The organism is Polaromonas sp. A23 (assembly GCF_002001015.1).
In the GTDB taxonomy this organism is placed as follows: Bacteria; Pseudomonadota; Gammaproteobacteria; order Burkholderiales; family Burkholderiaceae_C; genus Polaromonas.
The window spans coordinates 57,523-251,585 of sequence record NZ_MUNO01000012.1 but is presented as its reverse complement, the minus strand read 5'-3'; the positions used below and the strand labels follow the sequence as shown (position 1 = coordinate 251,585).

General features: G+C 59.3%; 183 protein-coding genes and 1 other RNA gene. 44 read left to right on the top strand and 140 right to left on the bottom strand.

Annotated features, from left to right (window positions below; all coding sequences use genetic code 11):
- Positions 1 to 611: 611 nt before the first annotated feature.
- The 8 genes from B0B52_RS06670 to ruvC all read left to right on the top strand — a co-directional run bounded on the left by B0B52_RS06670 (position 612) and on the right by ruvC (position 8,160).
- Positions 612 to 1,196, top strand: coding sequence for a YqiA/YcfP family alpha/beta fold hydrolase (locus tag B0B52_RS06670; protein WP_077592829.1), 585 nt, complete (start codon positions 612 to 614; stop codon positions 1,194 to 1,196).
- Positions 1,197 to 1,252: 56 nt separating this feature from the next.
- Complete coding sequence (locus tag B0B52_RS06665; protein ID WP_077592828.1) at positions 1,253 to 3,313, top strand: ribonuclease catalytic domain-containing protein; 2,061 nt, start codon at positions 1,253 to 1,255, stop codon at positions 3,311 to 3,313.
- Positions 3,314 to 3,331: 18 nt separating this feature from the next.
- Positions 3,332 to 4,180 (top strand): energy transducer TonB, encoded by an 849-nt coding sequence (locus tag B0B52_RS06660; RefSeq protein WP_077592827.1) that lies wholly within the window; start codon positions 3,332 to 3,334, stop codon positions 4,178 to 4,180.
- A gap of 6 nt (positions 4,181 to 4,186) precedes the next feature.
- Positions 4,187 to 5,035, top strand: a complete 849-nt coding sequence (gene aroE / locus B0B52_RS06655) for a shikimate dehydrogenase (RefSeq protein WP_077592826.1) — start codon at positions 4,187 to 4,189, stop codon at positions 5,033 to 5,035.
- Positions 5,032 to 5,781, top strand: coding sequence for a transglycosylase domain-containing protein (locus B0B52_RS06650; protein WP_077592825.1), 750 nt, complete (start codon positions 5,032 to 5,034; stop codon positions 5,779 to 5,781). The genes aroE and B0B52_RS06650 overlap by 4 nt, the downstream gene beginning before the upstream one ends.
- A 217-nt stretch (positions 5,782 to 5,998) precedes the next feature.
- On the top strand, positions 5,999 to 6,610 hold the full coding sequence (locus B0B52_RS06640) for a 1-acyl-sn-glycerol-3-phosphate acyltransferase (protein WP_077592823.1): 612 nt from the start codon (positions 5,999 to 6,001) through the stop codon (positions 6,608 to 6,610).
- The gene (locus B0B52_RS06635) at positions 6,610 to 7,590 is read left to right on the top strand and encodes a phosphatidate cytidylyltransferase (RefSeq protein ID WP_077592822.1); all 981 of its coding nucleotides are present in this window, start codon (positions 6,610 to 6,612) and stop codon (positions 7,588 to 7,590) included. The genes B0B52_RS06640 and B0B52_RS06635 overlap by 1 nt, the downstream gene beginning before the upstream one ends.
- A gap of 42 nt (positions 7,591 to 7,632) precedes the next feature.
- Positions 7,633 to 8,160 carry a crossover junction endodeoxyribonuclease RuvC gene (ruvC, locus tag B0B52_RS06630; protein WP_077592821.1) on the top strand — a complete coding sequence of 176 codons (528 nt, stop codon included), beginning with the start codon at positions 7,633 to 7,635 and terminating at the stop codon, positions 8,158 to 8,160.
- Between the two features lie 10 nt (positions 8,161 to 8,170).
- Here ruvC and B0B52_RS22435 read toward each other — a convergent pair whose 3' ends face one another.
- The 20 genes from B0B52_RS22435 to dksA form a co-directional block, all read right to left on the bottom strand.
- The gene (locus B0B52_RS22435; RefSeq protein ID WP_168173483.1) at positions 8,171 to 8,347 is read right to left on the bottom strand and encodes a hypothetical protein; all 177 of its coding nucleotides are present in this window, start codon (positions 8,345 to 8,347) and stop codon (positions 8,171 to 8,173) included.
- Between the two features lie 17 nt (positions 8,348 to 8,364).
- Positions 8,365 to 9,288, bottom strand: a complete 924-nt coding sequence (gene lpxC / locus B0B52_RS06625; protein ID WP_077592820.1) for a UDP-3-O-acyl-N-acetylglucosamine deacetylase — start codon at positions 9,286 to 9,288, stop codon at positions 8,365 to 8,367.
- Between the two features lie 69 nt (positions 9,289 to 9,357).
- Positions 9,358 to 10,338, bottom strand: a complete 981-nt coding sequence (locus B0B52_RS06620; protein ID WP_139351837.1) for a dienelactone hydrolase family protein — start codon at positions 10,336 to 10,338, stop codon at positions 9,358 to 9,360.
- A gap of 100 nt (positions 10,339 to 10,438) precedes the next feature.
- Positions 10,439 to 11,671 (bottom strand): cell division protein FtsZ, encoded by a 1,233-nt coding sequence (gene ftsZ / locus B0B52_RS06615; protein ID WP_077592818.1) that lies wholly within the window; start codon positions 11,669 to 11,671, stop codon positions 10,439 to 10,441.
- Between the two features lie 142 nt (positions 11,672 to 11,813).
- The gene (gene ftsA / locus B0B52_RS06610) at positions 11,814 to 13,043 is read right to left on the bottom strand and encodes a cell division protein FtsA (protein WP_077592817.1); all 1,230 of its coding nucleotides are present in this window, start codon (positions 13,041 to 13,043) and stop codon (positions 11,814 to 11,816) included.
- 4 nt (positions 13,044 to 13,047) lie between these two features.
- Entirely contained in the window at positions 13,048 to 13,839 is a 792-nt protein-coding gene (locus tag B0B52_RS06605) for a cell division protein FtsQ/DivIB (protein WP_139351836.1), read from the bottom strand.
- The gene (locus tag B0B52_RS06600; RefSeq protein ID WP_077592816.1) at positions 13,836 to 14,813 is read right to left on the bottom strand and encodes a D-alanine--D-alanine ligase; all 978 of its coding nucleotides are present in this window, start codon (positions 14,811 to 14,813) and stop codon (positions 13,836 to 13,838) included. Before B0B52_RS06600 ends, B0B52_RS06605 begins: the two co-directional genes overlap by 4 nt.
- Positions 14,810 to 16,243, bottom strand: a complete 1,434-nt coding sequence (gene murC / locus B0B52_RS06595; RefSeq protein WP_077592815.1) for a UDP-N-acetylmuramate--L-alanine ligase — start codon at positions 16,241 to 16,243, stop codon at positions 14,810 to 14,812. Before murC ends, B0B52_RS06600 begins: the two co-directional genes overlap by 4 nt.
- Complete coding sequence (gene murG, locus B0B52_RS06590) at positions 16,240 to 17,316, bottom strand: undecaprenyldiphospho-muramoylpentapeptide beta-N-acetylglucosaminyltransferase (protein ID WP_256387517.1); 1,077 nt, start codon at positions 17,314 to 17,316, stop codon at positions 16,240 to 16,242. Before murG ends, murC begins: the two co-directional genes overlap by 4 nt.
- Complete coding sequence (gene ftsW / locus B0B52_RS06585; RefSeq protein WP_077592814.1) at positions 17,313 to 18,566, bottom strand: putative lipid II flippase FtsW; 1,254 nt, start codon at positions 18,564 to 18,566, stop codon at positions 17,313 to 17,315. The genes murG and ftsW overlap by 4 nt, the downstream gene beginning before the upstream one ends.
- Positions 18,563 to 20,458, bottom strand: a complete 1,896-nt coding sequence (murD, locus tag B0B52_RS06580) for a UDP-N-acetylmuramoyl-L-alanine--D-glutamate ligase (RefSeq protein ID WP_077592813.1) — start codon at positions 20,456 to 20,458, stop codon at positions 18,563 to 18,565. The genes ftsW and murD overlap by 4 nt, the downstream gene beginning before the upstream one ends.
- Complete coding sequence (gene mraY, locus B0B52_RS06575; protein WP_077592812.1) at positions 20,455 to 21,633, bottom strand: phospho-N-acetylmuramoyl-pentapeptide-transferase; 1,179 nt, start codon at positions 21,631 to 21,633, stop codon at positions 20,455 to 20,457. The genes murD and mraY overlap by 4 nt, the downstream gene beginning before the upstream one ends.
- The gene (murF, locus tag B0B52_RS06570; protein WP_077592811.1) at positions 21,623 to 23,017 is read right to left on the bottom strand and encodes a UDP-N-acetylmuramoyl-tripeptide--D-alanyl-D-alanine ligase; all 1,395 of its coding nucleotides are present in this window, start codon (positions 23,015 to 23,017) and stop codon (positions 21,623 to 21,625) included. Before murF ends, mraY begins: the two co-directional genes overlap by 11 nt.
- On the bottom strand, positions 23,014 to 24,510 hold the full coding sequence (locus tag B0B52_RS06565) for a UDP-N-acetylmuramoyl-L-alanyl-D-glutamate--2,6-diaminopimelate ligase (protein ID WP_077592810.1): 1,497 nt from the start codon (positions 24,508 to 24,510) through the stop codon (positions 23,014 to 23,016). The genes murF and B0B52_RS06565 overlap by 4 nt, the downstream gene beginning before the upstream one ends.
- Positions 24,510 to 26,267 carry a penicillin-binding protein 2 gene (locus tag B0B52_RS06560; RefSeq protein WP_174575474.1) on the bottom strand — a complete coding sequence of 586 codons (1,758 nt, stop codon included), beginning with the start codon at positions 26,265 to 26,267 and terminating at the stop codon, positions 24,510 to 24,512. The genes B0B52_RS06565 and B0B52_RS06560 overlap by 1 nt, the downstream gene beginning before the upstream one ends.
- On the bottom strand, positions 26,236 to 26,529 hold the full coding sequence (ftsL, locus tag B0B52_RS06555) for a cell division protein FtsL (protein ID WP_077592809.1): 294 nt from the start codon (positions 26,527 to 26,529) through the stop codon (positions 26,236 to 26,238). Before ftsL ends, B0B52_RS06560 begins: the two co-directional genes overlap by 32 nt.
- Complete coding sequence (rsmH, locus tag B0B52_RS06550; protein ID WP_077592808.1) at positions 26,526 to 27,479, bottom strand: 16S rRNA (cytosine(1402)-N(4))-methyltransferase RsmH; 954 nt, start codon at positions 27,477 to 27,479, stop codon at positions 26,526 to 26,528. Before rsmH ends, ftsL begins: the two co-directional genes overlap by 4 nt.
- 9 nt (positions 27,480 to 27,488) lie before the next feature.
- Positions 27,489 to 27,917, bottom strand: coding sequence for a division/cell wall cluster transcriptional repressor MraZ (mraZ, locus tag B0B52_RS06545; RefSeq protein ID WP_077592807.1), 429 nt, complete (start codon positions 27,915 to 27,917; stop codon positions 27,489 to 27,491).
- Between the two features lie 377 nt (positions 27,918 to 28,294).
- A complete protein-coding gene (locus tag B0B52_RS06540) occupies positions 28,295 to 30,106 on the bottom strand; it encodes an STAS domain-containing protein (RefSeq protein WP_077592806.1) in 1,812 nt (603 codons plus the stop codon).
- Positions 30,107 to 30,139: 33 nt separating this feature from the next.
- The gene (gene dksA / locus B0B52_RS22040) at positions 30,140 to 30,685 is read right to left on the bottom strand and encodes an RNA polymerase-binding protein DksA (RefSeq protein WP_371327377.1); all 546 of its coding nucleotides are present in this window, start codon (positions 30,683 to 30,685) and stop codon (positions 30,140 to 30,142) included.
- Between dksA and B0B52_RS22825 the strand changes: the two genes are divergently transcribed.
- The gene (locus B0B52_RS22825) at positions 30,675 to 31,271 is read left to right on the top strand and encodes a hypothetical protein (protein WP_371327375.1); all 597 of its coding nucleotides are present in this window, start codon (positions 30,675 to 30,677) and stop codon (positions 31,269 to 31,271) included. The two genes, dksA and B0B52_RS22825, sit on opposite strands and share 11 nt — an antisense overlap.
- Positions 31,272 to 31,591: 320 nt before the next feature.
- On the opposite strand, the gene B0B52_RS06530 is transcribed toward B0B52_RS22825, so the two are convergent.
- On the bottom strand, positions 31,592 to 32,644 hold the full coding sequence (locus B0B52_RS06530) for a GTP-binding protein (RefSeq protein WP_077592804.1): 1,053 nt from the start codon (positions 32,642 to 32,644) through the stop codon (positions 31,592 to 31,594).
- A 231-nt stretch (positions 32,645 to 32,875) separates the two neighbouring features.
- Positions 32,876 to 34,057: a class I SAM-dependent rRNA methyltransferase gene (locus B0B52_RS06525; RefSeq protein ID WP_077592803.1), complete on the bottom strand. Its 1,182-nt coding sequence runs from the start codon at positions 34,055 to 34,057 to the stop codon at positions 32,876 to 32,878.
- Between the two features lie 75 nt (positions 34,058 to 34,132).
- Between B0B52_RS06525 and B0B52_RS06520 the strand changes: the two genes are divergently transcribed.
- Positions 34,133 to 35,896 carry a 7TM diverse intracellular signaling domain-containing protein gene (locus B0B52_RS06520; RefSeq protein ID WP_077592802.1) on the top strand — a complete coding sequence of 588 codons (1,764 nt, stop codon included), beginning with the start codon at positions 34,133 to 34,135 and terminating at the stop codon, positions 35,894 to 35,896.
- Between the two features lie 171 nt (positions 35,897 to 36,067).
- Here B0B52_RS06520 and B0B52_RS06515 read toward each other — a convergent pair whose 3' ends face one another.
- From B0B52_RS06515 to dapF, 3 genes are read right to left on the bottom strand one after another with little or no spacing between them, the layout of a single operon-like run.
- The gene (locus B0B52_RS06515) at positions 36,068 to 37,060 is read right to left on the bottom strand and encodes a tyrosine recombinase XerC (protein WP_077592801.1); all 993 of its coding nucleotides are present in this window, start codon (positions 37,058 to 37,060) and stop codon (positions 36,068 to 36,070) included.
- A gap of 19 nt (positions 37,061 to 37,079) precedes the next feature.
- Complete coding sequence (locus B0B52_RS06510) at positions 37,080 to 37,778, bottom strand: DUF484 family protein (protein ID WP_077592800.1); 699 nt, start codon at positions 37,776 to 37,778, stop codon at positions 37,080 to 37,082.
- 55 nt (positions 37,779 to 37,833) lie between these two features.
- A complete protein-coding gene (gene dapF, locus B0B52_RS06505; RefSeq protein WP_077592849.1) occupies positions 37,834 to 38,721 on the bottom strand; it encodes a diaminopimelate epimerase in 888 nt (295 codons plus the stop codon).
- Positions 38,722 to 38,918: 197 nt separating this feature from the next.
- On the opposite strand from dapF, the gene B0B52_RS06500 reads away from it, so the two are divergent.
- The gene (locus B0B52_RS06500; RefSeq protein WP_077592799.1) at positions 38,919 to 40,202 is read left to right on the top strand and encodes a lytic murein transglycosylase; all 1,284 of its coding nucleotides are present in this window, start codon (positions 38,919 to 38,921) and stop codon (positions 40,200 to 40,202) included.
- 118 nt (positions 40,203 to 40,320) lie between these two features.
- Here the strand turns inward: B0B52_RS06500 and B0B52_RS06495 are convergent, their stop codons facing one another.
- The 7 genes from B0B52_RS06495 to B0B52_RS06460 all read right to left on the bottom strand — a co-directional run bounded on the left by B0B52_RS06495 (position 40,321) and on the right by B0B52_RS06460 (position 45,005).
- Complete coding sequence (locus B0B52_RS06495; RefSeq protein WP_168173482.1) at positions 40,321 to 41,022, bottom strand: HNH endonuclease; 702 nt, start codon at positions 41,020 to 41,022, stop codon at positions 40,321 to 40,323.
- 120 nt (positions 41,023 to 41,142) lie between these two features.
- Positions 41,143 to 41,523, bottom strand: a complete 381-nt coding sequence (locus tag B0B52_RS06490; protein ID WP_077592797.1) for a hypothetical protein — start codon at positions 41,521 to 41,523, stop codon at positions 41,143 to 41,145.
- A gap of 98 nt (positions 41,524 to 41,621) precedes the next feature.
- Complete coding sequence (locus B0B52_RS06485) at positions 41,622 to 42,098, bottom strand: hypothetical protein (protein ID WP_077592796.1); 477 nt, start codon at positions 42,096 to 42,098, stop codon at positions 41,622 to 41,624.
- 887 nt (positions 42,099 to 42,985) lie between these two features.
- Positions 42,986 to 43,285 carry a hypothetical protein gene (locus B0B52_RS06475; RefSeq protein WP_077592794.1) on the bottom strand — a complete coding sequence of 100 codons (300 nt, stop codon included), beginning with the start codon at positions 43,283 to 43,285 and terminating at the stop codon, positions 42,986 to 42,988.
- Positions 43,286 to 43,392: 107 nt separating this feature from the next.
- Positions 43,393 to 43,965: a hypothetical protein gene (locus tag B0B52_RS06470; RefSeq protein ID WP_077592793.1), complete on the bottom strand. Its 573-nt coding sequence runs from the start codon at positions 43,963 to 43,965 to the stop codon at positions 43,393 to 43,395.
- 117 nt (positions 43,966 to 44,082) lie between these two features.
- A complete protein-coding gene (locus B0B52_RS22820; RefSeq protein WP_371327380.1) occupies positions 44,083 to 44,436 on the bottom strand; it encodes a lysozyme inhibitor LprI family protein in 354 nt (117 codons plus the stop codon).
- Between the two features lie 215 nt (positions 44,437 to 44,651).
- Positions 44,652 to 45,005: a hypothetical protein gene (locus B0B52_RS06460; RefSeq protein WP_077592791.1), complete on the bottom strand. Its 354-nt coding sequence runs from the start codon at positions 45,003 to 45,005 to the stop codon at positions 44,652 to 44,654.
- 397 nt (positions 45,006 to 45,402) lie between these two features.
- Between B0B52_RS06460 and B0B52_RS06450 the strand changes: the two genes are divergently transcribed.
- From B0B52_RS06450 to B0B52_RS06435, 4 genes are all read left to right on the top strand, one after another.
- On the top strand, positions 45,403 to 47,058 hold the full coding sequence (locus B0B52_RS06450) for an MBL fold metallo-hydrolase (protein WP_077592848.1): 1,656 nt from the start codon (positions 45,403 to 45,405) through the stop codon (positions 47,056 to 47,058).
- A 105-nt stretch (positions 47,059 to 47,163) separates the two neighbouring features.
- A complete protein-coding gene (locus B0B52_RS06445; RefSeq protein WP_077592789.1) occupies positions 47,164 to 47,745 on the top strand; it encodes a chalcone isomerase family protein in 582 nt (193 codons plus the stop codon).
- Between the two features lie 15 nt (positions 47,746 to 47,760).
- A complete protein-coding gene (locus tag B0B52_RS06440) occupies positions 47,761 to 48,123 on the top strand; it encodes a DOPA 4,5-dioxygenase family protein (RefSeq protein ID WP_077592788.1) in 363 nt (120 codons plus the stop codon).
- 7 nt (positions 48,124 to 48,130) lie between these two features.
- A complete protein-coding gene (locus tag B0B52_RS06435) occupies positions 48,131 to 48,577 on the top strand; it encodes a hypothetical protein (protein ID WP_077592787.1) in 447 nt (148 codons plus the stop codon).
- Between the two features lie 562 nt (positions 48,578 to 49,139).
- Here B0B52_RS06435 and rnpB read toward each other — a convergent pair.
- Positions 49,140 to 49,467, bottom strand: an RNA gene (rnpB, locus tag B0B52_RS06430) — RNase P RNA component class A.
- Between the two features lie 125 nt (positions 49,468 to 49,592).
- Here rnpB and B0B52_RS06425 point away from each other — a divergent pair.
- Positions 49,593 to 51,224, top strand: coding sequence for an NAD(P)/FAD-dependent oxidoreductase (locus tag B0B52_RS06425; RefSeq protein WP_077592786.1), 1,632 nt, complete (start codon positions 49,593 to 49,595; stop codon positions 51,222 to 51,224).
- A 98-nt stretch (positions 51,225 to 51,322) separates the two neighbouring features.
- On the opposite strand, the gene htpX is transcribed toward B0B52_RS06425, so the two are convergent.
- The 10 genes from htpX to B0B52_RS06375 all read right to left on the bottom strand — a co-directional run bounded on the left by htpX (position 51,323) and on the right by B0B52_RS06375 (position 61,729).
- Positions 51,323 to 52,207: a protease HtpX gene (htpX, locus tag B0B52_RS06420; protein WP_077592785.1), complete on the bottom strand. Its 885-nt coding sequence runs from the start codon at positions 52,205 to 52,207 to the stop codon at positions 51,323 to 51,325.
- Positions 52,208 to 52,499: 292 nt separating this feature from the next.
- A complete protein-coding gene (locus tag B0B52_RS06415; protein ID WP_077592784.1) occupies positions 52,500 to 53,249 on the bottom strand; it encodes a DUF3025 domain-containing protein in 750 nt (249 codons plus the stop codon).
- Positions 53,246 to 54,019 (bottom strand): NYN domain-containing protein, encoded by a 774-nt coding sequence (locus B0B52_RS06410; RefSeq protein ID WP_077592783.1) that lies wholly within the window; start codon positions 54,017 to 54,019, stop codon positions 53,246 to 53,248. The genes B0B52_RS06415 and B0B52_RS06410 overlap by 4 nt, the downstream gene beginning before the upstream one ends.
- Positions 54,019 to 55,062 (bottom strand): dihydroorotase, encoded by a 1,044-nt coding sequence (gene pyrC / locus B0B52_RS06405; RefSeq protein WP_077592782.1) that lies wholly within the window; start codon positions 55,060 to 55,062, stop codon positions 54,019 to 54,021. The genes B0B52_RS06410 and pyrC overlap by 1 nt, the downstream gene beginning before the upstream one ends.
- A 64-nt stretch (positions 55,063 to 55,126) precedes the next feature.
- On the bottom strand, positions 55,127 to 55,864 hold the full coding sequence (locus B0B52_RS06400; RefSeq protein ID WP_077592781.1) for an amino acid ABC transporter ATP-binding protein: 738 nt from the start codon (positions 55,862 to 55,864) through the stop codon (positions 55,127 to 55,129).
- 62 nt (positions 55,865 to 55,926) lie between these two features.
- The gene (locus tag B0B52_RS06395) at positions 55,927 to 56,616 is read right to left on the bottom strand and encodes an amino acid ABC transporter permease (RefSeq protein ID WP_077592780.1); all 690 of its coding nucleotides are present in this window, start codon (positions 56,614 to 56,616) and stop codon (positions 55,927 to 55,929) included.
- 1 nt (position 56,617) lies between these two features.
- Positions 56,618 to 57,340, bottom strand: a complete 723-nt coding sequence (locus tag B0B52_RS06390; RefSeq protein ID WP_077592779.1) for an amino acid ABC transporter permease — start codon at positions 57,338 to 57,340, stop codon at positions 56,618 to 56,620.
- A gap of 115 nt (positions 57,341 to 57,455) precedes the next feature.
- Complete coding sequence (locus B0B52_RS06385) at positions 57,456 to 58,355, bottom strand: transporter substrate-binding domain-containing protein (RefSeq protein WP_077592778.1); 900 nt, start codon at positions 58,353 to 58,355, stop codon at positions 57,456 to 57,458.
- Between the two features lie 404 nt (positions 58,356 to 58,759).
- Complete coding sequence (locus B0B52_RS06380; RefSeq protein WP_077592777.1) at positions 58,760 to 59,713, bottom strand: LysR substrate-binding domain-containing protein; 954 nt, start codon at positions 59,711 to 59,713, stop codon at positions 58,760 to 58,762.
- A gap of 192 nt (positions 59,714 to 59,905) precedes the next feature.
- Entirely contained in the window at positions 59,906 to 61,729 is a 1,824-nt protein-coding gene (locus tag B0B52_RS06375) for an ABC transporter ATP-binding protein/permease (protein WP_077592776.1), read from the bottom strand.
- A gap of 47 nt (positions 61,730 to 61,776) precedes the next feature.
- Here B0B52_RS06375 and B0B52_RS06370 point away from each other — a divergent pair, with 47 nt between their 5' ends.
- Positions 61,777 to 62,217 (top strand): acyl-CoA thioesterase, encoded by a 441-nt coding sequence (locus B0B52_RS06370; protein WP_077592775.1) that lies wholly within the window; start codon positions 61,777 to 61,779, stop codon positions 62,215 to 62,217.
- A gap of 52 nt (positions 62,218 to 62,269) precedes the next feature.
- Here the strand turns inward: B0B52_RS06370 and B0B52_RS06365 are convergent, their stop codons facing one another.
- From B0B52_RS06365 to B0B52_RS06355, 3 genes are read right to left on the bottom strand one after another with little or no spacing between them, the layout of a single operon-like run.
- Positions 62,270 to 63,070 (bottom strand): crotonase/enoyl-CoA hydratase family protein, encoded by an 801-nt coding sequence (locus B0B52_RS06365; RefSeq protein WP_077592774.1) that lies wholly within the window; start codon positions 63,068 to 63,070, stop codon positions 62,270 to 62,272.
- The gene (locus B0B52_RS06360) at positions 63,067 to 63,456 is read right to left on the bottom strand and encodes a hypothetical protein (RefSeq protein ID WP_077592773.1); all 390 of its coding nucleotides are present in this window, start codon (positions 63,454 to 63,456) and stop codon (positions 63,067 to 63,069) included. Before B0B52_RS06360 ends, B0B52_RS06365 begins: the two co-directional genes overlap by 4 nt.
- The gene (locus tag B0B52_RS06355; protein ID WP_077592772.1) at positions 63,453 to 64,847 is read right to left on the bottom strand and encodes an acyclic terpene utilization AtuA family protein; all 1,395 of its coding nucleotides are present in this window, start codon (positions 64,845 to 64,847) and stop codon (positions 63,453 to 63,455) included. Before B0B52_RS06355 ends, B0B52_RS06360 begins: the two co-directional genes overlap by 4 nt.
- Positions 64,848 to 64,970: 123 nt before the next feature.
- On the opposite strand from B0B52_RS06355, the gene B0B52_RS06350 reads away from it, so the two are divergent.
- The 7 genes from B0B52_RS06350 (at position 64,971) to B0B52_RS06320 (ending at position 73,766) form a co-directional block, all read left to right on the top strand.
- Positions 64,971 to 65,867 carry a branched-chain amino acid ABC transporter permease gene (locus B0B52_RS06350; RefSeq protein WP_077592771.1) on the top strand — a complete coding sequence of 299 codons (897 nt, stop codon included), beginning with the start codon at positions 64,971 to 64,973 and terminating at the stop codon, positions 65,865 to 65,867.
- Positions 65,868 to 65,985: 118 nt separating this feature from the next.
- Positions 65,986 to 67,062 (top strand): branched-chain amino acid ABC transporter permease, encoded by a 1,077-nt coding sequence (locus tag B0B52_RS06345; protein WP_077592770.1) that lies wholly within the window; start codon positions 65,986 to 65,988, stop codon positions 67,060 to 67,062.
- A gap of 196 nt (positions 67,063 to 67,258) precedes the next feature.
- Complete coding sequence (locus B0B52_RS06340) at positions 67,259 to 68,092, top strand: ABC transporter ATP-binding protein (RefSeq protein ID WP_077592769.1); 834 nt, start codon at positions 67,259 to 67,261, stop codon at positions 68,090 to 68,092.
- Positions 68,089 to 68,886, top strand: a complete 798-nt coding sequence (locus B0B52_RS06335; protein WP_077592768.1) for an ABC transporter ATP-binding protein — start codon at positions 68,089 to 68,091, stop codon at positions 68,884 to 68,886. Before B0B52_RS06340 ends, B0B52_RS06335 begins: the two co-directional genes overlap by 4 nt.
- Before the next feature lie 130 nt (positions 68,887 to 69,016).
- Positions 69,017 to 70,873, top strand: a complete 1,857-nt coding sequence (locus tag B0B52_RS06330; protein WP_077592767.1) for a long-chain fatty acid--CoA ligase — start codon at positions 69,017 to 69,019, stop codon at positions 70,871 to 70,873.
- A 142-nt stretch (positions 70,874 to 71,015) separates the two neighbouring features.
- Entirely contained in the window at positions 71,016 to 72,242 is a 1,227-nt protein-coding gene (locus B0B52_RS06325; RefSeq protein WP_077592766.1) for an ABC transporter substrate-binding protein, read from the top strand.
- 366 nt (positions 72,243 to 72,608) lie between these two features.
- Complete coding sequence (locus B0B52_RS06320; protein WP_077592765.1) at positions 72,609 to 73,766, top strand: ABC transporter substrate-binding protein; 1,158 nt, start codon at positions 72,609 to 72,611, stop codon at positions 73,764 to 73,766.
- Between the two features lie 55 nt (positions 73,767 to 73,821).
- Here B0B52_RS06320 and B0B52_RS06315 read toward each other — a convergent pair whose 3' ends face one another.
- The 9 genes from B0B52_RS06315 to B0B52_RS06275 form a co-directional block, all read right to left on the bottom strand.
- Positions 73,822 to 74,328, bottom strand: coding sequence for a thioesterase family protein (locus B0B52_RS06315; protein WP_077592764.1), 507 nt, complete (start codon positions 74,326 to 74,328; stop codon positions 73,822 to 73,824).
- Positions 74,325 to 75,485 (bottom strand): acyl-CoA dehydrogenase family protein, encoded by a 1,161-nt coding sequence (locus tag B0B52_RS06310; RefSeq protein WP_077592763.1) that lies wholly within the window; start codon positions 75,483 to 75,485, stop codon positions 74,325 to 74,327. Before B0B52_RS06310 ends, B0B52_RS06315 begins: the two co-directional genes overlap by 4 nt.
- On the bottom strand, positions 75,482 to 77,503 hold the full coding sequence (locus B0B52_RS06305) for a biotin carboxylase N-terminal domain-containing protein (protein ID WP_168173484.1): 2,022 nt from the start codon (positions 77,501 to 77,503) through the stop codon (positions 75,482 to 75,484). Before B0B52_RS06305 ends, B0B52_RS06310 begins: the two co-directional genes overlap by 4 nt.
- A gap of 11 nt (positions 77,504 to 77,514) precedes the next feature.
- Complete coding sequence (locus B0B52_RS06300; protein ID WP_077592846.1) at positions 77,515 to 78,303, bottom strand: enoyl-CoA hydratase/isomerase family protein; 789 nt, start codon at positions 78,301 to 78,303, stop codon at positions 77,515 to 77,517.
- A gap of 11 nt (positions 78,304 to 78,314) precedes the next feature.
- Positions 78,315 to 79,496, bottom strand: a complete 1,182-nt coding sequence (locus B0B52_RS06295) for an acyl-CoA dehydrogenase family protein (protein ID WP_077592762.1) — start codon at positions 79,494 to 79,496, stop codon at positions 78,315 to 78,317.
- Positions 79,497 to 79,520: 24 nt separating this feature from the next.
- Complete coding sequence (locus B0B52_RS06290) at positions 79,521 to 81,164, bottom strand: acyl-CoA carboxylase subunit beta (protein WP_077592761.1); 1,644 nt, start codon at positions 81,162 to 81,164, stop codon at positions 79,521 to 79,523.
- On the bottom strand, positions 81,161 to 82,045 hold the full coding sequence (locus B0B52_RS06285) for an SDR family oxidoreductase (protein WP_077592760.1): 885 nt from the start codon (positions 82,043 to 82,045) through the stop codon (positions 81,161 to 81,163). Before B0B52_RS06285 ends, B0B52_RS06290 begins: the two co-directional genes overlap by 4 nt.
- Positions 82,042 to 82,746, bottom strand: coding sequence for a TetR/AcrR family transcriptional regulator (locus B0B52_RS06280; protein WP_077592759.1), 705 nt, complete (start codon positions 82,744 to 82,746; stop codon positions 82,042 to 82,044). The genes B0B52_RS06285 and B0B52_RS06280 overlap by 4 nt, the downstream gene beginning before the upstream one ends.
- A 279-nt stretch (positions 82,747 to 83,025) precedes the next feature.
- Positions 83,026 to 83,544 (bottom strand): helix-turn-helix domain-containing protein, encoded by a 519-nt coding sequence (locus B0B52_RS06275; RefSeq protein WP_139351833.1) that lies wholly within the window; start codon positions 83,542 to 83,544, stop codon positions 83,026 to 83,028.
- Between the two features lie 140 nt (positions 83,545 to 83,684).
- On the opposite strand from B0B52_RS06275, the gene B0B52_RS06270 reads away from it, so the two are divergent.
- Positions 83,685 to 84,083 (top strand): nuclear transport factor 2 family protein, encoded by a 399-nt coding sequence (locus B0B52_RS06270; protein ID WP_077592757.1) that lies wholly within the window; start codon positions 83,685 to 83,687, stop codon positions 84,081 to 84,083.
- Positions 84,084 to 84,093: 10 nt separating this feature from the next.
- Positions 84,094 to 84,609: a DUF3237 domain-containing protein gene (locus tag B0B52_RS06265; protein ID WP_077592756.1), complete on the top strand. Its 516-nt coding sequence runs from the start codon at positions 84,094 to 84,096 to the stop codon at positions 84,607 to 84,609.
- Positions 84,610 to 84,825: 216 nt separating this feature from the next.
- Here B0B52_RS06265 and B0B52_RS06260 read toward each other — a convergent pair whose 3' ends face one another.
- From B0B52_RS06260 to B0B52_RS06165, 20 genes are all read right to left on the bottom strand, one after another.
- Positions 84,826 to 85,569 carry a flavin reductase family protein gene (locus B0B52_RS06260; RefSeq protein WP_077592755.1) on the bottom strand — a complete coding sequence of 248 codons (744 nt, stop codon included), beginning with the start codon at positions 85,567 to 85,569 and terminating at the stop codon, positions 84,826 to 84,828.
- Positions 85,570 to 85,660: 91 nt separating this feature from the next.
- Positions 85,661 to 86,941 carry an RNA polymerase sigma factor gene (locus tag B0B52_RS06255; RefSeq protein WP_077592754.1) on the bottom strand — a complete coding sequence of 427 codons (1,281 nt, stop codon included), beginning with the start codon at positions 86,939 to 86,941 and terminating at the stop codon, positions 85,661 to 85,663.
- Positions 86,942 to 86,991: 50 nt separating this feature from the next.
- Positions 86,992 to 87,402, bottom strand: a complete 411-nt coding sequence (locus B0B52_RS06250; RefSeq protein WP_077592753.1) for a VOC family protein — start codon at positions 87,400 to 87,402, stop codon at positions 86,992 to 86,994.
- A gap of 40 nt (positions 87,403 to 87,442) precedes the next feature.
- The gene (locus B0B52_RS06245) at positions 87,443 to 87,982 is read right to left on the bottom strand and encodes an SRPBCC family protein (protein WP_174575473.1); all 540 of its coding nucleotides are present in this window, start codon (positions 87,980 to 87,982) and stop codon (positions 87,443 to 87,445) included.
- Between the two features lie 10 nt (positions 87,983 to 87,992).
- Positions 87,993 to 88,418, bottom strand: coding sequence for a YciI family protein (locus tag B0B52_RS06240; RefSeq protein ID WP_077592752.1), 426 nt, complete (start codon positions 88,416 to 88,418; stop codon positions 87,993 to 87,995).
- Positions 88,419 to 88,538: 120 nt separating this feature from the next.
- Positions 88,539 to 88,892: a YciI family protein gene (locus tag B0B52_RS06235; RefSeq protein WP_077592751.1), complete on the bottom strand. Its 354-nt coding sequence runs from the start codon at positions 88,890 to 88,892 to the stop codon at positions 88,539 to 88,541.
- Between the two features lie 25 nt (positions 88,893 to 88,917).
- Positions 88,918 to 89,757, bottom strand: a complete 840-nt coding sequence (locus tag B0B52_RS06230; RefSeq protein ID WP_077592750.1) for an NAD(P)-dependent oxidoreductase — start codon at positions 89,755 to 89,757, stop codon at positions 88,918 to 88,920.
- A 178-nt stretch (positions 89,758 to 89,935) separates the two neighbouring features.
- Complete coding sequence (locus B0B52_RS06225; protein WP_077592749.1) at positions 89,936 to 90,712, bottom strand: enoyl-CoA hydratase; 777 nt, start codon at positions 90,710 to 90,712, stop codon at positions 89,936 to 89,938.
- 55 nt (positions 90,713 to 90,767) lie between these two features.
- On the bottom strand, positions 90,768 to 91,580 hold the full coding sequence (locus B0B52_RS06220; protein ID WP_077592748.1) for an acyl-CoA thioesterase II: 813 nt from the start codon (positions 91,578 to 91,580) through the stop codon (positions 90,768 to 90,770).
- A 27-nt stretch (positions 91,581 to 91,607) separates the two neighbouring features.
- Positions 91,608 to 92,504, bottom strand: coding sequence for an alpha/beta fold hydrolase (locus tag B0B52_RS06215; protein ID WP_077592747.1), 897 nt, complete (start codon positions 92,502 to 92,504; stop codon positions 91,608 to 91,610).
- 156 nt (positions 92,505 to 92,660) lie between these two features.
- Positions 92,661 to 93,860 carry an acetyl-CoA C-acyltransferase gene (locus B0B52_RS06210; protein ID WP_077592746.1) on the bottom strand — a complete coding sequence of 400 codons (1,200 nt, stop codon included), beginning with the start codon at positions 93,858 to 93,860 and terminating at the stop codon, positions 92,661 to 92,663.
- A gap of 25 nt (positions 93,861 to 93,885) precedes the next feature.
- Positions 93,886 to 94,392, bottom strand: coding sequence for a DUF4442 domain-containing protein (locus B0B52_RS06205; RefSeq protein ID WP_077592745.1), 507 nt, complete (start codon positions 94,390 to 94,392; stop codon positions 93,886 to 93,888).
- Positions 94,393 to 94,554: 162 nt separating this feature from the next.
- Positions 94,555 to 96,969: a 3-hydroxyacyl-CoA dehydrogenase/enoyl-CoA hydratase family protein gene (locus B0B52_RS06200; protein ID WP_077592744.1), complete on the bottom strand. Its 2,415-nt coding sequence runs from the start codon at positions 96,967 to 96,969 to the stop codon at positions 94,555 to 94,557.
- 2 nt (positions 96,970 to 96,971) lie between these two features.
- Complete coding sequence (locus B0B52_RS06195) at positions 96,972 to 97,844, bottom strand: alpha/beta hydrolase (RefSeq protein WP_077592743.1); 873 nt, start codon at positions 97,842 to 97,844, stop codon at positions 96,972 to 96,974.
- A gap of 24 nt (positions 97,845 to 97,868) precedes the next feature.
- Complete coding sequence (locus B0B52_RS06190; protein ID WP_077592742.1) at positions 97,869 to 98,303, bottom strand: DUF2147 domain-containing protein; 435 nt, start codon at positions 98,301 to 98,303, stop codon at positions 97,869 to 97,871.
- Between the two features lie 44 nt (positions 98,304 to 98,347).
- Complete coding sequence (locus B0B52_RS06185) at positions 98,348 to 100,144, bottom strand: acyl-CoA dehydrogenase C-terminal domain-containing protein (RefSeq protein ID WP_077592741.1); 1,797 nt, start codon at positions 100,142 to 100,144, stop codon at positions 98,348 to 98,350.
- 23 nt (positions 100,145 to 100,167) lie between these two features.
- Complete coding sequence (locus tag B0B52_RS06180) at positions 100,168 to 100,923, bottom strand: TetR/AcrR family transcriptional regulator (protein ID WP_077592740.1); 756 nt, start codon at positions 100,921 to 100,923, stop codon at positions 100,168 to 100,170.
- A gap of 153 nt (positions 100,924 to 101,076) precedes the next feature.
- Positions 101,077 to 101,925, bottom strand: coding sequence for a fumarylacetoacetate hydrolase family protein (locus B0B52_RS06175; protein WP_077592739.1), 849 nt, complete (start codon positions 101,923 to 101,925; stop codon positions 101,077 to 101,079).
- 185 nt (positions 101,926 to 102,110) lie between these two features.
- Entirely contained in the window at positions 102,111 to 102,857 is a 747-nt protein-coding gene (locus tag B0B52_RS06170) for an SDR family NAD(P)-dependent oxidoreductase (protein ID WP_077592738.1), read from the bottom strand.
- Positions 102,854 to 103,597 (bottom strand): SDR family oxidoreductase, encoded by a 744-nt coding sequence (locus tag B0B52_RS06165; protein WP_077592737.1) that lies wholly within the window; start codon positions 103,595 to 103,597, stop codon positions 102,854 to 102,856. Before B0B52_RS06165 ends, B0B52_RS06170 begins: the two co-directional genes overlap by 4 nt.
- Positions 103,598 to 103,755: 158 nt before the next feature.
- Here B0B52_RS06165 and B0B52_RS06160 point away from each other — a divergent pair, with 158 nt between their 5' ends.
- From B0B52_RS06160 to B0B52_RS06135, 6 genes are all read left to right on the top strand, one after another.
- A complete protein-coding gene (locus tag B0B52_RS06160) occupies positions 103,756 to 104,478 on the top strand; it encodes a FadR/GntR family transcriptional regulator (RefSeq protein ID WP_077592736.1) in 723 nt (240 codons plus the stop codon).
- Between the two features lie 56 nt (positions 104,479 to 104,534).
- Entirely contained in the window at positions 104,535 to 105,521 is a 987-nt protein-coding gene (locus B0B52_RS06155; protein ID WP_077592735.1) for a sialic acid TRAP transporter substrate-binding protein SiaP, read from the top strand.
- A gap of 111 nt (positions 105,522 to 105,632) precedes the next feature.
- The gene (locus tag B0B52_RS06150; RefSeq protein ID WP_077592734.1) at positions 105,633 to 106,205 is read left to right on the top strand and encodes a TRAP transporter small permease; all 573 of its coding nucleotides are present in this window, start codon (positions 105,633 to 105,635) and stop codon (positions 106,203 to 106,205) included.
- Positions 106,206 to 106,213: 8 nt separating this feature from the next.
- Complete coding sequence (locus B0B52_RS06145; RefSeq protein ID WP_077592733.1) at positions 106,214 to 107,608, top strand: TRAP transporter large permease; 1,395 nt, start codon at positions 106,214 to 106,216, stop codon at positions 107,606 to 107,608.
- Between the two features lie 277 nt (positions 107,609 to 107,885).
- Positions 107,886 to 109,412, top strand: a complete 1,527-nt coding sequence (locus tag B0B52_RS06140) for a UxaA family hydrolase (RefSeq protein ID WP_077592732.1) — start codon at positions 107,886 to 107,888, stop codon at positions 109,410 to 109,412.
- 75 nt (positions 109,413 to 109,487) lie between these two features.
- Entirely contained in the window at positions 109,488 to 110,549 is a 1,062-nt protein-coding gene (locus B0B52_RS06135; protein WP_077592731.1) for a malate/lactate/ureidoglycolate dehydrogenase, read from the top strand.
- Between the two features lie 60 nt (positions 110,550 to 110,609).
- On the opposite strand, the gene slmA is transcribed toward B0B52_RS06135, so the two are convergent.
- The 53 genes from slmA to B0B52_RS05865 form a co-directional block, all read right to left on the bottom strand.
- On the bottom strand, positions 110,610 to 111,245 hold the full coding sequence (gene slmA / locus B0B52_RS06130) for a nucleoid occlusion factor SlmA (protein WP_077592730.1): 636 nt from the start codon (positions 111,243 to 111,245) through the stop codon (positions 110,610 to 110,612).
- A 138-nt stretch (positions 111,246 to 111,383) separates the two neighbouring features.
- Positions 111,384 to 112,802 carry a sensor histidine kinase gene (locus B0B52_RS06125; protein WP_077592844.1) on the bottom strand — a complete coding sequence of 473 codons (1,419 nt, stop codon included), beginning with the start codon at positions 112,800 to 112,802 and terminating at the stop codon, positions 111,384 to 111,386.
- A gap of 83 nt (positions 112,803 to 112,885) precedes the next feature.
- Entirely contained in the window at positions 112,886 to 113,581 is a 696-nt protein-coding gene (locus B0B52_RS06120) for a response regulator transcription factor (protein ID WP_077592729.1), read from the bottom strand.
- A 105-nt stretch (positions 113,582 to 113,686) separates the two neighbouring features.
- Entirely contained in the window at positions 113,687 to 114,598 is a 912-nt protein-coding gene (argB, locus tag B0B52_RS06115; protein WP_077592728.1) for an acetylglutamate kinase, read from the bottom strand.
- A gap of 57 nt (positions 114,599 to 114,655) precedes the next feature.
- Entirely contained in the window at positions 114,656 to 116,536 is a 1,881-nt protein-coding gene (locus tag B0B52_RS06110) for a nucleoside-diphosphate sugar epimerase/dehydratase (RefSeq protein ID WP_077592727.1), read from the bottom strand.
- Positions 116,537 to 116,604: 68 nt separating this feature from the next.
- Entirely contained in the window at positions 116,605 to 117,165 is a 561-nt protein-coding gene (locus B0B52_RS06105; RefSeq protein ID WP_077592843.1) for a sugar transferase, read from the bottom strand.
- An 85-nt stretch (positions 117,166 to 117,250) separates the two neighbouring features.
- A complete protein-coding gene (locus tag B0B52_RS06100) occupies positions 117,251 to 118,126 on the bottom strand; it encodes an NAD(P)-dependent oxidoreductase (RefSeq protein WP_077592726.1) in 876 nt (291 codons plus the stop codon).
- Between the two features lies 1 nt (position 118,127).
- Complete coding sequence (locus B0B52_RS22815) at positions 118,128 to 119,990, bottom strand: NAD-dependent epimerase/dehydratase family protein (protein WP_077592725.1); 1,863 nt, start codon at positions 119,988 to 119,990, stop codon at positions 118,128 to 118,130.
- Positions 119,987 to 120,547, bottom strand: coding sequence for a serine O-acetyltransferase EpsC (gene epsC / locus B0B52_RS22795; RefSeq protein ID WP_305790735.1), 561 nt, complete (start codon positions 120,545 to 120,547; stop codon positions 119,987 to 119,989). The genes B0B52_RS22815 and epsC overlap by 4 nt, the downstream gene beginning before the upstream one ends.
- On the bottom strand, positions 120,544 to 122,202 hold the full coding sequence (locus tag B0B52_RS06085) for a hypothetical protein (protein WP_217349783.1): 1,659 nt from the start codon (positions 122,200 to 122,202) through the stop codon (positions 120,544 to 120,546). Before B0B52_RS06085 ends, epsC begins: the two co-directional genes overlap by 4 nt.
- A 1,095-nt stretch (positions 122,203 to 123,297) precedes the next feature.
- Entirely contained in the window at positions 123,298 to 124,503 is a 1,206-nt protein-coding gene (locus B0B52_RS06075; RefSeq protein ID WP_077592722.1) for a glycosyltransferase family 4 protein, read from the bottom strand.
- Positions 124,504 to 124,588: 85 nt separating this feature from the next.
- Positions 124,589 to 125,809: a UDP-N-acetyl-D-mannosamine dehydrogenase gene (gene wecC, locus B0B52_RS06070; protein WP_077592721.1), complete on the bottom strand. Its 1,221-nt coding sequence runs from the start codon at positions 125,807 to 125,809 to the stop codon at positions 124,589 to 124,591.
- The gene (gene wecB, locus B0B52_RS06065) at positions 125,809 to 126,960 is read right to left on the bottom strand and encodes a non-hydrolyzing UDP-N-acetylglucosamine 2-epimerase (RefSeq protein ID WP_077592720.1); all 1,152 of its coding nucleotides are present in this window, start codon (positions 126,958 to 126,960) and stop codon (positions 125,809 to 125,811) included. The genes wecC and wecB overlap by 1 nt, the downstream gene beginning before the upstream one ends.
- Before the next feature lie 92 nt (positions 126,961 to 127,052).
- On the bottom strand, positions 127,053 to 128,546 hold the full coding sequence (locus B0B52_RS06060) for a heparinase II/III family protein (protein ID WP_217349782.1): 1,494 nt from the start codon (positions 128,544 to 128,546) through the stop codon (positions 127,053 to 127,055).
- 167 nt (positions 128,547 to 128,713) lie between these two features.
- Positions 128,714 to 130,840 carry a bi-domain-containing oxidoreductase gene (locus B0B52_RS06055; protein ID WP_077592718.1) on the bottom strand — a complete coding sequence of 709 codons (2,127 nt, stop codon included), beginning with the start codon at positions 130,838 to 130,840 and terminating at the stop codon, positions 128,714 to 128,716.
- 60 nt (positions 130,841 to 130,900) lie between these two features.
- Positions 130,901 to 131,689 (bottom strand): AglZ/HisF2 family acetamidino modification protein, encoded by a 789-nt coding sequence (locus B0B52_RS06050; protein WP_077592717.1) that lies wholly within the window; start codon positions 131,687 to 131,689, stop codon positions 130,901 to 130,903.
- Between the two features lie 3 nt (positions 131,690 to 131,692).
- The gene (hisH, locus tag B0B52_RS06045; protein WP_077592716.1) at positions 131,693 to 132,307 is read right to left on the bottom strand and encodes an imidazole glycerol phosphate synthase subunit HisH; all 615 of its coding nucleotides are present in this window, start codon (positions 132,305 to 132,307) and stop codon (positions 131,693 to 131,695) included.
- On the bottom strand, positions 132,304 to 133,431 hold the full coding sequence (locus B0B52_RS06040) for an N-acetyl sugar amidotransferase (protein WP_077592715.1): 1,128 nt from the start codon (positions 133,429 to 133,431) through the stop codon (positions 132,304 to 132,306). The genes hisH (B0B52_RS06045) and B0B52_RS06040 overlap by 4 nt, the downstream gene beginning before the upstream one ends.
- A gap of 21 nt (positions 133,432 to 133,452) precedes the next feature.
- On the bottom strand, positions 133,453 to 135,279 hold the full coding sequence (gene asnB, locus B0B52_RS06035; protein WP_256387518.1) for an asparagine synthase (glutamine-hydrolyzing): 1,827 nt from the start codon (positions 135,277 to 135,279) through the stop codon (positions 133,453 to 133,455).
- A gap of 122 nt (positions 135,280 to 135,401) precedes the next feature.
- Positions 135,402 to 136,496, bottom strand: a complete 1,095-nt coding sequence (locus B0B52_RS06030) for a glycosyltransferase family 4 protein (RefSeq protein ID WP_077592713.1) — start codon at positions 136,494 to 136,496, stop codon at positions 135,402 to 135,404.
- A gap of 132 nt (positions 136,497 to 136,628) precedes the next feature.
- Positions 136,629 to 137,639, bottom strand: a complete 1,011-nt coding sequence (locus tag B0B52_RS06025; protein ID WP_139351831.1) for an NAD-dependent epimerase/dehydratase family protein — start codon at positions 137,637 to 137,639, stop codon at positions 136,629 to 136,631.
- Positions 137,640 to 137,648: 9 nt separating this feature from the next.
- Positions 137,649 to 138,830, bottom strand: a complete 1,182-nt coding sequence (locus B0B52_RS06020) for a hypothetical protein (protein ID WP_077592711.1) — start codon at positions 138,828 to 138,830, stop codon at positions 137,649 to 137,651.
- Positions 138,827 to 139,720 carry a glycosyltransferase family 2 protein gene (locus B0B52_RS06015; RefSeq protein WP_077592710.1) on the bottom strand — a complete coding sequence of 298 codons (894 nt, stop codon included), beginning with the start codon at positions 139,718 to 139,720 and terminating at the stop codon, positions 138,827 to 138,829. The genes B0B52_RS06020 and B0B52_RS06015 overlap by 4 nt, the downstream gene beginning before the upstream one ends.
- 15 nt (positions 139,721 to 139,735) lie before the next feature.
- A complete protein-coding gene (locus B0B52_RS06010; RefSeq protein ID WP_077592841.1) occupies positions 139,736 to 140,671 on the bottom strand; it encodes an NAD(P)-dependent oxidoreductase in 936 nt (311 codons plus the stop codon).
- Between the two features lie 10 nt (positions 140,672 to 140,681).
- Positions 140,682 to 141,443 carry a glucose-1-phosphate cytidylyltransferase gene (gene rfbF / locus B0B52_RS06005; RefSeq protein WP_077592709.1) on the bottom strand — a complete coding sequence of 254 codons (762 nt, stop codon included), beginning with the start codon at positions 141,441 to 141,443 and terminating at the stop codon, positions 140,682 to 140,684.
- A gap of 42 nt (positions 141,444 to 141,485) precedes the next feature.
- Positions 141,486 to 141,935: a dTDP-4-dehydrorhamnose 3,5-epimerase family protein gene (locus B0B52_RS06000; protein WP_077592708.1), complete on the bottom strand. Its 450-nt coding sequence runs from the start codon at positions 141,933 to 141,935 to the stop codon at positions 141,486 to 141,488.
- The gene (gene rfbG / locus B0B52_RS05995; RefSeq protein WP_077592840.1) at positions 141,932 to 143,005 is read right to left on the bottom strand and encodes a CDP-glucose 4,6-dehydratase; all 1,074 of its coding nucleotides are present in this window, start codon (positions 143,003 to 143,005) and stop codon (positions 141,932 to 141,934) included. Before rfbG ends, B0B52_RS06000 begins: the two co-directional genes overlap by 4 nt.
- Before the next feature lie 14 nt (positions 143,006 to 143,019).
- A complete protein-coding gene (locus tag B0B52_RS05990) occupies positions 143,020 to 144,231 on the bottom strand; it encodes a Gfo/Idh/MocA family oxidoreductase (RefSeq protein ID WP_139351830.1) in 1,212 nt (403 codons plus the stop codon).
- A 36-nt stretch (positions 144,232 to 144,267) separates the two neighbouring features.
- Positions 144,268 to 145,518 (bottom strand): class I SAM-dependent methyltransferase, encoded by a 1,251-nt coding sequence (locus B0B52_RS05985; protein WP_077592706.1) that lies wholly within the window; start codon positions 145,516 to 145,518, stop codon positions 144,268 to 144,270.
- Positions 145,519 to 145,539: 21 nt separating this feature from the next.
- Positions 145,540 to 146,553 carry a glycosyltransferase family 2 protein gene (locus B0B52_RS05980; protein WP_077592705.1) on the bottom strand — a complete coding sequence of 338 codons (1,014 nt, stop codon included), beginning with the start codon at positions 146,551 to 146,553 and terminating at the stop codon, positions 145,540 to 145,542.
- Complete coding sequence (locus B0B52_RS05975; RefSeq protein ID WP_077592704.1) at positions 146,550 to 147,278, bottom strand: class I SAM-dependent methyltransferase; 729 nt, start codon at positions 147,276 to 147,278, stop codon at positions 146,550 to 146,552. Before B0B52_RS05975 ends, B0B52_RS05980 begins: the two co-directional genes overlap by 4 nt.
- 90 nt (positions 147,279 to 147,368) lie before the next feature.
- A complete protein-coding gene (locus B0B52_RS05970; RefSeq protein WP_077592703.1) occupies positions 147,369 to 149,264 on the bottom strand; it encodes an acyltransferase family protein in 1,896 nt (631 codons plus the stop codon).
- Positions 149,265 to 149,303: 39 nt separating this feature from the next.
- Positions 149,304 to 151,085, bottom strand: coding sequence for an LIC12162 family protein (locus B0B52_RS05965; RefSeq protein WP_077592702.1), 1,782 nt, complete (start codon positions 151,083 to 151,085; stop codon positions 149,304 to 149,306).
- Entirely contained in the window at positions 151,082 to 152,068 is a 987-nt protein-coding gene (pseI, locus tag B0B52_RS05960; RefSeq protein WP_371327379.1) for a pseudaminic acid synthase, read from the bottom strand. Before pseI ends, B0B52_RS05965 begins: the two co-directional genes overlap by 4 nt.
- Positions 152,069 to 152,129: 61 nt before the next feature.
- On the bottom strand, positions 152,130 to 152,783 hold the full coding sequence (locus B0B52_RS05955) for a UDP-glucuronic acid dehydrogenase (protein ID WP_077592700.1): 654 nt from the start codon (positions 152,781 to 152,783) through the stop codon (positions 152,130 to 152,132).
- A complete protein-coding gene (pseG, locus tag B0B52_RS05950) occupies positions 152,780 to 153,871 on the bottom strand; it encodes a UDP-2,4-diacetamido-2,4,6-trideoxy-beta-L-altropyranose hydrolase (RefSeq protein WP_139351829.1) in 1,092 nt (363 codons plus the stop codon). Before pseG ends, B0B52_RS05955 begins: the two co-directional genes overlap by 4 nt.
- Positions 153,872 to 153,888: 17 nt before the next feature.
- Positions 153,889 to 154,560 (bottom strand): cytidylyltransferase domain-containing protein, encoded by a 672-nt coding sequence (locus tag B0B52_RS05945; protein ID WP_077592698.1) that lies wholly within the window; start codon positions 154,558 to 154,560, stop codon positions 153,889 to 153,891.
- A 5-nt stretch (positions 154,561 to 154,565) separates the two neighbouring features.
- Entirely contained in the window at positions 154,566 to 155,861 is a 1,296-nt protein-coding gene (locus tag B0B52_RS05940) for an N-acetyl sugar amidotransferase (RefSeq protein ID WP_077592697.1), read from the bottom strand.
- Positions 155,862 to 155,896: 35 nt separating this feature from the next.
- The gene (hisF, locus tag B0B52_RS05935) at positions 155,897 to 156,697 is read right to left on the bottom strand and encodes an imidazole glycerol phosphate synthase subunit HisF (protein ID WP_077592696.1); all 801 of its coding nucleotides are present in this window, start codon (positions 156,695 to 156,697) and stop codon (positions 155,897 to 155,899) included.
- Positions 156,691 to 157,314, bottom strand: a complete 624-nt coding sequence (gene hisH, locus B0B52_RS05930; RefSeq protein ID WP_077592695.1) for an imidazole glycerol phosphate synthase subunit HisH — start codon at positions 157,312 to 157,314, stop codon at positions 156,691 to 156,693. Before hisH (B0B52_RS05930) ends, hisF begins: the two co-directional genes overlap by 7 nt.
- Entirely contained in the window at positions 157,311 to 158,393 is a 1,083-nt protein-coding gene (locus tag B0B52_RS05925) for an N-acetylneuraminate synthase family protein (protein ID WP_077592694.1), read from the bottom strand. The genes hisH (B0B52_RS05930) and B0B52_RS05925 overlap by 4 nt, the downstream gene beginning before the upstream one ends.
- Positions 158,390 to 159,577, bottom strand: a complete 1,188-nt coding sequence (gene pseC / locus B0B52_RS05920; protein ID WP_217349780.1) for a UDP-4-amino-4,6-dideoxy-N-acetyl-beta-L-altrosamine transaminase — start codon at positions 159,575 to 159,577, stop codon at positions 158,390 to 158,392. The genes B0B52_RS05925 and pseC overlap by 4 nt, the downstream gene beginning before the upstream one ends.
- Positions 159,577 to 160,575, bottom strand: coding sequence for a UDP-N-acetylglucosamine 4,6-dehydratase (inverting) (gene pseB / locus B0B52_RS05915; RefSeq protein ID WP_077592693.1), 999 nt, complete (start codon positions 160,573 to 160,575; stop codon positions 159,577 to 159,579). Before pseB ends, pseC begins: the two co-directional genes overlap by 1 nt.
- Before the next feature lie 25 nt (positions 160,576 to 160,600).
- The gene (locus B0B52_RS05910) at positions 160,601 to 162,349 is read right to left on the bottom strand and encodes an ABC transporter ATP-binding protein (RefSeq protein ID WP_217349779.1); all 1,749 of its coding nucleotides are present in this window, start codon (positions 162,347 to 162,349) and stop codon (positions 160,601 to 160,603) included.
- Positions 162,350 to 162,454: 105 nt separating this feature from the next.
- Positions 162,455 to 162,799, bottom strand: coding sequence for a MarR family EPS-associated transcriptional regulator (locus B0B52_RS05905; protein ID WP_077592692.1), 345 nt, complete (start codon positions 162,797 to 162,799; stop codon positions 162,455 to 162,457).
- Positions 162,800 to 163,076: 277 nt separating this feature from the next.
- Complete coding sequence (locus B0B52_RS05900; RefSeq protein WP_077592691.1) at positions 163,077 to 163,874, bottom strand: IS3 family transposase; 798 nt, start codon at positions 163,872 to 163,874, stop codon at positions 163,077 to 163,079.
- A gap of 53 nt (positions 163,875 to 163,927) precedes the next feature.
- Positions 163,928 to 164,233 carry a transposase gene (locus B0B52_RS05895; protein ID WP_077592690.1) on the bottom strand — a complete coding sequence of 102 codons (306 nt, stop codon included), beginning with the start codon at positions 164,231 to 164,233 and terminating at the stop codon, positions 163,928 to 163,930.
- Between the two features lie 160 nt (positions 164,234 to 164,393).
- A complete protein-coding gene (locus B0B52_RS05890; protein WP_077592689.1) occupies positions 164,394 to 165,320 on the bottom strand; it encodes a Wzz/FepE/Etk N-terminal domain-containing protein in 927 nt (308 codons plus the stop codon).
- Positions 165,321 to 165,326: 6 nt separating this feature from the next.
- Complete coding sequence (gene rfbC / locus B0B52_RS05885) at positions 165,327 to 165,920, bottom strand: dTDP-4-dehydrorhamnose 3,5-epimerase (protein ID WP_077592688.1); 594 nt, start codon at positions 165,918 to 165,920, stop codon at positions 165,327 to 165,329.
- A 2-nt stretch (positions 165,921 to 165,922) separates the two neighbouring features.
- Positions 165,923 to 166,804, bottom strand: coding sequence for a glucose-1-phosphate thymidylyltransferase RfbA (gene rfbA / locus B0B52_RS05880; protein ID WP_077592687.1), 882 nt, complete (start codon positions 166,802 to 166,804; stop codon positions 165,923 to 165,925).
- Between the two features lie 10 nt (positions 166,805 to 166,814).
- Positions 166,815 to 167,717, bottom strand: a complete 903-nt coding sequence (gene rfbD, locus B0B52_RS05875) for a dTDP-4-dehydrorhamnose reductase (RefSeq protein WP_077592686.1) — start codon at positions 167,715 to 167,717, stop codon at positions 166,815 to 166,817.
- Entirely contained in the window at positions 167,714 to 168,784 is a 1,071-nt protein-coding gene (gene rfbB, locus B0B52_RS05870) for a dTDP-glucose 4,6-dehydratase (protein WP_077592837.1), read from the bottom strand. Before rfbB ends, rfbD begins: the two co-directional genes overlap by 4 nt.
- A gap of 149 nt (positions 168,785 to 168,933) precedes the next feature.
- A complete protein-coding gene (locus B0B52_RS05865; RefSeq protein WP_077592685.1) occupies positions 168,934 to 170,931 on the bottom strand; it encodes an SDR family oxidoreductase in 1,998 nt (665 codons plus the stop codon).
- Positions 170,932 to 171,166: 235 nt separating this feature from the next.
- On the opposite strand from B0B52_RS05865, the gene B0B52_RS05860 reads away from it, so the two are divergent.
- The 4 genes from B0B52_RS05860 (at position 171,167) to B0B52_RS05845 (ending at position 174,655) form a co-directional block, all read left to right on the top strand.
- Complete coding sequence (locus tag B0B52_RS05860) at positions 171,167 to 171,673, top strand: phasin family protein (protein WP_077592684.1); 507 nt, start codon at positions 171,167 to 171,169, stop codon at positions 171,671 to 171,673.
- Between the two features lie 116 nt (positions 171,674 to 171,789).
- Positions 171,790 to 173,097: a patatin-like phospholipase family protein gene (locus B0B52_RS05855; protein WP_077592683.1), complete on the top strand. Its 1,308-nt coding sequence runs from the start codon at positions 171,790 to 171,792 to the stop codon at positions 173,095 to 173,097.
- Between the two features lie 77 nt (positions 173,098 to 173,174).
- Complete coding sequence (locus tag B0B52_RS05850) at positions 173,175 to 173,834, top strand: TetR/AcrR family transcriptional regulator (RefSeq protein ID WP_077592682.1); 660 nt, start codon at positions 173,175 to 173,177, stop codon at positions 173,832 to 173,834.
- Positions 173,835 to 173,881: 47 nt separating this feature from the next.
- Entirely contained in the window at positions 173,882 to 174,655 is a 774-nt protein-coding gene (locus B0B52_RS05845) for a hypothetical protein (protein WP_077592681.1), read from the top strand.
- Between the two features lie 76 nt (positions 174,656 to 174,731).
- Here B0B52_RS05845 and B0B52_RS05840 read toward each other — a convergent pair whose 3' ends face one another.
- The 8 genes from B0B52_RS05840 to B0B52_RS05805 form a co-directional block, all read right to left on the bottom strand.
- Positions 174,732 to 175,829 carry a M14 family metallopeptidase gene (locus B0B52_RS05840; RefSeq protein WP_077592680.1) on the bottom strand — a complete coding sequence of 366 codons (1,098 nt, stop codon included), beginning with the start codon at positions 175,827 to 175,829 and terminating at the stop codon, positions 174,732 to 174,734.
- Positions 175,826 to 177,022 carry a M20 aminoacylase family protein gene (locus B0B52_RS05835; RefSeq protein ID WP_077592679.1) on the bottom strand — a complete coding sequence of 399 codons (1,197 nt, stop codon included), beginning with the start codon at positions 177,020 to 177,022 and terminating at the stop codon, positions 175,826 to 175,828. The genes B0B52_RS05840 and B0B52_RS05835 overlap by 4 nt, the downstream gene beginning before the upstream one ends.
- Before the next feature lie 42 nt (positions 177,023 to 177,064).
- Positions 177,065 to 177,739 (bottom strand): HAD family hydrolase, encoded by a 675-nt coding sequence (locus B0B52_RS05830; RefSeq protein ID WP_077592678.1) that lies wholly within the window; start codon positions 177,737 to 177,739, stop codon positions 177,065 to 177,067.
- A complete protein-coding gene (locus tag B0B52_RS05825; protein WP_077592677.1) occupies positions 177,727 to 179,274 on the bottom strand; it encodes a glycosyltransferase family 39 protein in 1,548 nt (515 codons plus the stop codon). The genes B0B52_RS05830 and B0B52_RS05825 overlap by 13 nt, the downstream gene beginning before the upstream one ends.
- Positions 179,275 to 179,285: 11 nt before the next feature.
- Positions 179,286 to 180,215, bottom strand: coding sequence for a lysylphosphatidylglycerol synthase transmembrane domain-containing protein (locus B0B52_RS05820; protein ID WP_077592676.1), 930 nt, complete (start codon positions 180,213 to 180,215; stop codon positions 179,286 to 179,288).
- A complete protein-coding gene (locus tag B0B52_RS05815; RefSeq protein WP_077592675.1) occupies positions 180,212 to 181,066 on the bottom strand; it encodes a decaprenyl-phosphate phosphoribosyltransferase in 855 nt (284 codons plus the stop codon). Before B0B52_RS05815 ends, B0B52_RS05820 begins: the two co-directional genes overlap by 4 nt.
- Positions 181,067 to 181,452: 386 nt before the next feature.
- A complete protein-coding gene (locus B0B52_RS05810; RefSeq protein ID WP_077592674.1) occupies positions 181,453 to 182,583 on the bottom strand; it encodes an ABC transporter substrate-binding protein in 1,131 nt (376 codons plus the stop codon).
- A gap of 107 nt (positions 182,584 to 182,690) precedes the next feature.
- Positions 182,691 to 183,821: an ABC transporter substrate-binding protein gene (locus B0B52_RS05805; RefSeq protein WP_077592673.1), complete on the bottom strand. Its 1,131-nt coding sequence runs from the start codon at positions 183,819 to 183,821 to the stop codon at positions 182,691 to 182,693.
- Between the two features lie 63 nt (positions 183,822 to 183,884).
- Between B0B52_RS05805 and B0B52_RS05800 the strand changes: the two genes are divergently transcribed.
- From B0B52_RS05800 to B0B52_RS05790, 3 genes are read left to right on the top strand one after another with little or no spacing between them, the layout of a single operon-like run.
- A complete protein-coding gene (locus B0B52_RS05800) occupies positions 183,885 to 185,999 on the top strand; it encodes a molybdopterin-dependent oxidoreductase (protein ID WP_077592672.1) in 2,115 nt (704 codons plus the stop codon).
- Positions 186,000 to 186,004: 5 nt separating this feature from the next.
- Positions 186,005 to 187,114: an aminopeptidase gene (locus B0B52_RS05795; protein ID WP_077592671.1), complete on the top strand. Its 1,110-nt coding sequence runs from the start codon at positions 186,005 to 186,007 to the stop codon at positions 187,112 to 187,114.
- Complete coding sequence (locus B0B52_RS05790) at positions 187,107 to 187,433, top strand: polyhydroxyalkanoic acid system family protein (protein ID WP_077592670.1); 327 nt, start codon at positions 187,107 to 187,109, stop codon at positions 187,431 to 187,433. The genes B0B52_RS05795 and B0B52_RS05790 overlap by 8 nt, the downstream gene beginning before the upstream one ends.
- 32 nt (positions 187,434 to 187,465) lie before the next feature.
- Here B0B52_RS05790 and B0B52_RS05785 read toward each other — a convergent pair whose 3' ends face one another.
- From B0B52_RS05785 to B0B52_RS22025, 4 genes are all read right to left on the bottom strand, one after another.
- Complete coding sequence (locus B0B52_RS05785) at positions 187,466 to 187,915, bottom strand: GNAT family N-acetyltransferase (RefSeq protein WP_168173479.1); 450 nt, start codon at positions 187,913 to 187,915, stop codon at positions 187,466 to 187,468.
- A 17-nt stretch (positions 187,916 to 187,932) separates the two neighbouring features.
- A complete protein-coding gene (locus tag B0B52_RS05780) occupies positions 187,933 to 188,739 on the bottom strand; it encodes a trans-aconitate 2-methyltransferase (RefSeq protein ID WP_168173478.1) in 807 nt (268 codons plus the stop codon).
- A gap of 205 nt (positions 188,740 to 188,944) precedes the next feature.
- Positions 188,945 to 189,919 (bottom strand): alpha/beta fold hydrolase, encoded by a 975-nt coding sequence (locus B0B52_RS05775; protein WP_139351828.1) that lies wholly within the window; start codon positions 189,917 to 189,919, stop codon positions 188,945 to 188,947.
- Positions 189,920 to 189,977: 58 nt separating this feature from the next.
- A complete protein-coding gene (locus B0B52_RS22025; RefSeq protein ID WP_139351827.1) occupies positions 189,978 to 190,280 on the bottom strand; it encodes a hypothetical protein in 303 nt (100 codons plus the stop codon).
- A gap of 54 nt (positions 190,281 to 190,334) precedes the next feature.
- On the opposite strand from B0B52_RS22025, the gene B0B52_RS05770 reads away from it, so the two are divergent.
- The 5 genes from B0B52_RS05770 (at position 190,335) to B0B52_RS22430 (ending at position 193,994) form a co-directional block, all read left to right on the top strand.
- Positions 190,335 to 191,534 carry a CaiB/BaiF CoA-transferase family protein gene (locus tag B0B52_RS05770; RefSeq protein WP_077592666.1) on the top strand — a complete coding sequence of 400 codons (1,200 nt, stop codon included), beginning with the start codon at positions 190,335 to 190,337 and terminating at the stop codon, positions 191,532 to 191,534.
- Positions 191,535 to 192,179: 645 nt separating this feature from the next.
- Positions 192,180 to 192,587: an ACT domain-containing protein gene (locus B0B52_RS05760; protein ID WP_077592664.1), complete on the top strand. Its 408-nt coding sequence runs from the start codon at positions 192,180 to 192,182 to the stop codon at positions 192,585 to 192,587.
- A gap of 169 nt (positions 192,588 to 192,756) precedes the next feature.
- The gene (locus B0B52_RS05755; protein ID WP_077592663.1) at positions 192,757 to 193,314 is read left to right on the top strand and encodes a dihydrofolate reductase family protein; all 558 of its coding nucleotides are present in this window, start codon (positions 192,757 to 192,759) and stop codon (positions 193,312 to 193,314) included.
- 203 nt (positions 193,315 to 193,517) lie between these two features.
- Positions 193,518 to 193,745 carry a hypothetical protein gene (locus B0B52_RS05750; protein ID WP_077592662.1) on the top strand — a complete coding sequence of 76 codons (228 nt, stop codon included), beginning with the start codon at positions 193,518 to 193,520 and terminating at the stop codon, positions 193,743 to 193,745.
- 102 nt (positions 193,746 to 193,847) lie between these two features.
- Positions 193,848 to 193,994 (top strand): hypothetical protein, encoded by a 147-nt coding sequence (locus tag B0B52_RS22430; RefSeq protein WP_168173477.1) that lies wholly within the window; start codon positions 193,848 to 193,850, stop codon positions 193,992 to 193,994.
- Positions 193,995 to 194,063 lie beyond the last annotated feature (69 nt).

Here is a 194,063-nt window from a genome sequence, read left to right as displayed (position 1 = left end):
CCTCGGCGCATACAGAAGGGTGGGGGATGAAAGCGGGAGCGGATTCGGGAACCGATACGAATGCGGATGCGGGGAGACCTGACGCGCGCAGCGCGTCAGGTCTCCCCGCATCCGCATTCGTATCGGTTCCCGAATCCGCTCCCGCTTTCATCCCCCACCCTTCTGTATGCGCCGAGGAGCGCAGGGCCAGACGGATCAGGGCGAGCGATTGTCTGAGCCGAAGGCGAGTTCGAGCTCGACCCCGGCTGGACCGAGCACCGCAGGTTGCCCGCAGCGAAGCGAAGGGACGCAGACAGCAGGGTCGCCTTTTCTTTTGCTTACTTTTCTTTTGGCGACGCAAAAGAAAAGTGAGTTGCCGCCGGGCAACCCCCGGCTTGTTGGAAGACCCACAACCGAACAAGCTTGCACAAGCTCAGCCCGAACGATGAAAGGAGTGGCGTTGGAGGATCACCTGCATGGATCCCGGATCAAGCCCGGGATGACAAGTCACGAAATTTTTGCTATTAAATCAATAGCTATTGGCGCCGGAACGCAAAGGGCAAACGGCATTTTTCATGCGTAAAAATGGATAAATACCGTCCTCCACCGCCCCCGAGATTTACCATAACCCCATGCCCACCACCCACCTCCTCTACCTCCACGGCTTCCGCTCCTCCCCCCAATCCACCAAAGCCCGGCAAGTCGCCGCCTGGATGCAAAAACACCACCCCGACGCCCTCTGGTGGTGCCCGCAACTGCCCCCGTCGCCAAAAAAAGCCATGCAGATGGTGACCGAAGGTGTGGCCGGCTGGCCGCGTGCTTCGATGGCGGTGATGGGCTCGTCGCTGGGCGGGTTTTACGCCACGCATGTGGCCGAAAGCTGCGCCTGCAAGGCGGTTCTACTCAACCCGGCCGTTCACCCAGCACGCGACCTAGCCAAATACATCGGTGAGCAGACCGCCTGGCATGACCCGAATGAACGTTTTTTCTTCGAGCCCGGTTTTGTCGACGAACTGCGCGCCCTGGAACACGGGCCCGTGGCCCGGCCGGGGAACTACTTCGCCGTCATAGCCAAAGGCGACGAGGTGCTGGACTGGCGAGAAATGACGGGCAGATACCCCGGCGTTCGCATCAAACTGCTGGAAGGTGGCGACCATGCGATCAGCGACTTCGACCGGCATCTGCCGGAAACCATGGCATTCCTCGCCTTGGGCTGAAGGGCCGCCTGAGGGCTGGCTGATTACACTAGCCAGAGTAACCAAAGGATGTTGTTTTGTTTGTATTGTTTGAAGAGGCTGGCAAGTTTCTGGCCGGCCGCATTTTGTCCGAGGCTGATACCTCCCTGCAGGTGGAGCTGGACTCGGGAAAACGGGTCAAGGTCAAGGCAGCCAATGCGCTGCTGAAGTTTGAAAAACCGGCCCCTGCCCAGCTGACAAGCGCCGCCCAGGCCCTGAGCCAGGAGATCGAGCTGGACCTGGCGTGGGAGTTCGCCAGCGAGGAAGACTTCGGTTTTGCCGACCTGGCGCGCGATTACTTCAGTGCCGACCCATCGAAGCCGGCCTCGACCGAGCAGCAGGCCGCAGCACTGTTTCGCCTGTTCGAGGCGCCGCATTACTTCAGGCGCGCCGGCAAAGGCCGCTTCAGGAAAGCACCGGCCGAAATTCTTCAGCAGGCACTTGTCGCCATCGAAAAGAAAAAGCAGGTCATCGCGCAAATCAGCGCCTGGGCCGAAGAGCTGGTGCAGGGCCAGTGCCCGGCGCCGGTGCGCGAGCAGCTCTACAAAATTTTGTTCAAGCCGGACAAGAACAGCCCCGAATACAAGGCCGTGGTCGAGGCCTCGCGCACCGCCCACAAGGCACCGCTGGACCTGCTGCAGCAGGCCGGCGCCATTGCCTCGCCTTACCAGTTCCACTGGAAACGCTTTCTGTTCGAGAATTTCCCCAAGGGCACGGGCTTTCCGGCTGTGCAGGCACCGGCGATCAGCGAAGACTTGCCGCTGGCGGATGTGCGGGCGTTTTCCATCGACGACTCCAGCACCACGGAAATTGACGACGCGTTGTCAGTGCAAGGGCTCGGCAGCGGCACGGTCACGATGGGCATCCACATTGCGGCTCCAGGGCTGGCGGTGTTGCCGGGCAGCCCGGTAGATGCGGTGGGGCGCGCGCGGCTGTCCACCGTCTACATGCCGGGCTACAAGCTCACCATGCTTCCCGACGAGGTGGTCCAAAGCTACACCCTGCAGGAAGGGCGCAATTGCCCCGCCCTGTCGCTGTATGTCACGCTCGACGAAGCCACTCTGGAGATTCGCGAAACAGCAACAAAACTGGAGCAGGTGCCGATTGCAAGCAACCTACGCCACGACAAACTGGATGCTGTGTTCACAGAGGCTTTTTTTGAAGCGGCAGAAACCGGCGCAACGCCTGCCGATGTGGCCTGGGGGGTCGAGCTCGGCTTTCTGCACAGGCTGGCCCGGCACCTGAAAGCCCGGCGCGAGGTGGTGCGCGGCAAGCCTGAAAACTTCAACCGGCCCGACTACAACTTCAGCCTGGACAACCCCTCCGGCAAGGAGCCCGAAGGCAACGAGCCGGTCAGCATCAGCATTCGAAAGCGCGGCGCGCCGCTGGACCTGATCGTCGCCGAAGCCATGATTCTGGCCAACAGCACCTGGGGCGAATGGCTGGCCACGCACGGCGTGCCCGGCATTTACCGCAGCCAGGCCAGTCTGGCGCCGGGCGTCAAGGTGCGCATGGGCACCAAGGCGCTTCCGCATGCGGGCATTGGCGTCAAAAGTTACGCCTGGGCCACCTCACCACTGCGCCGCTACGTCGACCTCGTCAATCAATGGCAGATCATTGCCTGCGTCAAAAACGGCCGCACGGCTGCGCTGGTGGCTCCCTTCAAGCCCAAGGATGCGGAACTGTTTTCCATCATCTCGGGTTTTGACGGTGCCTACAGCGCCTACAACGGCTTCCAGGCGGGTATCGAGCGTTACTGGACACTCAAGTACCTGCAGCAAAACCAGATCACCGAATTGACGGCCACGGCCTTCAAGGACAACCTGGTACGCGCCGACGACCTGCCGCTGGTGCTGCCAGCTGCAGGCGCCCAAGGTTTGCCGCGCGGCGCCAAGGTGCGCATCCGCCTGGGCGACATCGACGAAATCACGCTCGACGTCAACAGCACGGTGATCGAGCGCCTCGATGTGGTGGTGGACGATGCTGCCGCCGAACAGGTGGACGAAGAAGACAACGAATCGGAAATCGCCGCTGGTCCGATCTCCATTGCCGTCGATCTGAACGAGCCCGCCGACGAGCCCCCCGTGACAGCTGCTTAGCACCGATAATCCTGTCCTGTGAAGTCACCCAGTACCCTGCAAATCGCCCTGGGCGTTTCAATCGCCGTGCATGCGGTCCTTTTGACCGTGCGGTTTGTCGATCCGGAACGTTTTAACCGCATCTTTCAGGACACGCCGCTGGAGGTGATCCTGGTCAACGCAAAAAGCAATGAACGCCCGGACCAGGCCAAAGCCATCGCGCAGACATCGCTGGCCGGCGGCGGAGAAGCAGAGACCGGCCGGGCCACCAGCCCCCTGCCCCCCTCGGCGCTCACTGAACTCGGCGACGCGAGTGAAGACGCCCAGCGAAAGGTCGATGCCATGCAGGAGCAGCAGACGCTGCTGCTGGCACAGCTCAAGAAGCAACTTGCAGCCATGCCACCGCCCGACCCGAAAGTACCCACCTCCGACCCGACGCAGGTTGAGCGCGAAGAAAAACGCAAACAGCTGATCAAGATCCTGGCGGAGATCGAACGGCGCATCAACGATGAAAATTCGCGCCCCAAGAAGCGCTACATCAGCCCAGCAACGCGCGAAGAGGTCTATGCGGTCTATTACGACACGCTGCGCCGGAAGATTGAGGAAAAGGGCACGGTCAATTTCCCCGAAATGGCAGGCAAGAAGCTGTATGGCGAACTCACCATGATTCTCACCGTCAACTTTGACGGGCGTGTCCTGTCCACCGAAATAGCCGAGACCTCAGGCAACCTCACACTGGACCGCCGTGCACAGAGCATTGCGCGCAGCACCGGCCCGTTTGACCGTTTCAGCGATGCCATGCGCCGCAAAGCTGACCAGATTGTGGTGGTGTCCCGTTTCAAGTTCACGCGCGACGAAACGCTGGAAACCAGGCTCACCGAGAGATAAGCGCCCATGGATCACTATTGCGTCCTCGGCAATCCGGTTGAACACAGCAAATCCCCGGGCATCCACGCGCGTTTTGCAGAACTGACCGGGCAGGCAATCACCTACACCAAGCTGCTGGCGCCGCTGGACGATTTTTCCGGCACGCTGCAGCGTTGGATAGCCGGCGGCGGACGCGGGTGCAACGTGACCGTTCCTTTCAAGTTCGAAGCATTCCAGCAGGCCACCACCACCACCGAACGCGCTCAACTGGCGCAGGCAGCCAACACCCTCAGGTTCGATGGCACGCATATCGCTGCCGACAACACGGACGGCGTGGGTCTGGTGAACGATATCCAGCACAACGCAGGCATCAGCCTGGCCGGGCGCGACCTGCTGTTGCTGGGCGCCGGCGGGGCCGCAGCCGGTGTGCTGGGCCCCCTGCTGGCTGCGGGGCCGCGCCGCCTCGTGGTGGTCAACCGCACCCACGCACGCGCAGCCGAGCTGGTGGCGCGTCACGCCGCCCATCCTTCGGTGCAACATCTGCTACAAAAAACAGAGCTACTTGCTCAGGAACAGCAAGGGCTTGAGGCCAATTTCGATGTGATCATCAACGCCACAGCAAGCAGCCTCAGCGGTGTCGCCATCACACTGGACCCACGCCTGCTCAAGCCTGGCGCGTTGGCGTACGACATGATGTACGGAGCGGCCGCACAGGGTTTTGCAGACTGGGCGCGTGCGCATGGCGCCGTGCCACGCGATGGCCTCGGCATGCTGGTTGAGCAGGCCGCGGAAGCTTTCCTGTTCTGGCGCGGCGTGCGTCCGCCCTCGGCCCAGGTCCTGCAGGAAATGCGGCAAGCGCAAAAGGCGCACGCATGAAAGCCGCGCTGCGCTGGATCCTGCTGGTGCTGTTTGCAGGCATGGCCGTTCAGCTCTATTTCGTTGCCCGCATTGCCTTGATGGCCGTGGTCGATCCGCAGTCCACTTCTTTCCAGCGCTCGGAGGCCTGGCGCGTGACCACCGAAAAAGGCGAACTCAAGTGGCGCCAGCAATGGGTGCCGTATGCCGAGCTGTCCAGCAACCTCAAACGGGCCGTCATCGCCTCCGAAGACGCCACCTTTGTCGAACATGAAGGCGTGGACCTGGAAGCGCTGGAAAAAGCCTGGGACAAAAATACCAAGGCCGAGCAACGCGCAGAGAAAACAGCCAGCCGGCTGTCCAGCCGCGCAGCGCCTTCCGCTCCCGCCAAGCCGCCCAAGATAGTGGGAGGCTCCACGATCACGCAACAACTCGCCAAAAACCTGTTCCTCTCGGGCGAACGGACCCTGATGCGCAAAGGCCAGGAACTGGTGCTCACCCTGCTGCTGGAATCCTTGCTGAGCAAACAACGCATCCTGGAGATCTACCTCAACAACGTGGAGTGGGGAGAAGGTGTGTTCGGCGCGGAAGCGGCTGCCCAGCATTACTTCCGCAAGCCGGCGGCCAGACTGAGCGCCTATGAAGCCGCACGCCTGGCCGTCATGCTGCCGCGGCCACGGTACTTCGAGACAAGGCCCGGCTCGGGCTACCTGGCGTCCCGCGCTTCCACCATTGCCGCGCGCATGGGCGGCGTGGAGGTGCCATGATGAACAGCCGAGGAACAAACGATCGCACTCCCAGATCAGCCAGGGCCGCGGAACCGGCTTCGCCGGGCCGCAGGCGCAGCGCCCCCAAGGGGCTGGAGCCTGCGGCTCCAAAGCTGCTTGAGCAGTTTTGGACGGGCGACAGAGGCGAAGCGTCTCGCGAGCCGCGGCCTGCAAGGCCTCGAGAGCGACACGCAGTGCGCGAACGTGGGGGCTCACAATGTTAGCGAAGCTAATGAGCCTGTTTTTGCTCGGCCTGATCCGTGCCCTGACCGGCGCCCAGGCCCGCTGGCAGGGTTGTCCGCCCAAAGCCGAGCAACGCATCTACTTTGCAAACCACCAAAGCCATGCCGATCTGGTGCTGATCTGGGCCGCCCTGCCCCAGGAGCTGCGCAGCATCACGCGGCCCATCGCCGCAAAAGACTACTGGACCAAAACACCTTTCAAACAGTGGATCACCACCGCGGTGTTCAATGCCATATATGTGGATCGCGTCAAAACCGGTGACCAGGACCCGCTGGAACCCCTGATCGATGCGCTGCAAAGCGGTGACTCCATCATTCTGTTTCCCGAGGGCACGCGAGGCAACCAGGAAGAGCCGCAGGCTTTCAAGTCCGGGCTGTACAACCTGGCGTTGAAGTTTCCGCAAGTCGTGCTGGTGCCGGCATGGATCAACAACGTACAACGCGTCATGCCCAAAGGGGAGGTTGTGCCCGTGCCGATCCTGTGTTCGGTCACTTTCGGCGCGCCGATCACCATTGCTGAAGGTGAAGACCGCAGCAGCTTCCTGGTTCGGGCCCGTGAGGCCGTCGTCGCGCTCAAGGACTCCTGATGAGCAACTTTTTGCGCAACCTCAGCCCGTCCCACCAGGTTGGCCTGCTCTTCGTCATTGTCTTTGGCCTGCTGACCGCCGCCACGATTGCAGCTTTGGTCATGTCGCTGCGCGATGACGGCGAAAACGAAATCCGCACACAGGACATCCGGGAACTGGGCAGCCTGCTCAACACGTCGTGGATCATGTGCACGGTGTTCTGGATCGGTTGGGCGCTGGGTGACACCGTGGCCACGTTGCTGTTTGCGTTGGTGGCTTTTTTCGCGCTGCGCGAATTCATCACACTTTCGCCGACGCGCCACGGCGACCACCGCAGCCTCGTACTCGCCTTTTTTGTGGTTCTGCCGGCGCAGTTCTGGCTGGTGATGACCGAGCACTTTGACCTGGTGACCGTGTTTATCCCCGTTTACGTGTTCCTCGCCATTCCGGTGGTGAGTGCGCTGGCCAACGACCCGCAGCGATTTCTGGAACGCAATGCCAAGCTGCAGTGGGGCATCATGGTCTGTGTCTATGGCATCAGCCACGTGCCGGCCCTGTTGCTGCTGGACTTTCCGCGCTATGTCGGGAAAAGCGCTTTTCTGGTCTTCTTCCTGGTGTTTGTCGTGCAGACCGGCATGCTGGTGCAGCACCTGGCGGCCCGCAAATGGCCGCGCCCGCCCACCGCCCCGCAGGTCAGCCAAAGCTTTCACTGGAGCAGCTGGCTGATGGGTCTGGCTGTGGGTGGGTTTGTCGGCGGCCTGATGTCGGGCCTGACGCCTTTCAAGCCGGCCCAGGGCGTGGCCATGGCATTGATTGCCTGCGTCGCCGGCTCACTCGGCCACCTGGTGATGAAGGCCCTCAAGCGCGACCGGGGCATTACCAACTGGGGCAGCGAAGGCAAGTCGGTCACCGGGGCCAGCGGCCTGCTGGACCGGGTGGACGCTCTGTGTTTTGCCGCACCGGTCTTTTTTCATTCGGTTCGATGGTATTTCGGGCTCTAGCCCAATAAATACGGGCATCATTAGCTACAAGATGAATAGCGCATGAGAATTCTTGGTATCGACCCCGGCCTGCAAATCACCGGCTTTGGCGTGATCGACGTCGACGGCCCGGTGCTGACATATGTGGCGAGCGGCACCATCAAGACCACACACCTGGACAGCCGCAACCTGCCCGCACGCCTGAAGGTGCTGTTTGACGGCATCTGTGAAGTCACGGCCCGCTACACGCCCGACAGCTCTGTCTGCGAAATTGTCTTTGTGAACGTCAACCCGCAAGCCACGCTGATGCTGGGCCAGGCGCGTGGCGCCTGCCTGACGGCGCTGGTGAGCTGCAACATCGAGGTGGCCGAATACACGGCGCTGCAAATGAAAAAAGCGGTGGCCGGCTACGGCAAAGCCGGAAAACCAGAGGTGCAGGAGATGGTCAAGCGTCTGCTGAAGTTACCGGTGCTGCCCGGCAAGGACGCCGCCGACGCGCTGGGCCTGGCGATCACCCATGCCCACGCGGGCGGCTCTGCGGCCATCCTGGCGCGTGCTGAGGCACGGCAACCTAAATCGACGGCCCCCTGATCGCCGAGGGTCAGGCCAGCCGCTCAAGAATCAGCACGGCAAAAAAGCCGAAGGCCGCAATCAGTGTCCATTTAAGAATCACCAAGCCTGCCCGCTTGAAGCGCGCCTGGCCGGTGCCGGCGTAAAAGATAAACGCCACCACGGCGCTCAAAAGCAAAAGAAGAATGGCCCAACGAAACAGCAGCATGGCTTGCGCTGCCCGGTCTACCAGGCTCGCGCCAGAGTCGCAAAACCCTTGGGCGCGCTTTTTTCATCGGCGAAAGTGACAACCTCGTAAGCGTCCGGCTGCGAAAGCAGTTCACGCAGCAGCTTGTTGTTCAGCGCATGGCCGGAACGGAAGGCACTGTAGGCAGCCAGCAGCGGTTTACCCAGCAGGTGCAAGTCACCCATGGCGTCCAGCATTTTGTGCTTGGCGAACTCGTCGTCGTAGCGCAGACCTTCGGTGTTGAGTACGCGGTAGTCGTCCATCACCACCGCGTTGTCCAGGCCGCCGCCCAGGCTCAGGCCGTTGGCGCGCATCATCTCCACGTCCTTGGTGAAGCCGAAGGTACGAGCCCGCGCGACGTCGCGCACATAGCTGCCCGACCCCAGGTCGAACTCCGCGCGCTGGCCGGTGGAATTGACCACCCGGTGCGCGAACTCGATCTCGAAGCTGAGCTTGTAACCGTGATAAGGCTCCAGCCGCGCCCACTTGAGGCTGTCGCCTTGCCCTTCTCGCACCTCGACCGGTTTGAGCACACGCATGAAATGCTTGGGTGCCGCCTGCAGTTCAATGCCTGCGGATTGCAGCAAGAAAACAAAAGAGGAAGCCGAGCCGTCAAGAATGGGCACCTCTTCGGCCGTGATGTCCACATACAGGTTGTCGATGCCCAAGCCAGCGCAGGCCGACATCAGGTGCTCCACCGTCAGCACGCGCGTGCCGCCGCTGGAGATGGTGGAGGCCAGGCGCGTGTCGGTGACGGCCTGCGCCGACACCGGGATGTCGACCGGGACGGCCAAGTCAATGCGGCGGAACACGATACCCGTGTCCGGTGCGGCCGGCCGCAAGGTGAGCTCGACACGCTGCCCGCTGTGCAGGCCTACGCCGACGGCCTTGGTAAGGGATTTGAGGGTTCGTTGCTGAAGCATACAAGTGATTTTAAGTGTTACGGCCGGCAGGCGCGGTTGAATCGGTGGATGGCCCTCATAGGCAAACCGCTACAGGTTTTGCTTGAAAAACCCTGTCCAGTGCGGCACCGCAATGAAGCGGTCCTTCCAGTAACCCGAGTGATAGATCTTGCTCACACATTTGGCCAGCATCGGGTTGATGGAAACTCCCGGAATTTTCTCCCCGCTGTTCAACTCGGTGACACCGGTGTCGTCCACCAGGATGTCGCATTTGGCGTAATGCGGCCCGAACACGTTGCGCTGCCGTTTATAGGGCGCATCGAAACTGTGGCCTTCGCCCGGAATCACAATGATCTTCGCGTTGCCGCCGCGCTCATTCATCCAGGGTACGTAGCGCTCGCAGTACTTGCTTGGCGTGTTGTCGTCCACTTCGCCCGTGATGAACAAAAAAGGCGTGCCCACGAACCCGTCCCGCTGCGCCTGCCGGAAGCCGCAGTACCCGTACATGCCCACTACTGCATCCAAAGGACTGACACGAAAATCGCTGGTGTAGATACGCCTGATATTGCGTTCGATGAGGACATGAGCCCACTTTTGCTGCAACACCACTGCGGCCGAAGAGCCCTGGGACTCTCCGATGCTGCCAACCTTCTCATAGCCCCTGCGGCGAAGCCAGTCTGCAGCGGTCAGGCTGTCGGAGGCCATGTTAAGCTCGTTCCCACCCCGTATGCCCGCGGCGGCGTAATCGTCATGTGTGACGCCGATGCCGCGCGGCTTCCAGTGGTCAATCACCAGCGCGGCAAAACCTTCCTTCTGCAAGCTGTCCACATAGTCGAACATGCGGCTGTCGATGCCCTGGGACCCGTGCGAGATAAGCACCACTTTCTTCGCGCCCGGCGTGGCGAACAGATAGCCTTGTGCGTCCAGTCGGTTGCAGACATAGGTGGGTGTGCCGGCGCACAGCATGCTGGGCCAGCTCACCTTTTCAGCCAGTTCTGGCCTGGCGGTCTGGGCGCCTGCAAACTGTGCAAACAAAACTGCTGCAGCTGCACAAAGCGCTGGCATTTTCATGGAGGCTCCTTGAAACGGCCGGAACGGTCAGGAAAAACGGACAAATAAAAAAAGGGGATGAGCCCGACTGAGACTCACCCCCACGTCTTCCGGGGAAAACTCAATCTGCCTGCTTGCGCAGGAAAGCCGGAATCTCGAAGTCGTCCATACCGCCCGACGCCAGCGCATCAACCTTGGCCGCTGCTTGCGTACGGTTGGTGCGCCATACGCTGGGCACGGACATGTTGCCGTAGTCCGGCTGGGCTGAACCCATGCCGCTGCCGCCCGGGTGGGTACCACTGACCGTACCGCCACCGACCGCCATGTTGAGCACCGGCATGTTGTCGGTGCCGGTGCGCAGCACCTGCAGCGGAGGCGCCTGGCGGCGCATGCCCTGGCGGCTCAGGCCGGTGGCCACCACCGTGACGCGGATGTCGTCGGCCAGGTCGTCGTCATAAGCCGTACCGTAGATCACATGCGCGTCGGGCGAGGCATAGGCGCGGATGGTGTTCATCGCCAGCTTGGACTCGTTGAGTTTGAGCGAGCCCTTGGCGGCGCTGATCAGCACCAGCACGCCCTTGGCACCCGACAGGTCAATGCCTTCCAGCAGTGGGCAGGCCACGGCCTGCTCGGCCGCAATGCGCGCGCGGTCCGGGCCGTTGGCGCGAGCCGTGCCCATCATCGCTTTGCCTGGCTCGCCCATCACGGTGCGCACGTCTTCGAAGTCGACGTTGACGTGACCGGGGACATTGATGATTTCAGCAATGCCGCCGACGGCGTTTTTCAGCACGTCGTTGGCATGGGCGAAAGCTTCGTCCTGCGTGACGTCATCGCCCAGCACTTCGAGCAGTTTTTCGTTGAGCACCACGATCAGCGAATCGACGTTGGCTTCGAGCTCGGCCAGGCCGAGGTCGGCGTTGGTCATGCGGCGTCCACCCTCGAACTCAAACGGCTTGGTCACCACACCAACGGTGAGGATGCCCATTTCCTTGGCGATGCGCGCGATCACCGGCGCTGCTCCGGTGCCGGTGCCGCCGCCCATGCCGGCCGTGATGAACAGCATGTGCGCGCCGTCGATGGCCGCGCGGATATCGTCCACCGCCATTTCGGCGGCTTCACGGCCTTTTTCGGGTTTGCTGCCTGCGCCCAAACCGCTGCCACCCAGCTGGATCTGCTTGTGTGCGCTGCCACGACCGAGCGCCTGCGCGTCGGTATTGGCACAGATGAATTCGACACCCTGGACATTGCGCTCGATCATGTGCTCGACCGCGTTGCCGCCGCCGCCGCCCACGCCAATCACCTTGATTTGCGTGCCTTGGTTGAACTCTTCGATTTCAATCATTTCGATGCTCATGTGAGCCTCCTATCCATATGTTGCAGTTGCCAAAAATTTTTATAAGTTTCTTGTTGATGGAAAAAGTCTCACGCAGGGGGATCGGCGCCCCCCGAGTGTTTGCACCGCTGACTCCGCCGAATATGAGATGGAAAAATTTTCATCAGAAGTTCCCCACGAGCCAGTCTTTGACCTTGCCAAAAGCGTTGTGCACGCTGCCTGCCTTTTGCGCGACGCGGTGGCCGCGCATGCGTGCCAGCCGGGCTTCCTCGAGCAAACCCATGACGGTGGCCGCACGCGGCTGGGCCACCATGTCCGAGAGGGCGCTGGAATAACGCGGGATGCCGCGCCGCACCGGCTTGAGAAAGATGTCTTCACCAAGCTCGACCATGCCCGGCATCACCGCGCTGCCGCCGGTGATCACGATGCCGGAGGACAACACCTCTTCGTAGCCCGACTCGCGAATGACCTGCTGCACCAGGGAGAAAATTTCTTCAATGCGCGGCTCGATCACGCCAGCCAGGGCTTGCCTGGACAACATGCGCGGGCCGCGGTCGCCCAGGCCCGGCACCTCGACCTGGGTATCCGGGTCGGCCAGCAATTGTTTGGCAAAACCGCTTTCGACCTTGATGTCTTCTGCGTCCTTGGTTGGCGTGCGTAGCGCCATCGCAATGTCGCTGGTGATCAGGTCACCGGCAATCGGAATCACGGCCGTGTGCCGGATGGCGCCGCCGGTGAAAATCGCCACATCGGTGGTGCCGGCGCCGATATCGACCAGCGCCACGCCGAGCTCCTGCTCGTCGCGGCTGAGCACCGAGAGGCTGGAGGCCAGCGGATTGAGCATGAGCTGGTCAACCTCCAGGCCGCAGCGCCGCACGCACTTGATGATGTTTTCCGCCGCGCTTTGCGCACCGGTGACGATATGCACCTTGGCTTCGAGCCGAATACCGCTCATGCCGATAGGCTCGCGCACGTCCTGCCCGTCGATGACAAACTCCTGCGGCTCCACCAGCAGCAGGCGCTGGTCGGTAGAGATGTTGATGGCCTTGGCCGTCTCTATCACGCGCGCCACATCGGCCTGCGTCACTTCCTTGTCCTTGACCGCCACCATGCCGCTGGAATTGATGCCGCGTATGTGGCTGCCGGTGATGCCGGTATAGACACGCGCGATCTTGCAGTCGGCCATGAGCTCGGCCTCTTTCAACGCCTGCTGGATGCTCTGCACCGTCGCGTCGATGTTGACCACCACGCCGCGCTTGAGGCCGTTGCTGTAAGCAATGCCCAAGCCAGCCAGCTTGAGTTCACCGCCGGGCAGCACCTCGGCCACCACCGCCATGACCTTGCTGGTCCCGATGTCCAGCCCCACCACGAGATCTTTGTATTCTTTGGCCATATCTTTACCTTTTTGCTTTCCTGTCTTCCTTGTCACCCAGCGCTGTGGTGGTGATGCCTCGCAGCTTGAGTGCGTAGCCATTGCTGTAACGCAGATCCGCCGACTCAAGAGTGCGGCCGAACTTGCTCGATACCTGCGTCAATGTCGCTACAAAGCGCTCCGCACGGCTGCGGATCTCGTCAAACGAACCCAGGCCCAACTCGACGGTGGCGCCATCATCAAACCGCGCGCGCCAGCTGCCCCGTGCTGTCAACTCCAGATGCTCCAGCCGCATGTCGATTTTTTCAAACACCGGTGCCAGCGTGCGATAACCTTGCAGAACCATCGCTGCCTGTCCTTCAGGACCATTGAGCAGCGGCAGATCGTCCTGATCGACATCGCCCTGATTGGCCTCGAACACTTCACCCTGAACATTGACCAGCCGGGCTTCGCCTTCCTGACCCCACAGGGCAATTGCCTGATGCTCCTGCAGCATCACCCGAAGCCGGTTGGGAAACTCGCGCTGAACCACCGCCTTGCGGATCCATGGCACCGCTTCGAAGGCCGCCTGCGCCCGGGGAAGATCAACGGTGAAGAAATTGCCGGTCAACTTGGGAACCACATTGGCACGCAGCGTGACGGCGTTGTTGTGGTTCAGATCGCCACCCACCCGGATCGCCGTGAGCCGGAACAAATTCTGTTGCAGCAACCAGGACACCCCCAGCGTTACCAGCATGCCCGCAAACGCCAACACCAGCACCAGCGATGTGGTGTTCATGAGTTTGACGTCCATCGGTACGGGCATGGTTTGGTTCACGCGTGGCCCCCCGGTGTCTTGTCGTGGTCCAGGCCCGCCGAACCCAGAACCTGCAGGCAAAGGTCTTCGTAGCTGATGCCGGCAGCGCGCGCTGACATGGGTACCAGGGAATGGCCGGTCATGCCCGGAGAAGTGTTGATCTCCAGCAGGTAGGGCTGGCGGGTCTTGCCGTCAATCATCACGTCGAGACGCCCCCAGCCGCGGCAACCCAGCACGCGGTAGGCCTTGAGCACCAGAGCCTGGATTGCTTCTTCCTCGCCGGCTGGCAGGCCGCAGGGAACCAGGTATTTCGTGTCGTCGGTAAAGTATTTGTTCTGGTAGTCGTAGTTGCCGGCTGGTGCCACGATGCGAATGACCGGCAACGCACGCGCACTGTCACCCGAACCCAGAACCGGGCAGGTCACCTCGTCTCCACTGATGAACTGCTCGCACAGCACATCGGCATCCATGCGCGCAGCCTGTTCCACGGCGCCGGCCATGCCGGAATACCCTTCGACCTTCACCACACCAATGGACGAGCCCTCGCGTGCAGGCTTGACAATCAGCGGCAAGCCGAGGTCGTCAGGTACCGCGACCACCTGCTTGCGGTCAAAGGCGCCGCGGCGCAGCAGAAGATACTTCGGTGTTGACAGCCCTTCGGCCAGCCACACGCGTTTGGTCATGACCTTGTCGATGGCAATACTGGAAGCCATCACGCCCGAGCCCGTGTAGGGGATGCCCATCAATTCCAGCGCACCCTGCACTGTGCCGTCTTCGCCAAAACGGCCGTGCAAGGTGATGAAGCAGCGATCAAATTTCTCGCGCTTGAGTTCGCTGAGGTCACGCTCCGCAGGGTCGAAGGCATGCGCATCGACGCCGCGCGAACGCAAGGCCTCCAGCACGCCGCGGCCGGACATCAGCGAAACCTCTCGCTCGGCGGACTGACCACCCAGCAATACCGCCACCTTGCCGAATTTGGAGTCGTTTTGGCTCACAGCCCTCGTCCTTCCTGAATAGTTTGCTCTGTTTTTGGAAGCATCTCAATCACCTTACCGGGCACGAGGCCAATCGTGCCAGCGCCCATGCACAACACCACATCACCATCGCGGGCGTTGTCAACAATCGCCTGCGGCATGGCCTCGATGTCGTCGACAAACACCGGCTCCACCTTGCCGGCTACGCGCAACGCACGCGCCAGGGACCGGCCATCGGCAGCAACAATGGGCGCCTCACCCGCCGCGTAGACCTCGGCCAGCAACACGCTGTCGGCCTGGGCAATGACCTTCACAAAATCATCGAAACAGTCGCGCGTACGCGTAAACCGGTGCGGCTGGAAAGCCAGCACCAGTCGCCGGCCCGGGTAGGCGCCCCGCGCCGCCGCCAGCGTGGCAGCCATCTCGACCGGGTGGTGACCGTAGTCATCAATCACCGTGAAGCTGCCTCCTGATGGCGCCCGTGCTTCACCGTAATGCTGGAAGCGCCGTCCCACGCCCTTGAATTCGGACAGCGCCTTCTGCACGGCCGCGTCCGGGATATTGAGCTCCACCGCCACCGCTATGGCAGACAGTGCATTGAGCACGTTGTGTTCGCCAGGCAGATTCAGCACAACCGGTATGTCGGGCAGGGTCACACCGTTGCGCCGCTGTACGGTGAAGGACATCTGCCCGCCGATAGCTTTCACGTTGATCGCGCGCACCTGGGCGTCTTCGCCAAATCCGTAGCTGGTGACGGGGCAGGAAACCTGCGTAACGATTTCGCGCACGGCGGGATCGTCGGTGCAAAGGATCGCCGTGCCGTAAAACGGCATGCGGTGCAGGAAATCGACAAATGCCTTTTTGAGATTGCCGAAGTCGTGACCGTAGGTTTCCATGTGGTCAGCGTCGATGTTGGTCACCACGGCCATGACCGGCAAGAGGTTCAAAAAGGAGGCGTCGGACTCGTCGGCCTCGACCACGATGTAGTCGCCCGAGCCCAGCTTGGCGTTGGCGCCCGCACTGTTCAGCCGGCCACCAATCACAAAGGTGGGGTCCAGGCCACCCTCGGCCAGCACGCTGGCGACCAGGCTGGTCGTGGTGGTCTTGCCGTGGGTACCGGCAATCGCGATGCCCTGCTTGAGGCGCATCAGTTCTGCCAGCATCAAGGCACGCGGTACCACAGGGATGCGCTTTTCGCGGGCAGCCAGTACCTCGGGGTTGTCCGCTTGCACGGCCGTGGAAGTGACTACAGCATCCACCCGGGCCAGATTGGTCGCCGCATGACCGACAAAAGTCTTGATGCCCAGACCAGCGAGGCGCCGCAGCGTGGCACTGTCCGACAGGTCAGAACCGGAAATCACATAACCCAGGTTGTGCAATACCTCGGCGATGCCGGACATGCCCGAGCCCCCGAGACCGATGAAGTGAATGTGTTTGATCGCGTGTTTCATGTCGCCAGCTCCTCGCAGGCGGCCACCACGTCGGTGGTGGCATGGGTTTTTTGCATCTTTTTGGCCTGTAGCGCTCGTTCCATAAGCGCTGGCCGCTCTGTTTTTTGTAGCATGTCGGCCAGAAAACCCGGCGTCAATTCCTTCTGCTGCACCAGCCAGCCGCCACCCTGGTCCACAAGAAAAGCGGCGTTGCTGGTCTGGTGGTCATCCACTGCCGCCGGAAACGGCACAAACAGCGCCGCGGCGCCCACGGCCGCAATTTCGGTCACGGTGCTGGCGCCTGCGCGGCAGACCACCAAATCGGCGTCGGCAAAAGCACTGGCCGTGTCGTTGATGAAAGGTGTGAGTTCGGCCTGCACCCCGGCCGCGCGGTAGTTTTCGCGCAGCTCCTCGATTTGCCGGGCGCCGCTCTGGTGCACCACGCTTGGTCGCTGGTCCTCGGGGATCAAGGCCAGCGCCTGCGGCACGATGCGGTTCAGTGCCTGCGCACCCAGGCTGCCACCGACCACGAGCAACCTCAAGGGACCACTGCGTCCGGCAAACCGGACAGCAGGATCGGATTGTTGCGTGAAGGCCGGACGCAAAGGGTTGCCGACCCATTTGGCGTTTTTCAGTACACCCGGGAAAGCCGTGAACACCCGGTCGGCCACGCCTGCCAGAATCTTGTTGACCAACCCGGCCACGGAGTTCTGCTCGTGCAGCACCAGTGGTTTGCCCAGCAGCACACTCATCATGCCGGCCGGAAAGGCAATGTAACCACCCAAACCCACCACCACGTCGGGTTGAACCCGGCGCACCACGGCAATACTCTGCCAGAAAGCCTTGAGCAGGCGCAAGGGCAGCAAGGCCAGAGTAGCCGGCCCCTTGCCGCGCACGCCTGAAAAATCAATGGTTTCAAACGAGAACCCACGCGGTGGCACAAGCTGGCTTTCCATGCTCGGATGGCTGGGTGAGCCCTTGCCGCCCAGCCAATGCACACGCCAGCCGCGCTCGCGCAGGGCTTCAGCCACGGCCAGGCCTGGAAAGATGTGGCCGCCGGTGCCGCCGGCCATGATGAGGGCACACTTGCTCAACTTCGGCCCCCTCTCATGAGCAACCTGTTCTCGTAATCAATACGCAGCACAACAGCCAGCGAAATCAGGTTCATCAGGATCGCCGACCCGCCATAACTCATCAGGGGCAAGGTCAGCCCCTTGGTTGGCAGGGCACCCAGGTTCACACCCATGTTGATGAAGGCCTGAAAGCCAATCCAGATGCCAACGCCCTGAGCCACAAGGCCCGCGAACACGCGGTCCAATGCAATCGACTGGCGGCCGATGTGCATGATGCGGCGCGTCATCCACATGAAGGCGCCGATCACGCAGAGCACGCCCAGCAGACCGAACTCTTCACCGATCACTGCCAGCAGAAAGTCGGTATGCGCTTCGGGCAGCCAGTGCAGCTTCTCGATGCTGCCGCCCAGGCCGACGCCGAAAATCTCTCCGCGCCCGAAGGCGATCAGCGAATGCGACAGCTGGTAACCCTTGCCCATCGAGTACTTGTCACTCCACGGGTCCAGGTAGGCAAAAATGCGCTCGCGCCGCCAGTCGCTGAGCATCACCATCAATGCAAAGGCGATCACCACCACAGTGGCAATAACAAAGAACATGCGTGCATTGACGCCGCCCAGAAACAGAATGCCCATCGCGATTACCGAGATGACCATGAAGGCACCCATGTCGGGCTCGGCCAACAGCAGCAGGCCGACGATGCCGATGGCCACGGCCATGGGCATGACGGCGCGGAAGAAGCGTTCCTTGACTTCCATCTTGCGCACCATGTAGTCGGCGGCGTACAACAGCACGGCAAATTTCGCGAGTTCGGAGGGCTGGAAATTCATGAAGCCGAGCGAGATCCAGCGGCGCGCGCCGTTGACGCCCTTGCCGATAAAAGGAATCAGCACCAGCATCAGCAGTACCAGCGATGCCACAAACAGCCAGGGCGCCACTTTTTCCCAGGTCGAAACCGGCACCTGGAAGGTCAGCAAGGCCACAGTAAAAGCCACTCCCAGCGACAGCGCGTGGCGCAACAGGAAATGGGTGTGCGCATAACGCGCAAACTTCGGGTTGTCCGGCATGGCGATGGAGGCGGAATACACCATCACCAGGCCCCACACCAGCAAGGCCACCGTGACCCAGATCAGCGCCTGGTCCACGCCGGACATGCGTACCGGCGTCGATGCAGAACGCGAGGGGCGCTGGCCGCCCAAGCGCACCGGCAGTCCCTCGGACGTGGCCCCGCCCAGGCTGGAGAACCAGCCGGAAAGCCGGGCGACCGCGCTCATGACACCATCCCCGCATCTTGGGCGAGCGCCTGGACAGCCTCGCAAAACACCCGGGCACGGTGCGGATAGTTGTCGAACATGTCAAAACTCGCGCAGGCGGGCGACATCAACACGGCGTCGCCGGTTTGCGCCTGCCGGGCCGCCAGCTCAACGGCGGCCGGCATGGACTCGGCATCGAGCACGGCCACGCCTGTGCCTTCCAGCGCTGCGCGTATCAGTGGCGCATCGCGTCCAATCAGGATGACCGCGCGTGCATGCTGACGCACCGGCCCGGCCAGCGGCGAAAAGTCCTGCCCCTTGCCATCGCCTCCGGCAATCAGTACCAGCTTGCGCTCGGCACCCAGACCGGTGAGGGCAGCCACCGTGGCGCCCACATTGGTGCCCTTGCTGTCGTCGAAATACTCGACGTCACGCACCACCGCGACCGAGGCGACCCGATGCGGCTCACCGGTGTATTCGCGCAGGCCATGCAGCATGGAAGCCATGTTGCCGCCTGCGGCTCCGGCCAGCGCCAGCGCAGCCAGCGCATTGGTGGCGTTGTGGCGCCCGCGGATGCGCAGTGCGTCCACCGGCATCAGGCGCTGCACATGCAGCACGATTTCTTCGTCCTTGCGGCGTTTGATGGTTTCGTCCGCCTCGGCGGCGTGCACCAGCCAGGCCATGCCATTGATGGTTTCGATGCCGAAGTCACCCGGGCGTTGTGGCATTTCGAGACCGAAAGTCACATATTCACGCCACTGCGGCTTTTGCAGCTTGGCACGCACCGGCTCGGGCAACATGGCCATCACCGTTGGATCATCGCGATTGAGCACCAGCAATCCCTTGCTGCCAAAGATGCGTGCCTTGGCAGCCCCATAGGCTTCCATGCTGCCGTGCCAGTCCAGATGGTCCTGCGTCAGGTTCAGCACCGCAGCCGCAGTGGGCTCGAAGCCCTGCACGCCGTCGAGCTGAAAGCTGGACAGCTCCAGCACCCAAACCTCGGGCAGCGTTTCCGCATCGAGGTGCGCAGCCAGCGTGTCGAGCAGGCTGGGCCCGATGTTGCCCGCTACCGCCACGGTTTTTCCCGCATGCGCCACCAGCCGGCCGGCGAGCGCCGTCGTTGTTGTCTTGCCGTTGGTCCCGGTGATTGCCAGTACCTTGGGGGCATAGCCGCGCTGAGCCTGCAGCTCCTGCATGGCACGCGCGAACAGGTCCAGCTCACCGCCTGCCCACAAGCCGATGGACTGCGCCGCCTGCCACAGCGGAGCGACCGCCGCAGGCGACAAGCCCGGGCTCTTGAAGATGGCACGGATGTCACTGCCCTCCACCAGGCCGGACTCGAAGGCACCGGCGCGGAAACTCACCTGAGGCAGCTCCGTCTGCAGCTGAGCCAATTGAGGAGGGGTCTCGCGGGTGTCGGCAACCGTCACGCGCGCACCTTGGCGCACACACCAGCGTGCCATCGCCAGCCCCGAAGCACCCAGGCCAAGGATGAGCACATGCTGGCCGTGCAACGGTGATATCACCGGCTCGCTAGAAGGCTCGGTGACCGCGGGCGCGCTGTCCTCGGCGCCCTGGGCAGCTTCATCGGCCGTTGGCTGCGCCTCAGCCGCGGGCCCGATTGGCGCGGCCTGTTCAGGCGCGCTGACCTCGGCAAACAATTGCGCCACAAAGGCAGCGGCATCGCGCGCCGCTGTCAAAGTCTCGGGCAAAGGCTTTGCATTTCCTTTGCCAGCCGCGTCGGGGCGCACCTGGGCCGCTTCCGCCACTGGGACTTGCACCGATGGCTCTGCCCCCGGCATATCTGCCGACAGCTCCGACACAGGGTCAGCCGCCGTCGCAGACTCCGGCCTGACCTCCGCTGGAGGCTGCTCGGGCACATCGCCGGGGTTGATGGGTTCGTTTTCGTTCATCGCAGTTTCAAAGTCGACAGGCCAACCAGGCACAACAGCATGGTGATGATCCAGAAGCGCACAACCACCTGCGTTTCCTTCCAGCCGCTTTTCTCAAAATGATGGTGCAGGGGCGCCATCCGGAACAGGCGCCGGCCTTCGCCGAAACGCATGCGGCTGTACTTGAAATACATCACCTGCAGCATCACCGAAAGCGCTTCGACCACAAATATTCCGCCCATGATCGCCAGCACGATTTCCTGGCGGACGATGACTGCGATCGTGCCCAGGGCAGCGCCCAGCGCCAGTGCGCCGACGTCGCCCATGAAGACTTGTGCAGGGTGGGTGTTGAACCACAAAAAGGCCAGGCCGGCACCGGCCATGGCCGAGCAGAAAATCAGCAACTCGCCCGAACCGGGGATGTGGGGGAAAAAGAGGTATTTCGAATAAACCGAACTGCCCGTCACATAAGCGAACACGCCCAGTGCCGAACCCACCATCACCACCGGCATGATGGCCAGACCGTCCAGGCCATCGGTCAGATTCACGGCGTTGCTCGAGCCGACGATCACCAGGTAGGTCAGCAGCACAAAACCGAACACACCCAGCGGATAGCTGATTTCCTTGAAAAAAGGCAGTTGCAGGCCGGCCTTGGGCGGCAGGTTCACATCAAAACCCGACTGCACCCAGCTGAAAAACAGCTCCAGCACGCGCATGTTGGAGCTTTCGGAGATGCTGAACACCAGGTAAAGCGCGGCAAGCAATCCGATCGCGGATTGCCAGAAATACTTCTCCCGCGAGCGCATGCCTTCCGGGTCCTTGTGCACAACCTTACGCCAGTCATCGGCCCAGCCAATGGCGCCAAACCCCAGTGTGACGATCAGCACAATCCAGACGAAGCGGTTGCTCAAGTCAAACCACAGCAATGTGGAAATGCCGATGGACAGCAGGATCAGCACCCCGCCCATGGTCGGAGTACCGCTTTTGCTCAGATGGGTCTGCATCGCGTACTCGCGGATAGGCTGGCCGATCTTGAGGCTGATCAGACGGCGAATCACAAAAGGACCGGCGAGCAGGCCGATCAGCAACGCCGTCATGGCGGCCATCACTGCGCGGAAAGTCAAGTACTGGAATACCCGGAAGTAGCCAAATTCAGGCGTCAAGGTTTGCAGCCATTGGGCCAGGCTAAGCAGCATCTTTTTTCTCCTCTTTTTCTTGTTGTTCTGCAAGCCCGCTGATGGCCTGGACCACACGTTCCATCTTCATGAAGCGTGATCCCTTGACCAGCACGCTGGCTGTCGCCGGCAAGGCGTGGGTGACCGCGGCCTGAAGCAAAGCCAGGTCATCGCCAAAGTGCTGGCCGGCGCCAAAAGCCTGTGAAGCATGGGCGGACTGGGCACCCAGGGTGAACAACTGTTCGATGCCGCGCTCACGCGCATGCACACCGACTTCCGTATGAAAGGCTGGCCCCTGGTCTCCGACCTCTCCCATGTCACCCAGCACCATTAACCGCGGGCCGGGCAGTTCTGCGAGCACATCGATGGCAGCGCGTACCGAGTCGGGGTTGGCGTTGTAGCTGTCATCGATCAGCGTGAGCGCACGCCCACCGACATGGAGGGCCAGTGCCCGCGAGCGGCCCTTGACTGGAATAAAGGCAGACAGGCCAGCCGCGATGGCGGTCGAAGGTGCCCCCGCGCCCAGCGCGCAGGCCGTGGCTGCCAGCGCATTCTTGACGTTGTGCCGGCCTGCAATCTGCAACGAAAAGTCCAGCGGACCTTGTGGGGTCTGCGCATGGACTTGCCATTTACCACCCCCCCACCGCGCCGATGCTGTCACATCAGCCACCGCTGATTCGGCAAAGGTCAACACGGCACGAGCACCGGCCAGTTCTTTCCAGACAGGGGTATAGACCTCATCCGCAGGAAACACAGCCACGCCGGAAGCAGGCAGCGCGGCAATGACGGCGCCATTTTCCCGGGCCACCGCTTCCACGGTAGCCATGAACTCCAGGTGTTCGCGCTGCGCATTGTTAACGAGCGCCACGGTGGGTTGGGCCATGGCAGCCAGACTGGCAATCTCGCCGGGATGGTTCATGCCCAGCTCGACCACACCAGCCTTGTGGCTGGCGCGCAAACGCAACAGGGTCAGGGGAACGCCGATGTCATTGTTGAAATTTCCTTCGGTTGCAAAGGCGCCTTCGTGCTTCCATGCACGCAGGATGGACGCAATCATCTGTGTGACTGTTGTTTTGCCGTTGCTGCCGGTCACGGCAATCAGCGGCAAGGTGAACTGCGAGCGCCAGCCCGCTGCGAGCTGGCCGAGGGCCTGCTTCGAATCAGCGACCAGTAGACCCGGGAGTTCCGCCGACAAACCGCGCTCAGCCAAGGCTGCCACTGCGCCCTGGCTATTAGCCTGAGCCAGAAAATCGTGGGCATCAAACCGCTCACCCCGGAGCGCGACAAACAGGTCACCGGGTTGCAGGCTGCGCGTGTCGGTATGCACACGCTGGAAGCGCAAGGAGCCGTCTCCCATCAGTCGGGAAGACGGCAACCATTGCAGGGCCTGTTGCAGATTCATCATGCAAGGCCTCCCGCTGCTGCCTGCCGGCTGGGACGCTTGTCCAGTGCCGCCTGGGCGTGAGCCTTGTCGGAAAACGGCAGCTTGACGCCAGCGGTTTCCTGGTAGCTTTCATGACCTTTGCCGGCAATCAGAACCACGTCGCCAACTTGGGCTTGACTCACCGCGTGGTCAATGGCCAGCGCGCGATCGCTCTGCACATACACCGCGTCGCGCCTGACGAATCCTTCAAGGATCTGGCCGATGATGGCCGCCGGGTTTTCGCTGCGCGGATTGTCACTGGTGACAACCACGCGGTCGGCGCCTTGTTCTGCAGCAGCGGCCATCAGTGGACGCTTGCCGGGATCGCGCTCGCCACCGCAGCCAAACACGCACCAGAGTTCTCCCGAGCGTCCCGCTGCCAACGGCTTCAGCGCACCCAGCACCTTTTCGAGCGCATCGGGCGTGTGCGCGTAGTCGATAACCACCAGTGGACGGCCCGGCAGCGCGATTGCGTCCATGCGCCCGGGTACCGGCAACAGGTGGGAGCAGGCTTCAACCACGTCCTTCAAAGGCAGGCCGAGCGCGCGCAGGGCCGCCATCACGCCCAGCAGGTTGGAGACGTTGTACTGCCCCACCAAGGCTGTCGAGAGTCGGTGGCGTTCACTCCCCTCGACCACATCAAAACCCAGAGCCTCCAGGCCATGGTCGATGGACTGTGCCTGCAGGCGCGCAGGGGTCAGGCAGGACACCGTCCAGACGTCAAGACCCGAATCGCTCAGCGACAGGGCCAACTCTGCTCCGTGCGTATCATCGATGTTGATCACCGCAGCCTTCAGGCCGTGCCAGCCAAACAACCGGGCCTTGGTTTCCCAATAGGCCTGCATGGTGTGGTGGTAGTCGAGATGGTCCTGCGTGAAATTGGTAAAGATGGCAACACGGATGTCGGTGGCATCCAGTCGGTGCTCGGCGATGCCGATGGAAGACGCCTCGAGCGCACAGGCTGCAAAGCCCTCATCGACCCAGGCCTTGAGCTGTTGCTGCAGCAATACGGGATCGGGCGTCGTCAGGCCGTTGAAGACCATGGCCCCAGGTTGACCCATGCCCAGCGTACCGACCACGCCGCAGCGCCGGCCCAGCTTGTCCAAGGCCTGCGCCAGCCACCAGGCGGTCGAAGTCTTGCCGTTGGTGCCGGTCACGGCCAGCACGTCCAGCTTCTGGCTGGGGTGCTCAAAATACGCAGCGGCAATGGGTGCCGTCGCCATCTTCAGACCACTGTAGGCAGCCACCCGCTGGTCGGAAAACCCGTAGACATCTGCACCCTCCTGCTCCACCAGGCAAGCCTGCGCGCCCGCGCCCAGAACGCCGGCCACGTATTTGCGCGCGTCGGTGGCAGCACCCGGCCAGGCAATAAAGCCATCGCCAGCAGCGACCTTGCGGCTGTCGGTCCACAGCGTGCCGCTCACGCGCTGCTGCAACCAGCGCGCGGCCTGTTCGGGGGTTTGCAGCCGCTCCATCAGAACGACTCCTCCACCGGATTGGTAACTATCTGCGGCTTCACCGCCATGTCGGGCGGCAGGCCCAGCATGCGCAGTGTCTGCTGCACGGTTTCGCTGAAAACCGGTGCCGCGACATCACCGCCAAAATATTTCCCGTTACTAGGCTCGTCAATCATCACGGCGACGACAATGCGCGGCTTTTCCGTCGGAGCGATGCCTACAAAGAAACCTCGGTATTTCTTGTCGGCGTAGCCCTTGCCTTCCTGCTTGTGCGCGGTGCCGGTCTTTCCGCCTACGGAGTAGCCCATGGTCTGGGCCTTGTGCGCGGTACCACCTGGCCCGGTAACCATGTGCAGCATATTGCGCATGGCGAGGGCATTCTGTTCACTGATGACGCGCACCCCGACGGCAGGGTCGCCAGTCTTGACCATGCTCACAGGCACCAGGTCACCGTCACGCGCGAACACGGTGTACGCGTGTGCCAGCTGGAACAGCGAGGTGGAAAGACCGTAGCCGTAACTCATGGTGGCCTGCTCAATCGGTCGCCAGGTTTTGTAAGCACGCAGGCGGCCACTGACGGCGCCCGGAAATGGCACTTGCGGCTTTTGTCCGAAACCAACCTGCGTGTACATCTCCCACATTTCGCGAGGCTGCATCTGCATGGCCATCTTGACCGTGCCCACGTTGCTGGACTTCTGGATCACCTGGTTGACGGTGAGCAAGCCTTGCGGATGTGCATCAGAAATGGTCGAGCCGCCGACAGTCATGCGGCCAGGTGCGGTCTGGATGGTGGTCTCGGGCTTGACAAGGCCCTTTTGCAGCGCCAGCGCCACCACGAAAGGCTTCATGGTGGAGCCAGGCTCGAAGGTGTCTGTAAGCGCACGATTGCGCAGTTGCGCGCCACTGAGGTTCTGTCGTTTACCGGGCGAAAAACTGGGGTAATTCGCCAGGGCCAGAACCTCGCCGGTCACACTGTCGAGAACCACCACACTACCGGCTTTGGCTTTGTGGGCCAACACGGCATCACGCAATTTTTGATACGCGAAAAACTGGACCTTGCTGTCGATGGACAGCTGGAGGTCCTTGCCATCGACCGGGGGAACCTGCTCACGCACATCTTCCACCACCCGACCCAGGCGATCCTTGATCACCCGGCGCGATCCTGCGCGTCCCGCCAGGTCCTTGTTGAAGGCCAGCTCCATCCCCTCCTGGCCCCGGTCTTCAACATTGGTAAACCCCACCACATGGGCAACGGCTTCGCCCTCGGGGTATTGCCTTTTGTATTCCTTGCGCTGGTAGATGCCCTTGATGCCGAGTGCCTGGATTTTCTCCCCGACAGACTCGTCCACCTGGCGCTTGAGCCAGACGAAAGTCTTGTCCTCGTCTGCCAGCTTTTTGCGCAGGTCGGTCAGGGGCATCTCCAGCAGCTTCGCAAGCTCAAGGAGTTGCGCCTTGCTGGCATCCACATCTTCGGGAATGGCCCAGATGCTTGGCGCCGGCACGCTGGATGCCAGAATCATGCCGTTGCGGTCAAGAATGCGGCCACGATTGGCCGGCAACTCCAGGGTACGGGCAAATCGCACTTCTCCCTGTCGCTGAAAAAAGTCATTGCCAACCACCTGCACAAAAGCGGCGCGGCCAGCCAGGCCGGCGAATGCCAGGGCAATGCCGGCGACGATCAGCTTGCTGCGCCAGACCGGTGTCTTGCTGGCCAACAGCGGGCTGGACGTATAGCGCACGCTTCTACTCACGAGAGCCACCTGCTGCGTCTGCATTTTTATACGTGACGTACTCGGTGATGGCCGGCGTGGCCGAGCGCATCTGCAGACGTTCCTTCGAAAGCTGTTCAACACGCAGAGGCGTTGCCTGCGCGCGCTTTTCAACCTGCAGGCGCTCTTTTTCTGCCTCGATCTGTCGGTTCAGCGCCGCTGTTTTTTCAAGCTCAACAAACAGACGGCGGGACTCGTATTGCGTATGCACGAGATACAGCGCACTGAACAGTACGGCAAGCAGGAGAACCAGGTTGAGGCGCGTCATCTGGATCCACCCGGATAACGCTGCGTCGACGGCTGAAGAAGTACCGCGGTCCGTTCGGCCGCCCGCATGACGGCACTGCGCGAACGCGGGTTGGCAGCCACTTCTTCGGCACCAGGCTTGACACGCGCCAGTGCCTGGAGATGCATGGCTTTGGGCGCCGCAAATGGCGCACGACGATCGAATACCTCACGCGAATGCTCAGCGATGAATTGCTTGACGATGCGGTCTTCCAGGGAATGAAAGCTGATCACCACCAAACGTCCTCCCGGTTGCAATACTGCGAGCGAAGCTTCTAGCGCTTGCTGAAGCTCTTCAAGCTCGGCGTTGATGAAAATCCGAAAAGCCTGAAATGTGCGCGTTGCAGGGTCCTTGCCCGGCTCGCGGGTTTTGACCGCGCCAGCCACGACTTCGGCCAATTCAGCGGTGGTTCCAAAAGGGCCCCGTTCCTGTCGGCGACGATCAATCGCCTTTGCAATCGGCCCAGCAAACCGTTCTTCGCCATATTCACGAATGACCTCCGCTATGGTGTCGATTTCTGCATCGGCGAGCCACTCGGCCACACTCTGGCCGCGCGTGGTATCCATGCGCATGTCCAGTGGTCCGTCGCCGCGGAAGGAAAAACCCCGTGCCGGGTTGTCGATCTGAGGGGAACTGATGCCCAGATCCATCAGAATGCCGGCCGCGCTGCCCGCCGGCAACTCGCCGAGATGACTGAAGCCCTCGTGGCGAATGGAAAACCGCGGGTCCGCAATGGCTTGCGCTTCGGTAATCGCTTCGGGGTCCTTGTCGAAGGCGGTCAGGCGACCTTGCCCGGACAGTCGGGAGAGGATCAGGCGCGAATGCCCACCACGCCCAAAGGTCGCGTCGATGTAATGCCCGTCCGGGTTGATTTGAAGCGCTGTGACTGCTTCGTTCAACAAGACGGTGCGATGTGTCCATGTGTCTTGCACCGTCGTCTTTCAGAATGAAAAATCTCTGAAGACATCGGGCATGTCGCCCTTCATCTGCTCCGCCTCCTGGGCCGCATAGATTGCCGCATCCCAGAGCTCGAAGTAACTGCCCATGCCAAGCAGCACCGTATCCTTGCTGATGCCCGCTGCCGCGCGCAATTCCGGCGAAACCAGCACACGGCCAGTGGCATCCATGTCCACATCCATGGCATTGCCCAAAAAAATCCGCTTCCACCACTGTGCCTGCATCGGCAGGGAGGCAATGCGTTCGCGGAATTTTTCCCACTCGTTACGCGGGAATATCATGAGGCAGCCGTGGGGGTGCTTGGTGATGGTGAGCTGGCCGGACGCCGTGGCGCTCAAGACGTCACGATGCCGGGTCGGCACAGAAAGCCGCCCCTTGGTATCGAGAGCTAGAGAAGACGCGCCTTGAAACACCGTTAAAAACCTTTGGAAAACACTTTTCACCACTAAATTGCACTTTCTCCCACTTTATCAGGAAAGTTTTCCCATGCAAGTGCTTTGCTACAAATTTTTTCAATGAAATCAAGCACTTAGAAACGATTTTCAAAGCAGCAGGAAATTAAAAAACGTTCTAAATTAAGCACTTAGAACGTCCAATGAAAGTGTTGCTTTAAACACCAGCACAGTGATAGCCCGATGCGGGCGCGCCGCGCAAGGTTCTAGTGGGAAATGCCGCTGGGTGTTCGGGACGAGAGAGCGCACGTCATGGCGCTTGCCATGCGCAGCGCATTGCAGCGTCAAAGTGACTTAACGGAAAGGGTCGAAAAGACCCCGGGACGAAGCGCAGAAGCCTAGTCGGTGCGCGTCAGGACTCTGGCGTGTTCGGTGATGCCGATCACATTGAAGAATGCAGCTACGAGGCGGTTGACATCCGTGAACTGAACGGCGCGGTTTTCAGCCTCCCGGGCAGAAACCCAGTTGAGCAGGGTGCCCGCTGCAGAAAAATCGACCCTGATCAGTTTGGCGCACGAGATGACCATGATGTCTGCGCCCATCAACTTGGCCTCCAGCCGGTCCAACACCACGATCGCATCGCCTTCGATCTGGCCGGCCAACTCAACGGCGTAGAGCTGATTCATCTGCGAATTACCACCCATTTCGGTATCGCCTTCCAGCGCAGAGCTCATGCTGGAAGGGGCCGAATCGCGGTAAACGTCGCCGATGATGGCATTGCTGGCCATGTGACCTTGTGAGTCGAGTGGCTTGTAATCGCAGCGCGCACTTTCCCAAGCAGGCGGTGAAACCTCGTAGGTCACGCAGAAATCGAGGGCGGTCAGCTCAAACTCGTCAGGTTGCTGCGTCACCCGCAGGGCTTCCATGCGCAGTTTCCACCACCCTTGGGAGGTGTCGCGAACGCCGGAGGGTGTTGCGTCCTGCAGCACCCGCTGCAGCTGCGCATTCCCGCCAAAACGCAGCTGTACCGGTTGTGTTGCCCAGCCGCTGAAAACCTTGCTCAACGGCTCGACCGCGTTTTCGTCAATGGTCTTGAGATTTTTCCACTCCAGGCGCCAAGGCATGGGGGAGCGGGCCAGCGCGGCACTGAGCGCAGCGACGGTCTGTATGCCCAGGCTCGACGGACAGGTCCAGTCAACCGCAGGCCCATTACCTGAGGCAGCAGCGACCGGCGCAGACAACTGCTGCACCATGGCTGGAATGGAAAACCATTGCGGCGCCGAACGGTCAAAACGTCCCACGAACTCGATGGCAAGGTTCTCGAACTTTTCCTGTTGGCCGGTGGCCCGGTACAGGTCAAACAGCGCAAACCAGGTGTCTGCATGGCGAACCCGGCTGCCCTGCGGAGCCAACGTTTCGAGCAGCCCCGCTTCTGCACCCGCGTCGTCGCCATTGGCAAAACGGATAGAGGCTTCCTCAAGCTCGGGATCATGGGCCACTTCCGCAGCATCCACCACAGAGAACTTGGATGCCGAGAAGCCTGAAGTTTCCCCTTCCCGGGACAAGGAAGCAATGCTTGACCCACTGGACACCACCGGTTTTGGTGGCACAACCACAACCGCCGGCTTTGCCACCACGCCAGGCGGCGGAGTTGCTACGGGAGCTGCCGCGGCAGACGTGGCAGCAGCGGGCCTGCCTGCGGTTCCAGGCAGAGGAGCAGGGGCGGTTGCCGCGTAACTTTCAGGCAGTGCGTTGTCCAGCAAAGGCGCATGGGCGCTGAGATTCGCGGGGCTTGCCGCAGTGGACGAAGCAAAAGCCGAGGGATCACCAGCACCCGCTGTCGGGCTTCCGTGCTTGGTTTTCCACCACTGCATGGACATCTGGGCTTCGATCTCGTCGATCTTCTTCAACGTAACAGCACGGTCATCCGGCTTGGAAGGCATGCTGCTCTGGAAAAAAGAAGGCCGGGCGCCGGGGTCTTGCCCCGTCATGGCCTCCCGTTTGCGCATTTTCCGGAGCATGTCGAATTCACGTTTGCGCACAAAGTCATTGCGGCGCTTGCGTTCGATCATTTCCTTGAGCATTTGTTTGCTCAACGCGTCCTCCCGATCCGCATCCTTGCTGTCGAGGTCGGACCAGTTCGTCGCAGGGTTGCGGACGAACTTCACGACTTTTGACAACAAGCCAGGAGCGGTATCTTCTTTGGCCATCAGCGAAGGTTCAGGAGGAAGTGGAGGGAAAGATCAATCGCCAAACATTTTTTGCTTGAGCTCTCGGCGTTGCTGGGCCTCCAGCGACAGATTGGCCGTCGGCCGGGCAATCAGGCGACCCACGCCGATGGCTTCACCAGTTTCATCGCAATACCCGTAGTCGCCAGAGTCGATGCGGGCGATGGACTGTTCAATCTTCTTGAGCAGCTTGCGCTCGCGGTCACGCGTACGCAATTCGAGGGCATGTTCTTCCTCGATCGTCGCCCGGTCAGCCGGGTCCGGCACTACCACCGTATCTTCGCGGAGGTGTTCGGTCGTTTCACCGGCGCTGTTGTGAATGTCCTGCTTGAGCACTGACAGCTTGTGGCGGAAAAAGGCCAGCTGCTTCTCATTCATGTATTCCGCATCGGGCATGGCCTTGACTTCTTCGTCCGTCAGCTCATGGCCCGGTTTGGTTTTCCAGTTGTTGGCGAGCTTGGGATCCTTTTTGGCCGCCACATGCGGTGGCGGTGCGATCACGCGTTCGGCAATGGTGGAGTAGCTGGCTTTCGCAGCGTCCGGCGAGTGGGTGGGAATCATGGGAGCGGGAGGCGGTGCAAAAGAGGAGTTACGCAAAGATGCGCGACGTCCCGGCTTCAAGGCCGGTGTTTGCAACGGCGAAGGCGCTGCGGCGATGCTGGCGGGAGCGGGCGGGGTTTTAGCGGCGGGGCTGGCCGCCGTTTTGGCAATCGTTTTGATGACTTTTTCTTCAGGTTTGGCGGAGGCTTTACCCTTCACCAACGGCTTGGCCGGCTTGGTGGAGGGTTTGACGGCCTTGACCGCAGGTTTAACGGGAGGTTTCTTTTTTGCAGCCGGGGCAGGCTTTGCAGGCTTGACCGGTTTGGCGGCAGGCCGGCCTTTCGCAACCGGTACAGGTTTTTTGGCTGCGGGAGCTTTCTTGGCAGGTACAGGCTTGGTTTTAGCAGTCACTTTGGCTTTGGCCTTTACCGCGGGTTTGGCAACCGTCTTGGGTTTGGCCTTGACAGGCGGGACGACTTTTTTAGCTGTCGTTTTTGAAGCTGCAGGTTTGGCAGGCTTGGCCGCCACTTTGGTCGTGGTTTTGGCTTTGCCGGCCGAAGCGGCTTTCACTGTGGTTTTCACCACTGCCTTGGACTTCTTCACTTGAGCTTTCACACTGGGTCTCCTCGTGGAGGCAGCTTCAGGGTGCTCCCCGTGCTGACTCCGGGCCGGGCTGACTTTTGTCGCCCCAACCCTGTCTTTTACCTGATTGTCTGGTTTGTCTGCCGCCGCACCTGCAGTTTTAAGGCCAGTACTTACCCTGACTTTTTCGCCTTGCCTTTTGGAAGGCGTGGCTCGGGTACTGGAGTCGGCGCGCGATTGTAGCGGCTCACCAGGGTGCCGTGCCGCCCGGAGGCCTAAACGTTGGAGAATGGAGACAATCATGGGGCCCTCCCGCCTTCAAAGGCAATGTGTGGACAGCCTACCTCAAACCAGACACTGCTCCAGACCCTGGAGAAAAATATCTTTGGGCAAATCGATGCCGATAAAGACCATCTTGCTGGTTTTCTCCTCCCCCGCAGCCCATACGGGACCGAGGTCGCTGCCCATCAGCTGGTGGACACCCTGGAATATCACCTTGCGGTCCGTCCCCTGCATGTTAAGCACACCCTTGTAACGCAGCATGCGGGGGCCATAAATGTTGACGATGGCGCCAAGAAAGTCCTCCAGCCTGGCAGGGTCAAACGCGCGGCCTGACCGGAACACAAAACTCTTCACATCGTCGTCGTGATGATGATGGTGGCCATGTTGATCGTCATGGGCGTGCGAAGGGTGGTCGCAATGCTCACCGTGTTCATGGTCATGGCCATGATCGTGGTCGTCGGCCTTGAGAAAATCCGGGTCGATGTCAAGCTTGGCGTTCAGGTTGAAGCCGCGCAGGTCAAACACATCGGCAATGGCCACTTCGCCAAAGTGCACGGCTTTCTGCGGTGCGCGCGGGTTCATGTGTTTCAGGCGGTGCATCAGCGCCTGAACTTCATCTTCGGCCACAAGGTCGGCCTTGCTGATGAAAATCTGGTCGGCAAAACCCACCTGGCGGCGGGCTTCCTGCCGGTCATTGAGCTGGCCGGCAGCGTGCTTGGCGTCCACCAGTGTCAGGATGGAGTCCAGCAAGTACTGCTCGGCAATCTCCTCGTCCATGAAAAAGGTCTGCGCCACCGGGCCGGGGTCGGCCAGGCCAGTGGTTTCGATGACCACGCGCTCAAAATCCAGCAGCCCCTTGCGCTTTTTGGCGGCCAGCAGCTGCAGGGTTTCGCGCAGGTCCTCGCGGATGGAGCAGCAGATACAGCCGTTGTTCATCTGGATGATGTTTTCCTGGGTGTCGTTGACCAGGATCTCGTTGTCAATGTTTTCCTCGCCGAACTCGTTCTCGATGACGGCAATCTTCTGTCCGTGGGCTTCGGTCAGGATGCGCTTCAAAAGCGTGGTTTTTCCGGAACCGAGAAAGCCGGTCAGGATGGTCACTGGAATCAAACTCATGGTGTTTGCCTAAAAACGATGGGGGGAAACGGTAGCCGGGAGACTGTGAAGGTGGGGAGTTTAGCGGTCAACACAAGCCCCTGAGGGAGTGCGGGCGAAGGCCGGACTGGCTTCATTACCTTAGGGAAGGCGTGAAGCATCTGTGGTTTTCCTGGGAGATTAAATGTTCCTCTTTTTATAGCTGTTTGCGCCCGTATTTAAAGGGCCCGCGGTACTTTTTGTTTGTATCTTTTACTTCCTGAGCAATACCAGCCCCTTGAGGTACTCCCCTTCCGGGAAATTCACCGTCATCGGATGATCAGGCGCGCCGCCAAGGCGTTCGGTGATAAAGGCGTCGATGCCGGCGTCAATACCCGCCGACGCAACGATTTTGTGGAACAGGTCGGCGCTGATGCCGCCGGAGCAGGAATAGGTGAACAAAACACCGCCGGGCGCCAGGATGGACAGCGCAATCCGGTTGATGTCCTTGTAGGCGCGGGCAGCCCGCTCGGCATGGGCAACCGTGGGCGCAAACTTGGGTGGATCAAGCACGATGGCATCGAAAGTGCGGCCTTCCTTGTGAAACTGCCGCAGCGAGGCATTCACGTCGGCATCCAGCATGGTGGTCCGGGCCACATCGAACCCGTTGAGTGCCACATTGGCCGCCGCTTTTTCGATGGCCGGGCCTGAGGAATCAATGGAGGTGACATGGGCTGCGCCCCCGGCCAGCGCGGCCACCGTAAAGCCGCCGGTGTAGCAATAACAATTGAGCACGTTCTGGAACTGCAGGCGCCGCGCGTGTTCGGCAAACTTGCGGCGGCTGTCACGCTGGTCGAGGTAGAAACCGGTCTTGTGACCGGTGGCGATGTCCAGACCCAGCTGCCAGCCGTGTTCGGTGATGGTCAGCTCGGTCGTGCCCGAACCCGCCAGCCAGCCCGTCGCCTCCGGCAATCCTTCCAGGGAGCGCACGCTGGCATCAGATCGTTCGTACAGGCGCGTGAGTCCGGTTTCGGCCAACAGAGCATCGACGATCACGCTTTTCCAGCGCTCCACACCGCAGCTCGAAAACTGAGCCACCAGCGTATCGGCATAACGGTCCACCACCAGGCCGGGCAAACCGTCGGATTCGCCGTGTACCAGTCGCATTCCGTCACTTTTTATGTCAAAACGGCCTCTAGCCCTTATAGCTTGTGCGATACGTGCTACAAAAAACGAAGCATCAATCCGCTCGGTCTCGACAAAACTCCAGATACGGGTACGAATCTTGGAATTCGGACTGAACGCCCCCCAGCCGAGAAACTGGCCATCGTGGCCTTCCACACGCACCGTTTCCCCGGCGTCGGCTCCGCCACGCGCAACGGCACCATCAAACACCCAGGGGTGGCGCCGCAGCAGCGAGCGCTCTTTGCCTTCTTTCAACCGTATTGATTTCATGGTCCTATTGTCGCGGCTGACGCACCCCTTACGCGCCCCTTACAGGACCTCAGCGGAATTTGCGACAATCAGTTGATGGCTTTTAGCGGCGTTTCGGTACATTTTGCAAACAACAGCGCAGGGATTCGATCGTCCTTTCGCCTGTTGTGCTGCGCCACACTCGCCTTGCTGCTGGCCTGCGCAAGCCTTGCGGCGCATTCGCGCACGGTGCTGGAATTCGATATCGACAAACAGCCGGTCGCGCTGGCAGACTGGGGCGACTACTGGGTTGACCAGCAAGTCAAACTCGATGCAGCGCAAGTAGCGAATCAGGGCGGCCTGGCGTGGCAGGCCACACCGATGCGCGGCATCTATCCCGTACTGCCCGGCCAGGCACTGTGGATCCGGTTCACCGTTCCGCCCGCACCCGACTCGGAACGATGGCTGATGGAAATACCCTACCCGGCGCTGGACCGGGCTTCACTTTATTCGCTGGACATCGCCGGGCAATGGATAGAGCAACGCAGCGGCGACCTGACACCGGTCAACCAATGGCCGACGCCGCACCGCCACCCGCTGCTGGTCGTCAACTACAACGCCGAGCACCCTACACACTACCTGTTGCGCATTGAAAACGCGCAGGGGTTCAGCGCACCGATCCGCTTTGTCAGTTCCGGCTACGTTCTGCGCAACGAGCAGCAGGTGTCGCTGTTTCTGGGTGTTTATTTCGGCCTGGCCTTGCTCGGATGCGCCATCGGCCTGGTCGGCGGATTCTGGCTGCGTGACAGGGCTTACTTCTACTATGCGGCGTGTTCCGTCCTGATCGGCCTGACGCAGGCGGCTATCACCGGCGTGGGCGGCCTGCACCTGTGGCCCAACTCCCCCGACTGGACAGACCGCTCGCTGACCGTGCTGGGAACCTGGATGCTGGCTGCCCTGTTGCTGCTCAACGCAACCATGGTGTCGCTGGTGCAGCGCTCCCGCGTGCTCAACACCCTGGTGTGGGCCACCGTACTGGCCGGCGTCGCGCTCTCGGTTGCGCTGGGCGTGACTGACAGTGCGATCCGCATCCCGCTGGTCGTGCCCTATCTGATCCTGGCGCCGCTGCTGATGCTGCTGGTCAACCTGTGGGCATGGCGCCGCGGGGACCGGTTCGGCGGCTGGCTGCTGCTCAGCGCTGCGCCCTTTGCCCTGAGCCTGGCCCTCGCAATCGCGCGCTACCTGCAATGGCTGCCGCTGAGTTTTGTCACCGAGCAGGTAGCGCTGGCCAGCATGGCGTTGCAAATGCCCACGATGCTGGTGGTGCTGGTGCTGCGCAGCCAGCATCGCCGCGAAAACAGACGAAGGATCCGGGGGCTGGACCGGGTGGACCCGTCAACCGGGCTGATCAACGAACAGGTGTTTGCAGAACGCATGACCCGCATGATTGCGCGTTCGGGTCGCCTGAAACACCAGGGCGCCGTGTTGATGATCGACCTGGTCAATACTGAGCAGATTCAGCGCGACTTTGGGCGCCGCGCCGCGGCTGAGCTGCCGCTTCGTGTGGCGGAACGGCTGCTGTCGACGGCGCGCGAAATTGACAGCGCCGCGCGCCTGTCGGAGCAACGCTTCGGAATGCTTGTGGAAGGCCCCTTTTCCGCAGAAGAGGCCGCCACGCTGGGGCCGCGCATTGTGGCGCGTTGCCTCATGCCCTACAAGGGTCTGCCGGAAGACTGCGTGGCGCAAGTCCGTGTGGCCTACGCCCTGGTGCCGCGCCAGGGACCGACCGCCGAAATCGTGATGGAACGCCTGGAAAGGCGCCTCACCGGGATACCGCCGGAGAGCAAGCGCGCGGTGTACATGCTCCCTGATTACAAGTAGAGCCCCCACGGTCGCTCACTTCGTGTAGCTCCCTGCCCCCCGAGGGGGCCGCTGCGCCTGCGGACTGGCAAAGCCAGATCCGCGGCCCCTGCTGGTAGGGGAAAAGAAGTTCACCATCGCTTGCTCATTTTCCGTTCGTCCTGAGCTTGTCGACGAACTGCCGATCGTGGCTCAGGGCTTGGTCTTGCCGGCCGGTTTGCTGCCAGCCAGCGTGGCACGCGGGTGCGCCGCGTCGTAAACCTTGGCTAGATGCTGGAAGTCGAGCCGGGTGTACACCTGCGTGGTCGTGATGTTGGCGTGGCCCAGCAGTTCCTGCACTGCACGCAGGTCGCCACTAGACTGCAGCACGTGGCTGGCAAATGAATGCCGAAGCATGTGCGGATGCACCGGCGTGGCCAGGCCGGCCTGCAACGAGCGCTGTTTGAGCCGCACCCTTATATGCTGCGGCGTCAGGCGCGTGCCGCGCTGGTTGATGAACAGCGCCGCATCCTCTTTGGCCCAGGCGCTGCGCACGACCAGCCAGTCCCGCAGGGCCTCCAGCGCTTTGCCACCCACCGGCACGCTGCGGCGCTTGGAACCCTTGCCCAGCACATGGGCCTCGCCCGCCTGCAGGTCAATCCAGCCGCGCGCCTGGCTGCTGGCTTGCGCGTCCAGCCCCGTTAACTCGCCGATACGCAAGCCGCAGCCATACAGCAGCTCGGTGATGCAGCGGTCTCTGGCTTCAAGCGCCGGTTCCGCCTCGCCATCGCCCTGGTAGGCGGCCAGTTGCACGGCCTCGTCCACACTCAGGGCCTTAGGCAGGGGTTTGGCGACCTTGGGCGCACGCAGGTCCTGCACCGGGTTGCTGGTCACCAGGCCTTCGCGGCCCAGCCAGGTGTAAAAACCGCGCCAGCCCGAAAGAATCAGTGCAATGCCGCGGCCGCTGCGCCCGCCGCTGTGCATCTGGGCGACCCAGCGGCGCATGTGGATGTTCTGCACCTGGACCAGCGTAACGCCGGCCTGGCGGCAGTTTGCTTCCAGCTTTTGAAGGTCCAACGCATACAGTTCAACCGTGCGCTGCGCCAGGCGTTTTTCGACCCGCACATGCTCCAGGTAGCGCTCAACCAGCGGATCCGCCTCGGGCAGCGCCGCCGCACCGTCTGTTGCTGCGGGTTGCCCGGTCATGGCTGGGGTCGGCTTGCGCTCAGGAGGCAGCCGGCCGCAAACGCGACAGCGCCGCTCCGGCGAGCTCGCCGATGCGTTCAAGAAAATCGGTACCCATGCCGGCCTGGAAGCGTTCAGGATCCGGCGAAGCGAGCACCAGCATGCCAAAGGCCTGCGGCGATTTGCCCGGACGCAACGGAATCAGTGCCACCGACATGGCCTGCGCCGGGTCCGGCAGCCAGCTAACCGCCTCGAAGCCGGAATTGACGCCGCAATACGGTGCGGTGAGTGAAGACGCAAAGGTTTGCGTGTCTTCACTGACGCCAGTGGAAAAGTTTTCGTCTGAAAAAATGCCGTTGACGTGCCACACCTTGATGGCCGCCTGCGGAACCGAAAACTGCGTCTGGATCTCGCGCACGATGGTGTCCGGCAGATCACGCGCATGCGCCGTCAGCAGCAGGTTCAGTGTGCATTGCTGCAGCTTGTCGGCAATGCCCACGTTTTCCTGGCCGTGGCGAATCATCTCGACCACCTTGAACTCCAGGCCCTTGATCTTGTCGCGCAGCATGCCGGCCTGCCGCTCTTGCAGGCTCACCGCGCGGCTACCGTGGCCACTGGACAGTTGCACCGTCGCCAGCAGCTCGGCATGGCGCTCGAAAAAGTCCGGCGTGTTGGCCAGAAAGTTGGCAATGTCGTCTTCGGTGATCGGGTTCTGGATGGAGTGTTCGCTTGGATTCATGTTCTTGTGGTTCCGGTAAATCGGTGTCGGTCAGTCTACAGGTGTCTAAAGAGGTCTAGAGGTGATCAGGCACTTCAATCGAGGCCTCGAAAACGGTGGTGGCCGGCCCGGTCATCAGCACCGGCGCAGGCTTGGCGTCCAGCCCGCCCTGCCATTCAATGGTCAACGTGCCGCCATGGGTCAACACGTCCACGCGTGCGTCCAGCAGGCCCAAGCGTATGCCAGCGACCACCGCCGCGCAAGCCCCGCTGCCGCAGGCCAGAGTTTCACCGGCGCCACGCTCATAAACGCGCAGCCGGATCTGGCTGCGCGACACGACCTGCATGAAGCCGGCATTCACACGGCGCGAGAAACGCGGGTGGTTTTCAATCAGCGGCCCGTCCTGCAGCACGGGCGCTGTTTCCACATCGTCCACAACCTGCACCGCATGCGGGTTGCCCATGGACAAAGTTGCTATGAAAACAGGAGCTGCTTGCGCCCATGTTTCAAGGGCAATCGGCCATTTTTGCCATGAATGCACGGCCTGCGGCGTCAATCCGGCAGCGTCGAAGGGGATGCGCGGCAGATCAAACACAGGCGCGCCCATGTCCACCGTGACGCGGCCATCGGCCTGCATGCGTGGCGCAATCACGCCGCCCAGGGTTTTGACCCGCACTTCGTCCTTGTGCGTCAGGCCCTGCTCGCGCACAAAGCGCAAAAAGCAGCGCGCACCGTTGCCGCACTGCTCCACCTCGCCGCCATCGGCGTTATGGATCACGTATTCAAAATCGGTTCCGGACTCGGTGGCAGGCCGCACAGAGAGGATCTGGTCGGCGCCCACGCCAAAGTGACGGTCGGCCAGAAAACGGTACTGGCCAGGCGTGAGGTTCAGGCGCTGCTGGGTCTCGTTGAGCATGACGAAATCATTGCCCGCACCCTGCATTTTGGTAAATCGGATTAGCATCCGGGCATTATCCGCTGAGGCTGTGGCCTCCCCGCCCCGGCCGACACCTCCGAACTGGTCAAGCTGACCAGCGCGATCGCCACCTACAACATGGTAGCGCGTTTTCTGGCGGCGCAGGGCTTGGCCGCGGAAGAGCATACAAGTACCCCGCACCGCGGGCATCCCCCTGCGTCGATGAGGGGGCGAGAATCAAAGACATGCAAAAAACACTTCCCCGTTTTCCTGAGCCCGCCATCTCCAGGCTGGCGCCAACACTGCTGACAATTTTCGTGCTGGCGGGCGGCGCCGTCACGCTTTCGGCGAGCGCGCAGACGCCGCAGACCAACAGCAGCCCGGCGCCAGCCGCGACCGGTGACGCCGAGCGCGACCAGCGGTTCGCGCGCTGGGTGGCCGAATTCAGCACCACTGCGCGCGCTGCCGGCATTACCGAAGCAACGCTCCAGAGCGCCTTCGACAACATCCGCTTCATCCCGCGTGTGACCGAGCTGGACAGCGCCCAACCCGAGTTCACCCGTGCCGTCTGGGATTACCTCGACAGCGCGGTGTCAGCGCAGCGCATAGTCCGCGGCCAGGACAAACTGCTGCAATCGCGGCCCGCCATCGATGCCGCTGCAGCGCGCTACGGCGTTCCGGCAGAGATTCTTGTGGCCATCTGGGGCATGGAGAGCAACTACGGCAGCAATGTCGGCGACATCCCGACCATCGACGCGCTGGCGACGCTCGCTTTCGAAGGACGGCGTGAGGCATGGGCGCGCGGCCAGTTGCTTGCCGCCCTGAAGATCCTGCAGAACCGGGACGTTGAACGCGCACAGATGGTGGGTTCATGGGCCGGTGCGATGGGGCAGACGCAGTTCCTGCCATCGAACTTCCTTGCCTATGCGGTCGATGCCGATGGCGACGGCCGGCGCGACATCTGGGGCAGCGTGCCCGACGTCATGGCTTCAACGGCCAACTTCCTCGCAAGTGCCCGCTGGCAAACCGGCCAGCCTTGGGGGCTGGAGGTGCGCCTGCCACCGGGATTTGACTTCGCGCTCGCCGATGCCGACGAGCGGCGGCCAGCTTCGGCCTGGGCAGACCTGGGCGTGAAATCCATGAACGGCGCGCCACTGCCCGCCCTGGCCGATAGCGCCATCCTGCTGCCCACCGGCGCGCGCGGGCCAGCCTTCCTGGTCGGCCCCAACTTCCGCACCATCCTGCGCTACAACAACTCGACCAGCTATGCGCTCGCCGTCAGCCTGCTGGCGCAAGGACTGGCCGGCGGCCCCGCGGTGCAAACCGCCTGGCCGCGCGATCTGCAACCCCTGTCGCGCACCCAGTTGCTGGCGCTGCAGACGGCGCTGAACGCGCGCGGCTTCGACAGTGGCACGCCCGACGGCACGATGGGACCGGCCACACGCAACGGCATTCGCCGCTACCAGCAGAGCCTGGGTCTGTCGGCGGATGGGTATCCGACTTTGGAGTTGCTGCAGAGCCTGCAGTGACGGTGGCAGAGCCCGCGCGGGATACCGGATAGACGACTGCAGGCGCTTCCCCAATAGCCAATCTATCGGTCAACCTCTTGCCGTTGAGAGGGAGTCAGGAAGGGTTAGCCCCCATGCCTCAGAACTCTTGTAGTTCGGCGAGAGGCTTCTCGCCCTCGATCACCGGGGCATTGGAGGTGAAGAACTTCCAGATGACCTTGCCCGCTCGCAGAACCTGGTTGTAGTTGGAGTGGTTGACCTCGTACTCGAGGAAAAAGTGCTGCATGTTGGGAACGACTTCAATCGTTTCTCCAGGGAAAACCTTTGCCGACGACTGTGTCTCGAGTTCGACATAGACGGCCCCGTCGATCCGAACGTCACACCTGTCGAAGTCGCCCACCTCGACAGGGACATAGGCGGGGATGTAGACCTGTGCCTTCCATCCGTCGTGTGCTTGAGTCAGCGTATTGGTGTAGCCGATGACGAGGCGGTACTTGTGTAGGTCGGCGGTACGCGATCTCACCATGAAGCCGACTTCAAGGCACAGCCCCAGTGGTTCATCCGGATGGGTTTGGCAGTGACTCCACCACTGGTCGCGATGCGCGCGAAGTTCGTCAGGTGAATACTTCGTTCCCATCGGGTGTCGAGGATTGAAGTGACCAGCTTCGGCGTGGCATCGCAGGCAGAGACATATGGCATTCTCGATGACGTTTGGGCCACCGTCTGCCTCCTGGACGATGTGATGTACGTTCACACTGCGGCCGCCAAATTCATGACAGACGCAGCACCGGCGATGCGACTTGACAAGAGCTTCGTCACGAACGACACGAGGAAACGGCATAGAAGGGCCTCGGGGCTGACCTTGGGGGGCTAACGTTTGACGTGAGGGGCGGCCGGAGCCGCGAAGCGGTGGAGGGCATTTGCAAGCACAGCTTGCAAACATTCCCTCTCGGCGGAATTGTTAGCCATGATTTTTCCCGGCAGAGGCAATGATCGACTCAATCTTCTCGCGGTATCTTAGGGCTAGAGATGGGGCGGCAAATCCAACAACGAAAGACATGAAAAGTAGGCGAAGATAATTTTCCTTTGAGGTTGGCATGCCCCCTGAAAGAACAACCCACACCAACCAACCTGCACAGATAGAAATAATAGCCCTGCCGATAATTAAGGGAACCCATCGTTTCATGGGCAATATCGACTCAACTTCCTTTGGGAGGGTGACGAAATTATCTCGTTTCAGAAAATAATCGACCATTCCTGCTGCTACCGAAACCACGACGCAGGATAGAAGAAAAAACAGATCCATCTGTGTAAAACCGAGTTGTTCAAATAGTGGATACATATGAATTGGCTGACGTAGAGTTGACCGGCGACTTGCGTCAGGAGGGAGCGCAGCGACCGGACGCCGCAAGGCGTCCGCGTTGAACGACAAGTTAGCCTTCAAACGTTCACCATGCGCTTCACCGGCCTTCGGATGCCAACGAACAAGCTCGCAAGAGATGCCACAGCATATGCGACGAACGCGATGATGGCGGCGTGTTGCATTGCAAGTGGATAGTTTTCGCCCCGACCCAGCATGGCGGGAAGAACCAAGATTGAGATGCCAACAACTGCCGGAATCGCAGCGAGAACAGCTTGCCCTCGAGATGCCTGCCAAGCCGCGAACAGCGTCGCAACACCAAACGCGATGAGAGCTGTCAAGGCCGTTGACACAAGAAAGACGAGGTCTGCAGCGGGTGAATAGTTTCCTTCTGCTGCCTCCTCGAGCAAGTGCGCATTGTTGAAGGGCGTCATGCGTTCACTTTGAAATGGGCCAACCAATGCCTCGATGCACGACTCCAGCGCGAATACGACTATCAGCCATAGGACAGACATCAGTATGAACGGCGCAATGATTCGTCGAAGAGCGATCTTCATTGATGGCTAACTTTGATATATCCCGCAAAAGTGCGGGATAACATGACAGGCGGTCAGATAACATGACGCACGCCGATAGAAAAATACGTTTGAGTTCATGAAGTTAGGTCAATTAGCCGTATCCATGCGAAGGTATATTGAAACTGACAAAGTCGCCGACCCTTTTTGACTTGCCTCTGCCGCGCCGGCTGCTCGAGCGCACGCTGGTTTCACTATAGTCTTCAAACCTGTAGAACCCGTGAGTCCCGGTCACGCTTTCATCGCCCTGCATGACGGGCGCGACACAATGCAGCATCCACACAACATCGGCAACGCTTCACTGGCGTGTTAGAAGTCAACCACGCGATTGCTCCCCTTTCGGCGACTCATTGCACTCCTCAGGTTCAGCAGCTCTGTAGGGGTATGTTGTTATCCGAAGATCGATTCCTAGCGCGACCATGCGAGCCAGACGAGTGCGATTGAGATCGGTGTGACTCGGGTTCGCCTCAAGACCGCCGTCAAAGCCGTAATCGAAGACTCGCGAAGTACAGCTTTGTAGAAGTGCAGCACCTTCAGGCGAAAGCGCCTCCAGGGTGCTTAGAAAATGATCCGTGCAAGCGGCAGGGTTTGTACTCAGAGCGCCACCGATCAAGGGTTCAACCGAGAGCTTGAAACCAGCATCTACCGGCCCACTGTGCAAAACGAAGGCGTTACGCCTGAGCTCCTCTTCCAAGACGCCGAGATCAGAGGAAGACTCCAACTCGAGATCCAAGTTGATGAACGACGCTGGAACAGACGGGATCTCCGACATTGATGTCTAACGCCGCGAATAAGCCGCGAGCAAAGCGCGCAGAGGTTTGCGAGTCGAGCACGTACAACGTGCGGTCTTGATTCGCCTGTTGGGCAGGCTATTCATCCTCGTGCGCCTCGAGTTCAGGGGCTTCGCGAACGTCAACTCTGTACTTCTCTCGCAAAACGTCGATCACCGCCTGGACGTGTGCACCAGGTCGCGACGACTTCACTTCGTGCGTCGTGATGGAAGTGAAGTTATCGATCTGCACTTTGTCGTCTCCGCCGAAGAATACCCATATCCAAGATTCGCCCTGCACGCCATCGCGGATGGTGGGGAATCTGTCGCGGAGTAGCCCTGCGATCTCGTCGTGTCGATCCACGGCGGATCCTTTGTACTGAAGCTGGGCGAATATCATGGAAACATCCTGGCTAGAAACGATGGCGCAAGTGCCCAACGTTGGAATTCAGCTGACCAGCCAGCGAAGCTAGCGCAAGTCCGCTGCAATGAATGGTTAAATCGCATTTATGCCTGGCGGGTAAGCCCCGAATGAATTGCCCCTAACAACCCTACGAGCGAAGGCGGCGCGAGAACATACACGAACCACAGCAACGCCGGTGCTCCGCCCAACCGAACATGGAACCAAGCATTCATCAGAAAAGAGGCGACCATCGATATGCCTGCCAGCCAAAGTGAGAGTGGGGTTCCATTGCCCGCGATAAGCACCACTATCACTCCGACCATTGCGCCTAACGCAGCAAATTCACCTTTTCTCCCGAATGAACCTCTCGGTTGAAAGATTGCCACGCGAAAACTTGCAGCCGCCAATAATATGGCCAGCACAACCAGATCAAATGCGCTTTGAGTCAGGGAGTAGTTGAGTAAATTCTGGGCGACAGCTTTAATTGGATCGGATATTGCTGAGCGATAGAGATTGACGCCATCCCGCAGGAATCCCTTCCACTTGAATACGGTTTCAGACAGCGAAGCAATGGATGTCGATGCCAATATGAGCGACAAGGCAAGATACACCCGCACGCGCCAGGGCGCTCGCGCCCACACAACCAAGACCTCGTCGATGTCAGCTTTGAGACCCATTGCTACTCTTCGATTGCGTTGCGACTTAACGTTGAAATGACCGGACCACAACCCCTTGCGGCGAAGCCGCCTTCTGCTGTTGTGGGTCCATGTCGATTGCCATGTTAAGTCGAGTCTTCATCTGGGTCCTCGAACCATTATCTCCTCTAGCTGTTTCGTACGTTCCACTGTTTCAGACGCCCGACATTGCTCCTCGGCGACGAGGCACCAGGTGGTTGGACAAGACCTACCCCACTCTGTCTCGATCCGCTTCGTGCAGGAAGCGTCTCTGACGTCATGCACCCAACGTCGCTGCTCTACGCGAAGCCTACTTCTTTGTGCTTGAGGTAGAGATGACAGTAGCCGTTTGTAGACGCGATTGAGCTCTGCATCCGCTTCCTTGAACTTCGCACTGGTTTCAACTTGAGCGCAATGTCGATCACACTCTGCTTGTCCGAAAGCGAGCGGAGCTGACAATGCTAAAACGAGCATGGCGTACTTCATACGACTTAACGTTTGAGCTGATCGGCGGGCGACGGCATGGCACCCTGGCCGCGAGGTGCAACATGTACCACAGCGCCTCGCGGCCAGGGTGCCATGCCGTTGCACGTCCGCTCGAGCGAAGGGTTAGGCGTCATGCCTCCGGGCCGGCAAGGGACGAAATGATTCGATCGGGTAGACGCGGCACATTGAATCCGCCTGCGAGGCTAGGCTCCAGCCTTCACGTTGGCCCAAGTGAACACCACGAAGGCTACAAGCCCGCAGACAAATGCTATCCAGGTGACGTGCAGGAGTAGGCGCGGATAGCTCACTGATAAGGCTTGATTGCTGTTCAGGCCCTCCCCAACGACTGCAAGCTGTGTGAGAACACCTGCTGACGCTGACAGCAGGAAGCTCAGGAGAGACGTCATCGCGGAAGGAATGAATGGTGTGCCCTTGAATGTGGTGAAGAGCATTGATGTGAGGAAGCCAAGCGCCACCACTGAAAGCGTGATGATCTGCTTGGTGACTTCAAGCACCAGTTTCTGACCATCTGAGGTGAGCGGGGCAATGGGTTTCATGACGCCTAACTTTGATATATTCCGCAAAACTGCGGGATAACATGGCAGGCAGTCAGATAACGTGGCGCCCGCCGATAAAAAAACACGTTTGAATTCATGAAGTTACGTCAACTCGCTGTTATCCATGCGCAGGTATATTGAAACCGACAAAGTCGCCGACCCTTTTTGACTTGCCTCTGCCCGGCCGGGGCCCGAGCGCACGCTGATTTCACTATAGCCTTCAAACCTGTAAAACCGGTGTGCTCCGTCACCGCTTTCATCGCCCTGCATGATCGGGGCGACACAATGCAGCATTCACACAACATCGGCAACGCTTCATTGAAGTCAGACGTGTCGCGGCATGCTACCCATGACCAGGCAGCCAGCGGCCAACACCTGTTTCGCGCAAAATCGACCCATGGTCCGACCCACCCAACTCCTCTATCCGCAGCGCGAACCCGCGCCCACCCGCCTCGCCGCCACCGTGCTCCTGCTGCGCGACAGTGAGCACGGCATCGAAGTCCTGATGACCCGGCGCTCGATGACGGCCAGTTTCGCGCCTGGCGCCTATGTGTTTCCGGGCGGCGGCATTGACGCGGCCGATGCGGCAGCGCATGGCCAGTCCACACGCCGGGCGTCCCAAACCGACCTGCATCTGACGCAGGCGATTGCCGCCATCCGCGAAAGTTTTGAAGAGCTGGGCGTGCTGTTGGCCCGCCATGCCGATGGCAGCCATGCCAGCACTGCCGACATCGCAGCATTGGACCGCAAGGCGCCCTTCGCCGCGCAGTGCCGCGAACGCGGCCTCACGCTGGCCGGCGACCAGGTGTTTGTGCTGGCCCACTGGATCACCGACCGCGACCTGCCGCGCCGCTTTGACGTGCCCTTTCTGGTGGCGCGCATGCCCGAGGGCCAGGAACCTGTGGCCGACGAAGCCGAGCAGTTCGAACCCGTCTGGGTGCGGCCAGCCGATGCGCTGGCGCGGCATGAGGCCGGCGATTTTTTCATCATCTTCCCGACCATACGCACGCTGCAGCGCCTGCAGAAGTTCCATACGGTGGATGCCGTGCTGCAGGCCTGCGCTGCTTCGGAGCAGCCGCTGTGGACTTCCTGCCCACGCGCCGGTTTCCTGGCCGGTGCCGAGGCCCGCTACATGGAGCACGAAGCGCCGTACGGCGAACTGGCGCTGACCAGCCCCGACGGGCAGATGGTGCATGCGCTGGACTGGCAAAGCGCACAACCGGTTTCCCTGCTCAAAAACCTGATGCGGTTGACTGCGCCGAACCCCGGCGTGATGACCGGCCCGGGCACCAACAGCTACCTGGTCGGCGACCCGGCCACCGGTTACGTCGCCATCGATCCGGGACCGGCCGACACCGACCACCTGCAGCGTTTGTGGCGCGCGGCAGGCGGCAACATCCGCATGATTGTGTGCACCCACTCACACGCAGACCATTCACCGGGTGCCAGGCCGCTGCAGGCGATGTGCAGCAACTCGCCACCAATCCTGGGCCTGCCTTCGGCGCCGACAGCGCGTGCGGCCAGCGCCTTCACCCCTGACCGGCCGCTACAAAATCAGGAGCTGCTCGCGCTTGTGGGACAAGGGCCAGAGGGAGAAATGACCCATACCTTGAAGGTCATTCACACCCCAGGCCATGCGGCCAACCACCTGTGTCTGGTGTTAGTCGAAGACGGTATTCTGTTCAGCGGCGACCACATCCTGAACGGCAGCACCACGGTGGTGGACCCACCCGACGGCAACATGGACGCCTATCTCGATTCTCTGGACCGGCTCAGCGCCGCCTGCGACGAGCACGGCATTGACTTCATTGCCCCGGCCCACGGCTATGTGCTGGGAGAGGCCAAAACTGTCATCGCCCAGCTCAAGGCCCACCGCCTCAAACGCGAGGCCAAGATCATCGGCGTGATGCAGGCCCAGCCGCAGGGCTCCATCGACGAATGGGTGGCATCGGCCTATGACGATGTGGACCCGCGCATCTGGCCGGTGGCCAAGCGTTCGTTGCTGGCGCACGTGGAGCGCATTCAGGTGCAGGGTCTGCCTCAGGGAAACTGACTTGCGTCGGGGTTTCCCTGATGTTGTTTTGAGCTCACTTCGAACACAGCGGCAAAAAATATAATCGTGGTGCACTCAAAAGTATTACACCCACGAGGAACGCTCATGTCTTTTTTTAAAATCCCGCCACTCGCCCATGTGGCCGTCCTGGCCCTGCTGCTTGCCGGCAATGCCATCGCAGCCGTCACGTCCACCAAATTCGAACCCACCCAGGCCGTGCAGGACGCCAACCTGACGCTCAACGGCGCAGGTACCCGCTACAGGGCCATTTTCAAGGTGTATGACCTGGCCCTGTACACCCCGCGCAAAGTCACAAGCGCCGAAGAACTGCTGGCACTGCCTGGCCCCAAGCGCCTTAACTTCGTGGCCCTGCGCGATGTGCCCGGCACCGATCTGGGCGTGGCGTTCATCAAGGGTTTGTCGGCCAATTCGTCACCGGAGTTGACCCTCAAGCACACCGCATCCAGCACACGCCTGGTTGAGATTTTTTCGGGCCGCTCCAAATTGACCACAGGGGACAGCTTCGCCATGGAATACGTTCCCGGCAAAGGGACAACCTTCTACATCGTCGGCCAGCCTCAAGGCGCGCCGGTGGGTGATGCCGAATTTTTCAACATGGTGCTGAGGATTTGGGTTGGCCCCTCTCCAGCAGACCTGAAACTCAAGGATGCGCTGCTAGGGCAGTAGGCGGATCACCAGCCCATGAACACCCTGGCCAAAGCCACGGAGCCACAAATTGCCGGCTTCCATGCCCATGTCTACTTTGAAGCCAGCAGCCTGGAAAAGGCCCGCGCCCTGTGTGAACGGGCCGCGCGGCGTTTTCCCTCGCTGCAAATGGGCCGTGTGCACCAGCAAGCTGTCGGGCCACACCCGGACTGGAGCTGCCAGCTGGCCTTTGGTGCGGGCATAGCCGGCGAAGTGATCTCCTGGCTTGCTCTGAACCGGGACGGGCTGGTGGTGTTCACCCACCCGCTGACGGGCAACGAGCTTGCCGACCACCGCGACCATGCCATCTGGATGGGGGCGGTCAGGCCGCTCGATTTGTCGATTTTCAAAGCGGAATGAACGACGCATGAAACCACCAGTCAACGCAGCCGACCAGGCATTGCAAACGGAAGTGGCCGCGTTCTTCGATGCCTTCGTGCAAGCCTTTCTCTCCTTCGACGGCAAGGTGATTGCCAAGCGTTACGCTGCGCCCTACCTTGCGCTGAACGGAGAAGGCGCCCTGACCCTTCTACCCACGCAGGCGGATATCGCCAGCTACTTCCAGACGGTGCTGGACAACTACTTTGCCGAAGGCTGCCGCTCGTGCCGATACCTTGAGCTGGAAGTACTTGCCATAGGCAGCCAAAGCGGCATGAGCACTGTCACCTGGGAAATGCTGGACCAGAATGGAAAGGTTCTCAGCAGCTGGCGCGAGTCCTATAACTTCATGCGGACTGAAGACGGCTTGCGGATTTTTGCTTCAACCGATCATGTTGATGGACACGCTGCCTCTTTGGTTCACCGAGGACAGTAGTCGCAACTCCCCACTCCCAACCCCCCGCCCTTCCCTCGCCCCGCTGGGCGAGAGAAGGGAGCCTCATTTGGCCGCGTGCGCTGCTCTCGCGTGCAAACATGACCGTTCGTTGGGATTCCCGTCCTTCAAGCGCTTTGCGCTTCAAGGACTCCGGATTGGGTATTGGTATTCGGTATTCTCCTCACCCGTCGGGCTGGGCCGAGGAGCGCAGCCGAAAGCGGATCAGGGCGAGCGATTGTCTGAGCGTAGCGAGTTCGAGCTCGGCCCCGCTTTCGGCGAGCACCGCAGGTTGCCCGTAGCGAAGCGGAGGGACCCGGACCATCGGGTCGCCTTTCTTTTCCTTAGGTTTGGTGTTCGCATAACTTTGCTTTGCAAAGTGAGCGAGCCCCGCGCGTGCAACGCGCCTTTGGCGAGCAAAGAAAACCCGCTTTGCGGGTTTCGCCAAAAGTAAGTCGCCCGCCGGGGCGAGTCCCGGCCTGCAGGCGCACCCCACCGCACGAGCCACCCAACATGGATCCCGGATCAAGTCCGGGATGACAGCGGAAGGGTCAAGTCAAAAAAAGTGTGAAGCCCGCCGATAGGCCGGATTTTGTGCGGAACGGTTTCCTTGCGGTTGCCGCCCCGTGACTGCCATTAATCTGGGCCGTCTGTCGCCAGACGGCTCGGTGCTACCTACCCGCACACTCCGGGGGCCCCGTCAACGTGTGCCTACTTGGTATTGCTGCGCGTAGAGATTGCTCGTTTCACCCGGACTTAACCGGCTCGTCTCTGTAGCTCTGATCCTCACCTCACGGTGGACAGCCGTTAGCTGCTACGCTGCCCTATGCAGTCCGGACCTTCCTCCAGTGCGGTGTTTCCACCCTTGCACCAGCGGCAGTCTGGCGTGCTTCACGGGGTCTATTATCCCGGCAATTCATTCGCTATTGATTTGATAGCTGCTTGCGCCCGTCACATGGGGGCTGGAAGCGTAAAATGCTTCATAGATCCGAAATACAGATCCACGAGGTAACCCGCCATGATCCGCCTGACCGAGCTCAAGCTGCCGCTTGACCACCCCGAAGACGCGCTGCCCGCGCTGATTGTCAAAACGCTGGGCATCGCGCCAGTCGAATTGCGCAGCCACACCATCTACAAGCGCAGCTACGACGCACGCAAGCAAAAGCTGCTGCTGGTCTACATCGCCGATGTTGAAGTGGCCAGCCCCGCGCTGGAGGCGCGGCTGCTTCAGCAGTTTGAAGCCAACCCTCACATCCGCCCCGCCCCCGACCAGAGCTACCACCTGGTGGCAAAAGTTGACACCGTGCCCGCGCTGCGTCCCGTGGTTGTCGGCTTCGGCCCTTGTGGCATTTTTGCGGCGCTGCTGCTGGCGCAGATGGGCTTCAAACCCATCGTGCTGGAGCGCGGAAAGAAAGTACGCGAACGCACCAAGGACACCTGGGGCCTGTGGCGCAAGGGCGTGCTGAATCCCGAGTCCAACGTGCAGTTCGGCGAAGGCGGGGCTGGCACTTTCTCCGACGGCAAGCTCTGGAGCCAGATCAAGGACCCGCGTTTTCTTGGCCGCAAGGTCATGACCGAGTTCGTCAAGGCCGGTGCGCCTGAAGAGATCCTGTTGGTGAGCAAACCGCACATCGGCACCTTCAAGCTGGTCAAAGTGGTCGAACACATGCGCGAGCAGATCACGGCGCTGGGCGGCGAAATCCGCTTTCAGCAGCGCGTGAGCGATGTGCTGATTGAACAGGGTCACATTCGCGGGCTGACCGTGCAGAACCTGCAGGACGGCAGCAGCTACGAGTTGCGCGCCGACCATGTGGTGCTGGCCCTGGGCCACAGCGCGCGCGACACCTTTGCCATCCTGCACGAACGCGGCGTCTACATGGAAGCCAAACCCTTCTCAGTGGGCTTTCGCATCGAACACCCGCAGGGCCTGATTGACCGTGCTCGGCTGGGCCAGCATGCCGGGCACCCGCTGTTGGGCGCGGCCGACTACAAGCTGGTGCACCATGCGGCCAACGGGCGCTCGGTCTACAGCTTCTGCATGTGCCCGGGCGGCACCGTGGTAGCGGCCACTTCCGAGGCAGGCCGCGTCGTCACCAACGGCATGAGCCAGTATTCGCGCAACGAGCGCAACGCCAACGCCGGCATCGTGGTCGGCATCACGCCGGCCGACTACCCGGGTGGGCCGCTGGCCGGCATTGCCTTTCAGCGCCAGCTCGAGTCCCACGCCTTCACGCTGGGTGGCGGCACTTACGCAGCGCCGGGGCAGCTGGTCGGTGATTTTGTCGCTGGCAAAGCGTCGACACAGCTGGGCAGTGTGGAGCCTTCGTACAAGCCGGGCGTGCTGATGACCGACCTGGCCAGCGCCCTGCCCGCCTACGCCATCACGGCCATGCGCGAGGCGCTGCCCGCCTTCGGCAAAAAAATCAAGGGCTTCGACATGCACGACGCCGTGCTGACCGGCGTCGAAACCCGCACCTCCTCACCCTTGCGCATCACGCGTGGCGACGATTTCCAGAGTCTGAATGTGAAAGGTCTGTACCCGGCCGGCGAAGGCGCCAGCTACGCGGGTGGCATCTTGTCGGCGGGTGTGGACGGTATTGAGGTTGCTGAGGCGGTGGCGCTCAGCATCACGCGCCGCCTCCCTCTTTAGTCCCCTCTCCCCTGGGAGAGGGTTAGGGTGAGGGTTGCCCGAAGGTCCGCACCACCCTCACCCCTGCCCTCTCCCAAAGGGAGAGGGAGTCAAGTGCTTCAAACCTGACCGGGTTGCGCGTTTTGCAGCGCTGCAATCCGCTCTTCAATCGGCGGGTGCGTGCTGAAAAGCTTGCCAATGCCGCCAGTGATACCAAAGGCTTGCACGCTCTTCGGCAACTCGCCGGGCACCATGCCGCCCAGGCGGGCCAGCGCGTTGATCATGGGTTGCTTCCTGCCCATCAGCTGCGCAGCGCCGGCATCGGCGCGGAACTCGCGGTGCCGCGAGAACCAGGCCACCACAATGGCAGCAGCAAAACCCAGCACGATGTCGAGCACGATGGTGCTGATGTAGTAACCAATGCCGGGGCCGGAGTTGCTGTCGCTGCCGCGGCGCAGGAAGCTGTCGACTGCGTAACCGATCACACGGCTCAGAAAGACCACGAAGGTGTTCATCACGCCTTGGATCAGGGTCATGGTGACCATGTCGCCATTGGCCACGTGGGCAATTTCATGGCCGAGCACGGCTTCGATCTCTTCACGCGTCATGCCCTGCAGCAAACCGGTGGAGACCGCGACCAGTGCCGAGTTCTTGAATGCACCTGTGGCGAAGGCATTGGGTGCGCCTTCAAAAATGCCGACTTCCGGCATGCCGATGCCTGCCGTGTTGGCGAGCTTGCGCACGGTTTCGACAATCCAGGCTTCGTCGGCATTTTGCGGCTCGTTGATCACCCGCACGCCCGAGCTCCACTTGGCCACCGGCTTGCTGATCAGCAGCGAAATGATCGCGCCGCCAAAACCGATGACCGCGGCAAATCCGAGCAACATACCCAGGTTCAGGCCCTGCGGCGTCAGGTAGCGGTTGACGCCCAGCAGGCTGGCAACAATGCCCAGCACCACCACAACGGCGAGGTTGGTCAGGACAAATAAAACAATACGTTTCATGGAGGCTCCGTAGAGATCAGTCATTAACAAGTGCCGCCGTCAGGAGGCACTACTGCGGAAAATGGGGAGGTTCCGGCCCAAATCAAGCCACAAGTGCAGTGTTGCGCGCTATCTGGAACATAAAAGCGCGTCTTTTGCGCCATGGCTGCGTTGCAAATCCGCGCGATACCCGGGGTATCGCTGTGGTTTGCGCCTTGCCCTGACCCAAAATCCATCGCTTTTATTTATTCCATCAAGCACGCAACGCTGCACCAGACTTGACCGCGGCCCAGGATTTTTTACTTGGTATTTTTTACCTGGGCGGCCGGAATACGAAAGAGTCATCATAAAAGGAAAAGTTCTCGTTTTCCGGCCACCAGCCGGGAACGCCAAGCACCGGCAGCGGTGCGAATGGCTTGGCGGCAAGCTTGTCCGCACTCAGGTCTGCCGCCACCCAGGCATCGAGTTCCGCTATTGAATTCATAGCTGGTTGCGCCCGGTAGATATGGGCTGTGATCGGTTTTCTTGGTGAAACCAGCTTCTCCAGCAGCGCATGGCCAAACAGCACAAGCCGGGCCTCTTGCCAGAGCGGCCGCAAATCGACAAACAGCCGCTGCCAGTCTCGCTCCACCAAGGCGTCCCACAAGGGCTGCGGTGCCGACAGAAAAGCCGCGTTTTCGTCGAACACAGTCAGCGCATCACGTACCGGGCCACGCAACGGCGCCACGCCCGCCTCGGCGATTTCTGCCGCCTGCAGCTGGTTGAGTCTTTTCTTGATCAGCGGAAACCGAAGCCAGCACAGGCCGTTGAAGAAGTCATGCAGGTTGTCGCGTGTCGGGACAGTGCCGGATTCGAAAATGAACTGCTCGTAGGCCTTATCAGCGGGCAAACTGTCTTGCGGCGCAAAACGCACCGGCGCAGCCGGTTCACGGTTCAGTGCCTCATGGCATGAAGTGCCGGATGCGAAGGCTTGCGCGACGCGCTGGCCATGTTCGCGCCAGGGGTCCAGCCACGGGCGCTCCCAGGCTATCGATGGCAAAGAAGCCGGCGCAGCAGGCTTCATCCGTTCCGGGTGGGTCGGGACTGCCTCTTGTCGCGCACCATCACGGTGGACTTGCCTTCGTCGGCAATTTCGAACAGCTGGGTCGCCACCAGCAGTTTGGTCAGCGTGGCATACCCGTAGTTGCGATGGTCGAACGAGGCCTGGTTGGCGATCTGGGTACCCACTGCCCCAACGCGCGCCCAGCCCTCGTCGTCGGCAGCTGCCTGCACCGCATTGCGCAGCAGCAGGACCAGCTTGGCGTCCTGCTTGAGCTGCGCCGGTGTGGCGCGCAAGGGCGTTGCAGCCACAGCGTCGGCTTCTTCCTTGCCGCCCACAGGCGTGTCCGCCGCCACCATGGGCCGCAGCTTGTCGAGGTACAAAAAGCGCGAGCAGGCGTTGACGAAGGGCTCGGGTGTTTTCTGCGCACCAAAGCCGTACACGGCAGCACCTTTGGCCCGCAAGTGCATGACCAGTGGCGTGAAATCCGCATCGGACGACACAATGCCGAAAGCGTCCGGCCGGTCGGTATAAAGCAGTTCCAGCGCGTCAATCACCATGGCCATGTCGCTGGCATTTTTGCCTTTGCTGTAGTCGAACTGCTGCATGGGCCGGATCGCGTGTTCGTGCAACGCTTCTTCCCAGCCCTTGAGCTCGCTTTTTTTCCAGTTGCCGTAGGCACGCCGGATGTTGGTTTCACCAAAAGTGGACAACTCGTTGAGAATCAGGTCGATCTTGGAGGCCGGCGAGTTGTCGGCATCAATCAACAGCGCAACGCGCGGCTTGCGTTCCATCAGGACCTCCCGTTGCCGGTGAACTTCCACGCCAGCGCTTCACCCGAACGCAGCGGCTTGAGTTCAGCTTCGCCAAATGCGAAGCTTTCGGGTGGCGTCCAGCTTTCCTTCTTCAAGGTGATGGTGCCTGTGTTGCGCGGCAGGCCGTAAAAGTCAGCACCGTTGAAGCTGGCAAAGGCTTCCAGCTTGTCCAACGCGCCTGCCGCATCGAAGGCCTCGGCATACAGCTCCATGGCCGCATGGGCGGTGTAGCAACCGGCGCAGCCGGTGGCGTGCTCCTTCAAATGAGCCGGGTGCGGCGCGCTGTCGGTGCCCAGGAAGAAGCTCGGGTTGCCGCTGGTGGCTGCTTCCACCAGCGCAACACGGTGTGTCTCCCGCTTGAGCACCGGCAGGCAGTAGTAGTGCGGTCGAATCCCGCCGGTGAAGATGGCATTGCGGTTGTAAAGCAGGTGGTGCGCCGTGAGGGTGGCTCCCGTGAAACGGTCGGCGCCCTGCACATACTGCGCGGCCTCTTTGGTGGTGATGTGCTCGAACACGATCTTGAGTTCGGGAAAATCGCGGCGCAGCGGAATCAGCTGGGTGTCGATGAAGACCGCTTCGCGGTCGAACAGGTCGATGTCGAGGCTGGTTACCTCGCCGTGTACCAGCAGCAGCAGGCCGCTGCGCTGCATGGCTTCCAGCGTTTTGTAGGTCTTGCGCAGGTCGGTCACGCCGGCGTCGCTGTTGGTGGTGGCACCGGCCGGGTACAGCTTGGCAGCCACCACACCGGCCTCCTTCGCCCGCTTGATCTCCTCGGACGGGAGGTTGTCGGTCAGGTACAGCGTCATCAACGGCTCGAAGACCACCCCCGCGGGCACGGCCGCCTGGATGCGTTCCCGGTAGGCAACGGCCTGCGCCGCCGTAGTCACAGGCGGACGCAGGTTGGGCATGATGATGGCGCGGCCAAACTGCGCCGCAGTGTGCGGCACCACGGTGCGCAGGGCTTCGCCGTCGCGCACGTGCAAATGCCAGTCGTCCGGCCGGGTGATGGTGATTTGGGTCATGCACCCATTGTCCCAAAAACAAAAAGCACCCGAAGGTGCTTTTTTGGGGCGCTTGAAACCACCTTCAGTGCGCCAGGATTTTGTTGAGAAAGTCCCGGGTGCGTTCCTTGCGGTTTTCAGGATGACCAAAAAACTCGTCCTTGGAGCAATCTTCGAGAATCTTGCCGCCAACGTCCATGAAAATCACCCGGCTGCCCACTTTTTTCGCGAATCCCATTTCGTGCGTAACCACCATCATGGTCATGCCTTCAACAGCCAGGCCCATCATGCAATCAAGCACCTCGCCAACCATTTCGGGGTCCAGCGCGGAAGTCGGCTCGTCGAACAGCATCGCGATCGGGTCCATGCTGAGCGCACGGGCAATGGCCACACGCTGCTGCTGTCCGCCGGAGAGCTGGCCCGGAAACTTGTCTTTGTGCAGCATCAGGCCCACGCGGTCCAGATACTTCAGGCCGTGCTTTTTGGCGTCGTCCATATTGCGCCCCAGCACCTTGACCTGAGCCAGCGTCAGGTTTTCAGTCACGCTCAAATGCGGGAACAGTTCGAAGTTCTGGAACACCATGCCGACCCTGGAGCGCAGCTTGGGCAAATCGGTTTTGGGGTCATGCACGGCCTGGCCGTCCACAAAAATCTCGCCCTTCTGGAAAGGCTCCAGCGCGTTGATGACCTTGATCAGCGTGGATTTGCCGGAGCCTGAGGGGCCGCAAACCACAACCACTTCACCCTTCTTGATGTTGGTGGTGCAGTTGTTGAGCACCTGCACATCACCGTACCACTTCGAAACTTCTTTCATCTGAATCATTTTTCTCTCCAATGTTCTCTTCGTCTGTACGTCGGGTTTGCCGCTTCGGAAGCAGGCAAACCTTACCGAATGATGGCGATTTTGGTCTGCAGGCGTTTGACCATGTACGACAGGCCAAAACACATCGCAAAATAAACCACAGCGGCCAGCAGGTAGGCTTCCTCAGGGCGGCCGTAAATTTTTCCTGCGGTGCTGAACCCCTTGAGAAGGTCATAGGCGCCAATGGCGTACACCAGCGAGGTATCCTGGAACAGGATGATCGTCTGGGTCAGCAAAATCGGCACCATGTTCCTGAAAGCCTGCGGCAGGACAATAAGCTTCATGTTCTGCGCGTAGGTCATGCCCAGTGCGCGCCCGGCATTCACCTGGCCGCGCGAGATGGACTGAATGCCGGCCCGCATGATTTCGCTGAAGTAAGCTGCCTCAAAGGCCACGAAGGTGATGATGGCCGAGATCTCGGCGCGGTAGTTGGCGCCCCAGCTGCCGAAGGTCGTGTAAAACGACGCAGGCACCAGCAGGAAGAACCACAAAATCACCATGACCAGCGGAACTGATCGCATGCCGTTGACGTAGACGGTCGCGGGTACCGTCAGGAATTTTTTGCCGGACAGACGCATCAACGCGAGAACGGTCCCCAAAATAATCCCGCCAACGGTCGCCACGATCGTCAACTGGATGCTGAAGAAAAAGCCTTTGATCACGAAGTTGGAAATGATTTCCCAACTCAAAAAACTCAGGTCGAGTCCAAACATGTCAGTGTCCCCCGCCAGAAGCGCCGGCCATGACGTAGCCAGGTATCTGGACCTTCTTTTCAATAAAAGCAAACACCCGGTTGACGGCGAAAGCAGATATTGCATACAGGGCCGTCACGGCCAGATAGATTTCGATGCCGCGCGAGGTTTCTTCCTGGGCCTGCATGGCAAACATGGTCAGCTCGGCAATCGACACGGCGAAAGCCACAGAGGAATTTTTAAGCAGATTCATGGACTCGCTGGTCAACGGCGGAATAATGATCCGGAAAGCCATCGGCAAAATCACGTAGCGGTAGGTCTGCGCTGTGGTGAAACCCATGGCCATGCCGGCGTAACGCTGGCCCCGCGGCAACGCCTGCACGCCCGCCCTGACCTGCTCGGCAATACGTGCCGAGGTAAAAAATCCGAGTGCAAACACCACCAGGACAAAACCAGGCAGGTCTTTCATCGCTGGAAACACCTTAGGCACCACAAAGTACCAGATGAAAATCTGAACCAGCAGCGGGATGTTACGAAACAACTCTACCCAGGCATTGGCGAATCGAACCAGCCATGGGCTGTTGGGCAAGGTACGCAGCGTGCCGAACAGCACGCCCACCACCATGGCGACCACCCACGACGCACCGGCGACGGCCAGGGTCCAGCCCCAGGCATCGAACATCCATTCAAGATAGGTGCGCCCGCTTCCGTCGTCGTTTAAAAAAACTTTCCAGTCCCAACTCATGGCAACTCCAGCCTTTTGTTATTCATTGCACACAATGTGCCTCCAGCAAATGACAAACCCCGCCAGTTAAATCAAAGGCGGGGTTTGTACCTTGCCAAACGCTCAGAAGCCGGATTTACTTCTTGGCGTAGTCTTCCATTGGCTTCTCGTTCGGCGTGGCCCAAGCCGCCTTGGTGCTTTCGCTGGCGGCGTAGCCCACCTTGGTGTTTTTCGGAGGAATCGGCTGCTGGAACCATTTGTCCCACAGCTTGGAAATTTCTCCGGATTTCATCAGTTCCTTGACCGTGTCGTCGCCGACCTTCTTGAAGGCGGTGTCGTCCTTGCGAACCATGATGGCGATGGGCTCCACGCTCAACACTTCACCGACAATTTTGAAGTCGGCAGGTGTCTTGGAGGTGGCAATGTTGCCGGCAAGAATGGCACCGTCCATGACGAAGGCGTCAGCACGGCCGGACTCGAGCAGCAGGAAGCTGTCGGAGTGGTCCTTGCCGAACACTTCCTTGAAGTCGACGCCGGTAGCACGTTCGTTTTTACGCAGGGTTTGAACCGAGGTGGTTCCCGTGGTGGTTGCCACGTTTTTGCCGTTGAGCTGGGCGATGCTGTTGATGCCGGAGTTGGCCTTGACAGCAATGCGAACTTCTTCCACGAAGGTGGTTGGCAGGAAAGACACGTCTTTCAGGCGGGTTGCGTTGTTCGTGGTGGAACCACATTCAATGTCAACCGTACCGTTCTGCACGAGGGGAATACGGTTTTGCGAGGTCACGGACTGGTACTTCACTTCCAGCTTGCGGCCCACTGCCTTTTCAACGTTGGCGATGATGCGGCTGCAAATTTCGACGTGGTAGCCGGTGTATTTGCCGTCGCCCAGGGTGTAGGACAGAGCGCCCGAAGAATCGCGAACACCCATGGTGATGACGCCGGAAGCCTTGACTTTGGCGAGCGTGTCGCCGGCTTGGGCAAAGGCACCGCTGCTTGCAAGCATGGCAATGGACAGAGCGGCTAGTTTGAGTTTCATGGATTTTCCTTCGGTTTAAGTGAAAAAGTGATGAGTGCCATTCTAAGGAGGGCTACCGGGGCGAACCCCCAAGGTTTACCCCAGCCTCTGGAACGGTACTGGTTGAGGTGAATAGCAGCATCCTGGGATGAAAGAGAAAATTGGCAGCACCGGGACAAAGCCTGAACGGTTGAGAGCAGTCAGAAAATCAAACAAAAAGGCAGTCCCCAAGATAGTGCGTGCGCGGATGCGTCGGAACACAGACGTCAAGCTAAGCAGTCTTTGTGCCAACCAACTGACAGGTTTTGCAAACCTGTGCCGGAAGCCAAACTACCGCTTTGGCAGAACGTGACGGACTGTAAATAGAGGCCCCCTGAAAAGCCAATGCTGTTTGCGCGGAGGCCTATGCAATTTGCTTATAACCACTAAGGGTTGCTACTAGGTCGCAGTTTATTCACCGGCCTGGGCTGGCTTTGGCTTTCCAGGTAATGCCACAGTGCCTGCGCCGGGCTTTTGGCCCCGTCCTTGCTGGTCGGCCGCTCCCTGTAAACCCGCACGTCCATGGTCATTTCCAGCCCCGGGCCGGCACTGACAAGCTTTTTGGCCCGAAGCTCTTTCTTGACGGCGCTGAACGGCAAAAACGCGATGCCATGGCCTTCCAGCGCCATCGCCTTGAGGCCTTCGGCCATGTCAGTTTCGTAAACCCGGTCCAGATGGATGGCGGTACTTGATTGCTTGAGGATCAAATCCACCACCCGGCCCAAGTAAGCACCCGGGGCATAACCCAGGTAAGGCAAGGGCTGGCCGGCGCGGCCCGGCAGCTTGAACAGCGGCGCCCCGTCGGCGTCGGCCTTGACGAAAGGCGCCAGCACCTCCTGCCCCAGGCTGACCATCTCGTAGCGGTCGGCGTCCAGCTGGAAAGGCTGGGAGTCGTGGTGGTAGGCAATCAGCAAATCGCAGCTGCCTTCGACCAGGCGCAACACGGCGTCATGAACATTGAGCGCGATCAAACGGCTTTTCATGGGGCCGAACTTCTCGCGCAGGCTGCTGACCCAGGCGGGAAAGAAGGTGAAGGCCAGGGTGTGCGGCACGGCAAACTCGATGACGTCGTGGCCGGCCGAATTGTGGCCGCGCAGCATGGCGCGGGTCGACTGCAGGCTCTGCAACATCTCCAGCGACTGGCTGTACAGGGTCTCGCCGGCCGGTGTCAGGCGTGTCGGGTAAGAGCTCCGGTCCACCAGGTCGGTGCCGGCCCAGGCTTCGAGTGCTTGTATACGGCGTGAAAACGCCGGCTGCGTGACGTGGCGCAGCGTGGCCGAGCGGCTGAAACTGCGGGTTTCAGCGAGACTGACAAAATCTTCCAGCCATTTGGTTTCCATGGATTGAATTATGCGAGTTGAAAGCAGGCTGATGCCTACGGGGAATCCCACGGGGACAGCCATTCTGCAGCTGGCCGGCCGGCGGCCTGCTTAGCGCTTGCAATTGGCGTTGGTGAGACTTTTTCCTTTGCTATACAAACAATAGCTACTGGCGCCCGCATTCATTGGGCTGCAGGCCAAAATCATCAAGAATTACTCAGAACTCTGCTGCAGCGCCCACATCGACGCATACCGCCCGCCCAGCGCCAACAAAGCGGCATGAGTGCCGCGCTCGATGATCTGGCCGGCCTCCATCACCAGGATTTCATGGGCGTCGACCACGGTGGAAAGCCGGTGCGCCACCACCAGGGTGGTCTTGTTTTCGGCGATGCTGCGCAGCTCGGCCTGGATGGCACGTTCGTTGGCAGAGTCCAGCGCCGAAGTGGCTTCGTCAAAAATCATGATGGGCGGGTTTTTCAGCAGGGTGCGGGCGATCGCCACACGCTGCTTTTCGCCGCCGGAGAGTTTCAGGCCGCGCTCGCCGACCATGGTGGCGTAGCCTGCCGGCGTCGAGCTGATGAAGCTGTGGATACGGGCAGCGCGCGCCGCTTCCTCCACTTCGGCACGGCCGGCACCCGGTTTGCCGTAGGCGATGTTGTATTCGACTGTGTCATTGAAGAGCACGGTGTCTTGCGGCACGATGCCAATCGCCTGGCGCACGCTGGCCTGGGTTACCTGCTTGATGTCCTGGCCGGCCACCATGATGCGGCCCTGCTGGACGTCGTAGAAGCGGAACAGCAGGCGCGCCAGCGTGGACTTGCCGGCGCCCGACGACCCGACCACGGCCACCGTCTTGCCCGGCGGAATCTCGAAGCTGATGTTGTGCAGGATGGGCCGGGACGGTTCGTAGGCAAAACTGACGTTTTCAAAACGCACCGCCGGCGAGGACTGCAGGCTGAGCGCCTGCGCGCCGGGTTCGTCGGCAATCTCGCGTTCCTTCTCCATGAGGGTGAACATCTTGGACAGGTCGGTCAGGCTCTGCTTGATCTCGCGGTAGAGCACACCCAGGAAACCCAGCGGAATGTAAAGCTGGATCATGAAGGCGTTGACCATCACCAGATCGCCCAGGGTCATGCGGCCGTCCACCACACCCTGGGTGGCACGCCAGAGCATGGCCACCAGGCCGGCGGCAATGATCAGTTGCTGGCCGGTATTGAGCAGGCTCAGCGTGGTCTGGCTCTTGACGGCGGCGGCGCGGTAACGCTTGAGGTTTTCGTCGTAACGGTGCGCTTCAAAGTCTTCGTTGTTGAAGTACTTGACGGTTTCGTAGTTCAGCAGCGAGTCGATCGCCCGGCTGTGCGCCGAGGAATCGAGCTCGTTCATCTCCTTGCGGAACTTGGTGCGCCATTCGGTCACCGTGACGGTGAAGGTGATGTAGAACACCAGCGCAATGATGGTGATGCCGGCAAACCAGACGTCGAACTTGACCGCCAGCAGGGTCAGCACCAGCGTGACCTCAATCAGCGTCGGAATGATGCTGTAGAGCGAATAGGAAATCAGCGAGTGCACGCCGCGCGTGCCGCGTTCGATGTCGCGCGTCATGCCGCCGGTCTGGCGCTCGAGGTGAAAACGCAGGCTCAGCGCGTGAAGATGGCGAAACACCTCCAGCGAGATGCGCCGCGCTGCGCCTTCGGTGGCCTTGGCGAACACCAGTTCGCGCAGTTCGGTAAAAAGCGAGGTCGACAGCCTGAGCAGGCCGTAACCGACCAGCAGCGCGGCCGGCACGACCAGCACCGCCTGCACGTCGCCCGGCTTGAAGCTCATCGCATCGACCAGGTTTTTCAGCAGCAGCGGCACGCCGACGTTGGCGACCTTGGCGCCCACCATGAAGGCCAGCGCGGCCAGCACGCGCCATTTGTAGTCCCATAAGTAGGGAAACAGGCGCTGGAGTGTGGCCCAGTCAGAGCGGTTCAGCGTGGGTTCGGGTGGGGAGCCGGGAGCGGCGGGGGAAGTAGAGACAGGGGCAAAGGAGCGCATCGGAGACAATTGTCCCCTTTATTCAATTTCCTTACCTGATTGCGCCTATGTCCACCCCCTCCAGCCTTCCCCATGACCCCTTGAGCGTCAAGCTGCCCCTGGACAAGGAACTGGTGCTCAAGGTGATCCCCATGCCGGCCGACTGCAATGCCAACGGCGACATCTTCGGCGGCTGGGTCATGGCCCAGGTTGACCTGGCCGGCTCGGTGATTCCGGCGCGTTATGCCGAGGGCCGCATGGCCACGGTGGCGGTCAACGAATTCATTTTCAAGCAGCCGGTACGTGTCGGCGACATCCTGTCCTTCTATTCAGAGCTCACGCGTATCGGCCGCACGTCGATGACCGTCAAGGTTGAGGTGTATGCCGAACGCTTCCGCTCGCAGGGGCGCTATATCAAGGTCACCGAGGCCAACCTGACCTACGTAGCGATCGACGACAACGGCCAGCCGCGCCCCGTGCCGCCTTCGTCACTGCCGCGTCCGTTATAATTTTTATAGCTGTTCGCGCCCGCCGCATAAGGACAAAGCGGCAATTTCATCATCAAAACTTGCCATGGCGGCCCTGGCCGGCGGCAAAACGGGCCGCGCCTTGCATGCCCTCGCCAATGCAGTTTCGGCCGCGGTCCCACTCCTGCTTGAGCGCCTGCGGCAAAGGCAAGTCCCACTGCGCATAGGCGCTCTGGCGGTCGGCCAGCATGGTCTTCTGGGGAAACTTTGCGAGCTGGTGCGCCAACACCAGCGCCGCCGCACGTGCGGTGCCGGTGGGCACCACCCGGTTGCACAAACCCATCTGCAGGGACTCCATCGCCTCGACCTTGCGCCCGGTCAGAATCAAATCCATCGCGTGGCCCATGCCGACCAGGCGCGGCATGCGCACTGTGCCGCCGTCGATCAGCGGCACCCCGAAGCGGCGGCAGTAAACGCCGAAGTAAGCGTCTTCGTCCATCACCCGCATGTCGCACCACAGCGCCAGCTCCATGCCGCCGGCCACCGCCGCGCCGCTGACCGCGGCAATCACCGGCTTGGACAGCAGCAGGCGGGACGGCCCCATCGGGCCCAGCGGCTGGCTGTCTTCGGCCTGGAAATCCAGCGCGGCAAACAGGTCCGACCCGCCTTCCCGTGATTCGTGCAACATCTTCGCGCCAAACTGCAAATCCCAGCCGGCGCAAAAATGGCCATGCGCGCCATGGAACACCGCCACCTTCGCACTGCCGTCTGAATCAAACGCCAGAAAAGCTTCGTGCAGGGCGCGGGCATGTTCGCTGTCCACCGCGTTACGCACGTCCGGCCGGTCCAAGGTGACGATGGTCACCTCGCCGTCTTTCTCTATATGAACTGTCATAGGTCATCCCCCCACCAGCCCACGCGCGGCGCGGCAAGACACGCAGCCAGCTCGTCGGCGTTGACATCAATTTCCATGCGCAGCAGGGCAGCCGCCATGGACTTGCCCAGGTTGTCGAGGCGCAGGTTGCGCGCGCCGCCGCCCTGCAAGGCGTCGTGCAACACCAGCTTGATCGCCAGGATATTCGGCAGGTACCAGCATTCGACTTCACCGGGCAACCAGGGTGCAAAGTGGGCCTGCACGCGTTGCGCCGTGACTTCGCGCGCCAGCACGGCATAACCTGCCGCATTCCAGGCAAACAGCCCGAAGTCCACCCAGTCGGCCTTGTCGCCGCTGCGCGCGTGGGCCAGCCGGACCAGTTGTACTTTTTGAGCGGGTGTGGTCATGTTTGCAGCAACTCCACGCGTGTGTTCGGCTCGACAAGGCTGCGGTCGATCAGCGCCGGCCAGATACCCAGCAGCTCGCTGGTGTTGTGCAGGCCGTGAAAGCCACAGGTATAGGCCGGCCCGCTCAGGCCCATCCAGGGAAACAGGCGGCCGAAACCATCGGCAGCTTTTTTGTCCCGTGTGCGCAGCACCATGCGCACCCAGACCTCGTTAAGGTCGACCAGCGCGGCTGCATCAGGCATGGGCGCCAGCGCACCATGCGCCGAATTGAGACCCGGAAACTCGACAAACAGCGCTTCATGCGGCACCGCCTTGTCGGCCAGCTGGCTCTTGACCATCTCCACCGCCGCCAGCGCCTTGTCGTAAGCGTCGGGCCAGCTGAAGCCCCAGGTCACCTCGGCCTTGAAGCCGTCCCGGTAGCCGCCGACCACCTTGAGCTGGACGGTACGGGGATGGCCGGTGGCGCCGGTCATGCGCACGCGGTCCTGGCCCAGGTCTTTGAGCTGGACGGTGGACAGGTCCAGCACCACGTCGGGCGACACATAACGGTTCGGGTTGTGCACTTCATACAGCAGCTGCTGGCGCACGGTGTCGAAGTTGATGCGCCCGCCGGTGCCCGGTGCTTTCATGATCACCGCATCGCCGTCTTCACTGACCTCGGCAATCGGGTAACCGATGTGGGCCAGGTCAGGAATCGCTTTCCATGCATCAAGGCTGCCGAAGTTTCCGCCGCTGCCTTGCCCCGAGCATTCGAGCAGGTGACCCACGGCCAAACCCTGCGCCAGGCGATTCAGGTCAGCCGATGTCGCCGCCGTCGCGCTGTCCCCAAGGTTCCAGTTGAACTCGTGCACCAGCGGCGCGAGAAAAAGCGCGGCATCAGCCACGCGGCCGGTGATCACAATGTCTGCGCCCTGCTGCAATGCGGAGACAATGGGACGCGCCCCAAGATAGGCATTGGCGAACACCATGCGCTCACGCACCGAATCGAAAGGCGCGCCGTTAAACATGTGCGCCGGCGCGAGGTCGGAGAGCTGCGCCATGACCTCATCGCCTGTCACAACGGCGACGCGCGCAGTCCATCCTTTTGCAGAAAAAGCGTCCCGAACAGCGGCCGCCGCACCGGCCGGATTCAGTCCGCCGGCGTTGCAGACAAAGCGCACTTTTCGCTGCGCCATCGCGGGCCACAAACGCATGAGCATGGGCACCACATCCCTAGCGTAGCCAAGGGAAACATCGCGTTGCAGATCCTTTTGAAGGATGGCCAAGGTGAGCTCTGCGAGATGGTCGCTGGCGATGTACTGAACACCGCCGCGCTCGATGCTTGCGAGCACTGGTTCCCACGCATCTCCGTAGAAACCCAACCCGGCACCAATCCGGATTGATTTTTTCATTGAATGCAGCTCATGATCATTCCCGTCAGATTCGAGTCAGAAAAAAAGCGGCTCGCCCGTCTTCCGATTGTTGGGGTATTTTTACAAAGCACATGCTTTGTAAAAATTAATTGTGGAGTAAAAGTGCAGTTATTGCAATTGATCATCAGCGGCATAGCGCAAGGCTGCATTTACGGGCTGATCGCCCTGGGCTTCGTTCTCATCTACAAAGCCACCGAGACGGTGAGCTTCGCCCAGGGCGAGCTCATGATGCTGGGCGCCTTTGGCGGCCTGGCCTGCATGACCATGCTGGGCTTTCCGTTCTGGCTGGCCATCCTCAGCGCCATCGCCGGCATGGCCCTGTTCGGCGTGCTGCTCGAGCGGCTGGTGATACGGCCCATCCTGGGCCAACCGGCTTTTTCCATCGTGATGCTGACCATCGGCGTCGGCTACGTGGCACGCGGCCTGATCACCATGATCCCCGGCATAGGCACGGAAACCCACACCCTGCCCGTGCCCTACAAGGACATGATCTGGCAGATCGGCGGCGGTGCCAATGGACAAGGCGCGCTGATCCTCAACGTTGAACAGATGGTCGTCATTGCCAGCACGGCGGTGATGTGCTTGATCCTGTTTGCGCTCTTCAAATACAGCAAGCTGGGCATTGCCATGCAGGCCTCGTCGCAGAACCAGCTGGCGGCCTACTACATGGGCATTCCCGTCAAGCGACTCAACGGCCTGGTCTGGGGCCTGGCCGCAGCGGTGGCTGCCGTGGCCGGCCTGCTGCTCGCGCCCATCACCTTTGTGCACGCCAACATGGGCTTCATCGGCCTGAAGGCTTTTCCGGCGGCAGTGGTCGGCGGCTTCGGCAGCCTGCCCGGTGCCATTGTGGGCGGCCTGATCATCGGCATCGTCGAATCGCTGGCCGGCTTTTACGCTCCTGACGGCATCAAGGATGTCGCCGCCTACGTCGTGGTGCTGATCATGCTGATGGTCAAACCAAACGGCCTGTTCGGCGAGAAGCTCCGGAAAAAAGTATGACAAAAAAACAGCGCAACGCGTACACGATTAGAAGACCAAGTCACCGCGGAACCGGCTTCGCCGGGCCGCAGGTGGCGCCCCCCTGGGGGGGAGGCGCCGAAGGCGCTTCGGGGGGGCTATGAGATTCATTTTCAAGACCGACTACGGGCAGGACATCAATCTTGCCAAGCATGGCGGCCACATCTTCTGGTACAGCGCGCTGGTGCTGCTGCTGGTTGCCGCACCATGGCTCTTCGCCGAATACTGGCTGGCGCAGCTCACCTTCATCCTGATCTATTCGATTGCCGGCCTGGGGCTGATGCTGCTGGCTGGATTCACCGGACTGTTTTCGCTGGGCCATGCCGCCTTTCTTGGGGTTGGCGCTTACACGCAGGCCGTGATGACCAATGCCGGCGTGCCCTTTCCTATTGCACTCGCCTGCGCTGCGGGGCTGTCCGCCGCTGTCGGCCTGGTGGTCGGGCTGCCGGCCCTGCGCGTCAAGGGTATCTACCTCGGCATCGCCACGCTTTCCTTCGGCTTCATCGTCGAGGAAGTGTTTGCGCGCTGGGAAAAGGTCACCGGTGGCAACTCGGGCATCCACATCAAGGCACCCGACCTGTTCGGCTGGAAGCTGAGCAGCGGAGAAGAGTTCTATTTTCTCTGCCTGGTGATTGCCATTGGCGCCACGCTGGCGATTCTGAATCTGCTGCGTTCACCTACGGGCCGCGCCTTCGTGGCAATTCGCGACTCCGAAATCTCGGCGCAAAGCATGGGCATTCACCTGGCCCGCTACAAGACGCTGTCGTTTGCGTTGTCTGCCGCGCTCGCCGGCATTGCCGGGGCTCTTTATGCCCACAAGCTGCAGTTCATCTCGCCCGACCAGTTCAACATCCTGCAGTCCATCGACCTTCTGCTCATGATTGTGGTCGGTGGCCTGGGGTCGGTGCATGGCGCTTTTCTCGGCGCTATTTTCCTCATCTCGATGCCGCAGGCAATTGCCCTGATCAAGGACTACCTGCCGGCCTTCATTGGCCAGGCACCCGGCCTGCAGGGCCTGGTGTACGGCCTGGTGCTCATTGGCTTTGTCCTGTTTGAGCCCCTGGGTCTGTACGGGCGCTGGCTGAAGATCCGCACCTACCTGCAGACCTTTCCCTTCTACCGCAAGGGCATGTTCAAGCGCCAGAAATCCTTCCAGAAATCGGATCGTCTGAAATGAAGATCATGCCCCCCCCCGATGCGCCCTTCGGCGCCCCGTGCCACCGCCAGACGCGGGGGCTCTTCGGAGCCGTCCAAGCCTGCGCAGGCAGGCTTGGAGCCGCGGTCCTCAGCCCCTCAAGGGGACGCCACCTGTGGCCCGGCAGAGCCGGTTCCACGATGGCCCCCGCAAAAACACGCGCACCTGGACACATCGCATGACAGAGGTACTTCTCTCCGCAAAAAACCTGAGCGTCCGCTTTGGCGGCGTGCTGGCGGTCAACAATGTCAGCTTTGATGTCAAGCAAGGCGAAGTCTTCACCCTGATCGGCCCCAACGGCGCAGGCAAGACAACGGTCTTCAACCTGATCAGCCGCATCTACACGCCGACCTCCGGTGAGATCGACTACCTGGGTAAAAAACTGACCGACCAGCCACCGCACAAGATTGCTGCGCTCGGCATCGCCCGCACCTTCCAGAACATCGAACTGTTCGAGCATGCGACCGTGCTGCACAACCTGCTGATCGGCCGGCATACACACAGGCAAACCGGCCTGTGGAGCGAGATCTTCTTCACGAAAAAAACGCGCGAAGCCGAACTGCAGGCACGCGAAAAAGCCGAACAGATCATCGACCTGCTGGACCTGCAGCACCACCGCGACTCTTTTGTTGCCGGTCTGCCCTACGGCGTGCGCAAAGTGGTGGAGCTGGCGCGGGCGCTGTGCACCGAACCCAAGCTGCTGCTGCTTGACGAGCCTTCCTCGGGGCTCAATGTGGAGGAAACCGACGACATGGCCTTCTGGATCCAGGACATCAAAAATGAGCTGGGCATCACCGTGCTGATGGTGGAGCATGACATGACGCTGGTCTCCAAGGTGTCCGACCGAGTGCTGGCCATGAACCAGGGCGAAGTGCTGGCCATGGGCACTCCGCGCGAAGTGCAGACCGATCCGGGGGTGATTGAAGCCTACCTCGGCTCGATTGATGACGTGTCGTCGCTGCGCCGGCAGCACCAGCCGGTCAATCTGCACAGAGGGGAGATCCGCTCATGAGCGCCGTACCTCCACCAGTGAGCGACCAGCCCGTGCTGAAGCTGCTCAATATCGAAAGTTCGTACGGCCCCATCAAGGCCATACGCGGCGTCAGCCTCCAGGTGCGCCGGGGTGAAATTGCGACCGTTCTGGGCTCCAATGGCGCGGGCAAGACCACCATCCTGAAAACCATTTCCGGCATCATCGACCCGCGCAAGGGCTCGATCGAATTCAAGGGCGGCAACATCACCGCACAGGACCCGGCCTATATCGTGCAGCAGGGCCTGAGCCATGTCCCGGAAGGCCGCGAAGTCTTCCCGCTGCTCAGCGTGCGCGACAACCTGCTGATGGGCGCCTATACGCGCAAAGACCGCGACGGCGTGAACCGGGATATCGAAGCGGTGTTCGGCTACTTTCCCATCCTGCGCGAGCGTGCGCTGCAGGACGCCGGCTTGTTGTCGGGCGGCCAGCAGCAGATGCTCTCGATCTCGCGCGCACTGATGGCCTCGCCCGACCTGATCCTGCTGGACGAACCCAGCCTGGGCCTGAGCCCCAAGCTGACCAAGGAGATCTTCGAGATCGTGGTGCGCATCAACCGCGAACGCGGCACCACCATCTTGCTGGTCGAGCAAAACGCCAACATGGCCCTGAACGCCTCCGACTACGGCTACGTTCTGGAAAACGGTCGCATCGTGATGGAAGACACCTGTGCCCGCTTGCGGGAAAAGGAAGACATCAAGGAGTTCTACCTGGGCATGAAAGAAGACGGCGTGCGCAGCGAGCGGCGTTGGAAGAAAAAGAAAACATGGCGGTAAGCAAGACGCCCCCCCAAGCGGCCTGCGGCCGCCTCCCCCCACTGGGGGACGACGCCAGCGGCCCGGCAAAGCCGGTTCCGCGGCATCCCCGCATTGATTCAGTTGGGTCCAACCGGCACCGGAGTTTCGAATGAGCAATCTTTGGGATCTCTCCCACATCCAGCCTGCAACCCGCGTGGTGCTTGAAGGTGAAACCATTCCGGCCATGTTCTGGAACGGTGTGGCACAGCGCCAGGACAAAGTCTGGATGCGCCAGAAAAAACTCGGCATCTGGCGCAGCTGGTCCTGGAACCAGACCGGCGAAGCGGTGCGCGAAATCGCCGGCGGGCTCATGAGCCTGGGTTTTGCGCCCGGCGAATGTGTCTCCATCCTGTCGAATACCGTCATCGAATGGGTGCTGGCCGATCTGGCTGTGCTCAGCTGCGGTGGCGTAGCCAACGGCATTTACCCGACCGACGCCGCCTCCCAGGTGCACTACCTCTGTGAAGACTCTGCTACCCGCATCCTGTTTGTCGAAGACGACGAGCAATTGGACAAGGCGCTTGAAGTACGCGCGCAGCTTCCCGGCCTGCGCAAGATTGTGGTGTTTGACATGGAAGGTCTGCGCGACCTCGACGAGTCCGATGTCATCAGCCTGTCGGCCCTGCGCGAACTCGGTCGCAGCTATCTCGCTGCGCACCCCGGCGCGGTCGAGGAGCGTGTCAAGGCGTGCCGGCCCGAAGACCTGGCCATCCTGGTCTATACCTCGGGCACCACCGGCAAGCCCAAGGGGGCCATGCACAGCCACCGCGGGCTGGTGTTCACTGCACGCGGCTACAACACGCTGGTGGCACAGGACGAAAACGACGAACGCATGTGTTTCCTGCCGCTGTGCCACATTGCCGAGCGCATGGGGGGCGAATATTTCGCCATGTACACGGGAGCCAAACTCAACTTTGTCGAGAACCCTGAAACCATTCCTGAAAACGTGCGCGAAATCGCGCCCACGGTGTTCACCGCCGTGCCGCGTGTCTGGGAGAAGTTCTACTCGGGAGTGATGATCGCCCTCAAGGAAGCCAGCCGGCTGCAGCAGGCCGCTTACGCCTGGGGGATTGGCGTGGGCAGCGAGATTGCCGACAAGGTCATGGCCGGCCAGCCCGTGAGCAACTCGCTCAAGCTGAAGTTCACCATCGCCCGCTGGATCGCACTGGACAACGCGCGCAAGCTGATAGGCATCCACCGCGCCCGCTTCTGCGTGACCGGCGCCGCCCCCATCTCACCGGAGCTGGTCAAGTGGTACATGGCGCTCGGTGTGCCCATGCTGGAAGTCTGGGGCATGACGGAAACCTGCGGTGCCGCGACCGGCGTTCCGGCCAGCCGCATCAAGCCCGGCTCCATAGGCCCGGCGGCGGGCTACAACGAGGTCAAGCTGGATCCGGCGACCGGTGAAATCCTGGTGCGCGGCACCAACGTCTTCATGGGTTACCTGAACCTGCCGGAGAAGACCGCTGAAACAATAGACGCCGATGGCTGGCTGCACACCGGTGACGTCGGTCTCGTGGACGAGGAAGGTTTTTACCGCATCACCGACCGCATGAAGGACATCATCATCACGGCCGGCGGAAAAAACGTGACCCCCAGCGAGCTGGAAAACGAGCTGAAGTTTTCGCCCTATATCACCGATGCCGTGGTGATCGGTGACAAACGTCCCTACCTGACCGCCATCATCATGATCGACCAGGAAAACGTCGAAAAATATGCGCAAGACCATGACGTTCCCTTCAGCAATTACCAGAGCCTGACGCGTTCGACGGAAGTCCAGGAACTGATCCAGGCCGAGCTGGACCGCGTCAACAAGAAGTTCGCGCGCGTCGAGCAGATCAAGAAGTTCTTCCTGCTTGAAACGCAGCTGACTGCGGAAGACGAAGAACTGACACCGACCATGAAGCTCAAACGCAAGCTGGTCGAGAAAAAGTACGCCGACACCATCGAAGCGATGTACCGCTAACGCATAAAGCGGCCTCAGACGGAGGCCACTCCCCCTTCCTGTTTTCTGCCGTCCGGCTTGCAAGCCGGGCGTGGAAAATCTCACGCTTTTTTTCGCAAGACCCGTCTTTTTTCCACGACCTGACCACCAACCGGAGACTTCCATGAGATTCATGACTATCGCGGCAATGACCGTACTGACCCTCAGTGCAGGCCATGCCATCGCCCAGCAAGGCGTGACCAAAACCGAGATCACCATCGGCTCCATCCAGGACCTGTCCGGGCCGCTGGCCGGTTTCGGCAAGCAGATTCGCATGGGGATGATGCTGCGCGTGGAAGAACTCAACGAGCAAGGCGGCGTCAATGGCCGCAAGATCAAACTGTTGATTGAAGACTCCGGTTATGACCCCAAAAAAGCCATCCTGGCTGCGCAGAAGCTGGTCAACCAGGACAAAATTTTCATGATGGTGGGCCATATCGGCACAGCGCAGAATCTGGCGGCCATGCCAGTGCAATTCGAGAAGAATGTCATCAACTTCTTTCCGATCACCGCCGCACGCGAAATGTACGAACCGTTCGACCGGCTCAAATACGCCTTCGCCGCAACCTACTACGACCAGATCCGCATCGCGACACCCAAACTGATGAAGGACAGAAACATCAAGAGTGCCTGCATCATTTACCAGGACGACGATTTCGGGCAGGAAGTGCTGCGCGGTGCCGAAGCGGGGCTCAAGACCATCGGAGCGACCTTTATCGAAAAGACCTCGTACAAGCGCGGCGCGACGGATTTTTCATCCCAGGTTGCCAAGATGAAAGCCTCCGGCTGTGAAATGGTCGTGCTGGGTACCATCATCCGCGAAACCATAGGCACCATTGGCGAGTCGCGCAAGACCGGATTCAACCCGGTGTTTCTCGGCTCCAGCGCCGCCTACACCGACCTGATTCACAAACTCGGCGGGAAAGCCATGGACGGGCTGTTTGCCACCATGACCTCGCAACATCCTTACCTGGATGCCGCCGAACAGCCTGTCCGCTTCTGGGCCAACAAGTACAAGACCCGGTTCAACGATGATCCGACAGTGTTCTCGGTCTACGGCTACGCCGCCATCGACGCGTTCATCCGCGGCGCCCAGAAGGCCGGTACAAGCCTCACGACCGACAGCTTCATCAAGGCCATGGACACCATGGTGATCCCCCGCGACATGTTCGGCACCGCCGAGTCCAGCTTCAGCCCGACCAAGCGCCTGGGCAACAACTTCTCGCGGCTTTCCCAGCTGCAGGAAGGCCGCTGGAAGGTGGTGTCCGAATACGTGGCGTTCAACGGCCTGCGCCCCGTGCTGCAGAAGAACGGGACCTGGAAGATCGGTTCAGACCAGTTCAAGGACTAGGCATCTGTACCCGCGACCTGATCAGGAACAACCCTGACAGGCAGGGTCGCCCATGTGACAAGGCCGCCTTCGGGCGGCTTTTTCCTGGAGGTGCGGACCGCGATGACAGAGGTGCACCCTAAGGAAGCGCTGAGTAAGTCTTGGCGGATGCGCGGCAGCCGGATCGGGATGGGATGCAAGGCAGATTTCTTGCCAATAGCTGGCTATTGGCAAGAAATTCAACGCAGCAGACCGCCCGAGCCCGGCTGATCGCGCGCCGCAAGGGATTTGTTCAGCGCTTCCCTAAGTGAATACGCCAGCTTGACAGGCGCGGGCGAAGGTTAAGAATGCCAAGCTGCAAACACCTTCGTTTTACAGGAGACATTGATGAAATTCAAAACCACCCTGGCACTGGCCGCCCTGGCGCTCAGTACCGGCTACGCAGGCGCCCAGCAAGGCGTGAGCAAGACCGAGATCACCCTGGGCTCGATTCAGGACCTGTCCGGACCCATTGCTGGTTTTGGCAAGCAGGCCCGGCTGGGCATGCTGCTTCGCGTTGACGAAATCAATGAGCAGGGCGGCATCAATGGCCGCAAACTGAAAATCATCGTCGAAGACTCGGCCTATGACCCGAAAAAAGCCGTGCTGGCCGCCCAGAAGCTGGTCAACCAGGACAAGATTTTCATGATGGTCGGCCACATCGGCACCGCGCAGAACCTGGCCGCCATGCCGGTGCAGTTCGACAAGAACGTCATCAACTTCTTCCCCATCACCGCGGCACGCGAGATGTACGAGCCCTTCCACAAGCTCAAGTATTCTTTTGCCGCCACCTACTTTGACCAGATGCGCAATGCGGTTCCGAAAATGGTCAAGGAAAAAGGCAGCAAAAAGGTCTGCACCATGTACCAGGACGACGAGTTCGGCCTGGAAGTAATGCGCGGCGGCGAGGCAGGCCTGAAGTCCATCGGCATGGAATTCGCCGAAAAGACTTCTTACAAGCGCGGTGCGACCGATTTCTCGTCGCAGGTCGCAAAGATGAAAGCTTCCGGCTGCGACATGGTGGTGCTCGGCACCATCATCCGCGAAACCATTGGCGCCATTGGTGAATCACGCAAAACCGGTTTCAACCCCGTGTTTCTCGGCTCCAGCGCGTCTTACACCGACCTGATCCACAAGCTGGGCGGCCCGGCCATGAACGGCCTGTACGCCACCATGACAGTGCAAAACCCCTACCTCGACGAGGCATCGCAGCCCATCCGTTTCTGGGCCAACAAGTACAAGACCAAGTTCAACGAGGACCCGACCGTCTTCTCGGTTTACGGCTACAGCATCATCGACACGTTTGTGAAGGTGGCCCAGAAGGCCGGCCCCAACCTGACAACCGACAGCTTCATCAAGGTCATGGACAGCTTCTCCAGCCCACCGGACATGTTCGGCGGCGCGCCAGCCAGCTTTTCGCCCACCAAGCGACTCGGCAGCGACGCCTCGCGCCTCTCGCAAATTACCGATGGCAAATGGAAACCCGTTTCCGAATACTTCAAGTAATCGCCAGCCGGATTTCAACCTTCCCATCAAAAAAGCCACCTTCGGGTGGCTTTTTTTATGACACGATGTAAGCACCCGCCCCGGTGGACAGCAGCTTGCCGTCGGCGCCCAAAAACTCCATGCGGGTGGACGCCACGCGGGAACCCAGGCGCATGACTTCGGCCCGCAATTCGAAATACTCGCCGATGCCGGGGCGCAGGTAGTCCACGCGCAGGTCGATGGTGCCGAGCTTGCTGAAACGCTGGAGGCGCTGCAGCGGCGACTCGTCCATATGGCGGGCACCGATGGCGACCATCACGGCCAGCCCGCCCATGGCGTCCAGGCCCGCGCTGATCACGCCGCCATGGATGCGATTGTGCGCATAGTGGCCGATCAGGTGCTCGCCCATGGTGATGCGCGCGCTGACGCACTCGGGCTTGAGCGAGGTGATCTTCAAGCCCAGCACTCGATTGAAGGAAATCCTCTCTTCAAAAAGTGTTTTCAGGCCGACAACGAACTCGGGCTCGAATTCAATGGCGGCACTGGCAGTATTGCCAGCACTGGCGTGAGGGATAGGCGTCATAGACCCAATTGTCGTGCAGCGAGGTCTTTCATGATCTCCTCGGCGCCACCGCCAATCATCATGACCTTGACTTCGCGGTAAATGCGCTCGCTTTTTGTGCCGCGCATGAAACCCATGCCGCCAAGAATCTGCACCGCCTGGTCGGCGCAGAACTGCATGGTTTGCGTCGCGTGATTCTTCAGCATGCAGACATGGGCCACCCAGTCAGGGCCCTGATCACCGGCATCGGCACGATCCGCCACCGCATCGACCCAGGCCTGGGTGGAAGCGATACGCATCTGCATGTCCACCAGCTTGTGGCGAATCACCTGCTTGTCGACCAGCATGCTGCCGAAAGCCTTGCGCTGGCGCGCCCAGTCCAGCGCCTCGTCGTAACAAGCCTGGGCAAAACCCAGGGCTGCGGCCGACATCCCCATGCGTTCGCCGTTGAAATTTCCCATGATGATCTTGAAGCCGCCGCCCTCTTCGCCGAGCAAATGACTGGCCGGCACCCGCACGCCGTCAAACCGCAAGTGGGCTGTGTCCGAGCACCACCAACCCATTTTCTCCAGCCGGCTGCGGGACAGGCCCGGACTGTCGCCCGGCAAAAGGATCATTGAAATTCCGCCTGCTCCCTTGGAACCCGCTTCCCCGGTACGCACTGCCACCGTGATGAAGTCGGCACGCATGCCCGAGGTGATGAAAACCTTCTCGCCATCGATCACATAGTCGGCGCCATCGCGCCGCGCTGTGGTGCGCAGCGCCGCAACGTCCGAACCGCCACCGGGTTCGGTAATCGCCAGCGCTGCAATTTTTTCACCGCGCAATACCGGTGGAATCACCGCCTGCTGCAGGGCCATTGATCCATGGGCCAGCACCGGCGGCAGGCCGATATTGTGTGAAAAAAGGCTGGCCAGCACGCCACCGCTGCCGCCGTAACGGCACAAAGCCAGAGTCATCGCATTGCGCAGGCGCCACGAAGCCGGGGTGCCGCCCAGCGCTTCCGGATAACCGAGTGCCAGCAGGCCCATTTCAGCTGCCTGGCGGTAAAGGGCATGCGGAAATTCGCCGGCATCGTCCCACTGGCTGACATGCGGTGCAATTTCGCGCTGGGCAAAACGTTTGACCGACTCGCCGAGGTCGGCCAGTGCGTCAAGATCGCTGGAGGAAATGTTCATGCTTCAAACCTCAACAAGACCTGGCCCGGTGCCGTTTGCTGGCCGGGCTGTACCGCAACCGTGGCCACGATGGCATCACGCGTCGCACAGACCGCGTGTTCGAGCTTCATCGACTCAATCACCAGCAGCGTGTCGCCGCGCTTGACCGATGCCCCGGCAGCCACCTTGACCGCGATCACCTTGCCATTGAAGGGGGCCTTCAGTTCCATCGCCTGGCTGCCGGAGGAAGTCCCGGCCGCGGGTTCGAAACTCGCGTCCTGCAGCCAGACGTCGATGGCACCGACCTGCACATGCCAGCGCCCATCGCTTACCCGGCAGGCCTGAACCATGCTCCCAAGACCGTCGACCGTGACCCGCATCTGCCCGGGGCCGACCCGCACACAGCTGGCCGCGTGCTGCGCCGAACCGACCGAAACCTCCAGCCGACCTTGGCCGGTTTCCGTCACGCGGACGGCGAATACCTGCTCGCCGTGCAAAACGCGCAGGGTTTTGCCAAACGGGCATGGCAAGGACTGCGCCGCACCGTCGCCAAAGTGCAGACCCAGCACGGCAGGCAGCAACACCTGCGCCTGCTGCTCCTGCAGGCTTGCGCGGATGCTGTCACCGTGTTCGGCCAGGAAAGGAATCAGCGCCAGGCCTGCGCGGAACACCTGATGCCCCAAACAGGCTGCCAGAAAGGCACGATTGGTAGGCAAGCCCAGCACCTGCGTGCCGTCCAGTGCTGCCACCAGCCGGCTGATGGCCTCGTCCCGCGTGGCGGCGTGCACGATCAGCTTGCCGAGCATGGAGTCATAAAACGGCGTGACCTCGCCACCGGCCTGCAGCGCATGGTCAAAACGCGCATGCCCAGGCTCGATGAAATGTTGAACCCGACCGGCATGCGGTGCAAAGTTGTCGTCCTCGGCGCACAGGCGTACTTCGATAGCGTGCCCACGGAAAACCACCTCCTCCTGGCGCAGCGGCAATGCCTCGCCCTGCGCAACGCGTAACTGCCACTCCACCAGGTCCAGGCCGGTCACGGCTTCCGTAACAGGATGCTCCACCTGAAGCCGTGTATTCATTTCCATCAAATAGAAGTTAGCCCCCACGCTCCCCACTGCGTGTGGTTCGCTGCCCCCCGAGGGGGCGCTGCGCCTGCGGCCCGGCGAAGCCGGTTCCGCGGCCCCGGCTGGTGAAGAGGGGAGTTCCACCAGGAATTCCACTGTGCCGGCACCCACATACCCGGCCGCCTGAGCCAGTGCCACCGCACAGGCGCCCATGCGTTCGCGCAAGTCAGCGTTCACTGCGGGACTTGGCGACTCTTCAACCAGCTTCTGGTGGCGCCGCTGCACCGAGCAATCGCGCTCGCCCAGATGAATGCAATGGCCGTGCGCATCGGCAAACACCTGCACTTCGACATGGCGCGGGCTCAAGAGAGCGCGCTCAACCAGCAGCTCGTCGCTGCCGAAAGACGACAAGGCTTCGGAACGTGCACTTGCCAGCGCTGCCTGCAGTTGGGACGGCTCCAGCACCAGGCGCATGCCGCGGCCTCCGCCACCCGCCGTGGCCTTGACCATCACCGGATAGCCGATGCGTTCGGCTTCCGCGCCAAAGCGAGCGTCCGACTGGTCGGCCCCCTGGTAGCCCGGCAGGCAAGGCACCTTCCTTGCGAGCGACAATTCCTTGGCGCTGGCCTTGTTGCCCAACGCGCGAATGGCGGCCGGTGGTGGGCCGACCCAGATCAGCCCGGCGTCCAGCACCGCCTGCGCAAAGTCGGCGTTTTCGCTCAGGAAGCCGTAGCCCGGGTGCACCGCGTCGGCACCTGCCGCCCTGGCCGCAGCCAGCAGCTTGTCGATGCGTAAATAGGAGTCGGCCGACAGCGTGCCACCCAACGCGACTGCGCTGCCTGCTTCCTGCACATGCAGGGCCTCTGCGTCCGCATCGGAATACACCGCGACCGTGGCCATGCCCATGCGGTGGGCGGTTCGGATGATGCGGCGCGCGATTTCACCGCGGTTGGCGATCAGCAGGCGGCGAATGTTTGTGCCCGTCATGCCGCCCACCCGGGTTTGCGCTTGCCAGCAAACGCCGCCAAACCTTCGGCGGCCTCGGCGCTGCGCAAGCTTGCTGCGAATTTGATAGCCGCTTGCGCAGTCAGGTCCTGGGCTGGGGCCTGATTGAGCATATGAAGCAGGGCCTTGGTATAGGCGACGGCGCCTGGTGCTGCACGGCGCAGCATGGCGATCTGCTGGGCCACCGCAGGCGGCAGGTCATCGGCCACCTGGTCCACCAGCCCCAGCGTCAAGGCCTGCTGCGCGGAATACTTTTCCGCGGACAGCATCATCTGCCGCGCCAACCTGTCGCCCAGCCGGCGATGCACAAAAGGCGCGATCTGTGCCGGAACGATGCCCAGCGTTACTTCCGGCGTAGCAAACACGGCCGAGGGCGTGGCCAGGACAAAGTCGCCGCAACACACCAGCCCGAGGCCCCCGCCCATGGCCGGCCCGTCCACCGCTACGAGCAGCATTTGCGGCAGCGCGCACAAGGCATTGAGCAAGTTGCCGAAGCCGGCATTCATGGCGATCAAGGGGTCTGTTTCTCCAACCGGCAACGCCTGGCCTATCGATTGCGCAAAACCACCCAGGCTGCCACCCGCGCAAAAAGCGCCGCCGCTGCCTTGCAGCACAACAAAGCGCAAGGCCTTGTCCTGTGCGGCGCGTTCGCAAGCCTGTACCAGTGCATCAACCAGTTCGCCGGTCAATGCATTGCGCGTGGTCGGGTCGTGGAGGGTCCAGTGTTCGGTTTCGCCGGAACGGGTGACCTGCAGCTTGCCTGTCATGGCGCTGTCCATCAGGCCGCAGGCTTTTTGCTGCTTTTGGACAAACCCATGTACTTGGCGATGATGCCCATCATCACTTCGTCGGCGCCGCCGCCTATGGAGGCCAGTCGGCCGTCGCGGAACATGCGGGCCACCTTGTTCTCCCAGGTGAAACCCATGCCGCCCCAGAACTGCAAACAGGTGTCGGGCACCAGGCGGTTCAGGCGCCCGGCCTTGAGCTTGGCCATGGAGGCCAGTTCGGTCACGTCCTGGCCTTGCACATAGAGTTCGCAAGCGCGGTAAGTCATGGCGCGCAGGCCTTCGACTTCGGTTTTCATTTCGGCCAGCTTGAACTGCACCCACTGCTGGTCGGCCAGCGTGGCGCCGAACAATTTCCGGTCATGCGCCCACTCCACCGTCCAGTCAATGCAGTTGGTGAGCGACTGGATGCAGCTGGCCGCGCACCAGAGCCGTTCTTCCTGGAACTGCATCATCTGATACATGAAGCCCGAGCCTTCTGCGCCTATCAGGTAGCGCTGCGGCACGCGTACCTCGTCGAAATAAATCAGGCCGGTGTCGCTGGCATTCATACCGATCTTCTTGATCTTCTTTCCGACCTCAATGCCCTTGCGCAGCTTGCCCTTCTCGCGCATGGGCACCATCACCAGGCTTTTGTTCTTGTGCTGCGGGCCCTCGCCGGTGTTGACCAGCATGCACATCCAGTCGGCCTGCAGGCTGTTGGTGATCCACATCTTCTGGCCGCTGATCACGTAGTCGCCGCCATCTTTGCGCGCATGGCTCTTGATGGACGCCACGTCGCTGCCGGCGCCCGGCTCGCTCACGCCGATGCAGCCAACCATGTCGCCCGCAATCGCGGGAGCAAGAAATTCGCGCTTGAGCTCGTCGCTGCCGAAACGCGCCAGCGCCGGCGTACACATGTCTGTCTGCACACCAATGGCCATGGGAACGCCGCCGCAGTCGATGTGGCCCAGGGCCTCGGCCATGGCCACGCCGTAGGAATAGTTCAGCCCCGCGCCGCCGTATTCTTCGGGTTTGGTCAGGCCCAGCAGGCCCAGATTGCCGAGTTTCTTGAAAACTTCATGGGCCGGAAAAATTTCAGATGCTTCCCACTCGTCGACATGCGGGTTGATTTCGGCATCAATAAAACGCTTCAGGGTTTTCTGGATTTCCAGGTGTTCGTGGTTGTATTGCATTTTTGTCTCCTTGGGGAATTCGCCTCACATGCGTGCCACGCCAAACTGCATGGGCCGCAATTGGCGGGCTTCGGCCTCGGCGCACATGGCCAGACACTGCACCAGCACCGCTCGCGTATCGCGCGGATCGATCACACCGTCATCGAGCAGCAGACCCGAGGTGTAGAAGGCATCGGCTTGCGCTTCGAACACGGCGACGATCTTGTCAAACTGCGCCTGCGACTGCGCGGCATCAACAGGGATGCCCTTGCGAACCATCGCGGCCTCGGTGACGATCTGCATGGTGCGCGCCGCCTGCTCGCCACCCATCACCGCGGTTTTGGCACTCGGCCAGCTGAACAGGAAGCGCGGTGCATAAGCGCGCCCGCACATGCCATAGTTGCCGGCGCCGAACGAAGCGCCGCACTGAATGGTGATCTGCGGCACAGTCGCGTTGGTCACCGCCTGGATCATCTTGGAGCCGTGTTTGATCATGCCGCCCTGCTCGCTGTCCTTGCCGACCATGTAGCCGGTGGTGTTCTGCAGGTAGACGATGGGATGGCCCAGCTGGCACATCATCTGGATGAAATGCGTGGCCTTGTTGGCGCCGGCCACGTCAATGGGGCCGTTGTTGCTGATGATGCCCACCGCATGGCCGCCTATCGACGCCTGCACACACAACGTGGCCGCGCCGTAGAGGGCCTTGAAGGGCAGGAAGTCCGAGCCATCAACCAGGCGCGCCATCACCTCCTGCATGTCCACAGGCTGGCGTAAGTCATCGGCCATTAGCCCAAGCAGATCATCGGCGGGGTACAACGGCTCGCTTGCTCCTGAATTAGTAGCTGCTTGCGCCCGATTCATAAGGGCTGGAGCCCGATTTGACCATGCAGTCCGGGCCACATGCTGCCGGGCCAGGCCCAGCGCCTGCCGGTCATCTTCGGCCAGTTGCTCGCCCAAGCCGGACACACCGGTATGCATCTCGGCACCACCCAGCTCTTCCTCGGTCGCCACCTCGCCGGTGGCCGCCATCAACAGCGGCGGCCCTGCCAGGAAAGCGCGCGAGCGGTTCCGCACCATGATGACCACATCACTCAGGCCCGGCATGTAGGCACCACCGGCCGTGCCTGAGCCATGCTGCACGGTGATGACGGGAATGCCCGCGGCCGACAGGCGTGCCAGGTTGCGGAACAGCGCGCCGCCATGAATAAAGCCTTCCACGCGGTAACGCATCAGGTTGGCGCCGGCACTCTCCACCAGGTGAATGAATGGCAGCTTGTTTTGCAGCGCGATTTCCTGCACGCGCAAAATCTTCTCCAGCCCCATGGCCTGGATGGCACCCGCCTCAATACCGGAGTCGCTGGCCACCACCATGCAGCGCACGCCTTCGATAAAACCAATACCCGCCACAATGCCGCCGCCAGGCACCGACTGCACAGGGTCCTTGTTGTCCTGCATGAAGCCGGCCAGAGAACAAAGCGGAAGGTAAGGTGCCCCCGCGTCCAGCAGCAAGGCCACACGTTCACGCGGCAGCAGCTGGCCGCGCTTGTCAAACACCGGCTTTGATTTTTCCGAGGCCTGCGCAGCACGCGCCTCCAGTCCGCGCAGTGCCGCGATCCGGGTCAGCATGGCTTCGCGCCTTTGCGCGGCCACACTGCCCTGCGCGTTCCAGGCGGATTGAAAAACAGTCATGACTTAAAGATCTTGGGTGTGCTGGCCAGATGAAAGCCGTCAAACGGCTTGACCGCATCGCGCTGCTGTGCCTCGGCATCGGGCAAGCGCATCGGCCAGCCCATGCGGGCCTGCGGCCGCGCGCCGTCGACACGCAAGGTGGTGCCGCTGATGAAACTGGCAGCCGGGCTCAGCAGAAACACAATGGCGGCCGAGGTTTCCGCTTCGGTGCCGAAGCGGCCCAGCGGAACGGTTTTGCGCATCTCGCGCAGCATCTCACCGGCTTCCGGCGGGTAGTGGTCCATGCCGCTGGAGGCGATGTAGCCGGGCGCTACCGCATTCACGCGCACACCGCTGTGCGCCCATTCGGCAGCGGCCGTTTCGGTGAAGCTGACCATGCCGGCCCGCGCCGCGCCGCTGTGGCCCATGGACGGCATCGAGCCCCAGAAGTCTGCAACGATGTTGACGACACTTCCGCCGTGCGCCGCCATGGACTGCAAATAGCACTCACGCGCCATCAGGAAGCCGCCGGTCAGGTTGGTGTTGATCACCGCTTCCCAGCCTTTGGCGCTGATGCTTTCCAGCGGCGTGATGTATTGCCCGCCGGCGTTGTTGACCAGGCTGTCGATGCGGCCGTGGGCCAGCACGATGGCCGCCACCGTGCTTTGCACCGCTTCTTCCTGGCGAATATCGCAGGGGTGAAAACTGGCGCGGCCACCGGCGGCCACAATTTCGCCGGCCACGTCATGCAGCTTGGCAAGTTTGCGCCCGATCAACACCACGTGGGCTCCCAGCGCTGCCAGTTCATGCGCGGTGCAGCGGCCAATGCCGGAGCCCCCGCCCGTGACCACCACCACCTTGCCGGCAAACAGGCCGGGGCTGAACACCGATTGGTAACTCATGCGCGGGTCCTCCCCATGGGTTTCTGCGGGCTTTCCCCGATAAACAGCGCCATTGCCGCATCGGCCAGTTCATCCAGCGACGCGCCTTTTCTGGCATCGAACCATTGCACCGACCAGTTCAGCGCCCCGAAGATCAGCAGGCGGGCCAGCTTCACCGGACACTGCAGCCTGCCCTCGCTGCTGAGCGCCTGGAGCACGGGCTCCCAGACCGATTCGTAGTCGCCTTGCAGCCTGGCCAGCGAAGCCCGCTGCTTGGCCGTGATGGAACGCGACTCGTACAGCATCACGGGAATGAAATCGCTGCCCGGTCCCAGCAGCACATCAAAATGGTTGCGGATCAGCACCCGCAGCAGGGCCGATGCGTCGGGCGCGGCCTGCGCCGCTGCTTCCAGCGCTGCCGTCTGCCGCAGGATGGCCGAACGCATGCCTTCGTCCATCACCGCATGCAACAGCGCGCCTTTGCTTTTGAAATGGTAGAAAGGCGAGCCGCTGTGCATGCCCACGGCGGCCGCGATGTCGCGCGTGCTGGTGGCGTCGAACCCCTTGCGCCGGAACAACTTCGCGGCGGCATTGACCAGCTCGACCCGGCGATTGCCGTCATCGCGTTCGTCGATGGTTTTGCGCGGACGGCCGCGCGGCCTTTTTTCAGCCGATGGGGCTTGCCGGGGCTGGGGGTGGGTGGTCGCTGCGATCTTGTCCATTGGAGCCAACCATAGCAAAACCTTCTATTTTTAGCAAGCGGTTGCTTTGTAAAAATAAACCGCCCGGACAACCCGTCGGACTGGCAGCAATATCCCCCTCTGCGAGAAGCTGCCAGGACCCCGTATCCGCGCCCGCCGGCTGCTCACTGCAGCCGTACCGGTGACGCGACCAGGCGACCAAATCCTTCCCGAAGTGTTGGGGATCAGTTGGGAAGGGAAATTTACCGTTCGATCAGCTGTCACAACCGTATTCACGGTCGGCGCGGACGAGACCAACGATCAGACCTGGTTGCCTTTGAAGGCCTCTTTGCGCTTCTGGCGCTCCGCAACGAACGATTTGCTCAGCGTCGCGGAAAGCTCTTCCCTGCGCAACACGACCCCGCATTCCTGACACACGGTACCCAATCCTGGATTTTTTCCGCACGGGATATGGGTGTAATGAATGGCAACCCCCTGCTTCCTGGGCTTGCACCAGGTCTCGCCCCACGCGCGCAATGCCAGAAACACGGGATAAAACGCGATGCCCATCTCGGTGAGGTGGTACTCATACCGCAAAGGCCTCTGGTTGTAGGGCCGGCGTTCGATCATTCCGTCCGATTCCAGCTTCTTCAGGCGACTCGCCATCATCTGTGGAGTGGCTTGCGTCTGCGTCTGAATGTCCTCGAAGCGATGGTTCCCGAGGAACAATTCGCGAAGAACCAAAACCGTCCAACGGTCACCCACGACCTCCTGAGCCAGCGCGATCGGGCAGAGGGTGTTCGGTCCTGCAGAGGACGACGGCGAGGCATTTTGAGACATTTTTTTTATCATACCCTCTTGTGCCTATGAAAATCATAGTTATAGTTGCAAATGTTCCCGAGACACATACAAATTACTCGCGAACCGCGGAATCAGCTGATGCACCGCGAATGGGTTCCATTGATATTGAAAGGTTTCACATGTCTGAACATACCAAACAAAATCTTGCTGCCATCGCCGACCGCTACGCTGCGGCGTGGATCGCCCACGATCCCGAGGCGATTGTCGCGCTACACGCGCCTGACTCGACCTTCCAGGCGCATGGTCGCAGCGGAGAGGTCAAGGGCAAGGCTGCGCTACTCAAAGAGTTCGCCGGGGTGTTTGAGCTCTATCCCAATTTCGGCGTCGAGATACGCCGCCTTCTTCTTGGCGACAAGCACTGGACACTCGATTGGGATCTAACGTTCCAACCGCACGGGAAAGAGCCCAAAAAGTTCCATGCGCTCGATGTTGTGGAAGTGGATGGCGCTGGACTTGTCACAAGGAAAGATACCTTCTTCGATTTTGCTCAAGTCAAAGCAGCACTCGAAGCGAAATGAGGATAAAGACATGACGACCGCAAAAACCTCCACCGCCGCTCCCGTGACACCGTTGTTCGATCGACCATTGATCAACGCGCTGCCGGTCGAACATCTATGTGATCTCAGCATCGACCTGGAGCTCGGCCAGGTGATCAAGACCCATCTCGGCACCCGCTTGACCTTCGTGGTCAAGGGCGGGCGTTTCGAAGGCCCCCGCTTCCGGGGCGAAATGCTGCCGGGCGGCGGCGATTGGGTCCACGTCGGTGCTGACGGGATCAGCCGCATGGATGTTCGCGCCACCCTGCGCACCCATGATGGCGTTCTCATTCACTATGACTCGCAAGGCCTCCTCAGGTACCCGGCGGATGGCCGTCAGCGTCTGGCCAAGGGCGAGCGGCTGTCCTTTGATGAAACATACATCCGTCCAACGCCCAGGTTTGAGACGTCCGACGAGCGCTACGCGTGGCTTTCCGGAATGGTCACCGTCGGCTACGGCGAATACGGCCCCGGCCGCATCGATCATCGGATGTATTGCATCCTGTGACATGACCTGCGCAGAGCGCGAAGAGCAGTGCTGCGCAGGGCCCAGTCTCAAGCTTCGCTCCCGCATGAAAGATCCTTGCTAGCGTGCTGCCACGGCGCTCAGACAGCTGGCCATAATGCGCGATGCGTTGCAGGCCTTGACGAGTCCGCGGTCAGGGACTCGGCATTGGCCGCTCCAAGCTCAGTTCGTACTGAACCGAGACTCTGCGACAAGCTGTCAGGAGTGAGTATCCGCGCCCGCCGGCTGCTCACTGCCGCCATACCGGTGACGCGACCAGGCGACCAGGGCCTTGCCGGCCAGGCCCTTGATGCCGGTGTGCTTCCACGGCGCATAGGCCTCTTCCGGGCCACGCGCCAGGCGCGACTTCTGCAGTTTCTCCCCTCGCCCATACAGCTCCCGAAAACTCATCAGGAGCGGGTGCCACTGGTCGGGGTCGATCCGGTGCTCGTGCCCTGCCATGAGGATGTCTGAAAGCACATGTACTTTGACGATACGCACCTCCACACATACCGCCGGCACGCCCATTCGTGGGTCACCGCCTGCGAACGGCCGGATATCTTCCACCACCGCTTCCATCTGCACGGGACATTCATGCGCCCGCTGCGGTGTGACGACCATCGATGGCGTCGGCGTAAGACCCGCAGCTTCAAACTTGTCGGAAACGTGGCGGTAGCCCAGCAGCTTTTTATGCAGCGGAACGGCGGGGCTGCCTGTGGTGAGTGCAAGCCCGTTCACTGCTTCCACCATCGTGTCCGACGGCAGGTTCAGCACACACTCCCCGGAACGCCTGAGATTCTCGGTGGTTTTTGAGCTGGCATCCAGGCCCAACATGCAGCTCCAGCCCAGCCACCAGGCCGACGACATGGGTGCGAGGTTGGTGCTGCCGTCTTCATTGAGGGTGCTGATCAATACAACGGGCGTGCCCCAGTAATGAATGGAAGGTTCGATGGCGTGATGCATGAATGTGTCCGTGAAGTTGGAGGAGTGAGCCGCAAGCTTAGGATGGCTCGGGCAACTTGACGCGCCGCTTCCGGACATGCCTGTGACCGCCTCACTCCTGCTCTCGTGCCCGCTCCAGCAGCAAGGCGCGCTCCCTCGCGTTTCCCGCCAGCGACGCGGCACGCTCGAACTCCTGGCGTGCCTCATCGGTGCGGCCCAGCTTGGCAAGCAGATCACCGCGCACACCGGGCAACCATTGGTAGTTCTGCAGGGACTTGTCGCCCTGCAACGTATCCACAATGGCCAGGCCAGCGGCCGGCCCGAACGCCATGCCGACCGCCACCGCACGATTGAGTTCCACCACAGGCGACGGCGCGGTCTGCGCGAGCGCATCGTACAGGGCGGCAATGCGCACCCAGTCAGTCTCCGCTGAGCTTGGCGCTCGCGCATGGCAGGCAGCAATGGCCGCTTGCAGCGCGTACGGGCCCAGCGCCTGTGCCGACGATTCGGCCAGCGCCTGTGCCATATCGAGTGCGGCCAGGCCCCTGCGAATCAGGAGGTGGTCCCAACGCGCGCGGTTCTGGTCGGGCAACAGCACTGGCCTGCCCGCGGCATCAACCCGGGCGCCCATGCGCGAGGCCTGCAACTCCATCAGTCCGACCAGGCCATGCACCTCGGGCTCATCGGGCGCCAGGCCCGCCAGCATGCGGCCCAGGCGCAAGGCTTCGTCAGTCAACGCAGGGCGCATCCAGTCGTCGCCTGCGGTGGCGGTGTAACCCTCGTTGAACACCAGATAAACAACCTCCAGCACCGAAGCCAGGCGTGCCCCGAGTTCTTCGCCGCGCGGCACTTCGAAGGGCACGTGCGCCTCCGCCAGCGAACGCTTGGCGCGCACGATGCGCTGGGCAATCGTCGGCTCGGGGGCCAGGAAGGCACGGGCAATTTCGTGGGTGGTCAAGCCACCCAGCAGTTTGAGCGTCAACGCCACCCGCGCCTCGGTGGAAAGCACGGGATGGCAGGCGGTGAACATCAGGCGCAGCAGGTCGTCACCAATTTCGTCCTGACGGGCCTCGTCCAGCGCGTCCACGAAATCCGGCACGAAGTGGGCCTCCTGCGCTTCAAGGTCATGGCCGATCTGTTCGAGTTTTTCCCCCTGCATCTTCTGGCGCCGCAGGTAATCGAGTGCGCGGTTTTTGGCAGTTGTCATCAGCCACGCACCCGGGTTGTCCGGTACACCCTTGCCGGGCCAGCTTTCCAGCGCAGAAACCAGCGCATCCTGTGCCAGCTCCTCCGCCAGCCCGATATCGCGCACCATGCGCGCCACCGAAGCGACGATCTTCGCGGACTCGATGCGCCAGACAGCCGAGATTGCCTGATGGGTGGAAGAATGCATGAATCAATGGTAGCGGCATACATCAGGCCCTGACGCCGCAGGCGTCAGAATCAGGCTTTTGGCATTGCTTCAAGGTCCATGTAGAACACCTCCCAGACGTGACCATCCAGGTCGGTGAAGCCGTGGCTGTACATGAAACCATGGTCCTGCGACGGGTTGGGCGCGGTGCCGCCGGCAGCCAGCGCTTTCTTCACCAGCTCGTCCACCTCGGCACGGCTTTCGCACGACAGGGCGATCAGCACCTCGGTGGTTTTGGTGGCGTCGGCGATCGGCTTCTTGGTGAAGCCCTGAAAGAAGGGCTCGACCAGCAGCATCACGAAGTTGTGGTCTTCGCTGATCACCATGCAGGCGCCCTGCTCGTTGGTGAATTGCGGGTTGAAAGAAAAGCCCAGGCTTTTGAAGAAGGCCTGGCTCTTTTCCATGTTCTTGATGGGAAGGTTGACGAAAATCTTGCGGGTCATGATGGTTCCTGTGAATGGTTTGAATAGGGTGCGGCGGTTCTCAGGTTTGCTCTGCTTTGGCCTTGAGGTTGGCGAGACCGGCTTCAAAGTCGGCACCGATCATCTTGTCCATGTTGAAGATCACGCCCATGAACTTCGACAGGAAAGGTGCGGGGCCCTCCATGGCCCAGGTCGTCTGCGTGGCTGTGCCCTGGGGAACGATGGTGAAGGTGATCACGTTCTGCGCCTTGAATGGGGAAATCATGTCCAGCCGCATCTGCACCTGCGACGGCGCCGTAGCCTGCACGATTTCAAAGCTGCCACTGCCTGACTTTTTACTCTCGAAGTCGTAGTGGGCGCCGGGCCCAATGAACGGGCCGCTGTAGCTGCCTTTCATCTCCGGCGCTTTCTGCGCATACGGGTTCCAGGAATTGAAGGCCCGAACGTCGTTCACCAACGGGAATATTTTTTCAGCCGGTGCGGCAATGCTGGTGCTGCGCGCCACGCGGAAAGTGTCGGGCCGTTGCAAAGCAATAACCGTAACGACAGCAATGGCCAGCAGGGCCAACGCCAACAGGCTGAGCAAGGTGGTTTTGATCATGACGTGCTCCTTACTGCTGGCTGGGTGTGTTCATTTCGCGGAAGCGCTCGATCTGTTCGCTGGGCGAGAAGTCGTCAAGTTCATACAGCTGACGCACTTCGATCACAGCCGACGCATTTTCACCAACAGGATTGGGATAACGGCGCGACCACTCCATGGCTTCCTCGCGGCTGCGCACCTGGATGGTGGTGAAACCGGCAATCAGTTCCTTGGCTTCGGCAAAAGGACCGTCAATCACGGTGCGCTTCTGCCCGTTGTAATGAATGCGCCAGCCCTTGCGGCTGGGCTGCAGGCCGCTGGCGTCCAGCAACACGCCGGCCTTGGTCAGCTCCTCGTGGAAGTCGGCCATGGCAGCCAGCAGTTTTTCGTCGGGGGTCTGGGGGGTGGTCTCGGCCTCGAACTCGGGCGTCGACTTGACAATGATCATGAATCGCATCCTGGTACTCCTTGTGTACGGCTGCCGGAATCTCTGGCCTCCTGTTAACACGACGAAGCAGTCAATGCGAAATCGACAAACTCAAACTAGGTAAAAACCCTTAAATACTAAAACAAGAGCTCAGAGGAAGCAGGGGCCGGTCGCCCGGACCTCCAGCGTCGCCCATTCAGCGGCCGGGCAGCGGGCGGCAATGGCCAGGGCTTCCTCGCGGGTTGCGCAGTTCACCAGAAAGAAGCCCCCCACCATTTCCTTGGCTTCGGCAAAAGGGCCATCCAGCATCTGCGCTTTGCCGGCGCTGACGCGCAAGCGAGTGGCGCTGTCTTGCGAAGCCAGTGACTCCACCCCCAACAACACGCCTTCGGATTTCAGCTCAGCGGCGAACTGCAGCATGCGCCCGTATACCGCCTCACCTTCGGCCAGGCTGCGGGTGAGGCGTTGACCGACGGGTTCGTGGATGAGCAGCATGTAGGGCATGGTGTTTGAGGTATGTGAACTGCCCCTAGTCTACAAAGAAATCGGGAATGAAATTTTTCGTGCCCGGCGTCACCGAGTACTTTTCCAGATCGGTCACACCGTGCGCGGCCAGCAATTCGTCGTCGATATAGAAATTGCCGGTTTGCATGCCCGTGTTGGTCAGGATCAGGTAGGCCGCATCGGAAAGAATTTCCGGTTTGCGGCACAGCTTCAGGTCCACGCCGGGAATCATCTGCAAGGCGGCGGTGGCAATGGCCGTGCGCGGCCAGAGGCTGTTGACGGCAATGCCGTATTTTTTGAACTCCCCGGAATGTCCCAGTGTGCACATGCTCATGCCGTACTTGGCCATGCTGTAGGCCGTGTGGTTCTCAAACCAGTGCTGCTTCATGCTCAGCGGCGGCGACATGGTCAGCACTTGTGGGTTGCGTCCGGCCTGCGCGGATTTTTTCAGCTCTGCCAGGCAAGCCTGGGTGCACAGGTAGGTGCCGCGTGCATTGATGCCGTTCATCAGGTCATAACGCTTCATCGGCGTGTGCTCGGTGTCGGTCAGGCTGATCGCGCTGGCATTGTTGACCAGGATGTCAATGCCGCCGAAAGTTTCCACTGCTTTGGCCACCGCGGCAGCCACAGCGTCTTCTTCTCGGATGTCCACGGCCAGCGGCAAGGCCTGGCCACCGGCTGCTTTCACAGCCTCTGCAGCGCTGTAAATCGTGCCCGGCAGCTTGGGGTTGGGGTCGGTGGTTTTGGCCAGGATCACGATGTTGGCGCCGTCGGCCGCCGCGCGTGTGGCAATGGCCAGGCCAATGCCGCGCGACGCGCCGGTGATGAAAAGGGTTTTGCCTTTGAGGCCTGAAGCTGAACTCATGACGATTCCTTTACGCTACAAAATTAATAGCTGCTTGCACCCGAGAAATAAGGGGGAGAAGCACTTTTCATTCTCAATTTCCGGGGATGGGCAGTTTTCAGACCTTGCTGAAGTCCGGTTTGCATTTTTACCGAAAGCTTCCGGCCCGCTACGCGGTCCCGTCCTTCGGACGCCGACTTCAGACCTTGCTGAAGTCGGGCCGTCGCTTTTGCATAAACGCCCCAAACGCCTCGCGTGCGGCGGGCTCGCCCAGCATGCGGCCGAAGCTGGCGCCTTCTTCGTCCATTTGCTGCAGCACCATTTGCTGCTGGCCTTTTTTCATCAATCGCTTGGTTTCCACCAGCGAGCTTATCGGCTTGGCGGCTAGCTTGCGCGCCACGGACTGTGCCACGCCATTGGCTTCCATGGGGGGCACCACGCGGTTGACGAGGCCGACTTCCAGTGCCGCTTCGGCCATGAAAGGCTCGCCCAGCAGCAGCGCTTCCGCGGCCCGGTGGTACCCCAGCATCTGCGGCACCAGCAGGCTGGAAGCCGCTTCGGGGCAGAGACCGAGGTTGACAAAAGGCATGGAGAAAGCGGCGTTGTCGCCCGCATAAACCAGGTCACAGTGAAACAGCATGGTCGTGCCCACGCCTACCGCCGGGCCGCACACAGAAGCCAGCAAGGGCTTGGGAAAGGTCGCGATACCGCGCAGGAAGCGAAACACGGGTGAATCCATCCCGGCCGGCGGCTTGTTCAGGAAGTCGCCAATATCGTTGCCTGCACTGAAGATGGTTTCGTGGCCCTGGATCACCACTACGCGCACGGCTGCGTCTGCCTGGGCGGCTTCCAGCGCATCCGCCATCGCGGCATACATGGCCGCGGTGAGGGAGTTTTTCTTGTCCACGCGGTTCAGCGTGATGGTCATCACGCCAGCTTCGGTGTGGGGCAGGATGTCTTTGAATGAATCGCTCATGGGAATTCCTGAAGTATTGTTGTTGACGTTGTTTTGACGTTGGCGATGGTCACGTTCATTCCTTGAAGTAGACAACCTGATGTGAGGTCACGAGCAGGTCTTTAGCTTCGTTCCACAGCTGCGCCGTCTGGTCGAAATAGCCGTTGCGGAAAGCCTGGGCCTGCGTCTGGCCCAGCAGGTAGCCACTGCCCGTTGATTGCAACAGGCTTGCATCGGCATGGTAGTACACCGTCATCGACACGGTGCCGATCGGCACCAGCACCGGCCGGCGGCGCCAGACGCGAGGGAAGAACACATCCGACATGGCCGTGAGCGAGGCAAAGTCCAGCGGCCGCGCTGGATCTTCCCGCAGCCACAAACGGCTGCGGCTCGCTCCCTGGTCGGCACCATGCCATTCTGTGGGAATCGCTCCTTCGGCAAAACGCATTTCATAACGCTTGACCCATTCCACCCGGGTCGGGCCGCCGGCACGGGGTACGTCGGCAGGTGCAGGAACTTCGGGCATGGCATGTTCGTCGGCACCCCAGGTGTCGCGCCGCAAACCAAAAAAGGCTGTGCCGGTCAACACCGTTTCGCCCTGCTGCTTCGTTTCGATCACCCAATGCTGGGTCGACCGGTTGGTGCGCGCCGGCCGCGCCGTCACCGTGAACGGACCGTCGGCCAGCGCTGCCGCAAAGTTGACGGTGAGCGAGATCGGATCGCCCAACCGCTGCGGATGCTGCAGCACAGCGTTCAGCGCCTGCGCAGCGGTAACGCCGCCGAAAGGCCCGACCATGTTGGCGTAGGCGGCGCTGGTATGGCCGAGAAAGCTGCCGTCGGCCTGCGCCTGCAAGGCCACCGCAGCGTCAAAAGGATGGAGACTGCTCATGGCCAAAGTATGCCGCTGCGAAGCAGATCAGACAGTCGTGCCGGCGACGCCGGCTTCCAATGGAACTGGCCGCATGCCTTCAAGAACCTGAACCATGCGCGGCCAGAGATTGTGGCTGAACTGTTCACGGAAAAACCCGAAGTGGCCAATGCGTTTGACGCCGAGATCGGCCGGGGCAATGCGTTCAAAGCTGCGCTGGCTACCGGTGTACAGGTTGATCAGGTTTTGCGTGCCGCGCCAGGTCATCAGCTCATCGTCGGTGATGGACAGCGCCAGCACCGGAAACGTCGCCTGCGCATAAGCCAGGCGTGCACCCTCGCCCTCGGCGCCCACGCTATAGAGCGGATCCAGGCACCACTTGCGCCACTGCAGCATCACGCCTGCCGGCAAGTCGCCCACCTTCTTCAACTTGCGCCCGGGGAAATAGCCGCACAGGCGCGTCGCCAGCGGCACCAGCACGTACCAGAAATACAGGATCAGGCGTCTGAGCTGGGGCGCGTTGTCGCGCCAGTAGCCGCTGCCGGCAGCGATGCTGACGAGGCCGTCCACCTTGCCCTGGTTTTTGAGGAAGCCCGGCAACTGCGCGCCCAGGCTGTGGCCCAGCAGATACAGCGGCGCATCCGGCAAAGCCGCCTTCGCGGCATCAACAACCGCCTCATAGTCGCTCGCCCAGTCAAAAAGATCGGCCTTGAAGCCGCGCAGGCTGCCGTCACGCGTACCCGGCAGGGACTCGCCCGAACCGCGGTAGTCAAACGTAGTGACACGAAAGCCCTGGCCAGAGAGCCACTCGGCAAACGGCGCGTAATAATCCTGGCGCACACCCATCGCCCCGCCAATAACGACGCTGGCACGCGCTGGCATAGCCGGTTCGTAGACCCGCAAAGAGAGTTGTGAAGTACCCGATTCAAGAAGCTGCTGTTGCATGACTGTCTCCTTAAAGAACCACATAAACCACTACCCACGGCGTAGCGAGCGGGATGCAGTGCGAGGCGCGGGCGCCCGAAGAAAACCAGAGCGACCTCCAGGGTCGTGAGGATTTCCTTTGGGCTGCAACGACGCAATGCGCCCGCGCAGTAGCCGTCACACGCGTTCGAAGATGCCGGCGGCGCCCTGCCCCATCCCCACACACATCGTCACCATCCCGTACTTCAACTGGTGCCTGTGCAGCGCATGGATCACGGTCGCCGCGCGGATCGCACCCGTCGCACCCAGCGGATGGCCCAGCGCAATCGCACCGCCCATCGGGTTCACTTTCGCGGCGTTCAGGCCCAGCGTGTTGATGACTGCCAGCGACTGCGCGGCAAAAGCTTCGTTGAGTTCGTACCAGTCGATGTCGTCCTGCCTCAGGCCGGCGTAACGCAGCGCAGCCGGGATCGCCTCGATCGGGCCGATGCCCATGATGTGTGGTGGCACACCCTTGGCGGCGTAGCTGACAAAACGTGCGAGTGGCTTCAGGCCGTGTTCCTTTACCGCTTTTTCGCTGGCCAGTATCAGCGCGCCTGCGCCGTCCGAGGTTTGCGAGCTGTTGCCGGCCGTGACCGAGCCACGCGCGGCAAACACCGTCTTGAGTTTGGCCAGGCCTTCGAGCGATGTATCGGGGCGCGGGCCTTCGTCCAGGCTCACCGTGCGGGTCTTGCTGATGACTTCGCCGCTTTCCAGGTCTGGCGAGCGGTCGGTGACTTCCACCGGGGTGATCTCGGCCGTGAACTCGCCGTCCTTCTGTGCCTTGATGGCCTTCTGGTGCGACTCCACCGCAAACTGATCCTGAGCGTCGCGCGACACCTTCCACTGCTGCGCCACTTTTTCGGCGGTCAGGCCCATGCCATAGGCAATGCCGATGTTCTCGTCATTGGCAAACATGGCGGGCGACAGCGAAGGCGAGTTGCCTGACATCGGCACCATGCTCATGCTTTCGGTGCCGGCGGCAATCATCACGTCGGCCTCGCCGACACGGATGCGGTCGGCCGCCATCTGGATGGCGCTCAGACCAGAAGCACAAAAACGGTTGACCGTGATGCCGCCCACACTGGTCGGCAAGCCGGCCAGCACCGCGCCAATGCGCGCAATGTTCAGGCCTTGCGGGCCTTCCGGAATGGCGCAACCGCAGATGATGTCCTCGATGGTTTTCGGATCCAGCGTGGGCACTTGTGCCAATGCGGCCTGCAAGGCACGCACCAGCAGATCGTCAGGACGGGTATTGCGGAAAAAACCCCTGTGCGAGCGCCCGATAGGCGTGCGCGTGGCGGCAACGATGTAGGCTTCCTGGACTTGTTTGGCCATGATGTCGGTTCCTTTGATTCTTTACTTAACTTTTTCGCGGGCCGGACGGAATCCAGGCCCACACAAATTCGCATTCGACCGGGTTCACGCCGGCCTCGTCTGTCACAGTGACCGCCACGGTCACTTCACCCTTGTCGCTGGCCTGCATGGCGGCGCGTTGCTCGTCGCTCAAGGTGGCCACGGCCCGGAGCGATCCGGTTGCGCGTTTCTTGAACGCCATCTTCAGTTCCTTGGCGAGCGGTGTGCAGTCATCCCGCACATTCATGCCCACCACCATGCCGGTCGCAGTTTCCGCGAGCAGGTTCATCGCCGAAGCATGAATGCCACCAATGTGGTTCTGCACCTTCTTCTCGTTCCTGATACCGATCTCCACAAGGGCCGGCGTCATCTGCAGAAAGTCCAGCCCTGCGGTACCGGTGAAAGGTACGGCGCGGTGCATCACAACCCCGCGAAACCAGGTGCGCGCAAAAGCCGGCAGGTCGGACAGCCGGTCCAGCTGACGTTCAAGGCGGTTGGGGGAATGAGTGGTCATGGAAATTTGATCGTTTGAACGAAGTGACGTGCGTGATTGAGAAAGCGTAGCGAGGAAGCCATCAGGCTAGGCGCGGGCGCCCGGAAGCAACCGGAACGTACTTCTGTACGTGAGGATTGGTTCTGGGCTGCAACGACGCATGATGGCTCCGCAGTAGCTTTATCAATTACGCACCGGTTTGCCCGTGCTCATCATTCCCATAATCCGCTCCTGCGTCTTGGGATGCTCCAGCAATGAACAAAAAGCTTTGCGCTCCAGCGTCATCAAATACTCTTCTGTCACCAGCGAGCCAGCATCTACATCGCCACCGCACACCACGTTGCCGATGAGGCCGGCAATGTGGAAATCGTGCGCGCTGATGAAGCCACCATCGCGCATGTTCACCAATTGGCCCTTGATGGTCGCCAGGCCGCTGCGGCCTGCCACCGGGAACGGCCGCTTATGCGGCGCACGGTAGCCGGAGTTGAACAGGGCGCGTGCTTCATTGAGCGCAACGTACAGGAGCTCATCCTTGTTGGGCACGATCACGTCGCTGTCGAGCAGGTAGCCGATCTTGCGGCTTTCGATCGCGCTGGTACCGACCTTGGCCATGGCCGCGGCAGTGAAGCCCTCGGTCAGGAAAGGCAGGATGTCCCTGTTGGTGGACGTGGCGGCATTCTCGGCAGCGCGGCGTGCGATATAGGTCAGGCCACCGGCGCCGGGCACCAGGCCCACGCCGACTTCGACCAGTCCGATGTAACTTTCCATCGCGACCACACGTTTGGCCGAGTACACCGCCATCTCGCAGCCACCGCCCAGTGCCAGACCGCGAACGGCCGACACCACGGGCACCGACGCATAACGAAGCTTGAGCATCACGTTCTGCAATTCGGCTTCGGCGCCTTCAATGGCCTTGGCACCGCCCATCATGAAGGCTGGCAACATGGCCTGCAGGTCGGCACCTGCGGAGAACATTTCATCGTTCGACCAGATGACCATGCCTTTGTAGCTTTTCTCGGCCAGGTCCACACCCATGGCGAGGCCTTCGGCCACATCAGGGCTGATGGCGTGCATCTTGGTCTTGATACTGGCAATGATGACGTCGCCCTGCTCCCCGTCCAGCGTCCAGAGCCGGATCGCGTCGTCTTCGTGCAGCGTGGTGCCTGCCGTCTGGAATGCAGGGGCGTTGGAGCCCAGCACGTTCTCCGGGAAAAACTGACGCTCGTAGACAGGCAGCTCGCGGCGCGCAATGAATTTGTTGGCGGAAGCGCTCCATGAACCTTCGGCCGTGTGCACACCGCCGGCGGCGACCACCGACCCCTTGAAAACCCAGTCAGGCAGGGGTGCCTTGCTCAGCGTGCGACCGGCATCGATGTCTTCCTTGATCCAGTTGGCCACCTGCAGCCAGCCGGCTTCCTGCCAGAGCTCGAACGGGCCCTGCTTGGCGCCGAAACCCCAGCGCATCGCAAAGTCGATGTCGCGCGCGGTTTCAGCAATGCTGGCCAGATGCACGGCGGCGTAATGGAACTGGTCACGCAGGATGGCCCAGAGGAAACGCGGCTCGGCACCTTCGGCTTCGCGCAGCAGCTTCAAGCGCTCACCGGCTGGCTTCTTGAGCATACGGCCGACCACCTCATTGGCCTTGGCGCCACCGGCGACGTACTCCATGCTTTCCGGGTCCAGGCGCATGATGTCGCGGCCGACCTTCTTGTAAAAGCCCGCGCCGGTTTTCTGTCCCAGGCTTTTGGATTCGAGCAGTTTGGCCAACACCGGGGGCGTGCCGTACATGTCTGAGAACGGATCTTCTACCTTGCCGGGGCCCAGGTTGTCCTGCAGGGTCTTGATCACGTGGGCCATGGTGTCCAGGCCCACCACGTCGGCGGTGCGGAAAGTGCCGGAGCTGGCACGGCCCAGCTTCTTGCCGGTCAGGTCATCGACCACGTCGTAGCTCAGGCCAAAGTTCTCGGCTTCCTTGATGGTGGCCAGCATGCCGGCAATGCCGACGCGGTTGGCAATGAAGTTGGGCGTGTCATGGGCGCGAATCACGCCCTTGCCCAAGCCACTGGTCACAAAAGCTTCCAGGTCGTCCAGCACCTTGGGCTCGGTCGTGGGGGTGTTGATCAGCTCGACCAGCGTCATGTAGCGCGGCGGATTGAAGAAGTGAATGCCGCAAAAGCGTGGCTTGATGGACTCGGGCAACGCTTCGCTCAATTTGGTGATCGACAGGCCCGAGGTGTTGCTGGCCACGATGGCGCCTTCACCAATGAAAGGTGCGATCTTGTGGTACAGGTCGGTCTTCCAGTCCATGCGCTCGGCGATGGCCTCGATAATCAGGTCGCACTCTTTCAGAACATCCATGTGTTCTTCGTAGTTGGCCTGCTGAATCAGTGCCGCGTCTTCCGGCACGCCCAGCGGTGCTGGCTTGAGTTTCTTGAGGCCTTCAATGGCTTTGGTAACGATGCCGTTCTTCGGGCCTTCCTTGGCAGGCAGGTCGAACAACACCACAGGCACCTTGAGGTTGACCAGATGGGCGGCGATTTGCGCGCCCATCACGCCGGCGCCGAGCACCGCTACTTTTTTGACTTGAAAACGTGACATGGTTAAGACCCGGTTGTGGGGGTTGGATTGAAAAATTGAATGACGGCGTTCCAGTAGCGCTCTGGCTCGTCGCGCATGCCGTGGGTGTGGTCGGCATGCTCCAGCACCAGGCGCTGGATGCGCTCGGGCCTGGAAGCGGCCTGCTGCAGGGCATCGCCGAAGTGCACCGGTGTCCAGCGATCGGCCTGGCTGTGGATCAGCAGCAAGTCAACCGGCTGCATCCGCGCAAGATGATGAACCGGCCGCAGATGAAGTTCGCTTTCCGGGTTCACGCGCCGCCCCATCATGAGTACCGCATGGGCAAAGGGATAGGCTTTCCAGAAGTCGGGAAGCGTGGGCGGGCAGCCTTCTGCGACGACTTTGTCAAACGGAAAATCTGCTTCGCTGATGGCGCTCAGCGTGTTGATCGCGCCGAAAGACGCTGTCAGCGCATGCACCGGCAGACCCGGGAAGTTGCTGCGAGCCCATAGGCCCACGGACAACACGTCCCCCGGAAAATCAAAATTGGTGGAGGGGCTTTCGCCGAAACCGTTGAAGTCAAAAGCCACCACGTGAAAGCCCGCGTCCAGCAGCTTTTGCGCATGCCCATGGCGCAGCCAGAAGCCCTTGCAGGCCAGGCCCATGGGGTGGGCACACACCACCACGCCACGCGGAGCGGCGGCTGTGCGGGCCACGATGGCTTCAAGCCGACTGGCACTGCGGCTGGTGATTTGCGTGCGCTCCCAGCCTTCCTGCGGCACGTCCACCGGCCAGCGCCAGGTCTTCATGAAGCGGCCGAAAAACGGCTTCTTGAGCAAGTGGTGCCCATACCAGCGCCCGGCGGCCGGGCCGCTCCCCTGCCCAATGCGCAAGGTCCTCGAGATGGCTTCACCCATGGTTGACTCCTGCTTTGGCGCCGCTCATTGCACGCGCACCCAGGTTTGGGTACGACCGAAAGGGCCGAACGAACCCCTGACTTCAAGCTTTTTACCCCCCTCAATGGGTGTCATGCGCAGCGTGTAGTTGCGGCCATTTTCCGGGTCGAGGATCTTGCCGCCCTCCCAGACTTCCTTGCCTTCGGTTTTCTTTGCACCTCGAATGATTTCCAGGCCCAGGATAGGTTTGTCCTTGCGGTCATCGCTGCAATCGTCGCAGACGTCGTCGGGCTTGATGTCCTTGCCCAAGCGTTTGTCGATCTTCCCGCTGAGGGCACCCGCACTTTCGACGATCCGGATCTCGGCTTTCGCTTCGCCGGTTTTGTCGTCCAGATTGCGCCACAACCCGACAGGCGTCATCTGCGCCAGCGCGGGAAAAGACAGCACTCCCAAAATGATAGCTAGTTGCGCTTTGTACATATGGGCTCCTGGGCTAAAAGATGTGTATAAACGCGATAGCGGGCTCAAGCCAGCGCTGCATCGGTGTCCATCAACACCTTGCTGCCGCTGCGCGCGGTACGCATCAGCGTAGCGGTCTCAGGGAACAGCTTGGCAAAGTAAAAGCGCGCTGTCTGCAGCTTGGCCTGGTAGAAAGGATCGGTATTGCCGGCCGCCACTTCGCGCAGTGCCACCTGCGCCATGCGGGCCCAGAAATAGCCGAACACCAGGTGACCGGCTACACGCAGGTAGTCCACGGCGGCGGCGCCCACCTCGTCGGGATTCTGGAAGCCCTTGAAGCCCAGCTCGGTGGTGAACTTGGTCATCTGGTCGGCCAGGTAGGCCAGGGGGTTGATGAACTCGGCCATCTTCTCGTTGACGCCTTCCTCGGCCACCAGCGCGCCGATGAGCTTGCCGAATTTCTTCAGTGTGGCGCCGTTGTTGCCGAGAATCTTGCGGCCCAGCAGGTCCAGCGACTGGATGGTATTGGTACCTTCGTAGATCATGTTGATGCGGTTGTCGCGCACAAACTGCTCCATGCCCCATTCCTTGATGAAGCCATGGCCGCCGAACACCTGCATGCAGGCGTTGGTGGCGATGTGGCCGTTGTCGGTCAGGAAAGCCTTGACGATAGGCGTCAGCAGCGCCACCACTTCAGCGGAATCCTTGCGGACTTTCTCGTCAGGATGGTTCAACTCTTTGTCGAGCAGCATGGTGCAGTAGATCGCCAGCGCGCGGCCGCCTTCGGCATACGCTTTGGCGGTCAGCAGCATCTTGCGCACGTCGGGGTGCACGATGATCGGGTCGGCCGGCTTGTCCTTGGCCTTGACGCCGGAGAGCGAGCGCATCTGGATGCGGTCCTTGGCGTAGGCCAACGCGTTCTGGTAAGCCACCTCGGTCAGGCCGAGCGACTGGTTGCCGACGCCCAGGCGGGCGGCGTTCATCATCACGAACATGGCGGCCAAACCCTTGTTGGGCGCGCCCACCATGGTGCCAACGGCGTCTTCAAGCACCATCTGGCAGGTTGCGTTGCCGTGAATGCCCATCTTGTGCTCCAGGCCACCGCAATAAATGCCGTTGCGCGAACCGATGCTGCCGTCCTTGCCGATATTGAATTTGGGCACGGCAAACAGGCTGATGCCTTTGCTGCCTTGCGGCGCATCGGGCAGGCGGGCCAGTACCAGGTGCACGATGTTTTCCGTCATGTCGTGTTCGCCGGCGCTGATGAAAATCTTGTTGCCGGTGAGCTTGTAGCTGCCATCAGGCTGCGGTTCGGCCTTGGTGCGCAGCAGGCCGAGGTCCGTGCCGCAGTGCGGCTCTGTCAGGCACATGGTGCCGGTCCATTCGCCGCTGGTGAGTTTAGGCAGATAGAGCTTCTTCTGTTCTTCAGTACCGTGGGCGTGCAGGGCTTCGTAGGCGCCGTGCGACAGGCCCGGATACATGGTCCAGGCCTGGTTGGCAGAATTCAGCATTTCGTAAACGCACTGGTTCACCACAAAAGGCAGGCCCTGGCCACCGTATTCAGGGTCACAGGACAACGCTGCCCAGCCGCCTTCGATGTACTTGGCATAGGCTTCCTTGAAACCCTTGGGCGGTGTCACTTCGTGTGTGGTCTTGTCGAGCTTGCAGCCTTCCTCGTCGCCGCTGATGTTCAGCGGAAAGGTGACTTCGGCCGCAAACTTGCCCGCTTCTTCAAGCACGGCATTGATGGTGTCAGCATCCACTTCGGCGTGTTTAGGCAAAGCCTTGAACTCATCGGTGACCTTGAGCACCTCGTGCATGACGAATTGCATGTCGCGCAGTGGCGGGTTGTATTGAGGCATGGAAAGTCCTTTGATGAAAGGGATTAAGTGGAAGACGAGGAAGAACCCGCCGACGGTTTGGCGGTGATACTCTTTAAAGAAGCAGAAGTGATGGGCTGGGCGGCCGGGACGGCTCCGCCGGCGCCGTAACGCGCCAGGATGCTCTGGAAAGCCTGCAGGGTGCGTTCGATGGAACCCGGCGTCTTGAGAAAACGGGCCTCGTAATGCAACGCAAGAATGAGCCCATGAATTTCAAAGGCGATCTGGCGCTCGTCGGCATCGGCGCGCAGATGGCCGACCTCTTTGGCCAAAACTACTGCACGGTACATGGCCGCCAGCCAGGTCTGCACCGAGGTGGCCAGCGCATCGCGCACCGGGCCGGGCCGGTCGTCGAACTCGACCGCACCACTGATAAAAATACAGCCTGACTGAAGCTCGATGGCAACCCGTTTCATCCAGTTGCCAAAAAGCGCCTGCACACGCGGCAGGCCTTTGGGTTCTTTGAGTGCGGGGTAGAAAACTTCTTCCTCGAAGCGGGAAAAGTATTCGCGGATAACGGAAATCTGGAGTTCTTCCCGCGAGCCGAAGTGGGCAAACACCCCCGACTTGCTCATGCGCATGACTTCGGCCAGGGCGCCTATGCTCAGGCCCTCAAGACCGATCTGGGTGGCCAACCCCAGCGCAGCGTCCACAATGGCGGCTTTGGTCTGCTGGCCCTTTTGCATGCCGGCATGCGCCGCGCGACCGCTTTCGCGCGGTCCGGGGCGGGGGGCTTTGACAGGAAGCTCAGTAACAGACATGGAAAGCCATATAAAAAAAGAACGACCGTTCTATTTTGCAGCATTTCCACACCCCCACGCTGAAGATGGGGATTTCTAGAGAAGTTTTTCTAAGCCAGCCTCGGGTAAACCCTCGAATTGGGGTTTATCGAACCAAAGACCAACACAGACAGCTTACAGCTTGAAAGGCACCACCACCTGGCGCTGCTCGCCCAGGCCTTCAATGCCCAGAGTCATCACGTCGCCTTTTTTCAGATACAGCGGCGGCTTCATGCCCAGGCCAACACCGGGCGGCGTGCCGGTGGTGATCACATCACCCGGCAGCAGGGTCATGAACTGGCTCACGTAGCTGACGATTTTAGCGACGCTGAAAATCATGGTCTTCGTGCTGCCGGTCTGCATGCGCTTCCCGTTCAGGTCAAGCCACATGGCGAGCTTTTGCGGATTGGGCACGTCGTCGCGTGTCACCAGCCAGGGACCGAGCGGACCGAACGTGTCGCAACCCTTGCCCTTGTCCCAGGTGCCGCCGCGCTCGATCTGGAATTCACGTTCGCTGACGTCGTTGATGGTGCAGTAGCCAGCGACAAAACTCAGCGCATCCTTTTGCGACACATAACGTGCACGGGTGCCGATCACCACGCCGAGTTCAACTTCCCAGTCGCTTTTAACCGAGCCCTTGGGCAGCATGACCGGGTCGTTGGGACCCTGAATGCAACTGGTGGCCTTCATGAACACCACCGGCTCGGGAGGAATAGGCAGCCCCGACTCGGCCGCATGGTCGGCGTAGTTCAGGCCGATGGCGATGAACTTGCCCACGCCGGTCAGCGGGCTGCCGAAACGCGGCTTACCCTTGACCAGCGGCAGGGTGGCGGTTTTCAGCCTGCGCAGCTTGGCCAGCGCAGCATCGCCGAGCTGGTCGGGGCCGATGTCGGTGACCACGCCGCTGAGGTCGCGCAGCTTGCCATCCGCATCAATGAGGCCGGGCTTTTCCTTGCCCGGGTTGCCATAACGAACGAGTTTCATGGTTTTCCTTTTTTAGTTACACAAGAACAAATGAGATGGGGGATGGGGCTTCCAGAAATTCGATTATCGGGATGCAGGACAAGACGCCCGGAGCGCAGGAACCGGAATGCACTTGTGTGCATGAGGATTCCGAGCACCGCGCAACGCAGTCATGCGCCCGAGAATCGGATTTATGGATGTCCCCATCAGTAGCTGGAACGTCCACCCGACAGATCAAACACCGCGCCGGTCGAGAAGGAGCATTCTTCAGTGCACAGCCAGCCCACCATCGCGGCCACCTCTTCGGGCGTGCCGAAGCGGGCCATGGGAATTTTCGACAGCATGAAGGCGATGTGTTCGGACGTCATCTGGTCAAAGATGGCGGTTTTCACCGCGGCCGGCGTCACGCAGTTGACGCGCACGCCGGTATCGGCGAGTTCCTTTCCCAGTGATTTGGTGAGCGCAATCACTCCAGCCTTGCTGGCGCTGTAGGCGCTGGCATTCGGGTTGCCTTCCTTGCCGGCTACCGAGGCGATGTTGACGATGCGGCCATAGTTGTTGGCGCGCATATGCGGCACCCATTCGCGGCAGCACATGAACAAGCCGTTGAGATTGACTTCCATCACCTGGCGCCAGTCGTCCACCGGGTAGTCCCAAAGCTTGACGTTGGGCCCGGTGATGCCAGCGCTGTTGACCAGCGCATCGACCTTGGGCGCGTGTTGAAGCGTCGACTGAACCGCCGCGCAAACTGAAGCATGCTGCGACACATCCACCGCCACCGCCCAGGCCCGCGCACCCAGTGCAGCAGCAGCCTTGCCGGCGGCCGCTTCGTCCCGGTCCCACAGGGTGACGCTGCCGCCGGACGCGATCAGACGCTGGGCAATGGCATACCCCAGACCAGTCGCCCCGCCGGTGACCACCGCATGGCGATCACCGAAGTCGAGCTGGTTCATATGGTCATGCCGCCATCAACGTTGTAGTTCTGGCCAGTGACAAAGGCCGACTCGTCGCTGGCCAGGAAGGTCACGACCGGCGCGATTTCATGCGCCTGTGCCAGCCGCCCCATGGGCTGTCGTGCAATGAAATTCCTGCGCGCTTGCGCCGGGTCCTCGAACACATTGATGCGGTCCTGCAGCGAGGGCGTGTCCACGGTGCCGGGGCAGATGCAATTGCAGCGTACGCCCTGCATCACATAGTCGGCCGCCACACTCTTGGTCAGTCCGATCACGGCCGCCTTGGAGGAGCCATACACAAAACGGTTCGGCAACCCCTTGATACTGACGACGCTGGCCATGTTGATGATGCTGCCGCCGCCCTTGCCGCCGTTGTTGGCAAGCATGCGCGGCAGGGCCGCCTGAATGGTCCAGAACTGCGAGCGCACATTGAGGTTGAAAGCGAATTCCCACTCTTCATCAGTCGCCTGCAGGATGGTGCCGGCGTGCACGAAGCCCGCGCAATTGAAAAGCACGTCCAACGCCGGCATGCTGGTTACCAGTTTCTGGATGGCAGCCTTGTCGAGCACGTCGAGCTTGACCGCATGGATGTTGGGCATGCCCGCATAGGTTTCGAGAAGCTTCGCATTCACATCGGTGGCCCAGACCTGCGCGCCTTCCGCCGCCATGGCCAGCGCGCTGGCCTTGCCTATACCCTGCCCGGCAGCGGTGATCAGTGCGGTTTTTCCCTGAAGTCTCATGTCGTTCCTTTGTTGCCTGGTTTGTTTGCTTTTTGCTTGGGGCCGAGGGTCTAGGGTTTAGCCGGATGCCCGGCAAGCTGGAATCATGGGATTATTAATTGGTCTGACCACTTGTCCAATTCTGACTAACCCTTAATACCCCGCCCCGCTCTTTTTTCATGCCGCTGCAAACCGTCGAACCACAACGCCTGTACCGCCAGATTGCCGAGCAGCTGCGCTCGCTGATCAGCAAGGGGGAGTTTGCCCCGGGCACACGCCTGCCGTCCGAGCGCGACCTGGCCAATCAGCTGGGCGTGAGCCGCCCTTCGGTGCGCGAAGCGCTGATTGCCATGGAAGTCGAAGGCTGGGTGGAAGTGCGCACCGGCTCCGGTGTTTATGTGCTGGACCGCTCCAAGCGAACAGAACGAAACAAGGGCCCACAGCTAAATTCCACCGAATGGGGTCCGCTGGAGCTGATCCGCGCACGCCGCGTGGTGGAAGGCGAAATTGCTTCCATGGCCGCAGAGCAGGCCAAACGCAAGGACACGGACGCCATGCGCGCCGCCATCGACGCCATGATCAGCGATGCCAACCGGGGCGTGCTGCCGCTGGAGGGCGACCGCGCCTTTCACACCGCCATTGTCGAGTCCTGCGGCAACGTGGTGCTGATCGAAACCGTCCAGAGTTTCTGGGATTCGCGCCGCGGCCCGCTGTTCACGCGGCTGGGGGGTTATTTCGAAACCATGAAGTCCTGGCAGTCGGCAATTTCCGAACACGAAGCCATTTTTGCCGCGATCTGTGCGCACGACAGTGCCGCCGCGCGCACAGCAATGCATGCCCATATGGACAAATCCCATGCCCGATTCAGTGCGAGCTGGCGCCGCGCTAAAACGACGAGTTGATTTCCGCCAGCGTTTTTACATTCCTGCTTTCCCATTCTTTCAACCGAGGAGACAACATGACCAAACGATTCACTCTAAAAACAATAGCATGCTGCGCAATCATGGCGGGGGCTATAGGCACATTTGGCATGGCCAATGCCCAGACCAAGCTCAAATGGGCACACGTGTATGAAACGTCGGAGCCGTACCACAAGTGGTCGGTCTGGGCGGCCGACGAGTTCAAGAAGCGCACCAACGGCAAGTATGAAATTCAGGTCTTTCCAGCTTCCAGCCTGGGCAAGGAAAGCGAAATCAACCAGGGCCTGCAGCTGGGCACGGTGGACATCATCCTCACGGGTGCGTCCTTTGCCTCCAACTCCTACCCTCGCCTGGCAGTGAGTTACTACCCCTTCACCTTTCGCGATGCCGACCATGTGATTGCCTACGGCAAGAGCGATGTTTTCAAGGAGCTGACCGAGGGTTACAAAAAGGCCACAGGCAATACCGTCACTGCCCTGACCTACTACGGCGCGCGCCATGCCACCAGCAACAAGCTGTTCAAGAACTGCGACGAGATGAAGGGCATCAAGATGCGTGTGCCTGATTCTCCCGCCTACACCGCTCTGCCGCGCGCCTGCGGCGCCAATCCGACGCCGATTGCCTTCGCCGAGGTCTACCTGGCACTGCAGAACGGCACCGTCGACGCGCAGGAAAATCCGCTGCCGACCATCGAGGCCAAGAAGTTTTACGAAGTGCAGAAGAACATCATCCTGACCGGCCACATCTCCGACGCGTTGCTCACGGTGGTGGCGCCAAGCCTGATGGGCAAGCTGACACCGGCCGAGCAGAAGATCCTGTCGGACGTGACGCAGGAAGCCGCGGTAAACGCCACCAACGACATCCGCAAGCGTGAAGGTGAACTGGTGGAAGAGTTCAAGAAAAAGGGCAACAACGTGGTGACAGTTGACCGCGCCGATTTCCAGCAGCGCGTTCTGAAGGCGATCACCTTTGAATCCATGAAGCTCGACAAGAAGGACTGGGACCGCATCATAAGTATCAAGTAAGCCCCGAAGCGGCTCACTGACGTGCGCCGCCTCCCCCCAAGGGGGGCGACACCAGCGGTCCGGCAAAACCGGTTCCGCGGTGTTCCTTGATTTCAACTCGAAGGACATCCAATGACCCCGTCAATTGACGACATGGCCCCCGTGATGGGGGCGGACGGAGAGTTTCACGCGCAGGACGAAGCGGTGGATCTCTCCGGCACCAACCTCGAAGCCTGGGTTGCCCTGGGTTTTTTCTGGATCTTGGGTCTGACGGTCTTCTACCAGTTCTTCACCCGCTACGTGCTAAACGATTCCGCGGCCTGGACTGAAGAGATCGCCCGTTACCTGCTGATCGCCGTGGTATTCACCGGCGCCACCATCGGGGTGGTGAAGAACAACCACATCCAGGTGGATTTCTTCTACAAGTTCATGCCCCAGCCAGTGGCGCGCACCATGGCCACAGTGGTCGATGTGCTGCGCATCGGCTTCTTTGCCACCGCCACCGTCCTCACCGTGATGATGATGATCAAGCTGGGCAGCAATTCGCGCATGACCATGGTCGACCTGCCGATGAACTGGGTTTACGGGGTCTGCATGCTGGGCTTCGCGGCCATGGCCTTCCGCTCGGTGCAGGTCGCCCTCTTCCACCACAAGCGCGGTTATACGGTGCTGGAGCGCCCCGAATCCTCCATGGACGACAAATAAGAAGACCCATGCTGAAAATCATTTTTCTCCTTCTCATGAGCGGCGGCATCCCGGTGGCGATCGCCATGGCCGGCTCGTCCCTGATCTACATCTGGTGGACTGGAAATCTGCCGGCCTTCGTGGTAATCCACCGGATGGTCAGCGGCATCGACAGCTTTCCGCTCCTTGCCGTGCCCTTCTTCATCCTGGCCGGCAACCTGATGAACAACGCCGGCATCACCAACCGCATCTACAACTACGCCCTGGCGCTGGTGGGCTGGCTCAAGGGCGGCCTGGGCCATGTCAACGTGGTCGGCTCGGTGGTGTTCGCCGGCATGAGCGGCACGGCGATTGCCGATGCGGCCGGCCTGGGCACGATCGAGATCAAGGCCATGACCGACCATGGCTACAGCAAGGAGTTCGCCGTGGGGGTGACCGCGGCCTCGGCGACGCTGGGGCCCATCATCCCGCCTTCGCTGCCTTTCGTGATCTACGGAATGATGGCCAATGTGAGTGTTGGCGCGCTGTTCCTGGCGGGCATCCTGCCGGGCGTGCTGATGGCCGGCCTGATGATGCTCACCGTGGCCTACTTCGCCCACAAGAACAACTGGGGTGCAGATATCAAGTTCGAGTGGCCCCGGGTGATCAAGGCGCTGGCTGAAACGCTGGTGGTTATCGGCTGGCCATTCGTGCTGTGGGTCCTGATCGTCAAGTTCGGCTTCCCGGCGCAGATCACGGTGTTCGCCGGCCTGCTGGTGCTGTTCGCCGCCGACAAGTTCTTCAACTTCCAGGCGGTGCTGCCCATCATGACACCGGTGCTGCTGATCGGCGGCATGACCACCGGCATTTTCACGCCCACCGAGGGCGCGATCGCCGCGTGCATCTGGGCCATGGTGCTGGGCCTGGCCTGGTACCGCACGCTCAACTGGAAGATGTTCGTCAAGGTCTGCCTGGACACGGTGGAGACCACGGCCACGGTGATGTTCATCGTGGCGGCGGCCAGCATCTTCGGCTGGATGCTCACGGCCACAGGCGTCACGGCAGCGATCTCTCAGTGGGTGCTGGGTTTCACCAAGGAAGCCTGGGTCTTCCTGCTGCTGGCCAACCTGCTGATGCTGTTCGTCGGCTGCTTCCTGGAGCCCACCGCCGCGATCACGATATTGGTGCCCATCCTGATGCCCATCGTGATGCAGCTGGGCATAGACCCGGTGCACTTCGGCCTGGTGATGGTTCTGAACCTGATGATCGGCTTGCTGCACCCGCCCATGGGCATGGTGTTGTTTGTGCTGGCGCGGGTGGCCAAACTCTCGGTCGAGCGCACCACCATCGCCATCCTGCCCTGGCTGGTACCGCTGCTGGGCTCGCTGGCGGTCATCACTTACTTCCCCAAGCTGGTGCTGTGGCTGCCGAAAATGTTTTACTAAAAATGACCCCACCCCCGAAACGCCTTCGGCGTCTCCCCCTCGAGGAGGCGCCATTAGTGGCCTGTAACGCTGAAACCGGAAGTCGCTGCCCACGCGATACGTGGCACGCTGCGGTGTTGCAAATGCGCGCGATGCCTGGGGCATCGCTGTGCTTTGCGCCTTGCATCGCACCCCGTCTCACGCGTTCCTCGCCTCCCATTTCAACGTTACAGGCCACTAGCGGCCCGGCAAAGCCGGTTCCGCGGTGGCCGCTGATGAAAACACAGAGAGCCAAACCATGACACCGTTTATTCGCCTTCACCCCGCCGATGACGTGCTGATTGCCCGCCAGCAATTGCTGAGCGGCGTCAGCGTCGAAGGCATCCCGGTCAAGGGCCTGATCCCGGCCGGCCACAAAATCGCCACCCACCCCATCGCACCGGGCGATCCGGTGCGCCGTTACAACCAGATCATCGGTTTTGCCAGCAAGGCCATCGCGCCCGGCGAACATGTACACACGCACAACCTCGATATGGGCCCCGACAAAGGCGACTTTGCGCGCGACTATGCCTTCGGCGCCGATGTCAAACCGGCACCGGCCAAACGCGAAGCGACATTCATGGGCATCAAGCGGGCCGATGGCCGCGTGGCCACACGCAACTACATTGGCATTCTCTCCAGCGTCAACTGCTCGGCCACCGCAGCGCGCGCCATTGCCGATCATTTTTCAAGGCAGAACAATCCCTCGGCATTGAAGGACTTTCCCAATGTGGACGGCGTGGTGGCGCTCACACATGGCACGGGCTGCGGCATGGACAGCGACGGCCTGGGCCTGCAGATTTTGCAGCGCACCCTGACGGGCTACGCCACCCACCCCAACTTTGCCGGCGTGCTGGTGGTGGGCCTGGGTTGCGAGTCCAATCAGATCAACGCCTGGCTCGCCCACGGCAGCCTGCGCGAGGGTGAAACGCTGCGTGTCTTCAGCATTCAGGACACCGGCGGCACGGCCAAGACCGTGGCCAAGGGCATTGCCATGATCAAGGAGATGCTGCCCCAAGCCAACGCTGTCAAACGCGAACCGTGCAGCGCGGCTCACATCACCATCGGCCTGCAATGCGGCGGCTCCGACGGCTACTCGGGCATCAGCGCCAACCCGGCGCTGGGCGCGGCGGTGGATCTGCTGGTGGCGCACGGAGGTACTGCCATCCTCAGCGAAACCCCTGAAATCTATGGCGCCGAGCATCTGCTGACACGCCGCGCCGTGCGCCCTGACATCGCCGAAAAACTGATCTCGCGCATCAAGTGGTGGGAGCACTACACCGAGATCAACGAAGGCGAAATGAACAACAATCCGTCGCCCGGCAACAAGGCAGGCGGCCTGACAACGATTCTCGAGAAATCACTGGGTGCCGTTGCCAAGGGCGGCACTTCGAACCTGGAAGCCGTCTACGAATATGCGGAGCCGGTCGATGCACACGGCTTTGTTTACATGGACACGCCGGGTTACGACCCGGTCAGCGCCACCGGCCAGGTCGCAGGCGGTGCCAACCTGATTTGCTTCACCACCGGCCGCGGCTCGGCCTACGGCTGCGCACCCTCGCCTTCGCTCAAGCTCGCAACCAACTCGGCCTTATGGCAGCGCCAGGAAGAAGACATGGACATCAACTGCGGCGAGATCATCGACGGTGGCGTCTCAGTGCAGGAAATGGGTCAGCGGATCTTCGAGATGGTGCTGGCCACCGCCTCGGGTGCGCAGAGCAAAAGCGAGAAACACGGTTACGGGCAAAACGAGTTTGTGCCTTGGCAAGTGGGCGCGGTGATGTAGCTTGGCCAAGCCCGTCATGACGGGAGGGATCCCGGACAAAACCCGAGACCCTACGTACAACTTGAACGCTTTTATATGCAAAAAACACTCCAAGCCCCCGTACTTCAAGCGCAAGTAGCTACTGTTTTAATAGCAAGCGGCAGCTCTCCCGAAGAAGCGAACGCGGTCGCCGCCAACCTGGTGCTGGCCAACCTGAGCGGTCATGATTCGCATGGCGTGGGCATGCTGCCGCGTTATGTCGACGCGGTGCTCGAAGGCGGCCTGAAGCCCAACAACAGCGCCAAGATCGTGCTCGACACCGGCTCACTGCTCACGTTGGACGGCCAACGCGGCTACGGCCAGATCGTCGGTGCGCAAGCCATGGCGCTGGGCATGGAACGCGCCAAAACGCATGGCAGCTGCATCATGACCCTGGCCAACGCGCACCACCTCGGTCGCATCGGGCACTTTGCGGAAATGGCAGTCGCCCGGGGGCTGGTCTCGCTGCACTTCGTCAATGTGCTTTCCCGGCCCGTGGTAGCACCTTTCGGCGGCGCTGACGGCCGCTATGGGACCAACCCGTGCTGCATAGGTGTACCCCTCGCAGGACGCGATCCCTTTGTTTTGGACTTTGCCACCAGCCGCGTGGCGCAGGGCAAGATGCGCGTCGCGCACAACGAAGGCCGGCGCGTGGAACCTGGCACCTTGATTGACGAGCAAGGCCGGCCGACCACCGACCCCGGCGTGGTGGTGGTGCCGCAGGGCAATGGCTTGTTTGGCGCGCTGCTGGCCTTTGGCGAACACAAGGGCTACGGCATGGCGGTGGCGTGCGAACTACTGGGAGGCGCTCTGACAGGCAGTGGCACCTGGCACAAACCAACAGACCCGGCCGTGCGGGCCGTTGTCAACGGCATGCTGACCATCCTGATTGACCCAGCCAAACTCGGCACCCAGGCCGCGTTTGAAGAGGAAGCGCTGGCTTTTGTGGACTGGCTTCAGGCCGGCCCGGTGGCACCGGGCTATGACGCGGTGAAAATCGCCGGTGATCCGGAGCGCGCTTACCGGACGCAGCGGCAAAGCGAAGGCATCACGGTCGATGCCCAAACCTGGCAGGAAATTGTGTCGGCGGGAGCCAAGGTAGGCGTAACCTTGGCATAAATTCGGCCTCTAGCCCTTTAGATTCGGGCGCAGATAGCTCACTTATTGATAGCTAACGGGTCAGCCCAGCAGCATCGCCAGGCTGGCGTCCAGGTGTTCGGACGGAAGGCGCTTGAAGCCGGAGCGCGAGAAGCGCTGCAAGCGGCCCATCATGAAAGCCACGATGACCGAGGCCTGGACCTGCGCCTGCACTGTGGGTGCGGCGGCACCATCAGAATTTGCGCCTTCGCGCAGGTTCTGCTTGAGGCTGGACTCGAGCTTGTCGAAGAACTGGTTCATGCGCTCCTGCAGGCGCTCGTTTTCGAACACCAGCGCGTCGCCGGCCATCACTCGGGTCATGCCAGGGTTTTTCTCGGCAAACTGCAGCAGCATGACGACCAGCCTGCGGGTGCGCTGGGCCGGGTCGGTCTCGCGCTCGGCAATCTGATTGACCAGGGTGAACACGGTCTGCTCGATGAATTCGATCAGGCCCTCGAACATTTGCGCCTTGCTGGCGAAGTGGCGGTACAACGCCGCCTCGCTGACGTCAAGCCGGGCCGCCAGGGCCGACGTGGTGATGCGCTCCGAGCCGGGCTGCTCCAGCATGGTTGCCAGGGCCTGCAGGATCTGCACACGGCGTTCGCCCGGCTTGGGACGCTTGCGCGGTGCGGCCGGCGTGGAGAGCTCTGGGCTCACATCAGACTCAAACTCGGACATAGGCGGGCGGTGCTTTGTTGTAAGAGATGTTTCAAAAACCAGGGCTTCACTGGGATTCTCGCACAGCCCACATAGGCTTTCGGCAAGCTCCGGCCGGGGCAAACCCGGTACTGAAAACGGTGTAACGGACCTCCCGCGTCAGGCCAGCAGCGGCAACACCAGCCGGACCCGCAAGCCCGTGGGTTTGCCATCGCGAATGGCGGCAGGCTCCAGCACCAGCTGGGCGCGGTGGACACGGGCAATTTCATTCGCAATGGCCAGGCCCAGCCCATTGCCCTCGCCGACCGTGCCCGGCACCCGGTAAAACCGCTCCAGCGCCCGCGTACGCTCCGCGTCGGGGATGCCAGGGCCATCGTCTTCCACCTCCAGAAATGCCTGCGCGCTGCCCCGGTTTCCCGCTGCCCCCTCCACAACGCCGCAGCGTATGGTCACCGTGCCCGCTGAAGGCGTGTATTTGACGGCGTTGTCGACCAGGTTGCCCAGCAGTTCCCGCAACAGCCATTCGTGGCCGGATACCTGGGCAAAGCGTGCATCCAGGCCCAGGTCAATGTTTTTGGCCGAGGCCGCGTCAAGATGTGAGGCCAGCACCGACTCACACAGGTCTTTCAGGTCTACCCGCTGCGCCGGCTGCCCCGACATGCTGGACGCATCCGCCCTGGACAGGGCCAGCAGCTGGTTGGCCAGCTGCGAGGTGCGCCGGGTAGCACTGCGCAGCCGCATCACCTTGTCGACCGACAGGGTGACCTGCCCACGGGCCGCCGGCGCGCTGGCGGCCTGCGCCCATGCCTCGACCTGCGCTTGCAGGCCCGCCAGCGGCGTACGCAGCTGATGCGCGGCATCGGCTACAAACCGGCGCTGGCCCTCGGCCTGGTCGTTGACCAATGCAAAGAGACGGTTCAGCGACGCCACCAATGGCCGCACCTCGGCCGGCGTACCCAGCGGATCGATGGCGCTGAGATCACGTGGAGACCGGCGTTCAACGGCCTCCTTGAGCTCCAGCAGCGGCCGCAATGCCCGCGTGACGGCCCAATTGACGGCAAACGCCGCCGCCAGCACCAGGATCAGGTTGGGCATCAGCACCTTGAAAAACACCGACCGCACCCACTGCTGGCGCGCATCGGAGCCGTCGGCAAGCTGCAGGATGAGCTCGCCGGCCCTGGTATCGAAGCGCTGCGCCACCACACGGTAGGTGACGCCGTCATCTTCCATGCTGTGGAATTCCGGCTCGCGCGTGGTGGGCACGACCGGGCTGATCCAGGCATCGCCGGCAAGATGGGCACCGGTAGCATTCGACACCCGGTAGCCGGCAAACCCCGGACGCCCCTTGATGAACTCCGCGATGGGGGGCGCCAGCAACAGCACCGGGCCGTCTGACGACGTGTTGGCAGGGGCTATCACCGAATCGGCCAGCATGGGGGCAAGCCGACGCAGTTGCTGGTCCTGCTGCAGGGCGGCGTTCCCGGCCGCCTGGTAATCGAAGTAAATGCTGACCACCGCGAACAGGCTCAACGGTGCCAGCAGCAAGAGCAGCAGACGCCGCTGCAACCCGGATTTCATGGCCGAAGGGCTATGCGCCGCCGCGGCAGAGCCGGCAACTGCGTGGGCCGGGGTAACCCCGGTGCCGGCACCCATGGGCTGGCCTACCCGGCCGCCGCGCCAGCCGCCGCGTCGTCGATCAGCTCCAGCCGGTAACCAAAGCCGCGAATGGAGCGCAGAGCAACGCCATGCGGCTCCAGCTTGCCACGCAAGCGCGAAATGTAGACCTCGATGGCGTTGGGAGTGATTTCCTTGTCCCAGCCCGTGAGCGCAGCCAGCAATTTGTCTTTGCTGGCAGGTTTGGGCGCGTTGATCAGCAGGTACTCCATCACCGTCCATTCCCGCGGGCCGAGTTCGATCAGCTGCCCGTGAGCCCGGGCCTGGCGGTTTGCGGAATCCAGCTCCAGCGCCCCAAAACTCAAAATAGCGCTGGTCGCAGCCTGGGAACGGCGCAGCAACGCGCGCAGACGCGCCAGCAACTCGGGCAGTTCAAACGGTTTGACCATGTAGTCGTCAGCGCCAAGATCCAGCCCCTGGACCCGGTCCTGCAGGGCGTCCCGCGCCGTGAGAATAAGTACCGGCATGGCCAGCCCGCGCGTGCGCATTCGCCGCGTGAGCTCCAGGCCGTCCGTTTTCGGCAGACCGATGTCAATGATGGCCGCATCAAAGCTTTCACCGGCCAGCACCTCTTCGGCGCGCTCGGCGTTGCCTACCCAGTCCACCGCATAACCGGCGTCACAGAGCCCCAGCTTGATGCCGCTGGCGAGCATCACATCGTCTTCAACCAGGAGGAGTCGCATAAGCCATGAGCATAGAGGGCGTTGCGGCGGTATTCATGGGGGATTACACCAGCGGCGCCGCAACCGACAGCTGCTCGTCAGCAAGGGACTGAGCAGCTTTGGATGTCAATGCGAGCGAATCATGGTTCCGTAAGCCTGGTCGGTCAGGATTTCGAGCAACATGGCGTGTGGCACGCGGCCGTCAATGATGTGGACGGAGTTCACCCCGCTCTTGGCCGCATCCAACGCACCTTCAATCTTGGGGAGCATGCCGCCGGAGATGGTGCCGTCGGCAAACAGGTCGTCAATTTCGCGGGCACTCAGGTTGGTCAGCAGTTCGCCTGCCTTGTTCAACACACCCGGGGTATTTGTCAGAAGCACAAGCTTTTCGGCCTTGAGCACAATCGCCAGCTTGCCGGCGACCACGTCGGCATTGATGTTGTAGCTTTCGTTGTGTTCACCGAAACCGATCGGGCTGATCACGGGAATGAAGGCGTCATCCTGAAGCGCCTTGACCACGCTGGGGTCGATGCTGAGGATGTCGCCCACAAATCCGATGTCATGCTCCCTGGATGGGTCGTCCTTGTCGACCATTTTGAGTTTCTGCGCGCGGATCAGGCCACCATCGCGACCCGTCAGGCCCACCGCCTTGCCGCCGGCCTGGTTGATCAGGCCCACGATGTCCTGCTGCACCTGCCCGGCCAGCACCCACTCCACCACTTCCATGGTTTCCTCGTCGGTCACCCGCATGCCCTGGATGAACTGGCCTTTTTTGCCAAGCCGATTCAGTGCGGTTTCAATCTGCGGTCCGCCGCCGTGGACCACCACGGGGTTCATGCCGACCAGTTTGAGCAACACCACGTCTTCGGCAAAATCCGCCTGAAGCGCAGGATCCGTCATCGCATTGCCGCCGTATTTGATCACCAGCGTCTTGCCGTGGAACTTGCGGATGTAAGGCAGCGCCTGTGCCAGAATTTCCGCCTTGTCGCGCGGGCCTACGTGGGAGAGGTCAGGGTCAGGTGTAGAAGGATAGGTCATTGAGGGCGGTAATTAGTGGATATCAAATTGTGCCGCATCCCCGCAAAAGCTGGAAAATCACGTCGCTTGGGGCGTCTGCGCGCTATACCCATGCACACATGTCTGGAGTACGGCCTTGATGGCAAGCACATCGCTGCTGTCCGCGGCACGGCGCAAGGTCTGCAGATGCAATTCAAGTTCGGGCCAAGCCAGATAGTCCTCATGTGCCTTCATGATCCGCGGGTGTGCGGTTGGCGTAGGGTTGTCCCCGATGAGCAACTCTTCGTACAGCTTTTCGCCGGGGCGCAAGCCCGTGACGACGATCTCGATATCCCCTCCCGGATTGCCTTCATCGCGCACCGACAGGCCGGACAACTCCACCATGCGTCGGGCCAGATCCATGATTTTGACAGGCTCACCCATGTCCAGAACAAACACGTCACCGCCCGTAGCCATAGCTCCGGCCTGCAGTACGAGCTGCGCCGCCTCTGGAATGGTCATGAAATAGCGGGTAACTTCCGGGTGAGTCACCGTCAGCGGGCCGCCGCTGGCAAGCTGGGTACGAAACAAGGGCACAACGCTGCCGCTGGACCCCAGTACATTGCCGAAACGCACCATGCCAAAACAGGTGGCCGCATTCGTGGCCTGACCAGCCAGCGCTTGCAAAACCAGTTCCGCCATGCGCTTGCTTGCCCCCATGATGTTGGTCGGGCGCACAGCCTTGTCAGTGGACACTAGCACAAACTGACCAATGCCATTGTCAATGGCCGCTCGCGCCATATTGAGCGTCCCGAACACATTGTTCAAAATACCTTCTGCCGGATTAGATTCAACCATCGGCACATGTTTGTAGGCAGCCGCATGGAACACCGCTGCAGGCTGGTAGGCCTGGCAGATTTCCTGCAAACGTTGGGGATTGGCCACGCTACCCAGCAGCGGAACAAGTTCTGAACGGAGCCCTTCGGCAATGCACAAGCCCTGCAGTTCCTGATGGATGCTATACAGACCAAACTCGTTGTGGTCCAGCAGCAATAGCTGGAGAGGACGTTCCAGCAGTATCTGCCGGCAGAGTTCGCTTCCTATGCTGCCGCCGGCCCCGGTCACAAGAACCACCTTGTTGGCTAAATTGCGAGCTAAAAGATCCGTGCTGGGTTGTACTGGGTCCCGCCCCAACAGATCCTCAATATCCAGCTCTTTGAAGTCTTGGACCGTCACGCGGCCCGTCGCCAAGTCGGCCAAGCCCGGTAGAGTGCGAATATGTACAGGCACCGACCGCAGGCTTGCAATGATTCTGTTACGCCTCTCCCGCGAAGAGCTGGGCAAGGCTAGCAGGATGTCTGTAACACCCCGCCGGGCCACCAGATCCGGGACGTCTGCCGGCGCAAACACTGGTACACCGTTGATGCTGCGGCCGACCTTGGTCGCATCGTCATCGACAAAGCCCAGCAAGACAAATTGCCGGGATATCGCAATTGCCGAAGCAGTCTGCGCGCCCGCTGTGCCCGCACCGTAAATCAGTAGCCGGCCGTCGCTCTGTCCCCGTGAACCGTCGAGACTCGCTAGCCAGAATCGTGCGAGAGCCCGACTGGAACCGACGAGAAGCAGAAACAGCAGGGGCTGCAGGATACCCACACTGCGAGGCACGCCGGGCCACTGCTGCCACAGCAACACACTCAGCAGGGCCATGCAATGCACTGCTACGGCCTGTCCGGTAGCTTTTAACGCCGCCTGTCCCGTATATCTGAAGATCGCCCTGTACAAACCAAACTTGACAAATACCGGAATGGCCAGAACCGGCGCAAGCACGTACACCCACCATTGCGCGCCCATGGGGTAGTGCAATTCATCCAGACGCAGCGTAAAGGCTATCCAGGTGGCAAGCAAAGCCAGAACCACGTCGACCGCAATAACCACCGCTATCTTGGCTGGACGCGGCCAGCCCAAAATAGTGCTCTGCATTAAACTCCTTCTTATATCCATCATTGGAAAGTGTCCCCAACCTCATAAGCCGTCAACGCGGTTTGTCCTCAGTGCGCGACCCCGTCACGGCGCAGGACTTTCAGAGCCGTCAGCCAGATTATGCGAATGTCCAGACCAATCGACCGCCGCTGCAGGTAGTCCACATCTAGCCTGACCTTATCAGGAATCGGCAGCTCATCCCGCCCATTGATCTGCGCCCACCCGGTAAGACCTGGCAGCAAGGTGTGAACTCCGTTTTGTGTCCGTAGCGCGATCAGGTCATGCTGATTGAACAAAGCCGGGCGCGGTCCGACAAAACTCATGTCACCGCGCAGAATACTCCACAACTGCGGCAATTCATCCAGACTGCTTTTACGCAAAAAACTACCTATCGGTGTGAGATAACTGTCTGGATTTCTCAGTAAATGGGTCGCAACTGCTGGCGTGTCTGTTCGCATGCTGCGGAATTTGGGCATTCTAAAAATTAGGTTGTTACGCCCTACCCGGTCGGACCAATACAGCACCGGGCCCCTCGAAGTCAAACGCACCATCAAAGCAATCATCAATACGGGCAACAGCAAAAAAATGGCTGCGACGATGCCCAACGCCAGATCGAATGCTCTTTTCAGGGGGGGGTAGGTCATGCAACGGTTATAGGGCGCAAGGGGTTTACCGAGATTTTCAATTGTGGCGGATGGGATCGCCGGGCTGACATCAGCGCAGCGTTGCCAGGTAAGCCGGATCGAACTTGCCCGGCCGGTACCCGAAATCGCGCGTCGCTTCACTGTGGTCGAAGACCAGGTCGGCCTGCATACGCAAGGCCATGTCCGGCGTCAGGTGCGCAAAGCGCGGATGCAACCGTGCAAGTTTCACCGCAAGCTTGAAAGCCGGCAGCGGAATGCGGATGAAGCGGGGCGGCCGTCCCAGCGTTTCGAAGATGCGCCGTACCATATCGATATAAGCTAGTGTTTCGCCACCGCTCAGGTTGTACGCCTTGTTGTAGCTATCCGGCGCCGCCAGACTTTGAACACAAGCCTGGGCCAAGTCGGCGGCATTGACCGGCTGGCGGCGGCCGTTGCCCGTTCCGAATACAGGAAAAAAACCGAACTTGCAAATCAGCCGCGCGATGTCGGCCACATTGCGGTCCCCACCAGTTCCACCGTAAATCAGCGTGGGCCGGAAGATGGTCCAGGCCATACCGAGGCGCTCACATTCCGCCGCCACATGTTCCTCGGCAGCAATCAGCTTGTTTACCACTTCGAACTCGTAGGCACTTGTCGAGGCCTGCTTGGTAAAGCGGCTCGTCGAACTGAAGGCGATCACGCGGCGCACGCCACGTGCGTTAAATTTCTCGAGCCAGCCAGGCAACAGCCAAAGGCTGGCGGTGTGGATGAGAGTTTCAGTTTCGCATTGCGGGAGCTCAGCTGCATTGTGCTCAAGGTCCAAAGGTGACCACACAAGACCGCGGACACTCTCCTGAGGGCGTCGCCCCAGAAGCTGCACTGCTGCGCCGTGTTCTTTCAACATGGGCACCAGCAGCGATCCAATGGTGCTGGTCGCGCCTGTAACGAAAACTTTGCGCTCAAGCATGCTACTTTTCCAGGAATTGCTGAGCGGCTCTTCTTAGTGCGATATCCGCCGAAACTGGTGGCTCCCAATCCAGCACATGCCGGGTCTTGGAAATATCGACTTGCAGCGTATCGCAAAGGCGTTGGATGACAGACTCGCGCCCCAGAAGACGACCCGCCATCTGCAAACCAAACATGGGGATCGGGAGCAGCCTCGCGGGCTTGTCGAAAGCTGCAGCTGTCCGCTGCAGTAGTTCCGTCATCGTCATATCCTCCCCGTCGCTGACAAGAAAAATCTGGTTAGCGGCAGCCGGATGGGAAAGACACCTGGCGATCAGGTCAACCAAATTGTCGAGTGCCACCAGACTACGCCGGTTTTCCAACGACCCAAGCGGCAGCGGAATGCCCTTCAACAGCCAACGCATCATTTCGTGAAAGTTTGCTTTGACGCCTGGCCCATAGACAAGGACCGGCCGAATGATAACAACTTGCATACCCGTTTGCCGCGCAAGCTCCTGCAAGGCCTGCTCCGCCTCCAGCTTGGATACCCCGTAAGCATCGAGCGGCCGTGGCGTATCCTCGGCCGTGAAAGGCTGCCCGATGGGAGTAGTTTCTCCGTTAACCTTGATGGAACTAATAAACACAAAACGCCGCACCCCAGCAGCGGCCGCCTGGCGAGCCAGGTTCAAAGCGAGCGCCACATTGACCCGTTGGAATTCCGCGAGCGGATCCGCGGCCGTCTCCTGCATGAAGTGAACACGTGCGGCCAGGTGAACCACACTGTCGATGCCCGAAAGGGCGGCAGCCCAGTTGGTCCGTTCGTCAATGTCATCCATCTTCAAATACTGCAGGGAGGGTGCGGCCGCCGCAGGTGTCTTGCCGCGCACCGCGCCAATGACGCTGTAGCCACGGCATGGCAGGCTAGCACACACCGCCTGCCCGACAAAACCGTTGGCACCCGTCACCAGCACGCGCGGGGCAGCGCCCGGCTGGAAATCAGGGGCCAACTGCCCACGCAAAGCCTGAACAGCTTTTGGTTCGGCCATGGGTTTGCTCGAAAAGATGCCGCCCCATTTCCTCCAATAGAGCCATCCAGATCTTGCCGTGACCAGCTTTGCGCTCAAGGAGCGGTGGGTATCCCGCGCCCACTGGTGAACCACAAGCACACGGGGGACATACACAGTGCGGGCAACCTGCAACAGGCGCCTGCCGATATCCGCGTCCTCATAATGAAGAAAAAAATCCGGGTCAAAACCGCCAATGGCCTGGAGCGGTGCGGTTCGAAAAAACATGAAGCAGCCGGTAGGGTACTCCACCGGGTGAATCGGCTTTTCAGGGTTGCAATCGCGCATTTCAAAACTAGCAAGTGTCCGAGCAAACCCCGACTGAAGCCAGGCCGGTGCGAAGCTGCGCAGAAACATGACGAGCAGCGTCGGGTTTCGCTTGCACAAGTACTGGCGTTCACCGTCCTCACCATAGACGGCAGGCGAGAGCAGGCCAACCTCGGGATTGGCCTGCATGAAGCGCAATGCTTCGAGCAGGGTCTCGGGCTGTACAAAAAGATCAGGGTTGATGACGATGTGGTAATCGGAGCTGGCAGTCGCGATCACCAGGTTGTTGCCGCGGCCGTAGCCCAGGTTACCAGGAGCGCGCAGCAGCTGTAGCGTCCAGTCCGGTACCGCAGATCGGATGCCTTTCACCCAGTGCACCACATCCGCGTGGACCAGGGGGTTATCCGAATTGTCCACCAGGGTCAAACTTAGTTCCAGCGCGTATTCCTGTCTGGCCGGCCGCACAGACTCCTGCAATGCCAGCAGTGTGCGCCCGACAGTCGGCAAGTCGGGTTTATAGACCACCAAGGAGGCGCTAATTACTAGCGGCGTCATGGCGATGCGCCTTCAGGGTCGCCAGGGTCCTTCCGGCAAACGATTTTGGCGGGCACGCCAACTGCCAGCGCGTGGGCCGGCACATCACGCAGCACCACGGCGTTGGCTCCAATTTTGGCGTGGTCGCCAACTGTGATGCGCCCAATAACCTTAGCGCCCGCACCAATCAGCACACCGTTACCAATGACAGGCCGCTCTGACACGGTGAACCCCATGTCCGGCTCGCTGGTCCCCAGCGTGACGCCTTGCATGATGGTGCAGTTGTCGCCGATACGCTCGGCCCCCAGCACCGTGCCCACGGTGTGCGGGAGGAACACTCCCCCGCCTATTTGCACCTGAGGAGATACTTCTATGCCAAACACCACGACATTGAGCATGGAAAAAAATTTCGCCAACAGCCCCATGCGACGTTCGTGAAAAAATTCAGCGGTTCGCAACAACGCCACCGGCGCAATGCGGGGGTTGAAACAGGCGAGCACCAGGGCCGCCGTGGACACGGCGCCGGAACGCCCCCGCATGCGGTGGTAACGCTCGATGTCAAGCCTCAGTTTTTTCACAGTGCAACTTTCTTGTACGCAATGAGCGCCGCAACACTGACTGCCAGGCCAATCGCCATGCACAGCCATACGGCAAGCCGCGAGTATGTCCATTCCAAACCGCCGGGCGCCAGGGCCAGGTAAAACAGGGGCAAGGTACCCGCGACCAGCAGAGGCCATATCAGGCGCCGCTGCATGAGCGGGTTTTTCTTTCGCGCATATTCGACCACAAACACAAGGTAGAGAAAATTGGGAAGCACAAAGGCCCAGCTCAATGCCTGCAACGAAGTGTGCCGCTCAAGCGCATAACGTGCCGTGGCAAGCAAACACAGGTTGAGGGCCAGATCTGACAGCAGCAGCACACGGGAATTGCGTGTTGCGAGAATCATGGTGCCGTAAACCCAGGACGCCCCACGAAATAGCACCGCAATTACAAGCACCATCAACACCTCACCCGACGCCTGGAACTGGGGGCTGTAAAGCAGGTTGATCAACGGTTGGCGAAAAAGCACCATCGCATAACAGATCAGGATGCCAGCGCCAAATACCAGATAAGCCGTTTTGAGCATGCATACCTTCTGCTCTTCAGGGCGTGTCGCAGCCGTCAGCAAAGGCAAATAGATCGCGCTGCAAGCCGTCAGAAACAAGGTCGTGTAGTTGAAGGTCAAGGTCCAGCCTGAATCGAACAGGCCCGCAAAAGCCAGCCCCCTCGACTCGATCACCCACGAGCGTATCAGCAACAGCGCAAGGGTCGTGGACAACGCGGCGACCAGATTGGATAGGGCAAACTTCAAAAAAACGCGGCTTTGCGATTTAGTGAGCCCCGATGCCCCCAAAACCGCCACAAACGGGGGCAAACGCGACAGGCCACGCGCACCCAAAAGACAAGTCACACCAAAGCACAAGACAAAAGATCCGGCCAAAAGTTGCGGGTCTGGAGGCAGAGTCCACCACCATGCACCCGCCAGCAACATCACCAGCACCACCGGTCCAGAAATCTGGGCCAGCGCCAGATAGGGATAAGAGCGATAACCGTTGAGCACACCCAAAGAATATGTTGCACCAACGTTCAACAACACGGCCAGCGCCAGCCAGCGCAGAGTCGCAACGAGCACAGGCGCGTCAGACGATAGGAAAAAAGCACTTAATTGCGGCGCCAGTCCAAGTATTGCCAGAACGACGCCAGCACCCGCCAGAGCGACAATGCGTGCAGCTGTCGCGCGGAACTGCCTGCGGGCTGATTCAGCCTCACGCTCCGCAAGCCCCTGAACAATTGAATTGGTCCCCCCAAATGTGGCGCCTACCGTGGCGGCCTGCGCCATTTGCCGGAGTTGCGAAAACAAACCGACGCCTTCCGGTCCCATCCAATGGGCGACCACTTTAAAACCGAGCAGCCAAAAAAAAGCCGCCCCAAACACCCCAAGAGTGCTGAGCAGCGCCCCGCCTCTACCACCTGCTGAAATTAAGCGCATCAATTGAGAGCGGTTACTTGATGTTTGCGCAAGGCAGTTGGAAGCAAAGCCGAAAATAGCAGCCCCCACATAAAGTAAGCAAAAATTCCAGGATAAGGTTGGCGCAGCGTAACCTTGAAATTGCTGTCGATTACAACGAGGTAGAACACAATTCCGGCTAGCCACCACGTGTTGGAAGAAATCGATCCCCTGTAAGCGAAACAAAAGTACACAGTATAAATAATCAGTGTCATTATAGGAATAAGAACAACGAGTCCAAAGGTGTACATCTGCTCTACATACCAGTTGTGAGGACTAGATCTGATTTCCCGGGGCATAGGTTCGGCATGGCCAACAACAATAGTTTTTCCGCTTTCCACAATTCCGTTGCCAAATAGTTTCCAGTCGTCGAATCTCTCCTGCACATTGGGCGGGATCTTGCCATTGACGATGTCCGTGAACTTGCCGAGAAAGAGCTGCGATTGGCCATGACTCTTCAGTTTGACCGCGGTACCAACAAGCACCACTGCCAGCACGAGGATGGCGACGCCAATGACCGACATCCTGTTGACATGAAAACGCCGCAGTTTGTCAGCAGCAAAAACTAGGACGGCAATCGCGTAGGCCGCGATGGTGAGAAAGGAATAGCTGCGCGACACATAGAAAAACATCAACATGGCCAGCACGCAAATAAGCGCTTTATACTCATCCCACAAACTGGTGGCCGCATAGACAAACGCGCAAACAAAAATCAGGGTCACAAACTGGATATGCGAATAGATGCTGAAGATGTGGAAGTAATGCGTCAGCATCTCTTTTTCCTGCGTCAGCGTGAACAGCAATTGCATGGGGACAATGACACACAGTACCAGCAGGAACGCCCTTGCAAGAACCTTATCTCCATCGCGCACCAGTTCGCCAAGCAGAAGACCTGCCATGGGCATGGACACCTGCGCCAGCATCATCAACTTGCGCTGAGGTCCAATCACACCATCCCCCCCAATGAAAATTGACAGAATGCCGCACGCCAGGGTTCCGGCAATCAGCAAAAGACCAGCGCGTGCCGTCAGCACCCCGCGAACCAGCAAAAGCAGCGCGGCAAAACAGGCAACAATTGAAATAGGAAGCGGGAGCTGCGAAATGACGCCAAGAGATTCGGCCAGGATCTTGACGTCCGCGTAAATGCTCCCGTCAAGCCGGAAGAACAAAGGCACAAAAAGGCCCAGCCCGATCATCCACAACAAAACCGGATGTGTATTTTTTTCTGACATCATCTGTGCCCCCATAAATTTTCCGACTACCGGCATGACGTCGGCTCCTTCAGCCTCGTTTTCCTTGCACGGCCACTGAACACACGTCCTGCGCCATTGCATTCATGATATTGGAGCGCGAAAATTTCCCGACGAAGTCACTGCGGTCTGTCCATACAGGATCGAGCTTCTCGAATGCCTGCACTGCAAGCAGTTCATCACATGGTGGAAAAACCTGGGCATTTTTGACCTCATCGCCGATAAACTCAGCCGCATGGCCTGATACCCCGGCCCAGATCGGTTTGCCGGTTGCCGCGTATTCAAACAGCTTGGAAGGCAATACCTTTTTGAACGCTTCGAAATCGTTCAGGTGCAAAAATAGGACATCGGCATCGGCGTACTCGGCGATCAGGACGTCCCGTTCAACCGGTGAAGAAAATACTACATTATCGACGCCGGCAGAAGCGACCGCCTCCTTCAACGCTGTGAGCCGTCCTCCATCGCCAATGACCTTGAATAGTACTCTCCCACGCATTCTCTTGGCAAGGCTTGGCAGGATGCGATGCAAACCCTGCCCTTCTCCGACATTACCGGCATAAAGGACTGTCGGTACGGGTTTGCTTTGCGCTACGAGGGAGAAGGTGGAGACGTCCAGGAATTCAGCGTCAATTCCATTCGTGAAATAGGAAAAGCTTTGAAGTGGATACCTTTCTTGAAAATAAGACGAGAAACCACGGGAGATCAGATTGACCTTATCGGCGCGCCGCACCGTCCATTTTTCGAGTTGCGAGAAAAGCGGGGTGACCACCAACGAGCTTGCACGCGGGAACACGTCGGCAATGGTGTCCACAAAAATATCCCGGATATCAAGGTAGAGGGCCGTATTTTTTTTCATGCCCGCCACCCGTGCGGCGAGTACAGCCGTCATGAGACGCGACGAAGTCCCGAAAACCAAGTCATATTCGTTTACCGCCACAAAACGGGTGACTTGACGCCAGTAGGTGATGAAAGCCCTTGACTGGTCGACGATTCCACTCTGGTGTGCAGGCAATCTGACGCGCTTGATCGTCAGGTTATCCAGATGCTCCTCCTCGGGCGCATTCATTAAAAAACTGCTGTAACGATTTGGAAGCGTTGAGAAAACATCTACATGCGAGCCTTCTGGCAGGTTTTTTTGCAGTGCCGCGACCAGTGAACTCGTCCGAAAGGAACCTGCGGACAAATCCGGCGGGTAGTAAAAACTCAGAACAAGAATTCTGAGGCCGCGTTTTTTCATGTTTTCACTCTGTGCCTGGCAGCAACAAACTTCTTTGCCGCCACTTCGGTGTACCTCATGCGCGAAATAATACGCCGTAGCCGCATCAGGGATTCAGACCGCAGAAATCGACGACGACCTTCCCCAACAGGGCATCTACTCCCACCGCTGAGATGAATTCTTTGTGTTTGACCAGCACGGCAACGATATCTGCGGAGGCAAGCGCATTGCCCAGCGTCCAAAGTTCAAAAAGTGGGTGTGTTTCTATGTTCGGCTCTACCGCCACAACATCAAAGCCCTTCAACTTCAACGCTGTGGCCACGTGCAAGGCTGGCGACTCCCTGAGATCATCAATATCGGGTTTAAAGGCTAGCCCCAGACAGGCAATTCGAACAGGCCGCGCCTCCGGGATCGCCACGGTCGCGGCAGCGCTGCAAATCTTTTCGATGACCCAGTCTGTTTTGTAGTCATTGACTTCGCGGGCTGTCTTGATCAGCCGGGCATTCACGGGATCGCTCGCCACAATGAACCACGGATCGACTGCTATACAATGCCCGCCAACGCCCGCCCCGGGTTGCATGATGTTCACGCGGGGATGCCTGTTGGCCAGTCCGATCAGTCGCCACACATCGATGCCGGATTTGGCACAAATCAGCGAGAGTTCATTGGCGAATGCAATATTGACATCGCGGAAGCTGTTTTCCGCCAGCTTGCACATCTCTGCCGTGGCCGCATCGGTGATCAAAACCTCACCACGGACAAAACTCCTGTAGAAGGCGCCGACAGCCTCCCCGGAAGCAGGTGTCAGGCCGCCAACCACACGGTCGTTCTCGACCAGTTCTTTCATTATTTTTCCGGGCAGAACACGTTCGGGGCAATATGCAATGGAAATGCCAGAGATGTCGATGCCAGAAGCCTTGATCACTTCGCCCATCTGCGCGGTTGTCCCGACCGGCGACGTTGACTCCAGAATCAGAAGATTGCCAGACTCAAGCAGTGGCGCCACACTGCGTGTTGCGGCAAGCACATAGTCGATGTTCGGGGTCGGTATACCCTCACCTTCATGAAAAGGGGTTGGAACGCAGATCATGTAGATGTCCGCCTTCTGCGGCGTAGTGAAAGCCTTGAGCTTGCCAACCGAGACGGCCGAACGAACGTAAGCATCAAGATCGGGTTCCACAATGTGTACGCGGCCCTGATTAATCGTATCGACCGTCTGTGCATTTAAGTCAACGCCCATCACGTCGAACCCGCTCGCTGCAAGCAATGCACTGGTTGGCAATCCTATGTACCCAAGTCCAACGACACAAACGCTTTTTCTTCTCATCAGATTGTCCTCAGTACAGAAATGATTCGCTCACATGCCTCACCGTCACCAAAAGGATTGTGAGCCATCGCCATGGCGGCATAGTTTGCTTCATTTTCCAGGAGTTCCGTCACCGCTGAGACAATCCTTGCCCGGTTGGCGCCAACAAGCCGGACCGTTCCCGCCGCGAGGGCTTCCGGACGCTCGGTCACGTCGCGCATCACCAGGACAGGTTTTCCCAATCCTGGCGCCTCCTCCTGAATGCCACCGCTGTCGGTGAGCACAAGATGGCAGTGCTTCAAAAGGTAAACGAAGGGTTCGTAATCCATAGGTGGGATCAGGTGAACATTGGGCAGCCCTCGCAATAACGAATTGATAGGTTGCCGGACGTTGGGATTGAGATGCACGGGGTAGACAAAATGGACCGCGGGATAGCGAACGGCCAGTTCCTTGAGCGCCTCGCAAATCTGCAAAAAGCCATCGCCAAAGTTCTCGCGCCGATGACCGGTCACCAGTACAAATTGTTCCTGCGACCAGTCAAAGGGAATAAGGGGCCGCAAAAATGCCTCGATGCCACTGCGGCGAACAGCATCGGTTTCCATACGCGCCAGTACCCACTTGAGGGCATCTATCACCGTATTGCCCGTCACGCTCACACTGGCTTCAGGCACGCCCTCATCAAGGAGGTTCTGCCGGCTTGTCCCCGTAGGCGCAAAGTGCCACCGCGCTGTCTTGCTGGCAACCTGGCGGTTGAACTCCTCCGGGAAAGGCGCCGTAAGGTCGTGCGTGCGCAATCCCGCTTCGACATGCCCGACCGGTATGCCGAGGTAAAACGCCGCCAGTGAGGCAGCCAGCGTTGTCGTTGTGTCACCATGGACCAGCATGGCGTCCGGCTTTTGTTCCTTGAGCACCTCGCGCATCCCAAGCAAAACCGCCGCGGTCACATCGAACAGATCCTGACCCGCCTTCATGAGGTCAAGGTCGATATCGGGCGCGATATCGAACACTCTCAACACCTGATCCAGCATCTGCCTGTGCTGGGCCGTGACACACAGCACGGTCTCAAATTCTTGCGGATGGCGTTTGAGCGCATGGTAAAGCGGCGCCATTTTGATGGCCTCTGGACGCGTACCAAATACCAGAAGTATTTTTTTCTTGTGTTGTGTTGTCACTTTTTATCCAGGTTGTAAGCGCCTTGGGGTTCGGTCCTGCGGATGCGCCTCGCGGGCTGCTCATTAAAGCGGCGAAACTTGCCCTGCCATATTCAATCCGGCGTACCACCCCAGTTCCACCGGGTCGCGGAGGCGCCTTTTTCCACCTCGACAACCAGGCATTGTGCCGGGAGTACCTTGCCAAACTCAGGCGCATAGCTGGACTCTTCAATGCGTCCCCGCCCCACTGTCACCCTTATAAAAACAGAACGTCCGTCGGGCAAGCTCACCCTGCCACACTGGCTTGGGACGTCGAAAACCGCCTTGCCTTGCGGATGAATAATGTACCGGGCGACGGCTGGATGCCCACCGGTGACCGTGTCAAGAACCAACAGCCCATTGGCATCCATTTTCCACTCTCTTCGATGCACCGGTTTGCCCGGGAGCCTGCGGTAACCGTCATGGGAGCAGCCTACTGTCAACGCATGCCGGGTTTCGGCGCACCGGAGATCGAAAGGATACGCCCTACGCGCCACCCGAAACCCACCCCAGACCTCTGAGGAGTCCTGGCCAGCCACCTCCACCGTGCTGTGAGAGATGGTTTTGCGCTCGAGCGACCGCGTTGGCGACAGCCCATAGCAAGATGTGCCGCCATTGACCACCACCCGCTGACCGAACACCGACATTTCGAATGAAAGAGTGTCGGCATGCGCGTGTCCGGGAAGATAGTCCGGTCCCACGGGTGCGACATCCAGAAAAACCACACTGGCGGCGGAACTCATGCGGATATAGCCGCTCTCCGGCCAGCACGACATCAGGAGGTCGTCCACTCCCTGGCGAGGTTGCGGCGCCTGCCACCCGATGCTCAGGCGCGCCGCATAGGAAAACAACTGATCAGGCTCCGGCGCGACATTGAGAGCGGCGTCGTTGAATAGGGCGATCTGCCCATCAGGATGCAACATTCCCTCGGCCCACTTCAGCATCCGCATGGAAGTATCTGTCCAGGTCTGAACCACTGCAGTCGGTACGTGCCCAGGGTACGCCCTGGAGATGTTGATCAGGTCAAGAACATCCTCCAAGAAAATCGCGTGGTACATCGTGCTGCGTTCGAAGTTGCCGCCGTCTGAAAGCACCTGCTCCGAAAGCTGCTCTGCAATGATGGACAGGCCCTTACCGAGCCAGCTTCGGGCCTTTGCGCCTTCGAAGAAAAGGCCCGCATACACCAGCGCCTTGGCATTCGCAAAGACATGGTTTCCAAGCAGGTGCCACTCAATGCGCCTGGAAAGCCAGTGTGCCTGTATTGCCAGGCTAGCGGCAGCCTCGAGGGGCAATGGATTGCTCCCGTGTGACCACTTGATCCAATTCACGATGCGCAGCGATACGGGGTAAGATTCCCACCCATTTCCCTGTGCTGGCGGGTTATCGGCAATCCAGCGCTCTATCAGGGCTTGGTGCCACTGCGCGCGTGCGCCCGCGTCTTCGGCGTTCAGATCGTCAAAGTAATGCAGGTTATAGAGCCAGAGCTTGTCATGCCCAGGGCTATTCCAGCCGCGTTCGTCCAGCGTCGCTGTGGCGTTGAGAAAACTGAAGGTGTTCGGGCCCAACATGCTCTGCCTACGGCGCGCCGGTCTTTCCCAAGGCCCGTCTCTCGGTCTAGTGGAGGGCAGTGATAAAAGTCCGGGTTGCGGCTTGAACAGCCTGAACCAGACTCTCCCGTAAAACTGTATGGGTTTGAGGTACCTTAGCGTATTCCAATAAAGAGAGATTGGCGGCATCAGGCACCTAATGCCGTGGCAACTTCAATGCTGACCCTGCTCGTCTCGAGGATTTCGCTCAAGGGGATGGGCCACGCCCCTGCCCCGGACACTGAATCCATAAATGCGCAAACACAATTTTTCTGCCCCTTGTCCTGGACCCAAAGGTTGAGTTTGCTGAAACCAGGCCATCCAAAGCCCACGAGCTTCCTGAAGTTGTTCAACTGGAGGATCTTGCCTGCCGCGAACACTTCGAGACGCTCCTTGGGAAAGGACTTGTGGCCGTTCGAGAAGTAGTGGATTGTTCCCAGCGAACCGTCCGTGAATCGAAGGGTAATGGTCACTGTATCGCCAGATTCGGAAGCCATTTTGGCTATGGCATGACTCTCTATCGGCACGCCAGCGAGAAAGCGCACGAGATCAATGAAATGGCAGGCTTCCCCGATGATCCGGCCTCCACCGACCTCAAGGTCCTGAGTCCAGTGACCACCAGGAATGGCTCCGGCATTCACGGTACAAATGAATGTCTTGGGGCCTTTCACTGCAGCCAGAAGGCTGTGCATCTTCTGCACATGCGGGGCAAACCGGCGGTTGAAACCCACCATGAGTACTGGCAAGCGGGACGGCAACTCGGACAGACCGACGTATGTAGTCTCGATCTCCGCAAGCTCCTCCAGCGTCAGGCAGAGCGGCTTTTCCACAAAGACATTTTTGCCTGCGCGCAGTGCTTGCAAGACCAGCGAGGCGTGGCTGTCGTGCCGTGTCGTTATGACGACAGACTCCGTGCCGCTGTCGGCAAACAATTTCCCCGTATCGGTCGTGGTCTCCTCGAATCCATACTTGCGAGCGGCATGAACTCCGCTGACACCAGCACTCGACGCCACGCAGCGCAAATGGGCCCCGGCCGCCTTAAAAGCGGGGATAAGGACTGCAGTTGCATAGTTTCCTGAGCCAATGAAACTGGTGGCTGGTCCTGACGGTGTACGCTGTGAAGCGGCTGGGAGCCGCACAGTCCGGTTTTGGAGCTGACGCTGACTTCCCCCGGGGTAATCAAGCAATATGCCAAGCGAGGGGGCCGATCCCCCCACCACGTCATAGGCGGCTTTTGCATCGTCGATGCCAAAGCGATGCGAGATCAGCGGCAGCACGTCCAGGCGCTTGTCGGCCATCATGTCCAGGACCGCCTCAAAATTGCGTTGTTCTGTCCACCGTACGAAACCGACCGGGTAGTCGTGCCCCTTGTCCTCGTATTCAGGATCGTAGCGCCCTGGTCCGTAGGAGCAGGAAACCTGAAAGGTCAACTCTTTCTCGAAGAAGTCGGCGCGCGACAACTCCAGTCCAGTCACGCCGACGAGTACGATCCTGCCGCGTTTGCGCGACATGAGAGCTGCCTGGTGTATTGGCAGGCTACTGGTCGTGGATGCCGTGACTATTACCGCATCCACGCCGCGCCCGCGGGAAAACAAATGGGCACTGGAAACCGGGTCTTCTCCGGAGGAAAGGTCAACGACCTCGGCACCAAATCGCCGGGCCATCTCCAGCTTCTGACGATCCATGTCGATGCCCAGAACCCGGCAGCCATGCGCGCGCAACAACTGTACGGTCAGCTGTCCTATCAGCCCAAGCCCCGTCACCACGACTGCTTCGCCCAATGTGGGCTGGATCAGCCGTATGCCCTGCAATGCAATCGCGCCGACAACCGTGAAAGCCGCCTCGTCGTCCGTGACGGTTTCAGGCACTTTAGAACACAGGTTCATGGGCATGCTGACAACCTCGGCATGCCGGCCGTTGGAAACGACTCGATCACCGATTCTGATGCCGGGCACGCTGGAGCCCACTTCCGACACCAGCCCTACATTGCAGTAGCCCATGGGCAACTGCTGGTCAAGTTTGTTCAATACTGCCTTGACAGTAGGTAACAGTCCGTCGGTCTTCACCTTTTCAGCGACCTGACGCACCTTGTCGGGCTGCTTGAGCGCCTTCTCGAAAAAACCCGCCTTCCCGAAGTCCACCAACATACGCTCGGTACCCGCAGAGACAAGGGTTCGTGAAGTCTCGATCAACAATGAGGTTCTGCCTGCACGGGGGGCCGGCACATCCACGATGTTCGTTTCTCCGGTCCTGAGGTCCTGCAAAATCTGTTTCACTTCGAATCCTCTTGATGTCGTGACAAAACGCAATGGGGGCAAGCTATTGTTCGAAAATTTCTACTCACCATTTGCAAAGGCCTTTGCCACCAGCTGTTCCTTTTCCGCCGCGCCGGGATAGCTGATCAGCACTGCGCGGTATTTGCCCTTGAAAACGAACAGGCTCCCGGCAGCCGCGCCAATGGTGCCGAATTTTCCGATCAACTCGGAGATGTGCGCCAGGGAACCCGCGCCCCCCAGCACAGTCAAGGGAAGGCTGGTGCAGTCACGAACCGCGGTCACCAGCCTCAGGTCGTAGCCGTCCTGCATGCCGTCGCGGTCGATTGAATTGACCAGAACTTCACCCGCCCCGAGCGCCTCGACCTTTTTCACAAACACCACCGGATCCAGGTCGCAAGCCTTGGTACCGTTGTGGGTGAACAGCCTGTATTTGTTGCCCAGCAACCCCTTTTTCCTGACGTCAATCACCACCACGATGCTCTGGCTCCCGATGCGCTCAGCAGCGTCGGAAATCAGCTGCGGATTGCTTACCGCCGCAGAACCGAGCGCAACTTTTTCCACGCCCAAGCCGATGATTTTTTGAATCTGCTCGATTGTCTTCACGCCGCCGCCATAACACAACGGCATACGACATTCAGCTGCAAGGTTCTTGATCAGCCTGTAATCAGGCTCGCGGTTATGCGCCGTGGCGTCGATATCGACGACCACAAGCTCATCGACTTCCTTTTCATTGAAAATCCGGACGGCGTTGATTGGGTCGCCGACATATTTGGCGTTGGCGAAGTTTGTCGTCTTGACAAGGCCGCCGTCCTTGATCAGAAGACAGGGGATGATGCGGGGCCTCAGCATGATTTATAGAGCCGCGAAGTTTTTCAGAAGCTGCGTGCCCGCGCGGTGGCTCTTCTCCGGATGAAACTGCATGCCAAACACGTTGCCGCTCGCCACCGCCGACGAAAACATCCCGTTGTAGTCAGTCAGGGCAAGTGACTCCGCCGGATCAGCGGGAGAAAAATAGTAGGAGTGGAGAAAATAGAACATCGGGCTGGACAGCATGTCGGCGAAGAGTCCGCCAGTCCGCTGTGGGTTGACATTATTCCACCCCATGTGTGGCAAATGTGTTTGCTGGGTGAAGCTCGCTTCATCGAATCGCTTCACCTCCCCTTTGATCCAGCCCAATCCCGGCATCACGCCTTCATCGCTTCTCTGGGCCATCATCTGCATGCCGACGCAAACACCGAGGATCGGCACCTTTCTCACCAACACCATCTCGTCGAGCAAGGAACGCATGCCCGAGCTATTCAGCTTGGCCATCGCCCAGTCGAACGCCCCCACACCCGGCAGGATGAGATGGTCGGCGCTCTCAAGCTTCTCCGCACTGTCCGCTACCACTGCAGGAATGTTGAGGCTTCTGTATATGTTCATGAAGGCGTGGATATTGCCCAAGCCGTAATCAACCAGCGCGATCATCTCTTTCCGCCAATTTCCAGGCCGAGCGCCTTCAGTACTTTCGCACCAAGCAGGTAAAGAGACTCTTGGGATTTGTAGTCCCGATATGATCTATTCGGTGCGTCCAGATAGCCCTTCAACTCCTCCACCGGGATTCGCAGCTTGGTGGCTACATATTCAAAGTCGTTGTCGATGGTAGTTTCGTCATATGGCTTTCGCTCCAGCCGTTCCAGGGCTTCAACGCGCGTCATTTGCCCCGTCACGATCAAACTAGAAAACTGAACACGTCTTGTGTCATAGCCAAACTTCTTCGGTAGCCAGTAGCCTTCATAGAACTTGGTGAAGCGGGATTCAAAATGTTTTTGAGGATACGGCTGCCACCCAAACCGCTGCTGAAGCAGCGCGATCGCGTCCTGCTTGACATAGCTGATGTAGTTGAGCGGCCTCTCCACCCTGATCTTCTTGATGTACGGCAGGAAAATCTTATGCTTGAGAATCGAGGTCACGGGATAGGTATCAAGGGGCCTCGTTCCGAATTTGTTGTGAATGTCCCGCAGTTGCCGGGCATCCGACTGGTAGTACATCCATTCCACGGGGTTACGGATGCATTCAGTTGACAGATTCGCACCCGTCAGAATGTATCGGACCTTGTGCTGCTCTGCAAACTTGTACATAGTCGCGAAAAAGGCATGGTCCTGGGGCGTATCAATGTGGGGAACGCCGGCTTTGAAATAAGCCAGTTGGAGGTCCCGCATCTCCTCCCAATTAATGACCTCGGTGTACAGATCGAGTCCCAGTCCATCAACCAATTTCTCGATATTGTTGACCGCCTCCTGCGAATTCCAGCCAGCGTCCACATGAAACACGAGGGGACGAAGTCCGAGTTTTTCCTTTGCCACATAGGTCAGATAAGAGCTGTCAACACCGCCGCTCATTCCTATGATGCAGTCAAAGTCCTTGCCTTCCCCCTCTTTTCGGATTCTGGCTACAAGCGCGTCAAGCGCCTGCGCACCTTTTTCTCCCTGAGGCCAATTTGGCAGGGTCTGGTTGTAGAACGTCCTGCAGTGGTCGCACACGCCCGCCTCGTCAAACACAATCATGGAATCAGTCGTGTCCATCACGCAGTTGCTGCAAATCTTGTACATTGTTTTTTCTTGTGGTAGAGGTTATTGATGGACTGATTCCAGCCATACTTGGATGCACAACAATGAAAACAGCACACTCGAGTGGTCTACCCCCATCAGATTTTCATTCTGCAATTGCGTGAGTTCGGACGCATTGAAGATTCCCTGGCGGCTTATGCGGGCTTCATCAAAATAATATCGCATCATCTCATTGCTACCTCTCATCCATGACCTCAAGGGAAGCCCGAATCCTGCTTTTTCTCTGTAGATCACTTCATGCGGCAAAAGCGACTCCATTGCCTTCTTCAAGACATACTTCGGCATGCCTTTCTTCATTTTCACGGAGGCTGGAATCGAATTCATAAGGCGCACCAACTCAAAGTCCAGGAACGGAACCCTCGCCTCTACGCCCGAAGCCATGCTCATCCTGTCTGTATACGCCAGGTTCAGCGACATGAGATCGTAATGCTGGTCGAGGTTCATCATGTTTGCAATCACATCGTGGTCACCCATGGCATGAAGGCGCGAGAGCAAATCGCCCCCAACCGAAACACTAGCTGAATCCACGAAAAGCCTGGAGATGCGATCCTTTGCCCCCCAGGTATACATTCCCAACATCCGCTCATCCCGCTCTTGGCCCCCGAGTGTCAACAGTTTTTTTAGACGCCGGTTGATTGCATTCATGCGACCGGGTACGTGATTCGGCAACGCGCTTCCTGCAAGCCTGGAAAGGCTGCGGGCCGGGCCGGGCAGGGCCCTCAACATGCGTTCCGCCGAGTAGCGGCGGTAGCCGCCCAGAAACTCGTCCGCACCCTGTCCGTTGAGCATGACCTTGACGCCACTCTTTCTTGCCGCCTTACAGATGAGGTAAGTGTTGATGGCAGCCGGATCGGATATGCCGTCCTCCATAAAACCCGCAAGCTCAGGAAGCATTGAAATAAAGTCCCGATGCGCTTCAATGACATGGAGTTCCAAGCCCAAACGGGACGCGATCAATCTGGCAAAAGACAAGTCGTCGCTCTGGAGATCATTGAAGCGGTCCTTCGCAGAGAATGAGATCGTGTAGGCATCCCTGATATTGCCGCCCCGCCTGACAGCCTCCACGGCGACGGCAGAGGAATCCAGGCCCCCGCTCAGCATGAGCGACATGGGCACATCTGCAACCAGCTGACGGGCAACCGCGTCTGAAAAAACCTGTGAAAAGCGGGCAACAATATCCTCGTCTGACGCGAAGTCCATGGGAGACTGAAGCTGTTCGAACAACTTTGCCGAGGCGACCTGCTTGCCAGCAATATAACTTTTGCACAATCCAGGTTCAAATTTCTCAAATTCAACATACGGAGTATGTGGCTCAGGCACGTACATATAGGCAACCTGATCCGCAAGAGATTGCAACCTCAGAGTCCTTTGAACGCCGGGAACTGCAAGCAAACCTTTCAATTCAGAGCAGAAGATGACGCTCCCATTCTGTTCGGAAAAAAACAAGGGTTTGATCCCCAGCGGATCTCGCAGCACGTGCAGGCAGTTTTCAAGACGGTCAAATATGCCAAGTGCGAAGATGCCGTTAAGCCGGGACAAAAAACTCACGCCTTCCAGCGCAAATCCCTCAACGATGACCTCGGTGTCGGACGATGACTTCCAATTGATCCCGGAGTATTGGCCCTCCAAATAGGTTTTTAGCTCGGAATAGTTGTAGATCTCTCCGTTGTAGGAAATTACAAATCTTTCGGAGGCGTCGACCATGGGCTGATGCCCGGATTGTGAGAGATCCAGTATCGACAACCTGACATGCCCCAAATGGCAGGAATGGTCATTGGAAACAAACACACCGGTATCGTCCGGGCCCCTGTGTCGCACTACATCAAGCACGTCTGCAACGGGGACAAACGAGCCCGGCGGCGAAGACGCAAAGAAAACGCCGCACACCTCAGCTCCTCCGTTTGAAACAGGTGACCGCAGTAAGAACTTCGTTGCTGCGCGCCAAACCCGGGTTAATAAAATTTTTCAACTACTTTTCCGATCGATCTGTTCTCGTCATAAAGTTCTAGCGCCTGTTCAGATGCCAGGAATGGCATTTCCACGATTCTCTTGGCGAAACCGACTGCGTGACTGAGCCAGCCACTGTCGGCCAAATCCACGACAAACACCCGCGACCTCATGCATGGCGGCAAGGCATCGATCCAGGTGTTGTATGTCACCGCCACGCAGGCGCCGGCAAAAATAGATTCATATACGCTCCTGGGGGAGGAATCGCTGCGTGGAATTGAAATCACCAACAATGACTCGCTCAGCAAACGGTACATTTCATGCTTCTGCAGTCGCCCCAAATCATTGTCCTGAGGCCCGAAATGGGGGCGCAGTTCAGAAAGGTAAGTGGCGTCCGCGAATGGATAAATAAAAGTCAGTGGCGTGGACGCCGCCGTGGCGTTTCGTATTTCCACGATTTCGGAAATGCGGTAGAGATCTTCCATGCCCCTGATGGACACGACACGCTCACGTTTATTGGGCATGCGGTACTGGAAGATGTCATCCACATTGATGCCGTTCTGAAAAACATGTGCATTGACCCCCGCAATCGCTTCTATTCCGTTCTTCATCTGCAGCGAATCCACGATAACCGCACTGGCCTCCTGCAACACCCTGCGGCAAAAGTACTTATACAGTCTTGACCGCCCGGGCCGGATGAGGATTTCATCTCCTTGGGGAGTTCCGACATACTTGATGCCAGCCATGAGGCAGAGCGCCATGTAGTACATCGGATGTGCATGCACGACCCGATTCGGAAATTTATCAAGAATGCGACGCAGCTTCACTGCCTGAACAGGAAGCAGAAGCAGTTTGACACAATTGCGCCAGAGGTTTGAGTAGCGCGACTGTCCGGCAAACAGTAGTTTGTCAATCACAATCAGCGAGTGGATTTCATCTCCCGGTCTGGAAAGATCGACATAACCTTCACCGCCAAAAAGATCCGTCACAAAGATCACTTTTCTGTCCGGGCACACCCTACGCACCGCCCGATACCAATCCATGGCGTGAAAATCTCTCGCACCGCCGAGAATCACGACCGTTGGCAGATCAGTCTTCATGGCCGACCTTCAGCACGGCATCACGCTTGCAATTCCGGCAGAGTGCAAAGCTTTTCATCATTACAGCGACCCCAAACCCTCCAGACCGCGACAGCTCGTCAAAAGCCGCTTGCAGGAGTTTTTCACACCACATCAAAGAATTTTCCCCGCATGACTCCTGACCCCGTGAAACCGCAGGGTTTGCAAAATGCCAGCCTTTAATTCCACAACAGGACTCAGGTCCAGCGCTTTCCGGGCGAGCTTTACATCAAGTACGCTGGCAGGAATATCAACCCTGCGCGATTCGGTGTTGACGGTTTTGATCGAATAGCCAAGTATCTCACCCATCAGCTGAATCACCTCCGCCAGAGAGTGCCCTGCCCCAGCCCCTATATTCAGCACAGACGGAACGTCGTCCTTCAAACCCGCAAGCACCATTGCCCGGGCCAAGTCATCGATGAAAATAAAGTCCCGGATCGCTCGCCCTTCATCGCGCAAAATCAATTCTTCGCCGGAGATGATTTTTCCGATCGCGATGGCAATGAACCCTTGGCGCCCTGCCAGATTCTGCCCAGGTCCATACGGATTGGAAATCCGCAAAATGCGGACATCTATCTCATGCAGGTGCTTGGCAAGCAGCAGGAATTTCTCGATGGTGAGTTTGTGAACACCGTGTGAGCTGATTGGATCGGTAGGTGCGGACTCCCTGATGGGAAGTGTCTCCTGAACGCCATATACCGACGAAGACGAGGAAAAAACAATCCGGCGAACACCGGAAGCGACGCAGGCGTCGATAAATTGAACGGTGCCAACTACATCCTCATTCAACTCACGTGCCGAGTCCACCTGCTGATCACCCGGCACTGTGCTGGCAACAAGATGGTAAGCAATGAAAACCCCATTCAACGTGGCACGAAGCAGCGCCTGGTCCCGGAAGTCCCCGGTCACCCAACTGGCTTTGCCGTACTCATTGCCGTCCGGCGGGTGACGATCAAGCACACTCACATCGCAGCCGCGTGCAAGCAGACTCCTGATCAGGGCCTTTCCGAGAAAGCCCGCGCCTATTACCGCAATCCGTTTTCCGGGATTCATCATGCCATTTTCACAGGTGCGGTTGAGCGCGAGACCAATTGCAATCCGCTCATGCACTTTCGAGAGTGGCAAGAACTTCCTTTAACGAACATCGGTCGCCTGGGTTTGTGCATGATTTACCGGCGCATGCAAGACTTGAGCCTTCGAACCGGGGCCATGCCGCAGCGCGTTAAAACGGGAATAGGTCACCAGCATGTACACGCATAGCGGGGACATGATGAAATTATTGTGCAACAGGGAAACGAGGATAAACGCGACATACAGTGGCGCATTCTTCAACAGCAGGGCGAGATACAAGCCGCCTAGAAAAATGCCGCTTTGCGTCGCCAGGGAAAAGATGCCAATCTCATTGTGCCCGTCATGTTTGAGGTACAGCAGTTTCGCCGCACCCGACACGTCGATTACACCAGAGGGAATCGGATTGAGCAAGGCCGAATAGTAGGCTGGATCTACCAGTTGCAGAACAATCACCACAAGCGAATTCTGAGTTTCGCCGATGCTTGCATTCCAGCTGATCAATATCTCAGTCAACTCATCCGACCAGACCAGCCCCGCACCCAATACCGCAACCAGTCCAGTCAGGATGGCATAGAGGGAGAATCTCCTTCCGGGTACGCCATAGCGGGGGAAAAGCCACGAGCAGACAAGATTGGCAATATATGAAACGAAGATAAACCTGCTGGCGGCGATGTACACAAGCAGTAAGCCGCCGCCATACAAAAATCTTTGCCGGCCGTAATATATCAACGCGATTGCGAGGAAGAAGGCGTTGAAGTGGGAGTTGAGGAAGATTCCCCCAAAAGTCGAGAGGTTGTATTGAACATCGAACGTCAGAGAAATAAATGGAAGCATCAACTCTGGAAAGACCCTGTTGACAAGTATCATTATACCGGTCGCTGCAAACACGGGAAATATCAAACGCGACTTGAAATTGATCTGGGAAAAACAGATCAGACTCAACACCCCGATTCCGTTCTGCTTTGCATTTACCAAGAACGTATCCTGATCCTGCGTGAAAAACGAGCATAGTGTTACGAACACAAAAACAGCAATCAGCACAACCTGTTCGGTCAGGAGTCTTACCGTGCATATCTTGTACGCGAGCAAGCCGGCAAGAAGGAGTTCGACGGGAACCTGAAATATTTTGAGTGCGGGAATGGTTGCCGCCAGAAACATTTGCAGCACGGACAGTGCAACGATGCACTCCATCAATCCACTGGCAGGGACACTCTCTTCCCGGCTGTGCTTCAGGGCTTGCCTCATTTTTTTGTCTTTTTCACTGTAAGTGCCAAAGCCATCGCAAGTGCCTTGAATCTGATTTCCGAATCCCCAAACCTTATGCAATAGCAAAGATGGTGCATGACTGCTGCATGCCGTCCCCCCAAAAAACGGGACCGCACACGTGCATAGAGAATTCGCGCAAAAGCCGTACGCCTTTCCCGCTTATCCAGCAGAGGCAGAAAATCTGACACTGCCGCGCGCATCGGGCCCGACATGTCTTTCTGGGAAACGCCCTGCGCATGCACAAGATAGTAGCCCAGCCCTTTCGCCAGATATTTGAATTGACCTGGTTGCCGGGACATGAGTAGCCATGTGTGGTAATCCTCGGCGGCGGTCATTGCAGGACTCTCGTTCATTCCACCGACGCTCTCAAGCAGCCTCTTTCTTACAAGAACCGACGAAGTAGCGATCGGATTGCCATTGACCAGCAGGTCAATCGTGGCGCGACTCCCAAGTTGCCGGGACTTTATTTTCCGTTTGAATATCCCAAGCGATTTGGCACCGACAATTTCCATGTCGTGATACACCAGATTGGTGTCTGCAGAGGCGGCATCCAGGCAGCTCTGCAGTTTGTCATGGGTCCACCAGTCATCGGAGTCCAGGAATGCTATCCATTCCCCATTCGACTGCCTCAGTCCAACATTCCGCGAAGCGGCAATGACGCCGTGATTACGGAATTTGACCAGCTTGATGCGGCCGTCCCGGAATTCCGATATGACCTCTTCAGTACTATCGTGGGAATAGTTGTCGACCACCGTCGCCTCCCAATTCCCATAGGTTTGCCGGATCACCGAGGTCAGTGCACGGCGCAAAAGATGAGCGTGGTTATAAGTCGGTATGACGATAGAAACAAGCGGCTGCTCAAAACTCATTGCGTTGCCACCGGTCTAGGAAAATGCCGTTTTGCAAAATCTCAGCAACCTATCGATTTCGACCTCGAGGACCGCTGGCTCTCGCTTAGCAAGCCGCTTTGTGCGAAATTCAAGGAAGGTGCTTTGTTCAGACTGCGGGGCGTTAGGCGGTAGTTCAAGCGACGGCCGGAAGCCGAAAATGACCTGGCAACGCTTTTCGATTATCTGCACCATGTCAAGAACAGAAAGCGACGTCTCGCTGCCTACGTTGAATATGCCGCTCAAATTACTCTCACAGATGCTTGCAAACTCGTTTTCAAAAAGCTGCAGAAAAGAATCCATGGGAATGAAGTCTCTCTGCTGAAGCCCGCTGGACCGAAGCACCATTTTTCCTGTCGTCACAACCTGCCGGCACAAGTCATTGACCAGCAACATCCAGCAATTTACGTCGCGGTCCACAGGTGAGCCGTATATATTGGACAGGCGAAGCACAATCCTTTCGCATTGAGCACCAGATCGCTTGTCCAAGACAGCATTTTCTCCTGCGACATGACTGGTCGCATAAGGATGCAGATTGCGAGGGCAAGTGCCTTCATCAATCCGTCCTTCAAGGGGACTGGCGTACACGTGCGCAGTGGACAAATAGACGATTCGCCTGACTTTGGACTTTTTTGTCGCCGCCACCAGACGCGCGGTCGCTACTCCGTTGAACTCCAGCGCAGCCACCGGGTTGGCCGAACAATCCTGCGCATTCATGCCGGCAGCATGGACAAGCAAATCTACATCACCGCAAATGCGCTCCAGAGCCGCAGCGTCGTCCCAGACAGTCCTCACCACACGCGAATCAGGCAGCCAAGCCGGTGCTGAAGCGGCGCGGCGCGAACCCAACAACACCTCATGCCCGGCAGATCGCATCCGCTGGGCCATCCGGCCTCCGACAAAGCCGAATCCACCGGTTATGAGTACGCGCATCGCGGCAAGATTAACGCACCCAAGGGGCACCTTTCGCCCATAGGGACTCCAGCAATTCATGATCGCGCTTGGTATCCATGCAATGCCAGAACCCGTCGTGGTGATAGGCCATCAATTCACCGGCCTTGACGGCTTGTTCCAGGGGCTCGCGCTCCAGCATGGTTGCGTCACCGTCGATCAGGTCAAAGAAAGTCGGCTCGATCACGAAGAACCCTCCATTGATCCAGCCCTCGTGCAATTGAGGTTTTTCCTGAAAATTGGAGACCCGGGAGCCGTCAATTTCGAGTTCGCCGAAGCGTGCGGCGGGGCGCACGGCAGACACGGTCACCATGCGGCCATGGCTTCGGTGAAACGCCAGCAGCGCGTCAAGGTCTATGTCTGCAACGCCGTCTCCATAGGTAAGCATGCAGGTCTCCTCACCGATGAAGTGGCGCATGCGCTTGACACGCCCACCCGTCATGGATGCGTCACCCGTATGGACGAGGGTCACCTTCCAGTCAACAGGGTCAACCTGATGGGGAATGACGTTTCCCGACGAAAGGTCTACCGTGAAGTCGGAATTGAGGGCGCGGTAGTTGAGGAAGTACTCCTTGATGACCTCTGCCTTGTATCCTAGGGCCACGTAAAAATCCTTATGCCCGAAGTGTGCAAAGGTCTTCATGATGTGCCACAGAATCGGCTTGCCTCCCACGGGTACCATGGGTTTCGGAATGACATCGGTGTATTCCGCCAAACGTGTGCCGAACCCGCCGGCCAAGAGAATGACTTTCATGGATTTGATTTTCTAGAAGAAGTAAAAAACGATACGGAAGAATCAGCGGTGCTTGATGTCCCAGTCATAAGGGATGCTGGCATCAAATGCGGGCCTTCGCTCAATTTCGTTGGGGCTGTGCGGCAAGGTTGCGCAGTTCGCAACGATGGCCGTGTTTGTGCCGACACTTTTGAAGCCGTTCCAGATTAGAGGGGGCACTGTGACAAGTACATAGTTTTCAGGAGAAATAAAAAACTCCTGAATTTCACCACGTGTGCTGCTTCCCTCCCGGTCATCAAAGAGAACAAATTTTATTTCACCAAAAATGACTGCGTAGTTGAGCGTCATTTCCTTGTGCAGGTGCCAGGCTTTTACGACGCCAGGATGTGTGCACGAAAAATAAATCTCGCCAAACCGCGAAAATACTTCCGAGTCCTCGCGCAGCATGTGCATCACTTTGCCGCGCTCGTCGAATATCTGGCGCAGGGGGGTGAGTACTACTCCGTCAATCATGCGAGCTCCGGAAAAAATTCCTGCAGTTGCTGGCGTGTAACATCTTCCGCCGCCCCACCATTCATCACGGCTTTGTACCACAATGCTGTAGCTTCGAGGGTCTTATCCACGTGCCAGCGGGGGTGCCAGCCAAGCAACTGGTGTGCCTTGTCACAGTTCAGCTGGAGCAGGCGGGCTTCGTGAACCTGATTTGGGGATTCAACGACTTCCACACGCCCCACACCGATATGCGAAACAATCGTGTCGGCGACTGTTTGGACCGTCCGTATCTCTTCTGTGGAAGGACCAAAATTCCAAGATCCTTCCCACTTTTTTGGCTCTTCATAAAGGCGCACTGCCAGCATGAGGTAGCCCAGTATGGGCTCAAGCACATGTTGCCATGGCCTAGTTGCTCCAGGATTGCGTAGATTCACCGGCTGGCCCGCTTCGATGGCGCGAATGCAGTCCGGAATAATCCGGTCGACTGCCCAGTCGCCGCCACCGATGACATTGCCGGCTCGAGCGCTTGCAGCGCCCAAAGCTGGTCGTTGCCCAAAAAAAGACCGCACGTAGGATGAAAACGCTATCTCCGCTGCAGCCTTGGATGCACTGTAAGGATCTCGCCCACCCAGTTGGTCTGTCTCCCTGTATCCCCAAACCCACTCCAAGTTTTCATAACACTTGTCAGATGTTACATAGACAAGTGAACGCACGGAGTCACATGTCCGGACTGCATCCAGCAAGTTTACCGAGCCCATAACATTGGTCGAAAAAGTATCTGCGGGATCCTGGTAGGACGGCCGGACCAATGCCTGCGCAGCCAAATGGAAAACATACTCCGGCTGAAACCGGCTCAACTCGATGCTCAATCGCGCCGCATCCCGGATATCACCTTCAATGTGGCGGACCTTTGAACCCAGCTTTAACATTTCAAAATGGTTTAGCGGTCCACTGGGCGGTAGGGCATAGCCGCATACCTCGGCTCCCATTTCACGCAACAGGAAGGCAAGCCATGACCCTTTGAATCCTGTGTGACCGGTAATGAAAACCTTCTTGTGCTTGAAGGATTCGACCAAAGGGTATTTCGTCATATTCCGGTTATCCATCATTTCGTTCTGATTTTGTTTAACACTGATTTCACCAGCTCCGGCACAAGCAGGTCCTTGCTGGCCGCTGCCTGCGCCTCGCGCCTGACCTCACCAACTAGCCTGTTCAGGATGTCTTTATGGATAAACGGGCTATGCGGATCATCCACCATCGCTATTTCCCTTAGAGCGTAATACAAGTCTTCATCATTATCGCTGGCGGCAACCAGTCTTTTTGAGAGCCATTCTCCCTGAGCCGCCGCATAAACAGGAGCAATTTCCTCCGAAAGACGAGCAGCCCTCAAACCGACTTCAGGTTCAAGCCGCGGATCACGATGGCCGCCCCCGGCAGCGACAAGAAACCCCTCTAGCATGCAGGACAGGGGCTTTTGCACGGAAGCCCAATCAGGGAGCGCAGACATTGTCCCAGCCCCATTCGTGATTGTTCCGGGTTCGCAGGAAAAGTCCAACGTGCACGCGCCGGCAGCACCTGCAGCGGTCAAAATCCGTCGCCGCGTTTGGCCGTTTCGCGCAAGACGGACGGTGTAGCGCCGTGCAGAGCTCGCAAACACCAAGTCAAGCTGGGCGCCTCCGCGGCGCAACTCTAGCCCAACCATGACCAGCGACGCACCAGGATCCAGTATTTCCAGCATGGACATCACATGGGGAATGCAATCCTCGAATATTCGCAGTCCGGGATCGAAGCTCTTCACTTCCCCGTGACGCGCCTCCACTGCCGCATCTGCCCACAAGACGTCGATAGTGGCAACCTGACCCAGCGTCTGGATTTGGCGCCTGAAACTGTGCAGATATCCGGCAAAGAGAAACACGTGAGCCGCCGCCAAGTACACACCTTGCCGATCCGCCTTCTCAACCAACCGACGCGACGCGCTGAAACTCAAGGTGAGGGGTTTTTCTACAAGTACTGCCGCTCCCTGCAGGATTGCCCACTCAGCAGACCGCTCATGGTCAACAGCTGCATTCACAACAATAACGGCCCTGGACTCGGACGCAGGCAATACTGGCAAGGAACTGAAAGCATTGACTCGCTCGCCAACACCCCGTTTCTGGATCCAGCTGTCCATCAACTGCCCACTGCGCGGCGAGTAAACAAACACCTTGCTGCTGACGGGCAGCAGCTGAAGCAGCACCTCGACATAAACACGGGCCCATCGACCGCCTCCCATCACAACAACATTGCGAGGCCATGTCGATGTGATTGAAGTCTCCACGAATCAATCGCTTACAAGAGATGAGGCTGATCGCAGTTACTGAGATGTCTTGTCAGCCAAGAAATCATCTGCTCCCAGTATGTCCGTGATGGGCCCTTTGTACCCGTGCCCGGCCAGATAGCTCCTGATTTCGGCGGGAATATGCCATGCGAGGTTCAGCAGGGGAGCGCCCTGGTCGGGCAAGGCAAACAGATCGTCATCCGAAAGTATGGGGATGCGCGTACCCGGCAGGTAGTTGCCGATCTTTAACGAGCCAGGCTTCTCGTAAACCGCCGAAATCAGGTCTTCATTGAGATCCAGCAATTTCACCAGGATGGCGGCGCGACCTGGAAATGCCTTGGCGCGCAACTTGCCGTGCTGCTTGAACTGGGCCATGAGAAAATCGCGCTTTGTACGTTTCCATTTCTCAATGTTCTGCTGCATCGCGAGAAATTTGTCAAAGTAGCCCTCTTCACGCGAAAGCAGTGCTGCAACATCTCCCGGCTGCGCCCCCCCTGAGCCGTCACCGATGAAGATACGGATATTTCCACCGTATCGGCTTGGAAATTCGACGCCCAGCAAATCACGCCCCAGACTGCGGGCCATGTGCACAAAGGAATTGAAGCTGTAGGTACGAGGATGCTCGTGGTAGAACGTATCGAACTGATTACCATCAAGAACCGAACCCAAATAGTGATTTTCAATCACGATGGTGGTGTGCGGGGCCATCAACCGTTTCAAGGATTCAAGCACTTCCCCGAGATTTTCTATGTGTGCAAAGACGTTCGTAAAAGTAATGAAGTCAGGTCTTCCGTTGTCCCGGACAATGACATCTGCGGCAGCGGGAGACAGAAATTCGTTGTAGGTCACATGCCCCTTTTCTTTTGCATCCAAGCACGCTGCCGTGGGTTCAAGGCCAATGGTTGTGGCTCCCTTTGCACGAAAGAAATCCAGCAGGCTGCCATCGTTGCACCCGATGTCAAGCACCTTTTTTCCGGCGAGATCACCAAAGCGGGATGCGCACGACTCGACGAGCCCTTTCATGCCGTTCAGCACGTCAGCCGTGAAGCGTGACCTATAGTGGTATGAGCTTGGAAAAAGATCCTCTTTCGGCACCTGAAACCGCTGATGCGCCGTGCAGCACTTCTTGCAAAACAAAATTTCTATGAGGTATTCATTGCAGACCCTGGAATCGCCTACAGGAACCAGATCATCACACATCGGGTGTGGACCCAGATTCAGGACTGAGTGCAGGTCCGTATTCCCGCATACCTCGCAAAGACTTATCTGGTTCACATTGTTGTTCATTTGATATTCGCTGAATAGAAGTTATGACGCCGATTGAAAAAGCCTGCGCGCACGCCGAAAAAAGAAATAAATAAAAGACAGGTAAAAATTGGGGTACAGGCAGTAGGCGGCAAGTAGCCTGGCGGGCTTTATAAAACGGTAACCTGACACATCCTTTGCCAGAAACATGTTTGCAAAATCCGACATGAAGTTATTCAGCGCAAAATTTTTGCAATAAACGTATCGCCAATAAGGCAAACCGTTTCGCCTGTATTCGTCCAGCGCCTCCACGAGCCGGACACTGTGTATGAAGGGATACATCGGCGACCATTCCCGCGCTCCCGTCAGGCAGACATTCAAGGGCTTGTCATTAAAATAGGCCCGTGAACCTGCAAATGCATTTGCAAAAATCTTCACATGCGGGAACGTATTGTCAAAGTGAGAAAAAGTCCGGCTGTCAGAAAGGGCTTTGGGACTCAACACTCCCACGTTGCTGTCCCACAGCGACTTTCTGAATACAGAGAGAAACATGCCCCCCAAGAAATCGAATGATACTTTTGGATCGATCAGGTCGATAAACCTCAACTCCCCCGCGCTTTTCCACTCCGAAAACGGTTGCATTTTAGCAGGCAGGTTGGCCGTATCAAAGGGCGCCGGATACCCCTGCAGGTATTCCGTATGCAAGTGATAAGAATTGACGTAGAAGAAGTCGACCGCCGGGTGTTCGTCGATCAGGCGATACAGATCGGAGATTGCATTCGGTATTAGAAGATCGTCGTCACCGATCAGCCAGGCGAATTCGCCCGTAGCCATACCCACCACGTTCAGAAAATTTCTTGGAATACCGAGGTTGCTTGAGTTCCTATGGTATTTAATCTGCAAGCCCTGTTGTGCGGCCCGTACAACCGCCTCGGTATCGTCGGTCGAGTTGTTATCAGATACGCAGATTTCATAGTCAAAAATGGACTGCAAATTACTGAGGGCAATGGAATTAAGGCAGTTTCGTAAATGCCCCGCCCGGTTGTAAGTCGGGATGCAAATCGAAAGCTTGGTCATGACTTCTTCTCGCAAACAACTACACAGTTGCAAAAATAGCCATACTGCTTCGGTAACACCGCGTTTACCAGCACAGAGACAACATTGAGCGGAAAAATAACAAGCAGCTGGAAAGCGATCGCTGGAAATCGCTTCTGGGGTGACACATATTTAGCCAGATAAGCAATGAACAGCTGGCCTATGGCCAAAACAGTCGTGCTGGACTTGACAGTACGCACTCCATCAAATCCTGCACGCCGAAGCACGTGTTCAATTCCAAAACTGGTATATCGCGCAAAGTCATAGGGCACTTCGTGTTCTTCCCAAGCGAAGGGAATGGTTAACAGAAAACGTCCTCCTGGCCGTATCACTCTGATAACCTCACCGAGCACCTCCTCAATGTTGAAAACATGCTCAAAGACTTCAAAGCTCACTACAGAATCAAAGTTTTCATCGGGGAAGGGTAAGGTTTTCCCATCGTAAAAAACGTCCACCTTGCTGTCGGCATGGTCGTGACCCGACACTTCAATATCCACCCCCGTGTAGGACGTCGCGTTCGTGAACAGCGATTCATAGGGTTTTGTCCCACAGCCCAGATCGAGAACCCTCCCGCCAATTGCGGGGGAGAGGTCCAGGATGGTTTTGTGCAGACCGCGCCTCACGATGTAAACCGGACTGATGACCATGCCCAGCCAGGACGGATGGAAAGCCTCTCGGCGCATTCGCCTTTTTAGTTTTTGGAGCATGTGTTAAACGGCATCGGCTGCACATTATCAATTACAAAAATTCAGACTCGGGCCACATAGGGAAAAGATCCCGAGAATGATCCGCACTGTTCAAACTGTCCCACCAAGCTGGCTTGCAGGATGAGTTTTGAAATAAACCTTCAGACGCGCGCCCAAAAAGGCAGCACCATCCTTCGTCAAATGGCCATTGTCAAACGGAATAAGTGATCCCCCAGACGTGAACAGATGGCAGGCCGAGTCGCTGTTGCAGAGCAATTCGCTGACATCCACAAAACCGGACGGATCCAGGGTCGATTTCATCAAACGATTCACCGCAGAATGCTCTCCAGAGAACGTGTTTGTATAAGCAGCCCGCTCTGCCGGGCTCATGCCGACCAGGTTGAGCAAGTTAAGTCGTCCGAAGTTCTTTGGCCCAAATATCAAGAACTTACGGCCGAATTCCTTTTCCAGCGCCTCATTGCTCTGCGGCAGCATTTCGACCACCCACTGATCCCAGCGGGACACCAGCCACACGTGGTCGGCCTGTTTGATGCGCTCCTTGAGTTTTGGGTTGTCATATCTGCGTTCGCCAATACAGTCCTTTTTTGTCTCGGGCCTTTTGAGGGAAATCAGCGCAGGGTCAAGATACAGATTGCCGCAAACGGCACTCATGGTGAAAGTCGAAAGAGCCAAGTTTCTGTCCAGACCCGCCTCAGTCAACGCATTGACCAGGTCCCCGCCAAAGCTGTCTCCGATCACAAGGATCTTCGGCTTTCCCGTCGGCGCGAAGTCCCGAAGCTGCAATTCCTCCATTCGCCTCCAGACATAGGCGTCGAGAAGTTTCTTTTCAACGATTACTGCTTTGTCAGCTTGCGAATAACGGCTGGCGAAGCCATTGTCGAGTTGACTGCCCGCAGCGAACGCCCAAAAGAACAGAATGCAAACAAGACCCGTGATCAGGGCGGGCGTCGAAGCCACACCGGAACGCTTCCGGAAAGGCTGCTCTATGTAACGCCAGCTGAGGTACGCGAGCACAAAAGCCAAAGCCCCCATGGCCAGAAATGCCAGAGGTCCCGGCTCTTCAAGGGCCTTGCGCCTGGCAAATGCAAATATAGGCTGGTGCCACAGATAAGCGCTGTAACTCAGGAGGCCTGTGCCAACCAGCAGGCGACTTCCCAGCAGGCGGCCGGCAAAGTTTTCAGGTGATGCAAGCAGGATAACCAAACCCGCCCCCAGAACAGGCAGCAGCGTGAACAGGCTGGGATACGGCGTACCCTTCCCATAGAACAGCACCGCGGACACAATCAAGAGAAGGCCGGCAAGACTCGCAAAAGAGGCAAGCTGCGGATTCGGTTTGACAGAACCCGCCGCTTCTCGCGCCATATAGAAGGCCAAAAGGGCGCCTACTAGCAACTCCCATATCCTCGTGTGCAGCATATAGAAGGTGGCCGCGGGGCTGGCAAAGGCCCCCTTTTGGGCCAACCCCAAGCTAACAACCGCAATGGCCAGCAGCAACCACACCATCCTCGTCCTGTTCAGCTTCCAAGTCAGCATCAGAAACAACGGAAATATCAGGTAATACTGCTCTTCAACCGCCAGGCTCCAGGTGTGCAAAAGAGGCTTGAGTTCAGCGGCCGTGTCGAAATAGCCGCTCTCCCACCAAAAAAGAACATTGGAAGAAAAAGTTGAAACAGCGACCAGGCTTGCGGAGAACTCTTTCATGTCACTTGGCAACAGCCATAGCCACGCGAAGGGAATACACACCAGCATGACCAGAAAAAGCGCTGGCAGGATCCGTCTGGCCCTGCGCTCATAAAACGACCGTAAAGTGAATGTCCCCGCCGCCTTCTCAGCCAGGATGATCGAAGTAATCAGGTACCCACTGATGACGAAGAAAACATCGACGCCGATATAGCCGCCGCCAAATGTCTGAAACCCTGCGTGAAAAAAGATCACCGGCAGCAGGGCCAGCGCGCGCAGCCCGTCTATTTCTCTTCTGTATTTCATATGGAATGATGACGAGATTGAACGCGTGAACTTTCGACGTCAAGATGCCAGAATGCCTGCGAATTCTTCGCTCCACAGTGCGATCAAATGAGGCGACGTTTTTAGGAATCGATCACGAAATAACTGGACGGCATTCTGGCGCCCCGGTTCGTTCCACCATGTCTCAACATCGTCATATATCGCTGAAACCGCATCAGCCGCTTCCTCCGGCGTATCAAACATCACCCCAGCTTCGCGCAAAGCAAGAAAACAGGGTTCGGCTTGCGCGCTCAGGCGAGTCGTCTGTTGGTCGTAAAGAAAAAGAATGATAGGCTTGTTGACGGCGAAGGCCTGCGCGTAGGTGGTCGAAAGATGATCGCAAACATACAGCCGGCAATCTGCAAGACTATCCTCAAATGACACCGCCCAAGTTTCGACCCTCAGAGCCGGGAAATACTGCGTAAGTCTTTCAACGATGCCCCACCCATGGTCTTCATAGTGCGGCCTCAAACGAATCTCCTCAAGCAACCGGGAAGGCAGCGACTTCAGGAACCGCATTTGCCTGTTCATATATTCCGGGAATGCCGAAGGCAGGCGAGGAAGCTCAAGTACGTATCTGGGTTCAACCGTTGCCCCCCACAGGATATCGTTCTTTTTGTTGTCAGCCCCCACGATGGAGCCAGTCATGTTTGTGGCCGGCATAGGCTTTACCTGTGCGTTGACCCCCTCGCGAGTCCAGCCCCATGAGTAAAAGCGGTCGGCTATCGCCAGTTCGTGATCTTCCGCTAGTTTGTGCGCCAGTAACCCATAACAGCCACCGTGTTGTGTGCCCAAAAGCAAACTGCCTTTTTCGGCCGATGTCGCTGCCCAGTGCTTGAAATGTTCATCAAAATACCAGCTGTTGGAGCTGAATATGGCTTTGGGCCTGCGCCAGTATTTGCGTCGAGCATCTTGTTGGAGTGCATCGAATCCTTCAACAAAACATTGTGGAATATCAGCGGGGAGCATGGTCGACAAGCAACGTGCGAACTCCCCACCTTCAAATTGAAGCCCCTCCAGTTGCTTGCGCTTGTCAGCATCCAGACTGAATGCACTGCATCGATCCAATGCACTTGAGCGCGGCCAGATCTTTCCAGGATGTAAGGCCAGCAGCTTCCTCAACGACCTCTTTGTGAAATATGAGGCCTGAAGATGAAGCGTGAATCGGGGGGTTGTGCAAAGGTTTGTGATCCATTCCGCGATACGCGTCAAAAATCCGGAGAAGAATTTTCCGCGAGGATGGTGACGCGTGTCTAAAAGCGCAATCGTCAATGGTTTGAGGGGAATGCACATCCCCAAGAAATGCATTATGTTGGTATAAATCTGAAGGTTGTATGGATCTTTTTTGGCTAGTTCCACATGGTGCATCGTGTCGATAGGTGTGACGAATGATTCATGGGAAAGCCCAATCGTCGTGAAGCCCGGATACTGGAGCATGGCTGTCTTAAGATACAAGAAATGGTCATATGTCACTGAAACGTATAGCTGGAGCCATGGCCCAAGCATGATGCGCCAATAACGGTGATCATGATTAACGTTGTGAAGCGCGTTGAGTCTTTTTGCAAGTGCGGGCAACAGGCTTTCGTATGTTTCAGTGATGAGGCCGTAGGATCGTCGGTCCCAATCACTTCCTTCGTAAGGACTACGCATCAGTTCCGGTGTAAGGCTTCCCCAACTAGATTGATTTCGAGGCAAAAGGCACCACTCTCCAGCGAAAACAATACGCACAGCAGTATTCCAAAATTGTTCCAGTGCCGTGGTGGCCAGGAAAACGCGCGTATCGGAGTCAACATCGGCGTTCATCCAAGAAGATCCCAAGCAAGCGGCGTTCCTTTTTTAGCGTCACGCGCGAACACCTTTCCCATAAAAACGCTGGCGAACTTTGTCGGCAAGCCAAAGCCGGGCCGTATGGCGCGCACGTTGTCAGAGTTAATTTTCTCTCCGGCCTTTACATCTTTGACGACATAAAGCGAACGACGGAACTGTATCGATTTTTTTTCTGCTTCTAGAGGCCCATAACTGACGCATCCCAGCGCCTGCCATGCTCGCTCGGTCTCCACACGCAACTGCCTCATTTCTGAGGGTTCCATGGAAAATGTGGAATCGACCCCGCCATCCGCGCGATTTAACGTGAAGTGTTTTTCTATGACAGTGGCCCCCAAGGCCACACTGGCGACTGATACACCCACGCCCATGGTGTGGTCAGACAGACCTACTTCGCAACCGAACAACTCCCTCAAATGCGGAATTGTCAAAATGTTGGAATTTTCAGGTGTCGCGGGATAGGTACTGGTGCATTTCAACAATACCAATTGCGTGCATCCCGCTTCGCGCGCAGCAGAAACCGTCTCGTCAAGCTCAGCGACCGTGGCCATTCCAGTGGAGATGATCAAAGGTTTTCCGGTAGCCGCCACTCGGCGTATCAAAGGCAAATCAGTGTTTTCGAAAGAAGCGATCTTGTAGCAAGGTACATCAAGCTTCTCGAGAAAATCCACGGCAGTGTCGTCAAATGGCGTACTAAAGGCCATCATTCCCAATTGGTGCGCTCGATCAAAAATTGGCTTGTGCCACTCCCAAGGCGTGTACGCCTCCCCATAGAGTTTGTATAACGACGTTCCGGCCCATAAGCTTTTGGGGTCGCTGATATGGAACTCGCGCTCATCCAGATCAAGCGTCATGGTGTCTGGCGTGTAGGTCTGGATCTTCAGGGCGTGCGCGCCTGTCGCGGCGGCAGCATCCACGATGGCCAAGGCACGGTCCAGGGACTGATTATGATTGCCAGACATCTCGGCAATCACAAATGGGGGAGTATCGCGTCCGATAGGTCGCGTGCCGATTTTAACAATGTCACTTTTTCGCATTGGGTTTGTCCTTGGTGATCTGGATAAAGTAACGATGGCCTCGGAGATCAAAAAATGCCGGAAACCTTGAGGGGTCAGCAACACGCAACAGATCGAACTGCTCCGCAAAGGATAGAGAGGGATCGATTTTGCTATCCATCGGCGTCCGTTTACGGTACATGGTTGGGGACCGCCCATCCTGCCGCCTTGGACTGACCTTTCCAAAATTCTCGACAGCAAAGTCCATCAATCTGATTTCTGCCGCAAACAGCTTTGAATTGATTTCATCGAAAGTTTCGTGGCCTTCCAGCTCAAAGTCAGTCTGGCTCCAGATATCCCCGCTGTCCACCGCATCGGCGGCTTCCAGGAGGGTTACCTTGATGGTGGATTTTTTCTCAAGCACCTGCCAGATATGGGGTGACCACCCCTTGCCTAGTGGAAGATCGCTGGCGTGAATCACCAGCGTCGCGCTATACAAACTGCGCACATCCGACTGAATCAGTTCATGGCAGGAAATAAGGAAAAGAATGTCTCCCCCAGACAATTGAGCCTCTGCATGCACCAAATCAATCTGATGTTCAAGCTTGTGCCGCGCAATCCAGTCGGCAAGAAAGTTGGATATCGGATGCTGTGGATCCGAGCACAAAATGGAAATTCTCAAACGGCCTCCTGCAAAACTGCAACCAGACGATCAGCGCCTAAACCGTCAACGAGTGAGACAGCTGCACGTGACATTTCCCGCAATGAGAAAGGCGACTCTATTGCAATCTTCAGCTCTGACGCGATCTTTTCAACAGAAACATCTGCACACGCACCAAGATATTGCTGCGCCTTGAAATGAGCCACACCTCGCGCAATTTCTATCTGATTTTCTGCAACCGACATCACAAGTGCCGGAAGCCCCAAAGCACATCGCTCCCACGTAGCCGTGCCCGCAGCACCAACGGCGAGATCGGCAGCATGTATCAGTTCGGCCATGTTCGAAACTTGTCGATGGATGCGCGTGTTGCCCCGTTTTCCCCCTAAGAACTCAAGCTCGGCGAAATGCGGATTGGAGGCGCCCACAACAATGTCCAACTCCAGTTCCGGCATTTCCAACATTTCAATGGCTTCCAGCGTCTTCCCGGTTTCATTCGTTGCATCCGTGCCACCAAAAAAAATGAGCAGCTTTTTTACATCCCCGGTACGCTCCCTCAACGTCTTCCGCTGCTGCACGAATTCGGTTCTTAACAAAGCATACTGTGGACCCAACAACGGAACGCAGTCTGCATTCAGCAACCCGGCGTAGCGCTGATTCATATTGAGATAGAGGTTTTGATCCAGAAGCACGTTGGCTTGATGATGGCGGTCCGCAATGTCGTCAATAACCATTACTTTTTTGGCAAAGCCACTGGCAGCGGACTCCCATCTCTTGTCCAGTGCGTAGTGATCAACGATTATCCAATCCCAGGACAAGTCCGAAAGAGCCTCAGCACAGTCCGTCGCATCCTGCTGCTGCGAGCTTTCAAGCCAGCTCGCATGCGCCAACGGATCGCAGACATCTCTGCCTTCGATGCTTCCAAAAATCGTTGCTTCATGGCCTTTGCTTTGAAGCAGCTGTTGAAGATAGGCAGGTAAATTGCGGCTTAAAAACCGGGTATTCACCCCACGATTTTTCAGAGCATCTGCCAACGTCAGGCACCGCATAAAGTGCCCCAAGCCCATTTGAGCCGAAGCATCAACACGGAACGCCACGTTATTACTTTTCAAGATCAACCGTCATCGCATCAATGAGTCTTAAACCGCTGGATAATCCGGTCCAGATCATGCGGGGTGTCGATGTCAGAAACCTGTTCGGGCGGCACAACAAAACCTCTTAAACGCTGTCCATAAAAGCTCTTCTCACGCATCAAGGCTTCGCGCCGTCCCCAGCAAAAGGTGCCATTGCTGACCAACAGCTTAGGGTATTGCTGAGACTGAATCCCGCGCCACTCCGGCCACATGTAGGAAAGATTGCCTTGGCCATCTGCCTTCAGCGCCTGAACCGGATGATGCTCATATTCGGACACACCCATCAAAAAGTCGGCATCAGGATCCCCCATCAGTTGTTCACACGACGACAACAAGGTTGATGATTTCAGGAATACCGCCGTTGCGTAAATGCAGCACAGAATTTGTATATCTGGAACGGCTTCGAGAGCATGCAGGCAGACCTGCACAACGGTCGAATGGTCTTGCGCGATCTCAGCCGGGCGCTCAAGAACTTCTGCGCCGTACCTCCTGGCGACATCGGCAATTTCAGCATCTTCAGTCGAGACAAATATGTGCTCAAAAAGGCCAGAGACCCTAGCCGTGCCTATGGCATGCGCGATCAGCGGCATTCCGCCCACCTCCATGATGTTTTTACGCGGCAGTCTTTTCGACCCGCCACGGGCAGGAATAAGGGCCGCGGTTGACATACGTTTCAGATCACCCGAAAAGTGACGCTCGGCTTATCGAGGGCCTCTTCACCTGATTTTTCCGGAGGATTGTCCGGGTTGAAATACATGCGTCTGTTAGCTTCTGAGAAGGTGCGCTCGGTTGAGGGGGCAACGCGGGCCTGCTCTTCGGCTTCGCTGATCTCATGAAGAAATACGGCGTCCTGCGGAGTCCAGACGCCGTCTGGGCCCTTGCGCCACAACTTCTCATCGCGCATGGGCTCTACCCAGTCGTAGAACTCCTGCTTTGTTACGCCCAGGAAATCGCAATAAGTTGTCAGCGTAGACGGCTCACGCGCGTCGTAGCGCTTGACCATCGCCATGCCCTGCTCCCTGGTCATGCGTCCGTGACGAATTTCCATACTTGCGTCATCCGTGGCACGCCCATACCCAAATTTCAGGTATTTCAGGTAATCATGCACATCGTTGGCATGATCCTCAATCTTTCCGTGCAAGTTGAATGTGCGTTCACGTTCATAGGTAATTGGCGCAAAGTTCCACTCCCTCATCATGACTTCCGCCTGGGCCGTTGCATTCCATGGAAGAAAGTTGGAGAGATAGATGCCGCGGACTTCGACGCGCGCGATGTCTTCATCAGAAGGATAGATGTAGGGTGCGATGTCCTGCTCCGTGATGCCGCCTTTTCCGATCAGGTCCTGCGGCTCATATCCGCGCATGTCATGCTCCTTGCGCGTCCACCGTGTGAATTCAACAAAGTCCTCCAGCGAAACAATACCAGTAAGCTCGGCGAATCCGTGCTCACCCCAAACAATCAAGGGAATATTGCGCTCCACTGCCACCTGGAAGGGATAAGTACGGATACCGGCGTGATAGTGCCAGGTCAGGTCACCAACAGTCTGCAGCATGTGGCGCGAAATGCGACGCACTGAGTCCAGGCCAGCGGTATACCGCACAAAGTCGCACCCAGACTTCTCGACCAGGTTGTAGAGATTGCGATTGCCCGCAGGCGTGTTGTAAGCATGGTTGAATGTCACCAGCAAGGGGTTCATCCCGAACTTTTCCTTGAGGAGCCACACCTGATAGTGCGAGTCCTTGCCACCCGACACAGGAACGATGCAATCGTGGCTGTTGCCCCTTTTTTTGGCTAGCCGCTTTGCCTCTTCCAGGATTTCCCGGAACATCTGCGTCCGCTCATCCCAGTTGATATCCAGCTTCTTGCTGCGGCTCTCGTGGTATCTGCAACCACTGCAAATGCATTCTTCATCAAAAATAATGGTCGGCTTGGCATTCTCCGGGTAAAGGCATCTCGCGCAATATCTCATCTGGGTTCCCGATGGTTGATGTTAAAAGTTCGCATTCACTCTACCGGCGATGGCTTCGCCGGTGAAAGACTTTGCCCCTGCGTCCTCACTGGTACGCCGGCTTCGGCAAGATAAGTCTTGGCCTTGCGGGTACTTTGTTCGGTGTAGTGAAACAGGTTGGCGACCGCCACAGCAGCTGCACCGGCGTCAATGCCCTGCACCAAGTGATTCCAGGTAAAGACACCGCCAAAGGCGATCACCGGAACCGGGACTGACTCACAGACACTCCGCAGCGAGTCGAGATCGTAGCCCCGCCGCGCGCCATCATGGTCGACCGAGTTGAAGAATATTTCACCCGCCCCCAGTTCAACGGCACGCTGCGCCCAACTGGACGGACTTGATTCGATCACGCGGGACGATCGATCCACCACAATTTGGGGAGTACCCTCTTCGCTTCTCTTGACATCCATGGAAGCCACAATGCACTGCTTTCCATAACGCATGGCCAACCGGGTCACCAGCTCCGGGTTGTCGGCCACTATGGTGTTCACCACCAGTTTGTCGGCGCCACTGCGCAACAGCTTTTGCGCGTAGCCCTCGTCATCTATCCAGCCGCCGACTGCCAGCGGTACGAAGCACTGGCTCGATATCCGCTCAACAATTTCTGCGAACTTTTCCTTGCTGTCGGCGCTTCTGGTCACATTAAGAATGACGATTTCATCCACGGCCCACTTGTTAAACGCCTCCATGGCGTGGACGGCATCGTAATGAATCACGTTCGTGTGCTTGAAACGCACACTCTGAACCACCTGACCGTCACGCAAGATCAGTACTGCAATCAGGCGCTTTTTTAACAAGGCAGCTCCACATAATTGCGAATCATTCCCAGGCCGAATCCCTGACTTTTCTCAGGATGAAACTGAATTCCCCGAACATTTCCGCGCTGGATGATGGAGTCAAACCGATGGCCATAGTCTGTTGTGGCAATCACGTCCGCGGGATCGCTACATTCCACGCGATAGCTGTGGACAAAATACGCGTCACTTCCGGACTCAAGTTTCGCGAACATGGGGTCGTCGCGCGAAAAATCCACGCCGTTCCATCCCATATGCGGGACCGAGAGCCCGCTGTCCGCAGGAAAGCGACTGACTTTTGCTGAAAACCAGTCAAGCCCCTGGTGGATACCATCTTCTTCAGATACGGTGCACATCAGCTGCATGCCGAGACAAATGCCAAGGATATGAGCTCCAGCATCGCGTCGCTCACTCAACGCGACATCGAGACCCGTTTCACGCAGACAGGTGATAGCCTGAGAAAAGGCACCCACCCCGGGCAGAATAATTTTTTGATACTGCCGCAACTGCATGGGATCCGAAACAAAAACGGCATGGCCCCCCAAATGCTCGACAGCGTTTTGGACTGAGCGCAGATTGCCCATTCCATAATCGACGATGGCAACAGGAGCAGGATTCATTTCTCCAAGTCTTCCCACTGGATTCTTTCCCCGGCCTTCAAGGCCCGGGTGAGTCGCTTCGACAGTACTTCGGCCAGCCGGTCAGGTGTTATTCCCGTCCCCGGACGGCGATAGTCCAGGTCCGTCTCTTTCAAAACATGGCCTGGCGCAAGATCAGCCGCTACATGCAAACTGCGCCGTATTGCATTTCGCTTGACGCGCTCGACGTCCGAAAACACACGCCGCGAATTCCCAAGGGCTGTCTCGATCTCACGAACGATCTCGACAAACCGACGCATGTCCTGTGGCTCCAGCGACATGACGTGCTCCACAGACCGGGTGGTGCGATCCTCTGTGATTGTTTTTTCAAGCATGTTGGCGCCCACTGCAAGGGCAGCAATATCCATATCCCAGCCTGTGCTGTGATCAGAAAAGGCCACCGGGCACCCAAAAAGTCTTTTGATCGTGGGAATCACTCGCAGGTTGATACTTTCCAAATGGGCAGGGTATCCCGAAGGACAATGGTGAATGACGATGCTTTCGTTGCCTTCTGCGCGGATGGCATCTACAGCCAGTTCAATCTCGCCAAGCGACGCCATTCCAGTGTCCAGCTGAATGCACAGGCCCGTTCTGGCGGCATAACGAATGAAGGGAATATGGTTGACGTCGGCAGAAGCGATCTTGATGGACTGGCAGCCGATCTCAACCAGGAAATCCACGTCTTCATGAAAGCACGCCGTCGCAAAAAAGGCCAGACCTATTTCGTCGCAATAACGCTTCAGTTCACGCCATTCATCAAGCTTCAGATAACGGCGAACCAGAATGTCGCGCAAAGGTTCTGTCACGGTTTCCAGCGCGCCCGATTTCGCATCGACCAGCACCTGATAAGTGAATGGCAGCAAAGGATCGGCGACCAGGCGCATGGGGTCAAACACTTGAAATTTAATGGCGTGACCTCCCGCCTCTTTCGCGTGTTTGGCCAGACGTTTCGCCGATTCCAGACCCTGATGTGTCGGGCCCGCTTCAAAAGTAATGAAACATGGCGAGTCTTCACTCACCGGGATTCCGTTGATCTGGATAACAGTGCTGCTTGTGCTCATGATGGAATTTTGACCTCTTGTTGATTGACCAGTTTTCGTAATGTGCTGACCACGGTATCCTGCTGCGCCTCGGTCAGCGCCGGGAACATGGGCAGACTGATGGCTGTCTCGTAATACTGCTCCGCGGCGGGAAAATCGCCGGCATTGAAGCCGATCTTTTGATAATAAGGCTGCATATGAACAGGTATGTAGTGCAAATTCACGCCAATGCCTGTCGCGCGCATCTCGTCAAAGATTTTCCGATGTATGGAGCCCTGCATGTTTGAGTGCAAACGCACGACATACAGATGCAAGCCGGAATACCCATCTGGATGCTGCCAAGGGGCTGTCACATTGACGTTACGTAACGATTCGTCATAACGCCCGGCGATCGCGTGGCGTCGCGACACAAACTCATCCAGCCGGCGCATCTGACTTACACCCAACGCCGCCTGGATGTCCGTCATCCTGTAGTTGAACCCCAGTTCAACCTGTTCGTAATACCAGGGGCCGTCTGGCTCACGCGTCATCTCGCGCGCATCACGCGTGATTCCATGGCTACCCAACATACGCATGCGTTTTGCCAGTTCGGGGTCATTGGTGGTCGCCATGCCACCTTCCCCGGTGGTGATGATCTTGACCGGGTGGAAGCTGAACACAGTGATATCGCTGTATCGGCAGTTGCCAACTGGTTCGTTGCGGTATGTGCCACCAATAGCATGGGAAGCATCCTCAATAACTCTGAACCCATACTCCAGGCTAAGGGCATGAATGCCAGCCATGTCACAGGGTTGCCCGCACAAATGCACCGGAATGACAACGCTGGGCAATGAACCGCTTTTCTTTGCAGCAAGCAGTTTTTCTTCCAACCGGTCGACGCTCATGTTGTAGGTCACAGGATCGATGTCCACAAAGTCGACCGAGGCTCCGCAATAAAGCGCACAGTTTGCGCTCGCCACAAACGTAATCGGTGTTGTCCAGACAATGCTTCCCTTCCCGACGCCCAACGCAAGGCAGGCCACGTGCAAAGAGCTGGTGGCACTGTTTGCCGCAACAGCATGGCCAACGCCGCAATAACTTGCTATGGCCTGCTCAAACCTTGGAACAGCGGGACCTTGCGTCAGGAAGTCCGACCGCAAGACTTCCGCCACAGCGGCAATGTCCGCGTCGTCAATATCCTGTCGCCCGTACGGAATCAGGTTCATCATATTTTCCCGATTTTTTCGCGATTCTGCTCGATCCAGGTGCGAAGCATGTCGATGCTCATCCAGTCTGTGTTGTTGTCAGAGCTGTAGGTAAAGCCAGGATCAACCAGCTTGCCGTCATCGATACGCATCGGATCCTGGCTCCAGTTGTGAATTGCCGGCAGTATCTTGTAGTAGTCATCGTATTCGTAGGTGTGCGGCGCATCTTCGGCGCCAATCATTTGTTCATGAAGCTTCTCGCCCGGCCTGATGCCTATGATTTCATGACGCGCCTTAGGGGCGACGGCCAATGCCACATCCGGCATCTTCATCGAAGGTATTTTTTTTACATAAATTTCACCCCCAACCATGTTCTCGAAGGCATGCCAAACCAACCCGACGCCTTGCTCCAGCGTGATCATGAAGCGCGTCATTCGCGCATCGGTGATAGGTAGAACTTCCTTGTCCGCAATCGACATGAAAAAAGGAATCACAGAACCGCGGGATCCCATCACATTTCCATAACGGACGACAGAAAAGTGGGCATCGTTTGCCGTTGAATATGAATTGCCCGCAATAAATAGTTTGTCAGAGGTGAGCTTGGTCGCCCCATAAAGATTGGCCGGGCTGCTGGCTTTGTCTGTCGACAACGCCACTACGCGCTTGACGCCCTGGTCGATGCATGCGTCTATCAGATTCATCGCGCCAATCACGTTGGTCTTCACGCACTCAAAGGGGTTGTACTCAGCCGTCGGCACAATTTTGGTAGCAGCCGCATGGACAACGTAGTCGATTCCCTTGAGCGCACGCGACAGGCGATCCTTGTCCCGCACATCACCGATGAAGAACCGGACCCGGTCGTCGTCGCCGTAGAGCTTGGCCATTTCCCACTGCTTCATCTCGTCGCGGGAGTAGATCACCATGCGACGGGGGTTGTACCTGGCCAGCGTCATCGGCACAAACGTGTGCCCGAAGGAGCCAGTGCCCCCCGTGATGAGGATGGACGAATTGTTCAGCATGTGCATACTTCCTGGGTTCTGGCCTTCAGGCCGTGTGATTCACAATTTCCTGATAGGTGCCGGTGCGCGTGATGCCGCCGTTGCCAAGCTCAACAATCAACGAACAGTTTCTGAGCGTCGTCAGGCGGTGTGCGATGATGAGAATGGTCAGCGTCTCGCTCAGGCCCTCAATGGCCTGCATCACGGCAAGTTCGGTTTCATTGTCCAATGCGCTTGTGGCCTCGTCAAAAATGATCACGTCAGCGCGCCTGTACAGGGCACGGGCAATGCCGATTCGCTGCCGCTGACCGCCAGACAAGCGTACGCCGCGCTCACCCACCGAAGTCTCATAACCACGTGGCCAAGTCTCTATGAGACCCGCAATCTGTGCCTGCTGCGCGGCAAACCTGACGCGTTCATGATCAATCTGGTCTTTCGGTTGGCCGAAGGCAATGTTCTCTTCAATGGAATTGTCAGCGAGGAAGATGGCCTGCGGAACATGCGCAATATGCGCCTGCCAGTTCCGGCTGTTGGCAGCTGTCAACTTTTGGCCGTCGACCTCGATCGAACCGAACGCCGGCTCAAGCAAGCCCATGACCACATCAAGCAGGGTGCTCTTGCCGCTGCCGGTTGCGCCTATGAAGCCGACACGACTCCCTTTTTCAATCGTCAGTCCAATATCCTTCAATACCCATGCCGCCCCAGGAGCATATTGGAAGGACAGCTGATTGAGGACAATGCTGCGCTGAAATGGCAGCGGTGCAGCAGCGGGCTGCCCTGCATGGTCTGGCAAAGGCTGGTCCAGCAGTTCTATCGCGTCCTGCAAGGAAGCCTGTCCTGTCTGAATGTTGGTCCATGAGGCATAAGCCTGCTGCAGCACCGGCAGTAGACGCTGCGCTCCCAGCGCGAGCGCACCCAGCACAGGGATGGCATTTGCAACTCCCCCAGGTTGCTGCGCAAGTGCAAAAGCAAGGGCAGCAATCAGCAGCATGCCCAACGCTTCCATTCCGTAGCGCGGAGCGGCCTGAATGAAAAAGCTGTTGCCCTGCGCCCTCCGCAAAGGTCGATCTGATGACTGGTAGGCAGCGCAATAGGCTGCCTGCGTGCCATCGATCAGCACGTCCCGAATTCCTCCAAGGCCCTCCTGAAGTGACTTGATGACCTGGGTTGATTCACGCGCCTGCACCTGGCTGTCCAGCAACATGCGCTTGCGGGACAGCCCGATGATCACCGCATAAATCAGCCCGAAACCACCGAAGGCTGACAGGGCAATCACTGGATTTACCGACAGCATGGCCACCAGGATGGCAACCAGCATCACAGCAGAGCTGATCAAGGTCAACAGGGGAACAATGGTCGTGTAGATGACGCCATTGGCTTTGCCAGATATACCGTTAATGACCTCGCTGCTGTTTCTGGCAACATGAACCGCGTAAGGTTGATACAGGGTACGGCGATAAATGTCACTGCTGAGGTCCGCGCCTGTTGCAAACGAGAGGCGCGTCGTTGCCCACAGCAGCGCAAGGCGCATCGCACCTGCAATCACTGCGGCAGCGCCAAAAGCAAGGGTCAGCGGCAGCAGCAACTCGTCGGCGGAACGGATATTCAGGGCCCGAATCATTGGTTGCGCCAGAGGATATTCAAAAACGCGTGCCGGAGAAGTCAGCACACCCAGAAACGGAAGGACTGCGCCTATGCTCAGAATCTCGGCAAACGACGCCACGATCATCAGGCCTAGCAACAGGCAAAACTGCCCGCGCCGCCGCGCAGGAATGTGGCGCCAGAGCCGCGGCAAAAGCCGGGATATCGGTTGAATGGTGTGCAAAGCCAAAGCGCTGCTAGACCGTAAGGTCCGAGGATTTAATGGTGGATGCAGAACAACTCATGTCAGAAGACGGCATTATTTTTGTGGCAAGTCTCTAGCCTGTTGCTTGAGAGATTCAATCTCAAGCCTCAACTGCTCATACTCTTCCATCTTGCTTTTCAGAAACCTGCGGGTCAGTCCCGCCTTCTCGGCGATTCCGGCAGGCGTCAGCAAATAAGCGTAGGCAAGTTTGCTTTTGCTTCCCTGAAAGTTCTGCATTTTGAGCAAACCCTTGTCCAGCAAGGCATTGAGGCAATAATTGGCCTTTCCCAAGCTAATGCCCAACGCTTTTGCCAAATCGCGCTGACTCATCTTCGGGTTGGACTCAAGCAAGCGCAACACCTGCAAATGTGTCTCATAAAAAGACGATTTTTCGGACATGTGTTCACAGCGGTGGAAACTTGATATTGCGGCGTGAACGTGCTATTTTCGCCTGCGTTCAACCGATGAACATCTTAACACGCCACTTGAATTCGCAAACAATTAACAAGTTGACGGGATAAAAGATCCCGAGCGCCCATAGTCTGCGCCTGGCAGCCTAAGAGTAGTGGAGCTAACACAACTGCGAGGCTCCGTAGTGGTGCAGTGTTGAATTGCACTGAAGTCTGACCCGAGTTCGGAGTGAACCCTTCGGACTGGACCACGGGGATGATCAGAACTAAGCCGCCTCCTGAGCGAGTTGTAATTCAAATTCGTTGGGTGAACAGTAGCCAAGTGCCGAGTGAAGCCGCTTGGCGTTGTAGACCTCGTCGATGAAGCGTGGCAACCGTGTTGCCATATCCGCAAAGGTCTCGTAGCCGGCCAGGTACACCTCCTCGACCTTGAGCGTCTTCATAAAGCTCTCAGCCTGAGCATTGGCATACGGATTGCCAGGCGAGCTCATTGAGCCGCGAAGGCCTGCATCCCGCAGCGCTCGCCGGTATATGTCGCTCGCGTATTGACAGCCTCGATCCGTATGGTGAATGCTCCCTGGCGGCGGTCGTCGGCTCTCGAGCGCAGAGCGTAATGCCGCCAGCGCCAGCGGCGTGTCAATCCGACGGGAGATCCCGTAGCCCACGACCTTGCGGCTGCACGCGTCCAGGATGGCTGCCAAGTAGCAGAAGCCGGTCTCGATGCGGATGTACGTGAAGTCCGCGACCCACACCAGGTCAGGATGGCTCGGGATCACGTTGCGATAGAGATTCGGGAAGATCGGCGAGTCATGGTTGCTGTCGGCGGTGCGCACGAAGCGCCTGCGAGGCTTGATGCCCAGGCTGTGCGCCTTCATCAAGCGCGCCACGCGCTTGTGATTGACGAGATGGCCGCGTCGGCGTAACTCGTGCGTGACGCGTCGATAGCCGCAACCATGTAGCTCATCCTGAATGGCCTGGATGAGCTCGACCAGTTGGACATCTGCCAAGCCGCCGGCGTCGCCGATGGAGCGGTAATAGAAGGTGCTGCGCGGCAGTTCAATCACTTGGCACTCCTATCGGATGGAGCAGGCTTGGTGCCGGTGATGATGGAGGAGTTCTAGTTGTCGCTCACGAGGCGCAAGCGCGGAGTTTTTTTGACCAACTCCAGTTCCATCGTGAATTGCCCCACTTTGCGCTCCAGGGCGGCGACTTTGGCCTCGTATTCAGCGATGGCGTCCGCCTCAACCTCTTCGGTGCTGAGCTCGCCGCGATCAAACTGGGTCAACCACATCTGGATGAGGTTGGCGAACAGGGCGTACTTCTTTTGCGCGTCACGGCGCCCAAGTGCGCCTGAACGAATGTCGCTACACAGCTGCAGCTTGAACTGCGCAGTGTGCCGGCGATAGGGGCCTCTTGATGACATGGACCTTCTCCTTTTATGAAGGCCCAGCAAGCGTATCAGTTCGTCTCTTTCCCCTGGTCCAGTCCGAGGGGTTCACTCCATAAGTGGGTCAGATTTCGACGGAATTGAACATATTTATACCGGAAGAACTACCGATTGGCCTGAAAAGAATCCAGACGTCTCACCCTTCACCCCCAACTCTAGTTTTGAAGCCCAGCGCGCGAAGCACCCTAGTCTGCTTTTTTGCCGATGCCGGATTTTGTGCGGACATAGTCCAAAAATGTTTAATCAAGACCATCACCATCAGCACAAAAGCACAAAGTACGGCTGACACGACAGCAATCAATGTCTTGTTAGGTGCAGAAGGCTCCAACGGCAATGTGGGCTCCTGCAGCAGAACGTCCCGCGAAAGACCTTCCAAAGCTTTTTCAAGATTCCGTACTTCTGCCGAGTAGCGCAACTCCATCTCAGTCAAGGCGATGACGTATGCACCTAAGTCGTCCCGTACGCCAGATTTTCGCTCTGTTCCGCTGTTCTGAGTAAGGCGCGCCAGTTTCAGACGAACCGCCTCAAGCGATGCTTTCACATAGCTCAGACGTTTGGTCTGGCTTTCCACTTCACGTGGATCAGGATTTGTACTTTTAAGCCAGGCACCAATGATGGCGTTGGCCGTTGCCTGCGCGTCTTCGGGTGTTCTGGCTGTCACGTCCAGCCGCAAGAGAAGGTCTTTTCCAACCGCCGCTTTTGCACTCCCCTTGAGCTCGGCACGCGCAGCCTGCAGAGGCCTGCCCACCCCAAGATTGCGCGCAACAATAACATTATCCAGCACCATAGGCGTGAGCATGGTGCTGGCGGCCTGCGTTACCGTCATTGGCGGAGCCACAAGCTGTGATCCTCCGGCAGGAGGCGTTGGCGGCGTTGGCGGCGTTGGCGGCGTTGGCGGCAAATACAGAATCGCCTGGCTGGTGTAGGTTTTAGGCAAGACGTAGCTCACCGCCAAACCGATCAGCCCTGCAATTAGGGGCAGCAAAACCAACAGCTTGAGGTTCTCGGCAACCATGCCCAACAAGTCCATCAGATCAAACCCCTGTTCTTCCATTTCTTGCATTACTCGTCACTCCAGAATTTCATGATTATCATTACCTGTGTCATCGGGATCGCCGTAAAACAGAGGCGCATCATGCAATGAAAGGCCTTTATTGTCCTTCTGCGAGACTTCCGGAATGCCTTCTGCCAGCGGCCACCGGATGTTAAGCTCAGGGTCATTCCAGACAATGCACCGCTCGTACGCCGGGGCGTAATAATCGGTGGTCTTATACAGAAAATCGGCGGACTCACTCAGAGCGAGAAAGCCATGCGCAAACCCCGGTGGCACCCAGAGCTGCCGCTGATTTGCCTCCGAAAGCTCCACCCCAACCCATTCACCGAAATTGGCAGATGACTTACGCAAATCAACCGCTACGTCGAACACGGCGCCGCTGATAACGCGCACCAGTTTCCCCTGCGGCTGCTTGATCTGGTAGTGAAGCCCGCGTAGCACGCCCCTTGCCGACCGCGAATGATTGTCTTGCACAAAATCTGGATCCAGGCCGGTGGCGTCCCGAAAAGCACGCTTGTTAAAACTCTCGAAGAAAAACCCCCGGGAGTCGCCAAACACGCGGGGTTCGATGATGAGCACGTCCGAGATAGCTGTGGGGATAACCTTCATGCCTAGCTCCGCTCCTTGAGCAGGCGCAGCAAATACTGACCATAGCCGCCTTTGGCAAGAGGGATAGCCAGTTTTTCAAGTTGCCGGCCATCAATAAAACCGTTGCGCCAAGCAATCTCTTCCGGGCAAGCAATCTTGAGGCCTTGGCGGTGCTCCAGCGTTGCAATGAACTGCCCCGCATCGAGGAGGCTGTCATGGGTACCGGTATCCAGCCATGCATAGCCCCGCTCCATAATCTGTACTCTCAGTCCGCCACGATCGAGATAGGCCTGGTTGACCGCTGTGATCTCAAGCTCGCCCCGGGCACTCGGCTTGATGGTTTTGGCGATCTCGACCACCTGACTATCGTAAAAATAGAGGCCCGTCACGGCATAGTTGCTTTCGGGAATCTCCGGTTTCTCCTCAATGCTGCTGGCCCTGCCGGCTGCATCAAAGGAAACGACACCATAACGCTCCGGGTCCTGCACATGGTAGGCAAACACCGTTGCACCGGCTTGTTGAGCATCCGCTTCCATCAGCAGTTTTTGCAGATCATGGCCATAAAAAATGTTGTCGCCCAGCACCAGAGCGCTGGGTGCGTCACCCAGAAATTTTTCACCAATGATGAAGGCCTGCGCCAATCCATCGGGGCTGGGTTGCACCGCGTACTGGAGCTTCATGCCCCACTGCGAACCGTCGCCAAGAAGCTGCTCGAACCGCGGTGTGTCCTGCGGCGTGCTGATGATCAGCACCTCGCGAATGCCAGCAACCATCAGCGTACTCAGCGGGTAGTACACCATGGGTTTGTCATACACCGGCAGCAGCTGCTTGCTGATGGCCAGCGTAGCCGGGTGCAAGCGGGTGCCTGAGCCGCCGGCGAGGACAATGCCTTTGCGTTGTGTCATGAGTGAGGTTTCAGGTAATTTCGGTCAGCATGCGGGCAACGCCCTGCTGCCATGCGGGAAGGTGCAGTCCAAAGCTGTCCTGCAGTTTAGCGGTGTTCAGACGGGAATTATGGGGGCGTACCGCCGGTGTGGGAAACGCGGTCGTGGGCACCGGATCAACGCCGGCAGGTGATGTTTTGAGGGTCAAGCCAGCGGCGGACGCCCAATCGATCACAAAGCGCGCATACCCATGCCACGAGGTCTCGCCAGTAGCAGCTACATGATAGATGCCGGCAAGGCGATCAGACGCGCCGGAAACGGACAATACGTTGCGCACCATGTGGGCCGTGACGTCAGCAAGCAAATCAGCGCCCGTAGGCGCACCGAACTGGTCATTGATGACCGTCAGCCGATCCCGCTCCCCGGCCAGGCGCAGCATGGTTTTGGCAAAGTTACCACCACGCGCGCCGTAGACCCAGCTGGTGCGCAGAATGAGGTGTCTTGCACACAGGGCGGCAATACGTTGCTCACCCTCGAGTTTGGTCTGGCCATAGACACCAAGCGGTCCGGTCGGATCGCTTTCTCTCCACGGTTGGCTGCCATTGCCGTCGAAAACATAGTCCGTCGAATAGTGCACCAACCACGCACCGACGGCATTGGCCGCTTCGGCAATAACGCCCGGCGCCTCCGCGTTCACCACATGGGCGGTCGCCATATCACTCTCGGCTTTGTCAACGGCGGTATAGGCGGCAGCATTAACGATCACATCGGGCCGGACGCTACGCACCGTAGTGGCGATTCCCCCCAGATCAGCGAGGTCGCCACACAGGTCCGTGCTGTGACGATCCAGCGCGGTGAGTTCGCCGAGAGGCGCCAGACTACGCTGCAACTCCCAACCAACCTGGCCGTTTTTTCCAAAGAGAAGAATCTTCATGCCGCGGCCGTATCGGCATACTGCGTCTGCACCCATTCCCGGTAGGCCCCACTTTGCACGTGTGACACCCATTCCGGATTGGCCAGGTACCACTGCACGGTTTTGCGTATGCCGGTCTCAAAAGTTTCGACTGGCTTCCATCCCAATTCGCGCTGAATCTTGCTGGCGTCAATCGCATAACGCCTGTCGTGGCCCGGGCGGTCTTTCACATAACTGATTTGTTCGCGATAGCTCTTGCCATCGGCGCGAGGCCGGAACTCGTCCAACAAGGCACAAATCGTCTGAACGATCTCGATGTTGGGTTTTTCGTTCCAGCCGCCCACGTTGTAGACCTCACCCGGCCCACCGGCTTCGAGAACGCTGCGGATAGCGCTGCAATGATCCTTGACATAAAGCCAGTCGCGCACCTGCATGCCGTCGCCATAAACCGGCAGGGGTTTGCCGGCCAGCGCATTGATGATCATCAGGGGTATCAGTTTTTCAGGAAAGTGATACGGGCCATAGTTGTTGCTGCAGTTGGTGGTCAGCACCGGAAGGCCATAGGTGTGCCGATAAGCGCGCACGAGATGATCGCTGGCGGCTTTGCTGGCTGAGTAAGGGCTGTTGGGCTCATAGCGGTGAGATTCCGTGAAGGCGGGATCCGCTGACGCGAGCGAACCGTAAACCTCGTCGGTCGACACATGTACAAAACGAAAGCCGTCCCTGGTGCCGCCGCTCAACCCGCCCCAATATCCTCTTACGGCTTCCAGCAACCGAAAAGTACCCACGATGTTGGTCTGGATGAAGTCTTCCGGGCTTGAAATAGACCGATCGACATGTGATTCCGCGGCAAAATTAATCACCGCACGTGGCTGGTGCCGTGCCAACAGGTCGGCAACAAGCGCACTGTCGCCGATATCACCCTTGACAAAAATATGGCGCGGATCCTCCTTCAGGGAGGCCAAAGTTTCCATGTTCCCGGCATAGGTGAGCTTGTCCAGGTTGATGACCGGCTCGTCGTTCCTGGCCAGCCAGTCAAGAACAAAGTTGGCGCCGATGAAACCCGCACCTCCAGTTACCAAAATCATGAGCTCCATCCTTCTGCGTGTCAGCGCCGTTTGGCGTCTGCTGGCATTATGCCTCTGGCGACTGGACAGAAAGCCTCCGCAGGCAATGGCAAAACAGGCAGTAAAAATCGCCCCGAAGGGCGATTTTTTAGTACATGGGTCGAAAACGCTTAGAAGTGAATGCCCCGCATCATCTGCTGCAAAGCCACGGCTTCCGGCGATAAGGTCTGTTTCACAGGCTTGTCGCCCGGCTTGGCCCCCTTGGCGGCTGACGAATCGGGGAACATGCGGAAGCTGGTGTTCATGGCTATCTGGGCCACTCGCGGCAGCAACGCATGCAACACCTGACCGGCGATGCCGAGCCGGGTCGCGATGCGCACCGACTTGAAAATGCAGGCTTGGGCAACCAGGTCGGCAGCCTCCTCAGGACTCAATGTGGGAACATTGTTGTACAAGTTGGTGGGCGCAATCATCGGTGTGCGCACCAGGGGCATATTGATGGTGGTGAAAGTAATGCCTTGGTCAGCGAATTCGCTGGACGCGCAACGTGTCCATGCGTCAAGCGCTGATTTGGAGGCAACGTAAGCCGAAAAGCGTGGCGCATTGGTCAACACACCGATGGAGCTGATGTTGACCACATGGCCTTTGCGTTTGGCCACCATGCCGGGCAGGAAGCCCATGGTGACCCGCAGGCAGCCAAAGTAGTTGAGCTGCATGGTGCGCTCGAAGTCGTGGAAGCGGTCGTAGCTCGCTTCAATGGCGCGCCTGATGGACCGGCCCGCGTTGTTGATCAGGAAATCGACCCCCCCATGGTTGGCAATCAGCGTCTGCACGAAGCGGTCGCAATCGGCCATGTCCGCAATGTCAGCCGCATAGGCGATGAAGTTGTAGCCCTTTGCCTTGGCCTCCTTGCAGGCCTCATCCAGCTTATCCTGGTCGCGGCCACAAATGACCGTGATGGCACCAGCTTCAGCAAACTTGTGTGCCGCCGCCAGGCCGATGCCCGAAGAACCACCTGTGATGAGCACCACTTTACCGTTAACCGTACCCTTGAGCGAGCGATCGATGTGCAGGTCGGGGTCGAGATGGCGCTCCCAGTAATCCCAGACGCGCCAGGCGTAGTCTTTCAGGTTGGGGCACTCCACCCCAGAGCCTTTGAGCGCAGCCAGAGTTTCACGACAGTCAAATCGCGTCGGGTAGTTGACGAAGGTCAGCATGTCCTCGGGTAGGCCCAGGTCGGCCATGACTGCATTGCGCACGCGGCGCACCGGTGCCAGCGCCATCAGGCTCTTCTTGACACCACGCGGGATGAACCCCAGCAACGCTGCATTGACAAACAGGTTCATCTTCGGTGCGTGCGCGGCCCTGCTGAAAATATCGAGCACATCGCCAACCCGATAGCCCACCGGGTCAACCAGGTGGAAGCATTTTTTGGCAATGCTGGCCTTGTGGCTGATCAGGTCCAAGGCATCAACCACAAAATCAACCGGCACGATATTGATACGCCCGCCTTCCAGGCCAACAGCCGGCATCCAGGGAGGCAGCAACTGGCGCATGCGCTGGATCAGCTTGAAGAAATAGTAAGGACCGTCGATCTTGTCCATCTCGCCCGTGGTGCTGTCGCCAACCACCATGGCCGGACGGAATACGGTCCACGGCACCTTGCATTCCTTGCGCACGATTTTCTCGCTCTCGTGCTTGGTCATGAAATACGGGTGTTCGTAGTTCTCAGCCTCCTCGAACATGTCTTCCCGGAACACGCCTTCATAGAGGCCGGCCGCGGCAATGGAGCTGACGTGGTGAAAATGGCCGGCGTCAATCACCTTGGCGAACTCGACAGTGTTACGTGTGCCGTCCACATTGACGGCAATCTGGCTTTCCTCGTCAGCCCCGAGGTCATACACGGCGGCGAGATGGTAGAAGTGGTCGATCTGGCCTTTGAGCCGCTTGACATCCTCTGCCGAGACGCCAAGCTTCTTCGAGGTCAAGTCGCCATGAATGGGAATGACTTTGGCGGCACTGGCGCCCCAATACGCCCGCAGGGCCTCAACCTTGCCGGCACTTTCCTTGCGGATCAGGAAGTAAACCGTCGCCCCCTTACGCTCCAGAAGCTTTTTGACTAAACGTTTACCGATGAAGCCGGTGGCTCCCGTGACGAAATACTGCATTGTGTTCTCCGCTAGACGACTTTGGACCAACGCTGATTCTTGCCGAAGCCTCGCCGTGCACTGGTCAGCAGAAACCCGTGTTCGGTGTGTCCCGCTTCACTTTTCCATAGATGCACGCCACTAGCGTTCTAGAAGAGAACACCTAAACCTGCACCAGCTCAGGGCTTATATTTTGTTCTGTACATTGCCCATAAGCGGGCACAGCCCCACAAATCATCATCGACAGGAGCCAACCATGGTCAAGAAACTGCAAAAAATGAGCATCGACAAAAAATCAGGCCCACAACTCTCCGGCGCCGTGAAGGAGTCGGCCCAGCAGATCTGGCTCGCAGGTCTGGGCGCTTTCTCCAAGGCCCAGGAAGAAGGCGGCAAGGTTTTTGAGACCCTGGTCAAGGAAGGCCTGTCCATCCAGCGCAAGACGCAGGCTGTTGCTGAAGAGAAGATTTCGACCGCCACCAACAAGATGGCAAGCATGGCAACTGACATCACGTCCAAGGCCGGCAACCAATGGGACAAGCTGGAAAACATTTTCGAAGAACGCGTGGCCAAAGCCCTGAACAAGCTGGGTGTTCCTTCCGCCAGGGACGTTGATGCCCTCATTGCGCGCATCGACGAACTCAACAAAAACGTGCAGAAGATGAGCGCCAAACCTGGAACCGCTTCGAAAGCAGCGCCGGCTGCAGGCAAGACTGCTGCACGCAAACCAGCAGCCAAACGCGCCCCGGCCCGAAAATCTGCCTGATACCAGGCTGCTCCATTAAAAGGACGTTGACACGTCCTTTTTTTACGTCTTCGCCACTCAAAAAATGCTGCTTTGCAGCAAATTCCATCACGTACCGCCGTCTACACTTCCCGTCCATGACATCAGCCAAGAATTCCAGCTTCCAGCGTTCTCCCGCCCTGACTCCCTTGAAAAAACAGTCCGGGAAAAGTCCGCGGATAGCTCTGGCACTGGCAGGCGGCGGTCCCCTGGGGGCGATCTATGAAATAGGCGCACTTTGTGCGCTGGATGAATCGTTGCAAGGCCTGTCGCTGACCGAACTCCATCACTATGTGGGCGTCTCGGCGGGCGGTTTTATTGCCGCCGGTCTTGCCAACGGCATGACGCCGCGCGAGTTGTGCGCAGCCTTTATTGAAAACGACCACGAGGCATCCGAAGTTTTTGACCCGGCATGGCTGATGGTTCCTGCGTATGGGGAATTTTTGAGGCGCGGCATCATGCTGCCCGGCCTGGCGGCGGCGGCGCTCTGGCGCACAACCTTCGGCCGCAAACCGCTGCTCAACGCACTGGAAAAGCTGGGGCCGGCCCTGCCAACGGGCATCTTCTCCAACGAGGAAGTCGACAAGCGCCTGAGCCTGCTGTTCTCCAAGGCAGGGCGAACCAACGACTTCCGCAAACTCAAGTCCCGGCTTACCCTGGTAGCGACCAATCTTGACAGCGGAGACGCCGCGCCATTTGGCCAACCCGGCTGGGACCACGTGCCGATTTCGAAAGCCGTACAAGCCAGTTCGGCCTTGCCGGGGCTATTTCCGCCGGTAGAAATCGACAACCACTACTACGTGGATGGCGCGTTGAAGAAAACCCTGCACGCAGGGGTGGCCATGGATGGCGGCATCGACCTGATGCTGTGCCTCAATCCGCTGGTTCCTTTTGACGCCACTCAGGCACCTGAGCTGTCGATGACGCAACGAGTCATGCGGCGTGGCCTCCCCAAGGAAAGGCAAGCCATTCCGCGTATCGTGGATGGGGGCTTGCCGGCCGTGCTGAGCCAGACCTTCCGGTCCATGATCCATTCCCGCCTCGAATTGGGAATGAAGCACTACGAGCACGCTTATCCTGACACCGACATCATCCTGATTGAGCCGGACCACCGAGATGCCGACATGTTTCTGGCAAATACGTTTAGTTACGCTCAGCGACGCCAGCTTGCCGAGCACGCGTATCAGAAAACACGCGAAATGCTGCGCTCCCGCAGGACGACTCTCTCGGCCAAGCTCGCCCGGCATGGCCTATCGCTTGATTTGGACGTTCTGGAAGACCCAAGGCGACACCTGGTCAGCGAGCGGCCCGCGGCGACACGCCTGGGACGGGCCATCAGTTCACTGGAAGAAATGATGGAGGACCTGAACCACGCCCTTCATCTGCCAACAGTCCGCAGGGCCTGACCGACTTGCGCGACTACCCTACTTCCAAGCGCCGTACGAGTGGGTTAGAGTCGAAACAAAACACGAGGTAGACAAACATGGCGAAAAAAGCGCCGCGCCGAACTGCTGAACGCATCCTGGAAGTGACGCTTGATCTGTTCAACCGATTTGGCGAGCCCAACGTCTCGACCACGCTGATATCTGCCGAGCTGGGCATCAGCCCCGGCAACCTGTATTACCACTATCCTGCCAAAGACGAGCTCATCAACTCGCTGTTTGACAGGTACGAGCGCGCGTTGAGTGAACTGCTCAATGCCAGCGACGGCGTCCGCGACGTAGAAGACGCCTGGTTTTTCATGCACACGCTGTTTGAGCTGATTTGGCAATACCGCTTCCTGTACCGCGACCTGAACGACCTGCTCAGCAAAAACCGGCGGCTTGAGACCCATTTCCAGTGGGTTCTGAAGAACAAAACCCGTTCAGTCAAGACCATGCTCGACGGCATGAGCCGGGCCAACACCATCAGCATTGACTCCCGTGAAGTCGAGGCTACCGCCACCAGCATGGTGGTGGTGCTGACCTACTGGTTGAGTTTCGAGTACGTGCGCGACCCACGCAACGCGCTGGAGCCGGAAAACGCCCAGGCAGCCCTGTTGCGCGGTGCGCACCACGTTCTCAATCTGCTTATTCCCTACCTCGAGCAGGGCCAGCGCATGCATCTGCAAGCGTTGGTGGGCGCTTACGCCAACCCTGCCTGAGCCCGCTTTTTTCAGCCCGCCAACAACAGATTTCAAGGAGACAACTGATGGCCAAATGGACTGCTTTTCCACATGCCGGCGACTACACATTCGATGCAGCCAGCCTGAAGAAGAACTGGAGCCGGTTGCATCAGGGCGACTGCGAGCCCCTGCCCAAGGAAGCCGCCGCACTGCAGGCCTGGGTGCTGTTTCACAACGGCGAATTCCAGAAGGCTACCGAGGCCGGACTCAAAGCGGGTGGCACCGGCATCACCGTGGCCAACAAGGCGACCTCCATTTACGCCAACTACCTTGAGACCAAGGAAAAAGCCAAGCTTGAGCTGTTCATGGAAGTAGCCGAGCGGTCCGAGGCTCAACAGGCAAGCGACCCCAAAAATGCCAATGCCTGGTACTGGCAGGCGTACGCCCTGGGCCGTTATGGACAGGGCATCAGCGTGGCCAAGGCACTGGCGCAGGGGCTGGGAACCAAGGTCAAGAACGCACTGGAGCAAGCCATCAAACTCAGCCCCAAACATGCCGATGCGCATATCGCCCTGGCCGCCTTTCACGCCGAAGTCATTGACAAGGTTGGCTCACTGATTGGCGGCATGACCTATGGCGCCAAGAAAGACGTAGGCCTGTCGCTGTTCAGGGAGTCGCTCAAGCTCAACCCCGGTTCAGCCATCGCCATGATCGAATACGCCAACGGCATGGTCATGCTCGAAGGTGACAAAAAGATGAAGGAAGCCACCAAGCTGTACGAGCAGGCGGCCACCAGCAATCCCATGGACGCCATGGAGCGGCTGGACGTGGAGATGGCCAAAGCTGAACTCGAAGATTGAGTCAGCCCCCAGGCACATTCGCTATATTTTTGATAGCTGTCTGCGCCCGTAAAATAAGGGGGAAAGGCCTAAATCACTATGAAGTGAGGCCCAGAACAGCCTGAAACAGTGACTCCCTGGCCTGCGCGATGATCAGGCCCTTCCACTCGTCTGTATTCACGTAGAAGGCATCCAGCATCTGCTGCTTGATCTGTGCCGCCACCGCCGGCGATGCTTCGGGGTGAATGTTGAGCCAGTGCTCAGCACGCAAGGCCTGCATCATCTCAAACGGCGGCAGGGTTCCATACTCCATGGCGATACCGGTGTATTCGGCGTCGGGGCATTCGTCATAAATCGACGTCCACATCAGGCCAGTCAGAAAGGCCGAACTGGAGGATCCGTCGTAAATGGAGGTGACGGGTGTTGCGCCGCCACCGCCCCACCAGGCGCGCGCGCGCTCGAGGGCGACCTTGTCGTCGCGGCAGGCGCAGATGCGCTCGCCAACGCCGCTGGGCCCCAGGCCGGTGTGAATATCAATCCACGCCACCCGCTTGACCCTGCTTACATAAGTCCGTAACACCTGGCGCAGGGTCCGGTTGCTCCAGGTAGGTTCCGTACCGCCGAAAAACAGGCCTTCCGAAAATTCATGCTGCCCACGGGTGATGGCTGCCTGGTAAGCATCCATACCCCGATCATCGATGTACCGGTCGGTCGCCGCGGTATTGGCTTCGGCCGGAGGCCATGCCTCGGGCAGTAGCAGGGGTTGCAGCTCCCGGTAGGCCGCGTTAACTGGCAGTGGCCGGGAAAAATCCTGAAAATTTCGGTTCAGGTCCACGTTTTCATGCGTCGTGCGCCGGATATGCGAAAACCCATAGGGATTCAGCGCATGCACATACAGCACGGCCACTCCTTCGGCTTTGGCCTTGGCGCGCCATTCAGCGTCCCGCAGCGCAGACACCTGCACACCCGAGCCGCAATAGCCCTCCACACCATGGCACGCGCTGGTCAGGATCAACATGGCGCTGGCATCCGGCGGACCATCGAGCACCACATCCATGGCCAGCTCTTCTCCATCACGTCCGGTTTCCGGATGCACATGCGAATCAACCCGCAGCCCCGCGGCAGCGGCAGCCTCAAGGAATTTGCCCCGTGCCTCGCTGTAGCTGGCTGAAAAAGTGTCGATACCGCCCGTCATGCTGCAGCCTGGGCCAACCAGCTTTCGGTCAGCCTTACCCAAAAGGTAGCCCCCAGCGGGATCAGGTCGTCATTGAAGTCGTAACTCGGGTTGTGCAACATGCATGGCCCGCCGCCATGGCCCATTTCACGGTGCTCACCATCGCCATTGGCAATAAAAACATAAGAGCCCGGCTTGGCCTGCAGCATGTAGGAAAAGTCCTCCGCGCCCATGGTCGGCTCCTGCTCGATCACATTGTCCGCACCAACAATGTCGGCCATCACCTTGCGCGCGAACTCGGTTTCCTTCGCATGGTTGATGGTCGGCGGGTAGTTGCGCACAAATTCGAACTCGCACTGGGCGTCATGCGCAGCGCAGACATGCTCGGCAACCTGCTGCATGCGCTTTTCGATCATGTCGAGAACCTCCAGCGTGAAGGTGCGCACCGTGCCCTGAAGCTCGCAACTGTCCGGAATCACGTTGGTGGCCTCGCCCGCATGGATCATGGTGACGGAGATCACGCCGGCATCCACCGGTTTTTTGTTGCGGCTGATGATGGTCTGGAAGGCCTGCACCATCTGGCAGGCCACCGGCACCGGGTCAATGCCGTTGTGCGGCAGGGCCGCGTGGCCACCCTTGCCGCGAATGGTGATCTTGAACTCATTGCTCGAAGCCATCACCGGGCCGGTACTGGCAGCGAACTTGCCGACCTGGGTGCCGGGCCAGTTATGCATGCCGAACACCGCATCCATGGGAAACTTGTCGAACAGGCCGTCCTTGATCATCTCGCGCGCGCCACCGCCGCCCTCTTCTGCGGGCTGGAATATCAGGTAGACCGTGCCGTCAAAGTTTCGGTTCTTCGCAAAATGCTGCGCTGCGGCCAGCAGCATAGCCGTATGGCCGTCGTGGCCGCAGGCGTGCATCTTCCCCTGGTGCCGGCTGGCGTGTTCAAAAGTATTAAATTCCTGCATGGGCAAGGCATCCATGTCGGCGCGCAACCCGATAGCCCGACTGGAGGTGCCGTTCTTGACAATGCCCACAACGCCGGTGGTGCCCAGCCCACGGTGAATCGGAATGCCCCACTCGGTGAGTTTTTGGGCCACCACGTCGGCTGTACGTACTTCTTCAAAACACAGCTCCGGGTGAGCGTGAATATCGCGCCGCACGGTAGCAATGCCTGCGGCCTGGGTGACGATGGAATCAATGACCTTCATGAGAACCTTTGGGTGATCAGGCCCGCCACCTCTCATGCGCCTTCATGCGCGGGATGTTTTTCGGACCCAGGGTTGGCCTTGGTAGTGCGCATAGTCTGCCAGATTTAGCAGGGGAATGTCGCCGGCCGAATCACCATACGCATGCAGGACAACCCCTTGTGCAGCGGGGTAATGCTCAGCCAGCCACGCCTTCAGACGCCGCACTTTTTCTTCACCATGGCAATTGCGGGTTTGCATCCGGCCGGTGAGCACCTCACCCTCGAGTTCGAGCTCTGTACAGAGGACAGCATCCATATGCAAAACCTCACCGGTGCGGTGTAAATAAATTCCCGGCGATGCACTGATGATCAGGCAACGATGGCCGCGCGCCTGATGCCAGCGCAGGCGGGCAAGCGCATCCGGGTTCCATTGCCCCGGCAGATACTGCCCGACAAAGTCGGCAGTCCATTGCCCCACTTCCGCCATCGAGCGGCCACCCAGGCTGGCGTGAAGCAGCCGCGCCTTCGCCCGGTGGTTACTGATGATCCGGAACGCGTAAGCCGCCAGCCAGGGCGCGCTTTGCAGCAGGGCCAGCAGAAAGTTTGGCCAGCCCAGGCTGCGCCAAAGATAAGGAAGCAGGGTGTCACGCCGCGTCAGCGTACCGTCAAAGTCGAAGGCTGCAACCTCTATGGCGGCAGGATTCTTCGTCTCACTTGTTGCCTCAGCTACTTCGTGCATCGCACCTCGCCGCACAGGCGTTCACAAAATGGACAACCCGTCATGGGCAGCCAGGCAGGGATGTTGTAGTAACGGCTGTAGATGGGCGCAAGCACGCCGCTCTTGTAGGCTGCGTAGTTGAACCCTTTGCCCTCGACCGCATAAAAAGGCACGCCGTCCTGCGAAAAACTGAGCACATGAACACTGTCGAAATACGGTTGGTATTCCTCGATGCGCGGTGCGTCCATGCGAACGATGCGTACCGTCTTTCCCTGGTAAAGAGAGAAGTCCACCAGCATGTCGTCCTGGCGCGCGTGGAAGTTTCCCGGGCCAAACACCGGCACATAAGTGCGCAGCTCGTAACCGTAGATCGACGCAGGGGTATAGGCATGCGCCATCAGGGCCACGCCGGGGGCCACCACCTGCTGCAGCATCTCGGCAGTTTTATAGCTGCGGATGATCTGCGGATACAGCTTGGTGCTCTTCCAGTTCTCAAGCGAGCTGGCATACAAGCCCGCCACAATCAGCACATGCAGGGCCGCAAACACCGCCATGCCCACGGCGCATGCCTTGAGTTTTTCAAGCGGCAAGGCAAAGGCCAGCAACGCAAAGCCGAAGGGGTAAAACGACAGCACCCAATGCAGGCCAACGACTTTTTTGAGCGACAGCAGGGCAAAAAATACAAGAGGAACCACCACCACGCAGGCCAGCAACCGATGCTGGCGCGAGGCGGCAGCCAACACAGTCCGCTGCGTCCATGCCAGCCAGACCGCAATCGGCGTGACCAGGTAGACCATCAAGGCCAGGTAGAGCACCGGCTTGTTCCACTCGAACCCCGCCCCCTCGTTGCGGTTGTAGAGGTTGAACATGATGTTCGACCAGCCGTGGGACATGTTGTAGGCAATGTTGATGGCCGGCCCCGGCAAGGCGCACAGGACCAGCACCACAAACGCCGGCCAGCGCTCACGCCGGTAAAGGGCGAAATACACCAGGTAGGTCAGGCCCAAAATGACCGAGAAGTATTTGGACAGGAAAGCACACCCCAAAAACAGGCCCGATAGTGCGTACAGCCTCCAGGCCGTTCCGTCCATTTTTTCGCGCCGCTCGGCACGCAGCAACAGGGCCGCCGACAGTACCGACCAAAAAATCAGCGGCGTGTCGGTCGTGATCAGAACATTGAGCCAATTAATGGGCGCCAGCCAGAACAGCAGTACGGCCCAGGCGGCACGCACCCGGTCCAGCGGGCTCAAGGCCCAGGCCAGCAGGCCGCCGATGGCCAGCGGCAGCAAAACCACCGGCAGGCGTATCGCCCAGGTCGTATCCCCCAAAGTGGCACGCATCAGCGCAATCAACCAGCCAACCATCGGCGGATGGTCGTAGTAGCCCCAATCCGGATAGACACCCCACCAGTAGAAAAAAGCTTCGTCGCCCGTAATCGGAAAGGTCACGGAGATTGCCAGGCGCAAGGCCAGCGACAACGCGCCGGCAGCGACAAGCCAGCGCACCAGGAGCGGAGAAAGGGCGGTGGTGGCTGCAGAGCCGGAACGTTCAGGCATGGGTGTAAAAGCTATTTGAAACTGATGTCGCGAATGGCGGCACTATAGACCAGCGCCAGCGCCCCGATGGCCACGGCCAGCCAGAGCGTCAGTACCCGGGCCAACACCGTGATCCCCAGCGCTTGCGCAGCGCCGGCACCATGCACCACCAACAAGCCGGTCAACAGGGCCTCCATGCCACCCAGGCCAGCCGGCAGCAGCGAAAGCGCGCCGCCCACCATGGCCACAGCGTAAAACCCCGCGGCCTGCAGCACGCCAATGGAAAGACCGGCATCCCGGCAAAGCAGCCACACCGCCAGCCCCTGGGCAGCCCAGGCCAGCAAGGTCAGTGAAAACCACGCAAGCGGCTGCGTCGCCAGGCATTGCCGGGCGTCCCTGAGCCAGGACAGCCGTTGCAGCAAGCGCTGCCCGAAACCGGACAACAACACCAGCAACCCCAAGACCACCAGGCCCGCAACCAGCCCCAGGCCATAGGCCACGGGCCCGCCAAGGCCGGCGATCCACCAAGCCACGGGCAGGCACATCAACAGCAGGCACAACAAGTCAGCCAGACGCTCCGCGCCAAAAATAGCCAGGCTTTGCGCCGCGCCGAGGGGATGGTGCGCCAGCATCAGCCCACGTGCCGCCTCGCCGATATTGCCTGGCGTCGGTGTGAAGGTATAGCCTGCCAAGTAGAGCCGCAAGCCCTCCACCAGGCCGAGCGGCCGGCCATAGGCAGCCATCCACATGCGCCAGCGCAAGCCGCGCAGCAGGTAATTCAACAGGCACAGGGCCATGGCCTGCAGGCTGGCCAGCGAGCCGAGGCGCCCCAGGGTCGCCCACGGGCTGCCCTGGTCCGCCGACAAAGCCAACGCCAGTGCATAGGCCGTCGCCGCAGCACCGAGGACAAGCAGCAGGGGTTTAAGCGGCAGGCGCGGAGCAGGCGAATCGGGCGGCTTCAAAAGCGGCGCCCCAGAAACACCCCCAGCCAAGCCACCACGGCAAGGAGGATCCAGGGGTCGCGCAGCAAGTCGCGCGACACATCCTCGCCATGCCCGCGGTGCACCTGGTAGGCATACCGCAGCATGCCAAAAATCACAATCGGCACGCTGTAGACCAGCCGGTCGCCATGCTGCAGCTGGGCTTCCGGGCTGGTGGCAAACAATCCGTAGGTCATGAGACTGGCCGTCATCGTGACGGCCATGAACATGTCAAGCAGGGCCGGCGGGTAATGCTCCAGCACGGCCCGCTGGCCGGCTTCATCATGAAAGCTCTCGGCCTTGCGTTTGGAGAACCCGAGGAACAGCGCCACAAACAACCCAGCCAGCAGCAGCCAGCGCGAAGGTGGAATGCCCACCGCCAGCGTGCCGGCCAGCAGCCTGAGCATGAAGCCTGATGCAATGATGGAAACATCCACCACCGGCACATGCTTGAGCCGCCAGGAATACGCCAGATTCAGCGTCACATAGAGGCCAAGCAAAATCAGCAGCGTCAGGTTGTACGCTGCAAAAAACACACCGGCGGCCAGCAGCAGCATCGCCAGGGCCAGCGCGGCCGCCGGCTGCACGGCGCCACTGGCCAGAGGGCGCAGGCGTTTGACAGGGTGCCGGACATCGCTGGCCCGGTCATGCCAGTCATTGAGGATGTAGACCGCACTGGAAAAGCAGCAGAACGCGGCAAAGGCTTTCAGCACTCTCAGCGCCAGCGGCCCGTCGCTCCAGCTCTGGCTGAACACCAGCCCGGCAAACACAAAGGCGTTTTTCAGCCATTGGTGCGGACGCATCAGGGTGACGAGGCTGGGCAATGAAGACATGGGCGAGAAAAAGAGACGGTTGGTTGGAGGGCATAGACCACGTCCGCGCGGTCGGGTTCAAGCATAACCGCCTCCGCAGCAGCCAAAGGGATTGGTCAATCCGGACCCGGCCGGCCCGCTGCGGGTCTTCGTGTGGGGGACCCCACCCGTGCCCCGTGGCTGCAGCCTCAAGTGCAGTGTTGCATGCTTGATGGAACAAATAAAAGCGATGGATTTTGGGTCAGGGCAAGGCGCAAACCACAGCGATACCCCAGGTATCGCGCGGATTTGCAACGCAGCCATGGCGCAAAAGACGCGGTTTTATGTTCCAGACAGCGTGCAACACTGCACTAACTACAGCCCGAACAACGCAAACGCTTCTGCGGCCCTGCGTTGCAAAGCGCCGGTTATTCCCTGACCCGCCCCAGCGAATCAATCAGGCTGAGCTCCACCAGGCGGGAGCCCACGCGATCATCGGCGAAGTGAACGCGAAAACCGCCTATGCTCACCTCGTTCAGCCCATCAATGGCCTTTTTAAGTTTGGCCCGCGTTGGTTCTTTGCCGGCGCGCCGCAATGCCTCGGCATACACCCGCGCGGCAATATAGCCTTCCAGCATATAAACATTGGGTTTGCCCAGCTTCGCGGCCGCCGCGTCCTCTTGCAGCTCGCGCACCACTGCCACGCGGTTACCGTCGCTTTTGGGCACCGCACGCACCACCACCACGCCGGCCCCTGCCGGGCCAAGTTGCTCGGCCAGCAGGCTTTCACCCGTGTTGGAAAAACCGTAAATAGCCCCACGAAAACCCTTGGCGCGCAAGGCGCGAACCGCAGGAGCAGCGGCAACGGAGTCACTGATCAAGAGAACCGATTCAGGCTTGGCCGCAAGCACCTTCTCGACCGTGGCCGCCAACCCAGCCGAGCCCAAGGTGTCTTTGCCCAACAAATTGACGCCCAGGCTGGTGAAGACCCGTGTTGCCGAATCCAGCGCCGCCTGGGATTCGCTATCGCCGGCGTACAGGATGAAAAACTTTCGGGCCCCCAGGGTTTCAGCATGTTTTGTCACTGCTGCGGCCTCTTCCGAATAGCCGGGGCGCAGCAAATAAACGTTGGGGTATTGAGGACCCCGAAATTCATCGGCGGCAGCCATGGGCGCGAACAGAACTGTTTCGCTGTTCTTGATAAGCGGGTAAACCGTGGTGACCTGGGGGGAGCCATAAAAACCAAAGAGGGAGAACACACCCTGCCCAAGCAGCTTTTGGGTGTTTGCCGCCGTGGTCGCCGCGTAGCCTTCGTCATCCAGAGTAACCAGTTCGATCTGGCGACCATGGATGCCGCCGGCCGCGTTGACGCGGTCAAAGTACATCTTGGCCCCCTGATGAAAGGGCTTGGCCAGCGACGAACCCGGACCGGTCAGCGGCAGGGACTGCCCCAGCACGATAGCGGTCTTGCTCACGCCGTCCTGACCAAAGCTGGCAGCGCTGGCCAGCAGCAAAGCCGCCACAGCCAGGGTTTGCCGCAGGGGATGAGATGTTTTCATTAGTGCTTCCCTGAAAAGTGGTTCATGGCGGCGGTTGCCTTCATTTATTAACACCATAGTAATAACACCGTAGCCAGATTCATGCCTGAATCCTGCAGTGGCGCCTTTTATTCGCGCACCCGCCCCTGCGAATCGATCAAACCCAACTCAACCAACCGCGACCCCACACGATCCTCCACAAAGTGAACGCGGAAGCCGCCAATACTGACGTCGTCCAGCGCTTCAATCGCTTTCCTGAGTTTGGCCCGTGTCGGCTCCTTGCTCACCCGCCGCAAGGCTTCCGTATAGACCCGGGCCGCGATGTACCCTTCCACCATGTACACATTGGGCTTGCCAAGCTTTGCGGCAGCCGCGTCGGCCTGCAGCTCGCGCACCAGGGCAACCTTGGTTCCATCGCTTTTCGGCACCACGCGTGCAACCACCACGCCGGCCCCGGACTTGCCCAGCAGCTCGGCCAGCAGGCTCTCACCGGTGTTTGAAAAACCATAGATCGGTCCGCGAAAGCCCTTGGCCCGCAACTCACGCACCACCAAGGCGGCACTTTGGGAGTCACCAATCACCAGCACCGATTCGGGGCCGGGTGCCAGCGCCTTGTCCACACTGCCGCCAACCTTGCTACCGGTAAAGGCGGCGGTGGTCAGCAAGTTGGCGCCCATGCTGGTCATGGTTCGCTGGGCCGACTCCAGTGCAGCCAGGGACTCGCCGTCGTTGGCATGCAGGATGGCCAGCTTGCGCGCGCCCAGGGCGGCAGCATGCCTGGTGATGGCCGCCGCCTCTTCCGAATAACCTGGCCGCAGCGAATACACATTGGCATACAGCGCGCCGCGAAACTCGTCGGCAGCCGCCATGGGGGCAAACAGCAGTACGTCGCCGTCCTTGATCAGCGGGTAGGCAGCCGTCACCTGGGGCGAGCCGTAAAAACCAAACAACGAGAGCACGCCCTGGTCAAGCAGCTTTTTGGTGTTGACCAAGGTGTTGGCAGGGTTGCCCTGGTCGTCCAGCGTCACCAGTTCAATTTTGCGGCCGTTGACACCGCCGGCGGCGTTGACGGTGTCGAAGTACAGCTTGGCGCCCTGGTGGAAAGACTGGGCCAGCGAAGACCCGGGGCCAGACATGGCCAGTGTCTGGCCAAGCACAATGGAAGTTTTGCTGACCCCGTCCTGGCTGTGTACAACTGCACCGGCGAACGCCAGGACAGCTACGATAAGGGTTTGCCCCAGCGGGTGTAATGTTTTCATATTGGTTGCCCTGGCTGAAGCGCAAGCAGGGCCGACTCCTTGTAAGTAAATGTAGTTCTATTTATGCCGGTTTCCATCAGCATCTCCCCTAATGTAAGTTTCGTGAAAGGCGCGGCCAAAGTGCGCGGCGCCTGCCCGCACGACTGTCCCGATACCTGCGCGCTGGTAACCACCGTGGAAAACGGTGTAGCGGTCAAAGTCCAGGGCAATCCCGAACACGCACAAACCGGCGGCGTGTTGTGTACCAAGGTGTCGCGCTACCCCGAGCGCACCTACCACCCCGACCGCATCCTGCAACCCCTCAAGCGCGTGGGCCCCAAGGGCTCCGGGCAGTTCGAGGCGGTCAGTTGGGAGAGCGCGCTGGACGAGATCGCAGCGCAGCTCAAGGCCATTGCACAACGCGACCCCCAAGCCATCGCACCCTACAGCTACGCCGGCACCATGGGCCTGGTGCAAAGCGAAAGCATTGCGGCGCGCTTTTTCAACAAACTGGGCGCTTCGCTGCTGGACCGCACCATCTGTTCAGCCGCCGGCGGCGAGGGCCTGACACAAACCCTGGGCGGCAAGGTCGGCATGAAGGTCGAGTTTTTTGCCGAAGCAAAACTGATCCTGATCTGGGGCAGCAATTCAATTGCCAGCAACCTGCACTTCTGGCGCTATGCGCAAGAGGCCAAACGCCAGGGCGCAAAAATCATCTGCATCGACCCGCGCAAAACCGAGACCGCCGAGAAATGCCACGAGCACATCGCCCTGCGCCCCGGCACAGACGCCGCGCTGGCGCTGGGCATCATGCACGAACTGATTGTTCACGACTGGCTCGACCATGCCTATATCAATGCCCATACCGAAGGCTGGCCCTTGCTGCGCGAGCGCGCACTGCTATGGAATCCGGAGCGTGTTGCAGAGGTATGCGGCGTACCGGTGGAACAGGTGCGCTCTCTGGCGCGGGACTACGGCCAGTGTTTCGTCAATGGGCAACCCGCGGCGATTCGCCTGAACTACGGCATGCAGCGCGTGCGCGGCGGCGGCAACGCCACGCGGGCCGTGGCCTGCCTGCCGGCACTCATTGGCGCTTGGCGACACCGCGCCGGCGGCGTGTTGCTGTCAAGCTCGGGCATGTTCCCTATCAACCGGGCGGCGCTCCAGCGGCCTGACCTGCTGGCCGGCCGCCAGCCGCGCACCATCAACATGGTCACCATCGGGGACGACCTGCTCAGGGACAGCTCCCCCGGCTTCGGCCCGAAGATAGAAGCGCTGATCGTCTACAACAGCAATCCGGTCGCGGTGGCCCCTGACTCGGGCAAGGTGGTTCAAGGTTTTGCGCGCGAAGACCTGTTTACCGTGGTGCTGGAACATTTTCAGACCGACACCGCCGACTATGCCGACTTCATCTTGCCGGCCACCACGCAGCTGGAGCATTGGGACGTGCACGGCGCTTATGGCCACACCGACGTTTTGTTGAACCAGCCGGCGATTGCGCCCGTGGGCCAGGCCCGGCCCAACACCGAAGTCTTCCGCGGTCTGGCGGCGCGCATGGGTTACACCGAGCCCTGCTTTGCCGACGACGACGAAACCCTGTGCCGCACAGCCTTCAGCCACCCCGGTGGTGACCGCATTGATTTCAATGAGTTGCTGGACAAGGGGTTTGCTTCACTGCCTGTCTCCGACGCCCCGTTTGCCGAAGGCCATTTCCCCACCCCCTCCGGCAAATGCGAGTTTTTCAGCGCGCGCTTGCAGGCCCAGGGCCTGGACGGCCTGCCTGACCACGTGCCCAACTACGAGGTGGCCGGCACATCGGCAGGCCACCCGCTGGCCATGATCTCTCCACCGGCCCGCAACTTCCTGAACTCCACCTTTGTCAACGTCAAAAGCCTGCGTGACATTGAAGGCGAACCGGTGCTGGAAATCAACGCAGAGGACGCATTGGCGCGCGGCATCACCGCCGGTGCCGTCGTCAGGGTGTTCAACCAGCGCGGCGAATACCGCGTCAAGGCCGAGGTGTCCAAACGCGCCCGACCCGGCGTGGTTCATGGCCTGGGCGTCTGGTGGCGCAAGTTCGGCCTGGACGGTACCAACGTCAACCAGCTCACCAGCCAGCACCTGACCGACCTCGGGCGTGGCCCTGTTTTCTACGATTGCATGGTCGAGGTGCAACTTGACACCTCGCCATCACTCTGAAGAGGATGCGCGCCATCCGGACAACGCCCCGAACAGCCGCCCTGCTCACCGCCGTGCTGCTGGGCCTGTCTGGTTGCGCCAGCATCGGGTATTACTGGCAATCCGTCAGCGGCCACCTTCAATTGATGAAGGCCGCCCGGCCCGTTGACGACTGGCTGCAGGACAGCGAAACCCCCGAAAAACTCAGGGCCCGGCTGGCCCTGACCCAGCAGATACGGCGCTTTGCCGTCACCGAACTGAAGCTCCCCGACAACGCCAGCTACCAGCGCTACGCTGACCTGCGCCGCAAGGCCGTGGTGTGGAACGTGTCGGCAGCACCCGAGTTTTCGCTGACGCTGCACACTTGGTGCTTTCCTGTCACCGGCTGCGTGGGCTACAAGGGCTACTTTGACGAAGACGAGGCGCGCGCCGAAGCCGACAGACTGCGCGCACAGGGCCTGGAGGCCAGCGTCTATGGGGTGCCGGCGTATTCCACCCTCGGCTGGATGAACTGGGCGGGCGGTGACCCGTTGCTCAACACCTTCATCGGCTACCCCGACGGTGAACTCGCCAGACTGATTTTTCATGAGCTGGCCCACCAGGTGGTTTACGCCGCCAACGACATGGACTTCAACGAGTCCTTTGCCACCGCGGTAGAGCGCCTGGGCGGCGCACGCTGGCTGGCCGCCCATGGCAGCCCTGCGGCGCGCGAGGAATACGCGGTGTACAGCCAGCGCCGCCAGCAGTTTCGCGCCCTGACTTTGCGCCTGCGGCGCGAATTGAGTGAAATTTATGAGTCAAAACCGGTTCAAGCCCAAGAAAGGCGGGCGCAAGCAGCTATGAAAAACATAGCAATGCAGACTTTTCACACGCGTTATGCAGCCCTGCGCGAAAGCTGGGGCGGCTACGCCGGCTACGACCCGTGGGTAGCCCGCACCAACAACGCATCCCTTGGCGCGCTGGCCGCCTATGACGAACTGGTGCCCGGCTTTGAAGCCCTGTTTGTGCGCGAAGGCAGCGACTGGCCGCGGTTTTATGATGCGGTCAGGCGGCTGGCAGCCCTGCCCAAAGCAGAACGCCACGCAGCGCTTCAAACTTTCACAACAACCCAGAACAAGGAGACACCCCATGGCTGACATCCACATCGAGCGCGAACACACCCTGGGCCTGGCCCAGGCGCGCAAGATCGCTTTCAAATGGGCCGAGCAGGTCGAAGAAAAATTCGACATGAGCTGCACCTATGAAGAAGGCGCCAGCGAGGACGAAGTCAGTTTTACCCGATCGGGTGTCAACGGCACGCTCAAGGTCACCAAAGACCTGTTTGAGCTCGACGCCAAACTGGGCTTTCTGCTCGGCGCCTTCAAGGACAAGATCGAAGGCGAGATCGTCAAAAACCTGGATGCGCTGCTGGCGCAGAAAAAGCCTGCCGCCAAAAAGAAACCCGCAGCGAAATGACGGCAGCGGCCCAATTGGGCCGCATTGTTCCTCTATATGCACATGATCGTGAGGCGGTGCCCCTGATGCTCTGCATGCTCAAGAACTTTCCAGCCTAGCCGGGCGTACAGGGCTTCGCTGTTCGGTGTAAATAAATAGACCTTGTCCATGCCCATGCCGGCGGCCTCCTGAACCGCATGCCGAACCAGCGCCGACCCTATCCCTCTGTTCCTGTGATCGGCCGCCACATAAACGCTGGACAGCCACGGCGACAAATGGGAATGGGTAATCGTCTGTGCCAACAGACTTGCCGATCCCAGGAGCTGGTCTTCGCAGACCGCTACAAAAGTCACCGGCAATGCACCTTTCTGCGCGGATGCCCTCAACCTTTCCGTGCGCTGCTCAATCGTGACCGCGGTATTGAGATAGCCAAATTGCGCCTGGTGCCACGCGGCCAGCGTCGCAAGATGCTGCGGGTGATCGGCAAGATGGTCAATGCGCACGGAAGGCGCGGCGTGCCTCACGCCAGCTGCACCCACGCTGCAACAGACATGGGCGGCACGGTAACGGTGTGCTCGTCGCGGCCCGCCAATTCGCGAGCCAGCAACGCGTCGACGTCGTGGTGATCCGCATCCGCACGCCCAAGCTTTCGGGCCATGGGCGTGACCGACCTGACCGCCTCCAGGGGAAGTTCAACCGAACGCGCGCCATATTGAGGAGGCGCTGAAGTCTGTACTTGCACACTGCCGTAACGCATCAAAATACTCGGCAACCTTGCTGCCATGTAGGGGTTGATGCCTGCGTCCAGCATGACGTCGCCGATGAACACAATGGCTTGATGTGTTTCTGGAGAAGCAGGCGGCCAGATGCTGCTGTGTACACCGCGGAAAAAATCCATTTCCAGAAATGCCATCGTCCCCCCCGGTCGAACCCATTTCGCCACCCGCGCAACGGCTGCCTCGGGACTGGCGACGTACAACAGGAAGTACCGTCCAACGATGGCGTCAAACGTCCGGGCCGGTTCAAAATCGTCCAGATCAGCCAAAACAAACTTCACGTTCCGAAAACCCGCTTCAGCTACGCGCTTCGCAGCAGCGTCCAGCTGAGCTGGGTCACGGTCCATTGCAACCACCTCGCCGCCAGACCCCACACGGCTCGCCAGCAACAAGGTCACGTCGCCGCTTCCGCAGCCCAACTCCAGAACCTGGGACTCGGGTTGGACACCGGCTCCTGTCAGCAGGCTCTCGGTAAGCGGCAATATCGCCAGCGCCTGCATTTTCAGCCTGTCGCGCTCTTTTTCACTGCTGTGCAGCGGATAGTTTTTCATCCTTGATGGATCCTGTTTTGTTTGTTTTGTCATGCCGTTTCAGAGCTGCCGCAAAGTGTCTGAACGGTGGGGCGCACATCAGCAATGTGATTCGCGAGGATTCAGTATCCAGTTCGGAACACGCGCAGCACAGTGTGTGAACTACGGTATCCAGACGGTCCAGCCACGGTAAGCAATACCGTAGGCAACTTGAACCATGAGCGCGCTAAAAGAGTCCGTATTGCGCGGCCCGGTGCGCTGCTTCAGCCCGCGTCTTGCTGCCCAGAGCTTTCAGGGCAGCGCCCACATGCATCTCCACCGTACGCGGACTCAGGGACAGTGTGCGTGCAATCTGCTTGTCGGTTTGCCCTTGCGCTACCTGCCTGAGTACATCGGCTTGACGCACGGTCAGCCGGAAAGTCTGCGCAGGTACCGCAGCGCCCTCATTGCCGGCGAGAAATTCAAGCACGGTGTCGCGCACCCGGGGCCACGCCGGCTCCTCAGCCAAAGGAATATTGTTGTGCGACTCAACGGGAACGAAGCGTGAGGAGGGAATGAGCGCTGCCAGCCTCTGCCCCTCGTCCATCGGATACAGGATGTCGTGGCGGGCATGCAGAACCAGGGAAGGGGCGTCAATCCGCTGCGCGCTTTCGCTGAGGTCAAGATCGTAAAACGCACGAACGCTCTGCGCAGCGATGGCGCCGTTCATGCGCTGGCTGACGATTCGATCATGGGCCTCAAGTTGCCCGGCCGAAGCGTCTGGCAGAAATTGCGCGGTGAATATGCGCCGGAAAGACACCGCAAACTCGCTTCGCCCGTCCAGCCCGGATTCATACACTTGCAGCGCCGCCATGGCGTCGGCTCGCTGCGCAGCAGTCAGCTCGCGCCGCAAACGCCCGCGAACCGCCCCTCCATAAATAATCAGGCGTGTCAGCCGGTCGGTATGGCGCGCGGCATATTCGATTGCCGCGTACGACCCGGTACACACCGCCATCATGGCAAAACGCGTCAGACCGGCAGCATTGACCACCGCCTCGATGTCTTCCACCCAGGCATCCAGCGACATGCGCTCTGGCCTGCGGTCCGAGAGCCCACAACCCCGCATATCCAGCCTGATCACGGTGTGGCGGGCGGTCAGCGCATCCATCCAGTGCTTGCTCGCAGGTCCAGGCGATGCCAGGTCGTTGTCGGTGTACTGCAAGGTGACCCATACAACAGGCGGCCCACTACCAGTGGCAGTGAAAGCGATGGTCGTTCCGTCAGCGCTTTTGCAAAAATGAATGGAAGGTGGATTCTTCAAGGGAGAAAGCAATTACAAAAACCTGCGCGGCAAACAGACTGTTCGCCCCGTCCTGCGGGATCTTCTGTGAGGGCCCAAGTATCACACCGCGAAACAGCGTCGTGAATGGTGACCGAAAGCAACAAGACCAGCTGAAATGCCGTTTGAATGCAAAAGCGGCAATTGCCAAGCGTTTTATGATGCTTGAAAGCGACGGCGGGAATGCTCGAAGACCGCGCCTGAAAATTCCGGCGATACGCTGGTACAACTGAACATCCATCATGGCTGACATCCACATTAAAGAAGAACCCTTCCCCAACATGAAGTCCGCCGCAAAATGACGACCACTTCCGGTCCTCTGGCAGGCCTGAAAGTGGTGGAACTGGGCCAGCTCATCGCCGGGCCCTTTGCCGCCAAGACGCTGGCCGATTTTGGCGCCGACGTCATCAAGATAGAAGCTCCCCGCACGGGCGACCCACTGCGCAAATGGCGCCTGCTGAAAGATGGCACCTCGGTCTGGTGGCAGGTGCAATCGCGCAACAAGCGCTCGGTCGCGCTCGATTTGCGACAAGCCGAAGCGCAAGACATCGTGCGCAAGCTCGCCGCCGACGCTGATGTGCTGATTGAAAACTTCCGCCCCGGCGCCATGGAAGGCTGGGGCCTGGGCCCTGACGAGCTGCTGGCCCTGAACCCCAAACTCATCATGCTGCGCATCAGCGGCTACGGTCAGACCGGGCCCTACCGTGACCGCCCGGGTTTTGGCGTGGTGGCCGAAGCCATGAGCGGCCTGCGCCACCTGACCGGCGAGCCCGGCCGCGTGCCGGTGCGCGTTGGCGTCAGTATTGGCGACACCCTGGCCGCGCTGCACGGCGTGATTGGCATTTTGCTGGCGCTGCAGCACCGGCATGCGTCAGGCAAAGGGCAAGTCGTTGATGTGGCACTGTACGAAGCCGTCTTCAACTGCATGGAAAGCCTGCTGCCCGAATACAGTGCCTTCGGCACCGTGCGCGGCCCGGCCGGCAGCGCCATGCCCGGCATTGCGCCGACCAATGCCTACCGTTGTAGCGATGGTGGCTACGCACTGATAGCAGGCAATGGCGACAGCATCTTCAAACGCCTGATGCAATGCATAGGCCGGCCCGATCTGGCCGCAGACCCCGCATTGACCAGCAACGACGGCCGCGTGCTGCGCGTGCAGGAGCTTGACGACGCGATCGGCCAATGGGCGGGCAGCGTGAGCGTGGAAGAAGTTCTGGCAGTGCTGGAAAGCGCCGAAGTACCCGCGGGAAAAATCTACACCGTCGCCGACATAGCGGCCGACCCACACTACGCTGCGCGCGGCATGCTGCAGAAAGTGCAGATGGACGACGGTTCGGAACTCGCCGTGCCGGGCTTTGTACCCAAGCTATCCGCCACACCCGGCGGCCAGCGTCGCAATGCCCCTGCGCTGGGCCAGGATACCGATGCGGTGCTGCGTGAGGTGGGGTTGACGGAGGCGCAGATTGTTGCGCTAAGGGCGCGGGGGATTGTGGGGTAAGTGTTTTGCTATTTTATTAATAGCTGTTTGCGCCCGTGGAATAAGGACCAGTGGCACATTTGGCTATATGCCATGCCAAACCTAGAATCGTGCGGTTTTAGGGTGCGATTTAACTACATGACTGCGAGCGTCCATGCATAAAAACACTTGGTACAACAAGGGCTTAGCGCCAAATCAGCGAGCGGAGTTATACCGTAGCGGCCAAGTTATACCGCGGGTTTTGCGGCATACATTGAGTTATGGCGCTCTATGAGTAAGCTTGCCACGATCCTCCTTGGTCCTCAATGGGTTTCTCGCAGAAGGAAGAAAAGGCTGGTGGCTGCAAGGCTCCAACTGAATCCCGCCACGCAAGCTGAGGAGTACGCGCGATTGACCGAACAGATAAAGTTCGAAGAGGACTTTGTCGAGTCTTTTACAAATTTCGTCAAGGAGAGGCAGGCCGCGCGGTTCAGACAGTCATTTTCCGTTAGCGCCAAAGGGATATTTCAACTCCTTGGCCTTACCGTCCTCATTTTTGTCGCAATCGGCCTTAAGAGGTATTTCCTTGGCTAATCACCATAACAAATTGCTCGTCATGGACGCACGGCAGGGAGAGGCCGCTTCGCGGCCAGTGCTGTGCGCCAGACAGCGCCAACGTTAGGCGTCATGAGCAAACCAGTTGCTGACCTCGCGATCCTGCTTCGTTCCATGGAGCCGGTGCTCCATGATGGCGTCTACGCGTACTGCGTCGTCCCGCACGAGGCCAGTATCACCGGCTTGTCTCCAGTGGCTACGGTTTCTGAAGCTGAAGGGCTTACGCTTGTTCTCCCAGAAGACCAGGCAATAAATGCCGGCCTTTCCGTGCTGTTTCGCGCAGCGTGGATCACACTGACAGTGCACTCCGATCTTCAGGCGGTTGGCCTCACCGCAGCCTTCGCCAACGCTCTTGGCCAAGCTGGCATCAGCTGCAATGTTGTGGCCGGCGCGTACCATGACCACATCTTTGTTCCAGTGGAGCAAGCGCAGCAAGCCTTTGGCGCGCTGCAATCTCTGCAGCACGAAGCCCTGCAATGAGTGGAGCCAAGTTCACGATGATGCCTAACCCCGTCAAGGGGACGTCTTGCGGCAAGCAGCCCCTTACGTCGAACATTAGGCGACACAGGGTGAATACCTCGCGAATTGGGCTCGTGCCCTTGGAGCCAGACGGCGATCGGCTCGTCGTGTATCTCGAACGGAGGACATCATGGGACTCTTGACCTTCAGCATCAACGTCACCCTGGACGGCTGCGTCGACCACCAGGAAGGAATCGCCGACGACGAGACACACGCCTTCTTCACCCGCCTCATGGACGAGAGCGGAGCGATGCTGTGGGGTCGCGTCACCTACGAGATGATGGAGAGCTACTGGCCAGCGGTCGCCCGCGGCGACGCGGAGGCTCCGCCGGCGATACGCGAGTGGGCGGTCAAGCTGGAGGCCAAGCCGAAGTATGTGGTGTCCTCGACACGAAAGGACTTCCCGTGGACCAACAGCCACCACATCGCCGACGACCTGCGCACGAGCGTGCAGAAGCTCAAGGACGCGACCCCGGACGGCGTGCTCCTCGGTAGCGGCAAGCTCGCGACCGAGCTGGACCGACTGGATCTGATCGACGAGTACAAGTTGCTCGTCCACCCCAGGATCGTCGGCCACGGCCCGACTCTGTACGAGAGCGGACTGTCCAGCACGCAACGGCTCGAGTTGATCTCGGCGAAGCCGCTCCGCAACGGTGCGGTCGCAATGCACTACCGACGCGCGCACTGACTCGGAGATGGGTCATGTCGCCTAACAACGCGCTGCGGTTCAGAGTTTTTCTTCCCCTGCCTGTCTGGTAAGTTGGGTACGCTAGATTTTCAATGCGCAAAGTTCAGCATCACACTGCGCCTGCGCTGGACCAGGACACCGTCGCGGACGATGCCAAGTACGATGTGTGGTGGGCTGAACTTAGCCGTCGCTGAGGAGAGTGAATGACCAACGGAGAAAATAACGCAGCCGCCATCGCGCTATTTATGAGCGTGCTGGATATCCCTCGGATGGAGGCAACGTCATTTGCAGACGCCGGCCACACAACCTTGGAGGAACTGGCATACGCTCCGCTAGACGAATTGTTCGAGATAAGAGGTATGGAACGCGACCGAATATTGGCGGTGCGAGAGCGGGCGAAAAATTACCTGACGTCGCGAGCCAGAGAATGATCAATAGCTAGGTTGCTCTGAATGTATTCAATCTGCATTACCGGCTGGAGCCCTGGATTTCGGAAGGTGTCTCATACCTCCCTCTTGCAGAACTCTCTTGGTATGTCGCTTTCCCAGGCCAAGGCCACAACTGACCGTGTACTCGCCGGCGAACGGGTGATCCTGACTGCTTCTTCTCAGAAGGCTGCGGAAATGTTGTTGAAGCTGCTCATTGAACTGGGCGTGCACGCGGAACTCACTGACGTCTAGCATCCCACAACTAACTTTAGGTCAGGCGTCATAAGCGCGCCTCTACCTGATGTAAGTAGCAATCAAGCC

Coding starts and splice junctions, on each gene's coding strand:
- B0B52_RS05945 (WP_077592698.1), bottom strand. CDS start 154,560: ATGTCAACCGCGGCCCTTATTCCTGCCCGTGGCGGGTCGAAAAGACTG.
- B0B52_RS06300 (WP_077592846.1), bottom strand. CDS start 78,303: ATGACAGGCAAGCTGCAGGTCACCCGTTCCGGCGAAACCGAACACTGG.
- B0B52_RS06620 (WP_139351837.1), bottom strand. CDS start 10,338: ATGAAAATGCCAGCGCTTTGTGCAGCTGCAGCAGTTTTGTTTGCACAG.
- B0B52_RS06165 (WP_077592737.1), bottom strand. CDS start 103,597: ATGAGACTTCAGGGAAAAACCGCACTGATCACCGCTGCCGGGCAGGGT.
- B0B52_RS06260 (WP_077592755.1), bottom strand. CDS start 85,569: ATGCATCACGCCATCGAACCTTCCATTCATTACTGGGGCACGCCCGTT.
- B0B52_RS06145 (WP_077592733.1), top strand. CDS start 106,214: ATGCTGAAAATCATTTTTCTCCTTCTCATGAGCGGCGGCATCCCGGTG.
- rfbG (WP_077592840.1), bottom strand. CDS start 143,005: ATGACGAAATACCCTTTGGTCGAATCCTTCAAGCACAAGAAGGTTTTC.
- B0B52_RS06460 (WP_077592791.1), bottom strand. CDS start 45,005: ATGAAACCCATTGCCCCGCTCACCTCAGATGGTCAGAAACTGGTGCTT.
- B0B52_RS06120 (WP_077592729.1), bottom strand. CDS start 113,581: ATGCGACTCCTCCTGGTTGAAGACGATGTGATGCTCGCCAGCGGCATC.
- B0B52_RS05840 (WP_077592680.1), bottom strand. CDS start 175,829: ATGACGGGCGGTATCGACACTTTTTCAGCCAGCTACAGCGAGGCACGG.
- B0B52_RS06445 (WP_077592789.1), top strand. CDS start 47,164: ATGTCTTTTTTTAAAATCCCGCCACTCGCCCATGTGGCCGTCCTGGCC.
- B0B52_RS05755 (WP_077592663.1), top strand. CDS start 192,757: ATGGGACTCTTGACCTTCAGCATCAACGTCACCCTGGACGGCTGCGTC.
- B0B52_RS05845 (WP_077592681.1), top strand. CDS start 173,882: ATGGCCAAATGGACTGCTTTTCCACATGCCGGCGACTACACATTCGAT.
- B0B52_RS06010 (WP_077592841.1), bottom strand. CDS start 140,671: ATGCGCGTACTCATAACCGGTGGATTCGGCTTTGTCGGAGGCCGGATG.
- B0B52_RS05980 (WP_077592705.1), bottom strand. CDS start 146,553: ATGACCAAGCTTTCGATTTGCATCCCGACTTACAACCGGGCGGGGCAT.
- B0B52_RS06185 (WP_077592741.1), bottom strand. CDS start 100,144: ATGCCTCAATACAACCCGCCACTGCGCGACATGCAATTCGTCATGCAC.
- B0B52_RS06230 (WP_077592750.1), bottom strand. CDS start 89,757: ATGAGTTCAGCTTCAGGCCTCAAAGGCAAAACCCTTTTCATCACCGGC.
- B0B52_RS06670 (WP_077592829.1), top strand. CDS start 612: ATGCCCACCACCCACCTCCTCTACCTCCACGGCTTCCGCTCCTCCCCC.
- B0B52_RS05805 (WP_077592673.1), bottom strand. CDS start 183,821: ATGAAAACATTACACCCGCTGGGGCAAACCCTTATCGTAGCTGTCCTG.
- B0B52_RS06395 (WP_077592780.1), bottom strand. CDS start 56,616: ATGTTTGGACTCGACCTGAGTTTTTTGAGTTGGGAAATCATTTCCAAC.
- B0B52_RS06385 (WP_077592778.1), bottom strand. CDS start 58,355: ATGAAACTCAAACTAGCCGCTCTGTCCATTGCCATGCTTGCAAGCAGC.
- B0B52_RS05790 (WP_077592670.1), top strand. CDS start 187,107: ATGGCTGACATCCACATCGAGCGCGAACACACCCTGGGCCTGGCCCAG.
- B0B52_RS06060 (WP_217349782.1), bottom strand. CDS start 128,546: ATGTTGGGCCCGAACACCTTCAGTTTTCTCAACGCCACAGCGACGCTG.
- hisH (WP_077592695.1), bottom strand. CDS start 157,314: ATGAATCCTGCTCCTGTTGCCATCGTCGATTATGGAATGGGCAATCTG.
- ftsL (WP_077592809.1), bottom strand. CDS start 26,529: ATGACGCGCCTCAACCTGGTTCTCCTGCTTGCCGTACTGTTCAGTGCG.
- B0B52_RS05985 (WP_077592706.1), bottom strand. CDS start 145,518: ATGAACAACAATGTGAACCAGATAAGTCTTTGCGAGGTATGCGGGAAT.
- murF (WP_077592811.1), bottom strand. CDS start 23,017: ATGATGAATCTGCAACAGGCCCTGCAATGGTTGCCGTCTTCCCGACTG.
- B0B52_RS06155 (WP_077592735.1), top strand. CDS start 104,535: ATGACCAAACGATTCACTCTAAAAACAATAGCATGCTGCGCAATCATG.
- B0B52_RS06500 (WP_077592799.1), top strand. CDS start 38,919: ATGCAAAAAACACTTCCCCGTTTTCCTGAGCCCGCCATCTCCAGGCTG.
- B0B52_RS06355 (WP_077592772.1), bottom strand. CDS start 64,847: ATGAAAAAATCAATCCGGATTGGTGCCGGGTTGGGTTTCTACGGAGAT.
- B0B52_RS05770 (WP_077592666.1), top strand. CDS start 190,335: ATGACGACCACTTCCGGTCCTCTGGCAGGCCTGAAAGTGGTGGAACTG.
- B0B52_RS06125 (WP_077592844.1), bottom strand. CDS start 112,802: ATGAAATCCGGGTTGCAGCGGCGTCTGCTGCTCTTGCTGCTGGCACCG.
- B0B52_RS06275 (WP_139351833.1), bottom strand. CDS start 83,544: ATGTCTCAAAATGCCTCGCCGTCGTCCTCTGCAGGACCGAACACCCTC.
- B0B52_RS06020 (WP_077592711.1), bottom strand. CDS start 138,830: ATGAGGCAAGCCCTGAAGCACAGCCGGGAAGAGAGTGTCCCTGCCAGT.
- B0B52_RS06520 (WP_077592802.1), top strand. CDS start 34,133: ATGGCTTTTAGCGGCGTTTCGGTACATTTTGCAAACAACAGCGCAGGG.
- B0B52_RS06640 (WP_077592823.1), top strand. CDS start 5,999: ATGTTAGCGAAGCTAATGAGCCTGTTTTTGCTCGGCCTGATCCGTGCC.
- B0B52_RS06265 (WP_077592756.1), top strand. CDS start 84,094: ATGACGACCGCAAAAACCTCCACCGCCGCTCCCGTGACACCGTTGTTC.
- B0B52_RS06310 (WP_077592763.1), bottom strand. CDS start 75,485: ATGAACATTTCCTCCAGCGATCTTGACGCACTGGCCGACCTCGGCGAG.
- hisH (WP_077592716.1), bottom strand. CDS start 132,307: ATGATCGCGCTGGTTGATTACGGCTTGGGCAATATCCACGCCTTCATG.
- pyrC (WP_077592782.1), bottom strand. CDS start 55,062: ATGACCCAAATCACCATCACCCGGCCGGACGACTGGCATTTGCACGTG.
- ftsZ (WP_077592818.1), bottom strand. CDS start 11,671: ATGAGCATCGAAATGATTGAAATCGAAGAGTTCAACCAAGGCACGCAA.
- B0B52_RS06530 (WP_077592804.1), bottom strand. CDS start 32,644: ATGAGTTTGATTCCAGTGACCATCCTGACCGGCTTTCTCGGTTCCGGA.
- B0B52_RS06280 (WP_077592759.1), bottom strand. CDS start 82,746: ATGGACAAGATCGCAGCGACCACCCACCCCCAGCCCCGGCAAGCCCCA.
- B0B52_RS06495 (WP_168173482.1), bottom strand. CDS start 41,022: ATGCCGTTTCCTCGTGTCGTTCGTGACGAAGCTCTTGTCAAGTCGCAT.
- B0B52_RS06360 (WP_077592773.1), bottom strand. CDS start 63,456: ATGACCACACCCGCTCAAAAAGTACAACTGGTCCGGCTGGCCCACGCG.
- B0B52_RS06270 (WP_077592757.1), top strand. CDS start 83,685: ATGTCTGAACATACCAAACAAAATCTTGCTGCCATCGCCGACCGCTAC.
- B0B52_RS06425 (WP_077592786.1), top strand. CDS start 49,593: ATGATCCGCCTGACCGAGCTCAAGCTGCCGCTTGACCACCCCGAAGAC.
- B0B52_RS22430 (WP_168173477.1), top strand. CDS start 193,848: ATGTCGCTTTCCCAGGCCAAGGCCACAACTGACCGTGTACTCGCCGGC.
- B0B52_RS05865 (WP_077592685.1), bottom strand. CDS start 170,931: ATGCAGTATTTCGTCACGGGAGCCACCGGCTTCATCGGTAAACGTTTA.
- aroE (WP_077592826.1), top strand. CDS start 4,187: ATGGATCACTATTGCGTCCTCGGCAATCCGGTTGAACACAGCAAATCC.
- pseI (WP_371327379.1), bottom strand. CDS start 152,068: ATGTCTGGCAATCATAATCAGTCCCTGGACCGTGCCTTGGCCATCGTG.
- B0B52_RS06175 (WP_077592739.1), bottom strand. CDS start 101,925: ATGAAACTCGTTCGTTATGGCAACCCGGGCAAGGAAAAGCCCGGCCTC.
- rfbA (WP_077592687.1), bottom strand. CDS start 166,804: ATGACACAACGCAAAGGCATTGTCCTCGCCGGCGGCTCAGGCACCCGC.
- ftsW (WP_077592814.1), bottom strand. CDS start 18,566: ATGAGCGCGGTCGCCCGGCTTTCCGGCTGGTTCTCCAGCCTGGGCGGG.
- B0B52_RS06245 (WP_174575473.1), bottom strand. CDS start 87,982: ATGATCAAAACCACCTTGCTCAGCCTGTTGGCGTTGGCCCTGCTGGCC.
- B0B52_RS06390 (WP_077592779.1), bottom strand. CDS start 57,340: ATGAGTTGGGACTGGAAAGTTTTTTTAAACGACGACGGAAGCGGGCGC.
- B0B52_RS05780 (WP_168173478.1), bottom strand. CDS start 188,739: ATGAAAAACTATCCGCTGCACAGCAGTGAAAAAGAGCGCGACAGGCTG.
- B0B52_RS06440 (WP_077592788.1), top strand. CDS start 47,761: ATGAACACCCTGGCCAAAGCCACGGAGCCACAAATTGCCGGCTTCCAT.
- B0B52_RS05890 (WP_077592689.1), bottom strand. CDS start 165,320: ATGCAAGAAATGGAAGAACAGGGGTTTGATCTGATGGACTTGTTGGGC.
- B0B52_RS05940 (WP_077592697.1), bottom strand. CDS start 155,861: ATGAGATATTGCGCGAGATGCCTTTACCCGGAGAATGCCAAGCCGACC.
- B0B52_RS06485 (WP_077592796.1), bottom strand. CDS start 42,098: ATGAAGATCGCTCTTCGACGAATCATTGCGCCGTTCATACTGATGTCT.
- wecC (WP_077592721.1), bottom strand. CDS start 125,809: ATGAGAAGAAAAAGCGTTTGTGTCGTTGGACTTGGGTACATAGGATTG.
- B0B52_RS06195 (WP_077592743.1), bottom strand. CDS start 97,844: ATGGGTGAAGCCATCTCGAGGACCTTGCGCATTGGGCAGGGGAGCGGC.
- B0B52_RS06135 (WP_077592731.1), top strand. CDS start 109,488: ATGCAAAAAACACTCCAAGCCCCCGTACTTCAAGCGCAAGTAGCTACT.
- B0B52_RS06565 (WP_077592810.1), bottom strand. CDS start 24,510: ATGGAGCGGCTGCAAACCCCCGAACAGGCCGCGCGCTGGTTGCAGCAG.
- B0B52_RS06255 (WP_077592754.1), bottom strand. CDS start 86,941: ATGCATTCTTCCACCCATCAGGCAATCTCGGCTGTCTGGCGCATCGAG.
- slmA (WP_077592730.1), bottom strand. CDS start 111,245: ATGTCCGAGTTTGAGTCTGATGTGAGCCCAGAGCTCTCCACGCCGGCC.
- B0B52_RS06400 (WP_077592781.1), bottom strand. CDS start 55,864: ATGATTCAGATGAAAGAAGTTTCGAAGTGGTACGGTGATGTGCAGGTG.
- B0B52_RS22025 (WP_139351827.1), bottom strand. CDS start 190,280: ATGATGGATGTTCAGTTGTACCAGCGTATCGCCGGAATTTTCAGGCGC.
- lpxC (WP_077592820.1), bottom strand. CDS start 9,288: ATGCTTCAGCAACGAACCCTCAAATCCCTTACCAAGGCCGTCGGCGTA.
- B0B52_RS06140 (WP_077592732.1), top strand. CDS start 107,886: ATGACACCGTTTATTCGCCTTCACCCCGCCGATGACGTGCTGATTGCC.
- B0B52_RS06295 (WP_077592762.1), bottom strand. CDS start 79,496: ATGCAATACAACCACGAACACCTGGAAATCCAGAAAACCCTGAAGCGT.
- B0B52_RS06190 (WP_077592742.1), bottom strand. CDS start 98,303: ATGTACAAAGCGCAACTAGCTATCATTTTGGGAGTGCTGTCTTTTCCC.
- B0B52_RS06450 (WP_077592848.1), top strand. CDS start 45,403: ATGGTCCGACCCACCCAACTCCTCTATCCGCAGCGCGAACCCGCGCCC.
- ftsA (WP_077592817.1), bottom strand. CDS start 13,043: ATGGCCAAAGAATACAAAGATCTCGTGGTGGGGCTGGACATCGGGACC.
- B0B52_RS06205 (WP_077592745.1), bottom strand. CDS start 94,392: ATGACCACTCATTCCCCCAACCGCCTTGAACGTCAGCTGGACCGGCTG.
- B0B52_RS06215 (WP_077592747.1), bottom strand. CDS start 92,504: ATGCAACAGCAGCTTCTTGAATCGGGTACTTCACAACTCTCTTTGCGG.
- B0B52_RS05895 (WP_077592690.1), bottom strand. CDS start 164,233: ATGTCATCAAGAGGCCCCTATCGCCGGCACACTGCGCAGTTCAAGCTG.
- B0B52_RS06365 (WP_077592774.1), bottom strand. CDS start 63,070: ATGACAGTTCATATAGAGAAAGACGGCGAGGTGACCATCGTCACCTTG.
- B0B52_RS06370 (WP_077592775.1), top strand. CDS start 61,777: ATGTCCACCCCCTCCAGCCTTCCCCATGACCCCTTGAGCGTCAAGCTG.
- B0B52_RS06225 (WP_077592749.1), bottom strand. CDS start 90,712: ATGAGCGATTCATTCAAAGACATCCTGCCCCACACCGAAGCTGGCGTG.
- B0B52_RS22435 (WP_168173483.1), bottom strand. CDS start 8,347: ATGCTGCTGTTTCGTTGGGCCATTCTTCTTTTGCTTTTGAGCGCCGTG.
- B0B52_RS05855 (WP_077592683.1), top strand. CDS start 171,790: ATGACATCAGCCAAGAATTCCAGCTTCCAGCGTTCTCCCGCCCTGACT.
- B0B52_RS06650 (WP_077592825.1), top strand. CDS start 5,032: ATGAAAGCCGCGCTGCGCTGGATCCTGCTGGTGCTGTTTGCAGGCATG.
- B0B52_RS06160 (WP_077592736.1), top strand. CDS start 103,756: ATGCCGCTGCAAACCGTCGAACCACAACGCCTGTACCGCCAGATTGCC.
- B0B52_RS06200 (WP_077592744.1), bottom strand. CDS start 96,969: ATGTCACGTTTTCAAGTCAAAAAAGTAGCGGTGCTCGGCGCCGGCGTG.
- murC (WP_077592815.1), bottom strand. CDS start 16,243: ATGAAACACGCGATCAAACACATTCACTTCATCGGTCTCGGGGGCTCG.
- B0B52_RS06315 (WP_077592764.1), bottom strand. CDS start 74,328: ATGACGCCTATCCCTCACGCCAGTGCTGGCAATACTGCCAGTGCCGCC.
- rfbC (WP_077592688.1), bottom strand. CDS start 165,920: ATGAAGGTTATCCCCACAGCTATCTCGGACGTGCTCATCATCGAACCC.
- B0B52_RS06250 (WP_077592753.1), bottom strand. CDS start 87,402: ATGACCCGCAAGATTTTCGTCAACCTTCCCATCAAGAACATGGAAAAG.
- B0B52_RS06180 (WP_077592740.1), bottom strand. CDS start 100,923: ATGTCTGTTACTGAGCTTCCTGTCAAAGCCCCCCGCCCCGGACCGCGC.
- B0B52_RS05815 (WP_077592675.1), bottom strand. CDS start 181,066: ATGTCTTCATTGCCCAGCCTCGTCACCCTGATGCGTCCGCACCAATGG.
- B0B52_RS05810 (WP_077592674.1), bottom strand. CDS start 182,583: ATGAAAACATCTCATCCCCTGCGGCAAACCCTGGCTGTGGCGGCTTTG.
- B0B52_RS06110 (WP_077592727.1), bottom strand. CDS start 116,536: ATGCAGAGCACTATTTTGGGCTGGCCGCGTCCAGCCAAGATAGCGGTG.
- B0B52_RS06150 (WP_077592734.1), top strand. CDS start 105,633: ATGACCCCGTCAATTGACGACATGGCCCCCGTGATGGGGGCGGACGGA.
- rfbF (WP_077592709.1), bottom strand. CDS start 141,443: ATGAAAGTCATTCTCTTGGCCGGCGGGTTCGGCACACGTTTGGCGGAA.
- pseC (WP_217349780.1), bottom strand. CDS start 159,577: ATGAACCTGATTCCGTACGGGCGACAGGATATTGACGACGCGGACATT.
- htpX (WP_077592785.1), bottom strand. CDS start 52,207: ATGAAACGTATTGTTTTATTTGTCCTGACCAACCTCGCCGTTGTGGTG.
- B0B52_RS05760 (WP_077592664.1), top strand. CDS start 192,180: ATGAGCAAACCAGTTGCTGACCTCGCGATCCTGCTTCGTTCCATGGAG.
- pseB (WP_077592693.1), bottom strand. CDS start 160,575: ATGCTGAACAATTCGTCCATCCTCATCACGGGGGGCACTGGCTCCTTC.
- B0B52_RS06100 (WP_077592726.1), bottom strand. CDS start 118,126: ATGCTTGAGCGCAAAGTTTTCGTTACAGGCGCGACCAGCACCATTGGA.
- rfbD (WP_077592686.1), bottom strand. CDS start 167,717: ATGAAGATTCTTCTCTTTGGAAAAAACGGCCAGGTTGGTTGGGAGTTG.
- B0B52_RS06220 (WP_077592748.1), bottom strand. CDS start 91,580: ATGAGCAGTCTCCATCCTTTTGACGCTGCGGTGGCCTTGCAGGCGCAG.
- B0B52_RS06475 (WP_077592794.1), bottom strand. CDS start 43,285: ATGATATTCGCCCAGCTTCAGTACAAAGGATCCGCCGTGGATCGACAC.
- B0B52_RS06515 (WP_077592801.1), bottom strand. CDS start 37,060: ATGACCGGGCAACCCGCAGCAACAGACGGTGCGGCGGCGCTGCCCGAG.
- B0B52_RS06235 (WP_077592751.1), bottom strand. CDS start 88,892: ATGCCCTACATGCTGCTCATCCACGAACCCGTCGGTCAACGCCTCACC.
- B0B52_RS06290 (WP_077592761.1), bottom strand. CDS start 81,164: ATGACTGTTTTTCAATCCGCCTGGAACGCGCAGGGCAGTGTGGCCGCG.
- B0B52_RS05925 (WP_077592694.1), bottom strand. CDS start 158,393: ATGAGCACAAGCAGCACTGTTATCCAGATCAACGGAATCCCGGTGAGT.
- argB (WP_077592728.1), bottom strand. CDS start 114,598: ATGACCTATCCTTCTACACCTGACCCTGACCTCTCCCACGTAGGCCCG.
- B0B52_RS05860 (WP_077592684.1), top strand. CDS start 171,167: ATGGTCAAGAAACTGCAAAAAATGAGCATCGACAAAAAATCAGGCCCA.
- B0B52_RS06345 (WP_077592770.1), top strand. CDS start 65,986: ATGAGATTCATTTTCAAGACCGACTACGGGCAGGACATCAATCTTGCC.
- B0B52_RS05965 (WP_077592702.1), bottom strand. CDS start 151,085: ATGAACGCCGATGTTGACTCCGATACGCGCGTTTTCCTGGCCACCACG.
- B0B52_RS05825 (WP_077592677.1), bottom strand. CDS start 179,274: ATGCCTGAACGTTCCGGCTCTGCAGCCACCACCGCCCTTTCTCCGCTC.
- B0B52_RS06325 (WP_077592766.1), top strand. CDS start 71,016: ATGAGATTCATGACTATCGCGGCAATGACCGTACTGACCCTCAGTGCA.
- B0B52_RS06320 (WP_077592765.1), top strand. CDS start 72,609: ATGAAATTCAAAACCACCCTGGCACTGGCCGCCCTGGCGCTCAGTACC.
- B0B52_RS06335 (WP_077592768.1), top strand. CDS start 68,089: ATGAGCGCCGTACCTCCACCAGTGAGCGACCAGCCCGTGCTGAAGCTG.
- B0B52_RS06510 (WP_077592800.1), bottom strand. CDS start 37,778: ATGAATCCAAGCGAACACTCCATCCAGAACCCGATCACCGAAGACGAC.
- B0B52_RS05750 (WP_077592662.1), top strand. CDS start 193,518: ATGACCAACGGAGAAAATAACGCAGCCGCCATCGCGCTATTTATGAGC.
- B0B52_RS06375 (WP_077592776.1), bottom strand. CDS start 61,729: ATGCGCTCCTTTGCCCCTGTCTCTACTTCCCCCGCCGCTCCCGGCTCC.
- murD (WP_077592813.1), bottom strand. CDS start 20,458: ATGAACGAAAACGAACCCATCAACCCCGGCGATGTGCCCGAGCAGCCT.
- dksA (WP_371327377.1), bottom strand. CDS start 30,685: ATGATTCCCACCCACTCGCCGGACGCTGCGAAAGCCAGCTACTCCACC.
- B0B52_RS06240 (WP_077592752.1), bottom strand. CDS start 88,418: ATGCGATTCATGATCATTGTCAAGTCGACGCCCGAGTTCGAGGCCGAG.
- B0B52_RS06635 (WP_077592822.1), top strand. CDS start 6,610: ATGAGCAACTTTTTGCGCAACCTCAGCCCGTCCCACCAGGTTGGCCTG.
- B0B52_RS05830 (WP_077592678.1), bottom strand. CDS start 177,739: ATGCACGAAGTAGCTGAGGCAACAAGTGAGACGAAGAATCCTGCCGCC.
- B0B52_RS06560 (WP_174575474.1), bottom strand. CDS start 26,267: ATGCAGACGCAGCAGGTGGCTCTCGTGAGTAGAAGCGTGCGCTATACG.
- B0B52_RS06330 (WP_077592767.1), top strand. CDS start 69,017: ATGAGCAATCTTTGGGATCTCTCCCACATCCAGCCTGCAACCCGCGTG.
- B0B52_RS05795 (WP_077592671.1), top strand. CDS start 186,005: ATGCGCGCCATCCGGACAACGCCCCGAACAGCCGCCCTGCTCACCGCC.
- B0B52_RS05835 (WP_077592679.1), bottom strand. CDS start 177,022: ATGAAGGTCATTGATTCCATCGTCACCCAGGCCGCAGGCATTGCTACC.
- B0B52_RS06540 (WP_077592806.1), bottom strand. CDS start 30,106: ATGGCCAAAGAAGATACCGCTCCTGGCTTGTTGTCAAAAGTCGTGAAG.
- B0B52_RS06015 (WP_077592710.1), bottom strand. CDS start 139,720: ATGAGTTTTGAGCAGCCGCTTGTTTCTATCGTCATACCGACTTATAAC.
- B0B52_RS05800 (WP_077592672.1), top strand. CDS start 183,885: ATGCCGGTTTCCATCAGCATCTCCCCTAATGTAAGTTTCGTGAAAGGC.
- B0B52_RS06170 (WP_077592738.1), bottom strand. CDS start 102,857: ATGAACCAGCTCGACTTCGGTGATCGCCATGCGGTGGTCACCGGCGGG.
- B0B52_RS06000 (WP_077592708.1), bottom strand. CDS start 141,935: ATGATTGACGGAGTAGTACTCACCCCCCTGCGCCAGATATTCGACGAG.
- B0B52_RS06490 (WP_077592797.1), bottom strand. CDS start 41,523: ATGTATCCACTATTTGAACAACTCGGTTTTACACAGATGGATCTGTTT.
- B0B52_RS06075 (WP_077592722.1), bottom strand. CDS start 124,503: ATGAAAAAACGCGGCCTCAGAATTCTTGTTCTGAGTTTTTACTACCCG.
- mraY (WP_077592812.1), bottom strand. CDS start 21,633: ATGCTGCTTAGCCTGGCCCAATGGCTGCAAACCTTGACGCCTGAATTT.
- B0B52_RS05850 (WP_077592682.1), top strand. CDS start 173,175: ATGGCGAAAAAAGCGCCGCGCCGAACTGCTGAACGCATCCTGGAAGTG.
- B0B52_RS06435 (WP_077592787.1), top strand. CDS start 48,131: ATGAAACCACCAGTCAACGCAGCCGACCAGGCATTGCAAACGGAAGTG.
- B0B52_RS06285 (WP_077592760.1), bottom strand. CDS start 82,045: ATGAGTTACCAATCGGTGTTCAGCCCCGGCCTGTTTGCCGGCAAGGTG.
- dapF (WP_077592849.1), bottom strand. CDS start 38,721: ATGCTAATCCGATTTACCAAAATGCAGGGTGCGGGCAATGATTTCGTC.
- B0B52_RS05970 (WP_077592703.1), bottom strand. CDS start 149,264: ATGAAATACAGAAGAGAAATAGACGGGCTGCGCGCGCTGGCCCTGCTG.
- B0B52_RS06380 (WP_077592777.1), bottom strand. CDS start 59,713: ATGGAAACCAAATGGCTGGAAGATTTTGTCAGTCTCGCTGAAACCCGC.
- B0B52_RS06030 (WP_077592713.1), bottom strand. CDS start 136,496: ATGAAGACTGATCTGCCAACGGTCGTGATTCTCGGCGGTGCGAGAGAT.
- B0B52_RS06340 (WP_077592769.1), top strand. CDS start 67,259: ATGACAGAGGTACTTCTCTCCGCAAAAAACCTGAGCGTCCGCTTTGGC.
- B0B52_RS22815 (WP_077592725.1), bottom strand. CDS start 119,990: ATGACGCCGCTAGTAATTAGCGCCTCCTTGGTGGTCTATAAACCCGAC.
- B0B52_RS05905 (WP_077592692.1), bottom strand. CDS start 162,799: ATGTCCGAAAAATCGTCTTTTTATGAGACACATTTGCAGGTGTTGCGC.
- ruvC (WP_077592821.1), top strand. CDS start 7,633: ATGAGAATTCTTGGTATCGACCCCGGCCTGCAAATCACCGGCTTTGGC.
- B0B52_RS06525 (WP_077592803.1), bottom strand. CDS start 34,057: ATGAAATCAATACGGTTGAAAGAAGGCAAAGAGCGCTCGCTGCTGCGG.
- B0B52_RS06040 (WP_077592715.1), bottom strand. CDS start 133,431: ATGTACAAGATTTGCAGCAACTGCGTGATGGACACGACTGATTCCATG.
- B0B52_RS05975 (WP_077592704.1), bottom strand. CDS start 147,278: ATGCTCCAAAAACTAAAAAGGCGAATGCGCCGAGAGGCTTTCCATCCG.
- B0B52_RS06415 (WP_077592784.1), bottom strand. CDS start 53,249: ATGAAGCCTGCTGCGCCGGCTTCTTTGCCATCGATAGCCTGGGAGCGC.
- B0B52_RS06470 (WP_077592793.1), bottom strand. CDS start 43,965: ATGGGTCTCAAAGCTGACATCGACGAGGTCTTGGTTGTGTGGGCGCGA.
- B0B52_RS06050 (WP_077592717.1), bottom strand. CDS start 131,689: ATGCTGAGGCCCCGCATCATCCCCTGTCTTCTGATCAAGGACGGCGGC.
- B0B52_RS06410 (WP_077592783.1), bottom strand. CDS start 54,019: ATGGAACGCAAGCCGCGCGTTGCGCTGTTGATTGATGCCGACAACTCG.
- rfbB (WP_077592837.1), bottom strand. CDS start 168,784: ATGATTTTGGTAACTGGAGGTGCGGGTTTCATCGGCGCCAACTTTGTT.
- B0B52_RS22820 (WP_371327380.1), bottom strand. CDS start 44,436: ATGCTCGTTTTAGCATTGTCAGCTCCGCTCGCTTTCGGACAAGCAGAG.
- B0B52_RS06210 (WP_077592746.1), bottom strand. CDS start 93,860: ATGGCCAAACAAGTCCAGGAAGCCTACATCGTTGCCGCCACGCGCACG.